General features: G+C 72.5%; 197 protein-coding genes and 7 pseudogenes (1 of these 204 cut by a window edge). 117 read left to right on the plus strand and 87 right to left on the minus strand.

Features of this window, described 5'->3' with window-relative positions; all coding sequences use genetic code 11:
• A pseudogene (locus LMU33_RS22330) lies at positions 1-427 on the minus strand (hypothetical protein); the annotation flags it as partial.
• An 89-nt stretch (positions 428-516) separates the two neighbouring features.
• Here LMU33_RS22330 and LMU33_RS22335 point away from each other — a divergent pair.
• The 6 genes from LMU33_RS22335 to LMU33_RS22360 all read left to right on the plus strand — a co-directional run bounded on the left by LMU33_RS22335 (position 517) and on the right by LMU33_RS22360 (position 9,135).
• Positions 517-2,274 (plus strand): FHA domain-containing protein, encoded by a 1,758-nt coding sequence (locus LMU33_RS22335; RefSeq protein ID WP_228622297.1) that lies wholly within the window; start codon positions 517-519, stop codon positions 2,272-2,274.
• Positions 2,271-3,860, plus strand: coding sequence for a serine/threonine-protein kinase (locus LMU33_RS22340; RefSeq protein ID WP_228622298.1), 1,590 nt, complete (start codon positions 2,271-2,273; stop codon positions 3,858-3,860). Before LMU33_RS22335 ends, LMU33_RS22340 begins: the two co-directional genes overlap by 4 nt.
• A 55-nt stretch (positions 3,861-3,915) precedes the next feature.
• Positions 3,916-5,757, plus strand: coding sequence for a serine/threonine-protein kinase (locus LMU33_RS22345; RefSeq protein ID WP_228622299.1), 1,842 nt, complete (start codon positions 3,916-3,918; stop codon positions 5,755-5,757).
• 136 nt (positions 5,758-5,893) lie between these two features.
• Entirely contained in the window at positions 5,894-6,466 is a 573-nt protein-coding gene (locus LMU33_RS22350) for a PadR family transcriptional regulator (RefSeq protein ID WP_228622300.1), read from the plus strand.
• 95 nt (positions 6,467-6,561) lie between these two features.
• Positions 6,562-8,286: an acyl-CoA dehydrogenase family protein gene (locus LMU33_RS22355; protein WP_228622301.1), complete on the plus strand. Its 1,725-nt coding sequence runs from the start codon at positions 6,562-6,564 to the stop codon at positions 8,284-8,286.
• Between the two features lie 306 nt (positions 8,287-8,592).
• A complete protein-coding gene (locus tag LMU33_RS22360) occupies positions 8,593-9,135 on the plus strand; it encodes a DUF4232 domain-containing protein (protein ID WP_228622302.1) in 543 nt (180 codons plus the stop codon).
• 441 nt (positions 9,136-9,576) lie between these two features.
• On the opposite strand, the pseudogene dacB reads toward LMU33_RS22360, so the two are convergent.
• The 9 genes and pseudogenes from dacB to LMU33_RS22405 form a co-directional block, all read right to left on the minus strand.
• Positions 9,577-10,285 (minus strand): annotated as a pseudogene (gene dacB / locus LMU33_RS22365) (D-alanyl-D-alanine carboxypeptidase/D-alanyl-D-alanine endopeptidase); the annotation flags it as partial.
• Positions 10,286-10,470: 185 nt separating this feature from the next.
• Complete coding sequence (locus LMU33_RS22370) at positions 10,471-11,034, minus strand: protein-L-isoaspartate O-methyltransferase family protein (protein ID WP_228622303.1); 564 nt, start codon at positions 11,032-11,034, stop codon at positions 10,471-10,473.
• Positions 11,018-12,037, minus strand: a complete 1,020-nt coding sequence (locus tag LMU33_RS22375) for a histidinol-phosphate transaminase (RefSeq protein WP_228622304.1) — start codon at positions 12,035-12,037, stop codon at positions 11,018-11,020. Before LMU33_RS22375 ends, LMU33_RS22370 begins: the two co-directional genes overlap by 17 nt.
• Positions 12,038-12,040: 3 nt before the next feature.
• Positions 12,041-13,060 (minus strand): 3-oxoacyl-ACP synthase III family protein, encoded by a 1,020-nt coding sequence (locus LMU33_RS22380; RefSeq protein ID WP_228622305.1) that lies wholly within the window; start codon positions 13,058-13,060, stop codon positions 12,041-12,043.
• On the minus strand, positions 13,057-13,710 hold the full coding sequence (locus LMU33_RS22385) for an SRPBCC family protein (RefSeq protein WP_228622306.1): 654 nt from the start codon (positions 13,708-13,710) through the stop codon (positions 13,057-13,059). Before LMU33_RS22385 ends, LMU33_RS22380 begins: the two co-directional genes overlap by 4 nt.
• Complete coding sequence (locus LMU33_RS22390) at positions 13,682-15,433, minus strand: thiamine pyrophosphate-binding protein (protein ID WP_228622307.1); 1,752 nt, start codon at positions 15,431-15,433, stop codon at positions 13,682-13,684. The genes LMU33_RS22385 and LMU33_RS22390 overlap by 29 nt, the downstream gene beginning before the upstream one ends.
• Positions 15,430-16,590, minus strand: a complete 1,161-nt coding sequence (locus tag LMU33_RS22395) for a GlxA family transcriptional regulator (protein ID WP_228622308.1) — start codon at positions 16,588-16,590, stop codon at positions 15,430-15,432. Before LMU33_RS22395 ends, LMU33_RS22390 begins: the two co-directional genes overlap by 4 nt.
• 169 nt (positions 16,591-16,759) lie before the next feature.
• A complete protein-coding gene (locus LMU33_RS22400) occupies positions 16,760-17,572 on the minus strand; it encodes an SDR family NAD(P)-dependent oxidoreductase (RefSeq protein ID WP_228622309.1) in 813 nt (270 codons plus the stop codon).
• Entirely contained in the window at positions 17,565-18,215 is a 651-nt protein-coding gene (locus LMU33_RS22405) for a carboxymuconolactone decarboxylase family protein (protein WP_228622310.1), read from the minus strand. The genes LMU33_RS22400 and LMU33_RS22405 overlap by 8 nt, the downstream gene beginning before the upstream one ends.
• 222 nt (positions 18,216-18,437) lie before the next feature.
• Between LMU33_RS22405 and LMU33_RS22410 the strand changes: the two genes are divergently transcribed.
• Entirely contained in the window at positions 18,438-19,682 is a 1,245-nt protein-coding gene (locus tag LMU33_RS22410) for a PucR family transcriptional regulator (protein WP_228622311.1), read from the plus strand.
• A gap of 93 nt (positions 19,683-19,775) precedes the next feature.
• Here the strand turns inward: LMU33_RS22410 and LMU33_RS22415 are convergent, their stop codons facing one another.
• Both LMU33_RS22415 and LMU33_RS22420 read right to left on the minus strand, forming a co-directional pair.
• Complete coding sequence (locus LMU33_RS22415; RefSeq protein ID WP_228622312.1) at positions 19,776-21,392, minus strand: sodium/solute symporter; 1,617 nt, start codon at positions 21,390-21,392, stop codon at positions 19,776-19,778.
• On the minus strand, positions 21,389-21,943 hold the full coding sequence (locus tag LMU33_RS22420; protein ID WP_228622313.1) for a DUF485 domain-containing protein: 555 nt from the start codon (positions 21,941-21,943) through the stop codon (positions 21,389-21,391). The genes LMU33_RS22415 and LMU33_RS22420 overlap by 4 nt, the downstream gene beginning before the upstream one ends.
• Before the next feature lie 278 nt (positions 21,944-22,221).
• Here LMU33_RS22420 and LMU33_RS22425 point away from each other — a divergent pair, with 278 nt between their 5' ends.
• From LMU33_RS22425 to LMU33_RS22440, 4 genes are all read left to right on the plus strand, one after another.
• The gene (locus LMU33_RS22425) at positions 22,222-23,229 is read left to right on the plus strand and encodes an NADP-dependent oxidoreductase (RefSeq protein WP_228622314.1); all 1,008 of its coding nucleotides are present in this window, start codon (positions 22,222-22,224) and stop codon (positions 23,227-23,229) included.
• Positions 23,226-24,032, plus strand: coding sequence for an SDR family oxidoreductase (locus LMU33_RS22430; protein WP_228622315.1), 807 nt, complete (start codon positions 23,226-23,228; stop codon positions 24,030-24,032). Before LMU33_RS22425 ends, LMU33_RS22430 begins: the two co-directional genes overlap by 4 nt.
• 140 nt (positions 24,033-24,172) lie before the next feature.
• On the plus strand, positions 24,173-25,864 hold the full coding sequence (locus tag LMU33_RS22435; protein ID WP_228622316.1) for a tetratricopeptide repeat protein: 1,692 nt from the start codon (positions 24,173-24,175) through the stop codon (positions 25,862-25,864).
• A 297-nt stretch (positions 25,865-26,161) separates the two neighbouring features.
• On the plus strand, positions 26,162-27,004 hold the full coding sequence (locus tag LMU33_RS22440; protein WP_228622317.1) for a Rossmann-fold NAD(P)-binding domain-containing protein: 843 nt from the start codon (positions 26,162-26,164) through the stop codon (positions 27,002-27,004).
• Between the two features lie 9 nt (positions 27,005-27,013).
• On the opposite strand, the gene LMU33_RS22445 is transcribed toward LMU33_RS22440, so the two are convergent.
• From LMU33_RS22445 to LMU33_RS22470, 6 genes are all read right to left on the minus strand, one after another.
• A complete protein-coding gene (locus tag LMU33_RS22445) occupies positions 27,014-27,805 on the minus strand; it encodes a DUF429 domain-containing protein (RefSeq protein WP_228622318.1) in 792 nt (263 codons plus the stop codon).
• A gap of 5 nt (positions 27,806-27,810) precedes the next feature.
• Positions 27,811-28,974, minus strand: a complete 1,164-nt coding sequence (locus LMU33_RS22450) for a substrate-binding domain-containing protein (protein WP_228622319.1) — start codon at positions 28,972-28,974, stop codon at positions 27,811-27,813.
• A gap of 40 nt (positions 28,975-29,014) precedes the next feature.
• A complete protein-coding gene (locus LMU33_RS22455; RefSeq protein WP_228622320.1) occupies positions 29,015-30,061 on the minus strand; it encodes an ABC transporter permease in 1,047 nt (348 codons plus the stop codon).
• On the minus strand, positions 30,058-31,587 hold the full coding sequence (locus LMU33_RS22460) for a sugar ABC transporter ATP-binding protein (RefSeq protein ID WP_228622321.1): 1,530 nt from the start codon (positions 31,585-31,587) through the stop codon (positions 30,058-30,060). The genes LMU33_RS22455 and LMU33_RS22460 overlap by 4 nt, the downstream gene beginning before the upstream one ends.
• Before the next feature lie 146 nt (positions 31,588-31,733).
• A complete protein-coding gene (locus LMU33_RS22465; RefSeq protein ID WP_228622322.1) occupies positions 31,734-34,553 on the minus strand; it encodes a SpoIIE family protein phosphatase in 2,820 nt (939 codons plus the stop codon).
• Between the two features lie 131 nt (positions 34,554-34,684).
• Positions 34,685-35,653 carry a cyclase family protein gene (locus LMU33_RS22470; protein ID WP_228622323.1) on the minus strand — a complete coding sequence of 323 codons (969 nt, stop codon included), beginning with the start codon at positions 35,651-35,653 and terminating at the stop codon, positions 34,685-34,687.
• 202 nt (positions 35,654-35,855) lie between these two features.
• On the opposite strand from LMU33_RS22470, the gene LMU33_RS22475 reads away from it, so the two are divergent.
• Positions 35,856-37,925 carry a SpoIIE family protein phosphatase gene (locus tag LMU33_RS22475; RefSeq protein ID WP_228622324.1) on the plus strand — a complete coding sequence of 690 codons (2,070 nt, stop codon included), beginning with the start codon at positions 35,856-35,858 and terminating at the stop codon, positions 37,923-37,925.
• 487 nt (positions 37,926-38,412) lie between these two features.
• Here LMU33_RS22475 and LMU33_RS22480 read toward each other — a convergent pair whose 3' ends face one another.
• From LMU33_RS22480 to LMU33_RS41715, 3 genes are all read right to left on the minus strand, one after another.
• A complete protein-coding gene (locus LMU33_RS22480) occupies positions 38,413-39,144 on the minus strand; it encodes a DUF7873 family protein (protein WP_228622325.1) in 732 nt (243 codons plus the stop codon).
• A 92-nt stretch (positions 39,145-39,236) separates the two neighbouring features.
• Entirely contained in the window at positions 39,237-40,058 is an 822-nt protein-coding gene (locus LMU33_RS22485) for an SDR family NAD(P)-dependent oxidoreductase (RefSeq protein ID WP_228622496.1), read from the minus strand.
• A 131-nt stretch (positions 40,059-40,189) separates the two neighbouring features.
• The gene (locus LMU33_RS41715; protein WP_228622326.1) at positions 40,190-41,392 is read right to left on the minus strand and encodes a PucR family transcriptional regulator; all 1,203 of its coding nucleotides are present in this window, start codon (positions 41,390-41,392) and stop codon (positions 40,190-40,192) included.
• Between the two features lie 172 nt (positions 41,393-41,564).
• On the opposite strand from LMU33_RS41715, the gene LMU33_RS22495 reads away from it, so the two are divergent.
• Entirely contained in the window at positions 41,565-43,874 is a 2,310-nt protein-coding gene (locus LMU33_RS22495; RefSeq protein ID WP_228622327.1) for a molybdopterin cofactor-binding domain-containing protein, read from the plus strand.
• Between the two features lie 8 nt (positions 43,875-43,882).
• Positions 43,883-44,359, plus strand: a complete 477-nt coding sequence (locus LMU33_RS22500) for a (2Fe-2S)-binding protein (RefSeq protein ID WP_228622328.1) — start codon at positions 43,883-43,885, stop codon at positions 44,357-44,359.
• A 53-nt stretch (positions 44,360-44,412) separates the two neighbouring features.
• Here LMU33_RS22500 and LMU33_RS22505 read toward each other — a convergent pair whose 3' ends face one another.
• Entirely contained in the window at positions 44,413-45,375 is a 963-nt protein-coding gene (locus LMU33_RS22505; protein ID WP_228622329.1) for an alpha/beta fold hydrolase, read from the minus strand.
• Between the two features lie 206 nt (positions 45,376-45,581).
• Positions 45,582-46,277: a type 1 glutamine amidotransferase domain-containing protein gene (locus LMU33_RS22510; RefSeq protein ID WP_228622330.1), complete on the minus strand. Its 696-nt coding sequence runs from the start codon at positions 46,275-46,277 to the stop codon at positions 45,582-45,584.
• Positions 46,278-46,394: 117 nt separating this feature from the next.
• On the opposite strand from LMU33_RS22510, the gene LMU33_RS22515 reads away from it, so the two are divergent.
• On the plus strand, positions 46,395-47,300 hold the full coding sequence (locus LMU33_RS22515) for a LysR family transcriptional regulator (RefSeq protein ID WP_228622331.1): 906 nt from the start codon (positions 46,395-46,397) through the stop codon (positions 47,298-47,300).
• 64 nt (positions 47,301-47,364) lie between these two features.
• Here the strand turns inward: LMU33_RS22515 and LMU33_RS22520 are convergent, their stop codons facing one another.
• Positions 47,365-47,850, minus strand: a complete 486-nt coding sequence (locus tag LMU33_RS22520) for a hypothetical protein (protein ID WP_228622332.1) — start codon at positions 47,848-47,850, stop codon at positions 47,365-47,367.
• A gap of 290 nt (positions 47,851-48,140) precedes the next feature.
• On the opposite strand from LMU33_RS22520, the gene LMU33_RS22525 reads away from it, so the two are divergent.
• The gene (locus LMU33_RS22525) at positions 48,141-48,782 is read left to right on the plus strand and encodes a phosphoribosyltransferase (RefSeq protein WP_228622333.1); all 642 of its coding nucleotides are present in this window, start codon (positions 48,141-48,143) and stop codon (positions 48,780-48,782) included.
• Positions 48,783-48,816: 34 nt separating this feature from the next.
• On the plus strand, positions 48,817-50,229 hold the full coding sequence (locus LMU33_RS22530; protein WP_228622334.1) for an RtcB family protein: 1,413 nt from the start codon (positions 48,817-48,819) through the stop codon (positions 50,227-50,229).
• 48 nt (positions 50,230-50,277) lie between these two features.
• On the opposite strand, the gene LMU33_RS22535 is transcribed toward LMU33_RS22530, so the two are convergent.
• On the minus strand, positions 50,278-50,736 hold the full coding sequence (locus LMU33_RS22535; RefSeq protein WP_228622335.1) for an archease: 459 nt from the start codon (positions 50,734-50,736) through the stop codon (positions 50,278-50,280).
• 266 nt (positions 50,737-51,002) lie between these two features.
• Here LMU33_RS22535 and LMU33_RS22540 point away from each other — a divergent pair, with 266 nt between their 5' ends.
• Complete coding sequence (locus LMU33_RS22540) at positions 51,003-51,428, plus strand: CBS domain-containing protein (protein WP_228622336.1); 426 nt, start codon at positions 51,003-51,005, stop codon at positions 51,426-51,428.
• 104 nt (positions 51,429-51,532) lie between these two features.
• Here the strand turns inward: LMU33_RS22540 and LMU33_RS22545 are convergent, their stop codons facing one another.
• The gene (locus LMU33_RS22545; protein WP_228622337.1) at positions 51,533-52,522 is read right to left on the minus strand and encodes an acyl-CoA dehydrogenase family protein; all 990 of its coding nucleotides are present in this window, start codon (positions 52,520-52,522) and stop codon (positions 51,533-51,535) included.
• Positions 52,522-53,691 carry an acyl-CoA dehydrogenase family protein gene (locus LMU33_RS22550; RefSeq protein ID WP_228622338.1) on the minus strand — a complete coding sequence of 390 codons (1,170 nt, stop codon included), beginning with the start codon at positions 53,689-53,691 and terminating at the stop codon, positions 52,522-52,524. The genes LMU33_RS22545 and LMU33_RS22550 overlap by 1 nt, the downstream gene beginning before the upstream one ends.
• Before the next feature lie 141 nt (positions 53,692-53,832).
• Between LMU33_RS22550 and LMU33_RS22555 the strand changes: the two genes are divergently transcribed.
• Entirely contained in the window at positions 53,833-54,627 is a 795-nt protein-coding gene (locus tag LMU33_RS22555) for an SDR family oxidoreductase (protein WP_228622339.1), read from the plus strand.
• A 64-nt stretch (positions 54,628-54,691) separates the two neighbouring features.
• Positions 54,692-55,849: an acetyl-CoA C-acetyltransferase gene (locus LMU33_RS22560; protein WP_228622340.1), complete on the plus strand. Its 1,158-nt coding sequence runs from the start codon at positions 54,692-54,694 to the stop codon at positions 55,847-55,849.
• Between the two features lie 14 nt (positions 55,850-55,863).
• On the opposite strand, the gene LMU33_RS22565 is transcribed toward LMU33_RS22560, so the two are convergent.
• Genes LMU33_RS22565 through LMU33_RS22580 form a run of 4 tightly spaced genes read right to left on the minus strand, consistent with a single transcriptional unit; the run spans position 55,864 to position 59,336 of the window.
• Positions 55,864-56,913: an NAD(P)H-dependent flavin oxidoreductase gene (locus tag LMU33_RS22565; protein WP_228622497.1), complete on the minus strand. Its 1,050-nt coding sequence runs from the start codon at positions 56,911-56,913 to the stop codon at positions 55,864-55,866.
• Between the two features lie 11 nt (positions 56,914-56,924).
• Positions 56,925-57,698: a CoA-transferase subunit beta gene (locus LMU33_RS22570; protein WP_228622341.1), complete on the minus strand. Its 774-nt coding sequence runs from the start codon at positions 57,696-57,698 to the stop codon at positions 56,925-56,927.
• Positions 57,691-58,545, minus strand: coding sequence for a CoA transferase subunit A (locus LMU33_RS22575; RefSeq protein ID WP_228622498.1), 855 nt, complete (start codon positions 58,543-58,545; stop codon positions 57,691-57,693). Before LMU33_RS22575 ends, LMU33_RS22570 begins: the two co-directional genes overlap by 8 nt.
• A 14-nt stretch (positions 58,546-58,559) precedes the next feature.
• Positions 58,560-59,336, minus strand: a complete 777-nt coding sequence (locus tag LMU33_RS22580) for an enoyl-CoA hydratase family protein (protein ID WP_228622342.1) — start codon at positions 59,334-59,336, stop codon at positions 58,560-58,562.
• 77 nt (positions 59,337-59,413) lie between these two features.
• Between LMU33_RS22580 and LMU33_RS22585 the strand changes: the two genes are divergently transcribed.
• Both LMU33_RS22585 and LMU33_RS22590 read left to right on the plus strand, forming a co-directional pair.
• Positions 59,414-60,190, plus strand: a complete 777-nt coding sequence (locus tag LMU33_RS22585; RefSeq protein ID WP_228622343.1) for an SDR family oxidoreductase — start codon at positions 59,414-59,416, stop codon at positions 60,188-60,190.
• 34 nt (positions 60,191-60,224) lie between these two features.
• Entirely contained in the window at positions 60,225-61,136 is a 912-nt protein-coding gene (locus tag LMU33_RS22590; protein WP_228622344.1) for an SDR family oxidoreductase, read from the plus strand.
• A gap of 445 nt (positions 61,137-61,581) precedes the next feature.
• On the opposite strand, the gene LMU33_RS22595 is transcribed toward LMU33_RS22590, so the two are convergent.
• The gene (locus tag LMU33_RS22595) at positions 61,582-63,294 is read right to left on the minus strand and encodes a carbohydrate binding domain-containing protein (RefSeq protein WP_228622345.1); all 1,713 of its coding nucleotides are present in this window, start codon (positions 63,292-63,294) and stop codon (positions 61,582-61,584) included.
• 288 nt (positions 63,295-63,582) lie between these two features.
• Between LMU33_RS22595 and msrA the strand changes: the two genes are divergently transcribed.
• Complete coding sequence (gene msrA / locus LMU33_RS22600; protein ID WP_228622346.1) at positions 63,583-64,104, plus strand: peptide-methionine (S)-S-oxide reductase MsrA; 522 nt, start codon at positions 63,583-63,585, stop codon at positions 64,102-64,104.
• A gap of 314 nt (positions 64,105-64,418) precedes the next feature.
• Here the strand turns inward: msrA and LMU33_RS22605 are convergent, their stop codons facing one another.
• Positions 64,419-65,492 carry an NAD(+)/NADH kinase gene (locus LMU33_RS22605; protein ID WP_228622347.1) on the minus strand — a complete coding sequence of 358 codons (1,074 nt, stop codon included), beginning with the start codon at positions 65,490-65,492 and terminating at the stop codon, positions 64,419-64,421.
• A gap of 305 nt (positions 65,493-65,797) precedes the next feature.
• On the minus strand, positions 65,798-66,559 hold the full coding sequence (locus LMU33_RS22610; RefSeq protein ID WP_228622348.1) for an AraC family transcriptional regulator: 762 nt from the start codon (positions 66,557-66,559) through the stop codon (positions 65,798-65,800).
• 81 nt (positions 66,560-66,640) lie between these two features.
• On the opposite strand from LMU33_RS22610, the pseudogene LMU33_RS22615 reads away from it, so the two are divergent.
• Positions 66,641-67,747: pseudogene (locus LMU33_RS22615) on the plus strand (MFS transporter); the annotation flags it as partial.
• A 118-nt stretch (positions 67,748-67,865) separates the two neighbouring features.
• On the opposite strand, the gene LMU33_RS22620 reads toward LMU33_RS22615, so the two are convergent.
• Positions 67,866-68,060, minus strand: coding sequence for a DUF2795 domain-containing protein (locus tag LMU33_RS22620; protein ID WP_228622499.1), 195 nt, complete (start codon positions 68,058-68,060; stop codon positions 67,866-67,868).
• Between the two features lie 192 nt (positions 68,061-68,252).
• Here LMU33_RS22620 and LMU33_RS22625 point away from each other — a divergent pair, with 192 nt between their 5' ends.
• From LMU33_RS22625 to LMU33_RS22645, 5 genes are all read left to right on the plus strand, one after another.
• Positions 68,253-68,393: a hypothetical protein gene (locus LMU33_RS22625; protein ID WP_228622349.1), complete on the plus strand. Its 141-nt coding sequence runs from the start codon at positions 68,253-68,255 to the stop codon at positions 68,391-68,393.
• A 9-nt stretch (positions 68,394-68,402) separates the two neighbouring features.
• On the plus strand, positions 68,403-68,726 hold the full coding sequence (locus LMU33_RS22630) for a DUF2795 domain-containing protein (protein WP_228622350.1): 324 nt from the start codon (positions 68,403-68,405) through the stop codon (positions 68,724-68,726).
• Between the two features lie 126 nt (positions 68,727-68,852).
• Complete coding sequence (locus LMU33_RS22635) at positions 68,853-70,367, plus strand: purine-cytosine permease family protein (RefSeq protein WP_228622351.1); 1,515 nt, start codon at positions 68,853-68,855, stop codon at positions 70,365-70,367.
• Positions 70,364-70,915, plus strand: coding sequence for a cysteine hydrolase family protein (locus LMU33_RS22640; protein ID WP_228622352.1), 552 nt, complete (start codon positions 70,364-70,366; stop codon positions 70,913-70,915). Before LMU33_RS22635 ends, LMU33_RS22640 begins: the two co-directional genes overlap by 4 nt.
• The gene (locus tag LMU33_RS22645) at positions 70,912-71,619 is read left to right on the plus strand and encodes a GntR family transcriptional regulator (protein WP_228622353.1); all 708 of its coding nucleotides are present in this window, start codon (positions 70,912-70,914) and stop codon (positions 71,617-71,619) included. The genes LMU33_RS22640 and LMU33_RS22645 overlap by 4 nt, the downstream gene beginning before the upstream one ends.
• Before the next feature lie 18 nt (positions 71,620-71,637).
• Here the strand turns inward: LMU33_RS22645 and LMU33_RS22650 are convergent, their stop codons facing one another.
• Positions 71,638-72,903 carry an alpha-L-fucosidase gene (locus LMU33_RS22650; RefSeq protein ID WP_228622354.1) on the minus strand — a complete coding sequence of 422 codons (1,266 nt, stop codon included), beginning with the start codon at positions 72,901-72,903 and terminating at the stop codon, positions 71,638-71,640.
• A 213-nt stretch (positions 72,904-73,116) separates the two neighbouring features.
• Between LMU33_RS22650 and LMU33_RS22655 the strand changes: the two genes are divergently transcribed.
• Together LMU33_RS22655 and pqqB are read left to right on the plus strand one after the other, a co-directional pair.
• Positions 73,117-73,515 carry an SseB family protein gene (locus LMU33_RS22655; RefSeq protein ID WP_228622355.1) on the plus strand — a complete coding sequence of 133 codons (399 nt, stop codon included), beginning with the start codon at positions 73,117-73,119 and terminating at the stop codon, positions 73,513-73,515.
• A 249-nt stretch (positions 73,516-73,764) separates the two neighbouring features.
• Positions 73,765-74,655: a pyrroloquinoline quinone biosynthesis protein PqqB gene (gene pqqB / locus LMU33_RS22660; protein WP_228622356.1), complete on the plus strand. Its 891-nt coding sequence runs from the start codon at positions 73,765-73,767 to the stop codon at positions 74,653-74,655.
• A 66-nt stretch (positions 74,656-74,721) separates the two neighbouring features.
• Here pqqB and LMU33_RS22665 read toward each other — a convergent pair whose 3' ends face one another.
• The 3 genes from LMU33_RS22665 to LMU33_RS22675 all read right to left on the minus strand — a co-directional run bounded on the left by LMU33_RS22665 (position 74,722) and on the right by LMU33_RS22675 (position 76,280).
• Complete coding sequence (locus LMU33_RS22665; protein ID WP_228622357.1) at positions 74,722-75,162, minus strand: MarR family winged helix-turn-helix transcriptional regulator; 441 nt, start codon at positions 75,160-75,162, stop codon at positions 74,722-74,724.
• An 89-nt stretch (positions 75,163-75,251) separates the two neighbouring features.
• Positions 75,252-75,602: a VOC family protein gene (locus LMU33_RS22670; RefSeq protein ID WP_228622358.1), complete on the minus strand. Its 351-nt coding sequence runs from the start codon at positions 75,600-75,602 to the stop codon at positions 75,252-75,254.
• A 120-nt stretch (positions 75,603-75,722) separates the two neighbouring features.
• On the minus strand, positions 75,723-76,280 hold the full coding sequence (locus LMU33_RS22675; protein WP_228622359.1) for an ABC transporter permease: 558 nt from the start codon (positions 76,278-76,280) through the stop codon (positions 75,723-75,725).
• Between LMU33_RS22675 and LMU33_RS22680 the strand changes: the two are divergent.
• The 15 genes and pseudogenes from LMU33_RS22680 to LMU33_RS22750 form a co-directional block, all read left to right on the plus strand.
• Positions 76,261-76,719 (plus strand): annotated as a pseudogene (locus tag LMU33_RS22680) (glycosyl hydrolase 53 family protein); the annotation flags it as partial. The gene LMU33_RS22675 and the pseudogene LMU33_RS22680 overlap by 20 nt on opposite strands.
• Positions 76,720-76,908: 189 nt before the next feature.
• Complete coding sequence (locus LMU33_RS22685) at positions 76,909-77,196, plus strand: helix-turn-helix domain-containing protein (protein WP_228622360.1); 288 nt, start codon at positions 76,909-76,911, stop codon at positions 77,194-77,196.
• 9 nt (positions 77,197-77,205) lie between these two features.
• Complete coding sequence (locus tag LMU33_RS22690) at positions 77,206-78,174, plus strand: SMP-30/gluconolactonase/LRE family protein (RefSeq protein ID WP_228622361.1); 969 nt, start codon at positions 77,206-77,208, stop codon at positions 78,172-78,174.
• Positions 78,175-78,241: 67 nt separating this feature from the next.
• On the plus strand, positions 78,242-78,703 hold the full coding sequence (gene crcB / locus LMU33_RS22695) for a fluoride efflux transporter CrcB (protein ID WP_228622362.1): 462 nt from the start codon (positions 78,242-78,244) through the stop codon (positions 78,701-78,703).
• Positions 78,700-79,083, plus strand: a complete 384-nt coding sequence (locus tag LMU33_RS22700; protein WP_228622363.1) for a DUF190 domain-containing protein — start codon at positions 78,700-78,702, stop codon at positions 79,081-79,083. The genes crcB (LMU33_RS22695) and LMU33_RS22700 overlap by 4 nt, the downstream gene beginning before the upstream one ends.
• Positions 79,080-79,454 carry a fluoride efflux transporter CrcB gene (gene crcB / locus LMU33_RS22705; protein ID WP_228622364.1) on the plus strand — a complete coding sequence of 125 codons (375 nt, stop codon included), beginning with the start codon at positions 79,080-79,082 and terminating at the stop codon, positions 79,452-79,454. The genes LMU33_RS22700 and crcB (LMU33_RS22705) overlap by 4 nt, the downstream gene beginning before the upstream one ends.
• A gap of 75 nt (positions 79,455-79,529) precedes the next feature.
• Positions 79,530-80,366 carry an undecaprenyl-diphosphate phosphatase gene (locus LMU33_RS22710; protein ID WP_228622365.1) on the plus strand — a complete coding sequence of 279 codons (837 nt, stop codon included), beginning with the start codon at positions 79,530-79,532 and terminating at the stop codon, positions 80,364-80,366.
• A gap of 118 nt (positions 80,367-80,484) precedes the next feature.
• On the plus strand, positions 80,485-81,219 hold the full coding sequence (locus tag LMU33_RS22715; RefSeq protein ID WP_228622366.1) for a FadR/GntR family transcriptional regulator: 735 nt from the start codon (positions 80,485-80,487) through the stop codon (positions 81,217-81,219).
• Positions 81,216-82,655 carry an amino acid permease gene (locus tag LMU33_RS22720; protein WP_228622367.1) on the plus strand — a complete coding sequence of 480 codons (1,440 nt, stop codon included), beginning with the start codon at positions 81,216-81,218 and terminating at the stop codon, positions 82,653-82,655. The genes LMU33_RS22715 and LMU33_RS22720 overlap by 4 nt, the downstream gene beginning before the upstream one ends.
• A 41-nt stretch (positions 82,656-82,696) precedes the next feature.
• Positions 82,697-83,713 (plus strand): asparaginase, encoded by a 1,017-nt coding sequence (locus tag LMU33_RS22725; protein WP_228622368.1) that lies wholly within the window; start codon positions 82,697-82,699, stop codon positions 83,711-83,713.
• 144 nt (positions 83,714-83,857) lie between these two features.
• On the plus strand, positions 83,858-85,273 hold the full coding sequence (gene aspA, locus LMU33_RS22730; protein WP_228622369.1) for an aspartate ammonia-lyase: 1,416 nt from the start codon (positions 83,858-83,860) through the stop codon (positions 85,271-85,273).
• 332 nt (positions 85,274-85,605) lie between these two features.
• The gene (locus tag LMU33_RS22735; protein ID WP_228622370.1) at positions 85,606-86,634 is read left to right on the plus strand and encodes a UDP-glucuronic acid decarboxylase family protein; all 1,029 of its coding nucleotides are present in this window, start codon (positions 85,606-85,608) and stop codon (positions 86,632-86,634) included.
• A complete protein-coding gene (locus tag LMU33_RS22740) occupies positions 86,631-88,499 on the plus strand; it encodes a glycosyltransferase (protein WP_228622371.1) in 1,869 nt (622 codons plus the stop codon). Before LMU33_RS22735 ends, LMU33_RS22740 begins: the two co-directional genes overlap by 4 nt.
• 55 nt (positions 88,500-88,554) lie before the next feature.
• Complete coding sequence (galE, locus tag LMU33_RS22745) at positions 88,555-89,625, plus strand: UDP-glucose 4-epimerase GalE (RefSeq protein WP_228622372.1); 1,071 nt, start codon at positions 88,555-88,557, stop codon at positions 89,623-89,625.
• Complete coding sequence (locus LMU33_RS22750; protein ID WP_228622373.1) at positions 89,616-91,043, plus strand: UDP-glucose dehydrogenase family protein; 1,428 nt, start codon at positions 89,616-89,618, stop codon at positions 91,041-91,043. Before galE ends, LMU33_RS22750 begins: the two co-directional genes overlap by 10 nt.
• Here the strand turns inward: LMU33_RS22750 and LMU33_RS22755 are convergent.
• Complete coding sequence (locus LMU33_RS22755; protein ID WP_228622374.1) at positions 90,977-92,557, minus strand: right-handed parallel beta-helix repeat-containing protein; 1,581 nt, start codon at positions 92,555-92,557, stop codon at positions 90,977-90,979. The genes LMU33_RS22750 and LMU33_RS22755 overlap by 67 nt on opposite strands.
• Before the next feature lie 282 nt (positions 92,558-92,839).
• On the opposite strand from LMU33_RS22755, the gene LMU33_RS22760 reads away from it, so the two are divergent.
• The 3 genes from LMU33_RS22760 (at position 92,840) to LMU33_RS41720 (ending at position 96,749) form a co-directional block, all read left to right on the plus strand.
• The gene (locus LMU33_RS22760; protein WP_228622375.1) at positions 92,840-93,769 is read left to right on the plus strand and encodes a glutaminase; all 930 of its coding nucleotides are present in this window, start codon (positions 92,840-92,842) and stop codon (positions 93,767-93,769) included.
• 173 nt (positions 93,770-93,942) lie between these two features.
• Positions 93,943-95,346: a polyprenol phosphomannose-dependent alpha 1,6 mannosyltransferase MptB gene (gene mptB, locus LMU33_RS22765; RefSeq protein ID WP_228622376.1), complete on the plus strand. Its 1,404-nt coding sequence runs from the start codon at positions 93,943-93,945 to the stop codon at positions 95,344-95,346.
• The gene (locus tag LMU33_RS41720; protein WP_308280800.1) at positions 95,343-96,749 is read left to right on the plus strand and encodes a glycosyltransferase family 87 protein; all 1,407 of its coding nucleotides are present in this window, start codon (positions 95,343-95,345) and stop codon (positions 96,747-96,749) included. The genes mptB and LMU33_RS41720 overlap by 4 nt, the downstream gene beginning before the upstream one ends.
• Positions 96,750-96,808: 59 nt before the next feature.
• On the opposite strand, the pseudogene LMU33_RS22775 reads toward LMU33_RS41720, so the two are convergent.
• Positions 96,809-97,642, minus strand: a pseudogene (locus tag LMU33_RS22775) (D-alanyl-D-alanine carboxypeptidase family protein); the annotation flags it as partial.
• A 100-nt stretch (positions 97,643-97,742) separates the two neighbouring features.
• A complete protein-coding gene (rho, locus tag LMU33_RS22780) occupies positions 97,743-98,891 on the minus strand; it encodes a transcription termination factor Rho (protein ID WP_228622378.1) in 1,149 nt (382 codons plus the stop codon).
• Between the two features lie 436 nt (positions 98,892-99,327).
• Here rho and LMU33_RS22785 point away from each other — a divergent pair, with 436 nt between their 5' ends.
• Complete coding sequence (locus LMU33_RS22785; protein WP_228622379.1) at positions 99,328-100,269, plus strand: hypothetical protein; 942 nt, start codon at positions 99,328-99,330, stop codon at positions 100,267-100,269.
• Positions 100,270-100,296: 27 nt separating this feature from the next.
• Here the strand turns inward: LMU33_RS22785 and LMU33_RS22790 are convergent, their stop codons facing one another.
• Entirely contained in the window at positions 100,297-100,695 is a 399-nt protein-coding gene (locus LMU33_RS22790; protein ID WP_228622380.1) for a nuclear transport factor 2 family protein, read from the minus strand.
• A 77-nt stretch (positions 100,696-100,772) separates the two neighbouring features.
• On the opposite strand from LMU33_RS22790, the gene LMU33_RS22795 reads away from it, so the two are divergent.
• The gene (locus LMU33_RS22795) at positions 100,773-101,336 is read left to right on the plus strand and encodes a PadR family transcriptional regulator (protein WP_228622381.1); all 564 of its coding nucleotides are present in this window, start codon (positions 100,773-100,775) and stop codon (positions 101,334-101,336) included.
• A gap of 4 nt (positions 101,337-101,340) precedes the next feature.
• Positions 101,341-102,093, plus strand: a complete 753-nt coding sequence (locus tag LMU33_RS22800; protein WP_228622382.1) for a class I SAM-dependent methyltransferase — start codon at positions 101,341-101,343, stop codon at positions 102,091-102,093.
• Here the strand turns inward: LMU33_RS22800 and LMU33_RS22805 are convergent.
• The 6 genes and pseudogenes from LMU33_RS22805 to LMU33_RS22830 all read right to left on the minus strand — a co-directional run bounded on the left by LMU33_RS22805 (position 102,063) and on the right by LMU33_RS22830 (position 106,989).
• Positions 102,063-102,806, minus strand: a complete 744-nt coding sequence (locus LMU33_RS22805) for a GntR family transcriptional regulator (protein WP_228622383.1) — start codon at positions 102,804-102,806, stop codon at positions 102,063-102,065. The genes LMU33_RS22800 and LMU33_RS22805 overlap by 31 nt on opposite strands.
• A gap of 130 nt (positions 102,807-102,936) precedes the next feature.
• Positions 102,937-104,103, minus strand: a complete 1,167-nt coding sequence (locus LMU33_RS22810) for a serine hydrolase domain-containing protein (protein ID WP_228622384.1) — start codon at positions 104,101-104,103, stop codon at positions 102,937-102,939.
• Between the two features lie 205 nt (positions 104,104-104,308).
• Positions 104,309-104,404, minus strand: a pseudogene (locus tag LMU33_RS22815) (acetylxylan esterase); the annotation flags it as partial.
• Between the two features lie 106 nt (positions 104,405-104,510).
• Positions 104,511-105,095, minus strand: a complete 585-nt coding sequence (locus LMU33_RS22820; protein ID WP_228622385.1) for an Rv1733c family protein — start codon at positions 105,093-105,095, stop codon at positions 104,511-104,513.
• 222 nt (positions 105,096-105,317) lie between these two features.
• Positions 105,318-106,037: a ferredoxin reductase gene (locus tag LMU33_RS22825; protein ID WP_372478046.1), complete on the minus strand. Its 720-nt coding sequence runs from the start codon at positions 106,035-106,037 to the stop codon at positions 105,318-105,320.
• 346 nt (positions 106,038-106,383) lie between these two features.
• Positions 106,384-106,989, minus strand: coding sequence for a sulfite oxidase-like oxidoreductase (locus LMU33_RS22830; protein WP_228622386.1), 606 nt, complete (start codon positions 106,987-106,989; stop codon positions 106,384-106,386).
• 177 nt (positions 106,990-107,166) lie between these two features.
• On the opposite strand from LMU33_RS22830, the gene LMU33_RS22835 reads away from it, so the two are divergent.
• Together LMU33_RS22835 and LMU33_RS22840 are read left to right on the plus strand one after the other, a co-directional pair.
• Complete coding sequence (locus tag LMU33_RS22835) at positions 107,167-108,090, plus strand: NADP-dependent oxidoreductase (RefSeq protein WP_228622387.1); 924 nt, start codon at positions 107,167-107,169, stop codon at positions 108,088-108,090.
• 5 nt (positions 108,091-108,095) lie between these two features.
• A complete protein-coding gene (locus LMU33_RS22840) occupies positions 108,096-108,848 on the plus strand; it encodes a GNAT family N-acetyltransferase (protein WP_308280801.1) in 753 nt (250 codons plus the stop codon).
• A 37-nt stretch (positions 108,849-108,885) separates the two neighbouring features.
• Here LMU33_RS22840 and LMU33_RS22845 read toward each other — a convergent pair whose 3' ends face one another.
• Entirely contained in the window at positions 108,886-109,284 is a 399-nt protein-coding gene (locus tag LMU33_RS22845) for a MarR family winged helix-turn-helix transcriptional regulator (RefSeq protein ID WP_228622501.1), read from the minus strand.
• A 126-nt stretch (positions 109,285-109,410) separates the two neighbouring features.
• Here LMU33_RS22845 and LMU33_RS22850 point away from each other — a divergent pair, with 126 nt between their 5' ends.
• Positions 109,411-110,547, plus strand: a complete 1,137-nt coding sequence (locus tag LMU33_RS22850) for an ABC-2 transporter permease (RefSeq protein ID WP_228622389.1) — start codon at positions 109,411-109,413, stop codon at positions 110,545-110,547.
• A gap of 87 nt (positions 110,548-110,634) precedes the next feature.
• On the opposite strand, the gene LMU33_RS22855 is transcribed toward LMU33_RS22850, so the two are convergent.
• The 3 genes from LMU33_RS22855 to LMU33_RS22865 form a co-directional block, all read right to left on the minus strand.
• The gene (locus tag LMU33_RS22855; protein WP_228622390.1) at positions 110,635-111,876 is read right to left on the minus strand and encodes a vWA domain-containing protein; all 1,242 of its coding nucleotides are present in this window, start codon (positions 111,874-111,876) and stop codon (positions 110,635-110,637) included.
• Complete coding sequence (locus LMU33_RS22860; RefSeq protein ID WP_228622391.1) at positions 111,873-113,111, minus strand: AAA family ATPase; 1,239 nt, start codon at positions 113,109-113,111, stop codon at positions 111,873-111,875. The genes LMU33_RS22855 and LMU33_RS22860 overlap by 4 nt, the downstream gene beginning before the upstream one ends.
• A gap of 68 nt (positions 113,112-113,179) precedes the next feature.
• Complete coding sequence (locus tag LMU33_RS22865; RefSeq protein ID WP_228622392.1) at positions 113,180-114,988, minus strand: hypothetical protein; 1,809 nt, start codon at positions 114,986-114,988, stop codon at positions 113,180-113,182.
• 221 nt (positions 114,989-115,209) lie between these two features.
• Between LMU33_RS22865 and LMU33_RS22870 the strand changes: the two genes are divergently transcribed.
• Positions 115,210-116,013: a putative protein N(5)-glutamine methyltransferase gene (locus tag LMU33_RS22870; protein ID WP_228622393.1), complete on the plus strand. Its 804-nt coding sequence runs from the start codon at positions 115,210-115,212 to the stop codon at positions 116,011-116,013.
• Positions 116,014-116,025: 12 nt separating this feature from the next.
• Here the strand turns inward: LMU33_RS22870 and LMU33_RS22875 are convergent, their stop codons facing one another.
• Positions 116,026-118,104: a SpoIIE family protein phosphatase gene (locus LMU33_RS22875; protein WP_228622394.1), complete on the minus strand. Its 2,079-nt coding sequence runs from the start codon at positions 118,102-118,104 to the stop codon at positions 116,026-116,028.
• Positions 118,105-118,432: 328 nt separating this feature from the next.
• Between LMU33_RS22875 and LMU33_RS22880 the strand changes: the two genes are divergently transcribed.
• Positions 118,433-119,314, plus strand: a complete 882-nt coding sequence (locus tag LMU33_RS22880; protein WP_228622395.1) for a hypothetical protein — start codon at positions 118,433-118,435, stop codon at positions 119,312-119,314.
• 104 nt (positions 119,315-119,418) lie between these two features.
• Positions 119,419-119,790 (plus strand): hypothetical protein, encoded by a 372-nt coding sequence (locus LMU33_RS22885; RefSeq protein WP_228622396.1) that lies wholly within the window; start codon positions 119,419-119,421, stop codon positions 119,788-119,790.
• A gap of 12 nt (positions 119,791-119,802) precedes the next feature.
• Here LMU33_RS22885 and LMU33_RS22890 read toward each other — a convergent pair whose 3' ends face one another.
• The gene (locus LMU33_RS22890; RefSeq protein ID WP_228622397.1) at positions 119,803-120,216 is read right to left on the minus strand and encodes a tautomerase family protein; all 414 of its coding nucleotides are present in this window, start codon (positions 120,214-120,216) and stop codon (positions 119,803-119,805) included.
• 169 nt (positions 120,217-120,385) lie between these two features.
• On the opposite strand from LMU33_RS22890, the gene LMU33_RS22895 reads away from it, so the two are divergent.
• Together LMU33_RS22895 and LMU33_RS22900 are read left to right on the plus strand one after the other, a co-directional pair.
• Entirely contained in the window at positions 120,386-122,401 is a 2,016-nt protein-coding gene (locus LMU33_RS22895) for an NADPH-dependent 2,4-dienoyl-CoA reductase (RefSeq protein WP_228622398.1), read from the plus strand.
• Positions 122,402-122,432: 31 nt separating this feature from the next.
• Positions 122,433-122,978, plus strand: coding sequence for a PadR family transcriptional regulator (locus LMU33_RS22900; RefSeq protein ID WP_228622399.1), 546 nt, complete (start codon positions 122,433-122,435; stop codon positions 122,976-122,978).
• Between the two features lie 21 nt (positions 122,979-122,999).
• Here the strand turns inward: LMU33_RS22900 and LMU33_RS22905 are convergent, their stop codons facing one another.
• Together LMU33_RS22905 and LMU33_RS22910 are read right to left on the minus strand one after the other, a co-directional pair.
• A complete protein-coding gene (locus LMU33_RS22905; protein WP_228622400.1) occupies positions 123,000-123,587 on the minus strand; it encodes a hypothetical protein in 588 nt (195 codons plus the stop codon).
• Between the two features lie 203 nt (positions 123,588-123,790).
• Positions 123,791-124,768: a fibronectin type III domain-containing protein gene (locus LMU33_RS22910; protein ID WP_228622401.1), complete on the minus strand. Its 978-nt coding sequence runs from the start codon at positions 124,766-124,768 to the stop codon at positions 123,791-123,793.
• Between the two features lie 508 nt (positions 124,769-125,276).
• Between LMU33_RS22910 and LMU33_RS22915 the strand changes: the two genes are divergently transcribed.
• Positions 125,277-126,014, plus strand: a complete 738-nt coding sequence (locus tag LMU33_RS22915) for a glycoside hydrolase family 75 protein (protein ID WP_228622402.1) — start codon at positions 125,277-125,279, stop codon at positions 126,012-126,014.
• 21 nt (positions 126,015-126,035) lie between these two features.
• Here LMU33_RS22915 and LMU33_RS22920 read toward each other — a convergent pair whose 3' ends face one another.
• The 4 genes from LMU33_RS22920 to LMU33_RS22935 all read right to left on the minus strand — a co-directional run bounded on the left by LMU33_RS22920 (position 126,036) and on the right by LMU33_RS22935 (position 132,444).
• Entirely contained in the window at positions 126,036-126,446 is a 411-nt protein-coding gene (locus tag LMU33_RS22920) for a PTS-dependent dihydroxyacetone kinase phosphotransferase subunit DhaM (RefSeq protein ID WP_228622403.1), read from the minus strand.
• Positions 126,443-127,048, minus strand: coding sequence for a dihydroxyacetone kinase subunit DhaL (gene dhaL, locus LMU33_RS22925; protein ID WP_228622404.1), 606 nt, complete (start codon positions 127,046-127,048; stop codon positions 126,443-126,445). The genes LMU33_RS22920 and dhaL overlap by 4 nt, the downstream gene beginning before the upstream one ends.
• A gap of 67 nt (positions 127,049-127,115) precedes the next feature.
• Complete coding sequence (gene dhaK, locus LMU33_RS22930; protein WP_228622405.1) at positions 127,116-128,108, minus strand: dihydroxyacetone kinase subunit DhaK; 993 nt, start codon at positions 128,106-128,108, stop codon at positions 127,116-127,118.
• A gap of 265 nt (positions 128,109-128,373) precedes the next feature.
• A complete protein-coding gene (locus LMU33_RS22935) occupies positions 128,374-132,444 on the minus strand; it encodes a beta-galactosidase (RefSeq protein WP_249814121.1) in 4,071 nt (1,356 codons plus the stop codon).
• Between the two features lie 657 nt (positions 132,445-133,101).
• Between LMU33_RS22935 and LMU33_RS22940 the strand changes: the two genes are divergently transcribed.
• Positions 133,102-133,437, plus strand: coding sequence for a DUF3040 domain-containing protein (locus tag LMU33_RS22940; protein WP_228622407.1), 336 nt, complete (start codon positions 133,102-133,104; stop codon positions 133,435-133,437).
• Between the two features lie 568 nt (positions 133,438-134,005).
• Here LMU33_RS22940 and LMU33_RS22945 read toward each other — a convergent pair.
• Both LMU33_RS22945 and LMU33_RS22950 read right to left on the minus strand, forming a co-directional pair.
• The gene (locus tag LMU33_RS22945) at positions 134,006-134,569 is read right to left on the minus strand and encodes a hemerythrin domain-containing protein (protein ID WP_228622408.1); all 564 of its coding nucleotides are present in this window, start codon (positions 134,567-134,569) and stop codon (positions 134,006-134,008) included.
• A gap of 102 nt (positions 134,570-134,671) precedes the next feature.
• Entirely contained in the window at positions 134,672-135,250 is a 579-nt protein-coding gene (locus LMU33_RS22950) for a polysaccharide pyruvyl transferase family protein (protein WP_228622409.1), read from the minus strand.
• Positions 135,251-135,891: 641 nt separating this feature from the next.
• Here LMU33_RS22950 and LMU33_RS22955 point away from each other — a divergent pair.
• The 14 genes and pseudogenes from LMU33_RS22955 (at position 135,892) to LMU33_RS23020 (ending at position 150,809) form a co-directional block, all read left to right on the plus strand.
• Positions 135,892-136,899, plus strand: coding sequence for an NAD-dependent epimerase/dehydratase family protein (locus LMU33_RS22955; RefSeq protein ID WP_228622410.1), 1,008 nt, complete (start codon positions 135,892-135,894; stop codon positions 136,897-136,899).
• A 31-nt stretch (positions 136,900-136,930) separates the two neighbouring features.
• Positions 136,931-138,565, plus strand: coding sequence for a carbamoyltransferase family protein (locus tag LMU33_RS22960; RefSeq protein WP_228622411.1), 1,635 nt, complete (start codon positions 136,931-136,933; stop codon positions 138,563-138,565).
• Positions 138,562-139,557, plus strand: coding sequence for a glycosyltransferase family 2 protein (locus LMU33_RS22965; protein WP_228622412.1), 996 nt, complete (start codon positions 138,562-138,564; stop codon positions 139,555-139,557). The genes LMU33_RS22960 and LMU33_RS22965 overlap by 4 nt, the downstream gene beginning before the upstream one ends.
• 50 nt (positions 139,558-139,607) lie before the next feature.
• Positions 139,608-141,281, plus strand: coding sequence for a D-glycero-alpha-D-manno-heptose-1,7-bisphosphate 7-phosphatase (locus tag LMU33_RS42030; protein ID WP_372478047.1), 1,674 nt, complete (start codon positions 139,608-139,610; stop codon positions 141,279-141,281).
• Complete coding sequence (locus LMU33_RS22975) at positions 141,278-142,288, plus strand: glycosyltransferase family 9 protein (protein WP_228622413.1); 1,011 nt, start codon at positions 141,278-141,280, stop codon at positions 142,286-142,288. Before LMU33_RS42030 ends, LMU33_RS22975 begins: the two co-directional genes overlap by 4 nt.
• A complete protein-coding gene (locus LMU33_RS22980; protein WP_228622414.1) occupies positions 142,285-143,247 on the plus strand; it encodes a glycosyltransferase in 963 nt (320 codons plus the stop codon). Before LMU33_RS22975 ends, LMU33_RS22980 begins: the two co-directional genes overlap by 4 nt.
• A complete protein-coding gene (locus LMU33_RS22985; protein ID WP_228622415.1) occupies positions 143,244-144,476 on the plus strand; it encodes a glycosyltransferase in 1,233 nt (410 codons plus the stop codon). Before LMU33_RS22980 ends, LMU33_RS22985 begins: the two co-directional genes overlap by 4 nt.
• On the plus strand, positions 144,473-145,174 hold the full coding sequence (locus LMU33_RS22990; protein WP_228622416.1) for a D-sedoheptulose-7-phosphate isomerase: 702 nt from the start codon (positions 144,473-144,475) through the stop codon (positions 145,172-145,174). The genes LMU33_RS22985 and LMU33_RS22990 overlap by 4 nt, the downstream gene beginning before the upstream one ends.
• Positions 145,171-146,591: pseudogene (locus LMU33_RS22995) on the plus strand (PfkB family carbohydrate kinase). Before LMU33_RS22990 ends, LMU33_RS22995 begins: the two are co-directional and overlap by 4 nt.
• Positions 146,592-146,691: 100 nt before the next feature.
• A complete protein-coding gene (locus LMU33_RS23000) occupies positions 146,692-147,684 on the plus strand; it encodes a glycosyltransferase family 9 protein (RefSeq protein ID WP_228622417.1) in 993 nt (330 codons plus the stop codon).
• Positions 147,674-147,979, plus strand: a complete 306-nt coding sequence (locus tag LMU33_RS42035) for a hypothetical protein (protein WP_372478044.1) — start codon at positions 147,674-147,676, stop codon at positions 147,977-147,979. Before LMU33_RS23000 ends, LMU33_RS42035 begins: the two co-directional genes overlap by 11 nt.
• 115 nt (positions 147,980-148,094) lie before the next feature.
• Positions 148,095-148,553: an STAS domain-containing protein gene (locus LMU33_RS23010; protein WP_228622418.1), complete on the plus strand. Its 459-nt coding sequence runs from the start codon at positions 148,095-148,097 to the stop codon at positions 148,551-148,553.
• A 121-nt stretch (positions 148,554-148,674) separates the two neighbouring features.
• Positions 148,675-150,204, plus strand: coding sequence for an ANTAR domain-containing protein (locus tag LMU33_RS23015; protein ID WP_228622419.1), 1,530 nt, complete (start codon positions 148,675-148,677; stop codon positions 150,202-150,204).
• A 149-nt stretch (positions 150,205-150,353) separates the two neighbouring features.
• On the plus strand, positions 150,354-150,809 hold the full coding sequence (locus LMU33_RS23020; protein WP_228622420.1) for an RpiB/LacA/LacB family sugar-phosphate isomerase: 456 nt from the start codon (positions 150,354-150,356) through the stop codon (positions 150,807-150,809).
• A 121-nt stretch (positions 150,810-150,930) separates the two neighbouring features.
• Here LMU33_RS23020 and LMU33_RS23025 read toward each other — a convergent pair whose 3' ends face one another.
• Positions 150,931-151,296: a DUF6479 family protein gene (locus LMU33_RS23025; RefSeq protein ID WP_228622421.1), complete on the minus strand. Its 366-nt coding sequence runs from the start codon at positions 151,294-151,296 to the stop codon at positions 150,931-150,933.
• Between the two features lie 165 nt (positions 151,297-151,461).
• Between LMU33_RS23025 and LMU33_RS23030 the strand changes: the two genes are divergently transcribed.
• The 7 genes from LMU33_RS23030 to LMU33_RS23060 all read left to right on the plus strand — a co-directional run bounded on the left by LMU33_RS23030 (position 151,462) and on the right by LMU33_RS23060 (position 160,662).
• On the plus strand, positions 151,462-151,833 hold the full coding sequence (locus LMU33_RS23030; RefSeq protein WP_228622422.1) for a four-helix bundle copper-binding protein: 372 nt from the start codon (positions 151,462-151,464) through the stop codon (positions 151,831-151,833).
• Between the two features lie 106 nt (positions 151,834-151,939).
• Positions 151,940-153,118, plus strand: coding sequence for an acyl-CoA dehydrogenase family protein (locus LMU33_RS23035; RefSeq protein ID WP_228622423.1), 1,179 nt, complete (start codon positions 151,940-151,942; stop codon positions 153,116-153,118).
• A gap of 9 nt (positions 153,119-153,127) precedes the next feature.
• Entirely contained in the window at positions 153,128-153,970 is an 843-nt protein-coding gene (locus LMU33_RS23040) for an oxygenase MpaB family protein (RefSeq protein WP_228622424.1), read from the plus strand.
• Between the two features lie 116 nt (positions 153,971-154,086).
• On the plus strand, positions 154,087-156,246 hold the full coding sequence (locus LMU33_RS23045) for a serine/threonine-protein kinase (RefSeq protein WP_228622425.1): 2,160 nt from the start codon (positions 154,087-154,089) through the stop codon (positions 156,244-156,246).
• Positions 156,247-156,356: 110 nt separating this feature from the next.
• Positions 156,357-157,922, plus strand: a complete 1,566-nt coding sequence (locus tag LMU33_RS23050; protein WP_228622426.1) for a phytoene desaturase family protein — start codon at positions 156,357-156,359, stop codon at positions 157,920-157,922.
• 80 nt (positions 157,923-158,002) lie between these two features.
• A complete protein-coding gene (locus tag LMU33_RS23055; RefSeq protein WP_228622427.1) occupies positions 158,003-159,112 on the plus strand; it encodes an NAD(P)H-dependent flavin oxidoreductase in 1,110 nt (369 codons plus the stop codon).
• Positions 159,109-160,662, plus strand: coding sequence for an acyl-CoA synthetase (locus tag LMU33_RS23060; RefSeq protein ID WP_228622428.1), 1,554 nt, complete (start codon positions 159,109-159,111; stop codon positions 160,660-160,662). Before LMU33_RS23055 ends, LMU33_RS23060 begins: the two co-directional genes overlap by 4 nt.
• A 33-nt stretch (positions 160,663-160,695) precedes the next feature.
• Here the strand turns inward: LMU33_RS23060 and LMU33_RS23065 are convergent, their stop codons facing one another.
• From LMU33_RS23065 to LMU33_RS23075, 3 genes are all read right to left on the minus strand, one after another.
• Positions 160,696-163,605 carry an ATP-binding protein gene (locus LMU33_RS23065; protein ID WP_228622429.1) on the minus strand — a complete coding sequence of 970 codons (2,910 nt, stop codon included), beginning with the start codon at positions 163,603-163,605 and terminating at the stop codon, positions 160,696-160,698.
• Between the two features lie 101 nt (positions 163,606-163,706).
• Positions 163,707-164,768, minus strand: coding sequence for a (-)-alpha-amorphene synthase (locus LMU33_RS23070; RefSeq protein ID WP_228622430.1), 1,062 nt, complete (start codon positions 164,766-164,768; stop codon positions 163,707-163,709).
• Positions 164,743-166,050, minus strand: a complete 1,308-nt coding sequence (locus tag LMU33_RS23075) for a cytochrome P450 (protein ID WP_249814123.1) — start codon at positions 166,048-166,050, stop codon at positions 164,743-164,745. Before LMU33_RS23075 ends, LMU33_RS23070 begins: the two co-directional genes overlap by 26 nt.
• A 352-nt stretch (positions 166,051-166,402) precedes the next feature.
• Between LMU33_RS23075 and LMU33_RS23080 the strand changes: the two genes are divergently transcribed.
• A complete protein-coding gene (locus LMU33_RS23080; protein ID WP_228622432.1) occupies positions 166,403-167,899 on the plus strand; it encodes an acyl-CoA synthetase in 1,497 nt (498 codons plus the stop codon).
• Here the strand turns inward: LMU33_RS23080 and LMU33_RS23085 are convergent.
• The 3 genes from LMU33_RS23085 to paaK all read right to left on the minus strand — a co-directional run bounded on the left by LMU33_RS23085 (position 167,896) and on the right by paaK (position 170,735).
• Positions 167,896-168,798 (minus strand): TIGR03620 family F420-dependent LLM class oxidoreductase, encoded by a 903-nt coding sequence (locus LMU33_RS23085; protein ID WP_228622433.1) that lies wholly within the window; start codon positions 168,796-168,798, stop codon positions 167,896-167,898. The two genes, LMU33_RS23080 and LMU33_RS23085, sit on opposite strands and share 4 nt — an antisense overlap.
• A 113-nt stretch (positions 168,799-168,911) precedes the next feature.
• Positions 168,912-169,244 carry an ArsR/SmtB family transcription factor gene (locus LMU33_RS23090; protein ID WP_228622434.1) on the minus strand — a complete coding sequence of 111 codons (333 nt, stop codon included), beginning with the start codon at positions 169,242-169,244 and terminating at the stop codon, positions 168,912-168,914.
• Between the two features lie 192 nt (positions 169,245-169,436).
• Positions 169,437-170,735: a phenylacetate--CoA ligase PaaK gene (paaK, locus tag LMU33_RS23095; protein WP_228622435.1), complete on the minus strand. Its 1,299-nt coding sequence runs from the start codon at positions 170,733-170,735 to the stop codon at positions 169,437-169,439.
• Positions 170,736-170,876: 141 nt separating this feature from the next.
• Here paaK and LMU33_RS23100 point away from each other — a divergent pair, with 141 nt between their 5' ends.
• From LMU33_RS23100 to LMU33_RS23110, 3 genes are read left to right on the plus strand one after another with little or no spacing between them, the layout of a single operon-like run.
• Entirely contained in the window at positions 170,877-171,242 is a 366-nt protein-coding gene (locus LMU33_RS23100) for a hypothetical protein (protein ID WP_228622436.1), read from the plus strand.
• A gap of 41 nt (positions 171,243-171,283) precedes the next feature.
• Complete coding sequence (locus tag LMU33_RS23105; protein ID WP_228622437.1) at positions 171,284-172,150, plus strand: alpha/beta fold hydrolase; 867 nt, start codon at positions 171,284-171,286, stop codon at positions 172,148-172,150.
• Between the two features lie 38 nt (positions 172,151-172,188).
• On the plus strand, positions 172,189-172,902 hold the full coding sequence (locus tag LMU33_RS23110; protein ID WP_228622438.1) for an alpha/beta fold hydrolase: 714 nt from the start codon (positions 172,189-172,191) through the stop codon (positions 172,900-172,902).
• An 18-nt stretch (positions 172,903-172,920) separates the two neighbouring features.
• On the opposite strand, the gene LMU33_RS23115 is transcribed toward LMU33_RS23110, so the two are convergent.
• Positions 172,921-174,879, minus strand: a complete 1,959-nt coding sequence (locus LMU33_RS23115; RefSeq protein ID WP_228622439.1) for an alkaline phosphatase family protein — start codon at positions 174,877-174,879, stop codon at positions 172,921-172,923.
• Between the two features lie 149 nt (positions 174,880-175,028).
• The gene (locus LMU33_RS23120) at positions 175,029-176,645 is read right to left on the minus strand and encodes an acyl-CoA synthetase (protein ID WP_228622440.1); all 1,617 of its coding nucleotides are present in this window, start codon (positions 176,643-176,645) and stop codon (positions 175,029-175,031) included.
• A gap of 199 nt (positions 176,646-176,844) precedes the next feature.
• On the opposite strand from LMU33_RS23120, the gene LMU33_RS23125 reads away from it, so the two are divergent.
• The 8 genes from LMU33_RS23125 to LMU33_RS23160 all read left to right on the plus strand — a co-directional run bounded on the left by LMU33_RS23125 (position 176,845) and on the right by LMU33_RS23160 (position 184,854).
• Positions 176,845-177,645: a crotonase/enoyl-CoA hydratase family protein gene (locus tag LMU33_RS23125; protein WP_228622441.1), complete on the plus strand. Its 801-nt coding sequence runs from the start codon at positions 176,845-176,847 to the stop codon at positions 177,643-177,645.
• Between the two features lie 177 nt (positions 177,646-177,822).
• Positions 177,823-178,764, plus strand: a complete 942-nt coding sequence (locus LMU33_RS23130) for a Zn-ribbon domain-containing OB-fold protein (RefSeq protein WP_228622442.1) — start codon at positions 177,823-177,825, stop codon at positions 178,762-178,764.
• Positions 178,761-179,810 (plus strand): thiolase family protein, encoded by a 1,050-nt coding sequence (locus LMU33_RS23135; RefSeq protein ID WP_228622443.1) that lies wholly within the window; start codon positions 178,761-178,763, stop codon positions 179,808-179,810. The genes LMU33_RS23130 and LMU33_RS23135 overlap by 4 nt, the downstream gene beginning before the upstream one ends.
• Complete coding sequence (locus LMU33_RS23140; protein ID WP_228622444.1) at positions 179,807-180,973, plus strand: thiolase family protein; 1,167 nt, start codon at positions 179,807-179,809, stop codon at positions 180,971-180,973. Before LMU33_RS23135 ends, LMU33_RS23140 begins: the two co-directional genes overlap by 4 nt.
• Positions 180,974-181,055: 82 nt before the next feature.
• Entirely contained in the window at positions 181,056-181,298 is a 243-nt protein-coding gene (locus LMU33_RS23145; RefSeq protein WP_228622445.1) for a DUF397 domain-containing protein, read from the plus strand.
• A 189-nt stretch (positions 181,299-181,487) separates the two neighbouring features.
• Positions 181,488-182,390, plus strand: a complete 903-nt coding sequence (locus LMU33_RS23150) for a universal stress protein (RefSeq protein WP_228622446.1) — start codon at positions 181,488-181,490, stop codon at positions 182,388-182,390.
• Positions 182,391-182,779: 389 nt separating this feature from the next.
• Complete coding sequence (locus LMU33_RS23155) at positions 182,780-184,195, plus strand: 3-hydroxybutyrate oligomer hydrolase family protein (RefSeq protein WP_228622447.1); 1,416 nt, start codon at positions 182,780-182,782, stop codon at positions 184,193-184,195.
• 161 nt (positions 184,196-184,356) lie between these two features.
• A complete protein-coding gene (locus LMU33_RS23160; protein ID WP_228622448.1) occupies positions 184,357-184,854 on the plus strand; it encodes a glycosyltransferase family protein in 498 nt (165 codons plus the stop codon).
• A gap of 15 nt (positions 184,855-184,869) precedes the next feature.
• Here LMU33_RS23160 and LMU33_RS23165 read toward each other — a convergent pair whose 3' ends face one another.
• Positions 184,870-186,840, minus strand: a complete 1,971-nt coding sequence (locus LMU33_RS23165) for a peptidoglycan recognition protein family protein (RefSeq protein ID WP_228622449.1) — start codon at positions 186,838-186,840, stop codon at positions 184,870-184,872.
• A 258-nt stretch (positions 186,841-187,098) separates the two neighbouring features.
• Complete coding sequence (locus tag LMU33_RS23170; protein WP_228622450.1) at positions 187,099-188,244, minus strand: aminoglycoside phosphotransferase family protein; 1,146 nt, start codon at positions 188,242-188,244, stop codon at positions 187,099-187,101.
• 332 nt (positions 188,245-188,576) lie between these two features.
• On the opposite strand from LMU33_RS23170, the gene LMU33_RS23175 reads away from it, so the two are divergent.
• Complete coding sequence (locus tag LMU33_RS23175) at positions 188,577-190,070, plus strand: DNA-binding protein NsdB (protein WP_228622451.1); 1,494 nt, start codon at positions 188,577-188,579, stop codon at positions 190,068-190,070.
• 65 nt (positions 190,071-190,135) lie between these two features.
• Here LMU33_RS23175 and LMU33_RS23180 read toward each other — a convergent pair whose 3' ends face one another.
• Positions 190,136-191,566 carry a PP2C family protein-serine/threonine phosphatase gene (locus tag LMU33_RS23180; RefSeq protein ID WP_228622452.1) on the minus strand — a complete coding sequence of 477 codons (1,431 nt, stop codon included), beginning with the start codon at positions 191,564-191,566 and terminating at the stop codon, positions 190,136-190,138.
• A gap of 346 nt (positions 191,567-191,912) precedes the next feature.
• Between LMU33_RS23180 and LMU33_RS23185 the strand changes: the two genes are divergently transcribed.
• On the plus strand, positions 191,913-192,329 hold the full coding sequence (locus tag LMU33_RS23185) for an SsgA family sporulation/cell division regulator (protein WP_228622453.1): 417 nt from the start codon (positions 191,913-191,915) through the stop codon (positions 192,327-192,329).
• A 133-nt stretch (positions 192,330-192,462) separates the two neighbouring features.
• Positions 192,463-194,487, plus strand: a complete 2,025-nt coding sequence (locus tag LMU33_RS23190) for a phosphocholine-specific phospholipase C (RefSeq protein WP_228622454.1) — start codon at positions 192,463-192,465, stop codon at positions 194,485-194,487.
• Here LMU33_RS23190 and LMU33_RS23195 read toward each other — a convergent pair.
• Positions 194,477-195,511: a Gfo/Idh/MocA family protein gene (locus LMU33_RS23195; protein WP_228622455.1), complete on the minus strand. Its 1,035-nt coding sequence runs from the start codon at positions 195,509-195,511 to the stop codon at positions 194,477-194,479. The two genes, LMU33_RS23190 and LMU33_RS23195, sit on opposite strands and share 11 nt — an antisense overlap.
• Before the next feature lie 143 nt (positions 195,512-195,654).
• Positions 195,655-196,749: a baeRF3 domain-containing protein gene (locus tag LMU33_RS23200; RefSeq protein ID WP_228622456.1), complete on the minus strand. Its 1,095-nt coding sequence runs from the start codon at positions 196,747-196,749 to the stop codon at positions 195,655-195,657.
• 179 nt (positions 196,750-196,928) lie between these two features.
• Between LMU33_RS23200 and LMU33_RS23205 the strand changes: the two genes are divergently transcribed.
• Positions 196,929-197,708, plus strand: a complete 780-nt coding sequence (locus LMU33_RS23205; protein ID WP_228622457.1) for an alpha/beta fold hydrolase — start codon at positions 196,929-196,931, stop codon at positions 197,706-197,708.
• 234 nt (positions 197,709-197,942) lie between these two features.
• Entirely contained in the window at positions 197,943-199,784 is a 1,842-nt protein-coding gene (gene asnB / locus LMU33_RS23210; protein WP_228622458.1) for an asparagine synthase (glutamine-hydrolyzing), read from the plus strand.
• On the opposite strand, the gene LMU33_RS23215 is transcribed toward asnB, so the two are convergent.
• Together LMU33_RS23215 and LMU33_RS23220 are read right to left on the minus strand one after the other, a co-directional pair.
• Positions 199,774-200,304, minus strand: a complete 531-nt coding sequence (locus LMU33_RS23215; protein ID WP_228622459.1) for a DUF4232 domain-containing protein — start codon at positions 200,302-200,304, stop codon at positions 199,774-199,776. The genes asnB and LMU33_RS23215 overlap by 11 nt on opposite strands.
• Positions 200,305-200,434: 130 nt before the next feature.
• The gene (locus LMU33_RS23220) at positions 200,435-202,030 is read right to left on the minus strand and encodes an alpha/beta hydrolase (protein WP_228622460.1); all 1,596 of its coding nucleotides are present in this window, start codon (positions 202,028-202,030) and stop codon (positions 200,435-200,437) included.
• Positions 202,031-202,314: 284 nt separating this feature from the next.
• On the opposite strand from LMU33_RS23220, the gene LMU33_RS23225 reads away from it, so the two are divergent.
• The 3 genes from LMU33_RS23225 (at position 202,315) to LMU33_RS23235 (ending at position 205,004) form a co-directional block, all read left to right on the plus strand.
• Positions 202,315-202,971 carry a chaplin gene (locus LMU33_RS23225; RefSeq protein WP_249814124.1) on the plus strand — a complete coding sequence of 219 codons (657 nt, stop codon included), beginning with the start codon at positions 202,315-202,317 and terminating at the stop codon, positions 202,969-202,971.
• Positions 202,972-203,251: 280 nt separating this feature from the next.
• Positions 203,252-204,106, plus strand: a complete 855-nt coding sequence (locus LMU33_RS23230) for a GNAT family N-acetyltransferase (RefSeq protein ID WP_228622462.1) — start codon at positions 203,252-203,254, stop codon at positions 204,104-204,106.
• A 121-nt stretch (positions 204,107-204,227) separates the two neighbouring features.
• Positions 204,228-205,004 carry a GNAT family N-acetyltransferase gene (locus LMU33_RS23235; RefSeq protein WP_228622463.1) on the plus strand — a complete coding sequence of 259 codons (777 nt, stop codon included), beginning with the start codon at positions 204,228-204,230 and terminating at the stop codon, positions 205,002-205,004.
• Between the two features lie 7 nt (positions 205,005-205,011).
• Here LMU33_RS23235 and LMU33_RS23240 read toward each other — a convergent pair whose 3' ends face one another.
• Positions 205,012-205,275: a GlsB/YeaQ/YmgE family stress response membrane protein gene (locus tag LMU33_RS23240; RefSeq protein WP_228622464.1), complete on the minus strand. Its 264-nt coding sequence runs from the start codon at positions 205,273-205,275 to the stop codon at positions 205,012-205,014.
• A 211-nt stretch (positions 205,276-205,486) separates the two neighbouring features.
• On the opposite strand from LMU33_RS23240, the gene LMU33_RS23245 reads away from it, so the two are divergent.
• Positions 205,487-206,938 (plus strand): M6 family metallopeptidase, encoded by a 1,452-nt coding sequence (locus LMU33_RS23245; protein WP_228622465.1) that lies wholly within the window; start codon positions 205,487-205,489, stop codon positions 206,936-206,938.
• On the opposite strand, the gene LMU33_RS23250 is transcribed toward LMU33_RS23245, so the two are convergent.
• Both LMU33_RS23250 and LMU33_RS23255 read right to left on the minus strand, forming a co-directional pair.
• The gene (locus tag LMU33_RS23250; protein WP_228622466.1) at positions 206,925-209,699 is read right to left on the minus strand and encodes a glycoside hydrolase family 2 protein; all 2,775 of its coding nucleotides are present in this window, start codon (positions 209,697-209,699) and stop codon (positions 206,925-206,927) included. The genes LMU33_RS23245 and LMU33_RS23250 overlap by 14 nt on opposite strands.
• Before the next feature lie 108 nt (positions 209,700-209,807).
• The gene (locus tag LMU33_RS23255) at positions 209,808-210,992 is read right to left on the minus strand and encodes an ROK family transcriptional regulator (protein ID WP_228622467.1); all 1,185 of its coding nucleotides are present in this window, start codon (positions 210,990-210,992) and stop codon (positions 209,808-209,810) included.
• 139 nt (positions 210,993-211,131) lie between these two features.
• Between LMU33_RS23255 and LMU33_RS23260 the strand changes: the two genes are divergently transcribed.
• Positions 211,132-212,580, plus strand: coding sequence for an APC family permease (locus LMU33_RS23260; RefSeq protein WP_228622468.1), 1,449 nt, complete (start codon positions 211,132-211,134; stop codon positions 212,578-212,580).
• A 117-nt stretch (positions 212,581-212,697) separates the two neighbouring features.
• Here the strand turns inward: LMU33_RS23260 and LMU33_RS23265 are convergent, their stop codons facing one another.
• The gene (locus tag LMU33_RS23265) at positions 212,698-213,363 is read right to left on the minus strand and encodes a hypothetical protein (protein WP_228622469.1); all 666 of its coding nucleotides are present in this window, start codon (positions 213,361-213,363) and stop codon (positions 212,698-212,700) included.
• Between the two features lie 249 nt (positions 213,364-213,612).
• Between LMU33_RS23265 and LMU33_RS23270 the strand changes: the two genes are divergently transcribed.
• Entirely contained in the window at positions 213,613-214,380 is a 768-nt protein-coding gene (locus LMU33_RS23270) for an ArsR/SmtB family transcription factor (RefSeq protein ID WP_228622502.1), read from the plus strand.
• A 98-nt stretch (positions 214,381-214,478) separates the two neighbouring features.
• On the opposite strand, the gene LMU33_RS23275 is transcribed toward LMU33_RS23270, so the two are convergent.
• Positions 214,479-214,913: an SPW repeat protein gene (locus tag LMU33_RS23275; protein WP_228622470.1), complete on the minus strand. Its 435-nt coding sequence runs from the start codon at positions 214,911-214,913 to the stop codon at positions 214,479-214,481.
• Between the two features lie 166 nt (positions 214,914-215,079).
• Positions 215,080-216,117, minus strand: coding sequence for an acyl-CoA dehydrogenase family protein (locus tag LMU33_RS23280; RefSeq protein ID WP_228622471.1), 1,038 nt, complete (start codon positions 216,115-216,117; stop codon positions 215,080-215,082).
• A gap of 112 nt (positions 216,118-216,229) precedes the next feature.
• Here LMU33_RS23280 and LMU33_RS23285 point away from each other — a divergent pair, with 112 nt between their 5' ends.
• Entirely contained in the window at positions 216,230-216,580 is a 351-nt protein-coding gene (locus LMU33_RS23285; protein WP_228622472.1) for a YciI family protein, read from the plus strand.
• Between the two features lie 121 nt (positions 216,581-216,701).
• Here LMU33_RS23285 and LMU33_RS23290 read toward each other — a convergent pair whose 3' ends face one another.
• Both LMU33_RS23290 and LMU33_RS23295 read right to left on the minus strand, forming a co-directional pair.
• Positions 216,702-217,706, minus strand: a complete 1,005-nt coding sequence (locus LMU33_RS23290; protein WP_228622473.1) for a metallophosphoesterase family protein — start codon at positions 217,704-217,706, stop codon at positions 216,702-216,704.
• On the minus strand, positions 217,703-218,212 hold the full coding sequence (locus tag LMU33_RS23295) for a cupredoxin domain-containing protein (protein WP_228622474.1): 510 nt from the start codon (positions 218,210-218,212) through the stop codon (positions 217,703-217,705). Before LMU33_RS23295 ends, LMU33_RS23290 begins: the two co-directional genes overlap by 4 nt.
• Before the next feature lie 140 nt (positions 218,213-218,352).
• On the opposite strand from LMU33_RS23295, the gene LMU33_RS23300 reads away from it, so the two are divergent.
• From LMU33_RS23300 to LMU33_RS23345, 10 genes are all read left to right on the plus strand, one after another.
• The gene (locus LMU33_RS23300) at positions 218,353-218,973 is read left to right on the plus strand and encodes a sigma-70 family RNA polymerase sigma factor (RefSeq protein WP_372478045.1); all 621 of its coding nucleotides are present in this window, start codon (positions 218,353-218,355) and stop codon (positions 218,971-218,973) included.
• Positions 218,974-218,998: 25 nt separating this feature from the next.
• Positions 218,999-219,790: a zf-HC2 domain-containing protein gene (locus LMU33_RS23305; RefSeq protein ID WP_228622475.1), complete on the plus strand. Its 792-nt coding sequence runs from the start codon at positions 218,999-219,001 to the stop codon at positions 219,788-219,790.
• A gap of 178 nt (positions 219,791-219,968) precedes the next feature.
• Positions 219,969-220,397, plus strand: coding sequence for an ATP-binding protein (locus LMU33_RS23310; RefSeq protein ID WP_228622476.1), 429 nt, complete (start codon positions 219,969-219,971; stop codon positions 220,395-220,397).
• A gap of 178 nt (positions 220,398-220,575) precedes the next feature.
• Positions 220,576-221,811 (plus strand): RNA polymerase sigma factor, encoded by a 1,236-nt coding sequence (locus LMU33_RS23315; RefSeq protein ID WP_228622477.1) that lies wholly within the window; start codon positions 220,576-220,578, stop codon positions 221,809-221,811.
• Between the two features lie 112 nt (positions 221,812-221,923).
• Positions 221,924-223,246 carry an aldehyde dehydrogenase family protein gene (locus LMU33_RS23320; protein WP_228622478.1) on the plus strand — a complete coding sequence of 441 codons (1,323 nt, stop codon included), beginning with the start codon at positions 221,924-221,926 and terminating at the stop codon, positions 223,244-223,246.
• Positions 223,247-223,286: 40 nt separating this feature from the next.
• Positions 223,287-224,192 carry an aldo/keto reductase gene (locus LMU33_RS23325; RefSeq protein WP_228622479.1) on the plus strand — a complete coding sequence of 302 codons (906 nt, stop codon included), beginning with the start codon at positions 223,287-223,289 and terminating at the stop codon, positions 224,190-224,192.
• A 165-nt stretch (positions 224,193-224,357) separates the two neighbouring features.
• Positions 224,358-224,765 carry a YciI family protein gene (locus LMU33_RS23330; protein ID WP_228622480.1) on the plus strand — a complete coding sequence of 136 codons (408 nt, stop codon included), beginning with the start codon at positions 224,358-224,360 and terminating at the stop codon, positions 224,763-224,765.
• Positions 224,766-224,773: 8 nt separating this feature from the next.
• On the plus strand, positions 224,774-225,919 hold the full coding sequence (locus LMU33_RS23335; RefSeq protein ID WP_228622504.1) for an RNA polymerase sigma factor: 1,146 nt from the start codon (positions 224,774-224,776) through the stop codon (positions 225,917-225,919).
• A 203-nt stretch (positions 225,920-226,122) separates the two neighbouring features.
• Complete coding sequence (locus tag LMU33_RS23340) at positions 226,123-226,503, plus strand: BlaI/MecI/CopY family transcriptional regulator (protein ID WP_228622481.1); 381 nt, start codon at positions 226,123-226,125, stop codon at positions 226,501-226,503.
• Positions 226,500-227,071, plus strand: partial view of a M48 family metalloprotease gene (locus tag LMU33_RS23345; protein WP_228622482.1) — the 5' portion only. The gene runs 364 nt beyond the window's last position; only the first 572 of its 936 coding nucleotides appear in the window; the start codon lies at positions 226,500-226,502; the stop codon falls past the right edge of the window. The genes LMU33_RS23340 and LMU33_RS23345 overlap by 4 nt, the downstream gene beginning before the upstream one ends.

A 227,071-nucleotide genomic window follows, 5' to 3' on the forward strand; every position in this document is an offset into this window, starting at 1 on the left:
TGGTGAGGGTGGTGGTGATCCGGAGAACACCAATCGTCCCAGTGGTGGCGGTGGCCATGGCGGCGGTGACGGTGGCGGTGGCGGTGAGGGTGGTGGTGATCCGGAGAACACCAATCGTCCCAGCGGTGGCGGTGGCCATGGCGGCGGTGACGGTGGCGGTGGCGGTGAGGGTGGTGGTGATCCGGAGAACACCAATCGTCCCAGCGGTGGCGGTGGCCATGGCGGCGGTGACGGTGGGGGCGACGGAAACGGCGGGGGCAGCCAGGAGAACATCGGTCGGCGTCCCGGCGGTGTCGGTGAGCCCGGCGGTGGTAATCGCATCATCGTCCAGGGCGGCCTGCCCGCCTCGGGCGAGGGGGGCAGCGGTGATCACATCATCGTCCAGGGCGGCCTGCCCGCCTCCGGCCTCGGAAACGCCGCCACGCACCTGCCGGACTCCGGCCCCGCCGCGGAAGCCGACGCAGGCTTCGACGGAGGAACGTTCGCCAGCGGTTCCGGCGCGGGCTGAGCCACCGCATGCTCTGCCATGTCTGCCGCGTCCACGTGCGGCGCGACTTCCCGTACTGCCTGCACTGCGGCACCCCGCGTCGGGGTGCCGCACCGACGTCGTACGCCGCGCCCCAGCTGCGCGGCCTCGACGACCCCACCCTGCTCGTCGCGTTGACCGGACCTGTCACCATGCTGGGCCGGGGTGAGGACAACGACGTCGTCCTGTCCGACGGCAGCGTCTCGCGCCGCCACGCCCGTATCGTCCGCACCGCCGAGGGTTTCCGGATCGAGGACCTGGACTCCTTCAACGGCATCGCGGTCGGCGGTGTCGAGCTGCACGGCGGCGCGGCCGGCCTCGCCGACGGCACCGAGCTGTCCGTCGGTGACGTACGCCTGGTGTTCGAGCAGCCCCGCGACGCCCGGATCGGCTCCCGCACGATGGTCGTCGGCACCCAGCTGACCCATCTGCCCACCGCCGGACAGGAGGAGGCCCCGGAGGCGAACGGCCCGCTCACCGCGCGACCGCGACGGCGTTCCGGCTGGGCCCTCAAGCAGGTCCCCACCGAACGCGGCGCTCCCCGCTGGGTGCTCAGCAGCACCCGCACCGGTCGCTATCTGGAACTGGACGAGCGCCAGGTTTTCCTCTGGCACGCCGTCGACGGTGACAACACCGTACGGGACCTGCTGTTCGCCTACGCCGACCGCTACGGCGAACTCGCCCTGCCCCGCATCGAGTCCGCGCTGGCCGCGTTCGCGGAAGCCGGGTTGCTGCGTGGCCTGCCCGGCCGGCCGGAGGAGGAGCGGCCGAAGGGCTGGCGGCGCGCGGCGAGTGCCGTGTACCGGGCGCTGCTGAAGCTGGAGGTGTCCGTCCCAGGCCTCGACCGACTGGTGACCCGGCTCTACCGGGCCTTCGGCTGGCGGCTGTTCACCCGGACCGGGGTGCTGCTCGCCTGGCTGTCGGTCGCCGGCGGCCTCGTCGCGTTCTTCGCCACACAGGGCCGGCACCACCTGCTGGACTTCGGCGGAGCGGGCGTGTGGGGCCCGGTCCTGCTGGCCGCCGGGTACGTGACCGCGTTGCTGGTCCACGAGCTGACGCACGCGCTGGCCGTGAAGTCGTACGGCCGCAAGGTCCGGCGTGGCGGGTTCCTGCTGATGATGGGCATGCCGTTCGCGTTCGTGGACACCAGCGATATGTGGTTCGGCTCCCGATGGTCACGGGTCGTGGTGGCCCTGTCCGGGCCGCTGTCCACGGCGGCGCTGGCCGGCTGGTGCGCCACGGGCGCGGCCCTGCTGCCCGCGGGACCCGTCTCGGCCATCCTCTACCACCTGGCCTTCGGCCTCTACCTGAACACCCTCTACAACTTCAACCCGCTGATGCCGCTGGACGGCTACCAGGCGCTGACCGACGCCCTGCGGGTGCCACGGCTGCGCGAGGAGGCGAGCGCCTACTTCCGCACGGGCCTGTGGCGAGACCTGCGCGCGGGCAACCGGCCCGGCCCGCGCCAGGCGGGCATGGCCGCCTACGGCCTCGCGGTCGTCGTGGGCACCTACGGCTTCCTCGCCCTCGCCCTGCTGGCCTGGCGCTCCCGGATCGGCGACCTGCTCGAGGGCCGGCTGGCCGAGCCGTGGACCACGGTGATCGAGGCGGCCGTGGTCGCCCTGGTCGCCTTCCCGGTGTGGGCCGCGCCCGTGCGCTGGCTGCTGCGCCGGGTACGGCGCCGGCGGGGCGCGAAGGACGTACCGCAGGGCGCCGGGCTCCCCGCGCCGGTGGAGGGGACGGCATGACCCAGGACGGCATGACCCAGGACACGCACGCCGACGGCAGCTGGGCCGTACCCGGCTACGAGGCCGTCCGCACGCTCGGCGAGGGAGCAGGCGGGAGGGTCGTCCTCGCCCGGCACACCGCGACAGGCGTGCCCGTCGCCGTCAAGTACCTGAGCGAGCGCCTGTGCACGGACCGGGAGTTCCTGGCCCGTTTCCGAGCCGAGGCCCGGCTGCTCGGCGAGCTGCGGCACCCCTGCGTGGTGCGGCTGTACGAGTACGTCGAGGCTCGCGCCGGTGCCGCGATCGTGATGGAGGCGGTGGACGGCGTCAGCCTGCGCCACCTGCTGCGCCGGCACGGGGCGACCGGCCCCGAGGCCGCGCTCGTCCTGCTCAAGGGCTCCCTGCTCGGACTGGGCGCGGCCCACACGGCCGGGGTGGTGCACCGCGACTACAAGCCCGAGAACGTCCTGGTCCGCGCCGACGGCACCAGCGCGCTCGCCGACTTCGGGATCGCCGTGCGCAGCGGCCGGGAGACCGAGGCCGCGGGCACGCCCGCCTACATGGCGCCGGAGCAGTGGAACGGCGAGCCCGCCGGCCCGGGGGCCGATGTCTACGCGGCGTCCGTGGTGTTCTTCGAGTGCCTGACCGGCCGGCGGCCGTTCCCCGGCGACGACGTGACCGCGCTGCGCCTGCAGCACCTGCGCGCCCCGGCCCCGCTGGACGACGTACCCGCGCCGGTGCGTGTGCTGCTGCGCGCGGGCCTGGCGAAGGACCCGGCGGACCGGCCCGACGTCGAGACGTTCCTCGCAGACCTGGAACGGTCCGCGACCGAGGGCTATGGCGCCGGCTGGGAGGAGCGCGGCCGTTGCAGACTGGCCGAACTCGCCGCGCTGCTCGCCCTGTTGTTCCCGTTCACCACGACCGCCGCGCTCGACGGCTCGGCCAGTGCGCTGACCCTGCTGGGCCGACTGAAACGAGGGGGGTGGAAGGCGGCGACCGGTGGGGTGGCCGCGCTGGTGGTCGTCACGGGCGGTGCGACGTACGCGACGGGCCGCCCGCACGACACGTCGACGACGGTGGCGAGTTCGACCCCGTCATCCCCGTCACCGGTCGACTCGCCCACCAAGCCGGGTGCTTCACCTTCCACGTCCACCTCGCCGACCGCCGCCCCGCCCACGGCCGACGCACCGCCCTCCGTCACGCCCTCGGACAGCCCGTCGCCCTCGCCGGCCCCGTCCACGGAGACGACCGCACCGGCCGAGCCGCCGGCCAGCGCGTCCCCGAGCGTGGCCACCCCCGGCACGGTCACCCTCACGATCGGCTCCTGGCAGCGCGGACAGAAACCGGGCACGCTCATCGCGGCGGTGTCGGCCGAGACGACGGGCACCGGTCCGCTGACCGTCACCGCGAACTACTACGTCGACACTCCCGCCGACCCGTACGGCTCCCAATCCCAGACCCTGTCCGGGAGTACGCGGTACGACCTGACCTTCGAGGCCGATTTCTCCAACCACCCGTGCCGGGGCACCTGGGACGTCACGCTCATCAGCGACCCGGCGGCAGCGAACGGCCCCCAGACGGCCTCCCTGGACGCACCGCCGTGCTGACCATGCTCCCGAGGGGCCCGAGAGCCACCCCCTGCCGCGACGAGAACGGATTGACATGACGACAGCCACCACAGTGGCCGGCCGCCCCCTGTCCGGCTGGTCACGGCACACGCGCCACGGCACCTGGCATGCCCTGCTCCCCGCCCGGTCCGGCGAGCCCACCCTCGGCGCGCTGCACATCGACCGCGCCCTGCTGGCGCCCGAAGGCACGCGCGAGCGCCTGGCGGCGGCGGTGCTCACCACGGCCAAGCTCAGGCTGCCCGGCCTGCTCGCTACCGTCGACCTCGTGGCGGAGGCCGGTGAGGTGTGGCTGCTGACGGCCCGGCCACCGGCCCCCACGCTCGCCGACGTCCTGGCGTCGGCCAACGGCCCCCGCCCGGACGCGGGCAGCGTGGCCAGCATCCTCAACGAGACCGCCCAGACCCTCCTCGCCCTGCACACAGCAGGCTTGACCCACGGCTCACTCGGCCCCGACACCGTCGTGATGGCCCCGGACGGGGTCGCCCTGCTGGCCGAGGCGGAGCTGGGCACCGTGCTGGGCGACGTGGCGGCAGTACGGGCGTCGGGCGACATGCCGCACGCCGGCCGCCAGGCAGTCGGCACCGCTGCCTGGGCCGCCCTGGCCCGCACCCTCGGCGCCGCCTGGACCCAGCCCGGAACCCCCGCGGCGGACCTGGTGGCCCGCTGCTCTGCCACCGCCGAGTCGGAGGGGCTGGCGGCGGCCCGGGCCGTCCTGGTGGGCGGGCGCGCGGCACTCCCGGCGGACTTCCTGCGCCGTACGGCGCTCCGCGCGGCGACTGCCGCGTCGACCCCGGAGTTCGCGCCGCCGAAGGGACCGGCACCGTCCGTTGCAGTGGCTCCCGACCGCCCGACTCCACCGACGGTCCGTCACCCGGCGCCGACCACGGCTGACCCCGCTCCCCGCCCCACCGCCCCCGAACACTCTGCTACCGCGCCCGACCGCGCGTCCCACCCTTCAGCCACCGCCGACCAGCTCGCCACGGCGGCCCGCGCCCACAGCGCCGCGGGCCCGGACCCGCGAGTTCCCCTGGCGGCTCCCGGACCTCACCCACCAGCCGTTGCCGACCAGCTCGCCACGGCGGCCCGCGCCCACAGCGCCGCGGGCCCGGACCCGCGAGTTCCCCTGGCGGCCCCCGGACCTCACCCACCAGCCGTTGCCGACCAGCTCGCCACGGCGGCCCGCGCCCACAGCGCCGCGGGCCCGGACCCGCGAGTTCCCCTGGCCGCCCCCGGACCTCACCCACCAGCCGTCGCCGACCAGCTCACCACGGTCGGCCGCGCTCGCCGTTCCGCCGCCCCGGACACCCAGGCGACCGTCCTCGGCAAGCGCAACCGTGCCACCTCGCCTCAGGTGGCGGCGGGGGAGGACTGCGGCGAGATCCTGTTCCGGTTCGGGCCCGGGGTTCCCTTGGAGGATCAGGACGCCCTGCGCGCACGATGGCGTACCGAGGCAGCGGCAGCCACCTCCCCACGCTCGCGCCCCAGACGCCGGGGCTGGATCGTCACCACCGCCGTGGTCGCGATCGCCGCCGTCCTGCTCTGGCTGCTGCTACGCCCGGCCCCCGCTCCCGCGGTCGTCGCCGTGCGGGTCCAGGCCCCCGCCGGGCCGTTGCACTGCGATCAGACGGCCGACCTGATCGGTGTCGTCACCACCGACGGGCACGGCGGCCCTGTCACATACCGGTGGCTGCGCGCGGACGGCCAGGACTCGGGCGAGCTGGTCCGCACCGCCCACCGCGGTGAGCGCCGGGTCAGGGTGCACCTGCGCTGGACGGTCCGCGGTTCGGGTCGCTTCCGGGGGACCGCCCGCCTGAGGATCTCGCACCAGCCGGCCCCGATGGAGGCGAAGGCGAGCTTCACCTACGTCTGTCCTTGAGAGCCACGGGCCCGCCGACGTCCGGCCCCGCCGCCGGACTCTGCCGTCGGGACAGGGGCCTTCGGCGGGGTGAGCCGTGTCGCATCTGAGTGGGCGAGGCTTGCTATGCAACGAGTTGCATAGCAGGATCGGCGGTATGGCGCTCGAACACGCGATTTTGGTGTCGCTTTTGGAGAAGCCGGGATCCGGCTACGAACTGGCACGGCGTTTCGAGCGGTCCATCGGCTACTTCTGGACCGCGACCCACCAACAGATCTATCGCGTGCTCAAGCGCATGGAGAACGACGGTTGGGTCGACGTCAGGGACATCCCCCAGCAGGGTCGGCCGGACAAGAAGGAATACAGCGTCGCCGACCTCGGCCGGGCGGCGCTGTCGTCCTGGTTGCACGATCCGATCGAGCCGGAGAGTGTCCGCCACGACCTGGCCGTGAAGATCCGGGGCGCCGCCTTCGACGACCCCACCGCCCTGATCCGCGAGGTGGAGCGGCACCGGCAGGCGCACCGGGACCGGCTGGCGCACTATCTGGCAGGAGAGGCGCGGGACTTCACGGCGACCGAGGCCAACACGGCCGGTCCGCAGGCACCGCTCGACGCGGAGCGGGAGCTCCAGCACGTCGTACTGCGCGGTGGCATCGCGTACGAGCGGATGATGATCGACTGGCTGGACGACGTCCTCGCCACGCTGGCCCGGTTCGGTCCGTGCCGCTGACCGCCGCCGCACCCTCCGCGGGTCCTCCCGATCCTGCCAGTCCAGCCGTACAGGTTCCGATTCCCCCCGTCCACCAGCCGAAAGGCGTCCTCACCATGGCTGACCAGCTGCTGTTCAACCCACGCACCTACGACCCCGCGCACTTCGACCCCGAGACGCGCCGCTTGCTGCGTGCCACCGTCGACTGGTTCGAGGAGCGCGGAAAGGGGCGGCTGATCGAGGATTACCGGACCCGTGCGTGGCTCGGCGACTTCCTCGCCTTCGCAGCGAAGGAGAACCTGTTCGCCACCTTCCTGACGCCGTCGTCCGCCGCGGGGGAGGGTGAACCGGACAAGCGGTGGGACACCGCCCGCATCGCCGCGCTCAACGAGATCCTGGGCTTCTACGGCCTGGACTACTGGTACGCCTGGCAGGTCACGATCCTCGGACTCGGCCCGGTCTGGCAGAGCGACAACGCCGCCGCCCGCTTGCGCGCCGCGGACCTCCTCACTCAGGGAGAGGTGTTCGCGTTCGGCCTGTCCGAGAAGGCCCACGGCGCCGACATCTACTCCACGGACATGCTGCTCGAGCCCGACGGCAACGGCGGATTCCGGGCCACCGGTTCCAAGTACTACATCGGCAACGGCAACGCCGCCGGGCTCGTCTCCGTCTTCGGCCGCCGGACCGACGTCGATGGGCCCGACGGCTACGTCTTCTTCGCCGCCGACAGCCGTCACCCCGCCTACCACCTGGTCAAGAACGTCGTCGACTCCTCGAAGTTCGTCAGCGAGTTCCGCCTGGAGGACTATCCGGTAGCGGCCGCGGACGTCCTGCACACCGGCCGCGCCGCCTTCGACGCCGCCCTCAACACCGTCAACGTGGGCAAGTTCAACCTGTGCACCGCCTCGATCGGCATCTGTGAGCACGCGATGTACGAGGCTGTCACCCACGCCCACAACCGCGTCCTCTACGGCCGCCCCGTCACCGGCTTCCCGCACGTGCGGCGCGAGTTGACCGACGCGTACGTCAGGCTCGTCGGCATGAAGTTCTTCAGCGACCGCGCTGTCGACTACTTCCGCTCCGCCGGCCCGGACGACCGCCGTTACCTGCTCTTCAACCCGATGACGAAGATGAAGGTGACCACGGAGGGCGAGAAGGTCATCGACCTGATGTGGGACGTCATCGCGGCCAAGGGCTTCGAGAAGGACAACTACTTCGGCCAGGCGGCGGTGGAGATCCGCGGTCTGCCGAAGCTCGAGGGAACGGTCCACGTCAACCTGGCGCTGATCCTGAAGTTCATGCGCAGCCACCTCCTCGACCCGGTCGAGTACCCCGCCGTGCCGACCCGCCTCGACGCGGCCGACGACGACTTCCTGTTCCGGCAGGGACCGGCCCGCGGCCTCGGCGCGGTGCGCTTCCACGACTGGCGGCCCGCCTTCGACGCGTACGCGCACCTGCCCAACGTGACCCGCTTCCGCGAACAGGCCGACGCGCTCTGCGTGTTCGTCGCCACGGCCGCCCCCGACGCGGAGCAGAGCCGCGACCTCGACCTCCTCCTCGCGGTCGGTCAGCTCTTCGCCCTCGTCGTGCACGGGCAGCTCGTCCTGGAGCAGGCCGCCTTGACGGGACTCGACGAGGACGTGCTCGACGAACTCTTCGCCGTCCTCGTGCGGGACTTCTCCGCGCACGCCGTCGAACTGCACGGCAAGGACTCGGCGACCGAAGAGCAGCAGGACTGGGCGCTCGGTTCGGTCCGTCGGCCGGTCGTCGACGAGGCACGCACGGAGCGGGTCTGGCAGCGGGTCGAGGCGCTGTCCGGCGCGTACGAGATGGCCCCCTAGACGCGCCGTACGCACCACCGGTGGCCGGGCCGTGTGAAGAGGTGAGGTCTGCGTCGGTGGCCAACGGTTCCGCTGTGCTGGGCCGGGCACTGAGACGAGGCCGCGGGCCGTTGCCGTGTCGTCCCCACGACGCTGCCACGGCCCGCGCCGCATGAGTTCTCGTACGCGGCCACAGCGGGGAGGCCCCGCCGGCGGGAAAAGGCTCCCCGGCACACCGAACGTCCCCCAGGCATTGCACGTCTTCAGGTGTGTAGGCGCGCACTGACCCCGCGTGCCGATTCGTATTCGAGGGGAAACCGAAACACTATGAAGAGCAAGCTGACCGCCGTGGCCCTTGCGGCCGTCGTCGTCGCCGGCACTGCCGCGGCCGCCATCCCGGCCTCGGCCGCCCCAGCCAAGGCCGAGCCGACCCGCTGCCACACCGCCGACCTGAAGGCCGGCTTCGCCATGGGGGATGACGCGAAGCCGGAGATGGGGCAGACCGCGAAGCAGACCGAGGCGTACATCTGGTTCACCAACCGGAGCACGCACACCTGCACCCTGTCCGGCTTCGCCGGTGTCGACATGGTCGGCGCGCAGAAGACAGACGGCACCTGGTCGCTGGCGCGCTCCTCCAAGAAGCCCGAAAAGATTGCTCTGGGGCAGGGGGACACGGTGGACTTCAGCATCACCCTGCTCCCGGTGGCCAAGTCCACGCGGCAGAAGGAGAAGTTCGTTCCGGCGAAGTTCCTGGTCACCCCGCCGAACGAGACGGCGCACTTCACCCTGAAGTGGCCGTTCGGCGGCCAGATCCTCAAGCAGGACGGAGCCACCCACCCGGGCACCTACGTCAACCCGGTCGGTCTGTAAGCAACTGGAAGGCCTCTGCGCTTTCCTTCAGCGTCGCTGGTGGCCACCGAAGGACTCCTGGAATGAGTTGTAGCCCCCGGGGGTGCGGTGGCCACGTCTGACAAGCGGCACACCCGGGCTTCTCACCGGGGCCCTGTAAGTCGGATCGTCAGAGACCTCCGCCCGCGCGACGATGTTGCGGTGTTGCGCTTCTTGTAGCGGTCCTGGTCGAAGCCAGGCCAGCCGCCCCGGCCCTGCCGTGCCGGATCTCGGTGGTGAAGCCGCCGCGTGACTGATCCGGGTACCCGTCGGCTTCGAGCGCCTGGCCGACCTCAGACAGGACCTGACGGCGGGCTTCGCGGCTCTGCCGGCCGGGGGCTCACGACACCGCAGGCAACGTGACGTACCTGGTGAGTGGTTGATCCTGAAGGCGGCCCCCGGTCCCTCGGGTGGACTGCCTCCCTTGATGGCGTTCGGGTCGGCCGTGGCGCCGTTCTCGACGAAGGAGAACACCTTCCACTTGCCGTCCTTGCCCTGTGTCAGACCGCTCAGCGCGATGGCGCCGGTGAGGGTGCCGGTCTTCGCGTGCACCCCGCCCACGGCGCACGTGGAGTCGGCGTCGTCGAAGCGGCCGTACTCCGGGCCGAGCGTGCTGCCGGCCTCGCCGGAGACGGGCAGGCCGTCGAGGACGGAGCCGAGGGCGTGCGCGTAGCGCTGCGCGAGGGTGGCGGCCGGGATGCGGTCGGCCCGGGACAGGCCGCTGCCGTCGTGGAGCTCGAAGTTGTCGAGCCAAACGCCGTACACCCGACTCAACACCTGGAGCACGACCTCACTGCCGCCCTCGAAGGTGGCCGGGCGGCCGGCGCCGAGGGCGGTCATGCGCAGCAGGGTCTCGGCGATGTCGTTGTCGCTGTGCTTGAGCATCGTGTGGACGATGTCCGACAGCGGCGCCGACCTGTGCCGGGCCACCGGGACGGCCGTCGGGCGTGCGGTGGCGCGGGCGACGTGACCTGACCGTGACGCCGTCCGCAGCGAGTTGCCCGGCGAAGACCTGCCCGGCGTCGATGGAGGTGTCCTGGACGCAGTGGCCGTCGACGACCAGCGCGCGGACCGGGGCGACGGTGTCGGGGTAGTAGCCGTCGTTCCAGCCCTTGGCCAGGGTCGGCTCGGGGTCAACGAGCCTCTCCCCGCGACAACCGTCCTGCCACTGAGGCGAGTTGACACGCAGAAGCGCCGAAGGGACGTGCGCAGAAGCCGTGAGCGTCGTCCGGTGGAGGCGCCGGCCGCGTCGTCCGTGGGCGTCCCGGGGCGGCGGCGATGCGGGGTCGGCGGTGCCTGGCGGTGAGCCAGGCATGGTCATGCAGCGGCCGGTGCCCGCGCCGGCCGCCCCATAGGACTGCTTCCCTCCGCCCGTCCGGGCCGCGGGTCGCGAGGAGTTGCCCGGGCGGGCTCGGCGTACGCGCCGCTGTGTGTCGTCAGCAGCCGTCGGCCCGGCGCGAGTTGTCGCACCCACGCCGATGGGACGCCGGGTACGCCGACTTCGGAGTGCATCAGGTCGTACGGCGCCCCAGCCGCATGTCCGGTCAGCGCGTCTCCGGCCCCCGCTGTTGCCGCCACGTCAGCCCGCTCCAGGTTGCGCTGCGCGAACGCGGCCACGTGCGGTCCTCTTTCACGCCGGTGGCGTGGCCGCCGCCGCTGATCCGCGCGGCGTACGCACGGTGACAGTCCGGAGCTCCGTCTGCCCCAGTGCGCTGTTCGTGACCGGGACGGCTGCGTGCGCGGTCGCTCTGGCCACAAGTGCCGCCCTGGCGACGGAGGCCCGCGGGCTGACCCGGGGAATTCTGGCGCCGCCCATCCGGCAGGCTTCGCTCCCCGACCTGCCCGGCCACCGCAGGGGTGCGCTTCACGCCCGCGACGCACTCTGGTGCGCGCGCAGTCCCGCCAGTGCGGTCAGCACCGTGTCGTTGGCCTTCCGGGTGCCGACGGTGAGCCGGAGTCCCTCGCCGGGGTAGTGGCGCGCCTGTACACCGGCGCCGGTGAGTGCTGCGGCGCCCTCGTCGACCGGATCGGGCGCGGCGAGCCAGACCGAATTGGTGTGGCCGGGGCGTACGCACCAGCCGAGGGACACGAGTTCGTGCCGGAGCCGTTCGCGTTCGGCGACGATGGTGGTCACGCGCATGCGCAGCTCGCTCTCGGCCCGCAGTGAGGCCTTCACCGCCGCCGTTGCCACCGCGTTGATCCCAAAGGGCAGCTGTTGCCGACGGATCCGGGCCACCAGGTCGGGGGCGCCGAGTCCGTAGCCGACCCGTAGGGCGGCGAGGCCGTAGGCCTTGGAGAACGTGCGCAGGACCAGCAGGTTGGGGTGTGCGTCCAGGAGCGTGAGTGTGTCCGGCACGTCGGTGTCGCGGGCGAACTCGATGTACGCCTCGTCCAGGAGCACGGTGACATGTCGGGGGACCTGGCGCAGGAACCCTGCCAGTGCGTCGGCCGCGACGAGGGTTCCGGTGGGGTTGTGGGGATTGCACAGCACCACGACGCGGGTGCGGTCGTCCACCGCCGCGAGCAGGGAACCCAAATCCTGGTGTCCCTCCGGCGACAGGGGTACCGGGACGCGTTCGGCGCCGACCATGGTGGCCAGCAGCGGGTAGGCGTCGAACGTGCGCCAGGCGTAGGCCACGGTGTCGCCGGGCCGGACCACTGCCCGGAGCAACTGCAGGGCCACGCCGACCGATCCGCTGCCGACCGCGACGCGGTCGGAGGTCACCCGGCACCACGCGGCGATCCGCTCGGTGAGGTCGTCGGGGTGGAACTGCGGGTAGCGGTGGGCCTGTGCGACGGCCCGTCGCATCGCCTCGCGCACCGAGGGCAGTGGGGGATACGGGCTCTCGTTCAGGGCAAGTCGGTGCAGTACGGGGATGTCCACGGCTCAGTCCCGTCCGCCGTGCCAGCGAACGGCTACGGCACCGGCGAAGTCGCCCGCGTGGGCGAATCCCCCGAGCACGATCAGGTCGCCGTCCGTCACCTGCCCGGAGCTGATCGCGCGGTCCAGGGTGACCGGGATCGCCGCTCCGAACAGATTCCCGTACTCGTCGAAGGTGTTCAGGTGCCGTTCGGCCGGCAGTTGCAGCGCCTCTCGCCAGTTCCGCAGGAAGGTGCGGTTGGGCTGGTTGGTGATGAGGACGTCGATGTCGGTGCTCGCCACGCCGAGTCGCCGGCACAGGTCCGTGACCACCTCGGGGACGAGTCGGTTCCCGCGGGCCAGGACCTTGGCGACGCTTGCGTCGGTGAACCCGATCCGCAGCTGGGACTCGCCCGGCTCCCAGTACTTGCGGCCGTCGTCGACCGCCACGGTCATGTCGCCGGCGTACTCGCCGATGTGCCGGGTCTCCACGTCGAGGACCGGCGACTTCGCCGACGTCGTCACGTACCCCACGCCGCACCCGTCGCCCGGGATCGCCGCCTGGGCGAGTTTGCGCACCTCGGACTGGGTGAACCACTGCCCCGCGGCGCTTTGCGCGTTGCATATCAGCGCGGTTTTCGCGTCGGTGGTGGTGAGGATCTGCCGGGCCAGCTTCACCATGTACACGAAGGACGCGCAGCCCGCGTTGGCCACGTCGACGAGCCACTCCGGGTTCAGGCCCAGCCGACGAGCCACCTCGGTTCCGGCGCCCGCGAACGGCAGGTCCGGCAACTGGCTGTGCACCAACAGCACGTCGACGCCTCGGATCTCCGCCGCGCCGTGCCGTTCGATCAGGGGCTGTACGGCCCGCTCGACCATGTCCGCGTTGGTCTCGTCCGGGGCCACGTGGTGCCGTAACGGCGGGACCCTGAACATGGGGTGGTTGCGGAGCTTGTCCTCGGCCCCGGGGTAGTCGGTGTAGAACTCCGCGGGGACCGGCTCGCCGGGCAGGTAGCTCGCGACGTCGGTGAGGCTGACCGTGGTCACCGCGTCACCGCCCGCGCCGGAGCCGAACCGACCGGCAGGCCGCGCCGGTGACGGTGTTCCAGGATGGCCTTGAGGTTGTGCATCTCCACGGTGTGTCCTGCGTAGAAGAGGTCCCAGTAGTCGCCCACCCAGGGCCGGTCCGGGCGGGGAGCCAGGTCGGGGCGCGGGTTGGCGTCGTAGTAGGGGTGCCGGCAGTTGGTCCAGGTGATCACCGAGCCCGGCTTGTCGAGTACCAGCTGCGCCGGGACGACCCGCATCAGGTAGATCATCCACAGCTTCTCGCCCTGGTCCCAGGAACAGTGGTAGTCCACGGTCATGGCCTCGGGGTTCGCCAGCACCTTGCAGTAGATCCTGGTGTCGTCCTCCAGCCGGTCGCGACCGACCCACAGCCCCGGGGTGGCGGTGGGCGCGAAGTCCCGCAGGCTGCAGGTCCACTCCTCCAGATGGTGCCCCTGGCGCAGGTAGTCGTAGGCCTGCTCCGGGGGGCAGTCGACGTACTCGTGGATGGTGCAGTACTGCCCGTAGACCTGGTGGTGGGGGTAGACCGCGTGGGTCAGCTCCATGCAGTGGGCGGTCAGTTCCTCCTTGCCGGCGTTCTCGATCCGGACCAGACCGGGGATGTCAGCCAACGTGGACGACTCCTCGCTCATCTGAACTCTCCTTGCTGTTGGTGGCTTCGGTGAAGGACTGGAAGGGAAGGAACGGGGGGATCTCCCGCGGGTCGCAGTCCACCGCGACGAACGCCGGGCCGCCGCGCGCGTTGCCGCGCAGCAGTGCCGTGCGCAGTTGCGCCGCGTCGGCGGCTCCCGTGGCCTCCAGGGTCGGGAACGCGGCGGCCACTCCGGCGGCGAGGTCGGTCCGGGCGAACAGGTCGTCGCTGCGGACGCCGCCCTGGAGGAACTCCTCCCGCATCGCGCACATGGCGTGGGCGTTGTTGTTGAAGATCACGAACGTCACGGGTGCGTCGTACTCCACGGCGGTGTGCACTTCCATCCCGTGCATGAAGAAGGCTCCGTCGCCGGCGAGGACGTAGGTGCGCCGGCCGGTGGCGAGCGCGGCGCCGATGCCGGCACCGAAGGTGTAGCCCATGCCGCCCATGCCGACCGCCACCACGAAGCGGCCGTGGCGCGGTGCCGGGAGGAGATGGATCGCGCTGGCACCTGCGTTGCCGGCGTCCACGAAGACATGTGCGTCCTGGGGGAGTGCCGCCTCCACCGCGGCGACCGCCCGGGCGTGGGGCACGGTTCGCTCCCGGTTCTGCAAGAGCGGACCCGGCATGGGTGTGGGAAGGGGGCCGGCGTGCGGCGGGCAGGGACGTGGGGGTGAGGGCAGCCGGGCGGTCACCGCGCGCAGTGCGTCCCGCAGGTTCCCGCCAAGTGCGGTGCCTGACACGAACGGTGGTTCGGGGCCGAGGGACACGACTTCGGTGCCGGCCAGGGCCCGGTCGAGGCCGCCGCGTGCCAGGAGCGGCAGCCGGGTACCGACCAGCAGGCACAGGTCGGCCCGTCGCAGGCAGTCCTCGACGTTGGCGTGGCCCATCACCCCGGCCACGCCCGCAAACCGCGGATCACGGTTGTCGAAGACGTCCTTGGCGTCCGGGGTGACCGCCACCCATGCCCCGAGGCGCCGGGCCAGTTCCGCCAGATCCCCACGCGCGTCGGCGGCGGCGACATCCTCACCGGCGATGACGAGGACGCGACCGGCCCCGCGAAGGGTGTTCGAGACCGCCCTGACGGCGGCGGTGCCGAGCCGCGCCACGGGTGCCGTCGCGGGAGCGCCCGGTGTCGGGGCCGTGTCGCGGGCGGGTACCCGGATCCGCGCCTGCTGCACGTCCTTGGGCAGCAACAGCACGGCCGGCCCGCGGGGATCGGCCTGCGCCGCCGCGACTGCCCGGGGCAGCAACTCCGCGAGCAGGTCCGGCTCATCGACCCGGGCGCAGAACCGGGAGACGGGCGCGAAGACCTCCCGAGCGTCGAAGGAGCCCGCCTTGCCGCTGGAGTCCTGGAACGCCCCGCGCCCTTCCTGGCCGGTCGGCGGCTGGCCCACCAGGGCCAGCACGGGCACCCGGGAGGCGTACGCCTCCGCCAGACCCGGTACGAGATTCATCGCCCCGCCGCCCGAGGTGGCGGCGACGACGCCGAGGCGCCCGGTGGTACGCGCGTATCCGTCGGCCATGGTGACGGCGGAGAACTCGTGTTTGGCGACGACGCCGTGGACGCCGCCACAGCGGTGCACCGCGTCGTACAGGTCCTCGATGTTCGCGCCGCCGACACCGAACATGTGGGTGACGCCGGCCCTGGCGAGTTCCCCGGCCAGACAGTCGACCAGGCGTACCGTTTCCGCCTCGCGCAATCCCGGGGTCTCGGTCGTCATGCGGGGCTCCCTTCCCTCTCGTGGTGCCGGTCGATGAAGCCGCACGGCGAGATCACCTGGAAGCGGAGCCGGTATTCCTTGGGGGTGAGGCCCAGGGTTCGTCCGAAGGAGCGGAAGAACGTCTCGGTGGTGGTGAATCCGCAGCGGCCGGCTATCTGGCCGATCGTCAGGTCCGTGGTCTCCAGCAGCTCGCGTGCGCGGTCGATACGCGTCCGCTCGACGTACTGGCCGGGTGTCGTCCCCACCTCGCGCCGGAAGACCCGGGCGAAGTTGCGCTGACTCATGTTGGCCTGCCGCGCGATCTCGCCCACGGGTAACGGGCCGTCCAGGTTGTCCAGGATCCACTCCTGTGCCGCCCGGATCGGCGGATGGTCGGCCAACTGGGCGTCGAGGACGGCGCTGTACTGGGACTGTCCTCCGTGCCGCTTGAGGAACAGCACCAGAAACCGTGCCGTCTCCAGCGCGAGCGCCGATCCGTGATCGGCCTCCACCAGTGCCAGCGCCATGTCGATGCCCGTCGACACGCCCGCGGAGGTCACAAAGGGGCCGTCCCAGACGAAGATCGGCTCGGCGTCCACCGTCACATCCGGATAGCGGTACGCCATCGCCTCGCTGTACGCCCAGTGCGTGGTGGCGCGTCGGCCGGCGAGGAGGCCCGCCTCGGCCAGCAGAAAGGAACCGCCGCATACGGAGGCGACTCTGCGCGACCGGGCCGCTGCCCGGCCGATCCAGGACACGAGCGCCTCGTCCCCGAGCGCATCGTTGAGACTCCATCCGCCCGGCACGAGGAGCGTGTCGATCGGGCCCCGCCCCGCCTCCAGAGGCGAGGCCTCCACCACCACTCCCGAACTCGTGCGCACCAACGGTGCGTCGGCGGAGACGAATTCGGTCCGGTAGGGGGTGCCCGAGGCGCCCAGGAGCCGGTTCGCCGTATCGAACACTTCAATCGGTCCTGTGATGTCCAGGGCCATCGCGCCCGCGTACACCACCACAACAACACGTCGTTCCAGCACGGTCACAGCCTGTATCGGATGTCGTACTGGCTGCAATGACAGTTTATTGACGTATCCGGCCAACACGCGGCACCGGACGATCGGGAAGCGCGCTGGCAAGGCAGTTCTTGCTCCGAGCGCGTATTGCTGGGTGAGGCAGCTCACAGGGGGTCGGTACGGCTGCCCGCCACACCGACGCATCGCGCCCATCTCCCAGTGCGTGGTGAACATGATGACGAGCGACCATGGGGTGGTCGCCCATTTCCTTAGTGATCCTGTGGGGGCGCTACTGGGTCGATGCCCCGCCCCGGCGGAGCCGGCAGGCGCCATGTGCTCAGACGGCGCTCAGCCCTCCGTCGACCACCAGGCTCTGTCCGGTGATGTAGGAGGCGCGGTCGGAGAGCAGGAAGGTGACGGCTTCGGCCACTTCCCAGGCGGTGCCCTGGCGCCCGAGCGGTATGCGGGTGAACGAGGTGGTACGCGACGCCCGCCGGGTCGAGGCCTCGCGGCCCATCGGGGTGTCGATCAGACCCGGGACGACCAGGTTCGCGCGGATCCCGCGCGGCGCACCCTCCTTGGCGACATGGCGGGTGAGACCGAACAGGCCGGCCTTGGAGCTGTCGTAGGCGGGCGAGTCGGTGGCGGCGCGCAGTCCCGCCACGGAACCGACGAAGACGATCGATCCTCCGTCGGCGATCGCGGGCAGTCCGTACTTGGCGGCGAGGAAGGGAGCGCTCAGGTTGAGCGAGAGCACGCGTTCCCACTGCTGCGGTGAGGTGTCCGTCAGGCCCACGCCGAGGCCGATGCCGACGTTGACCACCAGCGCGTCGAGCGCGCCGAGTTCGCGGAGGGCCTCGGCGACCAGGGCCGAGGACTGGCCGGGATCCGTCGCGTCACCGACCACAGGGAGGCCACGGCCGCCTTCCTCGCCGACCAGGGCGGCGGTGGCCGCCGCGGCGGAGGGGGAGACGTCGGCGCAGGCCACGGAGGCTCCCTCGCGGGCGGCGAGCACGGCCACCGCCCGTCCGTTGCCCACCGGGGCCTTCGGATCGTCACTGGGGCGGGTACCCGCGCCGATGACCAGTACGTTCCGGCCGGTCAGGAGGCCGACCGGAGGGACGGTCGCGGCGTGCCCGGGCTCAGCCATGGCCGTGTCCCCCTTCCGGCGCGTCCGCGCGGGCTCCGGCGGGCCCGGGCAGGGCTTCCGATGCGTAGCCGGGCTCCAGCGGAGTGCCGACGGAGTTCAGGAAGAAGGCGACCATGTGGTACTGGCCGACGAGGATGGTGATTTCGATGAGCTGTGCCTCGTCGTGGTCGGCGGCGAGTGCGGACCAGGTGGCCTCGGACAGGCGTGCGTCCCGGTGCAGTTCGTCGGCGGCATACAGCAGACGGGCGTCGGGCGGCGTCCACCCCTCGGCGTCCGGGCCCGCGCCGACCCGGCGGATCTCCTCGGCGGTGACCCCGGCCGCCCTGGCCAGCGGTACATGCCGCCCCCATTCGTAACCGGCCCGGGTGTTGTACGCGGTGCGCAGGATCAGCAGTTCCCGGGTCCGGTCCGGAAGGCGGCCGTCGCGCAGCAGATGGCTGCCGAACGGCAGGAAGTACCGGAAGAGTCCGGGATGCCGCACCAAGGTGGTGAAGACGTTGGCGAGGTGACCGTCGGCATCCCGGGGGATCGCGGCGAGCAACTCCCGGGTGGACGGGTCCCACTCGTCCTCGGGCAGCGGCGCGAGGCGCGGGCCGGTGTCGGTGGCGGGGCGGTCGGGGCGGTGCTGGTGCTCGTCGGTCATGGTGGTCTCCGCACGGTTCGTCAGGGTGGTCGGCGGTACGAGGGCGCGGCTGAGCACGGTCGATCGGTGCCCTGCCGGGTACGCGACGATGTGCTCCTTCCGCTGCCGTGCCACTGTGCTGTCGGGGACGGGGCGCTGTCGACGGCTCCCCGGCCAAGGCCGGAGGTCGGCATATTGTTCAGCTGTACAACGGGCGGTACCCGACGGGCGGAGGTGAGGTCCATGCCCGGACAGTCGTGCGCGGCGGTGCCGCTCGAACGGGTCATCGCCGCGATGACCGCTCAGCAGAGGCATGCGGGCGGGCGGTTGCACGCGGATCTGACGGACCACATCCCGTCCTACCGAGCGGTCCCGCGGGAACTCCTCGACCAGATCTGGCATCGGCACTTCCAGCGGGCTCTCACGGTGGTGCGAGAAGGGACGGTGCCCGAGCCGGAGGACTTCGGCGAAGCCGATGTGGCCCGGGACCGGGTTGCCCGAGGCGTACCGCTCAGCGACGGGCTCCGCGCCTTCCGACGGGCGCTGAGCGCGATACGGGACCTGTTCATCGCCGAGGCGGCCGGACACGGGCTGGACCCCGGCCTCATCGTCGACCGCACCAGGTGCCTGTGGGAGCTCGCGGACGTCGCGAGCCTGCAGATCGCCACGGTTCACCGGCAGGCGGAGGTCGCCTCCGCCCTGTTCGACGCCCGCCGCCGCGCCGACTTCCTGCGCGGACTGCTCTACGGGACGCTGAGCGCGGCGGAGATCCACAGTGGCGCGGCGATCTACGGACTGGACCCGTCGCGGCCGTACCGGGCCATCAGAGCTGTCCCGAACGGCACCGTCGGTCCGGACGCGCTGGAACGCTCCCTGGAGTCGCGCGGCCGCAGGAACGGGCGGGCCGCGCTGCTCACCGTGCTGGCCGAGGCTGTCGTAGGAGTCGTCGAGGCCAAGCCGGACACCGGTGACCTGGAGGTGACGGCGGGGCTCGGCCCGCCGACGGACCTGGCCGCGGTGCACCGCTCCTTCCGTGCCGCCGGCAGGATGCTGGAGGCCGCCCGTGCGTACGGTCTGCGCGGCGTGCACGACCTGAGCGACCTGTCCTGGCGGGTGGCGGTCGTCGCCGAACCGGAAGTCGCCGAGCTGCTGCTCGACCGCTATCTGCGCCCACTGGAGACGGAAGGGGAGTTCGGTGCGCTCATCGAGGAGTCGGTGCGGGAATACCTGAAGACGGGACGGCACATCCGTGAAGTCGCCCGTAGCGCACACGTCCATGTCAACACCGTCCGCTACCGTCTGCGCCGTTTCGAGGAGCTCACCGGCACCAGCCTGGACGCTCCGGACACCGCGGTGGAGCTCAGCTGGGCCCTGGCCGCACGCGAACTGAGGTCATCTCAAGCTCCTGGTGGGCCCTCGCGATCCGCCGGCTCTCAGGGAGGTCACGGCGAAGACGGGGATCAGGGCCCGTGCGCTCGCACGCGATGACCGGGTCCGTGGGGGATCGTCGCGGGACTCGGACCCCTGGGCGGGTCACGGCGGCACCGAGGCCGCTTGCGCAACCCGCCCGCGCCGATGTGGTCATTCGGCCGCGGCGAGCAGCCGTGCCTCGCTCTCCTCGTACAGTCGTCGGGTCTCGAGGCCGTCGGCGGCGCGGCGCCGGTGCTCCAGACGGCTGCCCAGCCAGCCGGCCAGGTAGCCGAACGGAACGGAGACCAGTCCGGTGGACTGCATGGGGAACCAGCCGAAGTCCGCGTTCGGGAAGACCGCGGACGGCGTGCCCGAGACGGCCTTGGAGAAGACCATCAGCACCAGCGCACAGGCCGCACCGCCGTAGAGGCTCGCGAGCAGGCCCGTGCGCGTGAAGCCTCGCCAGAACAGGGAGTACGTCAGGGCCGGCGCCACGGCCGACGCCCCGATGCAGATCGACAGCGTGGTGAGTACGGCGACGTCCCAGTCCTGGGCCAGGGTGGAGAGCGCGATGGCCACGGTTCCCACGGCCACGCTCGTCCACGCCGCCACCGTCATCTCCGTGCGCGGCGCCGCCCGTCCCCGCCGCACGGCGTGGGCGAACAGGTCGTGGGCGAGCGACGAGGCCGCGGCCAGGGTCATTCCCGCGACCGAGGACAGCAGAGTGATGAACACCGTGCCTGCCATGGCCGCGTAGAGAACCGTCGTGCCCACGGAGCCGGTGCCACCGCCGAGCGCCCGGGACAGCATGAGCACCGACGTCCTTCCGTGGGGGTCGGCCGCGGTGATGTACCGCGATCCCACCAGCGCCGCCGCGCCCGTACCCATGATGATCACGAGCAGACAGAAGGTGGTGACCGTACCGACCGCCCACGACATGGAGCGACGCACGGCCGGCACGTCCCGTGCGGAGTACAGCCGCATCGTGATGTGGGGGAGGCAGGCAGCGCCGAGGATCACGGTGATCTGGAGACTGGCGAAGTCCAGCCGGTCAAGGGCCGAGGTACCCAGCTGAAGGCCCTGCTGGAAGAAGGCGGGGCCCGCTCCGCTGCCGTGCTGGGCGGCCCGGAGCACGTCGTCGGGGCTCCAGTCGAAGCGGTTCAGCACGAGGACGGCGACAGTGCCGCTGGTGCCGAGCAGCAGCACGATCTTGATCATCTGGATGAGTGCGGTGCCTCTCATACCGCCCAGCGCCGCGTAGATGATCATCAGGCTGCCGACGAGGACGATGCACGTCGTCCTCGCACCGGCCAGGTGCGGGATGCCCAGGATGAAGGTGAGGAGCGAACCGGCTCCGGACAGTTGTACGACGAGGAAGGGGAGGGTCGCACTGAGCGTCACCGCACAGGAGGCGATGCGGGTCGCACGCCCCGGCATGTTGCGGGCCAGAACATCGCCCATGGTGAAACTGCCGGCGTTGCGCAGCGGTTCGGCCAGCAGGAACATCAGCAGCACCAGCGACAGGGCGGTGCTGACCGCCAGGACGTATCCGTCGTATCCGGCGAGCGCGATGATGCCGGTGGTGCTCAGCACCGTGGCCGCCGAGATGTAGTCGCCCGCGATCGCCAGGCCGTTCTTGAGGGGCGTGAGCGAGCGGTAGCCGGTGTAGAAGTTGGTCAGGTCGTCGCGTTCCGGTCCCGCCATGACGCACATCAGCAGGGTGAGGGTCACCAGGGTGGTGAACAGGACCAGGACGACAGTCTGTGTCCCTGTGCCGAAGTCGTTCATCTCGCCACCCCGGCTTCCTGGGCCGGCCGCCGGACCGCCCGCTCCCGCACGGCCCGCGCCAGCGGGTCCACGGAGCGTTGGGCGCTGCGTCCGTACCAGAGGACCGCCGCGAAGGTGACGACGAGCTGGAGGACCCCCAGGGCCATGCCCAGGCTCAGTTCACCAGTGATCTTGGACCCCATCAGATCCGGCGCACAGCAGGACAGCACGACGTACACCACGAAGGAGCCGAGCGCGGTGAGCGTGGAGACCCGGCGGAGCACGCGGTAGGCCGAGCGCAGGGCGGCGAGGTCGCCACCGTGCCGATCGGTCTCGGGCGGGGACGGTTCGCGCCGGGCGGCCTGACCGTACGGCTCGTACGGCTCGTACGAAAAGACGTCGTACCCGTACGGGCTGTCCTGCGGGATGTCGTGCCCGTACGGCGCCTGTCGTGGATCCCGCCCGTGTGACTCGCGCCGAGGGGCCTGGGCATAGGGCTCGGCGTGCGGCTGCGGCCACCCCGAGAGCGCTGGTGGCGGGGGTGGGTACGGGGTGTCGTCGGGGAGTGTCATCGCATGCCCTTCCGGTGCGGCTCGGATGCGTGGGACGTGGGCGGTGAAGATCGTGTGGGGGCCGACGCACGGTACCGACTGGTTGGAATGCCAAGTAAGCCGCTGAGTGTCACGTTTCGAGTTCGATGTGGCATCCGGTCGACAGCGATCGCTCGACGGGCGACGACCCCCGGACCGTAGACTCCTGGATGCGTGGATGACTTGTGGGGAATATCACACCCACAGACGTACCTACTGGTCGGTATGGTCGCGGGGAGCCGCGAACGACAGGAGACGCGATGTCCGCGACCAACCGGCAGATCCGCTTGGCAGCCCGCCCCGTGGGCGAAGTGAAACCCGAAGACTGGGAGCACCGTTGCGAGCCCCTTGGGGAACCGGGCCCGGGCCGGTTCCTGGGCCGGACACGCGTCATCTCCCTGGATCCTGCCATGCGCGGCTGGCTGGACGACCGGCCCTCCTACCTGCCGCCGGTGGGCATCGGTGAGGTGATGCGCGCCGGATCGGTCGTCGAGGTCACCGCATCCGACCACCCCGGCTTTCAACCGGGTGATCACGTGGTCGGCACCTTCGGCGTCCAGGAGTACGTGGTCTCCGACGGCCGGGGCACGATGAAGATCGACACTTCGATCGCCCCGCCCTCGACGTATCTGGGAGCGCTGGGCATGCCCGGCATGACCGCGTACTTCGGCCTGCTGGACGTCGGGGCGCTGAAGGACGGCGAGACCGTTGTGGTGTCCGGGGCCGCCGGCGCGGTCGGCACCGTCGCGGGCCAGATCGCGAAGGCCAAGGGCTGCCGGGTCGTGGGCATCGCCGGAGGGCCGGAGAAGTGCGCGTTGCTCACCGGTGAACTCGGGTTCGACGCGGCGATCGACTACCGGGCCGACGACGTCAAGAAGGCGCTGCGCGAACACGCCCCGGACGGCATCGACGTCTACTTCGACAACGTCGGAGGGGACATCCTCGACGCCGCGCTGACCCGGCTGGCGATGCACGCGCGCGTCGTGGTCTGCGGTGCGATCAGTCAGTACAACAACTCCACGCCGGTCAAGGGCCCCTCGAACTACCTCTCGCTGCTGGTGCGCCGCGCCCGGATGGAGGGCTTCGTCGTCTTCGACTACGCCAAGCGCTACGCGGAGGCGGCGCAGGAGATCTCCGCCTGGATCGGTGCCGGCCACATCAAGGTCAAGGAACATGTGGTGAGGGGCACCGTGGACGACTTCCCCGAGACGTTGCAGATGCTCTTCCGCGGCGAGAACGTCGGCAAGCTCGTCCTGGAGCTGGCGTGACCGCCGCCGAGAGCGGGGCCGTCGTCCCGTCGGGGGAACAGAAGGACAACGCCGCGCTCCGGGGAAAGGTGGCGATCGTCACGGGCGCCGCCAGCGGGCTGGGCCGGGCCACGGCGCTGGCACTGGCGAGGGCGGGGGCGCGCGTGGTCGTCGCGGACCTCGACGCGCAGGGCGGCCGGGAGGTGGCCGACATGGCCGGCGGCCACTTCCGTGCCTGCGACGTCTCCGATCTCGACGCCAACCGCGCGTTGGTGGAGTTCACCCTGGAGATGTACGGCGGGGTCGACATCGCGCTGCTCAACGCGGGGGTGGCGACCGGATGCGGCGTCGGTGAGGATTTCGACCCCGCGCGCTACCGCCGGGCCATGGGGGCCAACCTCGACGGCGTGGTCTTCGGCACCCACGCAGTGCTGCCCGCGCTGCGGGCCCGCGGCGGAGGCTCGATCGTGGCGACCGCGTCCCTGGCGGGCCTGGCGGCCGTGCCGCTCGATCCGCTGTACGGGGCCAACAAGCATGCGGTCGTGGGACTCGCGCGCTCCCTGGGACCGGCTCTCGCGCCGGAGAACGTGCGCTTCAACGCGGTCTGCCCAGGGTTCGCCGAATCGCGGATCATCGACCACCTGCGCGGCATGCTCTCCGAGCAGGGTCTGCCGGTCATCCCGGCCGAGACCGTCGCCGACACGGTACTGCGGATCCTCACCGGTGACGGCACCGGCGAGTGCTGGTTCATCCAGGCCGGCCGCGAACCGGAGCCGTTCCGCTTCCGCAACGTTCCCGGCCCGGGCAAACCCGTCGGCGTCTGAGACGTTTCCGGGGTGGGTCCTGAGAACGATCGGGCCCACCCCCGTCATGAGTCGGCCCACTACGCTGCTCGTTACACGCGTTGCGTAATGAGCGCGGTCGGTTCCCGGCGCTTCGGCGGCCGAGTGGTGAGGGACGATGCATGGACTATTACGATCTCGGCACCTACAGCCGCTCCGTGACGACCTCCTCGCCCGAGGCACAACTCTGGTTCGACCGCGGACTGGTCTGGACGTACGCCTTCAACCACGAGGAAGCCGTCTCCTGCTTCGAAGCCGCCGCAGCGGCCGACCCCGAATGCGCCATGGCGTACTGGGGCATCGCGTACGCACTCGGCCCCAACTACAACAAGCCGTGGGAGTTCTTCGACGAGCAGGATCTCGCACGCACCGTCCAACGCACCCACGCCGCCGTGGAACTCGCCCACGAGAAGGCGGAAACCGGCGCCACGCCGCTCGAACGAGCCCTGATCGGCGCGTTGCGTGCCCGCTATCCGCAGCCGGAGGCCGCCGCCGACTGTTCCGTGTGGAACGCGCCGTACGCCGACAGCATGCGCGCCGTCCACGAACTCGCCCCGGACGACCCCGACATCACCACCCTGTACGCCGACGCGCTGATGAACCTCACTCCTTGGCGGCTGTGGAACCTGCGGACCGGAGAGCCGGCCGAAGGCGCCCGCACGCTCGAGGCCAAGGCCGTCCTGGACCGGGCCGTCGCGACAGATACCGGGGCGGGTCACGTGGGCATCCTGCACATGTACATCCACCTGATGGAGATGTCCCCGACGCCCGAGGTCGCCCTGCCCGTCGCCGACCGGCTGCGCGGCCTGGTGCCCGACGCCGGCCACCTGCAGCACATGCCTTCACACATCGAAGTGCTCTGCGGCGACTACCGCCGAGTGGTGTCGGACAACGCCGAGGCGATCGTCGCCGACGAGAAGTTCCGCGCGCGGGCCGGGGCCATGAACTTCTACACGCTGTACCGGTGCCACAACCACCATTTCAAGATCTACGGCGCGATGTTCCTGGGCCGGTTCCGGACCGCTCTGCAGGCCGCTGCCCAGTTGGAGGCGTCCATCCCCGAGGAGCTGCTGCGCGTGCAGAGCCCGCCCATGGCCGACTGGCTGGAGGGCTTCCTCGCCATGCGGGTCCACGTACTGATCCGCTTCGGCCGCTGGAGCGACATCCTGCGGATGCCCGTGCCCGCCGATCCGGAGCTCTACAGCGTGAGCACGGCGATGCTGCACTACGCCCGGGGCGTCGCGTTCGCGGCCACCGGCCATGTCTCCGAGGCCGAGGCCGAACGCCGCCTGTTCGGCCGGGCGGTCGCCCGGGTGCCGGAGACACGCATGCTGTTCAACAACACCTGTGCCGACATCCTGGAGATCGCGTCGGCGATGCTCGACGGTGAACTCGAATACCGCAGGGGCAACCATGACGCCGCCTTCGCCGCGCTCGAGCGGTCGATCGAACTGGACGACAACCTTCCCTACGACGAGCCGTGGGGATGGATGCAGCCCACCCGGCACGCGTACGGCGCCCTGCTCCTGGAACGGGGGCGTGTCGTGGAGGCCGAGGCGGTCTACCGGGCCGACCTGGGACTCGACGACACCCTTCCACGCGCCGTGCAGCACCCTGACAATGTCTGGGCCCTGCACGGGCTGCACGAGTGTCTGGTCCGGCTGGGCAAGACCGGAGAGGCGCAGATCGTGGCTCAGAGGTTGAAGATCGCCCTCGCGATGGCGGACGTGCCGGTCCAGGCGTCCTGCTTCTGCCGCCTCGACGCGGTCTCGGACGCCGCCGGCGGAGGCGGCTGCTGCACGATGGAACATTGAGCCGCGGGCAGCAGCCTGACCGGACTGACGCACATCTTCGACGAGCCGAGCGTGGGCCTGCACCCGCGTGACGTGATCACCGTCGCCGACCACCGTACGGGGGGCCGCCACGCCGACCGGACAAGGACGTCACGGTCGACGTGCCCACCTGCGTGCTGGTGGCGCTGAACCCCTTCGGGCCGGCCAGCGCCGTCCGCTGTATGCGCTCCACAGCGGCCCGTCAGACCCCTTGTCGAACTCCCGACGCACGTCGCCCTGCGGCCGTTTCCTGTCCTTCCTGCCGTCGTTCAGGAAGGCATGGACACCCCACCGATCCTCGTCCTCGGTGCCACCGGCTCCGCGGGCCGACGTGTCGCCGCGCACCTGCGGGCCCTGGGTGCGCCGGTCAGGTCCGCGTCCCGGCACAGCGCCACGCGTTTCGACTGGAACGACCGGAGTACCTGGGAACCTGCGCTGCAGGGCGTCGACCGCATGTTCCTGATGGCCCCGGACGGCATCCCCGTCGACCCGGACCTCGTCCGCCTGGCGGCGGAGCTCAAGGTCGGACACATCGTCCTGCTGTCCAGCCGCGGGATCGAGACCATGGGAGACCAGCGGCTCCTCGAAGCCGAGGACGCCGTCAAGAGGTCCGCAGTCGCCTGGACGATCCTGCGCAGCGACTGGTTCGACCAGAACTTTGACGAGGGCCCGTTCCGCGAGGCCGTCCTCGCCGGGGAGCTGGCGGTACCGCTGGGGGACTGCCGCCAGGGGTTCGTGGACCTGGACGACGTCGGGGCCGTGGCTGCCCGGACCCTCACCGAGGACGGGCACACCGGCCGGTCGTACGAGCTGACCGGACCGCAGGCGCTGTCCTTCGCCGAGGTGTGCGCCGTCATCGAGGACGTCGCCGGCCACCCGATGAGGTTTCACGGAAGCGAGGACGCCTACCGCGCCGCGCAGACCTCCTTCGGACGGTCGGAGCAGTCGATCGAGCGGGACATCGTCTCCTACGCCGCGCTCCGCGCCCTGGGTGGCACCGAGCCCCTGGACACAGTGCCCCGCCTGATCGGGCGCCCCGCCCGCAGCTTCCGGCAGTACGTCACCACGGCGGTGTCCGACGGCAGTTGGCCACGCCCCCCGGACACCGCCGGAACGTCCTGACGGTCTCGGTCAGGGGCGGAGGGCAGCCAGATCCGTGCCGGGCAGGTGGATCCAGCCCTCCTGGCGGGCGAGCGCGCGTTCGTCCGCGGAGCGTGGCCACAGCGTGTCACCGACCAGGACGGCGCGGGCGACCAGGGCGCAGACCAGGGCGTCGAGATGGTCGTGGCTGTCGACGCACCGCGCACGCACCGCCTCGGGAAGAGCCGGGCCCAGACCCGCCTCGAGGGAACGGACGATGCGCTCCCGGACGGCGCGCGCCCCGGGCGTGGGGGTCTTGTAACTGGCGGTGAGGTGGATCCCCCAGCGCCGCAGCGCGGCGGCGGGATACACCTCGGCGACCGGTCCGGACCCGTCCCTGGGCACGGCGACGCCCGATGCGGCGAGCTGATCCATGAGGTAGGCCGCTCGCAGCGCCACGACCCCCAGCAGGTCGGTGGACACCGACAGCGGCGGCCGCAGGGAGGTCGCCTTCCAGGTCAGGTCGTCGGTCAGCCGGAACCGCAAGGCGTCCAGACCGGGCCGCCCGTCGGCGCGGTCCCCGAACCGGACCGGGGGCGGCAGCCGCGCCCCCTGGTGGTGGGCGAGAACCGTCGCCACGAAGTGGGACGGCCAGCCGAGGGGGCAGTCGAGGCCGGTCTTGTCGGCCGCCCGGACCACAGCGAGCAACTGCTCGTCCGCCTCGGGCACGACGAACTCCACCGCCAGGCCGCCCCCGGGTCCCCAGACGACCCGGCACACGGCCGTGCGCCGTGCACGGGCGGCCAGATCGACGCCGACCGTCACCATGTGTCGTCCCACCACGCCCGTCACTTGCCCCAGATCTTCCGGTACGCCTCCCGGTAGCCCGAGGGGTCCCAGGTCGTGGCGCCTTTGCTGTTGCTCTCCGTGGAGATGTGGACGGGCGCGACATAACCGCTGGCCGGACGGCCGGAGAAGGCGCGGTTGAACTCGTCGAGGATCTGCCAGCCCTGCAGCGACAGCGGTTCGGGGACGGTGGCCGCCTGGTACTGCTCGCCGTTGATGCGCTGGAAGGCGGACGGGTCGCCGTCGCCCGCGCCGATGTTGAAGGGTGGCCCGGAGCCCGTCTTCCCGGCCGCGCGGAAGGCGGGGGCGGCGTCGGCGAAGTACAGGTCGTTGATGGCGACGGAGTGGGTCCACCGGCTCCCGAAGCGGGAGAGCAGGAACGAGACCTCCCTGGGGGTACGGCTGCTCGCGTCCGGGATCGGGATGTTCTCGTACGCCAGCAGCCGCACGCCCGGGCAGGCCGCCAGCCCCTTCCTGATCAGCTCGGACTTGTGTTTGGCGAAGGGGATCGAGGCGTCGGTGAACAGCACGACCCCGGCGTTGCCGTGGGAGCGTGCGACGACCCACTGTGCGCTGATCGAGGCGACGTCGTCGACCTTGGTGGTGATGTTGGTGAAGAGCCTGGGGTGCACGCTGGGGCCGGGGGCGGCCACCGCGTGCCAGCCGATGAGCGGGATGTGCGCCGCGGTGGCCCGCGCGACCTGCTGCGAGGTCGAGTCGGGGTCGAAACCGCCGATGACGATGCCCGAGGGCCTGAGCGCCACGGCCTCGCTCAGCGCCGCCTGGATGCCGGCGGGGGTGCCCTCGCCGTCGATCACCCGGACCTTCCAGCCGATGACCCTCGCGGCCTCCTTCACGCCCTGTGCGACGGCGGCGACTCCGGGGTTGGTCATGGTCTGTGCTACGTAGACGACCGTCTTGCCGGGCACCGCGGCGGGGCCGCTGGTCGGCCCGTTCCAGGGGACGTCGGTCCTCTCCGCCCGGGTGACGGCGGCCCGGGCCTCGGCCTGGACCGCGGGGCAGCCGCTCGGGCCCGTGGTGGCGGCCCCGGGGCCGTGCGACGAGCCGCGTTCGCAGCCCGCGAGGGCGGTCGCCGCCACCAGCAGGGCGACGGAGACCGGTCGCGCCCGGGCGATGCCGGGGACGGCCTTGCGATTGCGGTGCACGAGAGCTCCTCGCGGCGGGCTGAGCGGAGGGGAGGGCGGCTCAAGGGGGTGGGGCGGGCGCGTCGCGGGGCGCGGCGGCCCCGGTGCGCATGCGGCGGGCGGAGTAGCCGGCCAGGCCGACGGCGAGCAGGAGGGTGCCGCCGTAGAAGAGGGGGATCGTCCAGAAGTCGGCGCCCATCTGGCCGATGCCGGTGAGGCCGACGGCGAGCACGGCGACGGCGACGAGCGTGCCCAGGGCGTTGGGGCGGCCGGGTTTGATAGCGGTGGAACCGAGCAGGGCGCCGACGAAGGCGGGCAGCAGGTAGTCGAGGCCGACGCTGGGATTGCCGATCTGCTGCTGTGCCGCGAGCAGCACACCGGCGAGGCCGACGATCAGTCCCGATGCGGTGAACGCGTAGACGGTGTACTTGCGGGTCGGGATGCCGACGAGGTCGGCGGCGCGCGGGTTGGAGCCGACGACGTAGAGGTACCGGCCGAGCGGCAGCCGCTCCAGCACCAGCCAGAGGGCGACCGCCAGGGCGAGCACGTAGAAGGCGGGGACCGGCAGGCCGAGGAACCTGGAGTCGTACAGATCGGTGAAGGCTGCGGGCAGACCCTGCGGGCCGGGGACGATCCGGCCGCCGCCCGTGACCCAGCCGGTCACGGCGTACATCATGCTGCCGGTCCCGAGGGTGGCGATGAACGAGTCGATGCGGCCGAACTCGACGACGACACCGTTGAGGGCGCCCACGACCAGCCCTCCGGCGACCACCGCGAGGCAGGCCCACGGCCAGGGCCACCGCTCGTCGACCACCAGCTGCATGACCATGACGTGCGCCAGACCGAGGCCGTAGCCGATGGAGAGGTCGAACGCGCCGGTCACGACGGGGACCATGGCGGCGAGCGCGAGGACGGCGGGGATCGACTGGCTGGACAGGATCGAGTCGACCGTCTCCCGCGTGGGAAACGTACGCGGCAGGGTGAGCGAGAAGACCAGGAAGAGCACAGCGGTGAGCGCCAGCAGGCCGTAGGCGCTGAGGAGGTGTCCGGCGGGGCGCCGCCGGTACGGCCGGGACGGGGACGCGGAGGAAGGCGGCGGCGCGGTCATGAGTCCGTCGCGGGTCCGGAAGAGGGCATCGCCGAGGCCGCCCGGGTGAGCCCGGCGACCGTGAGGGCCGGACCGCCCAGCTCGGCCGTCACCGACCCGCGGACGAACACCAGGGCGCGCCGGCACACGCCCGCGACCTCCTCGAAGTCCGTGGAGACGAGCAGCACCGCGAGGCCGGCGGCCAGTGCCTCGTCGAGCAGGCGGTAGACGGCGGCCTTGGCCCCGATGTCCACGCTCGCGGTCGGCTCCTCGAGGATCAGCAGGCGCAGGCCCACCCGGAGCCACCGGCCGATCATCACCTTCTGCTGGTTTCCGCCGGACAGCGTGCCGATGGGGGTCTCGCTGTCGCGGGGACGCACCGAGAACCGTTCGATCAGCTCGGCGGCCTCGGCGCGTTCGCGGCGGGGGGCGATCCACTGCAGCGCCGGCCGGCCTCCGGCGCGCGGGTTGGCCAGGAGGTTCTCCCGTACGGTCAGCTCGGCGGCGCAGCCCTCCCGCTGTCTGTCACCCGGCACGAAGCCGACACCGACGCGGACGGCGTCGGCGACGGTACGGGGACGGTAGGGCCGGCCGCCGAGGAGCACCCGGCCGCCGAGCAGGGGCCGGGAACCGGCGAGGGCCCGGCCCAGGTCCATGTGCCCGGCGCCCGAGAGGCCCACCAGGCCCAGGACCTCCCCGGCCCCGAGTTCCAGGGCGACCGGTCCCGTGCCGGTCGTCCGTACGCCGTCGAGGCTCAGGACGGCCGGGCCGCCGGCGGGGACGGTGGCGGGGCGGTAGCGGGCCGGTTCCTCGCCGACGATGTCATGGACCAGCCGGGCGGGGCCGTGGTCCGCCAGGGTGCCGTGGCTGACGAGACGGCCGTCGCGCAGGACGGCGAAGGCGTCGGCGACCTCGTACACCTCGTCCAGCCGGTGGCTGACGTAGAGGAGGCCGTGCCCCTGGTCGCGCAGGGTGTGCAGGACGCGGAAGAGCCGGGCGCAGTCCGTGGCGGGCAGGCGGGCGGTCGGCTCGTCGAGGACGAGGAGTCCCGCCCGGGCGGCCAGGGCCCGGGCGATGGCGACCAGCGAGCGCTCGGCGGGGGAGAGGCGGGCGATCGGCGTGTCGGGGTCGAGGTGTCCGGCGACGAGCCGCAGGGCTTCGGCGCAGCGCTCCCGGGTGCGCCGCCAGGAGATCAGTCCGGCGCGACGGTGGTATCCGATGATCAGGGCGATGTTCTCGGCGACCGTCATCCATTCCACGAGACCGAGGTCCTGGTGGATGAAGGACATGGCGCGGGAGGCGGCACGACTGCCGAGCGGGTGCCCGTCCACCGTGACCTGTCCCGCGTCGGCGTGGTGGACGCCGGCGAGCACCTTGATGAGGGTGGACTTTCCGGCTCCGTTGGGGCCGAGGAGAGCGAGGACGCTGCCCGCGTGGACGTCGAGGTCGACCCCGTCCAGCGCGAGGGTCCCGCCGAACCGCTTGGTGAGCCCACGGATGTGGACCAGGGGTTCCGCAGAGGTGTCGGGAGGGTCGTGCACGGACATCTCCGGAGGTCGGCCTGGCGAGTTCTTCCCGACTGTCGCCACTGAACGGTCGCCACCGATCCTAGTGGGCCAACAAAGGGCATATTGGATGATTTTGGATATTCGCCGCTCTTCATGACTCCAACGGGCCAGCGGCGCCGCCGGTCTCAGACGCCGTCGAGGCCGCACTCGGCCCAGATGACCTTGCCCTGGGGCAGGTAGCGCGTACCCCAGCTCCGTGCCAGCTGGGCGACGAGGAACAGGCCGCGGCCGCCCTCGTCGGTGCTGGCGGCCCGGCGCAGGTGCGGGGCGGTGTTGCTGGTGTCGGACACCTCGCAGATCAGGGTGCGGTCGTGGAGCAGCCGCACGCGGATGGGGCCGCAGCCGTGGCGGATGGCGTTGGTGACCAGCTCGCTGAGCATCAGTTCCGCGGCGAAGGCGGCTTCGTCGAGGCCCCAGTCCGCCAGCCGGCGCATGGCAGCGGCGCGGACTTCGCCGACGAGGGCCGGGTCGGGCTGCAGGTCCCACGTGGCGATCCGGTCGGGGGCCAGCGCGCGGGTGCGGGCCACGAGCAGGGCGATGTCGTCACAGGGGTGGGCGGGCGCCACGCTGTTCAGGACCACCTGGCAGGTCTCCTCGGGCGCGCGGTCCGGGTGGCCCAGGGCCTCGCGCAACTGGTCGAGGGCCCCGTCGAGGTCGCGGTACCGGGCCTCGACGAGTCCGTCGGTGTAGAGGACCAGCTGGCTGCCCTCGGGGAGATCGGTCTCGACCGCTTCGAAGGGCAGGCCCCCCAGGCCGAGCGGAGGCCCGGCGGGCAGCTCCGCGAAGGACACCGTGCCGTCGGGGCGGACCAGCGCGGGGGGAGGATGCCCGGCGCGGGCCATGGTGCACCGCTGGGTGGTCGGGTCGTAGATGGCGTACACGCAGGTCGCGCCGATGATGTCCGCTCCGTCGGGGTCCTCCCGGTCCAGGCGTCCCACCAGGTTGTCGAGGTGGGTGAGGACCTCGTCCGGGGGGAAGTCGAGTTCGGCGAAGCTGCGTGCGGCGGTGCGCAGCCGGCCCATGGTGGCGGCGGAGAGCATGCCGTGGCCGACGACGTCCCCGACCATCAGGCCGATACGGGTGCCGGAGAGGGGGATGACGTCGTACCAGTCACCGCCCACGTCGGATTCGGCGGGCAGATAGCGATGGGCGACCTCGACGGCGTCCTGGTCGGGCAGCCCGTGCGGGAGCAGGCTGCGCTGCAGGGCCAGCACCATGGTGCGTTCGCGTGTGTAGCGCCGGGCGTTGTCGATGGACAGGGCGGCCCGGGCGGCGAGTTCCTGGGCCAGCGAACGGTCGTCGTCGCCGAAGGGGGCCGGGTCCCGGCCGCGGTAGAACGCGGCGACGCCCAGGACGACCCCGCGAGCGACCAGCGGGACCGCGACGAGGGAGTGGACGTGGGTCAGCAGCTCCTCGGTGTGCTCGGGGTCGTGGGCGAGCCAGCCCGCGGCGACCGTCAGGTCCGGTTCCAGCACCGCCTCCCCGCCGGTCAGGGAGCGCAGCTGTGGTGTGGCCGGGCCGTAGTCGACCTGCTTGCCGACCGGATGGAAGGGGCAGTCGTCGCGGACGCCGTGGACCACCGCGCGGCGCAGGTCGCCGTGCGGGTCGGCGGCCTCCTCGCCTTGCAGTACGGCCTCGGGCAGGTCGATCGTGACGTAGTCGGCGAGTCGCGGTACCGCCGTCTCCGCGAGTTCCTGGGCGGTGCGGCGCACGTCCAGGGTGGTGCCTATGCGCGTGCTGGCCTCGGACAGCAGCTCCAGGCGGCGCCGTGCGGCGAGCGCGTGCCGTCCCACCTCCGGCTCCCCCACGAGCAGCAGCCCTCTCGACGGGCGCGTGGCGGCGGCGTGATCGGCTTCCGCTCCGACCGGTGCGACACCCTTGCCGCCGCCGGTGGCGGCCTCGCCCCGTGCGGCAACGGGAACGGCTCCCGACGTCAGGACCACGGGGGAGGTGGCAGGCTCGCGGGGGAAGCCCGGCAACTCGTCGAGCCGCCGGGGCGGGCCGAGCGGATTCCGTGGTGCGGGGCCGGGCATGACGGCCTCGATGGCCAGGCCCTCCACCCCGGTGGCACTGGTCATCGGACGGCTCAGCAGCGTGACACGCCGGCCGTCGGACAGGGTGACGTGGACGGCGGCCAGCTGCGCGCAGGAGATCAACTCGGTGGCCTTGTCCATGAGGATCGCGTGGTCACGGGGATGCTGTCCGAGGGACAGGTCGTCCAGTCCGATGGTGCGCTGCCCGCCGACGGCGGCTTCGGCCTCGGCGTCCAGATACGCCCGCAGCAGAGCGCGCTCGCGTGCGGAACTACGGCTGAGCAGCCGCCGTTCGATGGCTCGCGCCGCCTTGCGCAGCACGGTGGCCAGCGCCGGGTCGTCGAAGCTGCGCGGATAGCCGAAGCACAGGACGCCCTCGATACGGCCGCTGAGCGGGTCGCGGACCGGGAGCGCGCGGCAGGCACTTGCCTGGGAGCGCTCGGCGAAGTGCTCGGCACCGTACACCCGGATGAGTTGCCGTTCCGCCAGCGCGAGCCCGATGCCGTTGGTGCCGGCGACCTGCTCGGCGAACACGAACCCCGGCAGGCGCTGGATCGCCGGGAGGCTTCTGGCCAGGGACGGCTCTCCGAAACGGCGCAGGAGGACCGTTCCGCTCGCGTCGGCGACACTGATGTTCATGTGACTGCCGGCGAACCTGTACTGCAGCCGGTCGAGCACCGGCACGGCCGCGCGGATGATCCGTGCTTCCGTGTCGAAGTCCTCCCGGAAGGGGAGGTCGGACCGGTCCGGCGAGAGCCCCAGGGACCGGCATCGCTGCCATGAATGAGAGATGGGCGTGCGCACGCCCGCTTCGATCGCCCCACCCTCCAGGAAACGCTCACGCGAACGAACGGGTCCCGTGCCGTCTGCCGCACGCCCCGCCGGAGTCGGTGCCCCGTCGAACCGAACCACGCTGTGCCTCACTCGCGATAGTCCGCTTTCCGGAACCAAGCTGACATAAATGAGAATACGGACATTGGGGGCGATGGTCACGATTAAAAGGGTTCTGATTCTTCATGTGCATGACCTGCTGGTTCCGTTCGTCACAGGACCGCCACCGGGTTCACGGGCGAGCCCGTCCCGCCCGGTACGTTCAGCGGTGCCACTGCCAGCAAGAACTCATACCGCCCGGCCTCGGCGGTTGCCGCGGAGAGGGCTTCCAGGTCGAGGTTGTCCAGCAGTGGCACCCCCATCGCGGCCACGGCCAGGGCATGGACCGGCGAGTGCACGCCCTCCACCGGCGAGGGCCGTACATCACTGTCGCCGTCACCGCCGAGCAGCGCGACGCCGCGCTCCGCCAGCAGCGGTACGGCGTCCACGTGGAAGCCCGCGCTCGCCGTGTCCGGGTCCCAGGCGCCGAGCGCCGTGCGGCGGCGGACGTGCCCGGACCGCAGCAGCACCGCGTCACCCTCGCCGATCGTCACACCGAGCGCCCGCTCCGCGGCGGTGATGTCCCGCGCGTGCACCGCCCGCCCCGGCTCCAGCCAGCGGATCCCGAGGACGGCGGGGAGGTCGAGGAGCACACCCCGCGTGACGAGGGCCCCGAGCGCCGACACCGCTCCGAAGCGGGCGCCCGCGGCGCCGACGACGTCGCGGGCCGTCCGGCCGTCGTAGAGCTGTCCCCGGTAGGCGATGTGGCTCAGGGCGTCGAGATGCGTGACACCCTTGCCGTGGTAGTCGGCGGCGATGAAGTCCTTGTGGGTGGAGGGCTCCGGGCTCTCCACGTCACCGAGATCGGTCATGTGGTGCAGAGCGGGCCTGCGGTTGTCGGGGCCGGGCCGGGTGTTCCAGGGCAGCGCCAGGGGGACGACCACCCCCGACCGCACGGCGGCCGTGGCCCGCCGTACATGGTCCGCGGTCACACGGTTCCAGGCTCCGCGGTCGGCCGGTGTCCAGCGGCCCCATGTGCGGACCGCCTCGAAGAGCGCGTCGAACTCCCAACGGGAGACGGCGGGCCCGTTGCCGGTCACGGGTGATCTGGGCTCGGGGTCACCGGCGGGCTTCGCGGTCATCGGCACTCACCTGTACTCACCTGTGCTCACCGTTCTCCGGGCGGGACGCCGAGGGGCCCGGTGCTCGTGATCAACTCCAGCTTTGCACAGTGGCAGCGCCGCTCGGTCGTGCTCGGCCGCCGGTCTGGGACGACCATGGATGAAGGCAGCACGCTCGCCGGTGGGCCAGAAGCCCAGGCGCCGAGCGGAGGGAAGAAGAACCATGGGCACGACGGACTCGTCCCGAGCAGGCCCCGGCCGGTCGGTGGCCGGTTCCGCCGCGCCGCCCAGCGGCCTGCTCGACCTGCTCAGCGTCGCCGCGGTGGTGCTGAACCCGCTGGGCCAGGTGGTCTTCTGGAGCCCGAAGGCCGAGGAACTGTTCGGCTACACCCCGGCGGAGGCGCTGGGTCAGTTCGCGGCTGAACTGACCGTCCACGAGGAACACCGGGACGAGGTGGTCAAGCTCTTCGCCGAGGTCATGCAGTCCGGCACCGACTGGGCCGGGGCCTTCCCGATCCGGCACAAGGACGGCAGCACGCGACTGGTGGAGTTCCGCAACATGCGGCTGCTGGACGACCTCGGTGACACCTATGCCCTGGGTCTCGCGGCGGACCAGGCAGCCGTGGAGCGGGTCGAGCGGGATGCCGCCCTGGCCATGCGCCTGGTGTCCCAGTCCCCGGTAGGGCTCGCCATCCTCGACCCGGACCTGCGGTACCTGGCCGTGAACCCAGCCCTGGAACGCATCACCGGTCAGTGCGCCGCCGAGCGTCTCGGCCGGACGGTCGGCGAGGTCCTGACCTTCCTGGACACGGACCCCGAGGCACGTCTGCGCCGTGTCCTGGAGACGGGCGAGTCGGTCGTGGACCGGCAGATCGTCTGCCGTCCCCCCGGCGACCCGGACCACGAGCACGCCTGGTCCGTCTCGTACTACCGGCTGGAGGACTCCGGTGGACGGGTGCTGGGCCTGGCCTATTCCGTCATCGACGTCACCGAGCGTCATCGCGCCGCCGCCGAGGCGGCACAGGCCCGGCAACGGCTGGCGCTGATCGCCACGGCCTCCGCCTCCGTGGGGACCACCCTCGACCTGGAAACCACGGCGCGCGAGCTCGCCGACGTCGTCGTACCGGTCCTGGCCGATGTGGCGGCCGTGGACATACTCGACAGCGCCCTCGACGGCCGGGGCGCGCCCCACGAGGGCCCGGCCGTCTTCCGCGCACTCGCCGTCAGCGCGACCCACTCCACCGAGGCCCTCCACGCGGCCGACCCGCCAGGGGGAGTCGCCGCCTACGACAGCGACCGCCTGATCACCCAGTGCGTGCGCACCCGTCAACCGGTTCTGCTGCCCCGCACCACCCGTCGGGACCTCGGGCGCATCGCCCGCCACGGCGAGGCCGCCGCCCTCCTCGCGACGGCCGGGGTGCACTCCTACCTGGCCGTACCGCTCATGGCCCGGGGCCGGGTCCTCGGCGCCCTCGACCTCAAACGCACCCGGAACCCCGTACCGTTCGACGACGACGACGCGCTCCTCGCCTCCGAGCTGGCCGCCCGGGCCGCGGTCTGCATCGACAACGCCCGCGGATACCAGGCCCAGCGCCACACGGCCCTCACCCTCCAGCGCAGTCTGCTTCCCGAGCCCCCGACGCACCTGCCGGGCCTGGAGGCCGCCTGCCGCTACCAGCCCGCCGGTGCCACGTACGAGATCGGCGGCGACTGGTACGACGCCATACCCCTGGAGGGGGACAAAACAGCCCTGGTCGTCGGCGACGTCATGGGCTGCGGCATCAAGGCCGCCGCCACCATGGGACAACTCCGCAGTGCCGCCCGCGCGTTCGCCGAACTCGATCTCGCGCCCGCCGAGGCCCTTCGGCACCTCGACCACCTGACCGAGGGCGTCGAGCAGGCCATCACCACCTGCATCTACTGCGTCTACGACCCTCACCGGGGCCAGTGCCAGATATGCCTCGCCGGCCACCTGCCCCCGGCCCTGCTGCGGGTCGGCCACCCGGCACGGCTCCTCGACCTTCCCACCGGCGCACCGCTGGGCGTCGGCGGGGTCCCCTTCGAAGCCGCCACCATCGCCTTCCGTCCCGGCGACGAACTGGCCCTCTACACCGACGGCCTGGTCGAAACCCGAAGCGAACCCATCGACGCCCGTCTGGACGCCCTGCTCGACGCCTTCACCGCGACACGTGGCCACGATCTGGAAGACACCTGCGACTGCATCCTGGAGGTCCTGCGGCCGCCCGGTGGCGAGGACGACGTCGCTCTGCTCATCGCCCGAGCTCAACCCTGACGTCGACGGACAGACCTGACGGCGGCGGTGAACGTGGCGGGGCCCGGGAGTCGTATCCAGCTCCCGGGCCCCTGGGGTTGCCACCCAATTGCGCACGCCGGCGGCGTTTAAGAGGACGGATCAGTCATCATGCCGTCGTGTTCTTCCTTTGAACTACCGCACCGTGCGAGAGGTGCAGGCGAGAGTCGAACTCGCATCCGACGGCGTTCGTCCGGCCCCGTCGATCCGGCGATCGGCGGCGATGCTGAGACTGGAGCGAGAGTCTGAGACTGATCACGGCTGCCTCTGCCATGTTGGGCCACCCCGGCCCGTTGCGGGCGCTGTGCCGGGGGAAGGACTCGAACCTTCACTGTCACCGTGTCTTCAGGCTGAACTTCAGTGTCAGCTTGCGCTCATCACGCGAACCAGGCCTCAATCCGGCTCGCGCCTGTTGCGCACCCCCGCGCTCGCACGCGGGGGCGATCGTGGATGCTACCCGTGGCCGGTGTCAGCCGAACAGGTAGCCGAACACCGCCTCGCCGACCCGCTGGTCGGTGACCTCGGTGCCGTTGGCCTCCTCGCGGGCGAACTTCACCGCCTGCTGGAGCTTCTCGACCCGCTCCACCAGCTCGTTCACGCGCCGCGCCGGAAGCGATCCGGAGAACTTCACGGTCGTCCAGTACCCGATGGGGACGTCCTCGTAGTACACCTCGACCTGCGCCGGGTGCTTGTCGGTCGCCTCCGCCTTGACATGGTTGCGGGGGACCTTCTTGGTGCGGATCGTGCGCACCGGGTCGGTCTTCCACCAGTCCGTGGACGGGTCGTGCGACCAGGACTCGGCGGCGTCCAGGGTGGGAAGCTTCTTGACGAACGTGTGCAGGTCGGTCAGCTGCTTCTCCAGGAAGAGGAGATAGCTGACCGGGACGTCGGCGAGGATCGTCCGGCCGTCGACCGTGACGTCCGCGCGGGCCGTGCAGTTCGCCCAGTCCTTGGTGGCGGTCACGTCGAACAGCCGGGTGAGCGACGCGGACATCTCCCGGAGCACGTCCTCGGCCTGCACCTGCACCCGCGTCGACTCGGGCGGCAGCTGCTCGCCCTCCTCGTCCTTCGGCTGGTACGTACGCGAGATACCGGCCAGCAACGCCGGCTTCTGCACCTTGTGGTGCGCCGCGGTGATGTCCTGGAGCGACTTGCTCTTGACACCCTTCTCGACAGCGATGATCTGGTTCAACTTCGCCACTTCGGCTCCCCCTTCGAACACGCAGGAACGTACCTCACCGGCTCGAACACGCGCACTCGCTTTTCACACGCCAGGGGGTGACCCCGCCGGTGTCACAGGTCCGCGTCGGTGCGCGGTGCGATGCGGAAGTCGAACGCGAGGGTCCCGGGATCCAGGGCCGTCGCCCCGCCGTCGACCGTGAGCACCGCACCGTTGACATAGGACGCCGCCGGGGAGATCAACCAGCCGATCGTCTCGGCGACTTCACGCGGCTCGCCCGGCCGGCCCATGGGCAGCGGCCTGGTCGCCTCCGCGTAGGCGGAGTCCACACCGCCGTCCCCCAGACCCGCTTCCCGGGCGAAACGCGCCATGCGCCGGTCGGCCATCTCGGTCCTCACCCAGCTGGGGCACACCACGTTGGCGCGCACCCCCGCGCGCCCGTAGTCGACGGCCACGGAACGGCACAGCGACAGCAGAGCGGCCTTGGACACGGCGTACGGGGCATTGCCCGGGCCGTTGAGCAGGGCGGACACCGACGCGACCGCCACGACCGCGCCCCGCGCCCGGACCAGATGGGGGATCGCCGCGCGCAGCAGCAGCATCGGGCCGGTGACGTTGGTGCGCATCACCTCGTCCCAGTCCGCCGGCGACAGGTTCCCGACGGTGCCGCCGCGTCCGATGCCCGCGTTGAGCACGACACCGTCCAGTCGGCCATGCGCGTCGAGGGCCGTACGGACAAGGCCCTCGGCGGCGTCGGGGTCGCCCACGTCGGACGGGTGGGCCAGTGCGCCGGTCTCCTCCTCAAGCCGCCGCAGCGGTTCCGCCCGGCGCCCGGAGACCACCACCTGGTGCCCCTGCTCGCGCAGCAACCGGGCGGTGGCCTCGCCGATGCCGGAGCCGGCGCCGGTCACGATGACAACTCGCTCGTCCATCAGATTGGTTCAGCTTTCTGTTCCGGGAGCACGCGGGAAACCGATCGTAGAAGCGACCGCGCACCCGGCCTCCCGTTACCGGCGATCTTGAGACAGGGGGGCGTGCGGTCCCGGCGCCCGGGCGCCGGGAGCGGTCAGTGCGGGGCGGGTGACCCCGGCCGGCCGCTCAGGCGCACGGCCTCGAGGGCGATGTAGAGCTCGGCGGAGGACTCCGCGTCGGTGGTGCGGCGGCCGGTCAGTTCGGCGATGCGGTTGAGGCGGTACAGGACCGTGTTCCGGTGGCAGTGCAACCGGCCGGCCGCCGCCGTCGTCGATCCGCCGCAGGCGAACCAGGCGTGCAGGGTCTCCAGCAGGGTGGCCTGTTCCCGCGGGGGCAGGGCGAGGAGGGGGCCGAGAACCGCCCGGGCGACTTCCTCGGCCATGTCGGGGGACGCGGCCGCCAGGAGCGAGACCGGTGCGCTGCCGTACAGATGGGTACCGCCCGTGCCGTACGGAAGGCACTGCACGGCCAGTTGGGCCTGCCGCCAGGCCCCCGGGGCCTTCACGGGTGAGGTGAAGGCGCGGCTGACCCCGACACGGGACAGCGCGATGTCGGACAGCCGGCCGACCGCATGCGTGATGGCCTGTTCGTTCGGGAGGGACAGCAGGCCCACCCAGGACCCTATCGGCTGAATCCACTCGGAGCCGATTCCGGCGGCACGCAGGCGGCTGCGCACGCTGGGCAGTGGTTCGACCCCGTCGTGGACTTCGGCGCAGACCACCAGAAAGGGGCCCTGCCGGTCGAGGTCCAGCACGCGCGCGATCTCCCACGCGCTCGCACCGGTGCCGGCCCTGCCGTCGAGCAGGGTGGTGAGCATCGTGCTCCGGGCCGTGGTGTCGCGACGCGACTGTTCCTCGACGGCGGCCCGGTAGGCGTCGGCAGCCGCACTGGAGTAGTCGTCGATGGCCGCCCAGATGTCGGAGGCCATGTGCAGCAGCTGGACCGTGCTCTCCTCGTCCACGGCGGTCGCGAGCAGCCGGTCCCAGACGAAGCGGCCGGCCAGCCGGTAGGCGTGCAGGAGTGCGGCCAGCGGGATGCTCTGCGCGGCCTTCAGCCGGCCGGCGGCGCGGGGTGCCTCGAGCGTCGTGGGCCGCCCCTGCAGCGCCGCGAACAGCGTGGACAGGTTGTCCCGCACCACAACGCGCAGCTGTTCCCGGCCGATCAGCGTGCTCTCGGCGTACGAGTGCTCGCCCCCGAGGATCTCGTCGGTGAGGTCCTGCGCGAGCCGGTCCACCTCGGTCAGCAGGCGGCCGACCAGCTCGACGACCCGGTCGGCGGCCCTCAGCTGCGTCGTCACGGGCGCAGTGTAGTCCGGGGGATTGTGCGCCGGCACAGTCCCGCGGCGCCTTTTCCCGCCCCCTGCCTATGGCCGAAACCGGTGGCGAGAGGTGGAATCACCGGCGGCGCGTCTCACCGGCGTCGCGCGGATCGGGCATGTGCACAAGTCGTGGCGGATCGAAGGAGATCGTATGGACGGCGTACCCGGAACGGCCGGGATGGGGCGGCGGAGATTCCTCGGGTATGTGCTGGCCGCCTCGACGCTGACCGTGGCCGCCGAACTCGGTGAGGCCGTGCTCGCGCCGGACGAGGCGGCGGCCGTCGTGCCCTCCGTGCCCGGTCCGGCGGAGATCTACGACCTCAACGACATGCTCACCGATGCGGCACTGCCGACGGCGAACCTGATCACGATCCGGATCGACAGCGACGGCACGGCTTCCTTCGCGCTGCCCCGCGCGGAGGTCGGGCAGGGCATCACGACGTCCAGTGCCATGCTGATCGCCGAGGAACTGGACCTGCCGCTGGACCGGATCCGGGTCATGCTCGCGGACGCGCGGCCGGAGCTGCTGTTCAACCAGCTCACCGGGGGCTCCAACACCACGATCTCGACCTTCACACCGATCCGGGTGGCCGCCGCGGTGGCCAGGGGCCGGCTGCTGCGGGCGGCGGCCCTGGAACTCGGGGAGGCCCTGGACACCCTGACCGCCAAGGCCGGGGTCATCACCTCGTCGTCGAGCGGTCGCAGCCTCACCTACGGTGAACTCGCCGGAAAAGCAGCATCGGTGACGATAGGTCAGGTCCCGGCCGAGCTCAAGGGGGCCGCGCAGTTCGAGGTCATCGGCACCGCGCGGGGGCGTATCGACGCGCGGGAAGCGGTGACCGGGCGCAAGACGTTCGCCATGGACCTGCAGATCCCCGACGCCCTGCCGACGATGGTGTGCCGGCCCCCGACGATCAACGGCACCGTGCGCGCGGTGGAGAACCTCGCCGAAGTGCGGGCGATGCCCGGCGTCACGGATGTCGTGGCCGTCTCCACCGGTGTCGCCGTCCGCGGCCGTACGTTCGGTCAGTGCATCGACGCCGTGCGCGCGCTGAAGGTCTCCTGGGGTCCTGGAACGGCCGACGCGCAGAGCGACGACACCATCCGCGACGAACTCCGCAAGGCCGAACTCCCGCTTCCCGCACTGGACCTGCTGACCAGGTCGGTCGACGCCCGGTTCACCTTCCACTTCGCGAGCAACAGCGCGCTGGAGACCAACTGTGCCGTCGCCGACGTACGAGACGACTCGGCCGAGATCTGGGGAAGCCTGAAGTCCCCGGTCGTCGCCCAGGAGCAGATCGCGCTGAAGCTGGGGCTGCCCGTCTCCGCGGTGAAGGTCCATGTCACCGAGGGCGGCGGTTCGTTCGGCCGGAAGCTCTTCCACGACGCCGCCGCGGAGGCCGCCGAGGTCTCGAAGGCGATGGGCAAGCCGGTCAAGCTGATGTGGCACCGCACCGACGACTTCCGGCAGGGCCGCACCCACCCGATGGCCACCTCGCGCGTGCGCGCCACGTACGCGCTCGGCCAGGTGCTCACCTACGACCAACGGCACACCTCCGTCGCCACCGACTTCGGCCACGGTGTCGGCGAGATCATCACGGCGCAGGCGGCGCGGCTGCCCGTCGGTGACCTGACCTTCTCCGAGACGATCTTCGCGCTCAGCCAGCAGACGCCGTACGACTTCGGTGTCGTCACCCAGCTGCTCGGCGAGACCGACAAGGGCTTCAACACCGGCTCCATGCGCAACATCTACTCGCCCAACGTGCGCTGTGCGCAGGAACTGGTCGTCGACGAGCTGGCCAGGCGGATGGGCAAGGACCCGTACCGGTTCCGCCGGGAGTTCCTCAAGGACGCGCGGGCGCGGGCCGTCCTCGACAAGGTGGCCGAGGCCGGGAACTGGGGGCGGAGCATGCCCGCCGGGACGGCGCAGGGCATCGCGCTCCATCCGGAGTACCACGCCTGCGTCGCCGTCCTCGCCGAGATCGACTGCCGGCCGGAGACCACCGGCCGCACGGTCCGCGACGCCTGCACCGGTCCCCGCGTCACCAAGGTCGTGTGCGCCGTCGACGTGGGTCTCGCGGTCAACCCGCGAGGCCTCGAGGCGCAGATGATGGGCGGCATCATGGACGGCATCGCGATCACCCTCAGCGCCGGCCTCCACCTCGCGGACGGCCACTTCCTGGAAGGAAGTTGGGACAACTACTTCTACACCCGGCAGTGGAACACCCCGCCCGAGCTGGACATCGTCGTCATGCCGCCGACCACCGGGGAGCCCGGCGGTGCGGGCGAGCTCGCCGTGGCGGGTGCGGCCGCCGCCGTGGCCTGCGCCTACGGCCGGGCCACGGGCACCATGCCGACGAGTTTCCCGATCAACCACGCCGGGCCGCTCGGCTTCGAGCCGCTGCCCACCACGCCGCCGATCCCCGCGTCCCCCACCGACGGACTCGACCGCGCCTTCTAGGAGACCACGTGCCCGAACACACCTTCATCCTCAACGGCAAGCGGGTGACCGTCGACATCGAGGACGACGTCCGGCTGCTGTGGGTGCTCAGAGACGTCCTCGGCGTCACCGGGCCGAAGTACGGCTGCGGTCTCGGCGTCTGCCAGGCCTGCACCAGCCACATCAACGGCAAGGCGTTCAACCCGTGTTCGGTGCCGGTGCAGGACATCGGCGCCGACGACGAGATCACCACCATCGAGGGCCTGCCCGCCACCGTCGGCCGCGACCTGCATCCCATGCAGGAGGCCTGGCTGGAGTACGACGTCGCGCAGTGCGGCTACTGCCAGCCCGGTCAGATCATGACCGCCGTCGCCAAGGTCCGCCAGGCCCGCGAGGAGGGTCGCGAGATCACCGAGGCGGACCTCGACGAGATCCGCAACGTCTGCAGGTGCGGCACCTATCACCGCATACGGCAGGCGATCACGGCCGGAGCGAAGAAGTACTGAGCGGCTGACCGGCCACGACGGGTGATGTCGGTGATCCGGGTTGCCGGGAGCCGTCAGGAGCCGGTGCCTGGGAAGCCGATGCAGGAGCCGAGGAAGCGGAGGAGCGCGGCGTTGACCTCCTCGGGGCGCTCCTGCTGGACCCAGTGACCGGCGCCTTCCAGGACGACGTGCTCGCGCAGGTCGGTGAGGACGGCACCGAGGTGCTGTGCGGGCATGAACATGGCGACGGGATCCCGGGAGCCGGTGAGGAAGAAGGACGGCTGCGTGATGGGGCGGCCCTCCAGTTCCCGGGTCAGCGCCCAGTTGCGGTCCATGGTGCGGTAGTAGTTGAGGCCACCGGTGAAGCCGGTCTCCTCGAACGTCTTGACGTAATGGGCCAACTCCTCCTCGCTGAGCCACGGCGGGGGCGGGAGTTCCGTCTCGTCGCGCGACGCCCATTCGGCGGAGTAGATCTCCCGTGCGACGAGCGTCCGGCGGACGTTCCGCGCCAGGGCCTCGTCCGCGACTCCGGGCTCCTGGAACCACACCATGTAGAAGTCGTCGCCCAGACGCGAGCGAAGGACGGGCAGCGGCGGGACGGGGGAGCGCGGGGTGACGGGGACGCTCAGGCCGGCCACGGCACGCACCCGTTCGGGGTGCAGCCAGGCCATGTGCCACACGACGTTCGCTCCCCAGTCGTGTCCCACGAAGACCGCGTCCTCGGCGCCGACGTCGTCCAGGAGACCCGCGAGGTCCCCGCACAGCTTCAGCACGTCGTACGCCTCGACGTCCCCCGGCCGTGAGCTTCCCCCGTAGCCGCGCATGTCGGGCGCGAGGACCCGGTACCCGGCCTCGGCCAGGGCGAAGACCTGATGGCGCCAGGAGAAGGCGAGCTCGGGGAACCCGTGGCACAGCACGACCGGCGGTGTGCCGGCCCTGTGCCGGCCGTGCTCGAAGACGCGCAGTGTGATGCCGTTGGTCGCGACATCACGCGACTCCAGACGCTCCCAGTCGGCGAGTGAGGCCTTCGTCGTCATGTGCCGGCGCACCGCCAATCGGCTGATCCCCCGAGCGAACGCGCCCTGCTCGACGGGGGAGTTGTCAGTGTTGAACTTGACGTTCGGTTTCAACCCTACAGCGCACGAGCACCCGGGGTCCGGCCCGTGATCGACCTGGTCGCGCTTGTCGCGGACGTGCGGGCAGAGCGCTGACCGGCCTCGTCGAGCCGGCCGGCGCTCGCTGTTCAGCCCAGCTTCTTCAGCAGCTCGGCGGCGAGCGGCGCCGAGGAGGCGGGGTTCTGCCCGGTGACCAGGTTGCGGTCGACGACCACGTTCGGCGCCCACGGCTCGCCGGCCTGGACGTCGACGCCCGCCTCTTCGAGCCGCGTCTGCAGCAGCCACCTGGCCTTGTCGGCGAAGCCCGCCTGCGTCTCCTCGGCGTTGGTGAACGCGGCCACCCGGTAACCGGCGAAGGCGTTGGAACCGTCGCCCTTCTCGGCGGCGAGCAGCGCGGCCGGGGCGTGGCAGACCACGCCCAGCGGCTTGCCGGAGCCCAGCGCGTCGACGAGGAGCCGGCCGGAGGCGGCGTTGACGGCGAGGTCCTCCATGGGGCCGTGGCCGCCGGGGTAGAAGACGGCGTCGTAGTCGTCCAGGCGGACGTCCTCCAGCCGGATCGGGTTCTCGATCTCGGCCATGGAGGCGAGGACGGCGGCGATCCGGTCGGCGCCTTCCTGGCCGCCGTTGACCTCGGGCGCGAGGCTGCCGCGGTCGACGGCGGGGACGACGCCGCCGGGCGTGGCGACGACGATCTCGTGACCGGCTGCCCTGAACGCCTCGTACGGGGCGACGGCCTCCTCGGCCCAGAAGCCGGTGGGGTGCTTGGTGCCGTCGGCCAGCGTCCAGTGGTCGACGCCGGTCATCACGAAGAGGATCTTCGACATGGTGCTTCTTCCGGGAGGGGAGAAAGATTTCGCTCTCGAACGTAGGGCTCCCAGCCATTCGTTTCCAATGAGGACTCCAATGGCAGACATTGGAACTTCTATGGCTACATTGGATGCGTGAGCGATAACCCCCTCGATCTGAACCTGCTGCGCACGTTCCTCGCGGTGTACCGGTCGGGTTCGTTCACCGGCGCCGCCCAGCTGCTGGGTCTGTCGCAGCCCACGGTGACGACACAGATGCGCACCCTGGAACGGCAGACGGGGCGGGAGCTGTTCGAACGGCTGCCGCGAGGCGTCGCGCCGACGGCCGTGGCGGACGAGCTGGCGGTGCGGGTCGCGCCGGGGCTCGACCTGCTCGCCGCCGTGGCCGGTCCGGATCCTGCGGAGGGCCGTACGGCCGAGCCGGTGCACCTCGCCGGTCCCGCCGAGCTCCTGTGCACCGGCGTGCTGCCGGCGCTGGCGCCGCTCGTGGCGGACGGGGTGCGGCTGCGGGTGGCGACGGGTCTGACCGACGCGCTGCTCGAGGAGCTGCGGGCGGGCCGCCACGACCTGGTGATCGCCACACTCCGCCCCCGGGGCCGTACGCTGTCCGCGGTGCCGTTGCTGGACGAGGAGTTCGTGCTGGTGGCGGCGCCCGCGTGGGCCGAGCGGCTGAAGGAGCCGCTCGCCGCCGAGGGCCCCTCGGTCCTGCACTCGGTTCCGCTGGTGACGTACGCGGAGGACCTGCCCATCGCCCGCCGCTACTGGCGGCACGTCTTCGGCCGCCGGCTCTCCTGCCCCGCCGCCGTCACCGTGCCGGACCTGCGCGGAGTCAAGGCCGCGGTCGTCGCCGGCGCGGGCTTCACCGTGCTGCCCCGCTATCTGTGCGCCGGTGAACTGGCCTCCGGTGCCCTCGTCCCCCTGCACGAGCCCGACGACCCTCCGATCAACACCGGCTACCTGGTCGAGCGACCGGGCGTTCCCGACAACCCGGACGTGATCCGCGTCCGCGACCACCTGCTGCGTGCCGTCGGTGGCCGGTGACGGCACGGCCGGTGGACCACCAGCCCTGCAACCGCGGAGAGCGGCACGTCCCGGACGCCGTCGATCAGGGGGCACGCTCTTCGCGCGGGCGCCTCTCGGCGCCCCCGGGCAGGGGGCGGGCGGCGCTCCCGCCGGAGGTCTCCTCGGGAACCGGAACCGGCTGCCGGTAGCGCGTGGAGGTGTCGATCCTCGGCGCCGTACGGCCGAGCCGCTGGGCCGTGGCCCTCGCCTCGTCGTCGTCCGGTACGGACACCGCGAGGAGCCGGAAGGGAGCCGAGGGCCGCAGTTCCAGGACGACGGCGGGTCTGCCGGGCCGCAGGGCCACGAAGTCCGTGCCGCCGGCGTGGCCGCGCGTGCCGATGGACCAGCCGCCGGGAATCCAGGTGCCGCGCTGCCGGTCTCCGCGCAGGGCGCGCCACCAGGCGGCTTCGACCGTCACCCGGCACACCGCCGCCAGCGGCACCCGCACGTCACCGCGGCGGGCGGCCGCCCTCTGCCACCACGACAGGCGTACGACCACGTCGTCCCCGTCGACGAGAATGCGTGCCATCGCTCAGCTCCTCCGTTCCATACTCGTCGCTCGTCCGCGCGGCCGCCGTCTGCCGCCGCGGGCGTTGCCGCTCGTCGGCCGAGCTCCCGAGGCCGCGGACACGGCGGTGCGTGTCCCGTGTCGTGGCGGTGTTGTCCGGGTACCCGGCCGGGGCGCCGGAGGGAGGTGACCCGTGTCCGTCCGGTCGTCCGAGTGCGAGCAGGCGCACCTGCCGGGCGCGAGCCGTCGTACGACCCCACGTCGTGGCCCGGTGACGAGCACGGCGCAGATGTGGAAGGAGTCGACTGGGCATGCGGTTTCATGATCGCGTCCACGCCGGCCGGGAGCTGGCCGAGCGGCTGCGCATCCGGCAGGAGGCGGGGGCACTGACGCATCCGGTCGTGCTGGCCCTGCCGCGCGGCGGGGTGATGGTGGCCCGCGAAGTGGCGCGGGCGCTGGAGGCACCGCTCGACGTGGTGGTCGCACGCAAGATCGGCGCGCCGTTCCAGGAGGAGCTGGGCGTCGGGGCGGTCGCCGGTGACGATCCTCCGCTGTTCGACAAGCGGACCCTGGACGAACTCGGTCTGACCGAGGAGGGCCTCGAGGAGGCGGTGGAGCGGGAGCGGGCCGAGCTGCACCGCCGGGAGCAGCGGTACCGGGAGGGCCGGCCCGCGCCCGAGGTGCGCGACCGTACCGTGATCGTGGTGGACGACGGGGTGGCCACCGGGGCGACCGCGCGGGCGGCGCTGCGCTGGCTGCGCCGGCAGTCGCCGGAGCGGCTGGTGCTGGCTGCGCCGGTGTGTTCGCCGCAGGCGGCCGAACTGCTGCGCGGCGAGGCCGACGAGGTGCTCTGCCTGCAGCGGCCGACCGTGTTCCTGGCCGTGGGGGAGTGGTACGAGGACTTCGAGCAGCTGACGGACGACGACGTGCTCGCCGCGCTGCGCGGGCAGTGAACCCAGGGCGTGCCGGGCCGGGGCGGAGGCCGCGATGGAGTTGGTCGAGGAACGTTCCTTCCGCTACCGCATCGAGCCGCACGCGGGCATGCGGGTGCCCGGGGTCGTGTTCGCCTCCCGGGAGCTGCTCCGGGACGCCGAGCAGTCCCTGCAACAGGTCGTGCACGTGGCCACGCTGCCCGGCATCGTCGCCGCCTCGTACGCCATGCCCGACATCCACTGGGGGTACGGCTTCCCCATCGGCGGTGTCGCCGCCACCGACGTGGACGCCGGCGGGGTGGTCTCGCCGGGCGGCGTCGGCTTCGACATCTCCTGCGGGGTGCGGCTGCTGGCCGCCGACTGCGACGGCGACACGCTCCGGCCCGTGCTGACCGCCGTGATGGACGGCCTGGACCGGGCGATTCCGCGCGGGGCCGGTCCCGGCGGCGTGTGGCGCCTCACCGGCCCCGGAGAGCTGGGGCGGCTGCTGGACGGCGGCTCCCGCTACGCCGTGGAACAGGGCCACGGGGAGGAACGCGACCTGCTGCGCTGCGAGGACGGCGGCGCGGTCGCCGACGCGGACGTGACCCAGGTGGGGCAGCGGGCCCGGGAGCGGGGCCTCGGCCAGGTGGGCAGCCTGGGCTCCGCCAACCACTTCCTTGAGGTACAGCAGGTTGCCGAGGTGTACGACGGCCCGGCCGCGGCCGCCTTCGGGATCGGGCCGGGCCAGGTGTGCGTGATGATCCACTGTGGCTCGCGCGGGCTCGGACACCAGATCTGCACCGACCATGTGCGGCTCATGGACCGCGCCATGGCCCGCTACGGCATCTCCGTGCCCGACCGGCAGCTCGCCTGCACGCCGGTCGACTCGCCCGAGGGCCGGGACTATCTCGGGGCCATGGCCGCCGCCGCCAACTACGGCCGGGCCAACCGGCAGTTGCTGTCCGACGCGGCGCGTGGCGTGTTCCGGCGCGCCGCCGGTACCGGGCTGACGCTGGTGTACGACGTCTCCCACAACCTCGCCAAGATCGAGACGCACCCGGTGGACGGTCAGCGGCGGCGGCTGTGCGTGCACCGCAAGGGCGCCACCCGGGCCTTCCCGCCCGGACATCCCGAACTGCCCGAGGACATACGGGAGTTCGGACAGCCGGTGCTGATCCCCGGCACCCTCGGCACGGCCTCGTACGTACTCGCCGGCGTGGACCGGGGCGACGCCTTCCACTCCACCTGCCATGGTGCGGGCCGCACCATGAGCCGTCATCAGGCCGCGCGCAGCATCACCGGCAGTGAACTGCGGGCGCGGCTGCGGCACGCCGGCATCGCCGCGCGCCCGAAGTCCTGGCGCGGTCTGACGGAGGAGACACCGGAGGCGTACAAGGACGTCGACGCCGTCGTCGCCGCGAGCGAGGGCGCGGGGCTGTGCCGGAAGGTGGCCCGGCTGGTGCCGCTCGGGGTGGTGAAGGGCTGACACCGGTGGCCTTCGGGTGCCCGGGCGGGCAGGGGTGCGCGGGTGCGGTCACACGTCCACGATCACCGTGCAGGACCATCCGTACGCGTCCGGGCCGATGTGCAGCTCCTGCCAGGAGGCACCCTTGGGCGCTGCACCGATGACGGTGACGTTCGCCAGGTCGGCGAGCGACAGCCGTACCGCCAGCCCGCCGTCGTCGGTGGGCTCCGCTTCCACGTCGACGGGGATCCGGCCGGTCACCTCGAGCCGGTAGACCACCTCGTCCAGCAGCGCGACCAGCAGGTCCGCGTCGTCTCCTGGGGCGAGACGGACCCGTTCCATCGTGGTGGGGTGCGCCTCGGACACATCGGCGAAGGCCTCGACCATGGCGCGTACGGCCTCGGTCAGGCACTGTTCCCGGGTGGTGCCCCAGGCCTGCAGACGGGTGTCGGCCGTGTGCGGCATCGAGCAGTGACCGTTCTCGCCCTCGCGCCGCGCGCGCAGCTCGTCGCTGATGTCACCCACCATGGCCGCCGTGATCCCTTCTGCGACTCCCCCTCGGGTTCCATCGTCACTCGCCGGGCCCGACGGCGCCATGTCTGCTCCCCGCCGCCCGCTTCGGACAGACCGCCCGGTGCGGACAGGCCGCCCGTTGCGGACAGCCGGTGTGGCCGCGGTCCGCCGGGAAACCACGTGCGGCGCATACCGCACGAGACGGTTTGCCCGCGCCGTCCCGGGCTACGCGGGCGGTCGAGGCGGTACCGCCTCACCATCCCGGATCCAGGAGGTGCCCGATGACACGGCGGATACGTGACGTGATGTCGCCAGGCGCGGTGGCGGTGGAGCCGATGACCACGGTGGAACGGGCGGCGCTCCTCATGCGGGAGCACGACATCGGTGACGTACTGGTCGCCTACGACTGCGATCTGTTCGGAGTGCTCACCGACCGCGACATCGTGGTGCGGACGCTCGCCGTGGGACTGGACCCGCACACCACCACGGCCGGCACGGTCTGCAGCCGGCCGCCGGTGCTGACCCTGACTCCCGAGGACACCACGGACCACGCCGTCGAGCTGATGCGCCGGCACGGCCTGCGCCGGCTCCCCGTCGTGGAACGCGGCGGCTGCCCGGTCGGGTTCGTCAGCATCGGTGACCTGGCGGCCGTGGAGGACCCCCACTCGGCGCTGGCGGAGATCAGCAGGGCGGAACCCAACCACTGAACCGTCCCCCGCCGGCCGGTACCCGAGAGCGCATCGCCCCGCCCGTGACCGCCGCCGCGGGGACGGGGTCGGGCGAACAGTGGGTTTCGAGCGGGTGACAGCCGTCAGGGCGCGAGTACCCGGCCCCGGCAGGCCGACGGTGTGCCCCAGGAGGTGCGCAGTGCGCGGGCCTTGCGGATCCACAGGGACAGGTCCGGTTCCTCGGTGTAGCCGAGGGCGCCGTGCAACTGCAGGGCGCTGCGCGCCGCGGCGTACGCGGCCTCGCAGGCGCAGACCTTCGCCGCGGCGACCTCGCGCCCGCACCCGGCGTCGCCACGCTCCATCGCCAACGCGGCCGCGAGGAGCAGCGGTTGGGTGAACTCCAGGGCGATCAGCGTGTCGGCCAACCGGTGCCTGACGGCCTGGAAGGAGCCGATGGCCACCCCGAACTGCCTGCGCGTGCGCACGTGTTCGACGGTCCGGTCCAGCAGGGCGCGGCCCAGCCCGAGGGCCTGCGCGGCGGTGGTCAGCGCCGCGACCTCGGCGGCGTGCGCGGCCGCGGCGGCGACGGCCGGCCCCCGGGCCAGCACGGTGCCGCCGAGCGGTCGGGCCGGCCGCCGGGCCGGGTCGAGCGAGCGCTGTACGGGACCGTGCGCCTCGGCCAGGCGCAGGGTGTCGCCCTCGACGACGAACACCGCGTCGGCGGCGTCAGCGTCCAGTGCGTAGGGACTGTCGGGGGACAGCAGGCACACCGAGGCGACGACCTTGCCGGCGGCGATCCCCGGCAGCCATGCAGCGGCCGTCGTCGCATCGCCCAGCCGGTCCAGGAGGGCCGCCGCCGCGACCGTCTCGGCCAGCGGGCCCGGCACCGCATGGCGGCCCAACTCCACGAAGGCGAGGCCGAGTTCGACCGGCAGGGCGCCCAGCCCGTCGTAACGCTCCGGTATCCCGAGCGCGAACACCCCGGCCTCGGCCAGCCTGTTCCACAGCGCGCGGCCGGGGCCGGTGTCACCGGCCGCCCAGGACCGTACGACGTCCGGCGTGCCCGCCGCCGTCAGCATCGCGTCCAGTGAACGGGCGAAGTCGCGCTGCTCGGCGTCGAGGAGGAAGCGCATCACCGGCGTCCCTTCGGCAGGCCGAGCAGCCGCTCGGCGATGATGTCGCGCTGGATCTCGTTGGTGCCCGCGTAGATGGGACCGGCCAGGGAGAAGACGTAGCCCTCGGTCCAGCCGCCGTGCGCGGGTGCCTCGTCGGCGTCGTCGGCGAGGTCGCCGTAGGGGCCGAGGAGATCGAGCGCGGTCTCGTGCAGGGCGATGTCCAGCTCGGACCAGAACACCTTGTTGAGGCTCGACTCCGCCCCGATCGAGCCTCCCGCAGCCAGGCGTGAGGCGGCCGCGTAGGCGAACAGCTGGTAGGCGCGGGCGCCGATCACCGCGTCGGCGACCCGGTCGCGCAGCGCGGTGTCGGACGGGTCGGCGGCGGAGTGCCACAGCGCGGTGAGGCGGTCGGCGGCGGCCGTGAACCGGCCGGGGCTGCGCAGGGTGAGCCCGCGCTCGTTGCCCGCCGTGCTCATCGCCACCCGCCAGCCCTGGCCGGGCTCGCCGATGACGTCCGCGTCGGGCACGAACACCTCGTCGAGGAAGATCTCGGCGAAGGCGGGCTTGCCGTCGAGCCGCCCGATGGGCCGCACCGTCACCCCCTCCGCGTCCAGCGGGAACATCAGGTACGTCAGCCCGTGGTGCGGCTGGTCGGCGTCGGGGTCGCTGCGGAACAGGCCGAAGGCGCGGTCGGCGAACGCCGCCCGCGACGACCAGGTCTTCTGCCCGCTCACGCGCCAGCCGCCCTCGCTGCGTACGGCCGTGGAGCGCAGCGAGGCGAGGTCGGAGCCCGACTCCGGTTCGGACCAGGCCTGCGCCCAGATCACCTCGCCGCTCGCCATGGGCGGCAGGACGCGGGCGCACTGCTCCGGCGTGCCGTGCTCGAAGAGGGTGGGGGCGAGCAGGTTGATGCCGTTCTGGCTGACCCGGCCGGGCGCACCGGCCGCGTAGTACTCCTCCTCGAAGATCAGCCACCGCAGCAGCGAGGCGCCCCGGCCGCCGTACTCCTCGGGCCAGGAGACCACCGACCAGCGGTCGGCGAACAGGGTGCGCTCCCAGTCCCGGTGGGCCGCGAACCCCTCCGCCGTCTCCAGCGAGGGCAGCGGGGCGCCGGGCAGATGGCCGGCGAGCCAGGCGCGGGCCTCGGCGCGGAAGGCGTCGTCCGCGGCGGAGAAGTCGAGGTCCATCAGCTGCCCGCCTCCTCGGGGCCGGTCCGGTCGACGAAGTGCTCGGTACGGACAGCGGACATCCGCCCTCCCTTCCCTAACAAGTGTTTGGTAGGTTAACGTAACGGCCCGTCAGCCGTCGAGAGCCGTCCGGAGCCGCGCATGCCCGTGACCACGCCCCCGCCGCCCTACGTCCCCGGCCACGGCCTCCTTCAGGGCCGTACCGCCGTGGTCACCGCCGCCGCGGGCGCCGGCATCGGGGGTGCGACCGCGCGCCGGCTGCTGGAGGAAGGCGCCCGTGTCGTGCTCTCCGACGCCCACGCCCGCAGGCTCAAGGAGTCGGAGGCCGCGCTGGCCGCGGAGTTCGGCGCGGACCGCGTCGCGGCGCTGCCCTGCGACGTCACCGCAGAGGACCAGGTCGGTGCTCTTTTCGACTTCGTGGAGGAGCGGCACGGGCGCCTGGACGTCGTCGTCAACAACGCCGGACTCGGCGGGACCGCCGACCTGGCCGAGATGACCGACGAGCAGTGGGACAAGGTCCTCGACGTCACCCTGGGCGGCACCTTCCGCTGCACCCGCGCCGCGCTGCGCCGGATGAAGGCGGCGGGCGCCGGGGGCGTCGTCGTCAACAACGCCTCGGTGATCGGCTGGCGGGCGCAGCGGGGCCAGGCGCACTACGCCGCCGCCAAGGCCGGGGTCATGGCCCTCACCCGCTGCGCCGCCCTGGAGGCCGCGGAGTACGGCGTGCGGGTGAACGCCGTCTCGCCCAGCCTCGCCATGCACCCGCACCTGGTGAGGGTCACCACGCCGGAACTCCTGGAGGAACTGACCGCCCGGGAGGCATTCGGCCGCTGGGCCGAGCCCTGGGAGGTGGCCAACGTCATCGTCTTCCTGGCCAGCGGATACTCGTCGTATCTGACCGGGGAGGTCCTGTCCGTCAGCAGCCAGCACGCCTGAGGCGAGGATGACCGGGCGCGGGCCGATGAAACCGCAGACACCAAGGATCCCGTGAGGAGTGGCCATGGCCGAGGCATACATCGTGGAAGCGGTCCGCACCCCGGTCGGCAGGCGGGGCGGCGGGCTCGCCGCCGTCCACCCGGCCGATCTCGGCGCCCACGTGCTGACGGCGCTGATGGAGCGCTCGGGCGTCGACCCGGCCGCCGTCGAGGACGTCGTCCTCGGCTGCGTGGACACCGTCGGCCCGCAGGCCGGCGACATAGCCCGCACCTGCTGGCTGGCCGCCGGGCTGCCCGAGGAGGTGCCGGGCGTGACGGTGGACCGCCAGTGCGGCTCCTCCCAGCAGGCCCTGCACTTCGCCGCACAGGGAGTGCTCTCGGGCACGCAGGACCTCGTGGTCGCGGGGGGCGTGCAGAACATGTCGATGATCCCGATCGCCTTCGCCACCCGCCAGGCCGCCGAACCCCTGGGGCTCACCCAGGGCCCCTACGCCGGCTCCGGGGGCTGGCGGGCCCGCTACGGCGACCGGCCGGTCAACCAGTTCACCGGCGCCGAGATGATCGCCGAGAAGTGGGGCATCTCCCGCCGCGACATGGAGGAGTTCGCGCTGCGCTCCCACCAGCGGGCCGTACGCGCGATCGACGAGGGCCGCTTCGACCGCGAACTCGTCGCCCACGGCGAGGTGACCCGCGACGAGGGCCCCCGCCGCGACACCACCCTGGAGAAGATGGCGGGTCTGAAGCCGGTGGTCGAAGGCGGCCGGCTGACCGCGGCCGTCTCCTCCCAGGTCTCCGACGGCGCCTCCGCCCTGCTGATCGCGAGCGAACGAGCCGTACGGGAGCACGGTCTGACGCCCCGCGCCCGCGTCCACCACCTCTCGGTGCGCGGCGAGGACCCCATCCGGATGCTGTCCGCGCCTATCCCGGCCACGGCCTACGCCCTGAAGAAGGCCGGGATGACCCTTGACGACATCGACCTCGTGGAGATCAACGAGGCCTTCGCCTCCGTGGTGCTCGCCTGGCTGCAGGAGACCGGCGCCGACCCGGAGAAGGTCAACGTCAACGGCGGCGCCATCGCCCTCGGCCACCCGCTGGGCGCCACCGGCACCAAGCTCATGACCACGCTGCTGCACGAACTGGAGCGCACCGGCGGACGCTACGGCCTGCAGACCATGTGCGAGGGCGGCGGCCAGGCCAACGTCACCATCGTCGAGCGGCTCTGACGCCGGGGAGTGCGCTACTCGGCCAGGGGCAGTCCGCGGAGTGTGGCCCGGGCCTCCGCCATGATCCGGTCGACGAGCTCGGCGCAGGACGGAAGGTCGTCGATCAGACCGGCGACCTGACCGGAGGCCATCACGCCCAGGTCGGTCCGGCCCTCGACCATCGACGCCCTGAGCAGCATGGGGGTGTTGGCGGCCAGCAGGAGCTGACTCCACGTCAACTCCTTGCCGTGCCGCATGGCCAGACCGTCGCGGACCATCCGCGTCCAGCTCATGCCGGACAGCGCCTTGAAGGACGCCGCGTGCCGTACGGCGCGCAGCAGCCCCCTCGCCCGGCCCGAGCGTTCGAGGGAGTCGACCAGCTCGGTGCGCAGCATCCGGTGGGGGAGTCCGTCGACCTTGGTCGTGACGGTGACGTCGTCCACCGTGGCCGCCAGGTAGCGGGCCTTGACCGCGTCGGGGACGGTGCTGTCGGAGGTGAGCAGGAAGCGGGTGCCCATGGCGATGCCGGCGGCGCCGTGGGCGAGCGCGGCGACCAGTCCGCGGCCGTCGTGGAAGCCGCCGGCCGCGACGACCGGTATGCCGACCGCGTCGACCACCTGCGGAAGCAGGACGGAGGTGGCGACCTTCCCGGTGTGCCCGCCGCCCTCCCCGCCCTGCACCACCACCGCGTCGGCGCCCCACGCGGCGACCTTCTCGGCGTGCCGCCGGGCGCCGACGGACGGGATGACGACCACGCCGGCGTCCTTCAGCCGGGCGATCAGCTCCCGGGAGGGCGCGAGCGCGAACGAGGCGACCCGCACCCCCTCCTCGACGATGATCCGCACCCGCTCGGCCGCGTCCGAGGCGTCCGCCCGCAGATTGACCCCGAAGGGCGCGTCGGTACGGGACTTGACCTCGCGGACGGCCGCGCGCAGCTGCTCGGTCGTCATGGTGGCCGAGGCGAGGATCCCGAGCGCGCCCGCGTCGGCGGTGGCCGACACCAACCGGGGACCGGCCACCCAGCCCATTCCCGTCTGCACGATGGGGTGCCGCACACCGACGAGCCCGGTCAGCGCGGTGGCGATCGCGAAGCCGCTCACGCGGGCACCTCGCGCTCGCGCAGCGCCCTCGGGTCGATGACCTCGCGGATCAGCCGCAGCTCTTCGGGGGTGGGGTCCCGGGTGTACGGCACCTCGTCCGGCACGGTGAGCGGGAAGCCGGTGGCCTCGGCGACCTGCTCGACCGTGACCCCGGTGTGCAGCGAGCGCAGCCGCATCGTCCGGTCGGGCGTCCGGAAGTCGAAGACGCCCAGGTCGCTGACGACGTCCGCGAGGCGGTGGTGGCGGGACGCGGAGGGACCGGCCGCGGCGGCACGGTCGTAGCCGACGCCGCAGACCATGTCCACCCGTGCGACGAACACCCGCTTCGAGTGCCGCGGGACCCAGTAACTGGTCGGGTTGTTGAGGGTGTTGCCGGGGGCGCCGCGCACGCCCAGCAGCTGCCGGGTGGGCCGGGCCCAGTCGCCGATGCAGGAGATGTTCTGGTTGCCGTACCGGTCGAGCTGGCTCGCGCCCATCATCACGTGCCGCCGCCCGGTCGCGGCCAGGGCCAGGTGCTGCCGGAACGGCAGCCAGCCCTCGACCACCCCGGGCCTGGCGCCGACCGCCGGGACGTCGCCGATCAGCAGGGCCTCGCCGTCGGTCAGCAGCAGGTCGGGGGAGAAGGTCAGCTTCGCCAGCCGGGCCCCGATCGTCGGGACGGTGCCCATCGGGCTCGCCAGTATCTCCCCCGCATCCCGCCAGGCCTCGGCGCAGGCCACGACGCAGTACTCGGCGCGCGTCGCCTTCGCCGTCGTACGGGTGTCACTCATGTGCCGCCTCCTCGTGGAACGCCGCCACCGCGGCCTGGTAGGCCGCCTCGTCGCCGGACAGGAACCGCTCGGCGAAGGCCCGCCAGGCCTCCGGGTCCCGGGCGGCCCGTGCGTAGGCCCGCTGGAACGCCTCGTCACGGTCGTGGTCGGGGACGCAGGAGGTGAAGTGGGCGCCGTTCGGTGTCTCCACGACGCCGTTCACGAACGCGCGCTTGACCAGCAGGGTCTGCGGCCCGGCGTCCTTGAGCAGGTCGGCGCTGTCCACGGTCCGCTCGCAGGAGACGTAGGCGGCGTCGGCGGCCTCGCAGAACAGGTCGTCGAAGTACGGGTCGGGGCCGAGGTACTGGGCGTTGCCGTGCACGTCCGCCCGGTTGAGGTGCACCAGCGCGGCATCCAGGCGCAGGGCCGGGACGGCGACGAGCTCCTCGCCGTCCTCGTACGGCGAACGCACCGTCCGCAGGCGGGGGTTGACCCTCATCACGTCGGATCCGAGACCGGCCCGGACCGGCATGAAGGGCAGCCGGTGCGCGGCCGCCGTCAGCCCCCACATGAACATCGCCTCGTCCAGCTCCACCAGTTCCAGCGCGCCGCGCTGCCGGGCCGCCGTGAAATGCGGCTCCAGCGGGATGGAGTCGAGGGTGGCGAAGGCCGCGACCAGTGTGCGGATCTTCCCGGCGGCGGCCAGCAGGCCGACGTCCGGGCCCCCGTAGGAGACGACGGTCAGGTCGGTGACGTCCGAGCGCAGCAGCGCCCGCACCAGTGCCATCGGCTTGCGCCGCGAACCCCAGCCGCCGATGCCGATCGTCATGCCGCTGTCCAGCCGGCCGACGACCTCCTCGGCGGTCATCGTCTTGTCCCTGCTCACGACTGCTGCTCCTCGTCCCTGCCGACGGATTCCCGGCCCTTGCCGAAGGTGTCGCGGACCCGGTCGGCGACGCCGCTGAGGTTGGCCTCGAAGGTGAAGCCCTGCTCGAAGCGGTAGCTGCGGCGCACGTCGACCGGGTCGATGCCGTTGATCGCTGCCTTGGCCAGGCGGATCAGGGACCCGTCCTTGGCGCCGATCTCCCGGCCCAGTTCCATTGCGGCGTCCAGGAGTTGGGAGCGCGGGACCACCCTCCACACCGAGCCGTGCCGGTGCAGTTCCTCGGCGGTGACGGTGCGCGAGGTGTAGTACAGGGTCCGCATCAGGTGCTGGGGCACCAGCCGGGCGAGATGGGTGGCCGCGCCGAGGGCGCCACGGTCCAGCTCGGGCAGGCCGAAGACCGCGTCGTCGGCGGCGACGATCGCGTCGGCGTTTCCGGCCAGTCCGATGCCGCCGCCCAGGCAGAAGCCCTGTACGGCGGCGACCACCGGGACCTCGCACTCGTACACCGCGGCGAACGCCTCGGAGCAGCCGCGGTTGGCGCCGATCAGGGCCTCGTGCCCGGCCGTGCGCTGCATCTCCTTGATGTCGACGCCCGCGTTGAAGCCGCGGCCCTCGGCGCTGAGCACCACGCACCGCACCTTCGGGTCGGCTCCGGCGGCGCGCACACAGGCGGCCAGTTCGTACCAGCCGCGCACGGGAAGGGCGTTGACCGGCGGGAAGTCCACGGTGACGACGGCGACGCCTTCTTCGGGGACGGAGGTGGAGACACCCATGAGCAGATCAGCTACCTTTCCACCAAACGTTTGTTAGGCGAAGGTAGCAGCGGAGCGCGCGCTGCGGGAGGTGTCCTTTGGTGGCGGTCATCGATCTCACCGGACGCGTCACGGTGGTCACGGGCGGAACCCGGGGCGTCGGCGCCGGCATCGCCCGGGCGTTCCTGGAAGCGGGCGCGGACGTCGTGACCTGCGCGCGGCGGCCCCCGGAGGAACCCGTCGAGGCGGCCGGCCGCACCGCCCGCTTCCTCCCCGCCGACCTCCGCGACGCCGAGGCGGTCGACGCCTTCTTCGCGCGGGTGCGGGGCGAGTACGGACGCCTCGACACCCTCGTCAACAACGCCGGGGGCACCCCCTTCCGGCTGCTCGGTGAGGGCGGAGCCGGACGGCATGCCCGGGTCGTGGAGCTGAATCTCCTCGCCCCTCTCACCGCGTCGCTCGCCGCGTACGAGGTGATGCGCGGTCAGCGGGTCGGCGGGTCGATCCTGATGATCGGCAGTGTCAGCGGAACCCGCCCCTCACCCGGCACCGCCGCGTACGGCGCGGCCAAGGCCGGCCTGGACCACCTCGCCCGCTCCATGGCCGTGGAATGGGCGCCGCGGGTGCGGGTCAACACGGTCGTCCCCGGCATGGTCCGCACCGAACTGTCGCACCTGCACTACGGGGACGAGGACGGCATCGCCGCCGTCGGCCGCACCGTCCCCCTCGGCCGCCTCGCCGCGCCCGCCGACGTCGGCGACGCCTGCGTCTTCCTCGCCTCCGACCGGGCCTCCTACATCAGCGGGGCGAGCCTGCACGTCCACGGCGGCGGCGAGCGTCCCGCCTTCCTCGACGCGGCAAGTGCCAACAGGTGACGTGCTCTTCGACACCCACGAGAGGACTCTTCCCATGACCGGACTGTGCACCGGACGCGTGGCCGTGATCACCGGTGCGGGCCGTGGCCTGGGCCGCGCCCACGCCCTCGCCTTCGCCGCAGAGGGAGCCGAGGTCGTCGTCAACGACCTCGGCGTCGGCCTCGACGGCACCGGCGGGACCTCCGGACCCGCTCAGCAGGTGGTCGACGAGATCCGCGCGCTCGGCGGCGAGGCGGTCGCGCACGCAGGCGACATCGCCACCGCCGAGGGCGCGGCCTCCCTCGTCGCCACCGCGCTGGACACCTACGGCCGCCTGGACACGCTGGTCAACAACGCCGGGTTCCTGCGGGATCGCATGCTCGTCAACCTCGACGAGGACGCCTGGGACGCGGTCGTGCGCGTCCACCTCAAGGGCCACTTCCTGCCGCTCAGGCACGCCGCCGCGCACTGGCGCGCCGAGGCGAAGGCGGGCCGCATGCCCGACGCCCGCGTGATCAACACCAGCTCCGGAGCGGGACTGCTGGGCAGCGTCGGCCAGGGCAACTACTCGGCGGCCAAGGCCGGGATCGTCGGCCTGACCCTCGTCGCCGCCGCCGAACTGGGTCGCTACGGCGTCCAGGTCAACGCCATCGCCCCGGCCGCCCGGACCCGGATGACCGAGCGGGCCTTCGCCGGGACCATGGCCGCCCCTCAGGGCGGCGGCTTCGATGCCATGGCCCCGGAGAACGTCTCCCCGCTCGTGGTCTGGCTCGGCTCCGCCGCCTCGGCGGGAGTGACGGGCCGGGTCTTCGAGTCCGAGGGCGGCCGCATCACCGTCATGGAGGGCTGGCGCCCGGGCCCCACCGCCGACAAGGGCGCCCGCTGGTCCCCGGCGGAGGCGGGCGAGGCAACCCTGAAACTGCTCGCCGAGGCGGAGGCGCCGCAGGCCGTCTACGGCGCGCAGTAGTTTCCCGCACTCTGCGAGCGTTCGCGCCGGCCCAGGGACTGGGCGCTGTGGAGGGCCCGGCCCCCGTGCCTTGATCGGCGCACCGTCCCCATCGGCCGCAGTGCCCCGGCCGTCGCGCCGGGCATCCCGCGGCGCGTCCAGGCCGGTGTGCTGACGGGGGCGGCCCGGCTACTGCCGATGGCCGGCGAGGAGGTCGACCATCATCGTGACCGGTTCCGGCGAGCCGGACGCCGTCCAGTGGCCTCCGGGCCACGGCCCCGGTGGTCCGCGGCAGGGCCATGACCAACTGGTCGGCCGAGGAGGCGGCACCGCTGTCGTCGGCGCCCACCGCGACGAGCGTCGCTACCGTGACCCGGCCGAGCCGGCTCGATCCGTCGGGAGCGATGCGTGCGGCGCGCCGCCTCTCCTGGTGGGCGCGCCGCACGCGTGGTGGGCCGGGGTGCGCCTAGCCGAGGGTGAAGTCGTCGGCGTGGACGTCGGACTGGCCGTACCAGCCGTGGACGTAGACGGTGACGGTTCCGCTGCCGCCCGTGGTGAAGCTGACGGTCAACTGGTTCCAGCTCGTGTTGTTCGACCAGGTGCTTGCGGTGGCGCCGCCGCTGACCCCGACGTAGGCGTAGGGGCCCTGCACCCAACCGGTGAGCGTGTAGCTGTGGTTGGGGGACAGGGTGACGGTCTGGTCGCACTCGCCGGTGCTGCTGGAGCTCGGGGTGACCTGGAGGGCGTGGCTGCCGCTGTGGACCGGGCTGGAGACCACCGAGCCGCCGCCCGTGCAGGTCCAGGGGCCCAGGCTGCCGGTTTCGAAGCCGGCGTTGGTCAGCGAGCCCCCGCCGCCCCCGCCTCCGCCGCCGCTGGAGGTCACGGTGAGCGTGTAGGTCGCGCTGTGGCTGCCGCCGGCAGCGGTCCCGGTGACGGTGATCGGGTAGGTGCCCGCGGCGACGGAGGAGCCGACCGTCGCCGTCAGCGTCGAGGTGCCGCCGGACGTCACGGTCGCGGGGCTGAAGGAGACGGTGACGCCGGAGGGCGCACCGGAGGCGGAGAGGCTGACGGACTCGGCGCTGCCGGAGGTGACGGCCGTGGCGACGGTCGCGGTCGCGGAACCACCCTGGGCGACCGACGCGGAGCCCGGCGACAGGGACAGGGAGAAGTCACTCGTCGTGCCGCCGCCGCCGCCCGAGCTGCCCTCGTACGGCACGAACGCGTCCGTGAACGCGAGGCTGTTCTGGCTGATCTCGCTGCACGTGGGCAGCGAGTTGGCGCTTCCGCTGCAGGGCTGGTCCCTGTTGACGGACCAGAAGGCGAGGCGTCCGACGCCGTTCTGCGCGGCGAAGCTCTCCACGGTCCGGGCGTCGGCCGGGGTGAACGTCGAACCGTCGTCGTTCTTGCCGATCATCGGGGTGATCCCGAGGTTGGCGTAGGTGTAACCGGAGTCGACGGACTGCATCTGCGTCAGCGTGGCCCTGGCCGCGGCGACCGCGCCCTGGCCCATCTCGGTGCCGGTGCCCGCGTAGTAGTCCATGGCCATGATGTTGACCACGTCGATCCTGATGCCCGCGTTCTTGGCGGCCTTGAGGACGTTGACGCCGTCGTTGGTCAGGCCGCTGGTCAGCACCGGCAGGGTCATGGAGAACTGCAGGCCGGGGTTGGACGCCTTGAGGTCCTTCATCGCCTGCATCTGGCGGGCCGCGGCCGCGGTGTCCGCGACGGCGGCGCCCTCGACGTCGAAGTCGAGCCGGGTGACGCCGTAGTCGTTGATGAGGGCCTGGTATCCGGCGTCGACGCTGCTCTGGGTGGAGCATGTCCAGGCCAGCGGCTCGCCGCTCGCCCCGCCGGAGGAGATGATGACGGACGCGCCCTCGGACTTCGCCCTGGCTATTTCGGGGTCGGTGTAGGAGTCGTTGCCGACGGGGAGGGTGTCGCCCCAGATCTGGTTGCAGCCCTCGCCGAGGACGAACGCCGCGGTGTAGGCCTTGAGTTGGTGTCCGGTGATGGCGGTGTCGAGGAGTCCTTCCTGACTGTTGGACATGTCGACGTAGGGAGCCACGGAGTAGACGCTGCTCGCCGCCGCGGCGCTGCCGGCCGGTGCCAGAGCCACGGCGGCGCCGGTGGCCGCGAGCGCGAGCGCGCAGGCGGAAGCCGCAAATCTTGCCAGGTGCATGACAGTGCCCCTTCTGGGGATGCCTCGGGCGTGGAGTGGTGGGGTGGTGCCGTGCGAGCCGAGTTGGTACATACCAAAGCGCCGGCGGGTCACCTCGTCAAGAGGACTAGACCAACACGGTGCCTCCGGATTTCAGAACCCTCTGACGGCGCGTGGAGTCCGGCGGGCCGAGGAGGCGGGCTGCCACGGCGGGCGCTGGTTGGTCGCGCGCGGGCCGTATTAGGCTGGGTGACCGTGTAACCGGCACGTCGAGTGACCGCGCCGGGCTCGAGCTTCAGGGAGTGACCGATGACCGTGGGAACCGAGCGGGCCGTCCTGGCAGGCGGTTGTTTCTGGGGCATGCAGGATCTGATCCGCAAGCAGCCGGGCGTGGTGTCCACGCGCGTCGGCTACAGCGGCGGCGACACGCCGAACGCCACGTACCGCGATCACGGCGACCACGCCGAGGCCATCGAGATCGTCTTCGATCCCACGGTGACGAGCTACCGCGACGTCCTGGAGTTCTTCTTCCAGATCCACGACCCGACCACGCGGGACCGTCAGGGCAACGACATCGGGCGCAGCTACCGGTCCGCCATCTTCTACGGCGACGAGGAACAGCACCGCGTCGCCGTCGACACGATCGCGGACGTCGAGGCGAGCGGGCTGTGGCCGGGGAAGGTGGTCACGGAGCTGGCGCCCGTGGGTGACTTCTGGGAGGCGGAGCCGGAGCACCAGGACTACCTGGAGCGCTACCCCAACGGCTACACGTGCCACTTCCCGCGACCGAACTGGAAGCTGCCGAAGCGGCAGTCGTCCATGACGGACTGAGCCGGGGCGGGAGCGGAAACTCTGGAGGTCGTCGAGCGAGCATCCGGCAGGGTCCATTCGGCCTGGGGCAATTCGGCCTGGGTCAACTCCGCAGGCCTGGAAGGCCGTAGCGGCAATACGCCCTGCACCGGGCCGCGTGGCACGGCGCCGCGCCGACACGGTCGTACGGCGGCTGACGGACGCCGATGGCCGGCCGCCGACGGCACCCGTGTGCCGTCGACGTCCCACGCGCCGCCCGCCCGCAGGCGGGACACGGCCGCCGACCGGCGTGCCCCGGGGCCCGTGCATCGCCGTGTCCGGTCCGTCTCCGGATCTCAGGCCGGCCGATGCCCGTCCGCGGGGGCCGGAGGCAGCGCCAGGTGGGCCAGGTCGTCCGGCCGGGGTGTGGTCACCGGCCACAGGGGAGCGGCTTCGCCGTCGGCGAGGGCGGCAGGCGCGTCGGTGAGCTTCATCCGCTCGCGCAGCCGGCCGTAGAAGTCCGTCGGGCCCAGCCGGACCGCCTTCAGCCGGCGCGGTGCGGCGTACACGCCGATCCAGTCCCCGGGGCCCAGCACCCCGCGCAGCTGACCGTCGATGCTGACGGCGGCCTGGCCCGACCGTTCGAGGATCTTGAACGCGATGGGCTCGTCGGGGGCGGCCACGACCGAGCGGTTGAACACCATGTGCGGCGCGACCGGCGTGAAGACCAGGCCCTCCGCACGCGGCGAGACCACCGGGCCGCCCGCGGCGAAGCTGTACGCGGTGGAGCCCGTGGGCGTGGCCACCAGCAGCGCGTCGGCGGAGTAGCTGGCCAGCAGCCGGCCGGCCAGATAGACCCCGACCGACACCTGCCGGTCCCTGGCCAGCTTCTCCACGACGACGTCGTTGAGCGCAGTGACGTTGAGCGCGACGCCCCATTCGTTACCGGCCTCGCACTCCGTGCGTACCCGGGGCGGCGGCAGCATGGGACCGCGGCCGTACCGCACCAGCGCCTCCATCTGCGCGGGCACCTCCAGCCGGCACGAGGCCCGCATGGTGAGGAGCATCCGGCTCTCCACGGTGATCCGCTCGGACCGGACCGCGTCCAGCGCCGCGCGCACCGCCGAGGACGGGACCTCGGTGAGGAAGCCGACGCGGCCGAGGTCGACACCGAGGACCAGGGCGTCGTTCTCGGCCGCCAGCCGCGCGCCGCGCAGAAAGGTGCCGTCCCCGCCGAGGGTGACGATGAGGTCGGGATCGCCCGCCGCGTCGACCTCCTCCCGGGCACTGTGGCGTGCCCCTTCCTGCCACACGTCGATGTCCGCGCATCCCACGGCGTGCTCCGCGCACCACTCGCGCACCACGCGCGCGCCGGCCATGGCCTCGGCACGGCCGCCGTGCACCACCAGGCCGACACGGTTCACCGTCATACCCACCTCCCAGCCGGCTGCTCCCGCCCGCCATCCTCACCGCGCACCGCTCCGCGGCCGCACACGCCACGCCGCCGACGCGGCCGCATGGGCAGGCGTGCGTGTGAACGCGAGCCTCCCCGGTGTGGGGCGCTCCAGGTCGCGTCCCCGACGTCGTGGATCTTCCGCAGCCTGCCCGGCCCGCCGCCGTGGGCCGGTGTCGCGGTCGGCGCCCCGTTCCAGCGGCGGTGCTCGGCGCAGCCCACCGGACGTTCCCCGTCAGCCTTCGCCGGCACACCGGGGCGAGCGGCGCCCGTGTCCGGCCGTCACAGGAACGGTCCGCGGGACTCCCTCGGCCGGAAGCCCGGGGTGTGGCCGAAGGTGCGCCGGAAGACGTCGATGAACGCGCTCGCCGAGGACCAGCCGCACCGGTGCGCCACCGTCGTCACCGGCGTCCGCTCCGCCAGCAGGATCAGAGCGTGGTGCAGCCGCAACTGGGTGCGCCACTGCGGGAAGCTCATGCCGAGGTCGCCGCGGAACAGGCGGGAGAGTGTACGGTCGCTCGCCCCGACCTCCCGGCCCAGCTCGGCCAGGGTGCGGCCGTCGGCCGGATCGGCGCGCAGGATGTCGCACAGGGCACGCAGCAGGGGCGAGGAGGGGATGGGCAGGTGCAGGGGCTGCTGCGGCGAGGCCCTCAGCTGGTCCAGCAACACCGCGCGCAGCCGCGCCCGTTGGGGGCTCCCGTCGTCCGGATCCCGGGTGTGGGCGATGATCAGCTCGCGCAGCAACGGGGACACCGCGAGCACCGTGGGGGTGTCCAGGGTCAGCGGGTTCTCCGACGCCGGCAGCCCCACCAGGTGCAACTCCAGCTCGCCGTGCGCGTCGTGGGCGTGGACCGTGCCGGCCGGCACCCAGATGGCGCGGGTGGCGGGCGCGACCCAGGAGCCCGCGTCGGTGGTCACGGCCACCACGCCCCGGCCCGCGTAGACGATCTGGTGGTCGTCGTGCCGGTGGGCCTCGATCGCCGTGCGCGGCGCCAGCAACCGAGTGCGCGTCGGCGCGGCCGGCAGGTGGCGGATTTCCGTCATCGCCTGGCAGTTCATCGGAAGTGCGACAGCCCGGCCGGGCCGGAGCATGACGGGGCGCGGAGGAACACATCGATCACCCTGCTGTCCGTCGGGCATGCCTGCGTCGACGTCTACCAGGGCGCGGTCCCGTCCCTGATCCCCTGTCTGGTCCACCGGCGCGGCTACTCCTACGCCGCCGCCTCGGGCGTCGTACTGGCCGCCTCTTTGCTGTCGTCCGTCGCGCAACCCGCGTTCGGTGCCCTCACCGACCGCCGGGCGGTCCCCTGGCTGCTCCCGGTCGGTACGCTCCTGGCGGGCGTCGGCATCGCGCTGAGCGGGCTCGGCGGGACGTACGCCCTCACCCTGGTGTGCGTGGCGCTGTCCGGGAGCGGCGTGGCCGCCTACCACCCCGAGTCCGCGCGGGTCGCCCGGCGGGCGGCCGCGGGCGCGCACAGCGCCATGGGCTGGTTCTCGCTCGGCGGCAACGTGGGTTTCGCGCTGGCCCCGCTCCTGGTCGCCGCCGTCGTGGGCACGGGCGGGCTGCGCAGGACACCGCTGCTGGTGCTGCCGGCCCTGGCCGGGACCGTGCTGTGCCTGGTGGTCCTGCGCGCGGCCGGGCGACGGCCGCCGGTGCGGGCCGGTACGGCACCGGCGTGCGGGGCCGACGACACGGCGTCGTTCGTGAAGCTGTCGATGGTCGTGGTGTGCCGCTCGGTCGTGTTCGTCGGGCTGAGTTCCTTCCTCTCGGTGTACGCCGCCCAACGCCTGGGAGGGGGTGCGGCCGGCACCGCCGCGCTGTGCGTGCTCTATCTCGGCGGCGCCGTCGGCTCCGTGCTGGGCGGCGCGCCGGCCGAGCGGTGGGACCGGGTCACGGTGTGCCGCTGGTCCTATCTGGTCTCCGTCGGGGCGGTCGCGGGCGTGGTGTTCGTCCCCGGTCCCGCTCTGACGCGTGCGTGGCGCTGACCTCCGCCGGTCCGTACGTGCCGTTCTCCCCCCAGGTCACCCTCGGCCAGGACCATCTGCCCTCCCGTGTCGGCACGGCCGCCGGAATAACCCTGGGTCTGGCCGTCGGCGTCGGCGGACTGGCGAGCCCGCTCATCGGCCGGCTCGCCGACGCCACGACCCTGCGGACCGCCCTCACCCCGCTCGTCCTCATGCCCGCGCTGAGCTGGCTGCTGCTGCGCACCCTGCCCGAGCCCGCAACTCCGCCGCCCCCGGCCGCAATTCCGGCGGAAGGAGCCGAGAAGAAGCCGGAACGAGCCGAGAAGAGCGACGGAATGCGACCCCACCCGACAACCCCGCCCCGCCGCCGCACGCCGTCGTCCGGTCACTCGTTCTGGAAGACCGCCTTGCTCACCTCGGCCGGGTTCTGGAACTGCTTCTTCCCGAGGTGGTCGATACGGTCGGTGATCTCCTTGGACGCATGGTTGTCCTTGGCGACCCTCTTGAGCTGCTCCGTGTCGGCCGGGTATTCGGCGCCGGACAGGGCTTTCTGCAGATCTGGGGGACGGATGCCCGCCATGGTTCCTCCAGGCGGTGAGGCGGTACTGGGTCCGTACGCCGGCGCCGCATACTGCGCCGGGACCGGTCAGGTACCCGTCCTCCGGCAGCGGATTCATGGTTCCTCCCCGGTCATGGCAGGCCGAAGGGACGGGTACTCGGGGTCTTCGACAGCCGGCACGGACGCGTGTGACGGACGCATGTGGGAGGCCCGATGAGCGAGAGCACCCCGTCGCAGGCCGAGGGCGAGCGGGAGCCGGGCATCGCGGAGGCCGAGCAGCCCCCGCGTACGACTCCGTCCCAGGCGGAGGGCGAGGACACCGCGGACGAGAACGCCGAGGAAGGCGACGAGTGAGGAGGCGCCATGAGCACGGCACACACCAGCGTCTCCGAGGTGCTGGCCGCGCTGAAGGACGTGTCGTACCCGGCCGACAAGGAGCGCCTGGTCACGGCCGCGCAGCAGGCGGGCGCGTCGGACGGGGTGGTCAAGGCGCTGCGCGGCATACCCGCCGAGCAGTACACGGGCCGTGACGACGTGGCGAGGTCGGTACGGGTGGACCCGGACTCGGACCTCGACCGCACCGCGGCACAGCGCGCGGAACAGACACGGAAGGGCGGCAAGCCCGGCCTCTCCCAGCACCTGCGCGAGGAGCCGAGGACGCCGATCCAGGAGGAGTTCGACCGCTGAACGCGCGAGTACCGTCCGGGCCGGCAGGCGTCATCCTTCGGTCACTCCCGATTCTTGACGACCCGGGGCGCCGGTCCTAGCGTGCCTGAGCAGACACGTCTGGACAGGTAGGCAGGTGGCTCGGCGATGACGCAACCGCAGGACCCGCTCGGCATCGCCGGCGCAAGACCCGCCGGCCGCCCGGTCCAGGTGGAGACGCACGGACTCGACGTCATCGGGGACGCCGAGCGCAAGGGCACCCCGCGCACGCTCTTCTGGCCCTGGTTCGGCGCCAACGTCTCCGTCCTCGGCCTGAGCTACGGCGCCTTCGCGTTCGGCTTCGGGATCTCCTTCTGGCAGGCCGTGGCCGCCGGCGTCCTCGGCATCGTCGGCTCCTTCCTGCTGTGCGGGTTCATCGCGGTCGCCGGGAAGCGCGGCTCGGCGCCCACGATGGTGCTCAGCCGGGCGGCGTACGGAGTGCGCGGCAACCGGCTGCCGTCGGTGATCTCCTGGATGCTCACCGTCGGCTGGGAGACCGTCCTCACCGCGCTCGCCACGATGGCCACCGCGACCGTCTTCGGCCGCCTCGGCTGGGGCGGCGGCACCGGGACCAAGGTCGCCGCCCTCGTGGTCGTGGCCGCGCTGACCGTCGTCGGCGGCGTCATGGGCTTCGACCTGATCATGCGGCTGCAGACGGCGATCACCGTGATCACCGGGGTACTCACCGTCGTCTACGTCGGTCTCGTCGCCGACCACATCCACTGGAGCACGGTCAGCGCCGTCCCGTCGGGCACCGCGCAGGAGTTCATCGGTGCGCTGGTGTTCATGATGACCGGCTTCGGCCTGGGCTGGGTGAACGCCGCCGCCGACTACTCCCGCTATCTGCCCCGGAGTTCGTCCAGCCGCTCAGTCATCGGCTGGACCACCTTCGGCGCCTCGGTGGCCCCGCTACTCCTGCTGGTCTTCGGCCTGCTGCTGGCCGGTTCCTCGCCGGCGTTGAGCAAGGCCGTCGCGGCCGACCCGATCGGCGCGCTCACCACGATCCTGCCGACCTGGTTCCTGGTGCCGTTCGCCGTGGTCGCCGTCCTCGGGCTGGTCGGCGGCGCCGTCCTCGACATCTACTCCTCGGGCCTCGCCCTGCTCTCCGCCGGCCTGCCGGTGCCCCGCTATCTGGCCGCCTTCCTGGACGGCCTGCTGATGATCGCCGGCTCGGTGTACATCGTGTTCTTCGCCGGCGACTTCCTCGGCCAGTTCATGGGCTTCCTCACCACGCTCGGCGTCCCCATCGCCGCCTGGTGCGGCATCGTCCTCGCCGACCTCGCCCTGCGCCGCCGCGACTACGACGACGGCGACCTCTACCGCCCGCACGGCCGCTACGGCGACGTCCCCCTGCCGCCCCTGCTCCTCACCCTCGCCGCCACGGCCGTCGGCTGGGGCCTGGTCACCAACACCGCGGCGAGCTGGCTGACCTGGCAGGGCTATCTCCTCGGTCCGATCGGCCTCGGCGGCAAGACCGGAGCCTGGGCGTACGCCAACCTCGGCGTCCTGGTGGCGCTCGCGCTCGCCTTCCTCGGCCACCTGCTGACGGGCCGGGGCCGGATCCGCGCGCAGGAGGCGCAGGCGCCGAGCCCGGCGACCGACGAGGGGGTGCTCCGCTCATGACCGCCGGACACCTCGCCGTCATCGACATGCAGCGCGTCTTCGCCGACCCGGCGAGCCCATGGGCCACGCCCCGGTACGCCGACGCGGTGGCGGGCGTGCGCAGCCTGCTGCCGGCCTTCGCCGACCGCGTCACCTTCACCCGCTTCCTGGCCCCGGGAAAGCCGGCCGGGGCCTGGCGCGCCTACTACGACGCATGGCCCTTCGCCATGCAGCCCCCCGACGCCGAACTCTGGCACCTGTCGGACGAGTTCACCGGCTTGACCGGCCAGGTCGTGGACGCCACCACCTTCGGCAAGTGGACCCCGGAACTCGCCGCCCGCGTCGGCCCGGACGCCCGCCTGGTCCTGGCCGGTGTCAGTACCGAGTGCTGTGTGCTCTCCACCGCCCTGGCCGCCGCCGACGCCGGCACCGAGGTGCTGGTGGTCGCGGACGCCTGCGCGGGCGTGGACGACGACTCCCACCTCAGGGCCCTGCAGATCATGGAGCTGTACCGGCCGCTGGTCCGGGTCACCACCGTCGACGACCTCCTCGCCGAGGCCGGGCCGTGACCGGCGTCCCGCTCAAGCACCAGCGGATCAGCGGGATCCTCGCCCGGGAGATCCGTGACGGCACCCGCCGAGCCGGTGAGCGGCTGCCCGGCGAACACACCCTCGCCGAGCGGTTCGGCGTCAGCCGTACGACCGTGCGCGCGGCCCTCGCCGAGCTGTGCGAGGAGGGCCTGATCGCCACCCGCACCGGCAAGGGCTCGTACGTCGTCTTCGACGGCCGTCCGCCGGAGCACCGGCTCGGCTGGGCCCGCGCCCGGGCCGTGCGGGGCGAGCCCACCAGCGTCCGGACCCTCGCCGTGCGCGAGACGCACGAGGGCGCCCTCGCCGCCGAACTCGGCCTGAGGGAGGACGAGTTCGTGTGCGTGGAGCAGACCCGTGAGCTGGTCGCGGACGGCACCGTGGTGGCGTACGAGCGCCGTTTCCTGCCGCCGGTGCCGGTGATCCGCGAGCTGCCCGCCCGCGGCCTCGGCCAGGAGCCGGTCGCCGAACTGCTGCTGCGCGCGGGGCTGCGGCCCGACCACGGGGAACAGCGGGTCTCCGGGCGGCCGGTCGACGCCCGGGAGGCGGAGCTGCTGCGGCGCGCTCCCGGGGACTGGTTCCTGGAGACGCGGCGGACCAGCCGGGCGGCCGACGGCACCTTCGTCGAGCACGCCGTCGGCCTGCTCGACCCCGGCCACTTCGAGCTGGCCCTCACCGTCGGCTGAACCGGGCGCGTTGCCGCGTCAGGAGCGCCCCGTGCCCCGGTAGAGGTCGAGCTCCCCGTCGAGCTCCAGGGCGAGCACCGTGGCGTACTCGTCCACGTCGCCCGCCGCCGGCGCGTCCAGCCAGGTCACCCCCGGCACCTCGTGCAGCCCGCCGGTGACCCGGTGGCCCAGCTCGGCGCCCGTACCGAGGACGCTCACCCGGCGCACCCGGTTGCGCAGGCCCCGCACGGACACCGTCTCGCGCGGGACGTCGAAGCACACGAGGTACAGCGTCCGCCGGTCGGCAGACAGCGTGCTCGGGCCGTAGTGATGTCCCGGCGGCAGGCCGGTCACCGTGCCGTACACGGCCTCGGCGTGCCGGCCGATCCACGCCCCGAGCCCCGCCAGACGCTCCGCCTGTTCCGCCGGGATCGTGCCGTCCTCGCGCGGGCCCACGTCCAGCAGCAGGTTGCCGCCCGCGCCGATCGTCTCCGTGAAGTGGCGCACCAGCTGCCGCACCGACTTGTGGTCGTGGTCCCGGTGCTGGAAGCCCCAGGAGTCGTTGACCGTCAGGCACAACTCCCAGGGACCGTCGGGTGCTTGGAGCGGCACACCCTGCTCCGGGGTGGCGTAGTCGCCGTGGCTCAGCATGCGCGCGTTGAGGACCGTCTCCGGGTTGCCGGCCAGGATCCGGGCGGCCAGGGCGTGAAGGCCCCACTGCTCCTCCGTGCGCTCCCACTCGCCGTCGAACCACAGCAGATCCGGCCGGAACCGGTCCACCAGCTCCCCGACCTGGCCGTCCCGGTAGGCCAGGAACCGGGCCCAGGCCGCCGGATCCTCCTCGCCGGGCCGGGCGTGCGCCAGGGGGTTGGGGGGATCCTCGTCCGGGGCGGGGTGCCGGGTGCTCGCGTAGTCGGGGTGGTTCCAGTCCGAGTGGGAGTAGTACAGGCCCACCCGCAGGCCGCGCTCGCGCAGCGCGTCGGCGTATCCCGCGATCAGGTCACGCCCGGCCGGCGTACGGCGCGCCACGTTCAGATCGCCGTGGGCGCTGTCCCACAGGGCCACACCGTCGTGATGGCGCGCGGTGAGCACGGCGTACCGGGCACCGGCCCGGGCGAAGAGGTCCGCCCAGGCACGCGGGTCGTACCGGGACGCGGTGAATCCGTCCAGCTGCTTCATGTACTGCTCATGGGACACCTGTCCGGTGTAGAACGACCAGGACTCCGGGACCCCGTCCACCGCGTAGACGCCCCAGTGGACGAAGATCCCCAGCTTCGCGTCGCGGAACCATGGCTGCATCGGCATACGGCCACGCTAGGGCCTCCCGCACGGGCGACGATCGCCCTTGCCCGTGGATTTCCACCGTCCCAGGCCGTCACATGGGCCGGTCCACCACCGTATCTCCCGCCGATCCCCACGCATGTCCCGCGGCCCACCGGGTACGCGAGGCGGAGCACGCCCGGGCGCGGTTCCACCCCCCGGGTGGCCTGTACGACCGTCGCTACCTGGGGACATGCCATGGAGACACCCGCACAGAACGACCTGCCGACGCCGGCCCAGCAGGCGCTGGACGCGCTGGCCGTGAACGCCGAGGACCAGAGGGCGCTGGACGTCCTCGCCCACAGTGACGTCCTCGTCCCCGTGCCGGACGACGCGGTCGACGGGGAGGGCGCCGACGCCACCACCGTGGCCCTGCCCGTCCTGGAACAGCCCGGAGGCGATGCGGTCGTCCCCGTCTTCACCACGGAGGGCGAGATGGCCGGGCTCCTGCCCTTCGTCTCCCGCTACCGCCTCATCCCCCTCGGCGCCCTGGCCTCCCAGTGGCCCGACGAGGAACTTTCCCTGGCCATAGACGGCAACTCCACGCACGCCCTGACGCTCACGTCACAGGGGGTGCGTACGTTGTTGGCGCGGTGATCAGCGCCCCTGAAAGCGGCGCGGGGCCGTATCGACATGCGGCTCCGCCGCGTGGGCGCGAGAAACCACGAACGACCCGCACCCTCACCCGTGCACGAAAGGGATCGCCCCACCCCATTCGGGTGACAAAACGCCCGCGCCCCGGTGAAGGACGGCCGGAACTGCTCCCTGCCAAGCGTGGTCACACGTCTCCGGAAGGGAAAGATCCCCGGCGGTAGACAGAACGCGCCGCGCGAAGGAGTAGGGGTCGTGAGGATCGTCCTGCTGGGCACTGCCGCCGGTGGCGGCTTCCCGCAGTGGAACTGCGCCTGCTCACTGTGCACGGCGGCAAGGGACGGCAAGCTGCCCTCCCGCACCCAGGAGTGCGCCGCCGTCACCGGCAACGGCCGCGACTGGTGGCTGCTGAACGCCTCACCCGATCTGCGCGCCCAGCTCACCGCCACACCGGCGCTGTGGCCCGGCCCCGGCCCCCGGGACACCCCCCTGCGCGGGGTCCTGCTCACCGACGCCGAGGCCGACCACGTCACCGGCCTGGCCGAGCTGCGCGGAGCGGCGGGCCTGAAGGTCTACACCGCCCCGCCGGTCCGCGCCGTGCTGGCCCCCGCCCGGGCCGCCCTGGACCGTTACGCCCCCTGGGAGTGGGCGGACAGCCTGGCCGACGGCGGGTTCGTGCTGGCCGGCGGGCTGGTGGTCACGGCGCATCCGCTGGGCACGAAGATCCCGAAATACGTGCCGGTGCAGGCGCCGGAACCGGCCGGCCCGTGGGTGACGGCGTACCGCGTCGAGAACCTGGCCAGCGGGGGAGTGCTGGTGTACGCGCCCTGTGTGGGTGCCTGGAGTCCGGAGCTGGACGAGCTGTGCGCCGAGGCCGACTGCGTGCTGCTGGACGGCACTTTCTACGCGGCCGACGAGATGGGCACGACGGTACGGTCCGGGGCCCGCCAGGCCGCCATGGGACACCTCCCGGTCACCGGCCCGGACGGCACCCTCGCCGCCCTCGCCCGCCATCCCGGTGCACGCCGGATCTACACCCACCTCAACAACACCAACCCGCTGCTCGACCCGGAGTCACCGGCACGCGCGCGTGTCGCCGAGGCGGGCGTGGAGGTCCTGCCGGACGGGGCCGAGCTGGTGCTCTAGAGGGGGTCGAGCCGGTGCTCCGACGGAGGGGCAAGCCGGTCCTCCGGACGGGATTGAGCCGGTGCTCTAGTGATCGTGCCCGGTGCTCAGGGGCTCCTGTCCGGTGCCCTGGCGATCCTGCCCGGTGAGCATGCGCTCCAGCACGGCGCGCTGCAGCGGCAGCACCTCGGCGTGCAGCGCGCGGCCCCTGGGGGTGAGCGCCACCCACACCCCGCGCCGGTCCTCCGCGCACACCGAGCGCTCCACCAGCCCGTCCTTCTCCAGCCGGCCGATCAGCCGGGACAGCGCGCTCTGGCTGAGATGGACCCGGCCGACCAGGTTCTGCACCCGGCACTGGTCGCCCTTCGCGGGCGACTCGGTCGCGAGGATGTCCAGCACCTCGAAGTCGCTGGCGCCCAGCCCGTACGGATGCAGGGCCCGGTCGATCTCGCACATGGTGTGGGCGTGTACGGCGAGGATGTCCCGCCACCGTTCCTCGAGCCGGGCGTCGGCCGTCTTGACTGCCATACCCGCACCGTAGCACCGATCCGGCCAATCGTTGAGTGTGCAACTAGTGCGGGTGCAAGCAGGCGACTCGTGCGAGCGGAGGTCGGGACTCAGGCGGCCGGGTCCTGGAGAAGGCCGATCATGTTGCCGTCGGCGTCCTTCACGGAGGCGATCAGGCGGCCGTTGCCGACGTCCCGCACGTCCTGAACCACCTCGGCACCCGCCTCCACCAGGGCCGCGAGCCGCTCCCGGAGATCGGTGACGTGCCAGAACGGCACCGGTCCGGTCAGCCCCTGGGCGTGCCCGTTCGGGTCGAGGCCGACGTCCTGCCCCTCGGCCTTGAAACCGACGTAGTAGGGCTGGTCCGCGTACGGCTCGACACCCAGCAGGGCGGTGAACAGGGCCTTGGCACTGTCCTTGTCCTTGACGGGGTAGATGATCGTCTGCACGCCGGCGGTCATGGGTCTCTCCTTCTGAGGTGCGTGACCCGACGGAGTTCTCCGTCGGTGCGTCTCACGCTAGGACCGGGGAGCCCGCCCCGGCTTCTTCGATCCTGACCGGTTGCGGGCTCCCCGCCGCCCCTACTCGTTGTGCAGCACCTCGGCGACGGTGAGGCGGGCCGCACGCCGGGCGGGCACCAGCGCGCCGACCACGGCGATCACGAGCCCCGCCGGCGCCGGTTCCGCCGGCTTCGGCACGTGCCAGACGTCCGTCATGTACGACGGCAGGGTGATGTCGATCCCCGCCGCCATGCGGGGGACGACCACCTCGTAGGCGGCGATGCCCAGCGGCACGCCCAGCACCGACCCGATCACGCCGAGCACCGCCATCGAGGTCACCGTCATCACCGTCACCTGGCGCGGGGTCATGCCGATCGACTTCAGCATGCCGAGGTCGCGGCGCCGGTCGTGGGTGTTGAGCACGGCCGTGTTGAACACGCCGAGGGAGGCGACCAGGGCCAGTAGCAGGGTGAGGACGGCCGCCGAGTCGATGACGGTCTCGGCGCCGCCGCTCGGGCCGGCCGGTTGGGTGGTGAGCCCCTTGTCCACGGCTCGGGCGGCACGCGCGTACGCCGTCCCGTCCGCGCCCTCGCGCAGCTTGACGTGATAGGCGAACGTCTTCGACAACGCGGTCGCCAACGGGGTGAAGTTCGACGCGATCGGCCTGTCGTACTACGGCTACTGGCACGGCCCGCTCTCCGGCTTCCGGACCACCCTGGACGACGCGGCCACCCGCTACGGCAAGCCCGTGTTCGTCGCCGAGACGGCCTATCCCTTCACCCTGGCCCAGGACGACTCCCTGGAGAACCAGATCGACACCACCGGCGAGCTGGTCTCCGGCTACCCGGCGACCGTGGCCGGCCAGACCAAGTGGATGAACGACGTGGCGAGCATCGTGGAGGCCGTCCCGAACGGCCGCGGGCTCGGCGTCTTCTACTGGGAGGCGACCTGGACCGCCGTCTCCGGCAACGGCTGGAACCCGACCGACGCCACCTCCGGCAACGGCTGGGAGAAACAGGCCCTGTTCGGCTACGACGACGAGGCGCTGTCCTCGATGACGTGGTTCAGCCACAGCTGAACCACCGGTGACGGGCCCGGCCGCAAGGGGCGGCCGGGCCTCCGCCTGTTTTCCGGGGGCATATGCATCCGCGCCCGTCGTGCGGCCGTTCGGTACCGGACAACGACCGCCGAGTCCCGGACGCGACGGAGTCGGCCGGGCCACAGTGGGAACACTGCGTACGAGGAGGCCGGGGACGGAGGCGGACGCATGATGGGAACCCCCTCGGGCCGGATGCGGCAGACGATTCTGGAATGGCTCAAGGATCCGACGGCCCACTTTCCGGCGCCCCGTCGCCGCGACCTCGCCGAGACGGGAGTCACCGCGCGCGCCGTGGCCGCCAAGCTGGGCGTGCCACGCCGGACAGCCGTAGCCCACCTGGACTTCCTCACCAGGCTCGGCGTGCTGCGCACCCGCCGCAGCTGCTGGGGCACTTGCTACCGGCGTGACGAGATCCGCATCGCGGAGGTCGCCCGGGTCTTCGAGAAGGGGTGGTGAACGAACCACATGGACCGACCTGCGGCACTCGTCCCGCTCCATTACGTCTCCCTGGGCGCCCGCGGCCCCGAGGACGTCGTCGTGGACGGGCACGGGCGCGTGCTGACCGGAGTGGAGGACGGCCGGATCCTGCGCGTCCACGGCCTCGGCGACCCGCGCACGGCCCGCGTGGAGGTGCTGGCCGAGACCGGCGGCCGTCCGCTGGGACTCGAACCGCTGCCGGACGGCGGCCTGTTGGTGTGCGACGCGGAACGCGGACTGCTGCGCGTCGACACCGGCGAAGGCGCGTCAAGCACCGTCCGCGTGCTCGCGGACTCGGTGGCGGGGGAGCGCCTCCGCTTCTGCAGCAACGTCGTCGCCCTGCCCGACGGCACCGTGTACTTCACCGTCTCCAGCCGCCGCTACCCACTGGAGCACTGGATCGGCGACATCGTCGAACACACCGGCACCGGACGGCTGCTGCGCCTTCCGCCCGAGGGCGGCGAACCCGAAGTCCTGGTGGACGGGCTGCAGTTCGCCAACGGCCTGGCGGTCGGCGCCGACAACTCCTTCCTGGTGATCGCCGAGACCGGTGCCTGCCGCCTCACCCGCTACCACCTCACCGGTCCGCGTGCCGGGCACGCCGACCTCTTCGCCACGCTGCCGGGCATGCCGGACAACCTCTGGCGCGAGGGCCCCGAAGGTCCGCTCTGGGTCGCGCTCGCCAGCCCACGGGTGCCGCCGCTGGACCTCCTGCACCGCGCCCCGCCCGCCGTGCGCGCCGCCGCCGCCCGGGCTGCCGTACACGCGCCGTACCGCCCGAGCGGGACGATCGGGGCGGTGGCCCTCGACGACACCGGACGCACCGTCCGGCACCTCACTCGCCGCCGCTCCGGGTTCCGCATGGTCACCAGCGCCTGCGCGAGCGGCGACTTCCTCGTCCTCGGCAGCCTGTGGGAGCCCGGCGTCGCGGTCTGCGCGCGGACCGGAGCCGGCTGACTCGGCGGTAGGCTGGTGCCCGGCCGTGATCACCCGTCGGGGCAGGCCGAACAGGAGACGCACCAGCATGACAGCCCCGGAAGCCGAGAGCCTCCGTGTCCGTCCCACCCCACGGCGGCGGTCCGAGTGGCGCGCCCAGACACCCGTCGTCGCGGTGGTCGCCCTCGGCGGCGCCCTCGGCGCGTGCGCCCGCTACGGCCTCGCCCTGGCCTGGCCCACGCCACCCGGCGGTTTCCCCTGGGCGACCTTCCTCACCAACGTCCTCGGCTGCGCGGTGATCGGTGTCTTCATGGTGCTCATCACCGACGTGTGGGCCGCCCACCGCCTCGTACGCCCCTTCTTCGGCACCGGCGTGCTCGGCGGGTTCACCACGTTCTCCACCTACGCCGTCGACATCCGCAAGCTGGTCGACGCGGGCCGCCCGGGCCTCGGGCTCGCCTATCTCGCCGCGACGCTGTGCGCCGCCCTCGCCGCGGTGTGGCTGGCCTCGGTCGCCGCCCGCCGGGTGCTGATCGGGAGGAAGCGATGACGTCACTCACCGGCCGGGCCCTCCGGCTGACCGTCTACATCGGCGAGGACGACACCTGGCACCACAAGCCCCTCTACTCCGAGATCGTGCACCGCGCGCACGCGGCCGGACTCGCCGGGGCGAGCGTCTTCCGGGGCATCGAGGGCTTCGGCGCCTCCTCCCGCATCCACACCTCCCGCCTGCTGTCCCTGAGCGAGGACCTGCCCGTGGCGGTCGTCGTCGTGGACAGCGAGGAGCGGGTGCGGGCGTTCCTGCCGCAGCTCGACGAACTAGTCGACGAGGGGCTCGTGACCCTGGAGGAGTGCGAGGTCGTCCGTTACGTGGGGCGCGGGGGCGGTGGCCCGGCCGACACGGATCCGAAGGGTAAGAAGTCGTTGTGAACTGGCTGCTCGTCATCGCGGGGGCCGTGATCGGCGCACCGCTGCGCTATCTCACCGACCGTGCCGTGCAGGCCCGCCACGACTCGGTCTTCCCCTGGGGCACCTTCGTGGTGAACGTCACCGGCTCTCTGGTTCTCGGGCTGCTCACGGGCGCCTTCTCCGCCGGGGCGGCCGGTCCCCATCTGCAGCTGCTGGTCGGCACCGGCTTCTGCGGAGCGCTGACGACGTACTCGACCTTCTCCTACGAGACCCTGCGGCTGACCGAAGCCGGCTCCGGCCTCTACGCTGCCGCCAACGTCGTGGCGAGCGTGGTGGCGGGGCTCGCCGCCGCCTTCGCCGGCGTCTCGCTCGCCGCCGCAGTGTGGGCCTAGGCGCTTGGCAGGGCGCTGGGCGCAACAAGTACTGTCTACAGCAATGTCGACCAACTCTCCTCAGAACTGGATCCCATGAGCGCCATCTCCGTCGGTCAGGCCGTCGTCCTCGGAGTAGTCGAGGGGGTGACCGAGTTCCTCCCGGTGTCGTCCACCGGTCACCTGAAGATCGCCGAGGGGCTCATGAACATCCCCGTCGACGACAAGTCCGTCGTCGGCTTCTCCGCCGTCATCCAGGTCGGCGCCATCGCCGCCGTGCTCGTGTACTTCTTCAAGGACATCAAGCGGATCGTCTCCGCCTGGTTCCGCGGTCTGACCAACCGCGAGGAGCGCTACCACCACGACTACAAGTTCGCCTGGTGGGTGATCGCCGCCACCATCCCGATCGTCGTGGTCGGCCTGGCCGCCAAGAAGCTGGTCGAGGGCCCGCTGGGCTCGCTGTGGGTGGTGGCCGGCTCGCTGATCGTCGGCTCGGGTGTGATGTGGTGCGCGGACCAGATGGGTCGGCACAAGCGCGGTGAGGACGACACGTCGTTCAAGGACGCGATGTGGGTGGGCTGCTCGCAGATCCTCGCCCTGCTCTTCCCCGGCTTCTCCCGCTCCGGCGCCACCATGTCCACCGCGCTCATCCTGGACCTGGACCGCGTCGCCGCCACCCGCCTGTCCTTCTTCCTCGGCATCCCGGCCCTGACCGGCGCCGGCATCTACGAGCTCAAGGACGCCCTCGGTGCGGGCGTCGGCGCCGCCCCGCTGGCCGTCGGCACGATCGTGTCGTTCGTGGTCGCCTACGCCTCCATCGCCTGGCTGCTGAAGTTCGTCGCCAAGCACTCCTTCAACGCCTTCGTGATCTACCGGATCATCATCGGCGCGGGCCTGCTCGGCCTGCTCGCCACGGGTGTGCTCGACGCCTGACCCGACCCTCCTGATCACCCACGGGGTGCGGATGCCTGCATTCAGGCGCCGCACCCCGTGAATGTTTCCTTACGGGGCGCCTTGACAGTCCTGGCCGGCAACCCGCAGGATCGCTCCCGTGAACCTGTCAGACAGCCAGACAGGTGGCTCGGGTCCGCGGCGCGTCAGCGCCATGGAAGCGGTCCTGGCCCACCTCCGCGACGCCATCGAACGGGGCGAGTACGCCATCGGCGACAAGCTCCCCTCCGAGGCCGAGCTGTGCCGCACCCTCGAGGTGTCCCGGCCCGTGCTGCGCGAGGCGCTGCGCGCGCTGCAGACGATGGGCCTCACGGTCTCCCGGACCGGCAAGGGCACCTTCGTCGTCGCGAACGCCGTGGAAGACCCCACGTTCGGTGACTACGCGGCCAGCGACCTGCTCGAGGTGCGCCGGCACATCGAGATCCCGGTCGCCGGATACGCGGCCGCACGCCGCACCCCGGAGAACCTGGACCACCTGGCCCACCTGCTCGACCGCATGGAGCGGGAGACGGACACCACGGCCTGGGTCGCGATGGACACCCTCTTCCACCTCGCGATCGCCGAGGCCGCCCAGAACCCGGTCTTCCGCCGGGTCATCGAGGAGATCCGCGACGCACTGGCGCGTCAGTCGGCCTTCCTCAACGAACTGGGCGGCCGCCGCGAGCAGTCCAACCGCGAGCACCGGGCCATCGTCGAGGCGCTGATCGACGGTTCCGAACACGACGCCGTTCAGGCCATGAGTCACCACCTGGACCGCGTCGAGACGACCCTCACCGACATCGTGCGTCCCCAGCGGACGGACGATCTCCCCACGGAAGGCGGACCCGAGGCGTGAGCGAGCAGCACCTCAAAGACGAGACGCGCCCCTCGTCCGGCCATGTCGACGCCGGAGACGCCGGCTACAGCAAAGGCCTCAAGCACCGGCACGTCAACATGATCGCCATCGGCGGAGCCATCGGCACCGGCCTCTTCCTCGGCGCCGGCGGCCGGCTCGCCGACGCCGGACCCTCCCTGTTCATCGCCTACGCCGTCTGCGGCGTCTTCGCCTTCCTGGTCGTACGCGCCCTCGGCGAACTCGTCCTGTACCGCCCGTCCTCCGGTGCCTTCGTGTCGTACGCGAGGGAGTTCCTGGGTGAGAAGGGCGCCTACACCGCGGGCTGGATGTACTTCCTGAACTGGGCGACCACCGGCATCGCCGACATCACCGCGGTAGCCACCTACACCCACTACTGGGGCATGTTCTCCGACATCCCGCAGTGGGTGATCGCGCTCATGGCCCTGGCCGTGGTCCTCACCGTGAACCTGATCTCGGTGAAGATCTTCGGCGAACTGGAGTTCTGGTTCGCGATCGTCAAGGTCTCCGCGCTGGTCGTCTTCATGTGCATCGGCATCTTCCTGCTGGTCACCCAGCACCCGGTGGCCGGCCACCACCCCGGCCCCTCCCTGATCACGGACAACGGCGGCATCTTCCCCAACGGCCTGCTGCCGATGCTGCTGATCATCCAGGGTGTCGTCTTCGCCTACGCCTCCGTCGAACTGGTCGGCGTGGCCGCCGGTGAGACCGAGAACCCCGAGAAGATCATGCCGAAGGCGATCAACTCGATCATGTGGCGCGTGGGCCTGTTCTACGTCGGTTCCGTCGTCCTGCTGTCCATGCTGATGCCCTGGAACGCGTACAGCGCCGGCCAGAGCCCCTTCGTGACGGTCCTGTCGCACATCGGCATCCCCGCGGCCGGCGACGTGATGAACCTGGTCGTGCTCACGGCCGCCATGTCCTCGCTGAACTCCGGCCTGTACTCCACCGGGCGCATCCTGCGCTCCATGGCCATGAGCGGCTCGGCCCCGAAGTTCACCGCGCGGATGAGCCGCAGCCAGGTCCCGTACGGCGGGATCCTCCTCACCAGCGGTATCTGTGTCCTCGGCGTGGGCCTCAACTACGTCGTCCCCGCCGACGCGTTCGAGATCGTCCTCAACTTCGCCGCGATCGGCATCCTCGCGACCTGGGGCATGATCATGCTCTGTCACCTGCTCTTCTGGCAGAAGACCCGGAAGGGCGAGCTGACCCGGCCGTCGTACCGGCTGCCGGGCTCCCCGTGGACCGAAGTCGTGACGCTGGCCTTCCTCGCCTCCGTCCTGGTCCTCATGTACGCCGACGGCGGCGCCGGACGCACCACCGTGCTCTGTCTGCCGCTCATCGTCGCAACCCTGGTCGCGGGCTGGTACGCCATCCGCGGCCGGATATCCCGCACGTCCACCGGCGCCGACGCGTGACCCGCGTAGCGGCCGACCCCGACCCATCGATGCAGGCAGTGATGTACAGCAGTTCCCCCGCCGACGCACCCGTCGTCCGCGAACCCCTCCACGCCCCCGTCGCCCACCTCGTCCGCGGGGGAGTAGTCGAGGGCATCCACTACGGCTCCGTCGTCGTCCTCGGCGCCGACGGCAAGGTGGACTTCCAGCTCGGCGACATCGAGGCCGCGTTCTACCCGCGCTCCGCCGTCAAGCCCCTCCAGGCCGTGGCCATGCTGCGGGCCGGGCTGCCGCTCGACGGCGCGCTGCTGTCGCTGGCCGCCGCCAGCCACTCCGGCGAGGAGCGACACCTCGCCGGCACCCGGCGCATCCTCGAACTCGCCGGGCTCACCGAGAACCACCTGCGCAACGTCCCCGACATGCCCTTCGACCCGGTCGTCCGGGACGCCTGGGTGCACGAGGGCCGCATGCCCTCCCGGCTCGCCCAGAACTGCTCCGGCAAGCACGCCGCCATGCTGTGGACCGCCCACCTCAACGGCTGGTCGCTGGAGGACTACCTCGACCCGGGGCACCCGCTCCAGCAGGCGATCCAGGAGATCGTCGAGGACCTGACCGGCCAGCGGGTCGCCCGGGTCACCGTGGACGGCTGCGGCGCGCCGCTGTTCTCCATCTCCCTGCACGGCCTCGCCCGCGCCCTGTCCCGGATCACCTCGGCCGCCCCCGGCACGCCAGAGGCCCGGGTCGCCGACGCGATGCGCGAGCACGCCGAGATGGCCTCCGGCTCGGGGCGCGATGTCGCCGCGCTGATGCGGGCCGTGCCGGGGCTGCTCGCGAAGGACGGTTTCGAAGGCGTTCAGGTTGCTGCCCTTCCTGATGGCCGTGCCATCGCCGTGAAGATCGCGGATGGGGCGAACCGGGCGCGGATTCCGGTCGCGGCGGCGGCGCTCGCTCGTGCGGGCGTGGACCCCGGGTTGCTGACCGAGTTCGCCGGGGAGCCGCTGCTCGGGGGCGGGGAGCCGGTGGGGTGCGTGCGGGCTGTGCGTGCGCTGGATCCGGTTCCGTTCACCACCTGCGCGTAGCGCTCCGCTGGACCGGCCGTCCTGGATCTGCGGGTCCGTCGTGGTCGATCGCGCCCGCGCGGCGGAGCCGCAGGCCGCACACAGCCCCGCGCCCCTTTCGGGGCGCCTTCACCTCCGTACCTCAGAAAGAGGACCGTTTTCCTCATGACCGCCGCCATCACCCGCAGCGAGCACGATCTGCTCGGCGACCGTGACATACCCGCCGACGCGTACTGGGGGGTGCACACCCTGCGCGCGACGGAGAACTTCCCCATCACGGGCACCCCGATCTCCGCCTACCCGCATCTGATCGACGCCCTGGCCGCCGTCAAGGAGGCCGCCGCTCTCGCCAACGAGGAACTCGGGCTGCTGGCGCCGGAGAAGGCGCGCGCGATCGTCGCCGCCTGCCGGGAGATCCGGGCGGGCAAGCTGCACGACCAGTTCGTCGTCGACGTCATCCAGGGCGGCGCCGGCACGTCCACCAACATGAACGCCAACGAGGTCGTGGCCAACCGGGCGCTGGAGCTGCTCGGTCGCGCCAAGGGGGAGTACGCGTATCTGCACCCCAACGAGGACGTCAACCTCGGTCAGTCGACCAATGACGTCTACCCGACCGCCGTCAAGGTAGCCACGGTGTTCGCGGTCCGTGGACTGCTCAAGGCGATGGCCGTACTGCAGGACTCGTTCGCCCGCAAGGCCGTCGAGTTCCGTGACGTGCTCAAGATGGGCCGTACACAGTTGCAGGACGCCGTACCGATGACGCTCGGTCAGGAGTTCTCTGCCTTCGCCGTCATGATCGAGGAGGACCGCAGCCGTCTCGCCGAGGCCGTCGAGTTGATCCACGAGATCAACCTCGGCGCCACGGCCATCGGCACCGGCCTCAACGCCCCCGCCGGATACGCGGAGGCCGCCCGCCGGCACCTGTCCGCGATCACAGGACTGCCGCTGGTGACCGCCGCCAACCTGGTCGAGGCCACTCAGGACTGCGGTGCCTTCGTGCAGATGTCCGGAGTGCTGAAGCGGATCGCGGTCAAGCTCTCCAAGAGCTGCAACGACCTGCGGCTGCTGTCCTCCGGGCCGCGTGCGGGCCTCGGCGAGATCAACCTGCCGCCCGTGCAGGCCGGTTCGTCCATCATGCCGGGCAAGGTCAACCCGGTGATCCCCGAGGTGGTCAACCAGGTCGCCTTCGAGGTGATCGGCAACGACGTCGCCATCACCATGGCCGCCGAGGCCGGGCAGCTCCAGCTCAACGCCTTCGAGCCGATCATCCTGCACTCGCTGTCGGAGTCCGTCACCCATCTGCAGAGCGCCTGCCTGACCCTCGCCGAGCGCTGCGTGTCCGGCATCACCGCCAACACCGAGCGGCTGCGCGCCACCGTGGAGAACTCCATCGGCCTGGTCACCGCCCTCAACCCGCACATCGGGTACACGGCCGCCACCGACATCGCCAAGGAGGCACTCGTCACCGGGCGCGGCGTGGCCGAACTGGTGCTGGAGAAGGGGCTGCTGCCCGCCGAACGGCTGACGGATCTGCTCCGGCCGGAGGTGCTGGCGGGCAGCGCCACGGAGCCGGTGATCTGACGGGAGGGAACCCGCGTGCCAGGCCGATGCGGCGCCCCCGGCCAAACCGACACGCGGGTTCCGGCACACCCACGGATGAACCCCTCCGCGCCGCACGAGCCCACCGCATCCCGGATGCGGTGGGCCGCGCGGTGTCTTCGGCCCGTCGGGGGGCCCGGAGGCTACCGGCCGATCGGCGGAGCCCGACTCGCCCTTATCCGGAAAATGCTACTAACGCACATATGGTGAATTCGCGGCCTTGGTAAAGGCCGTCTCCTGTCCTGGCAAACGGCCCACCCATCACCCTGCGCCGGACGGAGTGACGGAATCATTCGGTGAATCCAGGAGAATTCATGCGTGTTGCCGTGACAGGTGGCGGCGGTTTTCTCGGGTCGCATCTGTGCGAAGCACTTCTCAGGCGCGGTGACGAGGTCGTGTGCCTCGACGACTTCTCCACCGGCAACCCGGCGAACATCACGCCCTTCCTCGGAAATCCCGCCTTCGAACTGGTCCGGGCCGACGTCAGCCGGTCGGTCGACGTGGGGGGCCGCGTGGACGCGGTGGCCCACCTGGCCAGTCCCGCCTCGCCTCCCGACTACCTCAGACGCCCGCTTCAGACACTGGCCGTGGGCAGCCGCGGCACCGAGAACGCGCTCCGGCTCGCGGCCCGGCACGAAGCCCGCTTCGTACTCGCCTCCACGAGCGAGGTGTACGGAGACCCGGAAGTACATCCCCAGGACGAGACGTACTGGGGACATGTGAATCCCGTCGGACCCCGCAGTGTGTACGACGAGGCCAAGCGGTTCGCCGAGGCGCTGACCCAGGCCTACCGGTCGCACTGCGGAGCGAACACGGGAATCGTCCGCATCTTCAACACCTATGGCCCGCGCATGCGTCCGCACGACGGCCGGGTCGTCTCCAGCTTCGTGGTCCAGGCCCTCGCCGGGGAACCCCTGACGGTCTACGGCGACGGAAAGCAGACCCGCAGTTTCTGCTACGTCGACGATCTCGTGCGCGGCATCATGGCCATGCTCGACGATGACGAACCCGGACCGGTGAACCTCGGAAACCCCGTCGAACTGACGGTGTTCGAACTGGCCGAACTCGTCCTCGACCTGACGGGCTCACGGGCCGAGATCCAGTTCCACCCGCTGCCCGTGGACGACCCCACCCGCCGCCGGCCGGTCATCGCCCGGGCGTCGGAGCGGCTCGGCTGGGTTCCCGAGGTGGGCATCGAGGACGGACTGCGCCGGACGGTGCGCTGGTTCGCCGACCGGCCCGCCGACATCGCCGCCGCCCTCACCGCGATCCGGGGCGGGCAACTGGACGGCGGTTCCGCGGCGGAGCCCCGGCTGCCCGGTCCGACCCTCGCGGCGTCGTGACCCAGACGGACCCCGGCCCCGGAGCCGGCGCCGCGCTCGACCTCGCCCCGCAGGCACCGGACACCGAAGCGGCGCTGAGCACCCACCTGCGGACCCTGTCGGCGGGCAACGTCGTCGACGCGCCGGCCGACGGACCCGTCTTCGGCAACCCCCGCAGATCGCTCGCACCGGCACCCGGGACCTGGATCCCGCGGCTGCGCCGCACGGACCGGGTGACCGTGACGGTGCTCGCGGTGTGCTGGCTGGCCGCCCTGGTGTGGTTCTGGGAGTGGTGGGTGCGCCCGGAGCACCGGGTCGGCTGGACGGGCTTCGCGGTGAACAGCGCGCTGCTGCTGTACCTGTCCCTGCTGCCCATGTACTTCCTCGTCGCGGCGCTGCGGCTGCGCGCCCTCGACCCGGCCGTCGAGGTGCCCCCGCTGCGCACGGCGTTCGTGGTGACCCGGGCCCCCTCCGAACCCTGGCGGGTCGCGCGCACCACCCTGAACGCGATGCTGCGCCAGGACCACCCTCACCCCTACGACGTGTGGCTGTGCGACGAGGACCCGACCCGGGAAATCCTCGACTGGTGCGCGGCCCACGGCGTGCGCGTGTCCTGCCGCCGCGGGCTCGCGGCCTACCACCGGGACACCTGGCCGCGCCGCACCCGGTGCAAGGAGGGCAACCTCGCGCACTTCTACGACAACTGGGGCTACCGCGACTACGACGTGGTGGCCCAGCTCGACGTGGACCACGTGCCCGGGCCCGGCTATCTGCGGGAGATCGCCCGGCCGTTCGCCGATCCGGCGGTCGGTTATGTGGCCGCCCCCAGCGTGTGCGACGCCAACGCCCGTACGTCGTGGGCGGCTCGGGGACGGCTGCACCGCGAGGCCACCTTCCACGGGCCGATGCAGCTCGGCCACTCCGACGGCCTCGCCCCGCTGTGCATCGGCTCCCACTACGCCGTACGCACGCGTGCGCTGCGGGACATCGGCGGGCTCGGACCCGAGCTGGCCGAGGACTTCTCGACCACCTTCCTGCTCAACTCGGCAGGGTGGCACGGGGCGTTCGCGATCGATGCCGAGGCGCACGGCGACGGCCCCCTGACCTTCGCCGCGATGGTGACGCAGGAGTTCCAGTGGTCGCGGAGTCTGGTGGTCATGCTGCTCGGCATGCTCCCCAGGCACCTGGGCCGGATGCCGGGGCGGCTCAGGATGCGGTTCGCCTTCGCCCTGTCCTACTATCCGCTGCTGGCGCTGACCACGACCGGAGGACTGCTGCTGCCACCGGTCGCCGCGGTCACGGGCATTCCATGGATCAACGTCAACTACGTCGCTTTCCTGGGGCACTTCTGGGCCATGTCGGCCTGCCTCGTGCTGCTCACCGCGCTGCTGAAACGGCGCGGGCTGCTGCGGCCCGTGGACGCGCCGTTGCTGAGCTGGGAGGGCTGGCTGTTCGGGCTGACCCGCTGGCCGTTCGTGGCGTGGGGCGTCACCGCCGCGCTGCTGCAACGCCTGCGTCCGAGGCACGTCGTCTTCAAGGTGACGCCCAAGTCCCGTGACGGTCTGGAGCCGTTGCCGCTGCGCCTGGTGCTTCCCTACCTGCTGATCACCGTCGTCCTGTCCGGCGCGGCCGTCGTCGGCGAACTGACCGGACCCGCCATCGGCTATGTGTTCCTCTCCCTCCTCGGCTCCCTGTCCTACGCGATGGTGACGCTGGCGGTGGGCGCCCTGCACATCCGGGAGACCGCGCGGTCCGCCGGCGTCGGCATCCGCCGGGCCCTGCGCACCGCCGTGCTCCCGCTGACCGCGGGGCTCGTCGCACTGTTCCCGCTGGGCTGCGGCCTGCTGCTGTTCCCGGCCTACCTGCGCGGGTTCATCTCCGGCTGACGGCCGCCGCCCCTGCCTTCTTCCTCTGTCTCCCCCGACGAAACGAGGTACCCCCATGCCAGAAACGGTCCTGGTGACCGGCGGCGCAGGTTTCATCGGCAGCCACACCTGTGTCGAACTGCTCGACCACGGCTACGAAGTCGTCGTCGTGGACAACCACGTCAACAGCTCTCCCGAGGCGCTGGACCGCGTCGCCAAGGTCGCGGGGCGGCCGCTCGCCGCCGTGCACCGCGTCGACGTGCGCGACCGGAAGGCCCTCTCCGAGGTGTTCGCCGCCCATCCGGTGGACGCGGTGATCCATTTCGCGGCCCGCAAGGCGGTCGGTGAGTCGGTGGCCCTCCCGGTCGAGTACTACGACACCAACGTGGGCGGCACCTGCACCCTGCTGTCGGTCATGCACGAGCACGGGGTCCACCGGCTGGTGTTCTCCTCGTCCTGCTCCGTCTACGGCGACGCCGACACCGCGCCGCTGACCGAGCAGAGCCCCGTGGCACCCACCAACCCCTACGCCCGCACCAAGCTGACGGGCGAGTCGATCCTGCAGGACGTGTGCGCCCACCTGGCGGACATGAAGGTGCTGGCACTGCGCTACTTCAACCCCGTGGGAGCCCATCCGAGCGGTCTGCTCGGCGAGGACCCGCGCGGAGTCCCCAACAACCTCATGCCGTACGTCGCGCAGGTGGCGGTCGGCCGCCGGGAGCAGCTCAGCGTCTTCGGCGACGACTACCCCACCCCCGACGGCACCGGGGTGCGGGACTACATCCACGTGGTGGACGTCGCCGAGGGACACCGGGTGGCCCTCGAACACCTCGACGACCGCCCCGGCATGCGGGTGTTCAACCTCGGCACCGGCGCCGGCACCTCCGTGCTCCAGCTCGTCGCGGCCTTCGGCGAGGTCAGCGGGCGCCCGGTGCCCTACCGGATCGTCGGGCGCAGAGCCGGCGACGTCGCCGAACTCGTGGCGGACGCGAGTGCGGTGGCCGACGCCTGGGGCTGGACCACGACTCGTGATCTCACCGCCATGTGCCGGGACGCCTGGCGGTTCCAGGAACGCAACCCCGACGGCTACTTCGCGGGCTCCCCCGGGACCGGCGCCCCACAGACAGGAGAATCCCCATGCGACTGACCGTCATCGGCACCGGCTATCTCGGGGCCGTGCACGCCGCGTGCATGGCCGAGATCGGACACGAGGTCCTCGGGGTCGACAGCGACGCGGGCAGGACCGAGGCCCTCGCCGCGGGCCGGGCACCGTTCCACGAACCGGGGCTGCAGGAGATCCTCGCACGGAACACCGAGAACGGCCGGCTGCGCTTCACCACGTCCCTGCGGCAGGCCGCCGACTTCGCCGCCCTGCACTTCGTGTGCGTCGGCACACCGCAGCGCCCCGGTTCGCTCGCCGCCGACCTGAGCCATGTCGAGGCGGTCGTGGACGGCCTGGCGCCGCTCCTCACCCGTGACACCCTGATCGTCGGCAAGTCGACCGTCCCGGTGGGCACGACCCGGTCGCTCGGCCGCCGGGTGGCGGCGCGCGTCCGCCCCGGCGTGGCGGCCGAGCTCGCCTGGAACCCCGAGTTCCTGCGCGAGGGGTACGCCGTGCAGGACAGCCTGCGCCCCGACCGGCTGGTCGTGGGGGTCACCGCACCCGGCGCCGACGAACTGCTGCGCCATGTGTACGAGCCGTTGATCCGGGCCGGTGTGCCCTACCTCAGCACCGATCCGGCCACCGCGGAACTGGTGAAGGTCGCCGCCAACTCCTTCCTGGCGACGAAGATCTCGTTCATCAACGCGATGGCGGAGGTCTGCGACGCCTCGGGTGCCGACGTGGTGACGCTCGCCGACGCCCTCGGCCATGACGCGCGCATCGGCCGCCGGTTCCTCTCCGCAGGCCTCGGGTTCGGCGGTGGCTGCCTGCCCAAGGACATCCGCGCGTTCCTGGCCCGGGCCGAGGAACTGCGGGTCGGGGAGGCGGTGTCCTTCCTGCGCCAGGTCGACCGGATCAACGACCGGCAGCGCCGGCGGACGGTCGACCTCGCCCGTCAGCTGGTGGGCGGCACCTTCGCCGGCCGGCGGGTCGCCGTGCTGGGCGCCACCTTCAAGCCGGACAGCGACGACGTACGGGACTCACCGGCGCTCGCCGTCACCGCGGAGATCGTCGCACAGGGCGCCGAGGTGCGGGTGCACGACCCGGCGGGCCTCGACAACGCGCGTGCCGCATTGCCGGCTCCGCTGTACTGCACGGATGTCATGGAGGCCTGCCGGGACACGGACGTGGTCCTGCACCTGACCGAGTGGCGGCACTACCGCGAGCTCGATCCGGTGCGGCTGGCCGAGGTGGTCCGGGTGCCGCGGCTGCTCGACGCGCGCAACGCCCTGGACCGGGCGGCCTGGCACGCGGCCGGCTGGCACGTGCGCGCTCCCGGACGGCCCGCGCACGTGCCGCAGCCAGGACAGGGCGAGGCCCTCCGGGTGCGGATCCCTCACGCCTTCGACGCCACCTGCACGGCCCCCACCGTGGGAGAACCGGCCAGCGGCGTCCCGAAGTAGTCCACCGGCCCGGGGTCGATCCCCACGGTCCGCAGATCCACCGCGGCACCGGTCAGCGCGTGGGAGCACTGGGAAGCGAGTGCGCCACGCATCGGGCCGGTGCCGCGCAGGTCGGGCCCGTTGGTGGGCAGCGGGACCTCCGCGAGGCAGGGGTCGGCGTCGGTGCCGGTGGCCCGCGGTCCCTGCAGCTCCTGACCGGAAAACCGGCGCCAGGTCGCCAGATCGCCGTACCAGCCGTCACCCCACTGCAAGGTCCAGCCGCTGGAGCTGTGGTAGTCGTTGCCCTGCATCTCTACTTCGGAGATGCCGAAGTGCCCTTGGGCCGCCACCACCGGTGCGCCGTCGGTGACGAACACGTTGTTGCGCACCGAGACGGCGCTGATGTTGGGCTGAAGCCGTAGCGCGGGTGCCCGGACCGTGCCGTTCGCCCTGGCCAGCACCGTGTTCTGGTAGATCGCCAGGTTCGCCACCCGCGCTCCGAGCACCACGATGCCGCCGTAGTCCTGCAGTTTGCGGCCGTTGTCCTGGCTGACGTTGTAGCGGATCGCGTTGTTCGTGTGGGCCGAGTTCGCGACGGCGGAGTACGCCAGGAAGCCCGCGCCGTCGTTGCCGTAGGACAGGTTGTACTGCATCAGCGAGTACGACACGTTGTTGTCCAGGCCGAATCCGCCGCCGTCCACCTGGGATCCGGTGTGGTTGTCGTAGGCGACGTTGCGCTGGAAGACGATCCGTGTCGAGTCGTACGTCCAGATCCCCTCCGGACCCTCGGCGGCGTCCGGCGAGGACGACGCCCCGTTGTCGTGGGCGACCGATGCCTCGACCACCCCGCCCCGGACACTGCCGAGGACGATGCCGCTGCCGGTGTTGCGGCCGGACTGCGCGTCCCCGGCGTTCTTGAACGCGACCAGCTTGGACACCCTCACCTGCTCGTGCGCGTAGGCGGGGGCGTCCGCGTCGAAGGCGGGGCCGTCCGTGACGAGGCCCGCGTCCTTGTTGTTGTGCACCGCGCAGTCGTCGACGACGACGTCCCGGAAGCCGGATGCCCCGGCGCCGCCGCGCAGCCGGATGCCGTTGCGGAAGCCCGAGACGTCGACGCCCGTGACCCGGATGTACGGCAGTTTCCGCTTGCCCGGCAGGTCGCTGACGAAGCCGATGCCGTCCCGCGACCGGTAGGACGCGGCGTTGCCGGCCAGGACCAGGTCACGGATCTCGACGCCGCTGGTGTCGTGCACCTCGATGCCGCGCGTGCCCTCGGCCGTGATCATCGCCCGGCCGTCCCCGTAGGAGCCGATCTCCACGGGCTTGTGGGAGTCGCCCGCGTCCCCCGGGCCGATGCTGAGGGTGCCGGGGAAGTGTGCACCGCCCTCGAGCAGCAGACGGTCGCCCGGCTTCAGCCGCACGGCGTCGGCACGCCGCAGCGTGCGCCAGGGGGTCTGCGGGGTCCGGCCGTCGTCCTTGTCGTCCCCCTGCGGGCTGACGTAGAAGGTCCGTCCTCCCCGGGGATTCTCCAGCACGGGAACATGCGGGGTGGGCAGGCTGCATCCGGCCAACAGCAACGCGATGGCACACAGACCCACCCTGTAGTCGTTCCGCCCGCGCACGATCACTCCTGTCTCTCTGTGACCGAACGGCCTCCGGACACCAGGAGACCGCGGACCACACCCTGACGTGCGGATCCGGCGATCGGCGGTCCAGCACGCGGAGTTCGGCGCAAGACATGCCTGATTGGCCTCCTGCCCGTGCCGCCAACGGGGGTTCCGGACGCCCCCGGGGCGCTGGGCCGACAGGAGTGCGGCATGATGACGCGCATGTCCTCGCAGTTCCAACCGGTCCTCGATCGCATCATGGCGGAGATCGATCGCACGCCGGGACGCGGCCGGTCCGCCGACTACATTCCCGCCCTCGCCGCCTGGGACCCGCGCCGCTTCGGCATGGCCGTCGCCGAGCGGGACGGCACGGTGTACGGGGTCGGGGACTGGCGCCAGCCCTTCTCCGCACAGTCCATCACCAAGGTCTTCACGCTCGCCCTGGACCTGGCCCGCGAGGGCGACGAACTCTGGGAGCACGTGGGCCGCGAGCCCTCCGGCAATCCCTTCAACTCCCTGGTCCAGCTGGAGTACGAGGACGGCATCCCGCGGAATCCTTTCATCAACGCGGGCGCCCTCGTCGTCACCGACCGCCTGCAGACCCGTACCGGAGACGCGGCCGGCGAACTGCTGGCCTTTCTGCGCGCCGAGAGCGGCAACCCCGAGCTCGACTTCGACAAGGAGGTCGCCTCCTCCGAGACCGCGCACGGCGACCGCAACGCCGCTCTCGCCCACTTCATGGCGGCCTACGGCAACATCGACAACGACATTCCCGTCCTGCTCGACCAGTACTTCCGGCAGTGCTCCATCGCCGCGTCCTGTGCCGACCTGGCCCTCGCCACCGGCTTCCTCGCCCGGCACGGCATCCGCGCCGACGGCAGCAGGCTGCTCACGCGCAGCCAGGCCAAGCAGGTCAACGCGGTGATGCTGACCTGCGGGACGTACGACGCGGCCGGGGACTTCGCCTACCGCGTGGGGCTGCCCGGCAAGAGCGGCGTCGGCGGCGGGATCATCGCGGTCGTGCCGGGCCGGTGCACGCTGTGCGTGTGGAGCCCGGGCCTGGACGAGCGCGGCAACTCGGTGGCCGGAGTGGCGGCCCTCGACCGGTTCACCACGCTGACCGGGCTGTCGGTGTTCTGAGTCCGAGGCCGGCGTGGGCACCCTCCTCGGCGGCCGGACGGCGTCCTCGGTGTACTCAAGACCCTGGCGTACGACCGTCACCACCACGCACCGGTCACACTCCGGTCCCCACCCGGAGGGGCCCGCGTCGCCTTCCGGCCACCCGGCGTTGACACGCTGAAGCAGTGTTGGCCATGGCATTCCCCGTCGATCTCCGCCGCTGCCAGGTGCTCGGGCTGGCCGGTACCGCCTTTCTCGCGCTGGGCGGTGAGACGGCCGGTGCCCTGCCCGTGCAGGATCTCCTGGCCCCCGCCTCGGCGCAGGCCGCGCTCGGCCTGGTCGGCGTGTACTTCGGCGTCGTGCTGCTGATAGCGGCCTGGGTGCTCCTCGGCCGCCTGGTGCGGGGCCCCCAGCCGCCCACCCCGCGCGCCCTGCTGCTGGTGCTCGCCGTGTGGGCGGCACCGCTGCTGCTGGCACCGCCGCTGTTCAGCCGGGACGTCTACAGCTATCTCGCGCAGGGCGCCATGGTCGACGCCCACATCGACGTCTACGCCCACGGCCCGGCCCAGCTCGGCGGCCCGCTCGCCGACGAGGTGGCCCCGATGTGGCAGCACACCGGCGCCCCCTACGGCCCCGCCTTCCTGGCCCTGGCCTCGGCGCTGTCCGGACTGACCCGCGGTCAGCTGCCCGCCGGCCTGCTCGGCATGCGGCTGGTCGCCCTGCTCGGCGTGGCCCTGATGGCGGTGGCGCTGCCCCGCCTCGCCCGGCACAGCGGCGCCGACCCGGCCGCCGCCCTCTGGCTCGGCGCCCTCAACCCGCTCGTCCTGCTGCATCTGGTCGCGGGCGCCCACAACGACGCCCTGATGCTCGGTTTGCTGGGACTCGGCCTGGTCGCCGCGCGGGGTGACCGCCCGGTCGGCGGCGCCCTCGGAGCCGTCCTCGTGACCCTGGCCGCCCTGGTCAAGGCGCCGGCCGCCCTTGGCCTGCTGGCGGTCGTGGCCCTCCAGGTCCGCTCCGGCCGCCGCCCCCTGCCGGCGGTCCTGACCGCGGCGGCCGCCTCCGCCACGACGACGGTCGCCGCCACGGCCGTCGCCGGCACCGGATACGGCTGGATCGGCGCCCTGGCCACCCCCGTCTCCCCGCACAACTGGGCCCTGACCAGCCTGCTCGGTCGCGCCACCGGTGCCCTGCTGGAGCACCTCGGCAGCAGTCTGGCCCCGCTGGCCGTGCCGGCCTGGCATCTGTTCGGCCTCGCCGCCACCGCCGTCGCCGTGGCGCTGATATGGCTGCGGCTGCGCGTCCGGCCGGTGTACGCCCTCGGGCTCAGCCTGCTGACGGTCGCCGTGTTCGGCCCGGCGATCCGCCCCTGGTACGTGCTGTGGGGACTGTTCCTCATCGCCGCCGCCGCGCCCAGCACCTCGGTACGGCACCGGGTCGCGGCCCTGGCCGGCGTCCTCGCCCTTGCCGTGCTGCCGAGCGGCGGCCCGGCCGACCTCGGGCAACTCGTGCTCGCCGTCTCCGGCGGGGTGCTCGGCGTGGTCGTGCTGTGGCAGGCCCACCAGGCGGCCCAGGCCCCGGCCCCGGGACGCATGGCGTGAGGGGGCCGCGTACGACCAGGAGCCGTCTGCTGCTGGTCCTCGTCCTCGGCGCCGCGGTCACCGTCTTCACGGCGACCGTGCCGCTGCTGCGCGACTTCTTCGACCTGCGCGTCTACTACGGCACCGTGCACACCTGGGCGCACCACGGCGGACGGATCTACGACTACCAGGTGCCCGGCACCTCGTACGGCTTCACCTATCCGCCGTTCGCCGCGCTCGCCATGCTGCCGTTGGCGCTGGTGGACCGCACCTCGGCGATCGCGGCGTCCCTGCTGGTCAACCTGGCCGCGCTGGCGGTCGTCCTGCGGATCCTGGCCGGCCCGGACTGGCGGCGGCACGGCTGGTACCGCTGGTCGCTGGGCCTGTGCCTGCTCGCGCTGTTCGAGCCGCTGCGGGACACCTTCAGCTTCGGCCAGGTCAACCTGGTGCTGCTCGCCCTCGTCCTCGGGGACTGCCTGCTGCTGGCGACCGGCCGGGAGCGCTGGGCGGGCGCCGGCATCGGGCTCGCCGCCGCCGTGAAGCTCACCCCCGCCCTGTTCATCGGTCTGCTGCTGCTCGCCGGGCGGCGCCGGGCGGCCGGCGTCGCCACGGCCGTGGCCGCCGTCGCGACCGCGCTGGCCGCCTGGGCGGACCCGCGGGCGTCCCGTTTCTACTGGACCCAGGCGTTGTGGGACACCGGCCGGGTGGGCCGGCTCGACTATGTGTCGAACCAGTCGCTCCAGGGTGTGCTGGCCCGCCTCGGCGAGCCGGGCCGCCCGCTGTGGGCGACGGCGGTCCTGCTGACCCTGTGCGTGTGGGCATGGCGGGCCCGTCGGGCGGTGCGGGCCGGTGACTGGACGGCGGCCTTCGCCCTCACCGGGGCGGCGGCCTGCCTGGTCAGTCCCATCACCTGGGTGCACCACCTGGTGTGGCTGCTGCCGTCGTTCGCGGTGCTGCTGCGCGCAGGGCACCCGCGGATCGCGGGCGCCCTGTACGCGGTGCTGTGCACGAGCGTGGTCTGGCTGTGGTTCGACGACGCCTCCGGCATCGGCGGCTTCCTCGGCAGCAACACCTACACCTGGATCACGCTGGGGCTGCTGCTCGGCCTGCCGACGGGTCAGCCGCGCGGGCTGCGCTTGCCCCTGGCCCGCAGCACCACCACCACGGCGGCGCGCAGCGCCACGACCGCGGCGCCGGCGACGAGTCCCGCGAGCCCCGCGACGACGGCGGGGCCCGGCCAGCCCGAGCGGTCGGCCGGTGCCTGCGACGTGGCCGCGGCCACCGGTTTGGCCGGCGACACCGGCCGCGACTTGACGCGCAGCCCGTCCAGCGAGCCGACCGGGTCCACCCGGCCGGCCGCCGCGAAGCCCCAGTCGAGCAGCTCGCGCGCCTCCTGGTACACCGCCAACCCGCCGCCCTTCTGAGGGTTCATCACGGTCACCACCAGCGTGCGGCTGCCGTGGCGGGCCGCGGCCACCAGGGTGTTGCCCGCTTTGCTGGTGTAGCCGTTCTTGATGCCGATCAGCCCGGGATACTTGCCCACGCCGTTCTGGCCGGTCAGCAGCCGGTTGGTGTTCCTGATGCCGTACGTCGAGCCCTCGCCGGGGAAGTACGCCTCGGCGGTGGAGCAGTACCGGGCGAAGTCGGGATTGCGCAGGCCCTCCCGGCCGAAGACCGCCAGGTCGTAGGCGGAGGACACCTGGCCGTCGGCGTCGTAGCCGTCGGGGGAGACGACGTGGGTGTCCATGGCGCCGAGCGAGCGCGCCTTGACCTGCATCTGGGCGGCCGTGGCCTCCCAGCCGCCGTTCATCGAGGCGAGGACGTGCACGGCGTCGTTGCCGGAGTTGAGGAAGACACCGCGCCACAGGTCGGACACCCGGTAGGTGAGTCCCTCCTTGACGCCGACCAGGCTGCTGCCCTGGCCGATGTCCGCCAACTCCGCGTTGCGCACGGTGTGCCGCATCCCGGCGGGCAGCGCGGGCAGCACGGTGAGGGCGAACAGGGTCTTCAGGGTGCTCGCGGGCGGCAGTTTGCGGTGGGCGTCGCTCGCGGCCAGCACCGCCCCGCTGCCGGCGTCGGCCACCACCCAGGACAGCGCCGACACCTCCGGCAGCGCGGGCGCGTCCGGGTGCGGCCGGACCAGGGAGCCGGAGCGGTAGAGCTGGTTCGGCCCGGGCATCGCCGCCCCGGGCCCCGGCGGGCCGGGTTCCCCGGAACGGGGCCCGGCGGAGGCGGCGGCCGGGGTGAGTGCCAGCACGCCCGCCACGCACAGGGAACAGGCCGACACGGCCACCCGATGAGAAAGTCCGGTGATCATGTGATCAACGTACGAACGGGTTCGCCATTCCTCGCGCTGGAGGGGCCGTTCGGCCCAGGCGAGTAACCCGTAAGCCGCACCCGGCCGCCTCCGGGCGGGCTCAGCCGGCGGGAAGGGTGGGCCGGATCTGCCGCAGGAACGCGGCGTTGTCGGGCGTGGCGCGCAGCCGTTCCAGCAGGGTCTCCAGACCGGACGGACCGCCCTCGCGGGAGCGCAGGACGCGGCGCAGACCGTGTACGGCCGTCAACTCGGCCGGAGTGAGCAGGAGTTCCTCGCGACGGGTGCCGGTGGCGTCCAGGTCCACGGCGGGGAAGAGACGCCGGGCGGCGGCTTCCCGGTCCAGGCGCAGCTCCATGTTGCCCGTGCTCTTCAGCTCCTCGAAGTAGTAGCCGTCGGCGCGGGAGCCGGTGTCCACCAAGGCGGTGGCGAGGATCGTCAGCGAGCCGCCCTCCTCGGCCTGGCGGGCGGCGCCGAAGAACCGCTTGGGGCCGATCAGCGCGCCCGCGTCGACCCCGCCGCTCAGGGTACGGCCGCCGGCGGCGGAGGCGTTGTTGTGCGCCCGGCACAGCCGGGTCAGCGAGTCCAGCAGGACCACGACGTCCTCGCCGGCCTCCACCAGGCGCTTGGCCCGCTCGACGACCAGCTCGGCCAGGGCGATGTGCTCCTTGGGCGTCCGGTCGAAAGTGGAGGCGTACACCTCGCCGCGCACCGAGCGGCGCATCTCGGTGACCTCCTCGGGGCGCTCGTCCAGCAGCAGGACGATCAGGCGGCACTCGGGGTGGTTGCCGGCCACGGCGGCCGCCAGTTGCTGGAGCAGCACCGTCTTGCCGCTCTTCGGCGGGGCCACGATCAGTCCGCGCTGGCCCTTGCCGACCGGCGCGAAGAGATCGGCGACGCGCCCGGCGACTTTGGACGCGGGGTGTTCCAGGCGGATGCGCTCGTGGGGGTGGAGCGGGGTGAGGTCGCGGAAGTGACGCCGGCCGCGGAGGTCCGCCGGGTCGTGTCCGTCGACACGCGTGACCTCGGTCAGGGCGCGCCGGTCAGCCCGTACCCCTTCGACGAGGTCGCCCTTGCGCAGTCCGTGACGCCGGATCAGGGCCGGGGAGAGCTGCGGGTCGCCGGGGGAGGACAGGAGGCTCGGGCCCCTCAGGTGCCCCTTCCCCTGCGTGTCGATGTCGAGGACACCGGTGACGAGCCGGGAGACCGGAGTCTGCCGGACCACGGGAGGGTGTTCGAGTGCGGTGGTCATGGTGGGGGTCCTTTCACGGACGGAACGAAGAAGGAGCGGGAAGGGGGGAGAGGCCGCGAGCGGGAGGCTGGACAACTGCCTCCGGGCGGCGGGAACGACACCTCGGGTACGGCGGAAACGCCCTGGTCACGAGGTGGTGCAGTGAAGAAGCCCGGGCCGGTCGGAAGCCTCGGCCGAGGGGCTGATGGAGAGAACGGCGGCATCGGTGTCCGTACGACGGGACACGCACATGCGCTGATCGCACTATACCCGTGCACGCACTTCGGTCAACATGACGCCGTCCGCGTACATTCCCGGGTTCCTGCAGGGCCGGAGCGGTGCGACCTTGCCCTCTTCGCAGGTCCGTCAGGTCATGGAACCGCATCAGATGTCCCCAGACCATAACGATCCCGGACGTCAGGGGACTTGACCGTCAACCGTGGACTATGTTCTAGACATGTCCACGCCACCGTCCCCGCAGCCGGCCGACCAGCCGGTTCCGCAGCCCCAGCAGCCCGCGCAGGCGCCGGCCGTCCCGCCGCAGCCGACGGCCTACCCCTACCCGAACCCGCAGTCCCCGCCGCCGGGCAACTTCTACGCGCAGCCCACGCTGGTCGGCCAGCCCGCCGCCCAGCCGCAGCCGGGTCAGTTCGGCCAGCCGGGCCAGCCGGGCCAGTTCGGCCAGCCGGGTCAGCCGCAGCCGGCCAACCCCTACGCCCAGGCTCCTCAGTTCGGAGCCGCGGTGCCGCCCGCCCCTCCGTCCGGCGGCGGCGGAGCCGGCAAAGCGGTGCTGTGGGCAGCGGTCGGCGCGGTCATCGCCTCCGCCGCCTGGGCGGGCGGCGTCTTCCTCGTCGGCGGCCAGGGCGACGGCGCGGACCTGCGCGGCTACTCGGCGCCCTCGAACCTGTGCTCCGGCGCCGACTACTCCTCGTTCAAGGACGAGTACCCCGAGGACGACTCCTCGCCGACCAAGAGCTCCCTCAAGAACACGGCGCTGGACGAGAGTTACTGCTACGTGGACCTGAAGAAGACGGGCTCCTCGTATGCCGACGCCTATCTTTCCATGCAGCTCGACCTGCACAAGAAGACCGATCCGGGGCCCGAGTTCACGGCCCTGTGGAAGAACTACGGTGACAGCCACACCGGTTACGACGTCTCCCCGGTCAGCGGCATCGGCGACGAGGCCTACCTGGTCAGCCAGGACACCACCCGCGGCTCCTCCAGCAGCGGTGCCCGCTATGCCACGCTCGCCGTCCGCGACGGCTGGGTGACGTACACGATGAGCTACAGCGCCTACCTCACCTCGTACGACCAGGACAAGAACCCGCCCGCCCTCAGCGACGTGGACGACTGGCTGAAGAAGGACGCCAAGGCCACGCTGGGGCAGCTCAAGGGCTGACCCCCGGGCCGTCACCTCGGGGCGCGTTCACGCCGACCGTGCCTCCGCCTCCTTCACGATCTCGTCGAACCGCGCACCCATGGCCTCGGCGAGGGCGTGCGCCCCGGACAGCGGGCGGACCATGACCATGAGCTCGTCGATCAGGCCGTCCTCGTTGACATGCAGGAAGTCGCAGCCGGTCAGCTCGCGGTCGCCCACCCGGGCGGTGAAGACCAGCGCGTGGTCGGGCGCGGCCGGGTCCCCGATCTCCCGGACGTACCGGAAGTCCTCGAAGACCTGGGAGACCGCGCGCAGGATCGCCGCGGTGATCGCCTTGCCCGGATACGGCTTGAAGACGACCGGGCTGGTGAAGACGACGTCCTCGGCCAGCAGCGCCTCGACGGCGTCGATGTCTCCGGCCTCGACCGCCGCACGGAACGCGTGCATCGGATCACCTCGCGTTTCATAGTCAATTAATTGAATAGGTGCGGATGAGATTAATCAACGGCTGCTAACCTGTCCATATGTCGCTCAAGTACGCCGTCCTGGCAGCCCTGCTGGAGGGCGAGGCCTCGGGCTACGAGCTGTCGAAGTCGTTCGACGTCTCGCTCGCGAACTTCTGGCCCGCCACCCCGCAGCAGCTCTACCGGGAGCTGGAGCGGCTGGCGCAGGACGGGCTGGTCCAGGCCCGGACGGTGCAGCAGGAGCGGCGGCCGAACAAGCGGATGTTCACGCTCACCGAGGCGGGCCGGGCCGAGCTGGACGCCTTCGCCGCCGAGCCGCCCAGGCGGCCCACGGCCATCCGCGACGAACTCCTCATCAAGATCCAGGCGATGGACGGCGGCGACCCCGAGGTCACCCGCGCGCTGGTCGAGGAGCGCATGGGCTGGGCGCGCGGCAAGCTCGACCGCTACCGGCGGGTGCAGCGCCGGCTCCTCGACGGCCGGACCGAGGACGAGTACCTCCGCAGCGCCGACCGCGTCGGCCCGTACCTCACCCTCATGGCCGGGATCGCCTTCGAGGAGGAGAACCTGCGCTGGTGCGAGCGGGTGCTCGCGGTCCTGGCGCAGCGGGTGGCCCTAGGCTGAGGAGATGTTCGGTCCCGAAGGCCCCGGCCTGCGTGAACTCGCCGTGCAGGCGCTGTCGTCCGTCGAGCACGGCTACGACCTGCTCGCCCCGAAGTTCGACCACACGCCCTTCCGGACGCCCGACGGCGTCCTGGAGTCCGTGGCGAAGGCGCTGACCCCGCTCGGCCCGTTCGAGGACGGTCTCGACCTGTGCTGCGGCACGGGCGCGGCCGCCGAGGTGCTCACCGGGCTGTGCCGCAGCAGCGTCACCGGGGTCGACTTCAGTGCGGGCATGCTGGACGTCGCCCGGCACCGGGTGCGGTCCGCCGGCGGCCCCGAGGTCGCCTGGGTGCGCGGCGACGCCCGTGCCCTGCCGTTCGCGGCCGCCTTCGACCTCGTGGTCTCCTTCGGGGCCTTCGGTCACTTCCTGCCGCGCGAACTGCCGGGTCTGTTCGCCCAGGTCCACTCCGTGCTGCGGCCGGGCGGACGGTTCGCCTTCCCGGTGCTCGCCCCGCCCCGGCCGACACAGGCCGACTTCTGGATGCTGCTCGGCTTCGACGCGGTGATGCGGGTGCGCAACACGCTGTGGCGGCCGCAGTTCGTGATGTACTACCGGGCTTTCCGGCTCGGCCGCGTGCTCGGCGAGTTGGGCCGTGCCGGGTTCGCCGTCGAGCTGCACCCCCTGCCCGAGTTCGGGCGGCGCGGCGACGGCGGCCCGCGGGCCCGGCTGGTCGTGGCCCGGCGGACTCAGCCGGCCGCCGGCAGCATGAACTCGTAGACCAGCGCGTCCCGTTCGGCGTCCACCACCAGATCGGTGATCTCCAGCGGCCGGGCGTACTGGTCGTGCACCCGCCGGGTCACCCGCACCGAGGAGGCACCGTCGACCTGCGTGATGGAATCGCGGTGGTGCAGGGACAGGCCGGCCTTGCGCATCCAGTCGTAGGCCCGGCGCAGCTGCGCGGGGGTGGTGCCGTCGGCCCGGCCCCGGTAGCGGGCCAGCTCCGCAACCTCGGCCAGCGCCACCGCCGAGAACGACGTCACCGCCGTCCGCAGCGACCGGCCGTCCGGCGTGGCCGAGCGGTAGCGGTGCACCAGCGTCGGCCGGTGCGGGGCCAGGCCCAGCGCCCGCGCGTGCTCCTCCGGCGGCGCCTCCCAGGTCACCGTGGCCCGGTCGACCGCTGACGGGTCCGCCGAGCGGGCACCCAGCGGGAAGGCCGGCGTCCCCGGCGCCGCGACCGGTCGCGCGGGCAGCGTGGCATGGCTGCCCCGCCGGTCGGTGGAGACGGCACCGCTGCGCCGCAGCACCTCCAGCGCCTGCCGGACGGTCTCCCGGCTGACCTGGAAGTAGGCGGCCAAGTGCCGCTCGCCCGGCAGCCGTTCGCCCGGCGGAATGGCGCCTGCGCGCAGTTCGTCGAGGAGCAGCGCCGCGATCCGTCCGTACAGGGGCCGGTCGTCGCTCTGCGCGGGTTCGTGCGGGGTGGTGCGGGCCATGCCGCGCCCTCCTGTTGTGACAAGACGTAGTCGTGCGGGCTCGTTGCGCGACCACAATTAGCATTGGTCTAAACCACAAGGGAAGAGTGGTCTGCCGGTTCGGCCGAAACCCACCCGCGCGATCACCCCGTCACAGGGCGCTGTACAGAGCGTCGATCAGTGCCATCTTCCGTGGGTCGTCGGCGATGCGCGGCCCCATCCGGTTCATGACGTACCCCAGTGACACGCCCGCCTCCGGATCGGCGAGTCCGCACGAGCCGCCGAACCCGTCATGACCGAAAGCCCGCGGGTTCGGGCCGTACGACCCCTGCGGACCGCTCAGCCACAGACCGAGCCCCGCCTCGGTCTCCCGCTCGAAGCCGATGCCCAGCACCAGATCGCGGCAGCTTCCCTGACCCTCGCGCACCCGCTCCGCCGCCTCCGGCGACAGAAGGCGCCGCCCGCCGTGGCGGCCGCGCCCGGCGAAGACGCCGTAGAGCGCCGCGACGGCGCGTGCGGTGCCGTGCCCGTTCGCCGCGGGGATCTCCGCCGCCCGCCACTCGGGCGTGTTCGCCTCCGCCGCGCCGACCACCGGATTGGTCAGCGCCGCCAGCGCGGCGGGCGCCAACTGGCCGAAGACAGCCGCCTGTTCACTGCGGGAGGCGGCCGGAGGGCGCACCAGCTCGGCCGCCCGGCCCGCCTCCTTCGCCGGCAGTCCCACCGTGAAGTCGATCCCGAGCGGCCCGGTCACCTTCCGCTCCAGGAAGACCCCCGGCAGCAGCCCCGAGATCCGCCGCACGAGCTCGCCGACCAGATGGCCGTACGTCAGCGCGTGATACCCGGAGCGGGTGCCCGGCTCCCACCACGGCTCGGTCGCCGCCAGCCGGGCGGTCGTCAGCTCCCAGTCGTACAGGTCCGCCACGGAGTGCGGCTCGCGCAGCCCGGGCAGTCCGGCGCGGTGGGACAGCAGATGCCGTACGAGCACCTTCTCCTTGCCCGCCGCCGCGAACTCGGGCCAGTACGCCGCCACGGGCGCGTCGAGGTCGAGCAGCCCCCGGTCGGCGAGCAGATGCGCGCACAGGGCCACCGGCCCCTTGGTGGTGGACCACACGTTCACCAGCGTGTCGTGCTCCCACGGCCGGGTGCCGGCCGCGTCCGCCCAGCCGCCCCACAGGTCCACCACGGTGGTGCCGTCGACGCTCACCGCCACCGCGGCGCCCAGTTCGCCCCGCTCCCGGAAGTTGTCCTCGAACGCCTCCCGCACCGCCGCGAAGCGCGCGTCGCAATGGCCGTGGACCTGTGTCTCGTGCGCGGGCATGGGACCTCCGTCGTCGCCGGAAAGCCGGGCCGCGGCGCTCACGACCCGGGCGCCCCGAACGTACCGACTGGTCGGACTGGGGGGAAGTGCCCGGCACGCCCTCGCGCCCGCCCGCCGCCTCAGGCGTACGACCGCAGCCAGCGCAGCTTCGCCACCTCGTGGAAGGGACCGCCGCCCTCGTGGTCGTTGAAGTCGTAGACCACGCGAGGGTCTCGTCCCAGAAGGCGTCGAAGTCCTCGGGCTCGGTGGACTCGCTGCGGTGCGCGCGAAGTTCGTCCAGGGGAAGGTCGAACAGGGTCATCTGCAACCACCTTTGCGAAGGGAGGCTGCGTCAGCTCACCGTACGTGGGTGTCGCAGGTCCGGCCGGTAAGCGTTTGCTCCCGCTCGGCGGCCGGGCGCCTGTCCCTCACGTCCGCGGCTGGGTCCACCTCGGTCCCGTCCGCGCCCACTCCCGTTCCCACTCCGCCAGCCGGTGGCGCAGTGCGATCCGGCGCTCCACGGCGTGTGCGAGGAGCACCACGGCCGCTGTGCCGCCCGCCGCGGCCAGGCCGACGGTCACCGTGTGCTGCCACACCGCCGCGTCGTCCGGCGGCGGCGCGACACTGCGGCCACGGGCGTCGAACCACACCGGGAGCGTGTCACCGGTATGGGTTCCCGCCGGCACCCGGGCCCATGCCGTACGGGTCCCCTTGCCGGGCTCGGTCCAGCGGACCTGGGCGCGGTACGCGTACGCGCGACCGCCCTGTTCGGCGGAGAGTCGCTCGGGCGGGGAGCCGATCACCTGCGCACGGAGCCGGTGGCGCTCGGCCCGCTGGGTGGCGGCGACGGCCCGGGCAGTGTCATGCGCGCGCAGGCCCGCGGCCACCCCCACCAGCGGTGTGACGACGAAGAGCAGGACGGCCACGACCAGCATCGTCCATGCCTCCACGACATCCGAGTGGCGCCGCAGCGGATTGCGCCGCCAGCGCCAGCCACACACCCGGGTACGCATGTCCACCTCCTCGCACCGTCGGAGCCGGAGAGCCGATCCGACGAGCCGGTCCGAACGGCCCGTCACCCCCCCGCTCACGCACACGAGCGTCCACACCCGTCTCGTACCCCGTACGGAGCACCTCGCTCACGCCGCGAACCGCGACTTCGAGCCCACCTGGAGCACGGAACGCGCCACGCGCCCCAGGACCGTGCGTACGACCCCGGCGCGCGACCGGGACAGTCAGCCGAAGCGCTCGATCCGGATCCGGTCCACCGGCTGGCCCGCCGCGACCAGCAGCCGGGACGCGTGCTCGGCGAACCCGTTGGATCCGCACACATAGGCCTCCCACCCACTGGGAGGCTGCTCGGCCAGGAGCGGCGCCACATGTGCGGCTGCCACACGCCCCACGGGCACTCCCTGTGGGGCGCTGCGAGTGAACACAGGCGTCGTCTCCGCGCCCAGCTCCGCCGAGTAGATCAGCTCCTCGGGGCTGCGCGCGGACACCAGCATGCGCAGCGGCACGGTGAGACCGCGCCTGCGGTGGTGCCGCACCATCGACATCAGCGGGACGATCCCGGAGCCGGCACCGATCAGCAGCGCGGGCCGGTCACCCGGCCAGGCGAAGAAGCCGCTCAGCGGCCCGCGCACCTCGACCGTGTCACCGGGGCGGGCGACCGTGTGGAACCAGCCGGAGACCTCGCCGTCCGGCACATGGTCCAGGGTCAGCTCGATGTGCCCGGAGTCGTCCGGCGCCGACGCGATCGAGTAGTGGCGCTGGGCCACGTACCCGTCCGGCGCGGTCAGCCGCAGCATCAGGTGCTGCCCGGGCAGATGCCCCGCCCAACCCGGCACCGCCAGCCGGAAAGTGGCCGCGCGCGGTGTCTCACGCCGGACCTCCACCACGGTGGCCATCTGCCACACCCCCGCCGCCTGCCCACTCACCGCGATCCGCCCGGGCACGGCGAAACGCGCGGCGGGGACGGCGGGGCTGGAGGGCGGGGCGGGGGTCGTGTGGGAGGCGGTCGTGTCCGGGGTCGGAGTGGTTGGCTTCCGGTTGCCGGGTGCGGCCCTGGCGGCCAGGTTCTGGGCCGTGCTCACGGCCGCGGCTTCGGCGGGGGTCGGGCCCGGGGCGGTAGCGCGGGCAGGCTCCTTCCGCGGCCGGGCGCCTGCTTGCGGTGCCGTGGTGCCGGCAGTCGTGTCCGGTGGGGGAGCCGCCGGCTCCGGGGTCGTGGTGCCGTCGGCCGGGGCCGGGGGCTGAGTCGCGATCGAAGTCACTCGTTCCGGATGGGGGGTGTGGGGCGCCGTGTCAGTCACCGGAGTACCGCTGCTCCTCCCAGGGGTTGCCGCGTTCGTGGTAGCCGTTGCCTTCCCAGAAGCCCGGTTCGTCGTGGTCGAGGAGTGTGAGGCCGGCGATCCACTTGGCGCTCTTCCAGAAGTACAGGTGGGGCACCAGCAGCCGCGCCGGGCCGCCGTGCTCGGCCGGCAGTGGCTCGCCGTCGTACTCCCAGACGATCCAGGCCCGCCCGCCGGTGACGTCGGCGAGCGGCAGATTGGTGGTGTAGCCGGTGTGGGAGCGGGCGAGCACATGGGTGGCGGACACATGGGGCCGGACCACATCGAAGAAGGCGTCGAGGGAGACTCCGCCGAAGCGCACACCGAACTTGGACCAGCCGGTCACACAGTGGATGTCGCCGTCGTACGCCGACGCCGGCAGCGCGTGCGCCCCCTCCCAGTCCCAGGTGTGCGGCCGCTCGACCAGGCCGTCGACCCGGAGGGACCAGTCGGCCGGTGCGAGGTCCGGGGTGACCTCGGCGGACAGGACGGGCCAGTCCTCGCCCGCGTCGTACTGCCCGGGCGGCAACCCCGGGTTGTGGACGCGCGGGCGGCCCGTGAAGCCTCGCGTAACGTTCATCCTTCAACCGTACGTGGTCGTTCCAGCTGCTCCGTCCGTGGTCACCATCCCGCACGCCCGGATGATTGCGGCCGTATGAACTCTTTAGGGCCTGGGGAATAGCTCTGCGGCGCTTCTCCTTTGCGCTCGATGCCGGCACCGGTAGACCGGTGACAGCGAGAGAAGCGAGGGAAGAGCATGCCCAAGGCGTATGTCTACACGCGGCACGGAGGACCGGAGACCGAGGCGCTGATCGACCTCGGCCGCCCCAGCCCCGGCCCCGGCGAGATCCTGATCGCGGTCCGCGCGGCGGGTGTCAACCCCGTCGACTGGAAGCTGCGCCAGGGCTTCCGCCGCCCCGGCGAGGGCGAGCGTGTCTTTCCGGTGGTCTTCGGCAGCGAGGCCGCCGGCGTCGTCGAGGAGGTCGGCCCGGGGGTCACCGGCTTCGCCGCCGGCGACGAGGTGTTCGGCAGCGCCGTCCACGGCACATACGCCGAATACGCCCTGCTCACCGCCGACGTGACCGCCCACAAGCCCGCCGCGCTGTCCTTCCCCGACGCCGCCACCCTCCCGGTCGCCGCCGCCACCGCCTACGACGGCGTCCGCCAGCTCGACCTGCCCGGAGGCTCGACCCTGCTGGTGACGGGCGCGGGCGGCGGCGTCGGCAGTGCGGCCGTGCAGATCGCCCGCGCCTTCGGACTGCGGGTCGTGGGCGTGGCGAGCGAGGGCAAGGGGGAGTTCGTGGAGTCGCTGGGCGCGGTGCACGTGTCCTCCGGGCCCGATCTGGCCGATCGGGTGCGGGCCGCCGCGCCGGACGGGATCGACGGGGTGTACGACCTGGTGGGCGGCCCGGTGCTCACCGAGGCCGCCGAGCTGCTGAAGGACCGCGGCAAGCTGGTCACCGCGGGCTCGCCGCAGGCGGAGGTGGCCGCGCTCGGCGGCGCCGCCGTCCAGCGCGTCCGCACCGCCGCCGTCCTCGAGGCGGTGGCCGATCTCGCCGTACGCGGCGCTCTGCGGCCGCACATCACCCGCACCTTCCCGCTGGAGCAGGCCGGCCGGGCGCTGCGCGCGGTCGAGGACGGGCACGCCCTCGGCAAGATCGTGATCGAGGTGGCCGCGTGAGCCTCATAGCCGGAGCGGGCGTCGGCGACGGCCCCGCCGCCGACGCCCCGCACGTCCTCGACAACCCCGCCCTCGCCTCCCTGGCTGGCCCGCACGCCCACTTCGCCGAGCGGCGCGGCCGCGTGCTGCGCTACCCCGTCGACGTCTCCCCCTGGCTGGCGCTGCCCGACGACCCGGACGCGCGGGACTGGGCGGACCTGGCGGCGCTGGCCGGTCCCGGCGCGGAGATCCCGCTGGCGGGGTACTGCGGTGAGGTGCCGGACGGCTGGGAGATCACCTTCCGGATCGAAGGGGTGCAGTTCGTGGACGACGGCGTCGCCGCCGCGCCGGACGCGGAGGCGGTCCGCCTCGGCCCGGCGGACGTACCCGAGATGCTCGACCTCGTGGCCCGCACCCGGCCCGGACCGTTCCTGCCGCGCACCGTCGAACTCGGCACCTACCTCGGCATCCGACGCTCCGGCGCGCTGATCGCCATGGCGGGGGAGCGGCTGCACCCGCCGGGCTGGACCGAGATCAGCGCGGTCTGCACCGACCCCGCCTTCCGCGGCGAAGGCCTCGCCACCCGGCTGATCCTCGCGGTCGCGCACGGCATACGGGAGCGCGGAGAGACGCCGTTCCTGCACACGAGCGCCCGGAACACGGGGGCGATCCGGCTGTACGAGTCCCTCGGCTTCCGGCTGCGCCGCCGTACGGCGTTCCTCGCGGCGCGCGCCCCCGAGCGGCTGGCCGACGAGCGGGCCGCGGTACCGGTGGCATGAACCTCCCGCCCGGCACCGCGCCCCGCAAAGCCGCCGGTCAGTCGGCCCCGGCCCCGCCCGGACCCGCGTTGTACCGCTCCAGGTAGGCCGCGAAACGCACCAGGTCCTCCTCCGGCCAGCCGGCGAGCCGTTCCCGGAACGCGGCCCGGCGGCTGCGGGTGACCTGGGCGAGGATCTCCCGGCCGGCCTCCGTCAGATGCAGCACCTGGACCCGGTGGTCCTCCGGGTCCAGGCGGCGCTCGATCAGCCGGGCCCGCTCCAGCGCGGCCACCTGGCGGCTGACGGTGGACTTGTCCAGGGCGTAGTGGGCGGCCAGGTCCGTCGCCCGGCAGCCGCCCTCCTCCTCCAGATGGCCGAGGAGGGTGTACGACACCAGGGACAGCTCGGGATGCATACGGCCCGCCGAGGCGCGGGCCCGGCGGGCGAAGATGGTCATCTCGCGCTGGATCGTCTCGACGGCCGACTGCGCTGCGCTCACGGGAATACCTCCTCCGGCGTTCTAGTTGTATAGTACAACTTGATGCGAGAGTTGTATAAGCCAACTATCTGGAGGTCGCGCGCGATGAGGTCACCCGCACTGCGCCATGTGCTCACGCACCTGATCACCCCGCTGCTGATGTGCCTGGGCATGGGGCTCGCGTACATGGGGGCCTTCGTGACCCCGGAGCCGCACCACCTGCCGGTCGCCGTGGTCGGCAGCGCCCCGCAGGCGAAGGTCTTCGCCCAGACGGTCAAGGACACCGCCGGGGACAAGCTCGACGTCCGCACGGTCGCGAGCCGCGCCGAGGCCGTCGGCCTGCTCAAGTCCCGCGATGTGACCGGCGCCTACGTCCCGAGCGCCAAGGCGCCCGAGCTGCTGGTGGCGAGCGCCGCCTCCGACATGGGCGCGACGGCGGTCGAGAAGGTCTTCACGCCGGTCGCCGCCAAGGAGGGCGTGCCGCTGAAGGTCACCGACGTGGCCGAGCCGGTCGCCGACGACCCCACGGGGCAGGGCCTGTTCTTCCTGCTGATCGCCCTCAGCATCGGCTCCTACGCCTCGGTCGCCGCCCTCGGTGCCGCGGGCGCCGCCCTCTCGATGCGGGTACGGGCGCTGCTCGCGCTCGGTGTCTCCGCCGTGGTCAGCGGCATCGGCGCGCTGCTCGCCGGACCGGTGTTCCACCTCGCCCACCACGACCTCGCGGGCGTGTGGGGCATGGCCTGGCTGTACTCGGCCGGCATCCTCTTCATCGGCGTCGGCCTGCACACCTTCCTGAAGCGGTGGACCACACTCACCATGATGGTGCTGTTCGTGATGCTCAACTTCACCAGCTCCGGCGGGTTGTTCCGGCCCGAGCTGCAGAACGGCTTCTTCGGCACGCTGCACGCCTTCTGGAACGGCGCCGGCTTCGTCGAGGGCGTCCGCAGCCTGCTGTACTTCGGCGACGACGGTCTTGCGCGCAACGTGTGGACCCTCGGCGTCTGGCTGCTGTTGGGTCTGGCCGTGACCGGGCTCGCGGCCCTGTACGAGCGGCCCCGCCGAGCCCGGCACGCGGCCGGCCACACCGGCGCCGCGACCGCGACCGAGGCGCCGGCCACGCCCGCCGCGGTGCCGGCCCGGCCGGAAGCGGCCCGGGCGGCCGAGGACAGGGCCAGGGAAAAGGCCGAGGAGGACGCCGAGCAGGCCGCCGAGGAAGAGATCGAGGAGACCGTCGGCGTCTGACCCCAGGACGTCAGGGACAGGGGGCGCGCCCGGCGACGGGCGGGGCTCCCTGCCGACACGTCCTCGGACGGGCCCCTGCCCGCCGATTCATCCAGCGGCCGACCCGATCGTCACCACCCGCGCCCACGCCGGCGGCGCGTCCGGCAGATAGCCGGGGTCGTCCTCGTCGTACGACCCACCGGTCCGGGGAAACAGCCCCACCACCGTCCGGCACGGCGGCCGTTCGTCCGGCCACGGCGTCTGACCGTCGGTCAGGGCCACCACCACATCCGGCCGGGTCCGCAGCGCGCGGGCGAACCCGGTGCGCAGATCCGTCCCGCCGCCGCCCACCAGCTCGATGCCCTCCGTCCGGCACAGCGGCTGCACGGTCCGGGCCGCGGCATCGCAGGACAGTACGGAGACCAGGTCCCGCCGGCCGCCCGCGGCCCGGCAGATCGCGGCCACCTCGAGCAGCGCGCTGCCCAGTTCGGCGTCGCTGACCGACCCCGAGGTGTCGATGACGACGCACACCCGGGGCGGCCGGCGCCGCAGACTCGGCAGGACGACCCCGGGCAGCCCGGCCGACCGGCGCGCCGGACGGCCGTAGCTGTAGTCCTCGCCCGCACCCGGCGCGGAGACCGCCGACCGCAGCGCCGAGCCCAGCAACTGGCGCCAGGGCTGCGGCGGATGGAACACCTCCTCCGCCCACCGCCGCCAGCCCTGCGGTGTGTCTCCCGGGCTGGCCCTGATGCCTTGCGCCACCCGGAACCGGACCGCGTCCCGCTCCTGCTCGCTCAGTCCGTGCGCGCCGTCCGGCCCCAGCTCCCACGCCCTGTCCAGCCCGTCGGCGCCGCTGCCGCAGTCCAGCCAGGCCAGCCGCTGAAGCCGCGGCCCGAGCCGGAAATGGCGCAGGTAGTCCTCCATGAGCTCGCCCGGGCGCAGCCCCAGCCTCTCCGGTGTCACCGCGCCTTCGGGCTCCACCAGCCCGTCGCCGTACACGTCGTCGTTGATCTCGCAGTCGGCGGCGATGTTCATGCGCAGCCGTTCCGCGGGCCCGGACAGCCGGCGCTCGCGGGCGTACCGCTCACTGCGCCCGTGATGGTCGCGCAGCAGATGCGCCACCTCGTGCACCCACACCGCCGCCAGCTCCTCCAGCGGTGTGCGATCCACGAACGCCGGGGAGACGTAGCACCGCCAGTACCGGTCGACCCCCATCGTCGGAACCTCCCGCGACTCCACCGGCCGCAGCGCGAACAGGGCCGTCGCCAGGTAGGGCCGGACGCGAGCCGCGTGCAGCCGTGCGGCGAACAGCTTGCCGAGGTCCAGCGTGCCGGACGCGTCCGCCGTCATCGGCCCGCCCCGGCGGTCCGCGCGACCCGGCGGGCGGCCTCGTCGGCATGCCGGGACAGCGACACCACCCCGGCGAGCCGTTCCACCGCCGCCGGCACGTCCCAGTCCTCCCGGCGCAGGGAGGCCAGCGTGGTCGCCGGCACGACCACCACGTCCGGCGCCCCGGTCTCCATCGCCCGTACCAGCACCGCCCACGCCGCGTCCCAGCGGGCCCGCTCCGGGCGCCCCCGCACCGCGTCCACCACCCCGTCCAGCACGGCCTGCCGCAGATCCCCGCGCTCGGGCAGTTCGGCGCCCGCGGGGTCGGCGAGCAGTGTCTCGGGATCGGGCAGGTCCATCCGGTCCAAGGCGGCCAGCAACTCGAGCCCGGGACCGTCCCCCACCGTGCCGCGGACCAGCAGCGACAGCACGTCCCGCGACGATCCCGCGGCGGTCGCGAACGCGATCAGCCGCAGGGTCGCCTCCCAGCTCCGGGGCGACGGCCACGCCCCGCCCCGGCGGCTCTCCCCGCTCGGCAGCCGGTGTACCAGCCCCGGCCGCGCGACCAGGAATGCGCACACCGCGCGCCGGGCGAAGGCCACGGCCTCGGACAGCCGCCCAGCATCGAGCCGGGGCAGGGTCGCCCGCGGCCAGGTCCCCCCGAGGCCCCGTACGACCACGTCGTGGTCGTGGGCCCACTGCAGATGCACGAACCGGTTCGCCAGCGGCGGGCTCAGCTCCCAGCCGTCGGCCGCCGAGGAGCGCGGGTTGGCGGCGGCCACGATCCGCACCCCGGGCGGCAGCCGCAGCGCGCCGATCCGCCGCTCCAGCACCAGCCGCAGCAGGGCCGCCTGCACCGCCGGGGGAGCGGTGGACAGCTCGTCGAGGAACAGCAGTCCGCGCCCGGCCCGTACGAGCCGCACCGCCCAGTCCGGCGGGGCCATCGGGACGCCCTGCACCGCCGGATCGTCTCCCAGGACGGGCAGGCCGGAGAAGTCGGACGGTTCGTGGACGCTCGCGATCACGGTCGTCAACGGCAGGTCCAGGGCACCGGCGAGCTGGGTCAGCGCCGCGGTCTTGCCGATGCCCGGCTCGCCCCACAGCAGCACCGGAAGGTCGGCGGCCACGGCCAGGGTCAGCGCTTCCAGCTGGACGTCGGAGCGCGGTTCGGTGGTCGTGTCGCGGAGCAGGTCCAACAGGGCTTCGGCGACGTCGAGTTGAGGGACGAGGGAGACAGGAGCGGTGGCAGCAGTCATGTGGGATCACCTGAAGGGTGTGAAGTGGGCGGAAGAGGGCGGAAGAGAAAGGAGGTCAGGAAGAGGGTTCAGAAGAACGTGACGGTTCGGGTCTGCCGTCGGGAGGGGCGGCGGCTTCGGCCGGTGCGGCGGCTCGGGTCGGTGGAGGTGCCGCCGGGGCTGGTCAGACCGGCCCGGTACAGCCCGTAGGCGATGCGCCCCTCGGCGGCCGCCGCGAGCTCGTCCCGCAGCGGCCCCTCGCGCAGCACCGCGCCGGGGCCCAGCAGCCCCTCGACCACGGCCAGCGCGCCCTCGGTGTCACCGTGGTCCAGCCGTTCCCGCACACCGGCCAGGCAGTCGGGGCGCCGGTGCGCCTCGTCGATGACCCGCAGACAGGGCAGCGACGGTCCGCCGAGCGCGGCCAGCAGCTCCTCGCGCCGGATCTCGTCCGGAGCGTGGTCCAGCGGTACCAGGACACCGTCGACCAGGCCGACCCGGTGCGTGGCTCCCCGGCACTCCACCTGACGCGCCCGTTCCAGCGGATCCGGATCGCTGAGCGCAGCGGGCGTCGTGGGGCCGGGCAGCAGCGCGGCGGCGACCAGGGGATGCAGCCGGTCAGCGCCGATCAGCCCGGCACGCAGCAACTCCAGATCGGGTGCCACCCAGGTCGCCGCATCGGGCAGCACCGGTACGGCGGACACACCGCCCGGCGGAAGCTCGTCGACGATCCGCACGCACGGCGCACCGTCACGGCTCGGGACCCGGTGCCGCACCCCGGCCGGGCCTGGTACGCCGTCGGCTGGGCAGGCTGTGCGTGGGTGTTCGGCGGGATTCGGGGCGTCGTGCCCGTCCGTGATGTGGTGCGGTTGGCCGTGGCGCCGCATCCTGTCCGGGCCTGGTACGCCGTCGGCCGGGTGGGGTGCGCGTGGGTGTTCGGCGGGTTCCGGTGGGTCGTGGTCGTCGGTGGTGTGGTGCGGTTGGCCGTGGTGTGGCGCGCCGGATGGGTCTGGTGTTCTGTCGGTCGGGCAGGCTGGGTGCAGGTGCTCGGCCGGATTCGGGGCGTCGTGCCCGTGCGCGGTGTGGTGCGGTTGGCCGCGGCCCCGCATCCTGGCCAGGTCCCTCGGCCCGACGGACGGGGCGGCCCCGCAGCGGTTCTCGGTGGGATCCGGTGTGTCGCTCCCGTCCGCCGCCACCGTCAGGAGCAACCGGCGGCCGCCGCCGAGCCGTACGGCGAAGGTTCCGCCGGTGTGTCCGTCGGCGCGCAGCAGGATGTCCGCCTCGGCCGCCCACCGGCCGACGGCACAGCCATGTCCGGGCGGGACGAGACCCAGCGGATCGTCGTCCGGCGGCGCGGGGCCGCCGGCGCCCGACCGGTCGCGCAGCTCGCCGGCCCTGCCGGCGTCCCACAGGTGCCGGTGCAGATCGAGCCGGTAGCGGCGGTTGGGGCGGGGATGGGGATGGCGGCCGGCGGGCGCGTCGGCCGGATCGAACAGGGCGAGACCGATCCGCTGGCCGGCGTCCGCCCAAGCCGGTGGGGTACGGGCCACCAGGTGCAGTGGTCCGGCCCGGCCGGGCCGCTCGTACCGGGCCAGCGTCAGGGTCAGGCCGGGGCGCAGCAGCCCGTCGGGCGCGATCCTCGGCATGTGCCAGCGCAGCAGGTCCGGGGCGAGACGGCGCAGGTCGGCGCGGAGCCGGGCCGCGATCTCCCGGCCGTGGGCGCGGGCGACGGACCGCAGATCGAGGTCGACGTCGATCCGGGCGGCGGCGCAGGCACCGGCCCAGTCCCCGGCGGCACGGCGGGCGGTGGCGAGCTCGATCATGGACGGTGGCACGGCGTACGTCCGTACGCGCAACCACATGGAAAGCCGGGAATCCCCGTACGCGGTGGAAGGGAGCATCAGCGCTCACCTTGCGCGGACGGGTCCCCCAATCTCTGCGAGGCGTGAGTCGTCATCGCGGCGAGAGTAGCCGCCCGCCCGGCACCGCGCCAGGTGTTTTTCCCGCCCGGAACCGGGCCTTCCCCTGGGGTAGGCTGGGCGTCCGGTCGCGGACGGTGCACCGGCAGCGGTGACCGCGAGAGCGCCCTGAAGTCCCGCGCTCCGAAAGGCTTTCGGCCCCCATGTCCTCTTCTGGTTCCCTGTCTTCTTCTTCTCGTTCTTCCCCCGCCGCCCTCGTCTCCGCGCTGCGCGCCGCCGGGTGTGTCTTCGCCGAGGACGAGGCGGAGTTGATCCTCGCCACCGCCCGCACGCCCGAGGAGGCCGCCTCGATGGTCGAACGGCGCGCCGCCGGGCACCCCCTCGAACACGTCCTGGGCTGGGCCGAGTTCCACGGAGTGCGGGTCACGGTGGAACCGGGCGTGTTCGTCCCCCGCCGCCGTACCGAGTTCCTGGTCGACCAGGCGCTGGCCCAGGCGCCGCGGGCGGGGGTCGTCGTGGACCTGTGCTGTGGCTCCGGCGCGCTCGGCGCGGCCCTCGCCGCCGCACTGGACGGTGCCGAGGTGCACGCGGCCGACATCGACCCGGCCGCCGTACGCTGCGCCCTGCGCAACCTCGCCGCCTTCGACGGCCGGGCCCACCAGGGCGACCTCTACGACGCCCTGCCCACCCCCCTGCGCGGCCGCGTCGGCATCCTGACCGCCAACGTGCCGTACGTCCCCACCGCGGAACTGCCACTGCTCCCGGCCGAGGCCCGCGAGCACGAACCGCGCGTCGCCCTGGACGGCGGCGCGGACGGCCTGGACGTGCTGCGCCGGGTGGCCACCGGGGCACCCGAGTGGCTCGCACCGGGCGGCTGCCTGCTGACCGAGACCAGTGAACGCCAGGCACCGGCCGCCGTACGGGCCTTCGCGGACGCGGGTCTGACGGCCCGTCTGGCGGTGTCCGAGGAGCTGTCCGCGCACGTGGTGATCGGCGTACGGCCCTGACGCCCGTCCCCGCTACGGCAGTTCCTGCGCCCGGGCGATCAGCAGGGCGACGTCGTCGTGGTTGTCCGGGTGGTGCAGGGTCCGCAGGAGGAAGTCGCAGGTCTCCTCCAGCGGGCGGGCCGGGTCGTCGAGCAGGGACAGCAGGAGGTCCAGGCGTTCGTCCAGGGAGTGGCGGCGGGTCTCCACCAGCCCGTCGGTGTAGAACACCAGCTCGTCGCCGGGCTCGAAGTCGACGGTGACGGTGGAGAAGGCGATCCCGCCCACGCCCAGCGGCACCCCGGTCGGCAGGTCGAGCAGTTCCGGAGGCCGGCCCGGGCGGAGATGGGCCGGCGGCAGGTGGCCGGCGTTGGCGATCCGGCACTGGCGGGTGTGCGGATCGTGCACGGCGTACATGCAGGTCGCGATGGAGTGGTCCAGGGCCGACGTGGTCTTGTCCAGGTGCTCCAGCAGCAGCGCCGGGTCGAGGCCCAGGGCGGCCAGCGTGGTGGTCGCCGTGCGCAGCCGGCCCATGGTCGCGGCCGCGCTGAGCCCGCTGCCCATCACATCGCCCACCACGAGCGCGGTCTTGCCGCCCTCCAGCGGGATGACGTCGAACCAGTCGCCGCCGACCTCGCTGGTCGCCCCGGCGGGCTGGTAGCGGGAGGCCACCTCCAGGCCGGTCGTCACCGGCGGACGGCTGGGCAGCAGACTGCGCTGCAGGGTGAGGGCGGTGTTGCGGGCGTTCTGGTACCAGCGCGCGTTGTCGATCTGCACGGCCGCGCGGGCGGCCAGTTCCCGGGCCAGCAGAACGTCGTCGTCGTCGAACGGCGCCGGATTGCGGGTGCGCTTGAGGTCCAGGGCGCCGAGCACCTCGCCGCGCGCGATCAGCGGCACCGCGAGATACGAGTGCAGGCCCGCCCGGCCCAGCAGCTCGGCCGCCTCGGGGGAGCGGGCGATGCGCGGCAGGTCCTCGTCCTTCACGTGCGGCACCAGCACCGCCTCGGCCGAGCGTACACACTCGGTGATCAGCCGGTCGGGCTCGTACGTCGCGATCCGGCCGGGCGGGTCGGCGGCCCGTGCCACGTCCGAGCCGTCCTGCGGGCGCACCGCGAGGGCCCGGATCACCGCCGACTCCGACGGGCCGAGCGTGCTGCGCCGGCCCTCCACCACCGAGTCCAGCAGGTCCACGGCGGCCACGTCGGCGAGTTCCGGTACGGCGACCTCGGCCAGCTCGCAGGCGGTGCGGTCCAGGTCGAGCGTCGTGCCGATCCGGGTGGAGGCGTCGGCGATGACCGCGAGGCGGCGCCGGGCGGCCTCCGCCTCCAGGGAGGCCCGGTGCTGCTCGGTGATGTCGACGACCGAGACCGCGACGCCGAGCACATTGCCCATGGTGTCGTCGAGCCGGTACAGCGAATGCGCCCAGGTGTGGTCCTCGTCCGGGTCGGCGGGGGTACGGCCGACCAGGGTGTTGTCGATGACCGGCACACCGGTGTCCAGCACCCGCCGGGCGTCGGTCTCCACCGGCTCGGAGTCGAGCATGGGCAGCACCTCGCGCAGCGTGCGTCCCACATGCTCGGCGGCGGGCATCCCGTTGATCTTCTCAAGGGCGGGGTTGACCGAGACGAACCGCAGCTGGGTGTCCAGGACGGCGTAGCCGATCGGCGACTGCTTCACCATCCGCTCGGACAGCGCCACGTCCTGCTCCAGCCGCCGTACGGTCGACTGGTCGGCGCAGAGCCCGAGTGCGTACACGTCACCGCGGTCGTCCAGCAGACGCATGTTGCGGAACTCCACCAGGCGGGTGCTGCCGTCCTTGTGCCGGATCGGGAAGCCGCCCGCCCAGCTCTGCCCGGTGCGCATCACATCGGCGAAGAGCTTGCCGACGAGCTCGAAGTGCCGCTCGTGGACCATGAGCCGGGCGGCGTACTCGCCGAGGGCCTCCTGCGCGCCGTACCCGAACAGCTCCTCCGCCTGGGGGCTCCACAGCACGATCCGGCCGGCGGTGTCCAGCACCACCGACGCCACGCCCAGCACGTCGAGCAGGCCGCCCGGCCGCACCGGCCCGCGTGCGGGCTCGCCACCCTCCGTCACCGGAGCCTCGGCTGCGCTCATGCCATGTACCGCCTTCGCCCGTCCGCACGGCACGTCGTCCCCCGTGCCGACTCCCCTTGATCCACCGCGTTCACACCCGACTCTCCGACGCCGTCGCCGGTTACCTCCACCATCTCTCACCACAGCGGTGCACGTCCGCCCAAGCCGTCACGCCGGGACCCGACCGCTTGCCCGGACATCCTGCACGTCCCTTCGGCGGACCGGGAGAGTTCAGGCTCATGTTGCTGCATTGGCCTGTACATGACTAACGCGCCACGCCAGACTGTCCGCCGACCGAGTGTTCCCGCCCGCCCGCCTTGTGCCCCCACCCCCGTTCGAGGAGTCGGCCATGCCCGCGTCCGCCCGGCAACGTTGTCACGCAGTTCTCGCCGGTCTCGTCACCCTCGCCACCGCCGCCGTCGTGTCCCTCACCGCGCCCGTGCCCGCCTCCGCGGCCGACACCTGGACCGAGACCGGCTCCGACCGCGCCCGGCCGCTGGACGAGAGCCAGGGGCTGACCTCCGTGGAGGTCCCCGCGAACAGCCCCAACCGGTACACCGGCATCGGCACCATTCCCCTCGGTGTCTCCAGCCGCGGCTGGAACCACGTCGGCGATCCCGACGCCTCGTACAACGGCTACTACATCGAGCCCTATCAGCAGGACAGCGGCAACTCGAAGATGTACCGCGTGCAGGCACCCGACGGCACCTGGTCGGAGTACGTCCACACGCTGAGCCCCGGCGAGGCCCTGAACAACTCCTGGGACGCCATCTCGCCCGACGGCCAGTGGATGCTCTCGGGCGAGTGGGGCACCATGAACCGCCTGCTGGTCTTCCCGACCCCCGGCGTCAATCCGTCCACCTCGCCCTCGGCGAACCTCCCGCAGGTCTCGAACGTCAACCTGGACCACGCCGTCCGTGACGTCCAGGGCTGCGACTTCTCCGGCCCCACCACCCTGCTGTGCTCCTCCGACGACCCCGACGGCAGCCTCTTCGGCATGACCAAGCCGCTGCTCCAGATAGACCTGTCGGCCCCGCCGAACGGCTCGGGAGACGTCACCGGCCATGTCACCGCCCTGCGCCAGCTGCCGCTGCGCAGTGCCTGCTCCGGCACGTTCGAGGTCGAGGGCATCGACTACGACCGCCGCACCGGCGTCCTGCGCGTGATCGTGATGTCGCCGGGCTTCTGCATCCTGACGGACAGCAAGACGTACAAGTTCTCGCGCGGCTGAGCCCGCCTGGGGTGTGCCGACCGGCCGGTGGTGCTTTCCTGGGGATGGACGCGGTTCGGCGGGGTACCCCCTTCCACCGCGGCGCGGCACGAAAGGAGCGATCAATGGCACACACGGAGCGGTCGCACCCGGAAACCGTCATGGTGGAGATCAGCGGTTCCAAGGAGGACGCCCGCCTCGTCTTCGACGCGCTGAGCTCCTGCTTCGCCTCCGACCGGGGCGCGGACGAGATCCCTCAGCAGCTCCACGAGGTCCGGCCCATGGTGTGGCTCGGCACGTACGACGTCGCGGACGCCCGGGGGCCGGGATGCCCGCCGGTCCACCTCGACGCGACCATCCAGGCGGACGTCCAGGGCGGCTACTGGGCCGTGGACCGGTTCCGGCACACCCTGGACTCGATGTTCACCGTCGAGGAGACCTGCACGGCCTCCGGCGACCAGGAGAGGGACCTGCATCTGCGGCTGCGCAGCCGCTGACCCTCTCGCGCACTACGGAAGCGCCCCGGCCGGCTCCCCGTCGGCCGGGGCGTACTGCGCCTCGCCGTCGCCGAAGGACCAGTCGATGCAGGTGTTCTCGGTGACGCTGACCAGCACATTGCGCGGCGCGGTGCCGGTGCGCTCGTGCACCAGCTCGGCGATCCGCCGGTAGAGCGCGCGCTTGCGCTCCGGGGAGCGCCCCGAGCGCATGGTGATGGCGACGAAGACGACCGAGTCGTCCTTGCACAGGCCCAGGTGGTCCCCGTGGCGCAGGGTGCTGGTGGCGCCGTCGTGTCCGGTCAGGACCTGGAAGCGGTCGTCGGGCGGGACGCCGAGCGTCTCCACCAGGGCGTCCTGGACGGCCCGGCCGAGCGCGTCGAGGCGGGCGGGGTCGGTGCCGAGTGTGTCTATGCGGACGAAGGGCATGGTGGGGCGTCCTTTCGGAGCGGGCCGGGCGGTTCCGTGTCTTCCAGCGTGTACATACTAGTAGGTACAGAGTGTTCCGCGTCACCCCTCCCCAGTTGTGCAACTAGTTGCATAAAGGCTCCGGCTTCCTCTACAACAAGAGGCGACGACACCGCGCACGGAGGGCCCGATGAGCCGTTACCCGCACCTGATGACCCCGCTCGACCTGGGCTTCACCACCCTGCCCAACCGCGTGCTCATGGGTTCCATGCACGTCGGTCTTGAGGAGGCCGAGCGCGGCTTCGAGCGCATGGCGGCGTTCTACGCGGCCCGCGCCCGCGGTGGAGTCGGTCTCATCGTCACCGGCGGCATCGCGCCCAACGAGGAGGGCCGGCCGTACGAGGGCGGCGCCAAGCTCACCACCGAGGCGGAGGCCGAGCAGCACAGGGTGGTCACCGAGGCCGTGCACCGCGAGGGCGGCCGGATCGCGATGCAGATCCTGCACTTCGGGCGGTACGCCTACCACCAGGACCTCGTCGCCCCCAGCCCGCTGCAGGCGCCGATCAGCCCCTTCGCGCCGCGCGAACTGACCGACGCCGACGTGGAGCGGACCATCGACGACTACGCCCGCGCCGCCCGCCTCGCCAGGCAGGCAGGCTACGACGGCGTGGAGATCATGGGCTCCGAGGGCTACCTCATCAACGAGTTCATCGCCGCGCAGACCAACCGGCGCACCGACCGCTGGGGCGGGTCCTACGAGAACCGGATGCGTTTCCCGGTCGAGATCGTCAAGCGGGTGCGCGAGGCCGTCGGCGAGGACTTCATCGTCATCTACCGCCTCTCCATGCTGGACCTGGTCCCGGGCGGCTCCTCCCTCGACGAGGTGATCGCCCTCGGCAGGGCGGTCGAGACCGCCGGGGCGACGATCATCAACACCGGCATCGGCTGGCACGAGGCCCGCATCCCCACCATCGCCACCTCCGTGCCGCGCGGCGCCTACACCTGGGTCACCAAGAAGCTCATGGGCGAGGTGTCCGTGCCGCTGGTGACCACCAACCGCATCAACACCCCCGAACTCGCCGAGGAGCTGCTGGCGGGCGGTTGCGCCGACATGGTGTCGATGGCCCGCCCGATGCTGGCCGATCCCGACTTCGTCGCCAAGGCCGCCGCCGGGACACCCGAGGCCATCAACACCTGCATCGGCTGCAACCAGGCCTGTCTCGACCACACCTTCAGCGGAAAGATCACCTCCTGCCTGGTCAACCCGCGCGCCTGCCACGAGACCGAGCTGGTGCTCTCCCCGACCCGGCTGAAGAAGCGCGTCGCGGTCGTGGGCGCGGGTCCGGCCGGACTCGCCTGCGCGGTCTCCGCCGCCGAACGCGGCCACGCCGTCACGCTGTTCGACGCGGCGAGCGAGGTCGGCGGCCAGCTCAACGTGGCCCGCAGGGTCCCCGGCAAGCAGGAGTTCGACGAGACGCTGCGCTACTTCCGCCACCAGCTCGACGCTCACGGTGTGGACATACGCCTCGACACCTGGGTCACCGCAGCCGACCTGGACGGTTACGACGAGGTCGTGGTCGCCACCGGTGTCACCCCGCGCACCCCCGACATCCCCGGCGTCGACCACCCCCGCGTCGTGGGCTACCTCGACGTGCTGCAGGGCGGCGCGACCGTCGGCGAGCGGGTCGCCATCGTCGGCGCCGGCGGCATCGGCTTCGACGTCGCCGAGTACCTCACCGACGGCGGGGACAAGGCGAGCGAGGACCCGGAGACGTACTTCCGCGCCTGGGGTGTCGACATGGACTACCGGACGCCGGGCGGCCTCGCCGCACCGCAGCGGCCCGCCCCGCCCCGCCGGGTGCACCTGCTCCAGCGCAAGACCACCAAGGTCGGCGCCGGGCTCGGCAAGACCACCGGCTGGATCCACCGCACCGAGCTCAAGCACCGCGGCGTGACCATGGTCCCGGGCGTCCGCTACGACCGGATCGACGACGCGGGCCTGCACATCACCGTCGGCGAGGAGAGCACGGTGCTGGAGGTCGACACGGTGGTCCTGTGCGCCGGCCAGGAGCCGCGCCGCGACCTGTACGAGGAGCTGGCCGCCGCCAGGCGCAGCGTCCATCTGATCGGCGGCGCGGACGTCGCGGCGGAACTGGACGCCAAGCGGGCCATCAAGCAGGGCACGGAGCTGGCAGCGGCGCTGTAGGCCCCGTACGGGCGATCCCTAGGATGAGGCCATGTCACTCCCGCACGCGATCCTCACCGCCCTGCTGGAAAAGCCGTCGTCGGGGCTGGAGCTGACCCGCCGGTTCGACAAGTCGATCGGCTACTTCTGGTCGGCGACGCACCAGCAGATCTATCGCGAGCTGGGGCGTCTGGAGGCCGACGGCCTCATCCGCGCCCTGCCGGCGGAAGCGCCGGCCCGCGGGCAGAAGAAGAGCTACGAGGTGCTGCCCGCGGGCCGTGCCGAACTGGCCCGGTGGGCCGCCGCCGCGCAGGACCCCAAGCCGCTGCGGGACACGCTCCTGCTGCGGCTGCGGGCCGCGGCGGTGGTCGGCACGGCGGGCCTGGACGCCGACCTGCGCCGCCATCTCGAGCTGCACCGGCGGCAGTTGGCCGAGTACCGGGAGATCGAGAAGCGCGACTTCCCGCCGGACCGGGACGCCCCCGAGGACCGGATGCGCCATCTCGTGCTGCGGGCCGGCATCGACCTGGAGACCTTCTGGACCCAGTGGCTCACCCACGCCCTGGCGGAGTTCGCCGAACTTCCCCAGGGCGACTGAGCCGGGTCCGCAGACGGTGCGTCAGAGCCGGTACGGCCTCGAACGCCGGCGCAGATACCAGCCCGTGGCGATGACCCCGGTGCCCACCAGCGCCGCGCCGATGCCCAGCGTCAGCGGACCGTAGTCCCGGGCGGCACCGCCCAGGCCGCCCAGCACACCCCGGGAGGGCGCCGGCGAGGCCGATGACGAGGTCGTGGACGAGGTCGTGGATGAGGACGTCGACGAGGTCGTCGAGGAGGTCGTCGGCCCCGAGCCGGACGAGACGGTCACCGACTGGTTGCCCGCGGTGCTGCCGCTGGAGCACACCACGACGACGGTGTACGTCCCCGGGCTCACTCCCCGCCAGGCCGCGGACTGGCTGACGGACGTGCCCGCCAGAGACACCTGCCGACCCTGGGCGAAGTTCGCCTGCTTGCTGGTGAGCAGGGCCGCGTTGCCCCAGCTGCCGTTGATCTCGGAGCATGCGCTGGTGACCACCGAGACGGTGGACCCGGTGGTGCTGACGGAGATGCCCGAGGCCGCGGCGGACGGCCCGGCGAGGGCGGCGGGCAGCGCCGCGGCGGCCGCCAGGGTCAGACCGGAGCGGACGAGGAGTCGCGAGGGATGCATGGGCTGGCCTCCGGCGGCACGGTCGGCGGTACGTCCCATGCGCCGCCAGGGGTCGGGAAACGTCCGTGCTGCCTGGGCAGCAGCCAACGTGGGCGCGGGAGCGGCCGCACCTGGACGGGAGCCGGTCAGGTGACCGTGTCCCACGTCCGGCGCAGGGCGGCGCCCACGCGGCGGAGCCGCATGACTGCACGGTCCCGAGCCGCTCACGGGGCTGCCGTGGTCACCGTTCGCTCCGGCGACCAGCCGCCCCACGTGCCGTCCGGCAGCCGTGCCCGCAGCCGCACCCGGTGTTCCTCGCCGGCGTTCCGGCCGACGTAGAAGCTGTAGCTCGACCGGCCGGTCGGTGGGGTGCCGCCCCACACCAGCGAGGTCGCCGCGGTGCCGTCGAGCCGGATCCGGTACTCGGTGATCACCCCGTCCACGGGCGGCGGATCCCAGGACAGATCGATGTAGTACGCCCCGCCGGCCCGGTGGGTCTTCGCGGTGAAACCGGTGGGCGCGGTGCTGCGCCCATCGTCGGTGCCCGGGGTCGTGAGGCGGACCGGGGCGCTCGCGGGGGAGAGGTTGTCGGCGGCGTCGCGGGACCGCACCGTGAAGACGTAAGCGGTGCCGGGGCGCAGTCCGGTGACCACGGTCGTGCTCTGGTTCCCGCCGACGCTGTGGATCTTCGCCCCGCCCTGGTACACGTCGTACGACACCACACCCCGGTCGTCCCGGGACGCGCCCCACGACAGCTGGACCTCCCGGGCGCCGAGCACCCGCCCGGCGGGATGCGACGGCCGGGTGGGCGCCGAGCGGTCCGCCGGCGCCATGGCCGGTGTCCGCGCCCGCACCGCACGGCTCGGCGGTCCGAGCAGCCCGTCGGTGTCCCGGGCCCGCACGGTGAAGGCATACACGGTGGACGGCCTGAGCCTGGTGACGTCCACCATGTGCTGTGAACCCGGAACATCCTCCACCTTCGTGGTGCCGCGATATACCTCGTAGGTGCGGACACCGGGGCTGTCCGGTACCGCGTTCCACATCACGTGGACGCTGGTGGCGCTGCCCGCCTGTGCGGTGACCCCGGTCGGAGCACCTGGTGCCCGGCCTTCGTCGTCTTCGTCGGCCTGGCTCCAGCCGCAGGACGCGACCAGCAGCAGGGCCCCGCAGACCAGCACGAGCGGCCACGGAACGCGTCGCACGGCTCTGCCTCCCCCGGAACGGCGGCATGGGCATCACGCAAAGGTCCGGACCAATATGGCGCGGCGGGTGCGGCTCGGCAAGGGGGCCGCGTGGGTGACCGATGCGGGCCCGTGTTGGTGACCACACCGGGAAGTTACGTATGCTGAGGGCCCCGACGGCTGAACTGCCCCAGGGAGCAGGGAAGTTCATGCCGCGTGGCGCGGACACGCTGTCGTCGCCTATCCCGCGCCGGTGCGGGCGGCCGGGGGATCCGGACCGGATTCGGCCCGGATCCCCGGCCCCTGCTGTCGAAAGTCACCGCCCCTCTCGTCGTCCTGCCGCCGTCCTTCCGTTTGACCTGCCGTTTTACTTTCCTGTGTCCCTCACGCGCGTCAGAAGCTTGCTCCATCCGGCCGCTTCGGAGCGCCCCGTACGGCCGGTGGGCGTGGACGCGCACCACAGTGGGCGGGATGTCCGCCGCGCAGCGGCCGGACGTCCGCCCCGTCCCCGACGAGAGGGTCCATCATCGTGCGTGTCCCGTCGCTGACGCCGGCCCTGGCCGGCGTCGCCCTGCTCGCCCCGGCCGCGCTGCACGTCCCGGCCGCGCTGCACGTCCCGGCCGTGCTGCCCGCCCCGGCCGCCCCCGGCCCGCCCCGGGAGAGGCCCGTGGCCCGTAGCGAGGGCGCGGTGGCCGCCACCGACCTGCTGGCCCGGCTGGGCGAGTGCCACCGGATCTCCCGCGGCCGGTACCGCACCGACGCCGGCCGTCCCCGGACCGTGCCCGTCTGCGGCACCCGGGACGCCGTCTTCTGGAAGGCCGACATGGACATCGACTGCGACGGACGGTCCACCGCCCGCTGCAACCCCGGCACCGACCCGCAGTTCGCCGCCACGACCGCCTACCAGCAGTCCGACGGCCGCCATCTGAGCGCGGAGAGACTGCCCTACATCGTGGTGCCGGCCCCCAGCCGCACCTGGAACCCCCGCAAGCACGGCGTACGGGGCGGCTCGGTCGCCGCCGTCGTCTACCGGGGCCGGGTGCAGTACGCCGTGGTGGGCGACACAGGCGCGCGCGACGTCATCGGCGAGGCCTCCTACGCCACGGCACGGGGCCTCGGCATCCGGGCCGACCCGCGCGGCGGCGGGGTGCCCTCCGGGGTCACCTACATCGTCTTCAGGAACTCCCGCGTGAACCCCATCCAGGACCACCCGGCGGCAGTGGCCGCAGGAGCGCGGCTGGCCAGGCTGTTCCTCGCGAACAGGTGACCGGCCGGCCCCCGCGGCCGGTCACACCTTGCGGTAGCCGTACGCCTCCGCCGCCGCGGCCTCCACCGCGTCCAGGTCGGCCCCCGTGGCGGCGGTGACCACCGCCGCCACCGCACCCTCGACGAACGGCGCGTCCACCAGCCGGGTGCCGTCCGGCAGTTCGTCACCCTCGGCGATCAGGGCCTTCACGGTGAGCACGGCACTGCCGAGATCGGTGAGCACCGCCACCCCGGCGCCCCGGTCCACGGAGGCCGCCGCGGCGGAGATCAGCTCGGCGCTGGTGCCGAGCCCGCCGCCCTCGGTGCCGCCCGCCGGCGCCACGGGCACCGCGGGAGCCCCGCCCGCCAGGCCCTTCGCCAAGTCGGCGACCGAGGCGGCCACTTCCGCGCTGTGCGACACCAGCACGATCCCGACGACCTTCTCGTCGCTCACCGTCCGCCCTCTGCTGCCTCTTGCAGACTGGCGATGAGCAGCGCCGACGAGGTCGCCCCCGGGTCCTGGTGGCCGATGCTGCGCTCGCCGAGATAGCTCGCCCGGCCCTTGCGCGCCTGCAGCGGGACGGTGGCCATCGCGCCCTCCTCGGCGGCGGCCCGCGCGGCGGCGAAGCCTTCGCCGAGCGCGTCCACGGCCGGCACCAGGGCGTCGATCATGGTCTTGTCGCCGGGGGCCGCCCCGCCCAGCGCCATCACCCCGTCCACGCCCGCGCGCAGCGCCTCGGCCAGCTCCTCCTCGCTGACCTCGGCCTCGTCGCCGAGCGCCTTGCCGGTGCGGCGCAGCAGCGTGCCGTACAGCGGCCCGGACGCGCCGCCGACGGTGGAGATGAGCTGCCGCCCGGCCAGTACCAGGACCGCGCCCGGGGTGTCCGGCGCCTCCTTCTCCAGGGCGGCCCGTACGGCGGTGAAGCCGCGCTGCAGATTGCTGCCGTGGTCGGCGTCCCCGATCGCCGAGTCGAGGGCGGTCAGCCGCTCCGCCTCACGTTCGACGGACGCGGCGGTCGTCGCCATCCAACGGCGGAAGAAGTCGGCGTCGAGCACTGGATCTCCTTGCGTGGTAGAGGTGGTGACCGGCGTGCTGCGGGTGATGGTCGCCTCGTCCGCCGTATCACATCCCCCACCGCAGCGCAGGAGTGCTCACCGGCGCGTCCCACAGCCGCAGCAGCTCCTCGTCGACCTGACACAGCGTCACCGAGGCGCCCGCCATGTCCAGGGAGGTGACGTAGTTGCCGACGAGCGTACGGGCCACGGCGACGCCGCGTTCGCGCAGCACCCGCTGCACCTCGGCGTTGAAACCGTACAGCTCCAGCAGCGGGGTGGCGCCCATGCCGTTGACCAGCACCAGCACGGGGCTGCGCGGCGGCATGTCCTCCAGGACCGCGTTCACCGCGAAGTCGGCGATCTCCCCGGACGTCATCATCGGCCGCCGCTCCCGGCCCGGCTCGCCGTGGATGCCGATGCCCAACTCCAGCTCACCGTCCGGAAGATCGAAGGTGGGGCTGCCCTTCGCCGGGGTCGTACAGGCGCTGAGTGCCACACCGAAGCTCCGCGAGTTCTCGTTCACCTGACGCCCGATGGACTCGACCCGCTCCAGCGGCTGCCCCTCGGCCGCGGCGGCGCCCGCGATCTTCTCCACGAACAGCGTCGCACCGGTGCCGCGCCGCCCGGCCGTGTACAGGCTGTCGGTGACCGCCACATCGTCATTGACCAGCACCTTGGCGACCTGGATGCCCTCGTCCTCGGCCAGTTCGGCCGCCATGTCGAAGTTGAGCACGTCGCCGGTGTAGTTCTTCACGACGAACAGCACGCCGGCGCCGCTGTCCACGGCCGCCGCGGCACGCACCATCTGGTCCGGCACCGGGGAGGTGAACACCTCTCCCGGGCAGGCGGCGGCGAGCATGCCCGGGCCGACGAACCCGCCGTGCAGCGGCTCGTGCCCCGACCCGCCACCGGACACCAGCGCGACCTGCCCGGCCACGGGAGCGTCCCGGCGGACGATCACCCGGTTCTCCACGTCCACCGTCAGATCGGGATACGCGGCCGCCATCCCGCGCAGCGCGTCCGCCACGACGGTCTCCGGCACGTTGAACAGCATCTTCATGGGTGTCTCCTCGTGAGCTCGGCACTTCGGCTCAGGACCCTTCGGTGACGGGGCATCAGGTGCGGGCGGCCGCCCGGTGGAGGCGGCCGCCCGCCCCGTCTACTGGAAGTATCGACCTTGCGGCAGCGGAGGTCACTTGCGACCGAGCGGCTTTACGGTCTGTAGCGTCCAGTGGCCGACTGTGCTCGCACGAAACATCGCACAGAAGATCGCACGGAAGATCGCCCAGCAGATGACACAGCGGACGGCACGGCAGACCCAGGCCCTAGCCGCACGTCAGCGTCGGCATCGCCCAGTCGCCGTGGTCGTTGCCGTTGCCGTCTCCGGCGTCACCGACCTTGAGGTCGACCACCTGGGCGCCGCTGACGTCGACGTCGATCGGCACCGCTGCCTGTCCGCCGCGAATCGTGGGCGTGGTGACCAGGGTCCTGCCGTCGGCGATCACGGAGAACGTCACCGTTCCGGCACCGCCCGTCTCGTCGTCGACACCGACGTCCGCCGTCAACCGAGAGCACTTTCCGGCGAGATAGAGCTCGACGTCGCTGACCGAGTTGGTGCCCAGGCCCTTGGCGTAACCGACGCCGGCGACACGGATCGGACGGCCGTCCCCGGCCGCCTGCTCGCCGACGCTGCTGTCACGCTCCACCGGACCCCACCCGTTGGTGGACGACAGGAACGGCAGGTCGCTCACGGCGCTCTTCCCGGCCGGCGGGGCCGGTGGGATCCCGCCGACGATGCGCTCGTCACCGCCGGCAGACTGCCGTCCGTTCTGCAGGTAGCGCACAGTGGCGGTGAGTGCCGAGGCGGAGGGCAGCGTCCCGGCCGGCGGCTGGACCCTCCAGGTGAAGGTGGCCGATCCGCCGGGGCGCAGGCGCTGGACCGAGGTGGGGCTCGGGGCGCTCGCGCTCCAGCCGTCGGGCAGGGCGAGCGAGGCCGTCAGACGGGAGGCGGACGGCCGGTCCTGCGGCACCCGCACCGTCGCCTCGGCCGTGAAGGCCTGTCCTGACTGAGCGGTGTCCGGCACGTCCAGGGTGACATCCGCTCCCGGACGCTGCGGCATCGCGTACTTCCGGTGGTCGTAGCGGGGGCTGTCGTTCTGCGCGACGCGCAGGGACGAGGCATGGCTGCCGTAGTTCACGAGCGAGACCTTGCCGAGCCCGCCGGTGCTGCCGTCCAGGTTCCACACGGCGATGGCGATGCTGTTCCGGCCGTTGGGGTTCAGGATCCCGTCGGGGACCGGGAACGTGCTCTGCGGGCCCAGGTAGTTGACGTAGTTGCCGACCTGCCAGCCGTTCACGAAGATCGTGGCACGGTACTTGCGCGACGGGTCGTCACTGAACGACAGCCCGAGCGAGGTGTCCTGGCCGTGCGGCAGGTCCAGGCTGACGTCGGTGCGGTACCAGGACACCCCGGGACGGGTGTCGGTCGTCGGCAGGGACACCCGGTTCCAGTCGCCGTCCGGGTAGCCCGGCAGGGACCAGCCGGCCCGCTCGCCGTACAGGCCGCCCGTCGAGAGCGGGCCGCGCACCGGGTCCTGCAGGTCCTCGCCGCCCCGTACGCCCTGCAGCCGCCAGGTGACGGAGGTCAGCGGCGCCCCGACGAGCGAGGCGCTGGTCAGGCCGCGCGCCGTCTTGTTGCCGTTGGTCGAGTTGTAGTCCTCCTCGTGCCCCATGTTCACGGTGAGCACGGAGATGACGTTGTCGCCCTCCGGCCTCACCGAACCGGCCGGGAAGGCGAAGTCTGCGCTGCCGGTCGTGGAACTGCCCAGGAAGGTGCCGTTGAGCCAGGCGGAGAACGCCTGCGCCCTGCCGCCGGAGTCCGAGACCAGGTGGATGCCGGTCTCCTTGCCGGTGGCGTGGAAGCGGCCGCGGTACCACGTGTTGCCGGTGTGGAAGCCGTAGTCGTCCGCGTAGAGCACCGGCAGTGAGTTGACGCCGGAGACGCTGTTGGTGGTCGTCCTGTCGGCCACCTGCCAGCTGGAGTCGTCGAAACCGGGGGCCGCTTCGGGGGACTCCTCGGCGTGCTTCCAGTCGGTCAGCGCCGGCAGGTGGACCGGGGCCGCGACGGGAATCTGCCCGGTGAGGCTTCCCGTGTCGGTGGCCTGGGTGTTCAACGTCCCGCCGTTCCAGGTGACGTGGTCGGCGGAGGTGAACACCTCGATGTTCCTGTCATCGGCGTTGTCGCCGGTGAGTGCCACGGTCCGGCCGCCGTCCAGGCTGGTCGCCGTCCGCAGCAGGCGGGTGCCGCGCACGAGCACCGGACCGGTCGCCGTGTCCTGACGCCAGAAGGTCTCCGCCGTCGCCTTGTCGCCGACGAGCAGCAGCATCGGGCGCGATCCGCCGCCGCTGATGCCGATGCGGATCAGGCCCTTGTGCGTGTAGTTCAAGCGCAGGTCACCGGTGGCCGCGTCCCAGGTGGTCGTGACCGTGCCGCCGCTGCTGGTCACGGTGGGCCTGGAGGAGTAGTGCAGCACGGTCTCGCCGTCGCTGCCCGGATCGCCGTAGAGCACGGCGAGGTCCCGGCCCCCGACCGTCGCGCTGGTCATGATCTCCGACGTCGAGTACTGCAGTTGCGAGTCCCCGAGCCGGTAGTTCGCCACGATCACGTGCGAGTCGCGCCCGTCGAGCGTGATCGCGGTGCCCGGCTGCTGCGGCACGACCGGGTAGGTCGGCTCCGCGGCGGCGGCCGTCGGCACGTCGACGGCGTCGATGGCCACGTAGTTGTCCGTCGAGCCGGAGCCGTGGTTCCCGTCGACGACGATCTTCAGCGTGTGCGCCCCGGGCGCCAGGCCGGTCTTCTGGAAGATCACCGCCTGGTTCTCGCCGCCGGAGTCGTCGACCGTCGCCACCTTGGTGCCGTCGAGGTAGACGTCGGCGTAGCCGTGGTTGTTCGTCTTCGAGCCGATCCAGCGGATCGCGGTGCCGTCGAAGGGGACGGTGACCGAGTCACCGGCCTTGTTGGAGAACGACTCGGTGTGCTTGTAGTCGCCGCCGGTGTAGCTCTGGTCGGCCATGTGCGACCACGAACCGGCGTACTGCAGCGCGGAGTCGGGGTCGTCCCAGGTGTAGGTGGTGTCCGCGGCCGGCTGGGCGTTGAAGTCCAGCGAGATGTGGGTCCTGTCGACTGCCGTGGACGTGGAGTTCCCGTGCCGCAGGACGTGGAACTGTGTCTTGGTGTCGGGGTTCATCCGGGCGGTGTCGACGACCGCGGAGTCGTCCGGCGGTGTGGCCCTGATCGCCTCGGTCTTGGTCAGCGGGGCGACCGACTGCGTGAAGTACCCGATCAGCTTGTCCTCGTAGTACTTCGGATCGAGCCGGCGGTTCTCGCGGATCGCGGCCCCGTAGTCGTAGGACGTGTAGTTCTCCGGCATGCCCAGCCAGCCCCAGTTGGTGCCGCCGTAGGTCATGTAGAAGCTCTGCGCGGTGGCGCCGACGGCTATGTTCTGTTTGTAGAACACGTCGGCGAACCGGTCGTTGATCAGCTGTGCGCACTTGTCGTAGCCAGGCCCGCCCCAGGGGTCGAAGGCGCCGCCCTGGAACTCCGGTGAGTACAGCGGCTTGCCGTCCGGGTGGTCGTAGCCGATGTCGGGTACGCCGTTCCACTTCGACGGGCTGGAGCAGTTGAAGCCCTGCGGGTAGGAGTCCGGTCCGTCGACGTCCAGGGCGCCGGTACCGGAGTTGAAGGTGCCGTTGTTGTTGCCGGTCAGCGGTACCGTGATGCCGTCGGCGCGGGCCTTGTCCTCCAGGTGCTTCATGTAGGAGCGGCCGGCCGCCGAGCCGTTGTAGTACTCGTTCTCGACCTGGTAGGCGATGACCGACCCGGTGCCGTTGGTCAGCTGGTGGCGGGCGATGATCCGGTCGATCCGGGTCAGCCACTCGTCCGCGTACCTCAGGAACTGCGGGTCGTCACTGCGGTTGTGCCCGGCCTTGGTGGTCATCCAGCCGGGCAGACCGCCGCTGTCGACCTCCGCGTTGATGTACGGCGCCGGGCGCGCGATGACGTAGAGCCCGGCCTCCTCGGCCATGTCGAGCAGTTTGTCGACGTCGCGCACCCCGCTGAAGTCGTACACACCCGGCTTCGGCGAGTGGTATCCCCAGTCGAAGTACAACGAGGTGGCGTTGAATCCGGCGGCCTTCATCTTCTGGAAGATGTCGCGCCACAGGTCCGGACTCGGGAGCCGGAAGTAGTGGAACTCGCCGGACCACAGGTAGGTGCGCCTGCCGTCGACGAGGAACGAGTAGCCGTCGAAACTCACCGTGTGCGCCTGCGGACTTGCCGCAGGCGCGGCGGCGGGTGCCTGCCCGCCGGCGTCCTGCGCCGCGGCGGGCGCCGTCATGCCCGCGGCCAGGGCGATGGTCGCGGCCGTCGCGAGGGCCGCCCTCCGCCACCGACCGCGAACGGGTCTCGCGACCTCTGAACCGATCCGATCACTCCGCACTGCGGCCTCCAACCGACTGAGCAATCAGCATCAAACAGACTCAGGCAAACCCGAACAGTAAAGGGGCACAAGGCTCAACACAATGGGTCGGGAGCTCACCGGGAAGCAGATGTGGCGCCGCATCACCCGTGGCCGCCGCACGCATTGCCCGCCGCCGGACGGCTTCGGCCCGCGGTGATACGGGCGTTGCCCGCCGCATCCAGCCCCGGCCGGCGTGCCACTTGGGGAGGACGGCGGGGACGCCGCGGGCAGTTCGGCGCCGCTACGCGAGTGACGCGCGTCGAGGCGCCGGTCCGGTCAGGCGATCGTGGACCGCCCCAGCCCGGCGGTGAAGTGCCCTCCCCGGCAGGAGTGTTCGCGGCCGGGGCGCACAGGCAGGCCGGGTGGGAGGGCAGGCCCGACTGCGAGACGGCCGGCGTGCGCTCCGGGCCGCCGCTGGGCGGAGCCCTGGGGCCGGACGGTGGGTCGTCGCGGCTCCGCATCGGCCGGGCCGTCAGGGGGAACTCGGGCGCCCGGGGACGGAAACCGCCGATCGGCGGAGGAGGTGCCGTTGCCGTGGACGACTGGGAGATGCACGATGAGGTACGGCTGTCGCCACGCGAACGGGTCGCGCTGCTGCAGATCGAGGCCTGCCTCAGGCAGGACCGCAGGTTCGCGCGCCGCATGGGCGACCCACCGCGAGGGGTGTGGCTGCCCGTGGCGGTGCTGCTGCTGGGCATCGCCTCGGCGTTCGTGGCCGTCATGGGCGTCCGCACCTCGGACCCCGCACTGCTGTGGTGCTTCGCCCTGCTCTGGCCCCTGACCCTCTTCCAGGCGCTCCGCCTCCTGTGCCGAGCGGCCCGTCACCGCGCCCGCGCGCGCTCCGGAGCAGGCGTGCGCCCGTGGCTGTGATGCGCGGAGGCATCCAAGGGGCTTGTTGTGCACGGATCGGTGACGCTGATACGGCGACGGTGCTGATCGTGATCGGGGCCGTACCGGTCGCCGGGCCGATCGGGGCCGCAGGCCGAGGCCGGCTCCGGTGCCTCCTCGCCCTGCGGCCCTGGTGACCGGGGGTACACATGCGGCAGGGCGAGACGCCGATGACCGGCCCGGCCCCTGGGCGGTCATGGGCAGTCAGCCGCCGCCGTGGCCATCAACCGCCGCCCTGGGCCGGCCGCGGGCTCCCCGGCCCCTGATCACGGACTCCCTGGCCGCTCGTCCCGGGCTTCTCGGGCCCGTCCCGCATACGCCGCGCCCGAAGGTTCGCGGGCTCCCCGGGGCCCATTCGGCAGCCGGGGCCCACGGCAGGCCGGCCTTCGCCGGACACGGCACACAGGCCGGCCTTCGCCGGACAGGGCCCGGCGTCCGCCCCGTCCCTGCGGACGGACGACCGACGGGGTTCACCCAGCCATATCAGCTGGGCCGAGCCCCGTCGCGATCCCTGGCTCGACCGACCGTCAGCTCGCCCCTCGGCTCACCCTCAGCTTTTCTTCCCCCGCCCCGACAGCGCGTCGCGCATCCTGTCGACCAGGCCCGCTCCCGGTGCCAGCAGCTTGTTGGCCGGGGGAGTGTCAGGTGCCGAGGGGTGCGGGCGGGTCGGAGCCATCTTCTTCGCGCGGCGCACCTTGTCGCCGAGGTCCATCAGCGCGTCCGCCGTGCAGGCGGCCTCCATCCTCGGGAAGAGGTTCTGCTCCTCGTCCATCACATGGGACCGGATCTCGCTCATCAGCTGTGCCATGAGCGTGTCGAACCGGGGGTCGTCCGCCTGCAGGCCCTCCATGTCCTTCATGATCTGTTCGGCCTTGGCGTGATCCTCGATCTCCTTGTCCGCCAAGGCGTCCCCACCCGTGATGTGCTCGCGCACCGCCGGGTACAGATAGGACTCCTCCGCGACCGAGTGCCGTACCAGCTCGATCGTCGCCTGGTCGGCGAGGTCCTTGCGGTCCTTGGAGCCGGGCGGCAGCGCCTCGATACGGCCGAAGATCTCCTCGACCTCACGGTGATCGGTCGTCAGCTCCTGGATGACGTTTCCGCCGTGACCCATGTCGTCACCTCCTGCGAGACATCGCGGCGGCCCATGAGCGGCCTGCCGTCGCCGCGCCGAGTGCCCCGCGCGCGCCGCGCTACACGGCCCGCCCGCGCGGGATCAGCGCACCATGTGCCGCGCGGCTGCCGTCCGGCCCGCCCGGGACAGCGCCCACCGCCACCAGTGGTCCAGCAGCTCCTCGCTCGGCGCCCCCGCGTCCACCAGCGCCGGCCGGCCCACCGCCCGTGCCTGGGCGCCGACCTTGGCGCCGCCCGAGACCGGGTCGACGGCGATCACCGGAGTGCCGGTGCGCAGGGCCGGCACCAGACCGTGCAGCCGGGTGGTGACCACCAGGTCGCAGCGGGAGACCAGCGCCAGGAACTGCTCGGCCGTGGCGCACAGCCGCCAGTCGCCCGCGGCCAGTCGGGTGTCGGCCGCCAGGCGTGCGCAGTCCTTGCCGGCCGTCCGGCCGGTGAGCCGGACCTTGGCCTCCTCGTGCGGCGCCGCGCGCCGTACTCGCCCTGCCCGTGCGAGAGCACCACCCCGGCCACCGGCGGCAGCGGGCCCGCCGGAGCCGTGGCCGCGAGGTCGTGCCGGGCCGGTGCCGCCGTGCCGTCCCGGGCGACGAGCTCGTGGAAACCGGTGGCCGCGGGATCCGCCGGGTCGACGACCGACACGCCGGCGGCCAGTCGATGACACGTCCTGAACCTGGCGTGCAGGGCGGCGACTTGGGGCCCGTACACCGGGCCGCACACGAAGAGCACGGTGTCGTACGCCGCCGGCCGGACTGCCTCCAGCGACAGCGGGCCGGGACGGAAACCCGGGCTCCATGCGGTGTCGTGCCGGATGCCCGCGCCGGTCAGCTCGGCCGAGTCGTGCCGCTGCGCCAGTACGTTCCCGGCCGTCGCCTCCCCGTCCCGGAAAACCGAACCAGCCGGTCAGCAGTACGCGCCCGGTCGACCGGCCGGGTTGCCGCAGAGCGCGCAGCAGCGCGGCGGTGACCTCGTCGTGCATGGCCCTCTCGAACTCCCTTCAGGCGTCGCCCACGGCCGTCCCCACCTGCCTTGACGTCGTTGGAGTCGCGCGAGCACCCGGCCTTCCGGACAATAAGGATGCAACATGTGAAACCAACTGGCAGGGGAACCCCAGTGCTCGTGCCGTCCAGCCAGCGGCGGCCGACCAGGGCGGTCCTCCGGAACAGCGGGGCCCGAGCCCTCTCCTTGTTTCCCCAGCACCCCCAGCGAGGCCGGCAAGCTCGGCCCCGGCGACGCGGTACGCGCCGAACGCCCAGGCAGGAGCGTTCCCGGGGCGCGACGACGTGGACGAAGGAACAGGCCCCCATGACTGGTGCCACACCGTTTTCCTGGCGGCGCGCCCTCGTGACCGGAGGCGCCGGCTTCCTCGGCTCCCATCTGTGCGAACGGTTGCTGGATTCGGGGGTCGAAGTCGACTGTGCCGACAATCTCGCCTGCGGCCGGCGTGAGAACGTCGCCACGCTCGAGGAACGGCCAGGTTTCCGGTTCGCACGGCTCGACGTCTCCGCGCCCGACTGCGTGGAGCTGCTGCCGGGGCCGTACGACCTCGTGCTGCACTTCGCCTGCCCCGCCTCGCCCGCCGACTATCTGCGCCTGCCCCTGGAGACCCTGGACGTCGGCAGTCTCGGCACCCGCAACGCCCTCGCGATCGCCGAACGCGACGGGGCGCGCCTCCTGCTCGCGTCGACCTCCGAGGTGTACGGCGATCCGCTGGTGCACCCGCAGCACGAGGGCTACTGGGGCAATGTGAACCCGGTCGGGCCGCGCAGTGTGTACGACGAGTCCAAGCGGTTCGCCGAGGCACTCGTCACCGCGCACGCCGGCACCAGGCGCAGCGACGCCGGGATCGTGCGGCTGTTCAACACCTACGGGCCGCGGATGCGGGCCCACGACGGCCGTGCGGTGCCCACCTTCATCTGCCAGGCGCTGGCCGGCGAACCGGTCACCGTGACCGGCGACGGCAGCCAGACCCGCTCGCTGTGCTACGTGGACGACACCGTCGACGGCGTCCTGCGGGTGGCCGCGAGCAGGGCCGTACGGCCGGTGAACATCGGCGGCAGCGACGAGATCACCGTCGCCGACCTGGCCCGCCGGGTGGTCGCCCTGACCGGCTCCCGGTCGCCGATCGCGTTCGTCGGCCGGCCCGTCGACGACCCCGCCCGGCGCCGACCCGACACCACACTCGCGCGCGAACTCCTCGGCTGGTCCCCCCAGATCCCCTGGGAGGAGGGGCTGAAGCAGACCATCGCCTACTTCGCCGCCCGGCCCCCGCAACCGCCACCGCGCGAGGAGGACCCGGCCCCGCGGCCCTGACCCCCGACCGCCCGCGCCCTGGAGACAGCGCATGCACGTTCTCGGTATCAACGCACTCTTCCATGACCCCGCGGCCGCCCTGATCAGCGACGGCAAGGTCGTGGCGGCGGCGGAGGAGGAGCGGTTCTCGCGCCGCAAGCACGGCAAGCGGCCCGTCCCCTTCTCCGCGTGGGAGCTGCCGGAGCAGTCCGCCCGCTGGTGCCTGGAACGGACCGGCCTCACGCCGTCCGGCCTCGACGCCGTCGCCTACTCCTACGACCCCTCGCTCGCCCGCCCCGCCGAGCGGATGGGCCTCGAAGACCCCTGGGACCACCTGCGCCAGGAGTACGCCCGCCAGGCCCCCGGCTTCCTCGCCGAGGCCCTGCCCGGACTCGACCCCGCCAAGGTCCGCTTCGTCCCCCACCATGTGGCGCACGCCGCCTCCGCCGGGCCGGTCTCGCCGTACCCGGACTGCGCCGTGCTCGTCCTCGACGGCCGCGGCGAGTGCGGCTCGCACCTGGCCGGCCGCTGCACCAACCGTGAGCTGACCGTCCTCGGTACCCAGCAACTGCCGGACTCCCTGGGCCTGTTCTACGAGGACCTCACCGAGCACCTCGGTTTCCTGCGCAGCAGCGACGAGTTCAAGGTGATGGCGCTCGCCTCCTACGGCTCCCCGCGCTTCGCCGACCGGCTGCGGGAGTACGTCAGGGCCGACGAGCAGGGCGGTTTCCGTGCCCGGCCCGTCCCCTGGGCCGCACTCGTCCCGGCCCGCCCGGCCGGCGGAGCCTGGAGCCGGGACCACGCCGACCTGGCCGCGAGTGCCCAACTCTGCCTGGAGGAGGCCATGCTCGCCCTGGCCCGGTGGCTGCGCGGGCGCACCGGCGAGGACGCGCTCACCATGGCCGGCGGTGTCGCGCTGAACTGCGTCGCCAACACCCGGCTGTGGCGGCAGAGTGGCTTCAGGCACGTGTGGGTGCAGCCCGCCGCCGGGGACGCCGGTACGGCCCTCGGCGCGGCCGCGCACGTGGCCGGGCAGAAGGACACCCTGGAGCCGATGGCGACCGCGGCGCTCGGCCGCGGCTGGAGCGACGCCGAACTGCGCGAGTGGCTCGAGCGGGCCGCCGTACCGTACGAGGAGCCCGCCGACATCGCCGAGACGGCCGCCGAGGCGCTGGCCGCCGACCGGATCGTGGCCTGGTTCCAGGGTCGCAGCGAGTACGGGCCGCGCGCGCTCGGCCACCGCTCGCTCCTCGCCCACCCCGGCAAGGCCGCCAACCTGGAGCGGCTCAACGCGGTCAAGGGCCGCGAGGAGTTCCGGCCGGTCGCGCCCATGGTGCTCGCCGAACGCGCGGCCGAGATCTTCGACGGACCGCTGCCCAGCCCGCACATGCTCTTCGTGCACGACGTGGCCGCCGACTGGAAGGCCCGCATCCCGGCCGTGGTCCACGTCGACGGCACCGCCCGCATCCAGACCGTCGACCGCGCCCAGGAGCCGCTGGTCGCGCGGATGATCGACGGGTTCGAACGGCGCACCGGGCTGGCGGTGGTCGTCAACACCAGTCTGAACACGGCCGGCCGGCCCATGGTCGACGACCCGCGCGACGCCCTGGAGTGCTTCGGCTCCGCGCCCGTGGACCTGCTGGTGCTCGGCCCGTTCGCGATCCGCCGCGGGAAGGCGTTCGCATGACCGACGCGCCCGCCTACACCGTCGTCGTCCCGACGATCGGCCGCCCCTGCCTCGCCGAGTGCCTGCGCGCGCTCGCCGCTGCCGAAGGGCACCCCCCGCACGAGGTCATCGTCGTGGACGACCGGCCCGAGTGCAACGGCGACCTGCCGCTGCAGGCGGCCGGGCCACTGCTCGACCGGATACGGACCCTGCGCACCGGCGGCAAGGGCCCGGCCGCCGCCCGCAACGCCGGCTGGCGTACGGTCGCGACACCCTGGACGGTCTTCCTCGACGACGACGTCCAGGTGCTCCCGGCCTGGTCCCGGCTGCTCGCCCAGGACCTGCGGGAAGCCGGTGAGCACGTCGGCGGCATCCAGGGGCAGTTGCGTGTCCCCCTGCCCCTGGACCGCCGGCCCACCGACTGGGAACGAGGCACCAAGGGCCTGGAGAACGCCGCCTGGGCCACCGCCGACATGGCCTACCGCACCGAGGCGCTCGCCCGGGCGGGCGGTTTCGACGAACGCTTCCCGCGTGCCTTCCGCGAGGACGCCGACCTCGCCCTGCGGGTGCAGCGGGCCGGCTGGACACTGCGGCGGGGCCGCCGGATCACCTCTCACCCGGTCCGCCCGGCCCACTGGTGGGCCTCGCTGCCCGCGCAGCGCGGCAACGCCGACGACGCGCTGATGAACCGGCTGCACGGCCGCGACTGGTGGGCCCGTGCCCAGGCACCCCGCGGCCGGCTGCCCCGCCACCTGGCCGTGACCGGTGCCGCGCTCGCCGCGGCCGCCTGCGCACTCGCCGGGCGCCGCCGCGCCGCCACCGCCTGCGCGGCCCTGTGGACGCTGGGTACGGCAGAGTTCGCCCTCGCCCGCATCCTGCCGGGCCCCCGTACCGCCCGTGAGATCGCCGGGCTGCTCGGCACCAGCGTGCTCATCCCGCCCCTCGCCGTCCGGCACTGGCTGCGCGGAGTCGTCCGCCACCGGCACGCCGAACCCCTGGGAGGTGCCGGGTGAACCGCTTCTCGGCCGTCCTGTTCGACCGTGACGGCACCCTCGTCGAGGACGTGCCCTACAACGGCGACCCCGAACGCGTCCGACTGCTGCCCGGTGCCGCGGATGCCGTCGCACTCGCACGCTCCCACGGCCTGGCCACCGGGGTGATCAGCAACCAGTCCGGCATCGGACGCCGACTGCTCACCGCCGACGACGTGCACCGGGTCAACGAACGCGCCGACGCCCTGCTGGGCGGCCTGGACACCTGGGTGTTCTGCCCGCACGCCCCGGACGCCGGCTGCGCCTGCCGCAAGCCACGCCCGGGCCTGGTCCTCACGGCCGCCGCACGACTCGGCGTCCCGCCCGCCGCGTGCCTGGTCATAGGTGACATAGCGGCCGACGTGCTGGCGGCGCGGGCGGCCGGCGCCCACGGGATCCTCGTACCGAACGCGGCCACCGCCCCCGCGGAACTGACCCGCTTCGCCGACCGGACCGCCCCGGACGTGCTCACCGCGGTGCGCAGGGCGCTCGCGGGGGCGGCGAGGCCGACCGGGCCGTGGCCGCCTTCACGGGGTGCATCGGCTGGTGATGGGGCGTGGTGGTCTGCGGGGGGTGCGGCGGCCGGTGACGGGGCGTGGTGGTTTGCGCGGGGTGCATCGGCCGGCGATGGCGCGTGGTGGTCTGCGGGGGATGCGCCGGCCGGTGACGGCGCTTGGCCGTCCGCGCGGGGCGCGGCTTCCCCTGCTGCGGCGTGGACCCCTCCCGGGGGCGCGCCGAGCCCGGATCGGATGTGCTGGCCCCTGCCGGATCTGACGGGCCCGGCCGGGAGGTGGCGGCGTCGGGAGGAGGCGGTGGCACCGTGTCGGGCGTGGGTGTCCGAGGGGGATGCGGTGGTGGCGGGCCGGGCGTGGCTGTCTTCGGGGGGCGAGCGGAGCCCGGATGGGGTGTGCTGCTCTCTGCTGGATCTGACGGGCCTGGCCGGGGTGTGGCGGTGTGGGGAGGAGGCGGTGGTCCCGGGCTGGGCGTGGGTGTCCGAGGGGGACGTGGTGGTGGCGGGCCGGGTGTGGCTGTCTTCGGGGTGCGGGCGGAGCCCGGATCGGTCGCGCTGGTCCCTACTGGACATGACCGGCCCGGCCGGGATGCGGCCGTGTCGGGAGGAGGCGGTGGCACCGTGTCGGGCGTGGGTGTCCGAGCGGGGCAAGGCGGTCCAGGGTCGGGCATGGCTGTCTTCGCCGGACGTGGCGGTCTCTGATCAGGCGCGGTCGTCTGCGCCGGAGACGTCGGCCCCAGTGCGGATGTGGCCATCTCGGCAGAACATGGCGGCTCCGGGCCGGGCGTCGCCCTCCGGGCGGGACGCGGTGGTCCGGGGCCGGGCGTGGTCTTCCGAGCGGGACTTGGAGGAACGAGATCTCGCGTGGGCGTCCGAAGGAGACGCGGCGGTCCGGGGCCGGGCGTGGCTCTCGGAGCGGGACGCGGCGGTCCGGGGCCGGGTGTGGCCCTCGGAGCGGGACGCGGCGGTCCGGGGCTGGGTATGGCCCTCGGAGCGGGGTGCGGCGGTCCGGGGGCGGGTGTGGCTCTCGGAGCGGGGTGCGGCGGTCCGGGGGCGGGCGTGGCTGTGCCCGGGAGGCGTGGCAGACCGGGGTCGGGCGTGGCCCGCCGGGCCGGACGTGGCGGATCGGGGTCCGGCGTGGCTGTTCGCCGGGGACGCGGCGGCGCCGGGGTCGGGAAGGTGGGGGCCGTTGTGAAGGCTCTCGTTGTCCGGCTCGACAGCTTCGGTGATGTGCTGCTCGCCGGTCCGGCCGTGCGTGCCGTCGCCGCCCGCAGTGAGCACGTCACCGTGCTGTGCGGTCCGCGCGGCGCGGATGCCGCCCACTTGCTGCCCGGCGTCGACGAGGTGCTGGTGTGGGAGGCGCCCTGGGAGGGGTTCGACCCGCCCGACGTGAGCGTGGACGACGTAGACGCCCTGCTCGGCCGGCTGCGCGCCGGGTCCTTCGGCGCCGCACTCGTCCTCACCTCCTTCCACCAGAGCCCCCTGCCCACCGCGCTGCTGCTGCGGCTGGCCGGCATCGGCCGGATCGGCGCCGACAGCGTCGACCACCCCGGCCGGCTGCTCGACGTACGGCACCGGCGACTGCCGGGCCGTCACGAGGTGGAGGCGGCCCTCGACACCGCCGCCGCCATGGGTTTCCGGCCGCCCCCGGGGGACGAGGGCCGGCTCCGTGTCCTGCCGCCCCCGGACACTGGCGCCCTGACCGGCAACGGCCCGTACGTCGTCCTGCACCCCGGAGCGAGCGCCCCCGCCCGCGCCTGGAACCCACGGCGCTGCGCGGACGCGCTGGCGCTGCTCGCCGACGCCGGGCACCGCGTGGTCGTCACCGGCGGCCCGCACGAGCGCGTGCTCACCCGGTGCGTGAGCGGGGACGCGGGCGTCGACCTCGGCGGCCGGACCGACCCGCGCACCCTCGCCGGGGTGTTGCGCATGGCCGACGTCGTCATCAGCGCCAACACCGGGCCCGCCCACCTCGCCGCCGCCGTCGGCACCCCGGTCGTGTCCCTCTTCGCGCCCGTGGTCCCGGCCGAGCGCTGGGCCCCGTACGGCGTTCCGGCCATCCTGCTCGGCGACCAGTCGGCGCCGTGCGCGAACACCCGGGCGCTGACCTGCCCCGTGCCCGGACACCCCTGTCTGGACGAGGTCACCGGGCAGGACGTGGTGCGCGCGGTGCACAAGCTCATCCAGGAGCGGCACACATGAACATCCTCGTCTGGCACGTGCACGGATCGTGGCTCACCGCCTTCGTGCAGGGCCCGCACACCTACCTGGTCCCCGTCACCGACGACCGCGGACCCGACGGGCTCGGCCGGGCCGTGACCTGGGACTGGCCCGAGACCGTTCAGGAGCGCAGTCCCAAGGAGCTGTGGGACTGCGACATCGACCTTATGGTGCTGCAGCGGCCGCACGAACTCGACCTGGCCCTGCGCTGGACCGGCCGCCGGCCCGGCGTGGACGTGCCCGCCGTGTACGTCGAGCACAACAGCCCCGACGAGTCCCCCGAGCGCCAACTCCACCCGCTGGCCGCGCAGTCGGCGATCCCCGTCGTGCACGTCACCCACTTCAACCGGCTGATGTGGGACAACGGACAGGCCCCCACCGAGGTCGTCGAGCACGGCATCATCGACCCCGGCCACCGCTGGACCGGCACCGAGCGGCGCGCGGCCGTCGTGGTCAACGAGCCCCTGCGCAGGGGCCGTACGACCGGCACCGACCTGCTGCCCCGGTTCGCCCGGTCCGCGCCGCTGGACGTCTTCGGCATGCGTACCGAAGGGCTCGCCGAACACCTGGACCTGCCGCCCGAACGCTGCCGCACCCGCGATCTGCCCCAGCACGAACTGCACCGGGAGATGGCCCGCTGCCGGCTCTATCTGCACCCGGTGCGCTGGACCTCGCTCGGTCTGTCGCTGCTGGAGGCGATGTTCCTGGGCATGCCGGTGGTTGCCCTCGGCACCACCGAGGTGCGCGAGGCGATACCCGAGGGCGCCGGGGTGGTCTCGAACCGCCTCGACGTACTGGAGGACGCCGTACGGGCCTTCCTCGCCGAACCCGAACTCGCCCGCCGCACCGGCGACGCCGCCCGGGCCGCCGCACAGGCCCGCTACGGAGAGCGGCGCTTCCTGGACGACTGGGAGCGCCTGATCAAGGAGGTCACACGATGAGCCGCAGTCCGCACACGGCAGGACGCATCGCCATGGTCTCCGAGCACGCCAGCCCGCTGGCCGCGCTCGGCGGACCGGACGCCGGCGGCCAGAACGTGTACGTGGCGCAGGTCGCCCGGCAACTCGCCAGAAAGGGATACCGGGTCACGGTGTACACCCGGCGGGACTCGGCGGGCCTGCCGGACCGGGTGACCCTCATCGACGGGGTGCAGGTGGTGCACGTGCCCGCCGGGCCGCCCGTGCCCGTCCCCAAGGACCAACTCCTGCCGCACATGGTCGAGTTCGGGAGCTTCCTGGCCCGGCAGTGGTCGCTGAGCCCACCGGACGTGGTGCACTCCCACTTCTGGATGTCGGGCCTGGCCGCCCTCGCCGGCGCCCGGGAGCTCGGCATCCCGGTCGTGCAGACCTATCACGCGCTGGGCACGGTGAAGAAGCGCTACCAGGGCGCCGCCGACACCAGCCCCCCGCAGCGCCTGGCCATCGAGGAGGCCGTCGGCCACGAGTGCGCCCGGATCATCGCCACCTGCAGCGACGAGGTCGCCGAGCTGAAGGCGATGGGCCTGCCCGAGGACCGGATCAGCGTCGTGCCCTGCGGCGTCGACCCCGACCAGTTCGCGCCCGCCCCTGGCAGCCGCCCGGCGGGCGCGCGCAGGCGGCTGCTGTCCGTCGGCCGGCTGGTGCCCCGCAAGGGCTTCGACCGCGCCATCCGTGTCCTGGCCGACGTCCCCGACACCGAACTGATCGTCGCGGGCGGCCCCGAGGCCGATCTGCTCGGCACCGACCCCGAGGCCCGGCGCCTCTGCGCCGTCGCCGGCGAGTACGGCGTCGGCGACCGCGTCACCCTGCTCGGCGGGGTCGGCCGGGCCCGCATGCCCCGGCTGATGGCCGGCGCCGACCTCGTGCTGTCCCTGCCCCGCTACGAGCCCTTCGGCATCGTCCCGCTGGAGGCCATGTCCTGTGCCGTACCGGTCGTCGCCACCGCGGTCGGCGGTCAGCTCGACACCGTCGTGGACGGCACCACGGGCGTCCTGGTCCCGGCCGACGAGGACCACGACCTCGGCGCGGTCGTGCGCACGCTCCTCGCCGACCCCGACCGGCTCGCCCGGTACGGGGCCGCCGGCCGGCAGCGGGTGCTGACGCACTACACCTGGGACCGGGTCGCGGACGGCGTGGCGGGGGTGTACAGCGCCGTCGCCCCGGTCCCCTGGCTCTCGGGAGTGGTGCGATGAAGACCGTCGGCGACACCACCCACTGCGACGACCTCGCCACGGCCCTGGACGCCTTCCGCGACCACGGCTCCCTGATCGAACAGTGGGGCACCGAACTCGCCCGCCGCCTGGGCGCCGGGGCCCGGCTGCTCGTCGCGGGCAACGGCGGCAGCGCCGCCCAGGCACAGCACCTGACGGCCGAACTCGTCGGCCGCTACCGCGACGACCGGCCGCCGTTCTCCGCCGTCGCCCTGCACGCCGACACCTCCTCCACGACCGCGATCGCCAACGACTACGGCGTCCAGGAGATCTTCGCGCGGCAGACCGTCGCCCACGGCCGCCCCGGAGACGTGCTCATGCTGCTGTCCACCAGCGGCGCGAGCGCCAACCTGCTGTCCGCCGCCGACCGCGCCCGCCGCCTGGGCATGACGGTGTGGGCCCTGACCGGCCGGGCACCCAACCCGCTCCAACTCGGCGCGGACGAATCGGTGTGCGTCGACGCCCCGGTGTCCGTCACCGTGCAGGAACTCCACCTGGTCGCCGTGCACATGCTGTGCGAGGCCTTCGACCAGGCCGTCGAACGCGGGGAGACCGACCGGGCCGGCTGCGACGGGGCGGACGGCAGGCCGGGCGTCGTCGGCCGGCTCGTCGGCCGGGCCCGTACCGTCGGCCGCTCCACGCCCGGCGCGCCTGTCACCCACAGGAAGGGACACACATGACGAGCACGCGCACACCACTGGTCGTCGTGGGCGACGCGCTGCTCGACCACGACCTGTGCGGCCGGGCCGAGCGCCTGGCCCCCGACGCCCCCGTGCCGGTGGTGCACGGCGCCCGGCGCAGCTCCCGCCCCGGCGGCGCGGCCCTCGCCGCCTGCCTCGCCGCCGCCGACGGCCGCCCGGTCACGCTCGTCACCGCCCTCGGCGACGACCCCGCGAGCGACACCCTGCGCGGATTGCTGACCGGCCGCGTGAACCTGGTCGAGGTTCCACTGGAGGGCGCCCTGAGCAGCAAGACCCGGGTCATGGCGGGCGACCGCCGCTGCTGCGCCTGGACGACGGCGAGGGACGCGCCCGCGCGGCGACGGGGGCCGCCGAGGACGCCGTCACCGGTGCCGCCGGCATCCTGGTCGCCGACTACGGCCGGGGCACCGCCGACGTCCTGCGCGACGCCCTCGGCCGGACGGCGGCCCCCCTGGTCTGGGACCCCCACGTACGCGGCCTGCCCCCGGTCCCCGGTGTCCGCCTGGCCACGCCCTCCGCGCAGGAGGCCCGCGCCCTCGCCCGGCACCTGGACGCCGACGGGTCCGGCGACGAGTTGGGCCTGCGCACCGCCGCCCGGGACGCGCGGACCCTCGTCCGGGCCTGGCGGGCGCAGGCCGTCGCCGTGACCCTCGGCGAGCGCGGCGCACTGTTCTCCCACGGCGAGACCCCGCTGCTGGTACCGACCCCGGCCGCCGTGGCCGGCGACCGGTGCGGCGCCGGCGACCGGTTCGCCGCTGCGGCGGCCGGCGAACTCGCCGACGGCGCGCTCACCGAAGCCGCCGTACAGGCCGCCGTCCACGCCGCGACCCGCTACGTCGCCGAGGGCGGCGCCCGCGCGGTCGCCACCGAGGAGCGGCCGGACTCGCCCGAACCCGCCCCCGCGGACGGCGACATCACCGGGGACGCCGTGCGCCTGGCCACCCGCGTCCGGACCGTGGGCGGCACCGTCGTGGCCGCGGGCGGCTGCTTCGACCTGCTGCACGCCGGCCATGTCGCCCTCCTGCAGGCCGCCCGCCGGGCCGGCGACTGCCTGATCGTCTGCGTCAACTCCGACGACTCCGTGCGCCGTCGCAAGGGCGCCGGCCGCCCCCTGGTGCCGGCGGCCGACCGGGTCCGGGTGCTGCGCGCCCTGGAGTGCGTCGACGCGGTCGCCGTGTTCGCCGAGGACACGCCCGAACGCATCCTCGGCGAACTCCGCCCGCACATCTGGGCCAAGGGCGGCGACTACGCCCGCACCGAACTGCCCGAACAGCCCCTGGTGGAGAGCTGGGGCGGCCAGGTGCTCCTGCTGCCCTACCTCGACGGCCGCTCCACCACAGGCCTGGCCCGCCGCGCCGCCCTGGCCCCCGCCCCCACCGCGGGACGCCCCGCGTGACCGCTGCCGCCCACTTGCCCGGCCCGTGTTTCCCGACCACGCCGTGATATCCGCCCACTCGGCCGGCCCCGGCCGCCACACCCCTGGGAGGTCCCACTCGGTGACCCACACTCCGCACCACCCCCCGACCCTCCTGGTGCTGCGCGCGCTGGGCCTCGGCGATCTGCTGGCCGGCGTGCCCGCGCTGCGGGGCATCCGCCGGGCCTTCCCCGGTCACCGGATCCTGCTCGCCCTGCCCCCGGGCCTGACCGAGCCGGCCCTCGCCACCGGGGCGATCGACGCCGTGTTCCCGGCCGAGGCCCCCGGCCGGGCGGTGCCGTCCCTCGCGCACTGGACCGGCCCGCCGCCCGACCTGGCGATCGACCTGCACGGCAACGGCCCCGAGAGCCGCGACGCCCTCGCCGCCGTGCACCCGCGCCGGCTGCTCGCCCACGCCTGCCCGGACGGCCCGCCGTGGCAGGCCCAGGCCCACGAACGCGACCGCTGGTGCGCCTTCCTGCACGCCTACGGCATCCCGGCCGACCCCCTCGACCTCGGCCTGCCCCGGCCCGGCACCCGGTCCCGGGCGCCGGGCGCCGTGGTCGTGCACCCCGGCGCGGCCTCCGGCTCCCGCCGCTGGCCGGGGGAGCGGTACGCCGCCGTCGTACGGTCCCTGCGCGCGGCCGGGCACCACGTGGTGCTCACCGGCGGCCCCGGCGAGGAGGCCCTGGTGCGCTCGGTCGCCGAGCGCGCCGGACAGCGTGCCGGTGACGTGCTCGCCGGCGGCCTGCCCTACCGGGAGCTGTCCGCGCTGGTGGCCGAGGCGGCCCTGGTGCTCAGCGGCGACACCGGCCTGGCGCATCTCGCGGTCGCCCACGGCACCCGCTCCGTCACCCTGTTCGGACCCGTCTCCCCGCACCTGTGGGGACCGCCCCCGAGCCCCGGCCACCTGGCCCTGTGGAAGCCCGGCCCGCCCGGCGATCCGCACGGCCGTACGCCCGACCCCCGGCTGCTGCGCATCCGCTCCGGCGAGGTCGCCGCGGCCTGCCTGACACTGCTCCGGCCGGCCGACGGCGCGCGACACGCCGGACCGGGGGCCGCCCATGTCCACTGAGTCCGCGACCGGCCTGCCCCACGGGGCCGCCGGCGCGGGCGACCCGCGCATCACAGTCGCCGTCATCACCCGCGACCGGCCGGCCAGCCTGCTGATGCCCGCGCTGCGCCGCACCGGGCATCTGATGCGCACCGTGCCCCGGGACATCGCCTCCGCGCGCGCCTTCGCCCAGGCCACCGCCGGACTGCCGTGGGTGCTGCGCCGGCGCGACCCGGTGCCGCCCGACCTGGAACGCCGGCCAGCGGCGCTGGAGCGGGCCCGCCGGACCTCACCCGCCCGGCGGTATGTCGGCTGAACCGCCTGGGTGCGACACGCCCGGGGAGAATCGTTGCGTCGGGCGTGGGGCGGGGGCACAGTGAACTTCCCGGTCAAGACGCGGCTGGCTGATCCCTGCTCATCCAGGAAGCCCGATGCCCATGGAAAAAGGTCAGCTGTCCCGTGCCCGGATCCGCCCGGGCGGCCCGGCCCCGCTGCTCCTGCACACCGCGCACGAGCACCGGCCCGAGGCCGGCGCCGTCAGCGTCCTGAAGGCGCGGGGCACCGTCGACGCCGGCAACGCCGTGGAGTTCTCCGAGACGCTCGCCGAGCACATCGCCCGGGCCGACCGGGCCGGGGAACACCCCGTGCTGGACATGACCGAGGTGTACCTCGCCTGCGCGGCCGCGGTGCGGGCCGTGGACCGGGCCACCGGGGCCCTGGCCTTCTCCGGCCGCGCCCTGCCCGTCGTACAGCCCCGGCCGCATGTGCGCGAGGCGCTGCGCGCCGCGGGACTGCCGGGCGTCCGGGTGCACGCCACCATGGCGTCCGCCCTGGACTCCCTGGTGGCCCGGAGAAGGGCCGGCCCACGGCCCGGCGGCGCCGGTTGGTGAGCAGAGCGGCCCGCCCCGTCCGGCGCGGCGGACGGCGCGGCCGCAGGCCGGACCCCTACCGTGCACAGTGGTCAGGAAGAGGCCGCCCGAGTACGCCGCACCGTCCTGTCCGGGTGATGCCATGAATCCCTCCTCCGACCCGTCCGCCGCCCCGGCACCGCTCGTCATCGAGTCGTCCGTCGTCGAGGGGCTGCCCGCCGAGGCGGCGCTGCTGCTGCGCATGTCCGGCAGCCTCGACACCGCGGGCGCCCAGGCCTGGTCGGCGGAGCTGCGGGGCCACCTCGAACAGGCCGACCGCGCGGGGCTGCGACCCGTGCTGGACATGGCCCATGTGCAGCTCGGCGGTGCCGCCGTGCTGCACACGCTCAGCGAGGCGACCCGGGCGCGCAGCGGCCGCCCGGAGCTGATCATCGTCCGCGCCCGGCCCGGGGTGCGCGAGGCGGTGCACCTCGCCCGCCTGGACGGTGTCCGGCTCTACGCCACCCTCGACGAGGCGATGCGGGAGCTGGCCCGGGCCGCCTCCCGGGTGGAGGAGCTGCCCGCCTGGCGGTCGCAGATGGCGGATCCGCTGCGGCCCAGCTACGAGGATCTGCGCAAGGAGGTCCGTGCGCTGCGCGCCCGCGTGCGCACCGCCCCGGTCATCGGCATGGCGCAGGGTGTGCTCATGGTCCGCTACGGCCTGCCCGACTCCGGGACCGCCTTCCGGGCGCTGCGCGAGGCCTCGCAGCGGTTCAACGTGCCGTTGCGCGTCCTCGTCTCCGCCGTGGTCGTCGCCCGGCCCCCGGACGGCGAGGTGTGGTTCCGGGGCCGCAGCCCCGCGCCCGTGCCGCAGCTGCGGATCCTGGCCCGCGACGGCCGCGACCTCCGCTACCGGCGGCAGATGATCGACGCCGTGCTGCACGAGGCGCTCGCCATCGGGCGGGCGCCGGCCGGCTATGTGCGGCTCGTGGACCCGGCCGTGAACGCGCTGATGCCGGAGACCCACTACGGCTGCGCGGACACGTTCGTCGACCTGCTCGTGCGCGGCCGGGACGAGGGCACGGCCGACGCGCTCGCCCGGCTGTGCGGACAGCGGGTGAGCGTGCCGGACGTGGCCGCCGACGCCCTTCTCTCCGAGGAGGCCCGGAGGGTCCTGCTGAGCACGGGGACCGGTGCCCTGCAGAGCATCCCGGTCCTGTCCTCGGCCGGCTCCTGCACCGGTGTGATCACCCTGCAGTGGCCCGACGCCGGGCACCGGCCGACCGCCGCCCAGGCCGAGGCTCTCGGTGTGCTGGCCTCCGACACGGCGGCCTGGCTGAGCTGGTACGACCGCTCGGTGCTCCTCGACGCCCTCGAACACCTCCACCGGACGGTGACCGGCTCCGCCGCGCCCCCCGAGGACGGCGGGGGTGACCCGCGCCGGCCTGGGAACCCGGAGCCCGTAGGCACCACGCACCACCGGGAGGGAGTCCGGCGCATGTCCAATCCGCAGCAACCCGAACAGCGGCGCAGTGACAAGGGGGGCGCCACCCCGCAGGACAGCGGCCAGACGAAGGCCCGGCACGCGGCCGAGCGCGCCGCGGGCGGCCGCCCGCACGGCTCGGACAAGGGCAAGAAGGGCGGCGGCGAGGGCGGAGGCGTGCCTCCGGCACAGCAGCCCGACCACCCGTGAGCGTCCCGAACTGGCGCGGGGGACTGCGCGACCAGCCGCAGCTCACCCGCGCCCGGCATGCGACAGTGCGCCTGGAGCCGTAATCCGTGTGAGCCCCGGGCCGTGATCCGCACCGGGCCCGCGGCGCGACAGCCATTACGCTCCAGGCCATGCGTATCTCCGTCTCGTCCGACATGGACGAACCCGTGGCCCGTTCACTCGTCGAGGACCTGCGGCGGCGCGGCCACGAGGTGTATCCGCACGGCGCCCTGCGGCCCGGTGCCGACGCCCAGTGGGCGGCCTGCTCGGAGGCGGCCGCCCGTGACGTGGCCGAGGGGGCCGCCGATCAGGCGGTGGTGTGCTGCTGGACCGGCACGGGTGCGTCCATCGCGGCCAACAAGGTGCCCGGCGTGCGCGCGGCGCTGTGCACGGACGCCGTCACGGCGGACGGGGCGCGCCGCTGGAACGACGCCAACGTCCTCGCGCTGAGCCTGCGCCTGACCTCCGAACCCCTGCTGCAGGAGATCCTCGACGCCTGGTTCGCCGGCGAGCCCAGCCAGGACCCGGAGGACCGGCAGAACGTGGCCCGCGTCGGCCGCCTGGACGCCGCCCGGAAGGATTCCTGAAGGATTCCTGCTTCCTGGGGGACGCACGACGGACCGGCACGGGCAGACTGCCGGAGTGACTCGGTGTCCGGGTGCGATGGTCGCCGCCGGCTCAGTGGCCGCCGGCTCAGTGGCCGCCGGCTCAGTGGGCGCCGAGGCCGCCGCCGCCGAACGAGCCGCTGGAACCCCGGCTCCAGCGCGGCCGCTCCGTCGACTCGCTCGGCTTGGAGTCCTGGTTCCTCAGGTCGTACGGGGTGAGCGGACGGCCGCCCTCGGGGGTCTGGGGGACCTCCTCGTAGTCCCTGTTCTGCCGCACCTCGCGCACCGGCCCCTCCGGCGGCAGCTTGGGCTGCTCCTCGGGCCGTGGCCGGGGGGACTCGCGGTACTTGACGCGGGAGGTCATCCAGAAGCCGCCGGCGAGCAGCGCCAGGACGGCCACGGCCACGACGAACAGGAAGAGGCTCATCAGGCCGCTCGCTGCGGCCAGCTGCATCGATGCGGTATTCATAAGACAGGAATACCCCTCCCAGAACCGGACGAACCGGACACTATTCGTGACCGGTGGCGGACAGGCGGCGACCTGGCTCCTGCCGACGGCTCCCCGGCCGTGTCCGGGGCACCCTCGGGTCCCGCGCGGTGGTTTGCGGCCCTGCGCCCCGGCTACCCGCACCGTGTGACAACGCCGACTTCGCAGCAGCTCTACCGGTTCCTGGAGGACCGCTTCGCCTGTGCCCAGGCGTGCACGGAGTGCGCCCGGGCCTGCGCGGTGCGCGCGAGCCTGGTCGACCCGGACGGCACCGAACTCCATGAGCGCGTGCGCAGGCTCGGCATCATGTGCGCCGAGGTGTGTGACGCCACGTGCCACGTGCTGTGCGAGGAGAGCCGGCAGGACGAGGGCGAGATCCGGGTCCGACTGGAGTGGTGCCGCTCGGTCTGCCTGGAGTGCGCCCGCGCCTTCGACGAGCAGCCCGGCGCCGAGTCGGCGGCGGCCGCCTGCCGGACCTGCGCCGACGCCTGCTCGGAGTTCCTGGAGAGCCTCATGTGAGGCTGCCGCTGATGCGGAATTCGCCCGGGGCGCGCCATTCCCAATTTCTGAAACGCGTTCTACGGTGTGCGCCGTCAGGACCGCCCTTGGGGAGCCTGGAGGCGCCGTGCACCTCGACCACACGCCCGAGCAGCAGCGACTGCGCGCCGAACTGCGCGCCTACTTCGCACAGCTGGTCCCGGACAACGCCTACGCCCGGTACGCCGACCCGGTCGCGCAGAAGCGGTTCTACCGCGACACCATCCGCCGGCTCGGCGCCGACGGCTGGCTCGGCGTCGGCTGGCCCGAGGAGTACGGCGGGCGCGGCATGACGGCGATGGAGCAGTTCGTCTTCTTCGACGAGGCCGCCCAGGCCGGCGTACCGCTGCCGCTGATGGCGCTGAACACGGTCGGCCCGACGATCATGCGGTACGGCACGGAGGAACAGAAGGCGTACTTCCTGCCGCGCATCCTCTCCGGCGAGATCGACTTCGCCATCGGCTACAGCGAGCCCGACGCCGGCACCGACCTCGCCGCCCTGAAGACCAGGGCCGTACGGGACGGGGACGAGTACGTGGTCGACGGGCAGAAGATCTGGACGACGAACGGCGACACCGCGGACTGGGTGTGGCTGGCCGTGCGCACCGACCCCGCCGCCCCGCCGCACAGGGGCATCACCATGCTGCTGGTGCCGACCTCCGACCCCGGCTACTCCTGCACGGTCATCAACACCCTCGCCTCCCACGACACCACCGCGAGCTACTACGAGAACATCCGCGTCCCGGTCTCCCGGCGCGTCGGCGAGGAGAACCAGGGCTGGCGGCTGATCACCAACCAGCTCAACCACGAACGCGTCACCCTCGCCGCGCACGGCACCATGGCCATCCGCGCCCTGTACGACGTGCAGCGCTGGGCTATGGAGACCAAGCTCGCCGACGGCCGCCGGGTGGCCGACCTGCCGTGGGTGCGCCGGCTGCTGGCCCGCACCCACACCCGGCTCGACGCGATGAAGCTGCTCAACTGGCAGATGGTGGGCGCCGTCGAGGACGGCACGCTCACCCCGCAGGACGCCTCCGCCGTCAAGGTCTACGGCTCCGAGGCCCGCCGGGACGCCTACGCCTGGCTCATGGAGATCGTCGCGGCCGCGGGCCCGCTGAAGGAGGGCTCGGCGGGCGCCGTCCTGCACGGCGAGCTGGAGCGCGGCTACCGCTCGGCGGTCATCTTCACCTTCGGCGGCGGCAACAACGAGATCCAGCGCGAGATCATCTCCTGGATCGGCCTGGGGATGCCCAGGGTGCGGCGCTAGCCTGCGGGCATGGGCGACCCGGGGCTGTTCACGCCGAACTCCGTGACCTGGCAGATGCACGGCGACCCGATGATGTGGGTCGCCGGCGTCCGCGCGCTCTACCTGCAGGCCCTGCACCCGCGCGCGGTGCGCGGCGTCCTGCAGAACTCCGACTTCCGGCGCGACGCCTGGGGCCGGCTGATGCGCACCGCGAACTTCGTCGGGACGACGACGTACGGCACGACCGAGGCCGCCGAGCAGGCCGGCGCCCGGGTGCGGAAGATCCACAGCATGCTGACGGCGACCGACCCGCAGACCGGCGAGCGGTACGGCGTCGACGAACCAGAGTTGCTGCTCTGGGTGCACTGCGCGGAGATCGACTCCTATCTGCACGTCCTGCGCCGCTCCGGCTTCCCGCTCACCGGCGCCCAGGCCGACCGGTACGTAGCCGAACACCGGGTCAGCGCACGCCTGGTGGGCCTCGACCCGGAGACCGTACCGGCGAGCCGGTCCGAACTCGCCGCGTACTTCGGGAAGATACGGCCGGAGCTGGCGGCGGGGCCCGAGGCACGCGAGGTGGACGACTTCCTGCTCCGTCCGCCGACGCATCCCCTTCTCGTCCCCGCGCGCGAGGTGCTGTGGCGGCGCGTGGCGTACCTGGCGTACGCCGCTCTGCCGCCGTACGCCCATGAGCTGTACGGCAGACCGGCCCCCGCACCCGCGGTCGTCACCCGCCGGCTGCGGGCCACGGGCGCGGTGCTGCGGTGCGTTCCCGCACGTGTGCGCTGGCAACTGCCGCCCAAACACATCCTGCGGGCCATGGCGCGGCTCGGACCCCAAGCGCGTCCGGCACCGTACAAAGTCGGGCGATAGGCCGCCATACTGGACGAGCAGGGGGGTGTGGCGCGGATCGGGCCGGCGCGGCGCAGTGCGGTGCCGGGCCGGCCTTCCGGCGGCGGGGCGGACGGCGACGGGGGCGGCGGATCGCTATGGGGGAGAACAGGCTGGTTCAGGGCCGGTACCGGCTGCTCGACCTGATCGGGCGGGGCGGGATGGGCGAGGTGTGGCGGGCCCGGGACGAGTCCCTGGGCCGGCAGGTGGCGGTGAAGTGCCTCAAGCCACTCGGGCCCGGCCACGATCCGTCCCTGGCCGGTGTCCTGCGCGAGCGCTTCCGCCGAGAGGCCAGGGTGGCCGCCGGTCTCTCCCACCGCGGGGTGACCGTCGTGCACGACTTCGGCGAGTCCGACGGGGTCCCGTACCTGGTGATGGAGCTCCTGGAGGGCCGCGATCTGAGCCGGCTGCTGCAGGACAACAAGGGGCATCCGCTGCCGGTGCGGGACGTGGAGGACATCGCCGCGCAGGTCGCAGCCGCCCTCGCCTACACCCACCGACAGGGGGTCATACACCGCGACTTGAAACCGGCCAACATCGTGCGGCTGGCCGACGGCACGGTGAAGATCTGCGACTTCGGCATCGCCCGCCTCGGCCACGACATCGGCTTCACCGCCCGGCTGACCGGCACGGGGGTCGCGCTGGGCACCCCGCACTACATGTCCCCGGAGCAGATCGGCGGCGAGCCGGTGGACCAGCGCAGCGACCTCTACTCGCTGGGCTGCGTGCTGTACGAGATCGCCACCGGGGCTCCGCCGTTCGACCTGGAGGACGCCTGGGCGATCCTCATCGGCCACCGGGACACCCCGCCCCGGCCCCCGAGCGAACACCGCCCGGAGCTGCCCGGCCACCTCCAGCGCGTCATCCTGGACCTGCTGGCCAAACGGCCCGAGGAACGGCCCCACGACGCCGGGGAGTTGGTTCGCCGGATACGCGCGGGGCGCGGCGCGGCCCCCTCCGGCACGGCCGCGGAGATACCGGAGGCGAGAGGCGCGGCCCGGCTGCCGTCCTGGACCCGGGGCATGACCACCGGCCACAAGGCACTCGGCGCCGGACCGGGCGCGCTGAGCCCGGACGCGGGGGCGGCACTGTCGGTCCGCTGGGACGCCGTCCGGCGGGACGCGCCCCGAAGAGGCGCGGGGAACTGCGCGACCAGCCACAACGGACCTGCAGACGCTCGACAACCCGTACCGGCGTTTCCCGCAGCGCGCACTGCGCCCACCGCCGAGCGCTCCGGTCCCGATCACCCCGAAACCCTCGCCGCCCGCTACGAGGCGGCCTTCGCGCTCGTCCGTGCCGGCCGGATCGCCGAGGCGCTGGCCGCCTACACGAACCTCGCCGAGGCCCGGGCGCGCGTCCTCGGCGCCGACCACCCCGACACCCTCGCCGCCCGCCAGGAGACGGCCTACGCACTGGGCCGGCTGGGCCGCCACTTCGAGGCCCACCAGGTGTACGCGGAGGTGCTGGCCGCCCGGGTGCGCGTCATGGGCCCCGACCACCCCGACACCCTGCGCTGCCGCCACAACCTCGGCTGCACCCTCGGCCGGCTCGGCCGCCTGGACGACGCCTGCCGTACGGCCCTGGAGGTGGCCGCCGCCCGGGCCCGCGTCCTCGGCGCCGACCATCCCGACACCCTGGTCTCGCGCTGCGAAGTCGCCTACGCCCAGGGCCAGTCGGGCCGCTGGGAGGAGGCGCTGCGCATCTACCGCGAGGTCGCCGGGACCAGAGCCCGAGTCCTCGGCCCCGACCACCCCGACACCCTCGCCGCCCGCTACGAGACCGCCCTCAGCCTCGGCCGCCTCGGCCGCAGCGCGGACGCCCTGCGCCTGTACCGGGAGCTTGTCGTGGACCGCACCCGCGTCCAGGGCCCCACCCACCCCGAGACGCTGCGCGCCCGGCACGGACTCGGGGTCAACCTCGGCCGGCTCGGGCGCTGGGAGGACGCCCTGACCGAGGCCCGCGACGTCTGCCTGCTCCGCGAGCAGGTCCTCGGCCCCGCCCACCCCGACACGCTCGTCAGCCGCCGCGAGATCGCGGTCTCCCTCGGCTGGCTCGGCCGCTGGGCCGAGGCCCTCGCCGAGTACCGGCGGGTCGCCGCCACCCGCGAGGAGGTCCTCGGCCCGGACCACCCCGACACCCTCGCGGCGCGCGGCGACGAGGCCCACTGTCTGGAGCTCCTCGGCCGGGGCACCGAGGCCGGCGAGCTGTACCGCAGGCTCGCGGTGGTCCGCCGACGGCACGCGTCCGGCGGCACCTGACGGAGACCGGGTGCCGCGGCCACCCGATCAAACGGCGCGCCCCCGGCTGCCCGGCCCACAGTCAGGGCACGCCTCTGGCCGCAATGGATCATCACGTGTTACGAAGAACCATGCCTGCCAACGAGCACACCCGCACATACGACGCCGTCATCGTCGGCGGCGGCCACAACGGCCTGGTCGCAGCCGCCTACCTGGCCCGGGCCGGCCGTTCCGTGCTGGTGCTGGAACGGCTGGACCACACCGGCGGCGCCGCGATCTCCACCCGCCCCTTCGCCGGCGTCGACGCCCGGCTGTCGCGCTACTCCTACCTGGTCAGCCTGCTGCCGCAGAAGATCGTGCGCGATCTCGGGCTCGACTTCCGGGTCCGCGCCCGCACCATCTCGTCGTACACCCCGGCGGAGCGGGACGGCCGGCCCACGGGACTTCTCGTCGGCGGCGGCGAACAGCGCACCCGCGAGGCCTTCGCCCGGCTGACCGGCGGCGAGCGCGAGTACCAGGCCTGGCAGCGCTTCTACGGCATGACCACGCGCGTCGCCGAACGCGTCTTCCCGACCCTCACCGAGCCGCTGCCCACCCGCGAGGAACTGCGCAGCCGCATCGACGACGAGACCGCCTGGCGGGCCCTGTTCGAAGAGCCGATCGGCGTCGTCGTCGAGGAGGCCTTCCAGGACGACCTGGTCCGGGGCATCGTCCTCACCGACGCCCTTATCGGCACCTTCGCCGACGCCCACGACCCCTCCCTCGCCCAGAACCGCTGCTTCCTCTACCACGTCATCGGCGGCGGCACCGGCGCCTGGGACGTGCCCGTCGGCGGCATGGGCGCCCTCACCGACGCCCTGGCCGCCGCGGCCCGTTCGGCGGGCGCGGTCATCGCGACCGGGCACGAGGCGGTCCGGATCGCCACCGACGGACACGCCGCCGAGGTCACCTACCGCACCGCCGACGGCGAGGGCGTCGCCGCTGCCCGGCACGTCCTGGTGAACGCCTCCCCGCAGGACCTGGCCGTCCTGACGGGGGACCCGGCACCCGAGCCCGCGGAGGGCGCCCAGCTCAAGGTCAACATGCTGCTCACCCGGCTGCCGAAGCTGCGCGACACGGCCGTCGACCCGCGCGAGGCCTTCGCCGGCACCTTCCACATCGCCGAGGGCTACCGGCAGCTCGCCACCGCCCACGCCCAGGCCGCCGCCGGTGAACTCCCCGCCGTGCCGCCCTCGGAGATCTACTGCCACTCGCTGACCGACCCCACGATCCTCGGCCCCGAACTCGCCGAGCGCGGCTACCAGACCCTCACCCTGTTCGGCCTGCACACCCCGGCCCGGCTCTTCGACCGGGACAACGACGCCGTACGCGAGGAACTGCTGAAGTCGACCCTCGCCCAGCTCGACGCCCAACTCGCCGAACCCCTCGCCGACTGCCTGGCCACCGACGCCGAAGGCCGCCCCTGCATCGAGGCCAAGACCCCGCTCGACCTCGAGAGGGACCTCAGGCTGCCCGGCGGCAACATCTTCCACCGCACCCTGTCCTGGCCGTATGCCCAGGAGGACACGGGCCGTTGGGGCGTGGAGACCCGGCACGCGAACGTCCTGCTGTGCGGCGCGGGCGCGGTGCGCGGGGGAGGGGTGAGCGGCGTACCGGGACACAACGCGGCGATGGCGGTGCTGGAGGCCACTGCATGACGCACCGGAAGACCAAAGGAATCTGACGGGACGTCAGAAAAGCTCTTCCGTCGACCGGCCCGCTGCGGCATCCTGCGCCCATGCAGACGGAGCTGAGCAGGAAACTGGGAGTCGAGCACGCCGTCTTCGGCTTCACGCCGTTCCCCGCCGTCGCCGCGGCCATCAGCCGGGCCGGCGGCTTCGGCGTGCTCGGCGCGGTCCGTTACACCGCCCCCGACGACCTCAAACGCGACCTCGACTGGCTCGACGCCCATGCCGGCGGCCGGCCCTACGGACTCGATGTCGTCATGCCCGCGAAGAAGGTCGAGGGCGTGACCGAAGCGGACGTCGAGGGGATGATCCCCGACGGACACCGGCAGTTCGTGCGGGACACCCTCGCCAGGTACGGCGTCCCCGAACTGGCCGAGGGCGAGGCGTCCGGGTGGCGCATCACCGGCTGGATGGAGCAGGTCGCCCGCACCCAGCTCGACGTCGCCTTCGACCATCCGATCAAGCTGCTCGCCAACGCCCTCGGCTCCCCGCCCGCCGACGTCGTCGCCCGCGCCCACGACCGGGGTGTACTGGTCGCCGCGCTCGCGGGCAGCGCCCGGCACGCCCGCAAGCATCAGGAGGCGGGCATCGACGTCGTCGTCGCCCAGGGCTACGAGGCCGGCGGCCACACCGGCGAGATCGCCACCATGGTGCTCACGCCCGAGGTGGTGGAGGCCGTCGATCCGCTGCCGGTGCTGGCGGCGGGAGGCATCGGCAGCGGACAGCAGGTGGCAGCCGCGCTCACACTCGGCGCGCAGGGTGTGTGGCTGGGCTCCATATGGCTGACCACTACAGAAGCGGACCTGCACTCGCCCGCCCTGACCCGCAAGCTGCTCGCCGCCGGGTCCGGCGACACCGTCCGCTCCCGTGCCCTCACGGGCAAACCCGCGCGCCAGCTCCGCACCGAGTGGACCGACGCCTGGGAGGACCCGGCCGGCCCCGGCACCCTGCCCATGCCGCTGCAGGGGCTGCTCGTGGCCGAGGCGGTCTCCCGGATCCAGAAGTACGAGGTCGAGCCGCTGCTCGGCACGCCGGTCGGCCAGATCGTCGGCCGGATGAGCAGCGAACGAAGCGTCCAGGCCGTCTTCGACGACCTCACCCGCGGCTTCGAGAAGGCCGTGGACCGCATCAACCGCATCGCCGGAAGGAGCGGCAAGTGACCAGCACGCCCCCCGCCGGATTCTGGGCCCAGGCCGCCCAGCACCCCGACCGCACGGTCCTCGTCGCACCCGACGGCGAGGAGTGGACCGCCGGACGACTGCACGGCGCCGCCAACCGGCTCGTCCACGGGCTGCGCGCGGCCGGACTGGAGCGCGGTGACGCCTTCGCCGTCGTCCTGCCCAACGGCGTCGAGTTCGTCACCGCCTACCTGGCCGCCACCCAGGCCGGCCTGTATCTGGTCCCGGTCAACCACCACCTCGTAGGCCCCGAGATCGCCTGGATCGTCGCCGACTCCGGCGCCAAGGTGCTCATCGCCCACGAGCGGTTCGCCGCCGCCGCGCGCGCCGCCGCCGACGAGGCGGGACTGCCCTTGAGCCACCGGTACGCGGTCGGCGAGGCCGACGGCTTCCGGCCCTACCCCCAACTCCTGGACGGACAGCCGGAGTCCGCGCCCTCCGGCCGGGAACTCGGCTGGGTCATGAACTACACCTCCGGTACGACGGGACGCCCGCGCGGCATCCGCCGCCCGCTGCCCGGCAAGACACCCGAGGAGGCCTACCTGGGCGGCTTCCTCGGGATCTTCGGCATCAAGCCCTTCGGCGACAACGTCCACCTGGTCTGCTCGCCGCTGTACCACACGGCCGTCCTGCAGTTCGCGGGCGCGTCCCTGCACATAGGCCACGGCCTGGTCCTGATGGACAAGTGGACCCCCGAGGAGATGCTCCGCCTGATCGACACCCACCGGTGCACCCACACCCACATGGTCCCGACCCAGTTCCACCGTCTGCTGGCCCTTCCGGCCGAGGTGAAGGCCCGCTACGACGTCTCGTCCATGCGGCACGCCGTCCACGGCGCCGCCCCCTGCCCTGACCACGTCAAACGGGCCATGATCGACTGGTGGGGCCACTGCGTGGAGGAGTACTACGCGGCCAGCGAGGGCGGCGGCGCCTTCGCCACCGCCGAGGACTGGCTGAAGAAACCCGGCACCGTCGGCAAGGCCTGGTCCATCAGCGAACTCGCGGTCTTCGACGACGACGGCAACCGGCTCCCCGCGGGCCGGCTCGGCACCGTCTACATGAAGATGAGCACCGGCGGCTTCTCGTACCACAAGGACGAGGCCAAGACCCGCAAGAACCGCATCGGCGACTTCTTCACCGTCGGCGACCTCGGCTACCTGGACGAGGACGGCTACCTCTTCCTCCGCGACCGCAAGATCGACATGATCATCTCCGGCGGGGTCAACATCTACCCGGCCGAGATCGAGTCCGTGCTGCTCTCCCACCCGGCCGTCGCCGACGCGGCCGCCTTCGGCATCCCGCACGACGACTGGGGCGAGGAGGTCAAGGCCGTGGTCGAACCGGCCCCCGGCCACGAGCCCGGCCCGGCCCTGGCCGCCGCCCTCCTCGACCACTGCGCCGAGCGGCTCGCCGGCTACAAGCGGCCCAAGAGCGTCGACTTCATCGCCGAGATGCCCCGCGACCCCAACGGCAAGCTGTACAAGCGGCGGTTGCGGGACCCGTACTGGGAGGGGCGCACACGGCCGGTGTGACCACGGCGGGACACGGGGCCCGGACCTGCGGCTTCACGGGCGAGGGTGGGTTCCGGCCGCCAGGAACCGGGCGAGGCCGGCCGCGTCGGTGCCGGCCTTGCGGTAGACGCTGGACAGCAACTGCCGCACGCCTTGCTCGGGAAGGCGCATTTCCTTCGCGACCACTGCCACCGGGTGTCCCCGGGCGGTCAGTTCTGCGGTACGGCGTTCCTGGGCGGTCAGGGTGTCCGCCTGCGCATAGCGCAGCGGCAGCGGGCGCAGTCCGGCCGCCGACAGCTCTTCCCTCGCCCGGGCGGCGAGCGCCTCGGCCCCGCAGTGCACGGCGCCTTCCAGGCCCTGGTAGAGCCGGTCGGCGGCCTCCTGCAGCCGGCCGTCGCGGGACAGTGCGGCGCCGTGGCCGATCTGGGCACGGGCGAGCTCGTAAGCGGCGGGCGACTGCTCCAGCTGGTCGACGGCCTCCGCGTACAGGTCGAGTGCCGTCGGCCCGCCGGTCACCTCGGCGAGGGTGTGCAGGGCCTGGCCGAGGGCGGAGGCGGCGCCGAAGTGCCGGGCGCGCCGCACGGCGTCCCGGGCATGGCCGACGGCCTGCTGCGGCGCGGTGGGGGCGAGGGCGGACGCGAGCCGCAGCTGCCACGGACACCAGGCCGGGTTCCGCCAGGCCCGCCCGTCCAGCCAGTGCCCGACCGACGACAGCAGCGGCGCCGCCTCGGCCTGCCGTCCCTCCGCCAGGAGCAGCTCCGCGTACACGGTGCGCGGATCGGGATAGATGACGGCGTTCGGAGTCGTCTCACCGAAGCGGTGCTCGTCGGCCAGCGCGCGTGCCTCGGCGACACGGCCTCGGGCCAGCAGGGTCTGGATCAGGATGCCGACGGCGAACAACTGGGCGGGTACGGCCCCTGCCACCTTGCCGGCGATGCGCAGGCCTTCCCGCGCGAGATCCTCGGCTTCCGCCAGGCAGCCGCGCTGGTAGCGGATGTAGCCGGCGAGGGTCTGGCCGAAGGCCAGATGGGAGCCGCGCCAGCCCTTCGCCACGCACTCGGCGATACCCTTGTTGAACAACTCCTCGGCCCGCCGCGGCTGGTCGCCGTACACGAACACCAGGGCGACCGAGACGGGCACCTCGAAACCGTGGTTCTCGTCGATCCAGCTCATGCCGCCGCGCAGGGCCTTCTCGGCGTACGTGAGGGCGGTCTGCCGCGGTTCGCCGCGCTTGACGGCGTCCCAGGCCCGCAGTCCCAGGATGTAGCGCTCCTCCAGACCGCGACCGGGCAACCGCTCGGCCAGACGCGCCAGTGTCCGGGAGCGGGCGGGTGAGTCGGGGTCGTCGGTGCGGACCATGCTCCAGACGAACTGATCGGCCTGCATCCGCAGTTTCACGCGCGGACTCTTCGTCTGCCGCGCCTCTTCCGCGGCCACGGTCACCGCCTCGGCCAGCTGATCGGTGTGGGCCAGGGCCTGCGTCAGCCGGAAGATGATGGAGGCACGCAGATCCGGGTCGACGCGGGGTTCCGCCAGCGCCTGGCGGAGATGCCTCACCGTGGCCGTGGGCTCGATCAGGAACGTGGCGCAGGCGAGTTCGTGAAGGAGCGCGGCGCGGTCCTCGGGCAGCGGCGGTTCCTGCAGTGCGCGGGAGAGCAGACGCCGGGCGGCCTCCGTCGCCCCGGCGCGGAGGTATTCGCGAGCGGCCTCGCGCAGACAGTCGACCGTCTCGTTACTGCCCTCGCAGGGGACCTCCAGCAGATGCCGGGCGGCGGCGGTGGGGCCGTATCCCGCGGCCAGCACGGTCTGCGCGGCGGTGTTGTGCAGACCGGCCCGGAAGGCCGTGCGGATGGACCGGTAGACCGTCGTGGCGATCAGTGGGTGCACGAACTCCAGCTCGCCCTCGGGGCCGTGGCCGTCGGCGAGGATCCGGGCCGCGCGCAGCTTCTGGGTCGACTCGGCGACGGCCTCGTCGCCGAGCACCGCGATGGTCGCGGCGAGCCGCGGTGAGAAGGGAGACCCCAGGACGGCCGCGGTGTGCGCGAAGCGCACGGTCGCCGTGTCCAGCCGTTCCAGACGCTCGATGAGTCCCGGGCCCTTGATCGCCGCGGCGAGCTCACGCATCGCGGGCAGGTCGTCGTCGGTGCCGCTCAGTTTCCGCTCGGCGAGTCCGATGGCGAGCTCCACCGCTTCGAAGGGGCTCCCGCCGGTGGCCGACCAGCATTCCTCACAGAACCGGTCCTCGGCCGCCTCCCCGATCTCCTCCCTGACGATCTGCGCCACGCCGTCGGCGGTGAGCAGTGCCAGGTCATGGGGGCGGTTCTCCCGGTGTCCGGCCGGCGACCGGAGTTCGCCCGCCTCGGGCGGCAGCTCGTCGGGCCGGTAGGCCACCACGATCAGCAGCGGCAGGTCCTCCACCCGTGGGGCGAAGGAGGCGAGCCAGCTCAGGGACTCGGCGTCCGCCCAGTGCAGGTCGTCCAGGAGCAGGACGACGGGTGCCTTCTTCACCGTGAGACGCGTCATGACCCAGTCGAGTCCCTCGCGGACCCCGGTCGGGTCCGGCGCGGGGGCGGAACCCCTCGCTTCGAGACCCAGCGCGGCGGCGACGATGTCGTACCAACTGCCCATGAAGGAGCGCAGTTCCGCCCCGTCCATGGCGGCCAGCGAGGGCTGCACCAACTGGCGCACCACGCGGAACGCCGACCCCTGCTCCGTCTCACCGCCCCTGCCCGACAGCACCGTGAATCCGTGGGCCGCGGCCCGGGCCCGTGCTTCCGTGATGAGTGCCGTCTTGCCCAGACCGGCCTGCCCCGAGAAGGCGAGCAGACCGCTGCGCCCGGCTCGCGGCACGCCGCCCGTGGTGCGCCGCAACTCCTGGAACGCGGTGTCGAGTGCCTCGAGTTCCCGTCGGCGCTCGATCAACCTCCGCTGCTCCGTGATCGGTCGCCGCGGCGCCATCGCCATGTGCCGTACCGCCTTGTGTCGTTCGGCCGGGGGAGAGCCGAGCGTACGCCTCGTCGAGGCGGGGCAGGACGGATTGGGCACCATAGGGTGAATCATTGGCTTCACGTGGGACAATGCCTGCCTGCCGGGTATGGGACCTGACCGGACCACGGCACCGCGGGCACCGAAGCCACGTCCGCGTAGCGCGGCACGGTGCGGGACCAGTGGTAGCACCCGCGGATCCAGCCGATCATGCCCTCCACGTAGCCGACGCCCGCGGGGCTCAACTCCGGTTCGATCTCCGCGTAGAGCTCCTGGAACTCCTTGATCGTCGCGTTGATCTGCTCGATGGCCATGAGGACGGCGGTCTGCAGAGAGCACCGGTGTTCGCGCTGGTGGGCAAGGGCCAGGTTGATCATTTCGCCCGCGCGCTGTTCTTTCACCGCGGAGAACAGGTCGGGTATCCACACCGCCGCGTCGGCCGACAGCCGGCTGAGCCGCTGGACGACGGGGTGGTGGAGCTCGGCGGGCGGCAGTTCGTGTGGCTGGGCGGCCTCGCACAGCGGGTAGAACGGCTCGACGCCCGCGGTCAGCGACCGTATCGAGGTGCAGTTGCCAGTCCGCACGAGCAAGGGCTGGGCCTGGGCCACCGCCTCGTACAACAGGCCGTGCACGTATTCCCGGCTCTTCCAGGCCCACCGTGCCGCCTGCGCGGGTGTGCACCGTTCCCGGACCTGTCGGTGGAGATCGGCCAGAGCCGCGCCGAGGGGAGTGCCGGGCGGCCGGCCGTCCCGCAGGATCCCGACGCTCTCGCACAGCATGGGAACCAGCCTGCCCGGTGAGCGCCGACCGGTGTCCTCCGCGCGGTCGTCGAAGACGAACTGATAGGCGATCTGGTTGGCCACGATCTGGAGGAGACCGGCATCCATGGCGGGGCTGTTGTAGGACGCGAGCTGGGCGGGGCGCGTGCGGACGATCATCGCCGCCACACCCGGTTCGTCCGTCAGCCCCCACGCGCTCAGCCATGCGTCGACGCCGGCCGCGGCTTCGGATTCATGGGGATTGCGCTCGAACGGGAAGGGCATGTGGAGATGGCTGTCGATCAGGTCCCTGAGGGTGGGGACCGGAATTCCGTCCGGTACGGCGACCGGGGTTTCCTCATGTGTGGTCGACAACGTGGTCACCTGCCGTCCGGGAATCCGGTGCGCCTGAAGGCATGTGCGAACGGGTTTCGCAGGCCATTACCAGGGAACGCGGGCCGAGCGTGATCGCGGGGCGCGGTGCCCGTTCGACGTAACCGGGAAGATGGCGCAGGCGCCGTCGGCCGGCGATGGTCGCGAGCGCCAGGGTGGCCTCCACCATGGCGAACTCGTCACCGAGGCATTTGCGGTTGCCCGCGGAGAACGGCATCAGCGCCCGGCGCTGCTCGGCGGTGGGCTTTCCCGGCAACCAGCGGTCGGGGTCGAAACGCCCGGGGTCGGGGAACGACGAGGAATCGTGGTGCAGGAGGTAGGGGCTGTACAGAACGGTGGCTCCCTCGGGCAGACGGCATCCGGCGAGTTCCGTCTCCCTGGTGGCGACGCGGGTGAAGAGCCAGCCGGGGGACGAGTGGCGCAGCGTCTCCAGGACGACGCACCGGGTGTGGACGAGGTGCGGCAGGTCCTCGGGGCCGGGCCGTCGGCCTCTGGGGAGGACGGCGTCGAGCTCGGCGTGCAGGCGGCGCTCGGCCTCCGGGTGGCGGGCCAGCAGGCTGAAGGCGTCGGCCAGGCACAGCGCCGGGGCCTCGACGCCCGTGAGCAGCAGCGTGATCAGGTGGTCGTGGACCTCCTGGTCGGTGATCGCCGCCGCTGCGCCGTCGCCGCGCGCGGCCGCCAGCAGGGTTCCCAGCACATCGTCGCGGTCGGCGCCCCGGCGGCGCTGCGCGATCGCCGTGTCGATGATCGCGTGGAGACGTGACAGCGCGTGCCGGTAGCGGCGGTTGGCGGGTGTGGGGAGGCGGAACAGGGCGTCGATCGGTACGACCGTGCGGACGAACAGGCCACGGACGATGTCCGTGAGGCAGTCCCGCACCTCGTTGGCCGTCGTGTCGTCCAGCGCGTCGGAGAGCAGGACCCGGCTGATCACGCGTGTCGTGAGGGTCATCATCGCCTCGGTCACGGGCACCGTCCGACCCGCCGGCCACGCCCGGCACACCGCCTCGGCCTCCTCCGCGACGAGATCCGTGTAATGGGCGACGTAGGAGGGATGGAAGCCCGGTTGCAGCAGCCTGCGCTTGTTCCGGTGCGCCGGCTGACGGCAGGTGACGAGACCGTCCCCCATCAGCTTGCCGAGCCTGTCGTACAGCGGGCCCCCCTTGTCGAAGGTGTGCGGGTCCATGAGCACCTCGTGGGTCAGCTCGGGGTGGCACACCATCCAGGCGCGCTGGGGGCCCAGCCGTATCTCGACCAGATCCCCGTGCGCGGGCAAAGAATTCAGAAACGCCAGCGGCCGACGGTATAAGGCGATACCGTGACCGAGGATCGGGAATATGCCGGGAGCAGTACCTGTCCTCCAGGTTCGTTTCTGTTCGGGCACAGCACGGCTCATGGGTTCCTCCCACCGGACGTGAGATGTGAAATGTGCGAACTGCTGTGGACTCGGCGTCCGAGAGATGTCCTGCCCAGGTTCAGTGGTGGGCGGTTTCCCGAATCCTTTCTCCCAAGGGGCGCACAGAAGCACGCGGAAGCGAAAGCCGCATTCGGCGAACGACCGGTGGGACCGGTGTATGCGCCTCCAGGATGCTTGACCTGTCTCCGCGACGGACCCAGGATCATGAGCCATGACCCAGGGAAACGGCAGCACGGTGGACGGGGTGCTGCGGCGCAGCGCCCGGCGCACTCCGGCCCGCCGGGCGGTGGAGTACGGCGAGCGCCGATGGACGTACGAGGAACTCGACGACGCCGTCTCGCGCGCGGCCTCGGTGCTGCTCGCGGAGGGCCTCACGCCGGGCGACCGGGTCGGTGCCTACGGCCACAACTCCGACGCCTACCTGATCGGCTTTCTGGCCTGCGCCCGCGCGGGCCTGGTCCATGTGCCGGTCAACCAGAACCTGACCGGGGACGACCTGGCGTACCTCGTCGGCCAGTCCGGCAGCACCCTGGTCCTCGCCGACCCCGGCCTCGCCGGCCGGCTCCCGGACGGCGTACGGGTGTTGCCGCTCAGGGACACCGAGAACTCGCTGCTCGCCCGGCTGGCGGACGCACCGCCGTACGCCGGGCCCGAACCCCGCACCGAGGACCTGGTCCAGCTGCTGTACACCTCCGGTACGACCGCCCTGCCCAAGGGCGCGATGATGACCCACCGGGCCCTCGTGCACGAGTACCTGAGCGCGATCACCGCCCTGGACCTGAGCGCCGGTGACCTTCCGGCGCACGCGCTGCCGCTGTACCACTCGGCGCAGATGCACGTGTTCCTGCTGCCGTACCTCGCCGTCGGTGCGACCAACATCATCCTGGACGCGCCCGACGGGGACCGGCTTCTCGACCTGATCGAGGCGGGCCGCGTGGACAGCCTGTTCGCGCCGCCCACGGTGTGGATCGGGCTCGCGGGCCGGCCCGACTTCGCCACCCGTGACCTCGGCGGCCTGCGCAAGGCCTACTACGGCGCGTCGATCATGCCCGTCCCGGTGCTTCGGCGGCTGCGCGAGCGCCTGCCGCGACTGGCCTTCTACAACTGCTTCGGGCAGAGCGAGATCGGCCCGCTGGCCACGGTCCTCGGCCCCGACGAGCACGAGGGCCGGCTGGACTCCTGCGGGCGGACCGTGCTGTTCGTGGACGCACGGGTCGTGGACGACCGGGGCGAGGACGTACCCGACGGCACGCCCGGCGAGATCGTCTACCGCTCACCGCAGTTGTGCGAGGGCTACTGGGACAAGCCCGAGGAGACCGCCGAGGCCTTCCGGGACGGCTGGTTCCACTCCGGGGACCTCGCGGTGCGCGACGCCGACGGCTACTTCACGATCGTGGACCGCGTGAAGGACGTCATCAACTCCGGTGGTGTCCTGGTCGCTTCGCGCCAGGTCGAGGACGCCCTGTACACCCACGAGGCGGTCGCCGAGGCCGCCGTGATCGGCCTGCCCGACGAGCGGTGGATCGAGGCCGTCACCGCGATCGTCGTCCTGCGCGGCGAGGTGACGGAGGATCGGCTCATCGCGCACGTGAAGGAGAAGCTCGCGCCCTTCAAGGCGCCCAAACGGGTGCTGTTCGTGGACGAGTTGCCGCGCAACGCCAGCGGGAAGATCCTCAAGCGCGAACTGCGGGACCGCTTCGGCGGCTAGCCGAGGCCGTCGGCGGTCTTCGACGGCAGCAGGGCGTCGGCCAGCAACCGCCACTGCGGCAGCGCCGATCCGCCCGGTTCGACGCCGATCACCTGCACGGCGACGTGATCGGCACCTGCCTCCACATGCCCGTGCAGCTTGCCCACGACCGTGTCCGGGTCGCCCCAGAAGACCAGGTCGTCCACGAACCGGTCGCTGCCGCCGCCGGAGAGGTCGTCGTCGGTGTAGCCGAGCCGGCGGAACTTGGCGATGTTGTAAGGGGTTTCGAGGTAGCCGCGCAGGTGCTCGCGCGACAGGGCGCGGGCCCGGTCCGGGTCGGTCTCGAACAGCACCGCGTGCTCGACGGCCAGGAAGGCGTCCGGCCCGAGGATCTCCCTCGCCTGCACGGTGTGGGCCGTGTTCACGTGGTAGGTCTGGGCCCCCTCGGCGCGGTCGCGGGCCAGCTCCAGCATCTTGGGACCGTACGCGGCCAGCAGGCGCCGGACGGGCTGTGCCGGGCGTGGGTTGGGCGTCCGCTGGGCGTCCAGCTCGTCGAGGTACCCGGCCATGGCGGCGAGGGGCTTGATCCCCGGGCGGGGCTGCCCGCCGAAGCCCAGGCCGAGTACGTGCCGACCCGGATAGGCGTCCGCGAGCAGCAGGGCGGCACCGTGCGTCCAGGTCGCCTCCCGGGACCAGATACGGGCGATGCCGTTCACCACGGTGAGCTGCCGCGTGGAGGCGAGCAGGTAGCCGGCGTGGGTGAACGCGTCCCGCCCGAGCGTCTCCGGGATCCAGACGGCTCGCCAGCCCAGATCCTCCAGTTCCTGCACCGAGTCCCGGATCCGCACGGCCGGCTGGTGCTCGAAGTCGAAGGTGTAGATCCCGAACCTGCCGAGGTCCAGGCCGTTCTTCCCGGTCATCGTGTCCCGCTCCCTGCGCGTCGACGGTTCGATGTTCGATGCGATGATTCGAAATATCGCAGATTCTCGATATGAAATGCAAGGCGTGGCCGGCGCCGGTGACGTCTGGCGGGCTAGAGCGATCGCCCCAGCTCGGCGACCAGGTCGGCTATGCGCTGTTCGTCCCGCTTGTAATGGGTCCACTTGCCCACACGGGTGGCCCGGACCAGGCCCGCGCGCTGGAGTTCGGCCATGTAGGCGGACACTGTCGACTGGGCCAGGCCCGCCTTGGCCTGGATGTGGCTCACGCACACACCGACCTCGGCCGGATCGGCGATGGCCGTCTCCATCGGGAAGTGCCGTTCGGGCTCGCGCAGCCAGCGCAGCATCTGCAGCCGCATGGGGTTGGAGAGCGCCCGCAGTGCGTTGACCAGGCCGGGGTCCGGGATGGGGGCGGTGTCCGTCATGGCTTCGGAGTATAGGTCCGCGACGACGTTTCGGGGTAAGTCGATACGATCTTGGTCGGTGCTTCGGCCGTTGTTGGTACGGCCGTGGTTGTTGGTTCTGCCGTGGTTGGCGATGCGGCCCGAGGCGTGTCCGTGCTTCGGGCCGCCGGCTTCCTGTTGCCGGTCCCGGGTCGCCGGTCCTGGGTTGCCGCTCTACCTCTGGGTCCGCAGGTCCACGATCCGTCGGATCTTGCCGACCGAGCGCTCCAGGGACTCCGGCTCCACGATCTCCACGTCGACGGACACCCCGATCCCGTCCTTGACGGCCGCGCAGATGGACCGGGCCGCCGCCTCCCGCGCCTCCGGGCCGGCGCCCGCGCGGGCCTCGGCACGGACGGTGAGCCGGTCCAGCCGGCCCTCCCGCGTCAGCCGGAGCTGGAAGTGGGGTGCCACGCCGGGCGTGCGGAGCACGATCTCCTCGATCTGGGTCGGGAAGAGGTTGACCCCGCGCAGGATCACCATGTCGTCACTGCGCCCGGTGATCTTCTCCATCCGGCGGAACGCCCGGGCCGTGCCGGGCAGCAGCCGGGTCAGGTCCCGGGTGCGGTACCGGACGACGGGCATGGCCTCCTTGGTCAGCGAGGTGAACACCAGCTCGCCACGCTCGCCCTCCGGCAGTACCTCACCCGTGATCGGGTCGACCACCTCCGGATAGAAGTGGTCCTCCCACAGCGTCAGCCCGTCCTTGGTCTCCACGCACTCCTGTGCCACGCCCGGGCCGATCACCTCGGACAGCCCGTAGATGTCCACGGCGTCGATCGCGAACCGCTCCTCGATCTCGTGCCGCATCTGCTCGGTCCAGGGCTCGGCCCCGAAGATCCCCACGCGCAGCGAGGTGCCGCGCGGGTCCACGCCCTGACGCTCGAACTCGTCCAGCAGCGTGAGCATGTAGGACGGGGTCACCATGATGACGGCCGGCTGAAGATCCTGGATCAGCTGCACCTGCCGGGCCGTCATGCCGCCGGAGGCCGGGACGACCGTACAGCCCAGGCGCTCGGCACCGTAGTGGGCTCCCAGACCACCGGTGAACAGCCCATAGCCGTAGGCCACATGCACGATGTCACCGGCCCGCCCGCCGGCCGCCCGGATCGACCGTGCCACCATGTCCGCCCACATGGAAAGGTCGTTGTCCGTGTAGCCGACCACCGTGGGGCGCCCGGTGGTGCCGCTGGAGGCGTGCAGCCGGCGGATGCGCTCGCGCGGCACGGCGAACATGCCGTACGGGTAGTTCTCCCTGAGGTCGGCCTTGGTCGTGAACGGGAAACGAGCCAGATCGGCGAGGGACCGGCAGTCCTCGGGGCGGACACCGGCCTTGTCGAAGGACTCCCGGTAGAACGGCACGTTGGCGTAGGCGTGCCGCAGTGAGGCGCGCAGCCGCTCCAGCTGGAGCTCCCGCAGTTCCTCCCGCCCGAGCCGTTCGCCCGCGTCGAGCAGGTCCGTCGCATCCGCCATCGAGTCGTCTCCCTCGCCGCACTCACATACCGGACGACCGATCATTCGGTCGATGCTTCGGGGCCAGTAATCCAGGCCATGCGGCTCCAGGCAAGAGGCCCGCGAAGATTTTCTGCGCCGGTCGCGCCGGAGAATGGGCAAGTGGAGCTGCGACGGGAACCGGCTTCACGCGATCTGGAGCAGTTCGCCCTGGAGGCCGCCCGGCCCGCATGGCCACGGGTGCCGGACGTCACCCGGGACGAGCTGATCGAGCTCGTCCGCAGGGTGCGGGCCGGACAGGCGGCCGGTGACCCCGGCGCGGACTACCACCTGCTGGTCCTGGAGGTGAACGTCGCCCATCCCCGGCCCTTCGGCGTGATCGAGCAGGACGCCCCGCCGGAGCGCATCGTGGACGAACTCCTGGCCCACCGGCCCATCGCCCCTGTAGAGCGGTCGGCCTCCCGCCCCGGGTGGAAAAGCGCCTCGGACGGCAAAGCGCCTCGGACGGCAAAGTGCCTCGGACGGTAAAACCTTGCGCCGCTCCGGGGCCGACCGACATGATCACGACCATGCCGATCTTCACCGCGACCGACGGCACCCGGCTCGCCTACCACCTGCGGGGTGCCGGCGAGCCCCTCGCTGTCCTGCCCGGCGGCCCGATGCGTGCCTCCGCCTATCTCGGAGACCTCGGCGGGCTGGCCGCGCACCGGCGGCTGGCCCTGCTGGACCTGCGCGGCACCGGGGACTCCGCGCCGTCGGCGGACCCGGCGACGTACCGCTGCGACCGGATGGTCGAGGACGTCGAGGTGTGGCGCGCACACATGGGTCTGGAGCACATGGATCTGCTCGCCCACTCGGCGGGCGCGGCCCTCGCCATGCTCTACGCGGCCCGCCACCCGCAGCGGGTACGGCGACTGCTGCTGATCACGCCCAACCCGTCCGCCCTGGGCCTGCGGGCGACCCCCGAGGACCGGCTGGCCGCGGCCCGGCTGCGCGCGCACGAGCCGTGGTTCGCGGATGCGTTCCCCGCCTTCCGGGCCTGGCTGGCGGGAGAGGCGGACTTCGACGACGTGTTCCTGCCGTTCTTCCACGGCCGCTGGGACGACGCGGCCCGGCTGCACACGGACGCCGAACCGGGGCAGACCAACGAGGAGGCGGCGGACCGCTACTTCGCCGACGGTGCCTTCACTCCGGACGCGACCCGGACGGCCCTCGCCGAACTGACCGCGCCGGTCCTCCTGCTCGCCGGGGAACTCGACGGCGGCCCCCGCCCGGACCTCGCCCGTCGTGCCGCCGGGGCCTTCCCGGACGCCGAGGTCGCCGTCCAGCCCGGCGCCGGTCACTATCCCTGGCTGGACGACCCGCAGTGGTTCCTGGAACGCACCCTCGCCTTCCTCGACGGGCCGGCGGGCGCCGCTCTGCCCTCGGCAGAGTAGGCGGCCTCCCACCGGACCGACCGGCTAGCGTGCCCGGCATGGACACCGCGGCGCCGTACACCGTCGAGGCGAACGGCATCACCCTGGCGTGCCGGTCCTGGGGCCCGGCGGACGCCCCGCCCGTCGTGCTGCTGCACTGCCGTGGCGCGGACGGCGCGGACTGGACGCACATCGCCGAACGGCTCGCGGCACCCCCGCGCCCGCGCCGGGTGCACGCTCCCGACCTGCGCGGCCACGGACACAGCGACTGGCCGGGGAGCTACCGGGCCGAGGCGATGAGCGAGGACGTCCTCGCCCTGCTGGCCGCCCTCGGCCTCGACGGCGCCGATGTCGTGGGCCATTCGCTGGGCGGCATCGTCGCCTACCTGCTGGCCCAGCGTCATCCCGGTGCCTTACGACGGCTGGTGCTGGAGGACGTCTGCGCACCCGTGCCGCTCGACCCGCCCCGGCCGCCCGCCCAACGGCCCCCTGGGGAGCTGCCGTTCGACTGGGCGATGGTGCGGGACACCGATGAGCAACGCAATGCGCCCGATCCTGTGTGGTGGCACCACATGGACCGGATCACCATGCCGACGCTGGTCATCGGGGGTGGTCCCACCAGCCTCATCCCGCAGGACCAGGTCGCGCAGCTCGCCGGTCTGATCCCCGGAGCCTCGCTGGTGACCGTGGACGCGGGGCACCTGGTGCACGAGTCCCGTCCCGAGGAGTTCCTCGCCGTGGTGCGGGAGTTCCTCGACCGACCCGGCCGATGAGGACCGTCGTCGACCGCTTCAGCCCGGTTGTGGCCCGAACGCCTTCAGGAACCGGTCGCGGAAGCTGTCCATCGGCCAGATGGGGGCGTTCGCCGCGGGCTTCAGGCCCTCCGTCCAGCCCCAGCCGGAGATCCGGTCCAGCACCTTGGGGTCCCGGGCGACGATGGTGACCGGCACGTCCTTGCGGGGGCTGTTGCCGGTGACGGTCGGCACGGGCTGGTGGTCGCCCAGGAAGACGAGCACCGTGTTGTCGTTGCCGTAGCGCCGCAGGAATCCGACGAGGCTGTTCAGCGAGTACTCGATGGAGGTGCGGTATTCGCCACGCACGCTCTCCGGGTTCTTCCAGACCTCGTCCTGGGACTTGCCCTCGTTCCTGATCTGCTGGAAGACCGAGCCGTCGCCCAGCTTCGCCCAGTCGACCATGCGGGGCAGGGGCGCCCACGGATAGTGGCTGGAGGTGAGGATGATCTCGGCCATCAGCGGGCCCCGGCCCCGCCTGCCGAACTCCCGCCGCTGGAACGTCTGGAAGGCGAACTGGTCCGGCACCTGCGACCAGCCGAAGTCCGGGCCGTGGTAGTCGAGGTGATGGCCGTCGTAGACGTGGTCCAGGCCGAAGAACCGGCCCTCCGGCCAGGCCACCAGCACCCCCGGCACGACGCCGACCGTGCGCCAGGCGCCGGTGCTGCGGAACGCGCCGGTGAGGGTGGTCCGGTCGCTGGAGGTGAGGCTGCGGAACCGCTGCTGGTTGCTGATCCACAGGCCGGACAGGAACGTCGAGTGGGCCAGCCAGCTGCCGCCACCGGTCACCGGCGAACGCAGCCAGCCGCTGCGGGACCGGAATCCGGCGGCCTTGAGGGCGTCGTCGCTCTCCTTGAGGACGTTGCCGATCGGCGGCCCCATCACCGGGTCCTCGATCGCCGAACGGCCGTAGCTCTCGACGAACGTGAACAGCACGTCCTTGCCGCGCAGGCCGGTCAGCAACTGGTCCGGGGGCGTGTGGGCGAAGGCGTCGCGGGCGGCCTGGCGCTCGAAGAGCCGGGCATCGGCCAGGGAGACGCGGACCTGTTCGGCGCGGTCGTTCAGGAGGCCGGCGTCGAGCGTGGAGGCGACGGGCCCGGCGCCCGTCTGCAGGCCGAGCACGACACAGGTCGTCCAGGCGGTGCTCAGCACCAGGACGACCTGCACGGACCGGGCGCGGTGCCGGGCCAGCACGGTGGCGAGGCGGACCGTGGCACCCGCGGTCAGCAGGAGGACGGCGACCGCGAGGAGCAGGGCACCGGCGCCGGCGACCAGCTCGCCGGTGCGGCCGGAGGTGTCCCGCACATAGTCCGCCGCGTTGCCCAGCAGGCCCCAGTCCAGCACCAGGTCGAAGGGGCGGTACAGCACCGAATAGAAGCCGATGTCCAGGCACTTGAGGAGCGTGACCAGCCCGATCAGCACGCCGACGGCCGCCGCGCCGGCCCGCCTCGCCCGGGGCGGCAGCACGAGCAGCACGGCCGCGAGCAGGATGCCCTCGGCCGGCAGCCGTACGAACGCGGCCGGGGTCAGCCGGTCGGGCTGGTCCGGCAGCAGCAGCGCCGCGAGCAGGACGGCGACGGCGAGGACGGTGGAGCCCACGGCCGCACAGCGCACGATACGGGTCCGGCGGCCGGGCGGGCCGGCGAGCGCGGCGAGGCCCCGCACGATGTGTCCCGGCCCCGCGAGCCGGCCGGCCGCCACGGCAGTGTCCTGCGCGAGGGAGGAGGACCCGTCGGACCGGCCGGTCTCGGCGCCCGAGCCCCAGATGATGCGGACGCGCCGCCGGAGCCGGCCGGCCAGGGCCGGCAGGCCCCGCGCGGCACGCGCGCGCGTGCCGCCCCGGCCGGGTGCCGCGGCCGGCTCCGCCTCCCCGGCGGTCGGGGGAGCCCCGGCCTCCTCCGGGCCGCTGTCCGTCTCGTCTGCGCCCCCCGTCAGGTGGCTAGGCGTGTGGTGAGACACCCGGAGATCCTTCCGTGCGTGGCCCGGTGCCGGTGCGGAAGGCCTCGACCGGCACCCTCGACCGACAGTCACCCAACGTAGTCGAGCGGCGTCGATCGTGCGCGCAGAGTAGTGCTACCGGGTGGGTGGGGCGGGGGACACCCCGGGCGTCACCGCCGGTCGGCCGCCACCGCGACCTCGCGGGCCCACCGGTAGTCGGCCTTGCCGCTCGGGGAGCGCTGGATGGAATCGGCGATCACCAGCTGGCGGGGGATCTTGTAGCCGGCCAGCCGGGTACGGCAGTGGCTCTGGATGTCGGCCAGCGAGGGCTGGGAGGCCCCCTCGCGCAGCTGCACCACGGCCGCCACATGGTTGCCCCAGGTGGCGTCCGGGACCCCGGCGACCAGTGCGTCGTACACGTCCGGATGCGCCTTGAGCGCCTGCTCGACCTCCTCCGGATAGACCTTCTCGCCCCCGGTGTTGATGCACTGCGAGCCCCGGCCGAGCACGGTGACCACACCGTCCTCGTCGACCGTCGCCATGTCGCCGAGCAGCACCCAGCGCTGCCCGTCCCTCTCGAAGAACGTCTCGGCGGTCTTCCGCGGGTCGTTGTAGTAGCCGAGCGGAACGTGCCCGCACTGGGCGACCCGGCCGATCTCGCCCGCGGCGACCGGCTCGTGCGTCACCGGATCCACCACGCGGGTACGGGAGTTGACCCGCAGGCGGAAGCCGCGCTCGGGGCCCGAGTCCTCCGTCGCCGTACCGTTGAAGCCGGACTCGGAGGAGCCGAAGTTGTTGAGCAGCATGGCGTTCGGGACCAGCTCCCGGAACTGCCGGCGCACCGTCTCCGACATGATCGCGCCGGACGAGGACACACTGAACAGGGCTGAACAGTCCGTGCCCTTGAGCGGCCCGCCCAGCGCGTCGATCAGCGGCCGGAGCATGGCGTCGCCGACCAGCGACATGCTGGTGACCCTCTCCTTCTCGACGGTCCGCAGCACCTCCTCCGGCACGAACCTGCGGTGCACCACGACGCGTTGGCCGAAGTTGAAGCCGATGAACGCCGTAAGGGTCGAGGTGCCGTGCATCAGCGGCGGAGTGGGGAAGAAGGTGATCCCGGAGCCCCCGGCGGCGACCCGCTCGGCCAGCTCCTCCGGCGTCTTCACCGGCTCCCCGGTCGGCGCCCCGCCGCCGAGCCCCGCGAAGAACAGGTCCTCCTGCCGCCACATCACGCCCTTGGGCATACCGGTCGTGCCGCCGGTGTAGATGATGAACTGGTCGTCGGCCGAGCGGGCGGGGAAACCCCGGGCCGGCGAACCGGAGGCCTCCGCGTCGCCGAACGGCACCGCCCCGGGCACCCCGGCCGTCTCCGGGCCCACCCGCAGCAGATGCCGCAGCTTCGGTGCCCGCGGCAGCGCCGCCGCCACCCGGTCCGCGAACTCCGCGTCGAAGACCAGCGCGACCAGATCGGCGTCCCGGTAGAGATACACCAACTCCTCTTCTACATAGCGGTAGTTGACGTTGACCGGGACGATCCGCGCCTTCAGGCAGGCCAGCACCGTCTGCAGGTACTCGACGCCGTTGTACAGGTGGAGGCCGAGGTGTTCGCCGGGCTGTATGCCGCTGTCGGTCAAGTGGTGGGCGACGCGGTTGGCGGCCGCGTCCAGCTCCGCGTAGGTCAGGCGGCGCTCCGCGCCGGTGCCGGGATGGTCGACGTACACGAGCGCCTCGCGGTTCGGGACCACGTCGACGACCGACTCGAACAGGTCGGCAAGGTTGTACTCCACCGCTCCTCCTGACCCCGGCAGTCCTGGCGAACAAAGGCGCATCGGTCGTACGCCGGTCATCAGAGCAAAGCCGGCGGCAACTGTGAAGGGCCCGCGCCCAACAAATCTGACTGACTGTCAGAAAACCTCGGAAGCTCCCTTGAAGTGCCTCGCCGCCTGCTGCAACCTGTTCTCGTTCTCACCGAGGGGAGACAAGTCCATGGGCGGGACGGAACACCTCACCGTGCGGCGCGAGGGCGCCACACTGGTGCTCGCGCTCAACAGGCCCGACGCCAGGAACGCGCTCTCGCTTCCGATGCTCGTCGGCCTGTACGACGGCTGGCTCGAGGCCGACGCCGACGACGGGATCCGCTCGATCGTGCTCACCGGCTCCGGCGGCTCCTTCTGCGCCGGAATGGACCTGAAGGCGCTGGCCGGGAACGGCATGCAAGGGGAGCAGTACCGTCACCGGCTCAAGGCCGACCCCGACCTGCACTGGAAGGCGATGCTGCGCCACCATCGCCCGCGCAAACCGGTCGTCGCCGCCGTCGAGGGGTACTGCGTCGCGGGCGGCACGGAGATCCTGCAGGGCACCGACATCCGGGTCGCGGGCGAGTCCGCGACCTTCGGCCTGTTCGAGGTCCGGCGCGGCCTGTTCCCGATCGGCGGCTCCACCGTGCGGCTGCAACGCCAGATCCCGCGCACCCACGCCCTGGAGATGCTGCTCACCGGACGGCCGTACAGCGCCCGGGAGGCCGCGGACATCGGGCTGATCGGCCATGTCGTCCCCGACGGCACCGCCCTCGACAAGGCCCTGGAGATCGCCGAGCAGATCAACGCCTGCGGTCCGCTCGCCGTCGAGGCCGTCAAGGCGTCGGTGTACGAGACCGCCGAGATGACGGAGACCGACGCCCTCGCGGCCGAACTCGCGCGCGGCTGGCCCGTCTTCGACACCGCCGACGCCAAGGAAGGCGCCCGCGCCTTCGCGGAGAAGCGGCGCCCCGTCTACAAGCGTGCGTAACGCTGCGCTGGAGGTGCGGTTCGGACCCGCGGGCCGTGCGTGGCCGGTCGCTCCCCCAGGCTCTCGGCTTCGCTCGGACCCGGGGGACCCCCGGCGCGGCGGAGCCGCACATGTCACCGCCCCGCGCCCCTTTGGGCCGCGACCGCACCGACCTTGCTCGAAGGAGGCAGGTTCCCGATGCCCGAAGTCCTCAAAGCCCCCCTCGTCGTCGAGTTCCCGTTCACCCGTTCCCTCGGCCCCGTCCAGAGCGCCTTCCTCACCGGCCTGCGCGAACGCGTCGTCCTCGGCGTGAAGACCGCCGACGGACGCACTCTCGTCCCGCCGGTCGAGTACGACCCCGTCACCGCCGAGGAACTCCGCGACCTGGTGGAGGTCGCCAACACGGGCACGGTCACCACCTGGGCGTGGAACCACGAGCCGCGCCGCGGTCAGCCCCTCCACGCCCCCTTCGCCTGGGTCCTGGTCCGGCTCGACGGCGCCGACACCGCCCTGCTGCACGCCCTCGACGCCCCCGGTCCCGACTCCGTGCACACCGGAATGCGGGTCCGCATCCGCTGGGCCGGGGAACGCACCGGCGCCATCACCGACATCGCCTGCTTCGAGCCGTACGACGCAGAGCCCCACCGGCCGGGTGGCCACACCGGCGAGTTCGCGGACCCGCTCACCGGGATCGTCGCCCCCGCCCGCCTGGACTACACCTATTCGCCCGGCCGCGCCCAGTCCGCCTACATCGACGCCCTCTCCGAACAGCGCACCGTCGGCGAACGCTGCCCCTCCTGCCGCAAGGTGTACGTCCCTCCCAGGGGTGCGTGCCCCACATGTGGTGTGGCCACAGCGGAACAGGTCGAAGTAGGTCCCCGCGGCACAGTCACCACCTTCTGCATCGTCAACATCAAGGCGAAGAACCTCGACATCGAGGTGCCCTACGTCTACGCGCACATCGCCCTCGACGGCGCCGACCTCGCCCTGCACGCCCGGATCGGCGGCATCCCCTACGACCAGGTGCGCATGGGCCTGCGCGTGGAGCCCGTGTGGACCGAGGGCACCCGCTACCCCGACCACTACCGGCCCACCGGTGAACCCGACGCCGACTACGACACCTACAAGGAGCTGCTGTGACCCGGGAGATCGCGGTCGTCGCCTTCGCCCAGACCGACCACCGGCGCTCCACCGAGGAGTCCTCCGAGGTCGAGATGCTCATGCCGGTGCTCCACGCGGTCCTGGAGCAGACCGGCCTCAGGACCGCCGACATCGGCTTCACCTGCTCCGGCTCCAGCGACTACCTCGCCGGCCGCGCCTTCTCCTTCACCCTCGCCCTCGACGGCGTCGGCGCCTGGCCGCCGATCTCCGAGTCGCACGTCGAGATGGACGGCGCCTGGGCGCTGTACGAGGCCTGGACCAAGCTGCTGACCGGCGACGCCGACACCGCGCTCGTCTACTCCTACGGCAAGTGCTCCCCCGGCTCGGTGCGGGACGTCCTCACCCGCCAGCTCGACCCCTACTACGTCGCCCCCCTGTGGCCCGACTCCATAGCCCTCGCCGCCCTCCAGGCACAGGCCCTCATGGATGCCGGCCACACCGACGAACCCGCGCTCGCCGCCGTCGGTGCCCGCAGCCGCACGGATGCGGAAGCCAACCCGCACGCCCAGCTCAAGGGGCAGGTGCCACAGGGCGACTACGTCGTACGGCCCCTGCGCACCGGCGACTGCCCGCCCGTCGGCGACGGCGCGGCCGCCGTGATCCTCGCGGCGGGGGAGCGCGCCCGTGAGCTGTGCGAGCGGCCCGCCTGGATCCGCGGCATCGACCACCGCATCGAGGCCCACGGCCTCGGCGTCCGCGACCTCACCGACTCACCGTCCACCCGGCTCGCCGCAGAACGGGCCGGCGCCTTCGAACGGCCCGTCGACACCGCCGAGTTGCACGCGCCGTTCAGCTCGCAGGAGGTGATCCTGCGCCGGGCCCTCCGCCTCGGCGACGACGTCCGCGTCAACCCCTCCGGCGGAGCGCTGGCCGCCAACCCCGTCATGGCCGCCGGACTCGTCCGCATCGGCGAGGCCGCCGCCCGCATACACCGCGGCGCGTCCGACCGTGCCCTCGCCCACGCCACCTCCGGCCCCTGCCTGCAGCAGAACCTGGTCGCCGTACTCGAAGGGGATCCACGATGAGCAAGGAGCCCGTGGCCGTCGTCGGTATCGGCCAGACCAAGCACGTCGCCGCCCGCCGGGACGTCTCGATCGCCGGACTCGTCCGCGAGGCAGCGCAAAGGGCGCTTCAGGACGCCGAGTTGACCTGGGCCGACATCGACGCCGTCGTCATCGGCAAGGCGCCCGACTTCTTCGAGGGCGTGATGATGCCCGAGCTGTACCTCGCCGACGCCCTCGGCGCCGTCGGCAAGCCCATGCTGCGGGTGCACACCGCCGGCTCCGTCGGCGGGTCCACCGCGCTGGTGGCCGCGAACCTGGTCGCCGCCCGCCTCCACGGCACCGTGCTCACCCTCGCCTTCGAGAAGCAGTCCGAGTCGAACGCCATGTGGGGCCTGTCCCTGCCGATCCCCTTCCAGCAGCCCCTGCTCGCCGGCGCCGGCGGGTTCTTCGCCCCCCATGTGCGCGCCTACATGCGGCGCAGCGGCGCCCCCGACACCGTCGGCTCCCTCGTCGCCTACAAGGACCGGCGCAACGCCCTGAAGAACCCCTGCGCCCACCTCCACGAGCACGACATCACCCTGGAGAAGGTCCAGGCCTCACCCATGCTGTGGGACCCCATCCGCTACTCCGAGACCTGCCCGTCCTCCGACGGCGCCTGCGCCATGGTCCTCACCGACCGCGCCGGAGCCGCCCGCGCGCCCCGCCCGCCCGCCTGGATGCTCGGCGGCGCCATGCGCAGCGAGCCGACCCTGTTCGCGGGCAAGGACTTCGTCTCCCCGCAGGCCGGCAAGGACTGCGCCGCCGACGTCTACCGGCAGGCGGGCATCGCCGACCCGCGCCGGGACATCGACGCCGTCGAGATGTACGTGCCGTTCTCCTGGTACGAGCCCATGTGGCTGGAGAACCTGGGCTTCGCGGAGGAGGGCGAGGGCTGGAAGCTCACCGAGTCCGGGGTGACCGAACTCGACGGCGACCTGCCCGTCAACATGTCGGGCGGAGTGCTCTCCACCAACCCCATCGGCGCCTCGGGCATGATCCGCTTCGCCGAGGCCGCCCTCCAGGTGCGCGGCCAGGCCGGAGAACACCAGGTCGACGGCGCCCGCAGGGTGCTCGGGCACGCCTATGGAGGCGGCTCGCAGTTCTTCTCCATGTGGCTCGTGGGAGCGCTGCCGCCGGAGACCTGAAAGTCGTCCCCACGTGGCCTGTTGGGCATCGTGAGCGGTCGCTAGGCTGGCCCGCGGACGACGAACCGGGAGGAGCACGGACGTGGCCGAGACCACCACCCAGCAGAAGCCGCTCGCGGGCTGGGACAAACCGGAGCTGGACCTCAGCAAGGCCGAGTGGCAGTCCAGCAGCCGAGGGCTGGGCGATGTCCAGATCGCCTTCATCGAGGGCTTCATCGCGATGCGCAACAGCGGCCGTCCGGAGAGCCCATCCCTGATCTTCACGCCGGCGGAGTGGGGTGCCTTCGTCTCCGGAGCCCGGGAAGGGGAGTTCGACCTCACCTGAGCCGGCCCGGCGGCGAGACGGGCACCACCACCACTGAACCGGACCGGCACCGCGCGTGCACCGGCAGCCGAACCGGGGGTGTTGCGCGCGGATTTCCGGACACGCGACCAGCAGGACCCCGCTGGGACCGACGCCTGCGTCAGGCTGGCCCCAGCAAGGGGAAGGTCGTGTTCCGAAAGGTGAGGGACGATGAGCACTGCGCCGGTCATCGCCGCGGTCGACGGCTCCGACGACAGCTTGCGCGCGCTGGACTGGGCCTTCGACGCCGCCCGCCGCCGCGCCGCAACGCTGCGGGTGGTGCACGTACGGCAGTACGCCGCCTGGGGCCAGGCCGATGTGCTGGTCGCCGCACCGCCCGAGGCGGAGGGCGATCCCGTGCTGGACGACGTCCGCACCCGGCTCGCGAACCGCGGCGCGGAACCCGCCGTCGAGTACGTCGCCGTGGAGGGCGTACCGGGCGCCGTGCTGCCGGAACTCGGCACCGACGCCCAGCTGTTGGTGCTCGGCTCCCGGGGCCGCGGCGGCTTCGCCAGCCTGCTCCTCGGCTCCAACGGGCTCGCCGCCGCCCGGGACGCCGAGTGCCCGGTGGTCGTCGTACCCCGGCCCGGCCGGCAGGTGCACGGCGACGGTGCGGCCGAGCCCGGACCCCGGGTGGTGGTCGGCCTGCACGCCGACAGCCCCGACGAGGCCACCCTCGCCTTCGCCTTCACCGAGGCCGCGCTGCGCGGCGCGCGCGTCCAGGTGATCGCCGCCTATCCGTGGCCGGTGCAGACCTGGTCCGCCCCCGGTCAGCTGGTGCCGCCCCAGATCGACCAGGGCGTCGTCGAGAACGAGACCCGCGCCCTCGCCGAGGGCTTCCTCGCCCCGCACCGCGAGCGGCACCCCGAGGTCCGCGCCGACGCCGAGGCGCTGCCCGGCGACGCGGCCGGCCATCTCGTCGCCGCCTCCAGGGACGCCGAACTGGTCGTCGTCGGCCGGCACCGGCGGCGCCTGCTCGCACCGGCCCGCATGATGGGCTCCGTCACGCAGGCCGTCCTGCTGCACGCGGCGAGCCCGATCGCGGTGGTGCCCCCGGCGGCGCCGGGGGAGTGAGCACCGGGAGCCGGGCAGCGCCGAGGCCGGGTAGGTCACGGCTGCGGTGTCCCGCGCCATGGTGGCGCCCCACACGCCTGCATACGGTCCCGCCATGCCGGCGCTGTGTGCGCCACCCCGAGCCCGCGGCCTTCGTACCGGCCCGTGTCCCTGCCGGCCCACCCGCCGGTCGTCCTGGCCCTGCACGGCTGCACACGGAATCGCGCAGGTCTACGCCGACAACTGCGGCCTGCCCCCAACTCGCCGATCGCTACGGCTTTCTGCGGCACGGTTGGTCATGGTGGCCGACGACGCTGCCGGGGCCGTCTTCATGGCGGCCGCACACATGTCCGGCGCGCCCACTCCGCCCCTAGCCTCCAGCGCGTCCACCCACAGCCGGAGGAACCCGTATGCCGACCACACCGCACAGACGGCCCACCCGCCGAGCCGTACTCCCCGCACTCTCGCTCACCGTGGCCTGCCTGCTGCTGACCACCCCGGCCGCGGCGGCACCCACCGGCACATCCGGCGGCCACTGTGCCGGCCGCACCCACCTCCGGGTGCCCGGCGCCGCCCGCCAGCAGGCCGACTGCCTGGACGAGCTGACCACCGCAGGCACCGTGGCCTCCGGCCACACCGACCCGGCCGACTACGCCGGACTCACCCCCAAGAACCTGCCCACGCCCACCGGCGTGCCCGGCATCCAGATCGACGGCTACTTCCCCGACACCTCCACCACCAACACCAACCACGGCTGGAACCACGACTCCCAGTTCGTCATCCGGCTGCCCGACCACTGGAACGGCGGCCTGGTCGTCGCCGGGACGCCCGGCAACCGCGAGCAGTACGCGAACGACAAGGCCGTCTCGGACTGGGTGCTCGCCCGCGGCTACGCCTACGCCGCGACCGACAAGGGCAACACCGGCACCGCCTTCTACCGCGACGGCGAGCGGCCCGGCGATGCCATCGCCGAATGGAACACCCGCCTCACCCAGCTCACCCGTGCCGCCCGCGCCGTGGTCGCCCAGCGCTACCACCGCCTCCCGGCCCGCACCATCGCCACCGGCCTGTCCAACGGCGGCTACCTGGTCCGCTGGCAGCTGGAGAACCACCCCGAGCTGTACGACGGCGGAGTCGACTGGGAGGGCACCCTCTGGCGCGCCGACGGCCCCAACCTGCTCACCTTCCTGCCGCAGGCCCTGCGCAACTACCCTGCGTACGCCGCCGGCGGCCCCGGAGCCGCCGAGGCCGAGACCGCCCTGCACCGGGCCGGCTTCCCGGCCGGCTCGGAGTTCCTGTGGCCGTACCACTACCAGGTCTACTGGGACCTCACCCAGCGCATCTACCGGGAGGAGCTCGACCCCGGCTACGACGGCGCCACCGAGGCCGGCACCCCCTTCTGCGCCTCCGGCACACCGGGCTGCGACGCCGACTACGACTACGCGGCCAGACCCGCCGCCGTCCACCGCGCCGTCGAGCGGATCGCCCTCACCGGACGCCTCGGCAAACCGCTGATCACCATCCAGGGCACCCTCGATGTGCTGCTGCCGATCAGCCAGGACTCCGACGTCTACGCCCGCATGGTCCACGCGGCCGGGCGCGGCGCCCTGCTGCGCTACTACCGCATCGAGGACGGCACCCACACCGACTCACTCGTCGACGCCTTCCCCGGCCGGCTCCGCCCGATGGTCCCCTGCCACCGCTCGGCCTTCGAGGCACTGGAGCGCTGGATCACCGGCACCGCCCTCCCGCCCGCAGACCACACGGTCCCGCGCCCGCCCGGCGCCGACCCGGCAACGCTGCTCGGCAACTGCCCCCTGAACTGAGCGGCAGCCCCGCGTCCGAGGGGCGCGGGGCCGTGTCCGGTATGCGGTCCCGCCGCGGGCGCGACCAGCCACAACGGACCCGCAGCCGATCGGCGGCCCCGTCACGGCCGTTCCGGCGGAGCCGCTCCGCACTTCCGGCGGAGCCCACGTACCATGGCCGCATGTCGTTCCTCCGCCGCCGCAGCGCCACCCCAGCCGGACCCGACTTCGACGTGCTGGCCATGGACCCGGGCGACTGGCCGGGCAACCTCGGTGCGGGTCTGCTGCCCGCGCCCGACGGCACGTGCCAGGGTGTCTTCCTGCGCTACGACCTCTTCGGCGGCCGCGGCCCCGCCATGATCATCGGCAACCTCCCCGAGGGCTCCCCGGCCCGCGAGGTCGCCGAGGACGAGATCCCCTTCGAGGTGGGCCAGCTGCTGCTCGCGCTGGAGAACGACGAGGAGATCACCGTCGTCGGTGTCGAGGACACCCCGGTCCTCCAGGGCGACAACCTCCTCATCGTGCGGCGGCTGAAGCTGTCCGAGTCCCGGATCTCCTGCGTGCAGTTCGACCGCAGCGACGGCGTCCTCGTCACGATCGCCGCCTGGGACCGCCCCATCACCGACGACCTGTACGCCCTGCTGAAGCCGCTCCCGGCGGAGCTTTTCCAGCAGGGCTGAGGCCACCCGCGCCGGTCAGCCGGCCGAGCCCTCGAGGGTCACGTCCGCGGCGCGGACGAAGGCCACCCGGTGGCCGTACTGGATCTCGTAGTACAGGTCCTTGCCCATCACGACCCGGTGCGAGTCGGTGGTGAAGGTGACCGAGTAGTAGTACTCGCCCGGAACCTCGTCACCGACCACGTACGTCTGCCCGGCCGGGATCGTGTACGGCAGCGGAACGACCGACTGTGCGGGGACGCCCGCCGGATAGGCCTCCTTCTCCGGGTAGGCCCTGCCGTACACCGGGACGCTCGCCAGGCCGTCCTTCGGGGTGATCACCAGGCCCTTGGCGGGCACCGCGGCCGGAGCCGTGCGCGGGTTCTGGAACCAGGCCTTCTGGCCCAGGTACCAGATCGCCGTCCAGTCGCCCCAGTGGTCCGCGACCGCGTACTGCTGGCCGGTGGAGACCCGGGAGGACAGGTCGTTCACGTCCTCGGTCGGGTCCTTCTTCAGCCCGATGTCCTTGACCAGCGGCGCGTTGACGTCGTGGTCCGAGTACAGCCGCACCTCGCTGGAGCCGTGCGCCGTGCACGCCTCGCCGCTAGTGGTGCAGCCCGTGTACACCGGCTGGTTCTCGGCGTAGTCCGGCAGGATCGTCACCAGCCCGCCCTGTTTGCCGGCCGTGCGCCTGAAGGGGTGGCCCAGCAGCTGGAAGTAGTGCCGCCAGTCCCAGTACGGACCCGGGTCCGTGTGCATGCCGGGGATGGTGGACGTGGTCGGGCCGGGCACGTTGTCGTGGCCCAGGATGTGCTGCCGGTCCAGCGGGATGTCGTACTTCCGGGCCAGGTACTTCACCAGCCGGGCCGAGGAGCGGTACATCGCCTCGGTATACCAGGCGTCCGGGTTGGCGAGGAAACCTTCATGCTCGATGCCGACGGACCGGGCGTTGACGTCCCAGTTGCCCGCGTGCCAGGCCACGTCCTTCGCCTTCACGTGCTGGGCGATCAGACCGTCCGTGGAGCGGACGGTGTAGTTCCACGACACATAGGTCGGGTCCTGGATCAGGTTCAGCACCCCGTCCCAGGCGCCCTCCGTGTCATGGATGACGATGTACTTGATGCTCTGCGACACCGGCCGGTCGCCGAGGTCGTGGTTGCCGTAGTCGTCGTTCCCGAACTGCGCGTACGGCGCCCAGACCGCCTCGCATGACACCGAACTCGGACACTCGACGCCGTCCGTCGGCAGCGTGCCCAGCCCGGCCCGCCGCAGTTGGGCGGTGTCGGCGGTCAGCCGCGGCTGGGCGGCGAGCGCGACCAGCTGGCCGTCGTCCGTGGTGCGCTCCTCGCCGGTGCGCAGGACGTCGTACACGTCGTCGGCGTACGTCGCCGCGGTCGCCCCGTCGTCGGCGCCGGAGAAGCGGGCCACCGCGCCGTACCACTCGGCCGGGTCGGCGCTCAGCGGCTCGCCCAGCTCCTTCTGCGCGGCGGCGAGCAGGGCCGCGCCGCCGGCCACGTTGGCCGCCGGGTCGCTGCGCAGCTCCTCGGCCGTCAGGCCGGTCAGCTGCGCCGCCTTCGGCAACGTCTTCAGACGGGCGGGGAGCGCGGACTCGGCCGGCACCTTGACGGCCGGGTGCACGGCGGCGCGCTCGCCGTCTCCGCGGGCGTCCTCCGAGCCCTCGGCGTTGTGCTCCGTGGTGGCGATCGCGGTCCGGGCGTCCGTGAGGTGCATCGGGCCGTAGCCGCCGGACACGCTGGGCGCGCCGGCGTGCCAGTCCCAGCGGGACTGGAGGTAGGAGACGGCCAGCAGGACGCTCTGCGGCACGTGGTACTCGGCCGCGGCGTTGGCGAACGCGTGCTGCAGCCGGTCCGCGGAGGAGTCCGTGGCGCTCTGCGCGGGGGCCGCGCCGAGCAGCGGCACCAGCAGGGCCGCCGAGGCGAGCGGGCCGGCGGCCCGCCGCAGTTGTCTGTGGCCGGGTGCGGACGTGGAATCAGTGGCGGAACCTCGCAATGCGGCCTCCTGTGACGGGCGGGCGTGGCGGGGCGTGCGGCGCCGAGCTGGGTCAGTGGTATCGGCTGGCCGACGATCCGTCAATGATGCCTTCAGGAAGGCCATTTCCCATGTCGCGAAGGGGTTTCGGCGAGTTTCCCGACGGAGGTGCGCGGGCCTGCGGGGCGTCACTGGCGTACACCAGTGGCCACCGGGCCCGGACACACGAAGGTCCGCGGTGCGCCGCCGCTCTGGCGCACCGCGGAACCGTCGTCCCCGTCAGCGAGTGCCGACCGCCGCTCGGACGGCCTTGCGGGCCATCTGGCAGTCGTCGTGCAGCCGCCTGAGCAGCAGCCGCTGTTCCTCGCCGGACGGCGCAGCACCGGGGTGGGCCAGGCCCGGTGCCGCCGGGGCCACCTCGTGCATCGAACGCTGCACGGCGGTCTCGTAGGTACGGATCTCCCGGGTCAGCACCAGCATCAGGTTCACCAGGAAGGCGTCCCTGGAGGCCGGGCCCGCCGACTGGGCGATCTGGCTGATCTGCCGCCGGGCCACCGGCGCGTCCCCGAGGACCAGCCACAGCGTCGCCAGGTCGTACCCCGGCAGGTACCAGCCCGCGTGCTCCCAGTCCACCAGCACTGGACCGGCCGGTGACAGCAGGATGTTCGACAGCAGGGCGTCGCCGTGGTTGAACTGGAGCATGCCGTGGCGGCCCACCTCGTGGGCGATGCCGTGCAGCAGCTTCTGCAGATCGCCCAGGTCCCGGTCGGTGAGCAGGCCGAGCTCGTGGTACCGGGAGATCCGGGCCCCGTAGTCCAGGGGCATGTCGAAGATGCCCGCCGGGGGCCGCCAGGCGTTCACCCGGCAGATCGCGCCCAGCGCGGCCCGGATGTCCGGGCGGGGCGGCGCCTCCGCCGGATGACGCTGCAGCGCCGCCACCCGGCCCGGCGCCCGCTCGATGACCAGGGTGCAGTTGTCCGGGTCCGCCGCGATCAGCCGGGGCACGCGGACCGGTGGCCGGTGCCGGACGAACGAGCGGTATGCGGCTATCTCGTGGCGGAACCGCTCGGCCCAGGCGGGCGAGTGGTCCAGCAGACACTTGGCCACGGCCGCGCCGCGCCCGGTCGTCCCGACGAGGAGTACGGACCGTCCGCTGCGCCGCAGCACCTGCACCGGGGTGAACTCCGGACAGATGCGGTGCACCGATGCGATCGCGGTGCGCAGCTGCGCGCCCTGGGGGCCGGACAAGTCGAGTCTCCCGCTGAGCGGTTGGGTGCCGACCTGGCCCGGCACCCGCCGGAGCCGGCCCGCGACCGGCACGGGGCCGCCCGGACGCGCTGCCGGGTCCAGGTACGGCCCGCCGCCCGCGGGGCGGGAACGCAGCGGCCGGGGCGGGGCGGACACGGAGGACGATGCTGCGTACATGGGAGATACAGATCCCTTCGTGTGCCTGCGGTGCCTGCCTGTGGTGCGTGCTCGGGGCACATGCGCGGGGCCGGAGCGCGGGGGAGCCCGTACTCCGTTCGCATGCACTGCGAGCGTGCGCCTGCCCGGCCCGGCCGCCCGGGTGCACCCTGGGGAATGCACCCGTCAGCTCGGGAGACCGAGCGGCGACCGGGTCGGGGTGGCGCGTTCCTACTCGACACCCGATGCCCAGTGGCACACCATCTGGCGGACCCTGGCGAACCCTGGCGAATAGTCGCCCGGCAACCTCCACCGGGCTACTGTCAACTCAGCCGAGAACCTGGGGGCTTGACGTGAGCGGACAACCCAACACCCGTCTTGCGGACCTGTTCGGCCTGGCCGGCTGGTCCAAGGGCGAACTCGCGAGGCTGGTCAACAAGCAGGCGGCGGCCATGGGCCACCCCCAGCTGTCGACCGACACCTCCCGGGTCCGCCGGTGGATCGACATGGGAGAGATCCCGCGCGATCCCGTACCGCGGGTGCTGGCGGCCCTGTTCACCGAGCGTCTCGGCCGTGTCGTGACCATCGAGGACCTCGGTCTGGTGCGGCACGGGCGTACGGGGAATCGGCAGGTCGGCGGGATCGAGGAACATCCCGACGGCGTGCCGTGGGCGCCCGAACGGACCGCCGCGGTCCTCACCGAATTCACGGGAATGGACCTCATGCTCAACCGACGCGGCTTGGTGGGCGCGGGTGCCGCGCTCGCCGCGGGATCCACACTCAGCAGCGCCATGTACGACTGGCTGCACACCGACCCGGCCCTGAAGGCCGACGCCCCCGTCCTCGACGACCCCCTGCACGCCGACCCCGCTGGGTTCGACCGCTATGAGGCCGCCCCCATCGGGTCGCAGGAGATCGAGGAACTGGAGCGCTCGGTCGAGGTGTTCCGCGCCTGGGACGCGGCCCGTGGCGGCGGGCTTCAGCGCAAGGCGGTCGTGGGCCAGCTCAACGAGGTGGGCGGCATGCTCGCCTACCACCATCCACCCCATCTCCAGCGGCGCCTGTGGGGCGTCGCCGCCAACCTCGCCGTCCTCGCGGGCTGGATGTCGCACGACGTCGGCCTGGAGCCCACGGCGCAGAAGTACTTCGTCATCGCCGCCCATGCCGCCCGCGAGGGCGGAGACCGGCCGCGCGCCGGTGAGGCCCTGTCCCGGGCGGCCCGGCAGATGGTGCACCTCGGCCGGCCCGACGACGCCCTGGACCTGATGAAGCTCGCCCAGGACGGCGCCGGCGACCGGCTCCAGCCGCGCACGAAGGCGATGTTCCACACCATCGAGGCCTGGGCGCAGGCCTCCATGGGCAAGGGCCAGGCGATGCGCCGCACGCTCGGCCAGGCGGAGGACATGTTCGTCGCCGACCGGGGCGACGGCGAACCGCTGGACTGGATGCAGACCTTCAAGGACGAGGACCTGTACGGCATGCAGGCCCTGGCCTACCGCACGCTGGCCGAGTTCGACCCGGGCGCGGCCGCGCACGCCCAGCACTACGCGGAGAAGGCCCTGTGCCTGCGCGTCGACGGGCGGGAGCGGTCGAAGATCTTCGACCATCTGTCCATGGCCTCGGCCTGCTTCATCGCCGACGACCCCGAACAGGCCGACCGCTACGCCCGGCTGGCCCTGATGTCGATGGGCTCGAACTCCTCCCGTCGCACCTGGGACCGGCTGCGGCAGATGTACCGGCTGACCGCGGAGTACGCCGGCTATCCCAGGATCCACGAACTGCGGGAGGAGATCCGGCTCGCCCTGCCCAAGCCGAGGTCCAAGGGACCGCGCAGCGCACAGGCGTGAGCGCACAGGCACCGGGCCCGTGCGCCGGATTGCGTCGGTGACCTCGACTCATCGTTGACGTCAACTCATGCGGTGACCTTGGCGACGAGCACACAGGCGTCGTCCTCGCGTCCGGCTCCACCGAACTCCTCGACCACCGCCCGCAGGCAGTCCCGCGCGGTGCGCGCCGCGCCGAACCGCGGGGCGAGGTCGAGCAGGCGGTCCACGGCCGCGCTCGGGCTGTGCCCCGGCACCAGTCCGTCGGTGTGCAGCAGCAGGAGGTCACCCGGCCGGAGGGTCTCTTCGGCCTGCCCGTAGACGGCGCCCGAGGTGGCGCCGAGCAGAACGCCGTCCGGCGCGTTCAGCATGCGCCCCGTCCCGTCGCGGTACAGCAGCGGGGCGGGGTGTCCTGCCTGCGCCCAGACCAGGGTGTGGCTCTGCGGCCGGTAGCGGCAGCAGACGGCACTGCCGAGTGCGGGCTGGACGGTGGCGTCGAGTAACTGGTTGAGCATGCCGAGCAGTTCGCCGGGCGGGCTGCCGGCCAGCGCCATACCGCGTACGGCACCGAGCAGCATCGCCATCCCGGAGGCGACGGCCACGCCGTGCCCGGTGAGGTCGCCGACGCTCAGCAGGGTGTCGCCGTCGGACAGTTCCAGCGCGTCGTACCAGTCGCCGCCGAGCGGTGTGGTCGTCGCCGCGGGGAGGCGGCGGGCGGCGAGGTCGAGGGTGCGCGGCCCCTGGTGCGGGAGCCGCAGGGAGCCGCGCCATGGCGGTAGCACGGCTTCCTGCAGCTCGGCCGCGATCCGGTGCTCGGTCTGCTCCTGCCGGCGATGACGCTGCAGCGAGTCACGGGTCTCGCTCACCGTCCGGTGGCAGCGGCGCAGTTCGCTGACGTCGCGCAGCACGGCCCACATCGAGGACGTGCCGCCGTCGGCGCCGAGCACGGGTTCGCCCATCATGTGCACCGCCCGCACGGAGCCCCCGGGCCGTACGACGCGGAACTCGCCGTCGATGGGTTTGCCGTCGACCAGGCAGTCCGTCACCATCGCGGTCAGTTTCGGCCGGTCCTCCTCCAGGACCAGCGAGGGCAGTTCGTCCAGGGTGAGGGCGGGGGAGTCCGGGTCCAGGCCGAGGATCTGGTACAGCTCCCCGGACCAGGTCGCCTCGTCGGTCAGCAGGTCCCACTCCGCGCTGCCGACCCGGCTGATCAGGGAGCCGCTCGGGGCGGCGGCGGGCGCGGGCCGGAGGGCTGGTGCCCCGACCGGTTCGGCGGGCTCGGTGGCCGGTCCGTCCCGGAGCTGGGCCAAGTGGGCGTCCAGGTCGTCCAGTTGGTGCAGGGCGAGGTCGTACAGAGCGCGCTGCCAGCGTTCCTGCGGATCCTCGCCGTCGCTCGGGGCGTCCCGCCGTACGGCGTTCACGTCGCCCTTGAGCCGCCGCGTCTGCGTTATCAACGCCTCCACCGAGCCGCGTCCGGGTGGCTGGGCGGCTGAGTGGTCCGCGGAGACCGGTGACGGCATGACGCACTCCGTTGGGGACGAGACGGTCGGGGAGGACGGGGGGACCGTTACGACTCTCGCACAGCCCGCGACGCCCCGTAAGGGATTTGGCACCACACGATACGGTGGTGCTTCCGGCATATGCCAGAGTCTTCCCCGAGTGATCCCCGTACACGAATGACGTACGCGCCGGGCGGGCCAAGTCGTAGGGGAACTACGCGAGTTGTCTCGTCCGGGCCGCTTTTCCTCGGCACTCGCGCGCGTGTTCGCCGCTCCGTTGTTCCAGTATGCGGGAAGCGTCTTGTACCTGTCGAAGTCTGACCGGATTTCGCGGCATGCGAGGCACCTTCGAGGACTCCATTAAGGCATGGACGCCATCACTGTCGAACAGCCCGCACAGGCCCGGCTCGTCACCGCCGAGGACGAGGAGATCCCCGTGTCGGCCACGCTGCGCTACACCACGGACGACCCCCTGGCCGTCTTCGTGGACTTCCCGCCCGAGGCCGCCCTGGACGGCGAGGAGGTCACCTGGGTCTTCGCGCGCTCCCTGCTCGACCAGGGGATGCGGGTCCCGGCCGGCCACGGGGACGTGCAGATCTGGCCGTACGGCCGCACCCGTACGGTCCTGGAGTTCCACTCGCCCCACGGGCTCGCCCTGCTGCAGTTCCCCTCATCGGCGCTGCGCCGCTTCCTGCTGCGCACCTACGGGGTGGTGGCGCCCGGGCAGGAGGACCTGGCCGGAGTGGTGGAGCGGGGTCTGAGCGCCCTGTTCGGCGGGGTATGAGGCGAGACCCCGGGCGGCTTTGACTTCTGTTCACCTTCGCCTCACCGCTCCGGTATGGATCCCGACGACCACCGCGGGCACCCTGGCGCGCGGTGTGCCGCAGGGGCATCCGAAGGTGACAAGGACGGGGCGAATGACACCGATCAGCCGAAGAGGCTTCGTGGGGCTCGGCGCGTCCGTGGCGGCGGGTGTGGCGCTGGGCGGCGCCGCCACCCGTACCGCAGCGGCAGCCACCACCGCGACCGGCACGATCAAGGACGTACAGCACGTGGTGATCCTGATGCAGGAGAACCGCAGCTTCGACCACTACTTCGGCCGTCTGAAGGGCGTGCGCGGCTTCGACGACCGCAGCGGCATCACCCTGGGCGGCGGCTACCCGGTCTTCAACCAGCCGAACGGGACGGGCCGCCAGTACCCGTGGAAGCTCAGCGCGACCCCGTCCGCGGGCGGCAAGGACGGCGAGACCCTGGCCCAGTGCAACGGCGACCTGCCCCACTCGTGGTCCTCGCAGCACTCCGCCTGGAACAAGGGCCGCATGGACAACTGGGTGGCAGGCGTCGGCAACGTCCGCTCGCTCGGCTACCTGGACCGCTCCGACATCCCGTTCCACTACGCGCTCGCCGACAACTACACCGTCTGCGACGCCTACTTCTGCTCCGCCCTCAGCGCGACCGGCCCCAACCGCACCTACCTGTGGAGCGGCAAGGTCGACTCCACCAGCTACGACGGCGGCGACGAGTCCAGCCTGACCTGGCAGACCTACGCCGAGGCGCTGCAGGCCGCCGGGGTGACCTGGAAGGTCTACCAGAACGCGGCCGACAACTACGGTGACAACGGCTGCGCCTACTTCAAGACCTTCGCGAACGCCAGGGCGGGCGACCCGCTGTACGACCGCGGCATGTCCTCGGTGCCCAAGGTGACCGGTTCGACCCCCGACGACATCGCCGCCGCCATCAAGGCCGACGTGCTCGCGGGCACCCTGCCGCAGGTCTCCTGGGTCGTCCCCAACCAGGCCTTCTCCGAGCACCCCTACGCCCCGCCCGGCGACGGCGCCCACTTCGTCAGCCTCGTCCACCAGGCCCTCGCCGCCGACCAGGACGTGTTCGACTCCACCGTCCTGTTCCTCAACTACGACGAGAACGACGGCTTCTTCGACCATGTGCCCCCGCCGGCACCGCCCTCCGGTACGGCCGGGGAGTTCCTCAACGGGGTGCCGTACGGCTTCGGCTTCCGTGTCCCGATGATCGTCGTCTCGCCCTGGACGCGCGGCGGCTGGGTCTCCTCGGAGGTCTTCGAGCACACCTCGGTACTGCGCTTCCTGGAGACCTGGACGTCCGCCATCGGCAAGCCGGCCAAGTGCGCCAACATCAGCGACTGGCGGCGCAAGGTCAGCGGCGACCTCACCGGCGTCTTCGACTTCGCCAACCCGGTCCACGGCCCGGTCTCCCTGCCCGCGACCAGCGTCATCGGCATCAACACCTGCGGCCCGCTGCCCAACCCGGTGCCGACCGACAACGCCCTGCCCGCCCAGGAGTCCGGCACCCGCCCCGCCCGCGCGCTGCCCTACCAGCCGGGCGGCTACCTGGACCACCTGGAGTTCGACGCGGCCGGCAAGATCCTGGCCTGGTTCACCATGACCAACCAGGGCACCCCGGCCTCCCGCGCCGCCCACTTCTCCATCCACCCCAACGCCTACCGGGACACCACCCCCTGGCAGTACACGGTCGACGCGGGCGGCACCGCCTCCGACTACTTCAACATCGGTACGGGCTTCGGCGGCGGCAGGTACGACTTCACCATGGTCGGGCCGAACCGCTTCCTGCGCCGCTTCCAGGGCGACGCGACCAGGGCGGGCAAGTCGGCCGAGGTGAGCACCCGTTACGCGGTCGAACCGGGCACGGGCAAGCTCGCGATCTACTTCAAGATGACCAACTCGGGCTCGTCCCCGGTGAAGTTCACCATCACCTCCAACCACTACCGCAGCGACGGCCCGTGGGCCTACACCGTCGCCGCCGGCGCCTCGACGGAGGACTACTTCAACGCCGTCGCGTACCAGAACGGCTGGTACGACTTCACGGTGACCGTCGACTCCGACGCGACCTGGTCGCGCCGGTTCACCGGGCATCTGGAGACGGGCGCGGCCAGCGTCAGCGGCTGACCCCGGCGCAGGGGTCGTACAGGTCCGGGCGCGGGGCGAGTTCGACGGCTTCCCGGCCGCCGCTCTCCAGCGCCCGGACCCCCGCCTCGGCGACGACCGACGCGGCGTAACCGTCCCAGGCGCTCGGACCGGTGACCGCGCCGCGCCTGGTGGCATCCACCCAGGCCTGCACCTCGCGGTCGTAGGCGTCGGCGAACCGGACGAGGTAGTCCTGCGCCACCTCCTCGCGGGCGCCGCCCGCGGCGGTGACCACCATGGTGTGCTCGTCGCCGATCCGCGCGCTGCCCTTCTCGCACACGGCCTCGCAGCGCACCTGGTAGCCGAAGCCGCAGTTGACGAAGACCTCCACGTCGACCAGGGCGCCCCCCGCGGTCTCGAACAGCACGAACTGCGGATCGAGCAGGCCCTCGGGGGCGTTCGCGGACGGGGTGGGACGCAGCACGGTCACCGCGGTCAGCTCCTGCCCGAGCAGCCAGCGGGCCGCGTCGATCTCGTGCGAGACGGAGCTGTTGATCAGCATGGCGCTGGTGAAGTCCCCGGGGGAGGAGACGTTGCGGTGAGTGCAGTGCAGCATCAGGGGGCGGCCCAGATCGCCGCAGTCCAGCAGCGCCTTGAGCCGGCGGTACTCGGCGTCGTAGCGGCGCATGAAGCCGATCTGTGCCAGCCGGCGGCCCAGCCGTGCCTCGGCCTCCACCACCCGCAGCGCACCCGTGGAGTCGGGCACCATGGGCTTCTCGCACAGCACGGGCAGCCCGCGGGCGAAGGCGGCGAGCAGGGCCTCCTCGTGGGCGGGGCCGGGGGAGGCGATCAGCACCGCCGCCACGCCGGGCGCGTCCAGCGCGGCCACGGGGTCCGGGTGCACGGTCACCGCGTCGAGGCCGGCCACGGCTTTCGCGGCCCGCTCGGCGTCGGGGTCGGCCACCGCCGCGACCCTGGCTCCGCTGACCACTTGGTCGAGGCGTCGTATGTGGTCCGCCCCCATGTGTCCGGCACCCAGTACCGCCACTCCCAGCAGGTCACCCATGTGTGCGCTCCCTTACCCGACGATCACGCCGCGACGATCACGCCGTAGCGTACGCCGGGCAGGAAGCGCTGCCGGGGAGTGCCGGGGGCCGGGAAGTGCCGTGCCGGCGGTGCCGGGGCGTGCCCGGCGTGCGGCGGGCTGCCTCAGTACCGCAGCACCCCCGCGATCCCGTCCGCGTCGCCCAGTGCGCCGTCGGGTACGAAGCGGACGTCGGCACCGGTCTCCAGGCACTGCTCGACGATCTCGTCCACGATGTCCTCGCGGGCGTCCAGGTCGCCGGGCTCGGCCGGCACCAGATGCCCGCCGAGATCGCGGACGGTTGCCCGGAAGTTCTCCTCCACGGCGAGCAGCCGCACCCGGCCCTCGAGGGCGCTCTGCCACAGCTCGTCGAGACCGGCGGCGTAGGTGCGGTGACCGCGTGCGGAGGTCAGCTCCCGGACCACGGACGTGGTGTCCTTGCGGGCCTCCGCCTCCAGCACCGGCCGCAGCGCCTGCCACACCGCCTCGGGGCCGGCGTGCGTGAGGCCGCCGTGCGGGACGTGGACGGCGCACTTGGCGACGCTGCCGACCTCGTCCAGCAGGGACAGTGCCGCCTGATCGCCGGTGACGTAGAGCGGGCGGGGCTCCTCGCGCAGGACGGTGCTCATGGCGGTGTCCGCCTCGCGCAGGAACTGCCGGGTGCCCTCGTCGCGGAAGGCGCTCTTCAGGTCGCCGACCTGCATCTGGCGCTCGGCGTCGAAGTTCTCCTGTCTGCGCTCCAGCGGGAAGCCGCCCGCGCGGTCCTGCACCACCCGGTCCTCGCCGCCGCTCCACAGGGTGACGCGGTCCGCGGAGACCGACAGCACCCAGAAAGGGTTCCCGGCGGCCTGGGCGGCGACCAGGTTGCGGGTGAGGAAGGTGTCCGAGAGCACCACCCGCTCGGGGACGGTACGGGCCAGGGACCACACCTGGTGCTCGCCCGGGGCGGCGAAGATCACCAGGCCCTCCTCGGCATGCGCCAGATCCACCTCCGCCAGCGCCCGGTCGAGCTGCGCCACGACCTCGTTGCGCCGCTCACGGGTGACGGCGGGATCGGACTCCAGGCGCCGGCGGGCCTCGGTGACCACATTGCGCAGCCGGACGGGATCCTGGCCGGATTCGGGTTCGCGGCGGTGCGTGGGGGTCAGGACGGACACGGCCGGATACGGACGCGGCCGCCGCAGTTCGGCAAGGGTCGCGGGACTCAGTGCGTGCTCCATGACAGCACGATAGGTCGGAATCACAAGTACGGCATTCGGGGTAATCCGCACCGGAAGCCGCCGTGGGTCTCCGGGGCGCACGGCCGTGGACCGCTTGCCGGACACCGGTGACGCGGCGCCCCCCGTGCGGCTACCGTACCGGCCAGTAACCGGACGCAGCACGCCCCAGGAGGCCTGACATGCCGCAGCTCGAAGTCGACGGAGCGGCCCTGACGTACGACGACGAGGGCCCCCGCGACGCGCCGGAGGTGCCCCTGGTGTTCGTCCACGGCTGGACCGCCGACCGGCACCGCTGGGACCACCAGATCGCGCACTTCTCGGCAGGACGCCGGGTGATCCGGCTGGACCTGCGCGGACACGGGGAGAGCACCGGAGCCGGGGTGCGCACGATCGCGGAGCTGGCGCGGGACGTGCTGGCCCTCCTCGACCACCTCGAGGTCGAACGGTTCGTGCTGGTCGGCCACTCGATGGGCGGGATGATCGCGCAGACCATCGCCCTGGCCCACCCCGAGCGGGTGGAGCGGATGGCGCTGGTGGGCTCCATCGGCCGGATGACGTACAGCCGCGGCAGGGGTCTGCTCATGGCCGCCTCCACCCTGGTGCCGTACCGGCTCTTCGTGGCCGCCAACATCCAGCGCGCCTTCGCCCCCGGCTATCCGCGTGAGGAGATCCGCGCCCACATCCGCGCCTCCGCCGCGACCCCGCGCGAGGTCGTGATGACGCTGTACGGCGCGATGCGCGCCTTCGACGTCCTCGACCGGGCCGGGGAGATCCGCACGCCCACGCTGATGGTGCACGGATACCACGACGTCCAGCTGCCGGTGCGGCAGATGCTGCGGATGGCCAAGGCCTACCCGGACGCGGTCGTCCGCATCCTCGACGCGGGCCACGAGCTGCCGCTGGAGAAACCGGCCGAGCTGACCGAGGCGCTCGACTCGTTTCTGGCCGCGAAGAAGTGACGCGCCGGCCGCTTGGCCAAGTTTTTGCCCGTGGCCGGTTCTCTGCGCCGCCGGCCCGGAGTCCCGGCGATCCGGGGATTTCGCGAAGGCAAAACCCGGCCGAAACCACGGGGGAGCGGGGGTCGTGCGTGTTACGGCCGCGTTGACCGCGTGGAACACCTGACGGAGGCTCGTCATATAGGTGCTCGATACAACTGGTTTGCTCGGCCGTGTGCCGGAGGCAGGAGGCAGCGCATGTGCGGCATCACAGGATGGGTTTCTTTCGACCGCGACCTGACCGCCGAGGCCACCACATTGCATGCGATGACCGAGACGATGGCCTGCCGCGGCCCGGACGACCGCGGCACCTGGGCCGAGGGCCCGGCCGCCCTGGGGCATCGCCGGCTCGCGATCATCGACCTCCCCGGCGGCCGTCAGCCGATGTCCGTGGCCACCCCGGAGGGCACCGTCGCCATGGTGTACTCCGGGGAGGCCTACAACTTCACCGAACTGCGCCGGGAACTCCGGGACCGCGGCCACCGGTTCACCACCGACTCCGACACCGAGGTCGTCCTGCACGGCTACCTGGAATGGGGTGACGCGGTCGCCGAACGGCTCAACGGCATGTACGCGTTCGCCGTCTGGGACGGCCGCCACGACAAGCTCGTGATGATCCGCGACCGCATGGGCATCAAGCCGTTCTACTACCACCCCACCTCCGACGGCGTCCTGTTCGGCTCCGAGCCCAAGGCGATCCTCGCCAACCCCGTGGTCCGCCGCCGGGTGACGCTGGACGGGCTGCGGGAACTGTTCGTCCTGGTCAAGACGCCCGGACACGCGATCTGGGACGGCATGCGCGAGGTGGAACCCGGCACGGTCGTCACCGTCGACCGCTCCGGCCTGTCCACCCGCGTCTACTGGCGCCTGCAGACCCGTCCGCACACCGACGACCGCGACACCACCGTCAGGACCGTGCGCTCGCTGCTCGACGACATCGTGCGCCGCCAGCTGGTCGCCGACGTCCCGCGCTGCACCCTGCTCTCCGGCGGCCTCGACTCCTCCGCGATGACCGCGATCGCCGCCCGGCAACTGGCCGGGCAGGGCGAGAAGGTGCGCAGCTTCGCCGTCGACTTCGTCGGGCAGACGGACAACTTCGTCGCCGACGAACTGCGCGGCACCCCCGACGCGCCGTTCGTGCACGACGTGGCCGAACTCGCGCGCACCGACCACCAGGACATCGTGCTCGACGCCCAGTCCCTCGCCGATCCCGCCGTACGCGAGCAGGTGATCCGCGCCCGCGACCTGCCGGCCGGTTTCGGCGACATGGACACCTCGCTGCTGCTGCTCTTCCGCGCCATCCGCGAGAAGTCCACGGTGGCCCTGTCCGGCGAGTCCGCCGACGAAGTCTTCGGCGGCTACCTGCAGTTCTTCGACGAGGAGGCGCGCCGCGCCGAGACCTTCCCCTGGCTCGCCACGTTCAACCGGCACTTCGGTGACGACGCCGACGTACTGCGCGCCGACCTCTCCAAGTCCCTGGACCTGGAGAGTTACGTCGCCGACGGATACCGCACCGCCGTCGCCGGCATCGAACGGCTGGACAGCGAGAGCGACTTCGAGTACCGGATGCGGCGGATGAGCCATCTGCACCTGACCCGCTTCGTGCGCGCCCTGCTCGACCGCAAGGACCGCATGAGCATGGCCGTCGGACTGGAGGTCCGGGTGCCGTTCTGCGACCACCGCCTGGTCGAGTACGTCTACAACGCCCCGTGGGCCCTGAAGTCCTTCGACGGCCGGGAGAAGAGCCTGCTGCGGGAGGCGGCCGCGGACGTGCTGCCGCAGTCGGTGTACGAACGGGTCAAGAGCCCTTACCCGTCCACGCAGGACCCGCGCTACGCCCGCGCCCTCCAGGAGCAGGCCAAGGAACTGCTCTCCCGGCCCTCGCACCAGGTCTTCGACCTCGTCGACCGCGACCGGCTCCGCCAGGCCGCCGAGCGCGAGGCGCCCGTCAGCACCCAGGCGGCCCGGCGCGGCCTGGAACGCGCCCTGGACCTCGCGCGGTGGCTGGAGGTCTACGCGCCCGAGGTGATCACCGGCTGAGGCCGATGGCCCGGTCCGCGGCCGCCCGCGTGGGCTGCCACCACGTCGTCACCGGCTCCCACACCAGGACGCGCTTCCCGGTGCCGAGCTGCGCGGCGCTGAAGGAGCGGCCCCACTGGGCGGCCGAGGCGGCCACGGTCACGGTGTCCACCCGGCGGGCCTCGGGGTCCGCCGGGTCGCCGATGGTGCGGACGTCGGCGTAGGCGGTCCGCCCGGCCGCGAGCCGGTAGGTGCCGGCGCCGCCCTCCGGTGTCGGCAGCGCGGCGCCGTCGAGGTCCCCGAAGGTCACGGTGGGCACCCGGTCCACGACGCACGCGCGGGCGCCGCGGTTGGTGACGCCGGCCCGCAGCACGGTCGGATCGCCGGGCACGGCCTTCGCCCGCACGGTCAGCGACGTCCCGGCGCAGCGGACGGACCCGGCGTGGTGGGCCGTGGCGGCCTGGCTCTGCGGTGCGGTCAGCAGCAGGCCCGCCGCGGCGGCCGAGGCGGCGGGTACGGCGATGGCGGCGCGGATGCGCATGATGGTGTCCCCCTTCGTGGTCGACTACGGGATACGGCGGCCGGAGCGCGCTCTGCCCGGTGTGACGGCCGGGAGTGCCGGGAGGTTGTGCCGGATTCGCGGCTGTTACCCGCGTGCGTCCCCGCTGTCATCAGTTGGTGGGGTTCAGGGTGACGTTCCAGTCGTTGCCGTCCGCCGGGCAGGAACTGCCGTTCGGCGGCAGGGAGCCGTAGAGCAGGAAGTCGTCGACCTTCCGGTGCACACACGTGGAGGAGGTGTAGCCGGTGTGGCCGTCGCCCTTGTTGTCGAGCACCACCGCCGACGGGCCGAGCCGTGCGGCCGTCTCCACCGTCCACCGGTACGGCGTCGCCGGGTCCCCGCGCGTGCCCACGAGCAGCATCCTCGCCGAGTCGACGTCCTTCACCCGGTCGCGGATGAAGTCGGTGCCCTTGGGGCGGCCGTAGCACATGAGCACCTCGGTCAGCCGGTAGCGGCCGAAGACCGGCGAGGCCTGCTCGTACTGGGTCTGCAGACTCTTCAGGTCCTTGGCGATCCGCGCCGCGCCGGGCCGGTCGGGGTCGTCGGCGCAGTCGATCGCCATCAGCGCGGCCTCGAGGTTGTCCGCCGGCACGTCCTGCGGATCGACCAGACCGCCGTCGCGGTGGCCGCCGAGGGTCAGGCCGGCGCCGCCGGCGGCGAAGTGCTGCACGCCCCGTGCGTCGCCGTCCTGGACCAGCGAGGCCAGGGCGCGTTCCAGGGAGGGCCACAGCTGCTTGCTGTAGAGGGCCTGCCCGATGGCGCCGACCAGGTTCTGTCCGGAGAACGAACCGCCGATGTCCGTCGGGACCGGGTTCTTGTCGAGCGCGTGCACGAGCCCGACGACCTGGTCCCCGGCCGTACGCCGGTCCTGGCCGAACGGACAGGCGACGTCCGTCGTACACCAGTCCAGGAAATCGTCCAGCGCGGTCTGCTGCCCCTCGGCGGCGGCCAGCCCCTGCGCGGAAAGCGGCTCGGTCAGGGCGTCCACACCGTCGAGGGCGAGCCGGCCGACCTTGTGCGGGAACTGCGTCGCGTACACCGCGCCGAGCCGCGTTCCGTACGAGAAACCGAGGTAGTTGAGCTTCTTGTCGCCGAGGGCCTGGCGGATGACGTCCAGGTCGCGGGCGGCGTTCACGGTGCCTATGTGGGGCAGCACCGGGCCGGAGTGCCGGGCGCAGTCGTCGGCGGCCTTGCGCAACCTGGCGAGCAGTGCCTGCGGATGGGCGAGGCCGGCCTCGTCGTCCAGCGCGGACGAGGCCTCTTCGCTGCCCTCGCCGCAGCTGACGGGGGAGGAGCGGCCGACGCCGCGCGGGTCGAAGGTGACCACGTCGTAGCCGTTGGTCAGGTCCATGAACTCCTTGCCGTCGGCGGCCAGTTCGGGAACGCCCGCACCACCGGGCCCGCCGAAGTTCAGCAGCACCGAGCCCTGCTTCTTGCCGGTGGCCCGGTAGCGGGCGAGGGCCACGTCGAGCGTGCCCGCGCGGGGCCGGGCGTAGTCGAGCGGGACGGTGACCTTGCCGCACTGGAGGTCCTTCGGCATGCCCGTGCCCTTGCAGGCCGCCCAGGTCACGTTCTGCCGGTAGAACCGGGACAGGTCGGGCTGCGGCGGGTCGGCCGCGGGCAGCCCGGCGCCGAGCAGCGTCAGGGCGAGGGCTCCGGTACCCGCACAGCGCCGCACGGCGGGCCGTGTGGACAGCTTGGCCAGCATCGATCGCCTCCCGGGACGCCTGTCGCGGGCGGTGGGGACGGCGCCCTCGCATCACCATAAGCGGGCCCCGGACGGCCCGCCTCCCGACGGGCGGGAGGGTGCGCGGTGCCGTACTCTCCGCGCCCTCGATGCCCGTTATCGATCATTGAGAGTCTTTACATGCAGTTCGATAACACTGTCGCTCGACGGGGTGAAAGACCGATAAGCCATAACTCGGATGGTTCGCCTGCGTTTTATGGGGTGCGGGTGAGTGCCCGCGACGAAGTCTGGAAGGCAGGGAACCTATGAGACGGGCTACCCGTAACGGTGTGATCGCCGCTGTCGCCGCCTCCGGTGCGATGGCCGTGGCACTGCCGGTGTCCGCCGCCTTCGCGGCCGGCGGTGCCGCCGCCGACGGCTCCGCGGCCGGCTCGCCCGGGCTGGTCTCCGGCAACGGCATCCAGCTCCCGGTGCACGTGCCGGTGAACGTGTGCGGCAACACCGTGAACGTGGTGGGGTTGCTCAACCCCGCCGTCGGCAACGCCTGCGCGAACCACGCGGACCACGGCACCGCAAGAGGCAGGTCGGCGTCCGGCGGCGCCTCCGCCCGCGGCGCCGCGAAGGACTCCCCCGGCGTGCTCTCCGGCAACGACGTCCAGCTCCCCGTCGATCTGCCGGTGAACGTCAGCGGCAACAGCGTCAACGTGATCGGAGTGGGCAACCCGGCCGAGGGCAACCACTCGGTCAACGGCTCCGTCGGCCGGCCCCGTACCCCCCGCAGCCCGGCACCCACCAGGCACCTCCCCGGCCCGCACACGCCACGCCCCGTCGCCCAGCCGGCGACGTCCGCGCTGGCCCACACCGGCACGGACATCGCACTGCCGGCAGTGGCGGGCAGCGCGGTGCTCCTCCTCTCGGGCACGGCCCTCTATCGCCGCTTCCGCTCCGCCCGCACCGACTGACCCACCCCCTCCCAGGCCCCACCGGACGTCGGCCCGGTGGGGCCTGGCTCGCGCGCGAGCCGGCGGTGCCGGTGGCCCACGGCGCACGGGATCCACCGGGTGACGGAGGACACGAGGAGGAGGGCGGGCGCTGCCGCACCGGGCTCGCCGGGCTCTGGCGTGCGCCCGGGGTGGCCGGGCCGCGTCGGGTGCAACGGCCGATCTCCCCGTGGCGCGGCCTTCGTTGATCCGGAAGGATGCGGCACGGCAGTCCGGTCCCCACGGAAAACGGAGCGCATCGATGACCCCTGCGGCCCCCCACGACCTCGTCGTCACCCAGGCCACCCCCGCCGACTGGCCGGTGATCGCCGGATGGGCGGCGGCGGAGGGCTGGAATCCCGGCCTGTCCGACGGGCCCGCGTTCTTCGCACAGGACCCCGACGGGTTCTTCCTCGGCCGGATCGACGGGGAGCCGGTGTCGGCCGTCTCCGTGGTGAACTACGGCCCGGAGTACGCCTTCCTGGGCTGCTATCTGGTCCGCCCCGACCTGCGCGGCCACGGCCACGGCCTCACCACCTGGAAAACCGCCCTCGCCCACGCCGGCAACCGCACCGTCGGCCTGGACGGCGTCGTCGCCCAGCAGGACAACTACCGCCAGTCCGGGTTCGAACTCGCCTACCGCACCATCCGGTTCACCGGTACGGCCCCGCAGCGCGAGAGGCCCGCGGGCGTCCGTCCGGCCGGGCCCGCCGACCTCGCCGCGATCACCGCCTACGACGGCGCCTGCTACCCGGCCGACCGTCCGCGCTTCCTCGCCCAGTGGCTCACCGGCCCCGGACACCGGGCCTTCGTCCGCCACGACGGCGCCCGCCTCACCGGCTACGGCGTGCTCCGCCCCGGCCGCGACACCCTCCGCGTCGGCCCCCTCTTCGCGGACACCGCCGACGACGCCCGCGCCCTGTTCGCCGCCCTCACCGCCGAGGCCGCGGGAGGCGAGGTCGCCATCGACGTGCCCGAGCCGAACGCGGCCGGTGTCGCGCTCGCCGAGGAGGCCGGACTCCAGGCCTCCTTCGAGACCGCCCGCATGTACACCGGGCCGGTCCGCGAGCACGCCCGGCACCGCGTGTTCGGGGTCACCACGCTCGAACTGGGCTGATCCCGGACCGTACCTCTCGGGGCCGGGCGAACTGTCCCCACCTGCCGTGTGCCCGACCCCTGAGGCGGCCGCCGGAACAATCCCGTTGCCCCGGGCCGGTCCGGCATGGTCGAGTCGGGGCATGGATCACTCGGCGGTGCTCGCCCTCTACGACCGTGACATGCGCGAGAACGCGGCTCCCGACGGACCCGCTGCCCGGATCGAACGGACCGGCGCCGTGGTGCGCCAGATCGCGGACGCCCAGGGGTGGAACGGCGTGCTCTGGTCCGGCCTGGACGCGGCGGACGCGGACCGGGCGATCCGCGAGCAGGTCGCGTACTTCACCGGCCTCGGCCGCGACTTCGAGTGGAAGCTCTACGGCCACGACCGGCCGGACGACCTCGGCGCCCGGCTCCTCGCCGCCGGATTCCGGGCCGAGGCCGAGGAGACACTGATGGTCGGCGAGACCGGCCGGCTCGCCGTGGCCGCCGAGCCTCCCGAGGGCATCCGCCTCGTACGGGCCACCGACCCGGCCGGCGTCGACCTCGTCGTGGACGTCCACGAGAAGGCCTTCGGCACCGACGGCACCCGGCTGCGGCACCGGCTGCTCGCCCGCCTGGCCGCCGACCCCGGCACGGTCGTCGCCGTGGTTGCGCTCGCCGGGGACGAACCCGTGAGCGCCGCCCGGATGGAACTGGTGCCCGGCACCCGGTTCGCCGGACTGTGGGGCGGCGGCACGGTCGAGGCCTGGCGGGGCCGGGGTGTCTACCGGGCCCTGGTCGCCCACCGCGCCCGCGTCGCCGCCGACCACGGCTACCGCTACCTCCAGGTCGACGCCTCACCCATGAGCCGCCCGATCCTGGAGCGCCTCGGCTTCCACGCGCTGAGCACCACAACCCCTTGTCTGTACGGCGGCTGACCCCACGTCAGTGACGGACGCGGGACCGGTCCAGCGCCGCGATCCCGACCGCCGCCAGGGCGATCTGGATGAACCACTCGATCCAGTCGGGGCCCTTGGTGTCCGCGACCCCGAACCCGGCGGCGATCGCCGAGCCCAGCAGCGCGGCCACGATGCCGACGACGATGGTCCACAGGACGCCGATGTGCTGTCGCCCGGGGACGACCAGGCGCCCCAGGACGCCGATGACGAGGCCGATGACGATGGCGCTGATGATGCCGGAGATCTCCATGTCCACCCCTTTTGGTCTTGTCTCCCGCCAAGCATGTGCCCGCTGTGGGCGGAGGCACTCCGCTCCGGTTATTGCCGGGACTTTCTGTTCATCCGCGCTTCATGCCATGTACCTTTCAACCAATCGACGCGTGTAGAACCCTCAAGCGGGCTCTACGCGCGCAGACTTGGCGCCGCACCGCCTCTCCCCACCCCTCATGGAGGTTCGCCGGATGCTCGGATCCAGGAGATCCCGCCGCAGACTCACCACCGCCCTGGCCGGTTTCGGGCTGCTCCTCACCGGAGCCGCCGTCCAGGTCGGCAGCGGCACCGCCGCCCACGCGGCGACCACGCACCGCATCCTGTTCGACAACGCCCACGCCGAGACGGCCGGCAACGCCGACTGGATCATCTCCACCAGCCAGCCCGACCCGCTCGGCCAGGACTCCTCCCCGTCCGCCGAGACCGACTGGACCGGCGCCCTGTCCTCCTGGGGCGTGGCGCTGCAGAAGACCGGCGACTACAGCCTGAAGACGCTGCCGTCGGGCTCCAGCCTCAGCTACGGCGGCTCGTCCTCGACCGACCTGTCGAACTTCGACACGCTGGTCCTGCCGGAACCCAACACGCTGTTCACGAGCGCCGAGAAGACGGCGATCATGAACTTCGTGAAGAACGGCGGCGGACTGTTCATGGTCTCCGACCACACCGGTGCCGACCGCAACAACGACGGCGCCGACGCGGTCAAGATCCTCAACGACCTGATGACGAACAACAGCGTCGACTCCACCGACCCGTTCGGCTTCTCGATCGACTCGCTCAACATCGGCTCCGACCACCCGGCGGCGATCAGCGACAGCACCGACCCGGTGCTGCACGGCTCCTTCGGCACCGTCACCAAGAGCCTGATCGCCAACGGCACCACCGCCACGCTCAAGCCGTCGGACAACCCGAACGTCAAGGGCCTGCTCTACCGCACCGGTTACTCCGGCAACACCGGCGCCTTCTTCCTCACCAGCACCTTCGGCAGCGGCCGCGTCGCGTTCTGGGGAGACAGCTCCCCGATCGACGACGGCACCGGCCAGTCCGGAAACACCCTGTACGACGGCTGGAACGACTCCAGCGCCACCGACGCCCCCCTCGCCCTGAACGCCACCGCCTGGCTGGCCGGTTCGGGCACCAGCAGCGGCGGGGGAGGCGGCGGTGGCGGCACCTGCACCGCCGCGCAGCTGCTCGGCAACAACGGCTTCGAGTCCGGCAGCACCACGTGGAGCGCGTCCAGCGGCGTCATCACCAACGCGACGGGTGAACCGGCCCATGCGGGCTCGTACTACGCCTGGCTCGACGGCTACGGCACCGCCACCACCGACACCCTGTCCCAGTCGGTGACCATCCCGTCCGGCTGCTCGACGGCCGCGCTCAGCTTCTACCTGCACATCGACACGGCCGAGACCTCGACCAGCACGGCCTACGACACCCTCAAGGTCCAGGTCCTGAGCAGCTCGGGCACGGTCCTCGGCACCCTGGCGACGTACTCGAACCTCAACGCCGCCTCCGGCTACACCCAGCGCAGCTTCGACCTCAGCGGTTACGCCGGGCAAACCGTCACGCTGAAGTTCACCGGCACCGAGGGCTCCCAGTACCAGACGTCGTTCGTCGTGGACGACACCGCGCTCAACGTGAGCTGAACCGGCCGGGGGCGGGCCGTACCGGTCCGCCCCCGTTCCGCCGGGCCGCCGGCACCGTCCGCTCCGCAGTGTTCCAGCCGGAGACCCGCACACCCGGCGCCGAGCCGTGCAGATCGGCCGTCCGGCAGGTGGCGGTCAGCGTCACCGACTCGCCCGGCCACAGGCTCACCTCGTTGTCCGACCAGCGCACCGGCAGCACCGGCCTGCCCTGCGCGTCCACGAGGTGGACGTCCGTCAGCAGTGCCGGGGTCTTCCCGCTCCCGGTGTTGCGCAGGGTGACCGTCGTGGTCGACGTACCGTCCGACGACTCGGTGGCCGCCGTCGCCGACACCGGGGCCTGCGCCATCGAGGCGAGCGCGCTGAGGTCGGCGTAGCTCGTCGTGGGCGTGTAGTACCAGGTGGTGCCGGACCAGTCGAGGGTGTCGGGCCGGGTGGAGAGCCAGTACACGTTACGGCTCACCTCCTTGCCGTCCGCGCCGGTCAGGACCAGGCGGAGCAGATACGTCGAGGACAGTCCGCCCACCGAGGACGGCAGGGTGAGCGCGGTGCCGTGCGCCCCGTCACCGCCCACCGTCAGCCCGCCCACCGTCTTGTCGTACTTCTGCGTCCCGTCGGGGTTGAACACGGTGGCCCGGACGGTGAGGCCGGTCGCGGAGGCGTGCCGGTGGTTGACGACGACGACCGAGCGGTTGTCGTACGAGTACTGGATGTGCAGCGGCTCGTTCGCCTTCTTCGCGCCGAAGTAGGCCCCGCCCTGATCGAGGTAGCGGTCCATCAGCTGCCAGTGCAGCGAGGTCCAGCCGCTGTTGAACATCCAGTGGATCACTCCGGTCGAGGGCTTGGCGGAGTCCGTGGCGTTGCGCTGGTACGCCTCGAACTGGGCGCGGACGTTCTCGTACTGGGCCAGCTGGGCCTTGCGCACGTAGTCGGCGAGGCTCTTCGGGGCGCCGTAGCGGCCGGTGAGGGCGGTGTCGTAGATCTTGAGCGTGCCGAAGACCGAGGACGGCGAGCGGTGGTACTGCTTCGCGTCCGGGTCCTTCCAGAGGGTGTCCAGCTCGGCCGGGGTCAGCATGCGGCGCAGGGTGTCGAGTGTGGGGATGCTGGGGCCCGCGCTCGTCTCGGAGTTGAAGCCGGTGGCCCCGCCCTCGCGCTTGGCGTACCAGTAGCCGGGCGGCACCCAGTCGTAGGGCCCTGTCATCTTCATGCCCGAACTGCCCAGCTGCGGCGAGGAGTTGTCCGAGGCGGCGGAGACCACCGGGTCGGGCCAGTCGGCGGCCTTCAGGGCGTCCAGGTAGGTCTTCTCGATCCTCGCGTCGGGCGCGAAGTCGCTGCCGATCAGGAAGGAGATCACGCTCGGGTGGTCGCGCAGCCGGGCGGCCTCGGCGGCCATGGACGCCTGTGCCACCGGATAGTCGGCCTCGGTCCACTTGTCGCCCGTCTCGCTGCCGTTGACCTGGCCTTCCCACTTGTCGCAGCACTCCCAGCCCGGCAGGGTGAGGATGCCGTAGCGGTCGGCCAGGTCGAAGAACTCGTCGGGCTCCAGGTGCCCTTCCAGACGGATGGTGTTGAGGCCCAGGTCGAGGGCGTACTTCAGCCGGTCCTCGGCAGATGTGGTGTCCCAGCGCAGGAACTCGTCCGGCGACCAGCCGCCGCCCTTGATCAGCAGTGTGCGGCCGTTGATCAGGTACTGGCGTGCGCCGTCGGCGTTCAGCGGGGCCCGCACGTCGCGGATGCCGAAGCTCTCGTGCGCGGTGTCGGACGTCGTACCGGCGACGGACGCGGTGAGGTTGAGGCCGTACAGCGGCTGTCCGCCCATCCCGGCCGGCCACCACACCTCCGGCGAGGTGAGATGCAGTCCCGGGGTGTCGGCGGGGGAGAAGGCGACGGTCTTCGTCTCGTGGGCGGCGAGCGGAACCCGCCGGGTGAACGTGGTCGCGCCGATGCGTCCGGTGACCTCGGCGGTGACCGCGCTGCCGGTGTCGTTGCGGGCCTGCGCCTTCACCGTCAGGTCGGCGGACGCGAGCGACGGCACGGCGAGCCCGGTGGTCACGTGCGCGTCGCGCAGCGCCACCGGGCCGCTCCTGCGCACCAGGACGTCACGGACGATGCCCATGTTCCGGTCGGGCGGAGGCTGGAGCCAGTCGATCCAGCCCATGGTGAGGTCCTTGTCCGGGTCGTTGGGCCGGATGCGGAAGGCGACCGTGTTGGTGCCGGACCTGACCAGTGAGGTGATGTCCAGCTCGTGGTGCGTGTAGGCACCGGTGACGTCCGCGGCCTGCGCCACCTGATGGCCGTCGACATAGACGTCGGCCGCCGGGATCACCCCGCTGAAGTCGAGGTAGGTGCGCTGCGTGGTGTCCTGGACGGTGAAGTCGGAGCGGTACCACCAGGGGACCTGGAAGTCGGCCTTCGGGATCTTCTGCTGGTTGGTGGAGTAGAAGGGGTCGGCGTACACGCCGTCGGCGAGCAGCGCGCCCAGGACCGTGGAGCGGGGGCCCGCCGGATACCAGCCCTGCGCCGGATAGCCCGGGGAGGAGATGACGTCCGGCGATTCGCTCACCTTCGCCGAGGACTGGATGGCGTAACCGGCCAGCGGTGTGCCGGTGCCGGCCGCGGCGGGGACGCGGGTGGTCCGGGCGGGCCCGTGCGGCGGGGCCGGCTGCCGGGCACCGGCCCAGGCGCCGCCGGTCAGGGAGCCGAGCAGGCCGAGGACGAGGGCGGTGACGGCGTACCGGCGTCCGAGGGCGGGGCGAGGGGACATGACAGGGCTCCCGGGCTGTAAAGTTAGGAAACTTTACTAATCTGGCTCAAGCTAGGGCGCCGTGCGGGGTCGTGTCAATGACGGTGGGCGGTGGCGCCGTTCGGGCGGTCAGGTTCCGGCCGTCCGGCGCTCGAACACCAGGTCCCGCGCCGTGTCCAGCGCCGTGGCCACCGCGCCGAGCAGCACCGCGTCCTCGCCCAGGCGGCTCGGCGCGATCCGCGGCCGCAGCGGGGTGAGCGCGCGCACCTGCTCCTGGACCGGGCGCAGCAGCAGGTCGACGCTGTGGCCGACGCCGCCGCCGAGCACCACCAGATCCGGGTCGAGCACCGCGGCGGCGGCCGCCACCGTGTGTGCGATGCGCTCGGCCTCCAGCTCCACCGCCCGCAGGGCGGCCGGATTCCCCTGCCGGGCCGCGTCGAAGACCGCCTTCGCCGTGAGCTGCCCGCTCATCCCGAACTCCCGGGCGGCCTCCACCACGGCCACCCCGGACACCGCGTCCTCCAGCCGCTCCGGCTTGTGCCGGCCCGGCCAGGGCAGGAAGCCGATCTCGCCGGCCAGCCCGTGCGCCCCCGTGAACAGCCGTCCCTCGCCGACCACGCCCATGCCCAGTCCGGTGCCGATCAGGATGTACGCGAAGAGCCGGCTGCCGGTGCCGACGCCGTACGTGTACTCGCCGAGCGCCGCCAGGTTTGCGTCGTTGTGCACCTCAAGCGGTACGCCCAGCTCCTCGCGCATCCGGTCGACGAGCCCCGCGCGCCCCCAGCCCGGCAGGTGCATCGCGTACCGCACCCGGCGCTGCTTCTCGTCGTAGACACCCGGCGTGCCGACCACCCCGTGCACCACCTCGGCCGGGTCCACGCCCGAGTTGCCGATCACCTGCCGGGCGGTGCCCACGACCAGGTCGGCCAGAGCGGCGGAGGCGCGGGCCCGGTTGCGTACGTCGGCCCGGGCGACCACCGTGCCGTCCAGGTCGACCACCGCAACGCGCAGCCAGCCGCGGCCGATGTCCACGCCGAGCGCGTACCCGGCGGCCGGGTCGGGGGCGTAGAGCACGGCGGTACGCCCGCGCTCCGGGGCGTGGGTGCCGACCTCGTGCACCAGGCCGGCCGTCTCCAGGGAGGCCAGCGCACTGGAGACCGTCGGCTTCGACAGTCCGGTCTCCCGGGCCAGTTGGGCGCGCGATGCCGCGCCGAGGGTGCGCAGCCGGTCCAGCAGCAGCCGCTCGTTGGTGCTGCGCAGCCGCCGGCGGTTCCAGGGCTGTTCCTGCTGCTCTATGACGTCGCTGGCGGCCATCGCACCATTCTCACGCATTCCCCGCGCACACTTGACGCGGCTAGTAAGGCTCCTTAACTTTATCGCCCAGTCAGCCCGGCCGGGGCGTGCCGCCTGCGACGGGCACACGGCCCGCGTGCCCGTCGCGTCAGGAGTCCCCATGTCCGGTAGTCCGCCGCCCACGGGTGGTTTCGTCCGTCGTGTCGGCCTGTTCCAGGCCACGGCGATCAACATGAGCCAGATGTGCGGCATCGGGCCGTTCGTCACGATCCCGCTGATGGTCACCGCGTTCGGCGGGCCGCAGGCGGTCATCGGCTTCGTCGCGGGCGCCGTCCTCGCGCTGTGCGACGGACTGGTCTGGGCAGAGCTGGGCGCCTCGATGCCCGGCTCCGGCGGCAGTTACGTCTATCTGCGCCAGGCCTTCCAGTACCGCACCGGCCGGCTGATGCCGTTCCTGTTCGTGTGGACGGCGATGCTCTTCATCCCGCTGATCATGTCCACGGGCGTGGTCGGCTTCGTCCAGTACCTGGGCTACCTCGCCCCGGATCTCGGGCAGACGGCGGGCGACCTGGTCGGCCTCGGCGTCATCGCGCTGGTCGTGCTGCTGCTCTGGCGCGGCATCGAGCACATCGCCCGGATCACCGCCGTGATGTGGGTGGTGATGATCGCCTCGGTCCTGCTGGTGATCGTCGCCGCGGCCTCCGACTTCAGCCCGCACCTGGCCTTCACCTACCCGTCGGGCGCCTTCGACCTGACGAGCAACCACTTCTGGCTCGGCTTCGCCGCCGGCCTGACCATCGGCATCTACGACTACCTCGGCTACAACACCACCGCGTACATGGGTGCCGAGATCAAGGACCCGGGCCGAATCCTCCCGCGCTCGATCCTCTTCTCCATCCTCGGCATCATGGCGATCTACCTGCTCCTCCAGATCGGCACCCTCGGTGTCATCGACTGGCGCCGGATGGCCGACCCGCACGACATCGCCTCCACCTCGGTCGCCTCGGCGGTGCTGGAGAAGACCTGGGGCAAGGGCGCGGCCGACACGGTCACCGCGCTGATCCTGATCACGGCCTTCGCCTCGGTCTTCACCGGCCTGCTCGGCGGCTCCCGGGTGCCCTACGACGCCGCCCGCGACCGCGTCTTCTTCCGGCCGTACGAGAAGCTGCACCCCAAGCACCGCTTCCCGATGCTGGGACTCGCCACCATGGGCGTGATCACCGCCGTCGGCTTCCTGATCGGGCGGCACACCGACCTCGCCACCCTCATCCAGCTCCTGACCACGGTGATGGTGATCGTCCAGGCGCTCGCCCAGATCGTGGCCCTCACCGTGCTGCGGCGGCGGCAGCCGCAGCTGCGCCGCCCGTACCGGATGTGGCTGTATCCGCTGCCGAGCCTCGTCGCGTTCGCGGGCTGGTGCGTGATCTACGGGTACGCCGACAAGAACTCCCCGGGCCGTCATCCCATCGAATGGTCCCTGGCCTGGCTGGCGCTCGGCTGTGTGGCCTACGTCGTGTGGGCGCGGCTGGAGAAGGTGTGGCCGTTCGGGGAGAAGGAGATCAGCGAGGAGTACCTGGCGGGCGCGGACCCCGACGTGGCCCCCGTGTGACAGCCGGCCTCTCACCGGCACGCACCAAGGCGCGGCGCCGTACCGACGTTGCCCGGCACGGCGCACACGCCGATGCGCCGGCTCTCCGGAAGGCAGGTCCGGAGAGCCGGCACACCGTCATTTCCCCTGCCGGGCCTGTCGGTCGACCTGCACGTGGACCGTGGGCTCGGCCGCGCTGGTCCCGGGGGCGTCGTCCACCCAGGACGTCACCCGGCCGTCCGGCTGCAGGAGGACATGCAGGCCGTTGTTCTGGCCGCGGGCGGCGTGGTCCTTGGCGACGAGGGTGCCGTACTTGGTGCCGTTGGCGTAGACGTCGGCTTCGTAGTGGTGGGCGCTGAGCCGGTAGACCTTGGCGGTCGAGGTGTCGTCGGCCAGTGTCGTGGTGGAGACGAGGATGCGTTCGGCGGCGGGCCGGAGCTCGGGTTGGGCCCGCTCGATCCAGGACGTCACCCTGCCGTTCGGGTGCAGCGTGACGTGCAGGCCGTTGTTCTGGCCGCGGGCGGCGTGGTCCTTGGCGACGAGGGTGCCGTACTTGGTGCCCTTCGCCCAGATCTCTGCCACGAACCGGTGCTTGCCGGTCTTGTAGACCTTGGCGACGGAGACCTTGTCCGCGAGCCGCACCGTCTTGACGGGGACGCGCTTGTCCTTGCAGGGGGCCGAGGCGTGGGCGACGGGCGCCGCCTCTGGTGCGGCGGCGGCGAACGCCCCGGAGGCCGAGGCGGCGAGGACGGCGGTGGCGCCGGCGGCGACGAGGGTGGTGCGCAGGGTGCGAAGAGCACGCATCGGTGAACTGTCCTTCGATCGGTTTCGTTCGTCGGTGTGTCTTGGACACTACGGACCGTTCATCAGGGTCGCCCGTACGTCGTGTAACAGATGTTCGTAGCGTTCTTCGCGAATCGGAACATAATCCAGGGTTCAACCGGGCGATCTGGACTGATTTCTTAGGTGATCAGGCGCCCAGGCCTGCCCTTCCTTGACATGCAAGTAACGGCCTGCATAACGTTGAGTGTGCGATCAGAAGACGACACCGGGATGGACAGGGTCTTCAAGGCGCTGGCCGACGACACGCGCAGGCGCCTGCTGGACCGGCTCCACGAGAACAACGGCCAGACCCTGGGTGAGCTGTGCGGGCGCATCGCCATGACGCGCCAGTCGGTCACCCAGCATCTGGCGGTCCTGGAGGCCGCCAACCTGATCAGCACGGTGCGGCGGGGGCGGGAAAAGCTGCACTACCTCAACCCCGTACCGCTCCACGAGATCCAGGAGCGGTGGATCGACAAGTTCGAGCGCCCGCGCCTGAGCGCGCTCGGCGCCCTGAAGCGACGAGCAGAGGAAGCCATGACCGACAAGCCGAGTTTCGTGTACGTCACCTACATCGCGAGCACACCCGAGAAGGTCTGGGAGGCACTGACCGACGCCGACCTGACGGCCGCCTACTGGGGCCACCGCAACGAGTCCGACTGGCGGCCCGGCTCCCGCTGGGCGCACGTGCGCACCGACGGCTCCGGCATCGCCGACGTGGTCGGCAGGGTGGTGGAGAGCGAGCCGCCGACCCGGCTGGTGACCACCTGGGCCGCGCCCGACGACGAGAGCCGGGCGGACCGCCACTCCCGCGTCACCTTCGAGATCCGCCCGTACGAGGACATCGTCCGGCTGACCGTCGTCCACGAGGACCTCAACGACGAGGGCGAGCGCTCCGACGTCGCCTCCGGCTGGCCGGCCGTGCTGTCCAACCTCAAGTCGCTGCTGGAGACCGGCCGGACGCTGCCGCAGGAGCCCTGGCTGGTGCCGGGGCGCTGAGCGGATACGCGGAGGCCGGCCCGCACGGGCGGACCGGCCTCCGCGTACTGCTCTCGTACTTCCTGTTCTTCCTGTTCTTCCTTTCCGCGCGTCTCCTGTCACGGCCTGGGCGTGCTCCGCGCCGCCGTACCGGCGCAGACCAGTCCGAGCACGAGCGCCAGTGCGCCGATGACGACGTTGTTGATGATCACGCCCTTGTCCGGGCCGCTGCCCACGATCCAGGGGGCGATGATCAACCAGATGCCCATGGCGCACATGGCCCAGCTGAGGCCGTACATCCGCTCGGGGGCCCGGGTGAATCCCAGTGCCAGCAGTCCTATCGCTATGCCCATGATCAGGTTGTGCGTCATGAGTGCGGGCTGGCTCGTCGTGTAGTGCACGATCCACGGGGATGCCGCGCAGTAGAGCCCGAGCAGGAAGACCGGCCCGTCCACGAGCGCCACATCACGACCGCCGAGCATGCGGGCGTAGCGTGCCCGCATTTCGGAGACATCGGGGTGGGTCGATATATCACCCCTGTGCACGTTGGCCATAACTCGTCTCCTTTGACTTGCAGGCCAGACCGTGTCTGGTGCGGTGTGCGTTTACCACCGTGTCCCAGTTTGCTCTTATTCTTTCTTTATGTGTAGGTCCGTGTCAGCACCGTGACCGACCACCCGGCACGCCCCGCGGCTGGGCCGACGCCGGCCGTGCGGCGCCTCACGCACCTCCCAGCGCCCGCAGCTGCGCCGCCCGGGTCTCGGCCGTCTGCCCCTGCACCAGCAGGAACAGCGCCTCCCGGGCGAGGCGCTGGGCGCGGCTCGTCACGGCCATGGACCGGCCGCCTCCGGCCACCACCGCCGCCGTGGTGGCCGTCCGCAGCACCTCGAACGCCTCCGCGCGCACCGCCAGCCGCTCCGCGACCCGCTCCAGTGGCTCCGGATGGTCGGCAAGGGCGTAGGCGCGCCGGCGGACGTCGACGAGCCGGGCCGTGAGCGGGGCGGCCGTCTGCGCGTCCAGCAGGGACAGGGCGGCCTCCGTGAGGCCGAAGACCGCGGGGCCCGCGTTCAGCGTCCTGGCCCGGTCCCGGGGCACCAACCGCTCGTACGGCATCCGCAGGGCCACCGAATCCTCCGGCAGCCACAGTCCGGTCAGCTCCAGCGACACCGTGCGCGCGGCGGTGAGCGCCGCGAGGCGCATCGGTTCCGAGGCCCGCAGCCCCTGCTGGACGCGCGCCTCGGCGAACGCGAGCAGCGCCTCGCCCCCGTCGGTCACCCCGGCCAGCAGCATCACGTCGTTCAGGCCCCACCCGGTGTACCAGGGCACCGTCCCGTCGAACCGCCAGCCGCCACCCTCCCGGCGGACGCGTACCGGCACGCGCGGATACGACCGCAGATGCGCGTACGCCACCCCGGACATCAGCTCGCCCCGCGACAGCGGACCCAACAACCGCTCGCGTACGGGGAGTTCGCTCTGCGCCAGGATCTGCACGGGCGTGTGGTGCTGGGTCTGCACGAACCACGTCGAACAGCACGCCCCGGCCAGGATCTCCGCGATCCGGCGGACCACGTCCGGCGGCGCGTCCGAGCCGCCGTACGCGACCGGAGCGCCCGCCCCGAGCAGCCCCGACCGTTTCACCGCCTCGATGTGGCTCGTCGGCACGCCCTCCTGGTCGACCCGCTCGGCCTCGGGGATCAGCAGGTCCGTGGCGAGCCGGTGGGCGCGGTCCAGGAGCGGATGTCCGGTGGTGGCTGTCATACGGGCGATTCTTTCGAAGATTTCTTCCGGCGCCGTGTCGATCCGGGGGCCGGCCGTTCGTGTAGGAGGTGTCTCGCATCCGAGAGACCCTGAAGTCACCGAGGAGGACATCATGAAGCACTACCTGCTCAGCGTGGTCCAGCCGACCGGCGGGACCACGCCCGCCCCCGACGCGCTCGCCGCGATCATGCGCGACGTCGAGGCCTTCAACGACGAGCTGCGCGCCGCCGGGGCCTGGGTGTTCGCGGGCGGCCTGCACGGCCCGGAGACCGCCACCGTGCTGCGCCCCAAGGACGGCGAGGTGCTCACCACCGACGGGCCCTACGCCGAGGGCAAGGAATACCTGGGCGGGCTCTGCCTGATCAGGGCCGCCGACCTGGACGAGGCCCTGGAGTGGGGTCGCAAGGCCGCCCTGGCCACGACGCTGCCCATCGAGGTACGGCCCTTCGTGGACCAGCACTAGCCTCATCCCCCGGATCACCTCGCGGCCCGGACGAGGCGGTCGCGAGGTGATCCGGGGTGGCCGGCAACGCCGCACCGCCACAGCCGCCTGCCGGATCACGAGGAGCAGCGGCGTGCCGCTCTCATGCCAGCCTCTCGTCCTTGACCGCCAGCTGCTGGTCTCCCCGCCGGAAGCCCACGGTGCGGATGCCGAGGGCGTCCTTCAGCCGGCGGGCGGGCACGACCTGGGGAGTGGGGGTGGCTGCCCGCCCCGGCTTCGGCAGTGGGTAGGCGGTGGTGGTGGCGGAGTGGAAGGTGATGTTGCCCTCGGTCTTGGTGAACAGCTGGTGGACGTGTCCGTTGAGACAGGTGACCGAGGAGAAGCGGCGCAGGAGCGCTATCACCTTCAGCGCGTCGTCCGTGCTCCAGCCCCACTGCGGGTACATGGCGAAGAGCGGGATGTGGCTGAAGACCACGACGGGCCTGTCCGACGGCAGGCCCGCGAGGTCCTTGCGGACGAAATCGATCTGCTCGGTGCCGAGGTGACCGAGCTTCTCCAGGCTCAGGGTGTTGACCAGGGCGAGGAAGTGCACACCGTGGGTGTCGAAGCTGTACCAGCCGTCGCCGAGCGTGCCCTTGCCGAAGATCTGCCGGTAGGCGCGGCCCGCGTCGCCGATGGAGTCGTGCTCGCCCGGCACGGTGAAGACACGATCCGTCCGCAGCCCGGCCATCATCTGCCTGACCTGGTCGAACTGTCCCGCCGTGGACAGATGTGTGAGGTCGCCGCTGTGCATGACGAAGTCGGGCCTGAATCCGAGCCCGTTGACCTGGTCGATCGCTGCGGTGAACGAGCCGACCACGTCCGTGTTGGCCGGGCCCTGGAAGCCGATGTGGCTGTCGGAGACCTGCACGAACCGCAGTGCGGCGCTCGGTGCCGCGGCGGCCCGGGCGGTGGTGTCCCGGGCGGTGGTGTCCCGCGAGCCGGCGACATGGCTGATCACCTCCCCGCCGGCCACGGTGAGCACCACGGCTCCGCCGAACCATCCGGCGTGCCGCATGAGTTGGCGCCGGGACATGCCGTGTTCGCGAGGGGGTTCCCCGGCTCCGCCGGCCGGTTCCGGGCTCCGGGGGGCGTCGTACGCGGTCATGAGGTCACCTCCACGGTGCCGGTCATGAACGGATGGATGGTGCAGACGTAGGCGTAGCTGCCGGGCTTGGTGAACGTGTGGGTGTAGCTGCCGTGCGTGGCGAGGGCGGCCGAGTGCAGCGGGCCGCCCGAGCCGGCGCTGGTGACGGTGTGGGCATCGGTGTCCTCATTGGTCCAGGTCACCGTCGTGCCCGCCTTGACCTTCAGCGTGGCCGGTGAGAACGCGAAGTTCTTGATCGCCACGGCGTGCGCGGACACCGGTGCGGCGGCCGTGTTCTTGCTCGGAGAGCTCACGGGCATGGTCGTGCCGGGCGTCGCCGAGGTGCCGGGCACACCGGCCGGCTGATGCTGACCCGGGCCTGGCGTGATGGAGGCGGTGCCCGAGGTGTGGGTCGACTGGCCGCACGCGCTCAGGAGCCCCAGTACGGCGGCGGTGGCGAGGGTCGGCCCGGCCGCACGGCGCGATCGGCGGCCCACGGGGCGGAAGTTGACGTACATGATGTTCATTCCCCAGTGATCGGGTTGATGCCGTGTGCGACGGCTTATGCCTGGTTTCACGGGCGGCGGTGTCGCACGGTTCGAGTGATATGCACTCTTTTGTCGGATTTCTCGACAGTCACTGGGTACGACACGACAAACCGGTGCATATGCGTGATGATCGGCCTATGCCATGGAGTGTCCGAAAACGTGGCGATGCGGCCGATCCGAATCGCTCCGGGCGCCGTGTCTCGGGTAACGGGACCATTTCGACCACGGACGAGGAACTGCTCCGGGCTCTGTATGCCGAGCACGCGGGCCCGCTGCTCCACTACGTACTGCGACTGACGTCAGGAGACCGGCAGTGGGCCGAGGATGTCGTGCAGGAGACGTTGCTGCGGGCATGGCGGCACCCCGCCGCGTTCGAACCGGAACGCGGCCCGGCGCGCGCCTGGCTGTGCACGGTCGCCCGGCGCCTGGTCATCGACATGCACCGGGCCCGGCAGGCGAGGCCGGCGGAGGTGGGGGGCGACGCCCTGGAGCGGGCCGCGGAGCGGACACCGGGCGAGGACCGGATCGAGCAGGCGCTGCAGAGCTGGGCCGTCGCCGACGCCATCCACACCCTCTCGCCGGACCACCGCGCCGTACTGCTGGAGACGTACTACCGGGGCCGGACCGTGGCGGAGGCCGCGGAGGTGCTGGGCATCCCGCCGGGCACCGTCAAGTCGCGCACGTACTACGCCCTGCACGCCCTCCGGCTGGCTCTGCGGGAACGGGGCATCGAGCGATGACCACGGCATGGAGGAGGTGCCGGCCATGAACGCGGACCACGAAGCCCTCCGGCTGGCGCTGGGAGCGTATGTGCTGGGCGTGCTGTCCCCGGCGGAGGCGGAACGGGTGCGTGCGCACCTCGCGGAATGCGACGAGTGCAGGGCCGAGCATGCCGAGCTGGCCGGACTTCCGGCGCTGCTCGCGACGGTCACCGCGGCGGAGGCCGAGGGCCGGCCCGTACCGGTCGGTGACGAGGATCCGGCCGATCGGCTGGTGCGGCGGGCGGCGGAGAGCGGCGGGGGCTCGCCCCAGGCGCCGCCCGGCACGGCCACGGCGCCTCGTGCTCCCGAGGCGGCACCACTCGACCGGATGCTGCAGCAGGCCGTTGCCAGGCGCCGCAGAACCTGGCGCCGGCAACTGGCCGGTGCGGCCGCCTCGTTGACGTTGGTCGCCGGGGCGGCGGTCGGCGGCACATGGCTGGCGGTCGGCGGATCCGTGGCCGGTCGGGCGACACGGCCCGTACCGGTCTCGCCGGCTCCGGTGCGCACCTTCTCCGGAAGCGACCCCACCACCGGTGTCACCGCTTCGGTACGGGTCTCGCCCTCGGCGTGGGGCAGTGTGCTGCAGGTCTCCGCCCACGGGGCGCCCGCGGGCATCACCTGCCGGTTGCAGGCGGTCGGGCCCGGTGGGACCAGGGCGGACGCCGCCACCTGGCGGGCGGGGGTGTATCCCGCCGGGACCACGATCCCCGGCGCGGTCCCGATGTCCCCGGCGGCCATCGAGCACTTCGAGATCGTCTCGGGCGGCGGCCAGAAGCTGGTCACGATCCGGGCGTGACGCGAACGCGGCCGCACCGGCCCGCCGCAGAGCGGGCGGCTCACTTCCAAGAAGTGCCAAGAAGTTCCAAGAAGACGCGCAAAAGGGGTAAACCGCTCGAACCATATGTGCTCGTCGTCCGTAGAACTGAATGAGTGCTCACACACGACAGGTTCCTACGCAGAAGAGCCAGAAGACCATGTTTGTCACCGATTCCGCCCGTGCCGACACCTCTCCCGCACGGTCCTGCCACCACCAGGCGATGCTCACCCTGCCCGCGCAGGAGGCCCATGTCCCCGCCGCCCGTCACCTCGCGGCGGAGCTGCTGGAGTGCTGGCGCGTGCCCGAGAGCGAGCGGGACTCCGCCGTCCTCATCGTCGACGAACTCGCCGCCAACGCCGCCCAGTACGGCCGTGAACGCATGACGCTGCTGCTCGTCCTCGACGGCGGCACCCTGCACATCGTGGTCACCGACTCCGGAACGGCGGTCGAGCGCGTCCGCCACGACGCCGCCCCGGACGAGCACGGCCGCGGCACCGGGATCGTCGACTCCCTCGCACAGTCGACCGAGATCCACCAGACGCGCGGCGGGCGAGAGGTCCGCGCCTGCCTGCGGTGCTCGGCGTGATCGAACCCGTACGCTTCCGACGACCGGCCACGGCAGGACCGCGGCCGGCCACCGGACCGCACTCCACCCCACGGCCGGCGTCGTCGGGGTCGCGGCCTGATCGGGCCGAGCGGCGTGATCGGGCTGAGCGGCGTGATCGGGCTGAGCGGCGTGATCGGACAGGAGGGCACGGGCGCCCATGGCGGACACCGTCGATGTCGAGGCCGTCTTCCGCGCCGAGTACGGGCGCGCGGTCTCCGTCCTCGTGCGCTTCCTCGGCGACATCGACCTCGCCGAGGAAGCGGTGCAGGAGGCCTTCACCACCGCCCTGCGTACCTGGCCGGAGTCCGGCGTGCCGCCGAGCCCGGCCGGCTGGATCATCACCACCGCACGCAACCGGGCCATCGACCGGCTCCGCCGCGAGTCCTCCCGGGACGCCCGGCACGCCGAGGCCGTCCGGTTGTACACGCCCCACCTGTACGCGCCCGACCCGCACGCGTCCGACGCACCGCCCGAGGAGGGCCCCGTGCGCGACGACCGGCTCCGCCTGATCTTCACCTGCTGCCACCCCTCGCTCGCCCTCCAGGCCCGGGTCGCCCTCACCCTGCGCCTCCTCGGCGGCCTGAGCACCGCCCAGATCGCCCGCGCCTTCCTGGTGCCGGAGCCGACCCTCGCCCAGCGGCTCGTCCGGGCCAAGGCCAAGATCCGTGACGCGGGCATCCCGTACCGCGTGCCCCGCGACGCCGACCTTCCCGAACGGCTCGGCGGCGTGCTCGCCGTGGTCTACCTGATCTTCAACGAGGGCTACACCGGCGACCCCGCCCTGTGTGCGGAGGCACTCCGCCTCGGCCGGCTGCTCGCCGCACTGATGCCGGACGAGCCCGAGGTGGCCGGCCTGCTCGCGCTCATGCTGCTGACCGAGTCCCGGCGGCCGGCCCGGCAGGGCGCGGACGGTGTCCTCGTCCCGCTGCCCGAGCAGGACCGCACGCTGTGGGACCGCGAGCTGATCGCGGAGGGCCAGGACCTGGTCCGCCGCTGTCTGTGCCGGAACCGACCGGGCCCGTACCAGATCCAGGCCGCGATCAACGCCGTGCACAGCGACGCGCCCACCGCCGAGGCGACCGACTGGGACCAGATCCTGCGCCTGTACGACCAGCTCATGGGCGTGGCGCCGTCCCCGGTCGTCGCCCTGAACCGGGCCGTCGCCGTGGCCGAGACCGACGGGCCGGCCGAGGCGCTCGCCCTCGTCGACTGCCTGGACCTCGGCCGGTATCACGTGTTGCACGCCGTCCGCGCCGACCTGCTGCGCCGCCTGGGCCGCACCGCCGAGGCGGCCGTGGAGTACGGCCTGGCAGCCGAGCTGGCCGCGAGCGAGGCCGAGCGCGCCCACCTGGAGCGGCGCCGTCGGGAGGCAGGCCCCCCGGCGACGGCGTGACCCGCGTCACCCCGACCGGCCGGAATGAACTTGAGGACCTGAAAGGTTGGCAAATACATCCACCGACCCAGGCCCGGGCCGAAGCCGCCCGTGCACCACCAGCGAGGCACACGTGAACCAACCCGCCATCGAGCAGCCCGCCGACCTCGTGGCCCGGCTGCGCGCCACCTTCGCCACCGGCCGCACCAAGCCCGTCGAGTGGCGCACCGGCCAGCTGCGCCGGCTGCGCGCGATGCTCACCGAGCGGGGCGCCGACCTCGCCGCCGCCCTCCACGCCGACCTCGGCAAGAGCAGCACGGAGGCGTACCGCACCGAGATCGACTTCACCGTCCGCGAGATCGACCACACCCTCGACCACCTCGAGGAGTGGCTGCGCCCGGAGCCCGCGCCGGTCCCGGCCCACCTCGGCGCCGACGCGACGGCCTGGACGCAGTACGACCCGCTCGGCGTCGTCCTCGTCATCGCCCCCTGGAACTACCCGGCCCAGCTGCTGCTCGCCCCGATGGCCGGTGCCCTGGCCTCCGGAAACGCGGTCGTCGTCAAGCCGAGCGAGCTGGCTCCGGCCACCTCGGCCGCCCTCGCCGGGCTGATCCCGGCCTATCTGGACACCGACGCGGTCGCCGTGGTCGAGGGCGGCATCCCGGAGACCACGGCCCTGCTGGCCGAGCGCTTCGACCACATCTTCTACACCGGCAACGGCACCGTGGGCCGGATCGTGATGCGCGCCGCCGCCGAGCACCTCACCCCGGTCACCCTCGAACTGGGCGGCAAGTCCCCGGTGTTCGTGGACCGCGGCACCGACCTCGACGTGGTCGCGGACCGGCTCGCCCGCGGCAAGTTCCTCAACGCCGGGCAGACCTGTGTCGCCCCCGACTACGTCCTGACCGACCCGGAGACCGCCGCCGCGCTGGAGTCCGCGCTGGTGCGTGCGGTCGAGGGGCTGTTCGGCACCGATCCGGCGCAGTCCCCGGAGTACGGCCGGATCATCAACGAGCGGCACTTCGACCGCCTTTCGGGCCTGCTCGGCTCGGGCCGGATCGCGGTGGGCGGCGCGAGCGACCGCGACGCGAAGTACATCGCGCCGACCGTCCTCGCGGACGTCGACCCGAAGGCGCCCGTGATGCAGGAGGAGATCTTCGGCCCGATCCTGCCGATCGTCACCGTGTCCGGCCTCGACGAGGCGATCGCCTTCATCAACGACCGTGACAAGCCGCTCGCGCTGTACGTCTTCACCGGGTCCGAGCAGACCCGGGTACGCATCGCCGCCGAGACCTCCTCCGGCGGACTGGGCCACGGGCTGCCGCTGGCCCATCTCACCGTCTCCGACCTGCCCTTCGGCGGGGTGGGGGAGAGCGGTATGGGCAGCTACCACGGCCGGTACTCCATCGAGACGTTCAGTCACCGCAAGGCGGTGCTGGCCAAGCCGCTGAGCTAATTCCCTTGCGCGGTACGGCAGATGTGCGACACTCCGCCGAATGACCGCTGAAACGATCACCGCGGACGCCTCCGACACCTTCGAACTCGGCGACCTGCCCGTCCACCGCATCGGCTTCGGGGCCATGCGGCTGACGGGCAGCGCCGCGTTCCACCTTGGCACGCCCAGCGACCGCGCACGTTCCACAGCCGTACTGCGGCGGGCCGTGGAGCTCGGCGTGAACCACATCGACACCGCCGCCTTCTACTTCTCCGCCACCCGCTCCGCCAACGAACTGATCAACACCGCCCTCGCCCCGTACGCCGACGACCTGGTCATCACGACCAAGGTCGGTCCTTTCCGCGACTACTACGGCGAGTGGGGCGACGCGGCGCGGCCCGACCAGCTGCGCGGTCATGTGGAGGAGAACCTGCGCCAGCTCGGACGCGACCACCTCGACGTCGTCAACTTCCGCCGCCAGGAACAGGATTCGATCGCCGAGCACTTCGGCGCGCTCGCAGAACTGCGCGAGGCCGGCCTGATACGCCACCTGGGAGTCTCCGGCGTCGGACCGCGCCACCTCGCCGAGGCGCTGGAGATCGCCCCCGTGGTGTGCGTGCAGAACCGGTACGCCCTGGACCGGCCCGATCCCGTCGACGACGAGATGCTGCGCCTCTGCGGCGAACACGGCATCGCGTTCGTCCCCTTCTTCGCCGTCGCGGGCAAGGCCGGACCCCGGGCGGCGGCCGACACCCACGACGACACCGTGCGTGACATCGCCCGCGCCCACGGCGTGAGCCCCGCGCAGATCCGCATCGCCTGGACCCTGCACCAGGGCCCGCACGTCCTCGCCATCCCCGGCACCGGCAACCCGGACCACGTCGCGGAGAACGTCGCCGCGGGCGCCGTCCGCCTCACGGCGGACGAACTGACCCGCCTGAACGCCCTCCACACCCACACGAGCTGATGTGTCCAGCTCACGCGTGGGAGGAGATGCGCTCACCCGGGTTCGTCCAGGCTCGTGCACGAGAGCCCAAAAAAATCGGACGGCGATGTCGAGAACCTGTGACTGGCTCCGTCCCCGGGGTGAACGCGACCACAATGGGTCGCACCAGCACCGAGGAGAACCACGATGGCCAAGTACTTGCTGCTCAAGCACTACCGCGGCGCCCCGGCTTCGGTCAACGACGTGCCGATGGACCAGTGGACGCCGGAGGAGATCTCGGCCCACGTGCAGTACATGCGAGACTTCGCCGCCCGCCTCGAGGAGACCGGCGAGTTCGTCGACAGCCAGGCACTCGCCCCGGAGGGGACCTTCGTCCGGTACGACGGCGAAGGGCGCCCACCGGTCACCGACGGCCCCTTCGCCGAGACCAAGGACCTCATCGCCGGCTGGATGGTGATCGACGTCGACAGCCACGAGCGGGCCCTCGAGCTGGCCGCGGAACTGTCGGCCGCCCCCGGAGCCGGCGGGAAGCCGATCCACGAATGGCTCGAGCTGCGCCCGTTCCTGGCCGAGCACTGCAACGTCACCGAGTGACCTCGGCGATGGACGAGGTCCTGCTGCGCAGCCTCACGCCGAACGTGCTCGCCGTCCTCGTGCGCCGCGGAGCGGACTTCGCGGCGGCCGAGGACGCCGTGCAGGACGCACTGGTCGAGGCACTGCGCGTCTGGCCGGCCGACCCGCCGCGGGACGCGAAGGGCTGGCTGATCACCGTCGCCTGGCGCAAGTTCCTCGACGCGGTGCGGGCGGACGCCGCCCGCCGCCGGCGCGAGGGCCTCGTCGACGAGGAACCGGCGCCCGGTCCCGCGACCGCCGAGGACGACACCCTCCAGCTGTACTTCCTGTGCGCCCACCCGTCACTGACGCCGTCGTCGGCGGTCGCGCTCACGCTGCGCGCCGTCGGCGGGCTCACCACCCGCCAGATCGCCCAGGCCTACCTGGTGCCCGAGGCGACCATGGCGCAACGGATCAGCCGGGCCAAGCGCACCGTCTCCGGCGTGCGGTTCGACCGGCCCGGCGATGTCGCCACCGTGCTGCGCGTCCTCTACCTGGTCTTCAACGAGGGCTATTCCGGCGATGTCGACCTCGCCGCCGAGGCCATCCGGCTCACCCGGCAGCTCGCGGCCGTGATCGACCACCCCGAGGTGGCGGGGCTGCTCGCCCTCATGCTGCTCCACCACGCCCGGCGCGCCGCCCGGACCGCGCCCGACGGCAGCCTCGTGCCGCTCGCCGAGCAGGACCGCGGCCGGTGGGACACCGCGTTGATCGCCGAGGGCGTCGGGATCCTCCAGGCCGCCCTCGCCCGCGACCGGCTGGGCGAGTTCCAGGCCCAGGCCGCCATCGCGGCACTCCACGCCGACGCACCCACCGCCGAGGAGACCGACTGGGTGCAGATCGTCGAGTGGTACGACGAGCTCGCGCGCCTGACCGACAGCCCGGTCGTCCGGCTCAACCGCGCGGTCGCCGTCGGGGAGGCCGACGGACCGCGCGCCGGCCTGGCGGCGCTCGCAGCGCTGGACGCCTCACTGCCCCGCCACGCCGCGGTGGCGGCGTACCTCCACGAGCGCGACGGCGACCCGGCGACGGCGGCACGGCTGTACGCCGAGGCGGCCCACAAGGCCACCAACCTCGCCGAGCGCGACCACCTGACACGCCAGGCCGCCCGGCTCAACACCCGCCAAGGCCGCTGACGGGTCGCGCTCGGACTTTCCCGCGGCACCGGCGCCCCCATGCCCAGCGCGGTCGCCTCGCCGTCACCCGACGGCGGCCCCTTACCAGCGGTCCTCCCATAATGGGTGCGGGGGCACAGCCGTACGAAGGCTCGATTGACTACTATCGTGTAGACGGTCGCCCGGCCGCACAGCCGCACACGAAGACGGGTGAGGGACGTTCCATGACCGAGGCGAAGGACGAGCGCCGGCCGGCCGGTGAGCTCGAGGCGAGCGTCATGGCCGCCCTGTGGGCCGCGGGCACCCCGCAGACGCCCGGCCAGGTCCAGCTGCGCCTCGGTGCCGACCTGGCGCGTACGACGGTGACCACGATCCTGACCCGCCTGTACGACAAGGGCGTCGTCGAGCGGCACCGTCAGGGCCGTGGCTACGCATACCTCCCGGTCCGGGACGTCCAGGACGCGCACGGTCTCACCGCCCGCCGGATGCACAGCGAACTCGACCGGGACAATGACCGCGAGACCGTCCTCGCCCGCTTCGTCGCCCAGCTCAGCCCCGGCGACGAACGGATCCTGCGGGACCTGCTCGAATCCGACGACCAATGACCGCACTCCTCCTGCTGCCCCTGCTGCTGCCGTTCGCGCTGCCGGCGCTGGCCCGCCGGGCCCTGGACCGGCTGGCTCCGGTCGCCGCGCTGTGGGCCGTCACCGGCTGTGCGGTCATCCTCGCCGGCTGCTCGCTGGCCGCGCTCGGCTCGTTCGTGCTCATCGGGCTGCTCAAGGTCCCGCTCTTCGCCGGGCTGGGCGAGCTGATCCACCCGCTGCGCACCGCCTCGGACCTCGTGGTGCTGCCGGCCGCCGCGACCTCCGTCGGCGTGCTCGCCGTCTGCGGCTGGACCCTCGTGCGCTCGGTGCTGCACCAGACCCGTGCCTTCCGCGCGGCTCGCACGGAGGCCGGGCGCGGCCCCTCGGCCGGCGACCTGTGCGTGGTGGACTCGCCCCGCCCGGACGCCTACGCCCTGCCCGGCCGCCCGCACCGTATCGTCGTCACCACCGCGATGCTGCGCAGCCTGGACGGCCCGGAGCGAGAGGCGCTGTTCGCGCACGAGCGGGCGCACAACGACGGCCACCACCACTACTTCCTCGGTGCCGCCGAACTCGCCGCGCACTGCCA

Source organism: Streptomyces barringtoniae (assembly GCF_020819595.1).
GTDB lineage: Bacteria > Actinomycetota > Actinomycetes > Streptomycetales > Streptomycetaceae > Streptomyces > Streptomyces barringtoniae.

What these genes read in the sequence shown, in the direction of transcription:
- LMU33_RS22735 (WP_228622370.1), top strand. Translation starts at nt 85,606, where the DNA reads ATGCGTGTTGCCGTGACAGGTGGCGGCGGTTTTCTCGGGTCGCATCTG.
- LMU33_RS23025 (WP_228622421.1), bottom strand. Translation starts at nt 151,296, where the DNA reads ATGAATACCGCATCGATGCAGCTGGCCGCAGCGAGCGGCCTGATGAGC.
- LMU33_RS22460 (WP_228622321.1), bottom strand. Translation starts at nt 31,587, where the DNA reads ATGTCCGTGCACGACCCTCCCGACACCTCTGCGGAACCCCTGGTCCAC.
- LMU33_RS22625 (WP_228622349.1), top strand. Translation starts at nt 68,253, where the DNA reads ATGAGCGAGAGCACCCCGTCGCAGGCCGAGGGCGAGCGGGAGCCGGGC.
- dhaK (WP_228622405.1), bottom strand. Translation starts at nt 128,108, where the DNA reads ATGAAGATGCTGTTCAACGTGCCGGAGACCGTCGTGGCGGACGCGCTG.
- LMU33_RS22725 (WP_228622368.1), top strand. Translation starts at nt 82,697, where the DNA reads ATGTACAGCAGTTCCCCCGCCGACGCACCCGTCGTCCGCGAACCCCTC.
- LMU33_RS22790 (WP_228622380.1), bottom strand. Translation starts at nt 100,695, where the DNA reads ATGCACGCGTTCCGTGCGGCGGTCGAGGCCGGAGACATCGACGCCGTC.
- LMU33_RS23340 (WP_228622481.1), top strand. Translation starts at nt 226,123, where the DNA reads ATGACCGAGGCGAAGGACGAGCGCCGGCCGGCCGGTGAGCTCGAGGCG.
- LMU33_RS22345 (WP_228622299.1), top strand. Translation starts at nt 3,916, where the DNA reads ATGACGACAGCCACCACAGTGGCCGGCCGCCCCCTGTCCGGCTGGTCA.
- mptB (WP_228622376.1), top strand. Translation starts at nt 93,943, where the DNA reads ATGGCATTCCCCGTCGATCTCCGCCGCTGCCAGGTGCTCGGGCTGGCC.
- LMU33_RS22640 (WP_228622352.1), top strand. Translation starts at nt 70,364, where the DNA reads ATGACCGCCGGACACCTCGCCGTCATCGACATGCAGCGCGTCTTCGCC.
- LMU33_RS22650 (WP_228622354.1), bottom strand. Translation starts at nt 72,903, where the DNA reads ATGCCGATGCAGCCATGGTTCCGCGACGCGAAGCTGGGGATCTTCGTC.
- LMU33_RS22635 (WP_228622351.1), top strand. Translation starts at nt 68,853, where the DNA reads ATGACGCAACCGCAGGACCCGCTCGGCATCGCCGGCGCAAGACCCGCC.
- LMU33_RS23130 (WP_228622442.1), top strand. Translation starts at nt 177,823, where the DNA reads ATGCCCGAAGTCCTCAAAGCCCCCCTCGTCGTCGAGTTCCCGTTCACC.
- LMU33_RS22470 (WP_228622323.1), bottom strand. Translation starts at nt 35,653, where the DNA reads ATGACCGCGAAGCCCGCCGGTGACCCCGAGCCCAGATCACCCGTGACC.
- LMU33_RS22960 (WP_228622411.1), top strand. Translation starts at nt 136,931, where the DNA reads ATGCACGTTCTCGGTATCAACGCACTCTTCCATGACCCCGCGGCCGCC.
- LMU33_RS23280 (WP_228622471.1), bottom strand. Translation starts at nt 216,117, where the DNA reads ATGACAGCCACCACCGGACATCCGCTCCTGGACCGCGCCCACCGGCTC.
- LMU33_RS22355 (WP_228622301.1), top strand. Translation starts at nt 6,562, where the DNA reads ATGGCTGACCAGCTGCTGTTCAACCCACGCACCTACGACCCCGCGCAC.
- LMU33_RS23305 (WP_228622475.1), top strand. Translation starts at nt 218,999, where the DNA reads ATGAACGCGGACCACGAAGCCCTCCGGCTGGCGCTGGGAGCGTATGTG.
- crcB (WP_228622362.1), top strand. Translation starts at nt 78,242, where the DNA reads ATGACAGCCCCGGAAGCCGAGAGCCTCCGTGTCCGTCCCACCCCACGG.
- LMU33_RS22845 (WP_228622501.1), bottom strand. Translation starts at nt 109,284, where the DNA reads ATGACCATCTTCGCCCGCCGGGCCCGCGCCTCGGCGGGCCGTATGCAT.
- LMU33_RS23020 (WP_228622420.1), top strand. Translation starts at nt 150,354, where the DNA reads ATGCGTATCTCCGTCTCGTCCGACATGGACGAACCCGTGGCCCGTTCA.
- LMU33_RS22425 (WP_228622314.1), top strand. Translation starts at nt 22,222, where the DNA reads ATGTCCGCGACCAACCGGCAGATCCGCTTGGCAGCCCGCCCCGTGGGC.
- LMU33_RS22665 (WP_228622357.1), bottom strand. Translation starts at nt 75,162, where the DNA reads ATGGCAGTCAAGACGGCCGACGCCCGGCTCGAGGAACGGTGGCGGGAC.
- LMU33_RS22575 (WP_228622498.1), bottom strand. Translation starts at nt 58,545, where the DNA reads ATGACCGCCGAGGAGGTCGTCGGCCGGCTGGACAGCGGCATGACGATC.
- LMU33_RS23090 (WP_228622434.1), bottom strand. Translation starts at nt 169,244, where the DNA reads ATGACGGACACCGCCCCCATCCCGGACCCCGGCCTGGTCAACGCACTG.
- LMU33_RS22580 (WP_228622342.1), bottom strand. Translation starts at nt 59,336, where the DNA reads ATGGGTGTCTCCACCTCCGTCCCCGAAGAAGGCGTCGCCGTCGTCACC.
- LMU33_RS23335 (WP_228622504.1), top strand. Translation starts at nt 224,774, where the DNA reads ATGGACGAGGTCCTGCTGCGCAGCCTCACGCCGAACGTGCTCGCCGTC.
- LMU33_RS22410 (WP_228622311.1), top strand. Translation starts at nt 18,438, where the DNA reads ATGCCCGGACAGTCGTGCGCGGCGGTGCCGCTCGAACGGGTCATCGCC.
- LMU33_RS22850 (WP_228622389.1), top strand. Translation starts at nt 109,411, where the DNA reads ATGAGGTCACCCGCACTGCGCCATGTGCTCACGCACCTGATCACCCCG.
- LMU33_RS22520 (WP_228622332.1), bottom strand. Translation starts at nt 47,850, where the DNA reads ATGGCACGCATTCTCGTCGACGGGGACGACGTGGTCGTACGCCTGTCG.
- LMU33_RS22555 (WP_228622339.1), top strand. Translation starts at nt 53,833, where the DNA reads ATGCCCGTGACCACGCCCCCGCCGCCCTACGTCCCCGGCCACGGCCTC.
- LMU33_RS22360 (WP_228622302.1), top strand. Translation starts at nt 8,593, where the DNA reads ATGAAGAGCAAGCTGACCGCCGTGGCCCTTGCGGCCGTCGTCGTCGCC.
- LMU33_RS22835 (WP_228622387.1), top strand. Translation starts at nt 107,167, where the DNA reads ATGCCCAAGGCGTATGTCTACACGCGGCACGGAGGACCGGAGACCGAG.
- LMU33_RS23125 (WP_228622441.1), top strand. Translation starts at nt 176,845, where the DNA reads ATGGGCGGGACGGAACACCTCACCGTGCGGCGCGAGGGCGCCACACTG.
- LMU33_RS23205 (WP_228622457.1), top strand. Translation starts at nt 196,929, where the DNA reads ATGCCGCAGCTCGAAGTCGACGGAGCGGCCCTGACGTACGACGACGAG.
- LMU33_RS23330 (WP_228622480.1), top strand. Translation starts at nt 224,358, where the DNA reads ATGGCCAAGTACTTGCTGCTCAAGCACTACCGCGGCGCCCCGGCTTCG.
- LMU33_RS22985 (WP_228622415.1), top strand. Translation starts at nt 143,244, where the DNA reads ATGAGCCGCAGTCCGCACACGGCAGGACGCATCGCCATGGTCTCCGAG.
- LMU33_RS22560 (WP_228622340.1), top strand. Translation starts at nt 54,692, where the DNA reads ATGGCCGAGGCATACATCGTGGAAGCGGTCCGCACCCCGGTCGGCAGG.
- LMU33_RS23240 (WP_228622464.1), bottom strand. Translation starts at nt 205,275, where the DNA reads ATGGAGATCTCCGGCATCATCAGCGCCATCGTCATCGGCCTCGTCATC.
- LMU33_RS23080 (WP_228622432.1), top strand. Translation starts at nt 166,403, where the DNA reads ATGACCCAGGGAAACGGCAGCACGGTGGACGGGGTGCTGCGGCGCAGC.
- LMU33_RS22800 (WP_228622382.1), top strand. Translation starts at nt 101,341, where the DNA reads ATGTTCGGTCCCGAAGGCCCCGGCCTGCGTGAACTCGCCGTGCAGGCG.
- LMU33_RS23295 (WP_228622474.1), bottom strand. Translation starts at nt 218,212, where the DNA reads ATGAACATCATGTACGTCAACTTCCGCCCCGTGGGCCGCCGATCGCGC.
- LMU33_RS42035 (WP_372478044.1), top strand. Translation starts at nt 147,674, where the DNA reads ATGTCCACTGAGTCCGCGACCGGCCTGCCCCACGGGGCCGCCGGCGCG.
- LMU33_RS23325 (WP_228622479.1), top strand. Translation starts at nt 223,287, where the DNA reads ATGACCGCTGAAACGATCACCGCGGACGCCTCCGACACCTTCGAACTC.
- LMU33_RS22340 (WP_228622298.1), top strand. Translation starts at nt 2,271, where the DNA reads ATGACCCAGGACGGCATGACCCAGGACACGCACGCCGACGGCAGCTGG.
- LMU33_RS22350 (WP_228622300.1), top strand. Translation starts at nt 5,894, where the DNA reads ATGGCGCTCGAACACGCGATTTTGGTGTCGCTTTTGGAGAAGCCGGGA.
- LMU33_RS22855 (WP_228622390.1), bottom strand. Translation starts at nt 111,876, where the DNA reads ATGACGGCGGACGCGTCCGGCACGCTGGACCTCGGCAAGCTGTTCGCC.
- LMU33_RS23270 (WP_228622502.1), top strand. Translation starts at nt 213,613, where the DNA reads ATGGACAGGGTCTTCAAGGCGCTGGCCGACGACACGCGCAGGCGCCTG.
- LMU33_RS23180 (WP_228622452.1), bottom strand. Translation starts at nt 191,566, where the DNA reads ATGCCGTCACCGGTCTCCGCGGACCACTCAGCCGCCCAGCCACCCGGA.
- LMU33_RS23275 (WP_228622470.1), bottom strand. Translation starts at nt 214,913, where the DNA reads ATGGCCAACGTGCACAGGGGTGATATATCGACCCACCCCGATGTCTCC.
- LMU33_RS23040 (WP_228622424.1), top strand. Translation starts at nt 153,128, where the DNA reads ATGGGCGACCCGGGGCTGTTCACGCCGAACTCCGTGACCTGGCAGATG.
- aspA (WP_228622369.1), top strand. Translation starts at nt 83,858, where the DNA reads ATGACCGCCGCCATCACCCGCAGCGAGCACGATCTGCTCGGCGACCGT.
- LMU33_RS22550 (WP_228622338.1), bottom strand. Translation starts at nt 53,691, where the DNA reads ATGGACCTCGACTTCTCCGCCGCGGACGACGCCTTCCGCGCCGAGGCC.
- LMU33_RS22810 (WP_228622384.1), bottom strand. Translation starts at nt 104,103, where the DNA reads ATGCCCGCGCACGAGACACAGGTCCACGGCCATTGCGACGCGCGCTTC.
- LMU33_RS23200 (WP_228622456.1), bottom strand. Translation starts at nt 196,749, where the DNA reads ATGGAGCACGCACTGAGTCCCGCGACCCTTGCCGAACTGCGGCGGCCG.
- LMU33_RS23055 (WP_228622427.1), top strand. Translation starts at nt 158,003, where the DNA reads ATGCAGACGGAGCTGAGCAGGAAACTGGGAGTCGAGCACGCCGTCTTC.
- LMU33_RS22690 (WP_228622361.1), top strand. Translation starts at nt 77,206, where the DNA reads ATGGACCGACCTGCGGCACTCGTCCCGCTCCATTACGTCTCCCTGGGC.
- LMU33_RS22475 (WP_228622324.1), top strand. Translation starts at nt 35,856, where the DNA reads ATGGGCACGACGGACTCGTCCCGAGCAGGCCCCGGCCGGTCGGTGGCC.
- LMU33_RS22540 (WP_228622336.1), top strand. Translation starts at nt 51,003, where the DNA reads ATGACACGGCGGATACGTGACGTGATGTCGCCAGGCGCGGTGGCGGTG.
- LMU33_RS22760 (WP_228622375.1), top strand. Translation starts at nt 92,840, where the DNA reads ATGATGACGCGCATGTCCTCGCAGTTCCAACCGGTCCTCGATCGCATC.
- LMU33_RS22455 (WP_228622320.1), bottom strand. Translation starts at nt 30,061, where the DNA reads ATGACCGCGCCGCCGCCTTCCTCCGCGTCCCCGTCCCGGCCGTACCGG.
- LMU33_RS23195 (WP_228622455.1), bottom strand. Translation starts at nt 195,511, where the DNA reads ATGGGTGACCTGCTGGGAGTGGCGGTACTGGGTGCCGGACACATGGGG.
- LMU33_RS22505 (WP_228622329.1), bottom strand. Translation starts at nt 45,375, where the DNA reads ATGACGACGAAGGCCTCACTCGCCGACTGGGAGCGTCTGGAGTCGCGT.
- LMU33_RS22905 (WP_228622400.1), bottom strand. Translation starts at nt 123,587, where the DNA reads ATGCATCCCTCGCGACTCCTCGTCCGCTCCGGTCTGACCCTGGCGGCC.
- LMU33_RS23045 (WP_228622425.1), top strand. Translation starts at nt 154,087, where the DNA reads ATGGGGGAGAACAGGCTGGTTCAGGGCCGGTACCGGCTGCTCGACCTG.
- LMU33_RS23260 (WP_228622468.1), top strand. Translation starts at nt 211,132, where the DNA reads ATGTCCGGTAGTCCGCCGCCCACGGGTGGTTTCGTCCGTCGTGTCGGC.
- LMU33_RS22420 (WP_228622313.1), bottom strand. Translation starts at nt 21,943, where the DNA reads ATGACACTCCCCGACGACACCCCGTACCCACCCCCGCCACCAGCGCTC.
- LMU33_RS22670 (WP_228622358.1), bottom strand. Translation starts at nt 75,602, where the DNA reads ATGACCGCCGGCGTGCAGACGATCATCTACCCCGTCAAGGACAAGGAC.
- galE (WP_228622372.1), top strand. Translation starts at nt 88,555, where the DNA reads ATGCCAGAAACGGTCCTGGTGACCGGCGGCGCAGGTTTCATCGGCAGC.
- LMU33_RS22860 (WP_228622391.1), bottom strand. Translation starts at nt 113,111, where the DNA reads ATGACTGCTGCCACCGCTCCTGTCTCCCTCGTCCCTCAACTCGACGTC.
- LMU33_RS23160 (WP_228622448.1), top strand. Translation starts at nt 184,357, where the DNA reads ATGTCGTTCCTCCGCCGCCGCAGCGCCACCCCAGCCGGACCCGACTTC.
- LMU33_RS22620 (WP_228622499.1), bottom strand. Translation starts at nt 68,060, where the DNA reads ATGGCGGGCATCCGTCCCCCAGATCTGCAGAAAGCCCTGTCCGGCGCC.
- LMU33_RS23085 (WP_228622433.1), bottom strand. Translation starts at nt 168,798, where the DNA reads ATGACCGGGAAGAACGGCCTGGACCTCGGCAGGTTCGGGATCTACACC.
- LMU33_RS22630 (WP_228622350.1), top strand. Translation starts at nt 68,403, where the DNA reads ATGAGCACGGCACACACCAGCGTCTCCGAGGTGCTGGCCGCGCTGAAG.
- LMU33_RS22795 (WP_228622381.1), top strand. Translation starts at nt 100,773, where the DNA reads ATGTCGCTCAAGTACGCCGTCCTGGCAGCCCTGCTGGAGGGCGAGGCC.
- LMU33_RS23170 (WP_228622450.1), bottom strand. Translation starts at nt 188,244, where the DNA reads ATGTACGCAGCATCGTCCTCCGTGTCCGCCCCGCCCCGGCCGCTGCGT.
- LMU33_RS23230 (WP_228622462.1), top strand. Translation starts at nt 203,252, where the DNA reads ATGACCCCTGCGGCCCCCCACGACCTCGTCGTCACCCAGGCCACCCCC.
- LMU33_RS22890 (WP_228622397.1), bottom strand. Translation starts at nt 120,216, where the DNA reads ATGCCCTTCGTCCGCATAGACACACTCGGCACCGACCCCGCCCGCCTC.
- LMU33_RS23220 (WP_228622460.1), bottom strand. Translation starts at nt 202,030, where the DNA reads ATGCTGGCCAAGCTGTCCACACGGCCCGCCGTGCGGCGCTGTGCGGGT.
- LMU33_RS22990 (WP_228622416.1), top strand. Translation starts at nt 144,473, where the DNA reads ATGAAGACCGTCGGCGACACCACCCACTGCGACGACCTCGCCACGGCC.
- LMU33_RS22685 (WP_228622360.1), top strand. Translation starts at nt 76,909, where the DNA reads ATGATGGGAACCCCCTCGGGCCGGATGCGGCAGACGATTCTGGAATGG.
- asnB (WP_228622458.1), top strand. Translation starts at nt 197,943, where the DNA reads ATGTGCGGCATCACAGGATGGGTTTCTTTCGACCGCGACCTGACCGCC.
- LMU33_RS22435 (WP_228622316.1), top strand. Translation starts at nt 24,173, where the DNA reads ATGGACTATTACGATCTCGGCACCTACAGCCGCTCCGTGACGACCTCC.
- LMU33_RS23300 (WP_372478045.1), top strand. Translation starts at nt 218,353, where the DNA reads ATGCGTGATGATCGGCCTATGCCATGGAGTGTCCGAAAACGTGGCGAT.
- LMU33_RS22805 (WP_228622383.1), bottom strand. Translation starts at nt 102,806, where the DNA reads ATGGCCCGCACCACCCCGCACGAACCCGCGCAGAGCGACGACCGGCCC.
- LMU33_RS23265 (WP_228622469.1), bottom strand. Translation starts at nt 213,363, where the DNA reads ATGCGTGCTCTTCGCACCCTGCGCACCACCCTCGTCGCCGCCGGCGCC.
- LMU33_RS22965 (WP_228622412.1), top strand. Translation starts at nt 138,562, where the DNA reads ATGACCGACGCGCCCGCCTACACCGTCGTCGTCCCGACGATCGGCCGC.
- LMU33_RS22495 (WP_228622327.1), top strand. Translation starts at nt 41,565, where the DNA reads ATGGACGGCGTACCCGGAACGGCCGGGATGGGGCGGCGGAGATTCCTC.
- LMU33_RS22655 (WP_228622355.1), top strand. Translation starts at nt 73,117, where the DNA reads ATGGAGACACCCGCACAGAACGACCTGCCGACGCCGGCCCAGCAGGCG.
- LMU33_RS23215 (WP_228622459.1), bottom strand. Translation starts at nt 200,304, where the DNA reads ATGCGCATCCGCGCCGCCATCGCCGTACCCGCCGCCTCGGCCGCCGCG.
- LMU33_RS23105 (WP_228622437.1), top strand. Translation starts at nt 171,284, where the DNA reads ATGCCGATCTTCACCGCGACCGACGGCACCCGGCTCGCCTACCACCTG.
- LMU33_RS22510 (WP_228622330.1), bottom strand. Translation starts at nt 46,277, where the DNA reads ATGTCGAAGATCCTCTTCGTGATGACCGGCGTCGACCACTGGACGCTG.
- LMU33_RS23110 (WP_228622438.1), top strand. Translation starts at nt 172,189, where the DNA reads ATGGACACCGCGGCGCCGTACACCGTCGAGGCGAACGGCATCACCCTG.
- LMU33_RS23255 (WP_228622467.1), bottom strand. Translation starts at nt 210,992, where the DNA reads ATGGCCGCCAGCGACGTCATAGAGCAGCAGGAACAGCCCTGGAACCGC.
- LMU33_RS23050 (WP_228622426.1), top strand. Translation starts at nt 156,357, where the DNA reads ATGCCTGCCAACGAGCACACCCGCACATACGACGCCGTCATCGTCGGC.
- LMU33_RS23150 (WP_228622446.1), top strand. Translation starts at nt 181,488, where the DNA reads ATGAGCACTGCGCCGGTCATCGCCGCGGTCGACGGCTCCGACGACAGC.
- LMU33_RS22700 (WP_228622363.1), top strand. Translation starts at nt 78,700, where the DNA reads ATGACGTCACTCACCGGCCGGGCCCTCCGGCTGACCGTCTACATCGGC.
- LMU33_RS23315 (WP_228622477.1), top strand. Translation starts at nt 220,576, where the DNA reads ATGGCGGACACCGTCGATGTCGAGGCCGTCTTCCGCGCCGAGTACGGG.
- LMU33_RS22530 (WP_228622334.1), top strand. Translation starts at nt 48,817, where the DNA reads ATGGAGTTGGTCGAGGAACGTTCCTTCCGCTACCGCATCGAGCCGCAC.
- LMU33_RS22415 (WP_228622312.1), bottom strand. Translation starts at nt 21,392, where the DNA reads ATGAACGACTTCGGCACAGGGACACAGACTGTCGTCCTGGTCCTGTTC.
- LMU33_RS22710 (WP_228622365.1), top strand. Translation starts at nt 79,530, where the DNA reads ATGAGCGCCATCTCCGTCGGTCAGGCCGTCGTCCTCGGAGTAGTCGAG.
- LMU33_RS23010 (WP_228622418.1), top strand. Translation starts at nt 148,095, where the DNA reads ATGCCCATGGAAAAAGGTCAGCTGTCCCGTGCCCGGATCCGCCCGGGC.
- LMU33_RS23140 (WP_228622444.1), top strand. Translation starts at nt 179,807, where the DNA reads ATGAGCAAGGAGCCCGTGGCCGTCGTCGGTATCGGCCAGACCAAGCAC.
- LMU33_RS22440 (WP_228622317.1), top strand. Translation starts at nt 26,162, where the DNA reads ATGGACACCCCACCGATCCTCGTCCTCGGTGCCACCGGCTCCGCGGGC.
- LMU33_RS22880 (WP_228622395.1), top strand. Translation starts at nt 118,433, where the DNA reads ATGCCCGCGTCCGCCCGGCAACGTTGTCACGCAGTTCTCGCCGGTCTC.
- LMU33_RS22525 (WP_228622333.1), top strand. Translation starts at nt 48,141, where the DNA reads ATGCGGTTTCATGATCGCGTCCACGCCGGCCGGGAGCTGGCCGAGCGG.
- LMU33_RS22570 (WP_228622341.1), bottom strand. Translation starts at nt 57,698, where the DNA reads ATGAGTGACACCCGTACGACGGCGAAGGCGACGCGCGCCGAGTACTGC.
- LMU33_RS22875 (WP_228622394.1), bottom strand. Translation starts at nt 118,104, where the DNA reads ATGAGCGCAGCCGAGGCTCCGGTGACGGAGGGTGGCGAGCCCGCACGC.
- LMU33_RS23185 (WP_228622453.1), top strand. Translation starts at nt 191,913, where the DNA reads ATGGACGCCATCACTGTCGAACAGCCCGCACAGGCCCGGCTCGTCACC.
- LMU33_RS22865 (WP_228622392.1), bottom strand. Translation starts at nt 114,988, where the DNA reads ATGCTCCCTTCCACCGCGTACGGGGATTCCCGGCTTTCCATGTGGTTG.
- LMU33_RS23190 (WP_228622454.1), top strand. Translation starts at nt 192,463, where the DNA reads ATGACACCGATCAGCCGAAGAGGCTTCGTGGGGCTCGGCGCGTCCGTG.
- LMU33_RS23235 (WP_228622463.1), top strand. Translation starts at nt 204,228, where the DNA reads ATGGATCACTCGGCGGTGCTCGCCCTCTACGACCGTGACATGCGCGAG.
- LMU33_RS23065 (WP_228622429.1), bottom strand. Translation starts at nt 163,605, where the DNA reads ATGGCGATGGCGCCGCGGCGACCGATCACGGAGCAGCGGAGGTTGATC.
- LMU33_RS22955 (WP_228622410.1), top strand. Translation starts at nt 135,892, where the DNA reads ATGACTGGTGCCACACCGTTTTCCTGGCGGCGCGCCCTCGTGACCGGA.
- LMU33_RS22400 (WP_228622309.1), bottom strand. Translation starts at nt 17,572, where the DNA reads ATGGCTGAGCCCGGGCACGCCGCGACCGTCCCTCCGGTCGGCCTCCTG.
- LMU33_RS22935 (WP_249814121.1), bottom strand. Translation starts at nt 132,444, where the DNA reads ATGACGGCGCCCGCCGCGGCGCAGGACGCCGGCGGGCAGGCACCCGCC.
- LMU33_RS23285 (WP_228622472.1), top strand. Translation starts at nt 216,230, where the DNA reads ATGAAGCACTACCTGCTCAGCGTGGTCCAGCCGACCGGCGGGACCACG.
- LMU33_RS22390 (WP_228622307.1), bottom strand. Translation starts at nt 15,433, where the DNA reads ATGACGACCGAGACCCCGGGATTGCGCGAGGCGGAAACGGTACGCCTG.
- LMU33_RS22595 (WP_228622345.1), bottom strand. Translation starts at nt 63,294, where the DNA reads ATGCACCTGGCAAGATTTGCGGCTTCCGCCTGCGCGCTCGCGCTCGCG.
- LMU33_RS23310 (WP_228622476.1), top strand. Translation starts at nt 219,969, where the DNA reads ATGTTTGTCACCGATTCCGCCCGTGCCGACACCTCTCCCGCACGGTCC.
- msrA (WP_228622346.1), top strand. Translation starts at nt 63,583, where the DNA reads ATGACCGTGGGAACCGAGCGGGCCGTCCTGGCAGGCGGTTGTTTCTGG.
- LMU33_RS22980 (WP_228622414.1), top strand. Translation starts at nt 142,285, where the DNA reads ATGAACATCCTCGTCTGGCACGTGCACGGATCGTGGCTCACCGCCTTC.
- LMU33_RS22535 (WP_228622335.1), bottom strand. Translation starts at nt 50,736, where the DNA reads ATGGTGGGTGACATCAGCGACGAGCTGCGCGCGCGGCGCGAGGGCGAG.
- LMU33_RS22590 (WP_228622344.1), top strand. Translation starts at nt 60,225, where the DNA reads ATGACCGGACTGTGCACCGGACGCGTGGCCGTGATCACCGGTGCGGGC.
- LMU33_RS22405 (WP_228622310.1), bottom strand. Translation starts at nt 18,215, where the DNA reads ATGACCGACGAGCACCAGCACCGCCCCGACCGCCCCGCCACCGACACC.
- LMU33_RS22900 (WP_228622399.1), top strand. Translation starts at nt 122,433, where the DNA reads ATGTCACTCCCGCACGCGATCCTCACCGCCCTGCTGGAAAAGCCGTCG.
- LMU33_RS23250 (WP_228622466.1), bottom strand. Translation starts at nt 209,699, where the DNA reads ATGTCCCCTCGCCCCGCCCTCGGACGCCGGTACGCCGTCACCGCCCTC.
- paaK (WP_228622435.1), bottom strand. Translation starts at nt 170,735, where the DNA reads ATGGCGGATGCGACGGACCTGCTCGACGCGGGCGAACGGCTCGGGCGG.
- LMU33_RS22945 (WP_228622408.1), bottom strand. Translation starts at nt 134,569, where the DNA reads ATGGGTCACGGCGGAAACGTCATCCAGGAGCTGACGACCGATCACCGT.
- LMU33_RS22610 (WP_228622348.1), bottom strand. Translation starts at nt 66,559, where the DNA reads ATGACGGAAATCCGCCACCTGCCGGCCGCGCCGACGCGCACTCGGTTG.
- LMU33_RS23015 (WP_228622419.1), top strand. Translation starts at nt 148,675, where the DNA reads ATGAATCCCTCCTCCGACCCGTCCGCCGCCCCGGCACCGCTCGTCATC.
- LMU33_RS22750 (WP_228622373.1), top strand. Translation starts at nt 89,616, where the DNA reads ATGCGACTGACCGTCATCGGCACCGGCTATCTCGGGGCCGTGCACGCC.
- LMU33_RS22830 (WP_228622386.1), bottom strand. Translation starts at nt 106,989, where the DNA reads ATGAACGTTACGCGAGGCTTCACGGGCCGCCCGCGCGTCCACAACCCG.
- rho (WP_228622378.1), bottom strand. Translation starts at nt 98,891, where the DNA reads ATGACCACCGCACTCGAACACCCTCCCGTGGTCCGGCAGACTCCGGTC.
- LMU33_RS23225 (WP_249814124.1), top strand. Translation starts at nt 202,315, where the DNA reads ATGAGACGGGCTACCCGTAACGGTGTGATCGCCGCTGTCGCCGCCTCC.
- LMU33_RS22605 (WP_228622347.1), bottom strand. Translation starts at nt 65,492, where the DNA reads ATGACGGTGAACCGTGTCGGCCTGGTGGTGCACGGCGGCCGTGCCGAG.
- LMU33_RS22385 (WP_228622306.1), bottom strand. Translation starts at nt 13,710, where the DNA reads ATGAGCGAGGAGTCGTCCACGTTGGCTGACATCCCCGGTCTGGTCCGG.
- LMU33_RS22895 (WP_228622398.1), top strand. Translation starts at nt 120,386, where the DNA reads ATGAGCCGTTACCCGCACCTGATGACCCCGCTCGACCTGGGCTTCACC.
- LMU33_RS23245 (WP_228622465.1), top strand. Translation starts at nt 205,487, where the DNA reads ATGCTCGGATCCAGGAGATCCCGCCGCAGACTCACCACCGCCCTGGCC.
- LMU33_RS22870 (WP_228622393.1), top strand. Translation starts at nt 115,210, where the DNA reads ATGTCCTCTTCTGGTTCCCTGTCTTCTTCTTCTCGTTCTTCCCCCGCC.
- LMU33_RS22885 (WP_228622396.1), top strand. Translation starts at nt 119,419, where the DNA reads ATGGCACACACGGAGCGGTCGCACCCGGAAACCGTCATGGTGGAGATC.
- LMU33_RS22785 (WP_228622379.1), top strand. Translation starts at nt 99,328, where the DNA reads ATGTCCACGCCACCGTCCCCGCAGCCGGCCGACCAGCCGGTTCCGCAG.
- LMU33_RS22820 (WP_228622385.1), bottom strand. Translation starts at nt 105,095, where the DNA reads ATGCGTACCCGGGTGTGTGGCTGGCGCTGGCGGCGCAATCCGCTGCGG.
- LMU33_RS23290 (WP_228622473.1), bottom strand. Translation starts at nt 217,706, where the DNA reads ATGACCGCGTACGACGCCCCCCGGAGCCCGGAACCGGCCGGCGGAGCC.
- LMU33_RS22545 (WP_228622337.1), bottom strand. Translation starts at nt 52,522, where the DNA reads ATGCGCTTCCTCCTCGACGCCGAGCAGCGCGACTTCGCCCGTTCACTG.
- LMU33_RS23155 (WP_228622447.1), top strand. Translation starts at nt 182,780, where the DNA reads ATGCCGACCACACCGCACAGACGGCCCACCCGCCGAGCCGTACTCCCC.
- LMU33_RS22335 (WP_228622297.1), top strand. Translation starts at nt 517, where the DNA reads ATGCTCTGCCATGTCTGCCGCGTCCACGTGCGGCGCGACTTCCCGTAC.